Annotated in this window: 214 protein-coding genes, 4 tRNA genes, 1 other RNA gene and 7 pseudogenes (2 of these 226 cut by a window edge); 155 read left to right on the top strand and 71 right to left on the bottom strand. The window is 68.1% G+C overall.

From position 1 onward, the window contains the following. Positions 1-608, bottom strand: partial view of a FadR/GntR family transcriptional regulator gene (locus H0B43_RS04940; protein WP_185729043.1) — the 5' portion only. Its footprint begins 58 nt before the window's first position; 608 of the gene's 666 nt are visible here — the first part of the coding sequence; it begins with the start codon at positions 606-608; the stop codon falls past the left edge of the window. Between the two features lie 11 nt (positions 609-619). Between H0B43_RS04940 and H0B43_RS04935 the strand changes: the two genes are divergently transcribed. The 6 genes from H0B43_RS04935 (at position 620) to H0B43_RS04910 (ending at position 8312) form a co-directional block, all read left to right on the top strand. Beyond that, positions 620-1870, top strand: coding sequence for an MFS transporter (locus H0B43_RS04935; protein ID WP_185729044.1), 1251 nt, complete (start codon positions 620-622; stop codon positions 1868-1870). 131 nt (positions 1871-2001) lie between these two features. Next, positions 2002-3411 carry a NarK/NasA family nitrate transporter gene (locus tag H0B43_RS04930; RefSeq protein WP_185729045.1) on the top strand — a complete coding sequence of 470 codons (1410 nt, stop codon included), beginning with the start codon at positions 2002-2004 and terminating at the stop codon, positions 3409-3411. A gap of 52 nt (positions 3412-3463) precedes the next feature. Continuing rightward, positions 3464-5974 (top strand): nitrite reductase large subunit NirB, encoded by a 2511-nt coding sequence (gene nirB, locus H0B43_RS04925; protein WP_185729046.1) that lies wholly within the window; start codon positions 3464-3466, stop codon positions 5972-5974. An 81-nt stretch (positions 5975-6055) separates the two neighbouring features. Then, positions 6056-6457, top strand: coding sequence for a nitrite reductase small subunit NirD (nirD, locus tag H0B43_RS04920; RefSeq protein WP_073359259.1), 402 nt, complete (start codon positions 6056-6058; stop codon positions 6455-6457). Next, positions 6454-7611: a uroporphyrinogen-III synthase gene (locus H0B43_RS04915; protein WP_185729047.1), complete on the top strand. Its 1158-nt coding sequence runs from the start codon at positions 6454-6456 to the stop codon at positions 7609-7611. The genes nirD and H0B43_RS04915 overlap by 4 nt, the downstream gene beginning before the upstream one ends. Then, positions 7608-8312, top strand: a complete 705-nt coding sequence (locus H0B43_RS04910) for a sirohydrochlorin chelatase (RefSeq protein ID WP_185729048.1) — start codon at positions 7608-7610, stop codon at positions 8310-8312. Before H0B43_RS04915 ends, H0B43_RS04910 begins: the two co-directional genes overlap by 4 nt. A gap of 17 nt (positions 8313-8329) precedes the next feature. On the opposite strand, the gene H0B43_RS04905 is transcribed toward H0B43_RS04910, so the two are convergent. Both H0B43_RS04905 and H0B43_RS42450 read right to left on the bottom strand, forming a co-directional pair. Then, positions 8330-10078 carry an NTP transferase domain-containing protein gene (locus H0B43_RS04905; protein ID WP_185729049.1) on the bottom strand — a complete coding sequence of 583 codons (1749 nt, stop codon included), beginning with the start codon at positions 10076-10078 and terminating at the stop codon, positions 8330-8332. A 22-nt stretch (positions 10079-10100) separates the two neighbouring features. Beyond that, entirely contained in the window at positions 10101-10226 is a 126-nt protein-coding gene (locus H0B43_RS42450) for a hypothetical protein (RefSeq protein ID WP_282555447.1), read from the bottom strand. Positions 10227-10287: 61 nt separating this feature from the next. Here H0B43_RS42450 and H0B43_RS04900 point away from each other — a divergent pair, with 61 nt between their 5' ends. Beyond that, positions 10288-11733: a PLP-dependent aminotransferase family protein gene (locus H0B43_RS04900; RefSeq protein ID WP_185729050.1), complete on the top strand. Its 1446-nt coding sequence runs from the start codon at positions 10288-10290 to the stop codon at positions 11731-11733. A 141-nt stretch (positions 11734-11874) separates the two neighbouring features. Beyond that, positions 11875-13155, top strand: coding sequence for a lipase family protein (locus H0B43_RS04895; protein ID WP_185729051.1), 1281 nt, complete (start codon positions 11875-11877; stop codon positions 13153-13155). An 11-nt stretch (positions 13156-13166) separates the two neighbouring features. On the opposite strand, the gene H0B43_RS04890 is transcribed toward H0B43_RS04895, so the two are convergent. Continuing rightward, positions 13167-13475, bottom strand: a complete 309-nt coding sequence (locus H0B43_RS04890; protein WP_185729052.1) for an MGMT family protein — start codon at positions 13473-13475, stop codon at positions 13167-13169. A 10-nt stretch (positions 13476-13485) separates the two neighbouring features. Continuing rightward, entirely contained in the window at positions 13486-14271 is a 786-nt protein-coding gene (locus H0B43_RS04885; protein ID WP_185729053.1) for an alpha/beta fold hydrolase, read from the bottom strand. A 56-nt stretch (positions 14272-14327) separates the two neighbouring features. Between H0B43_RS04885 and H0B43_RS04880 the strand changes: the two genes are divergently transcribed. Further along, positions 14328-17624 carry an ATP-dependent DNA helicase gene (locus H0B43_RS04880; RefSeq protein ID WP_185729054.1) on the top strand — a complete coding sequence of 1099 codons (3297 nt, stop codon included), beginning with the start codon at positions 14328-14330 and terminating at the stop codon, positions 17622-17624. Next, the gene (locus H0B43_RS04875; protein ID WP_185729055.1) at positions 17621-20965 is read left to right on the top strand and encodes an ATP-dependent DNA helicase; all 3345 of its coding nucleotides are present in this window, start codon (positions 17621-17623) and stop codon (positions 20963-20965) included. The genes H0B43_RS04880 and H0B43_RS04875 overlap by 4 nt, the downstream gene beginning before the upstream one ends. On the opposite strand, the gene H0B43_RS04870 is transcribed toward H0B43_RS04875, so the two are convergent. After that, entirely contained in the window at positions 20931-21329 is a 399-nt protein-coding gene (locus tag H0B43_RS04870) for a MauE/DoxX family redox-associated membrane protein (RefSeq protein WP_185729056.1), read from the bottom strand. The genes H0B43_RS04875 and H0B43_RS04870 overlap by 35 nt on opposite strands. Before the next feature lie 121 nt (positions 21330-21450). On the opposite strand from H0B43_RS04870, the gene H0B43_RS04865 reads away from it, so the two are divergent. Continuing rightward, positions 21451-22518 (top strand): TrkA family potassium uptake protein, encoded by a 1068-nt coding sequence (locus tag H0B43_RS04865; protein ID WP_185729057.1) that lies wholly within the window; start codon positions 21451-21453, stop codon positions 22516-22518. 20 nt (positions 22519-22538) lie between these two features. Next, positions 22539-23450 (top strand): NAD(+) diphosphatase, encoded by a 912-nt coding sequence (nudC, locus tag H0B43_RS04860; RefSeq protein ID WP_185729058.1) that lies wholly within the window; start codon positions 22539-22541, stop codon positions 23448-23450. On the opposite strand, the gene H0B43_RS04855 is transcribed toward nudC, so the two are convergent. Beyond that, positions 23447-23701 (bottom strand): mycoredoxin, encoded by a 255-nt coding sequence (locus H0B43_RS04855; protein WP_037245224.1) that lies wholly within the window; start codon positions 23699-23701, stop codon positions 23447-23449. The genes nudC and H0B43_RS04855 overlap by 4 nt on opposite strands. Before the next feature lie 78 nt (positions 23702-23779). Between H0B43_RS04855 and H0B43_RS04850 the strand changes: the two genes are divergently transcribed. Together H0B43_RS04850 and H0B43_RS04845 are read left to right on the top strand one after the other, a co-directional pair. Beyond that, positions 23780-25918 (top strand): ATP-dependent DNA helicase UvrD2, encoded by a 2139-nt coding sequence (locus H0B43_RS04850; RefSeq protein WP_185730100.1) that lies wholly within the window; start codon positions 23780-23782, stop codon positions 25916-25918. A 437-nt stretch (positions 25919-26355) separates the two neighbouring features. Then, positions 26356-26697 (top strand): WhiB family transcriptional regulator, encoded by a 342-nt coding sequence (locus H0B43_RS04845; RefSeq protein WP_252189861.1) that lies wholly within the window; start codon positions 26356-26358, stop codon positions 26695-26697. A gap of 87 nt (positions 26698-26784) precedes the next feature. On the opposite strand, the gene H0B43_RS04840 is transcribed toward H0B43_RS04845, so the two are convergent. The 3 genes from H0B43_RS04840 to H0B43_RS04830 all read right to left on the bottom strand — a co-directional run bounded on the left by H0B43_RS04840 (position 26785) and on the right by H0B43_RS04830 (position 30578). Then, positions 26785-28140, bottom strand: a complete 1356-nt coding sequence (locus H0B43_RS04840) for an AarF/ABC1/UbiB kinase family protein (protein WP_185729060.1) — start codon at positions 28138-28140, stop codon at positions 26785-26787. Further along, complete coding sequence (locus tag H0B43_RS04835; RefSeq protein WP_185729061.1) at positions 28137-29030, bottom strand: hypothetical protein; 894 nt, start codon at positions 29028-29030, stop codon at positions 28137-28139. The genes H0B43_RS04840 and H0B43_RS04835 overlap by 4 nt, the downstream gene beginning before the upstream one ends. A gap of 120 nt (positions 29031-29150) precedes the next feature. Further along, positions 29151-30578 carry a zinc-dependent metalloprotease gene (locus H0B43_RS04830; protein ID WP_185729062.1) on the bottom strand — a complete coding sequence of 476 codons (1428 nt, stop codon included), beginning with the start codon at positions 30576-30578 and terminating at the stop codon, positions 29151-29153. A gap of 113 nt (positions 30579-30691) precedes the next feature. Here H0B43_RS04830 and H0B43_RS04825 point away from each other — a divergent pair, with 113 nt between their 5' ends. Further along, entirely contained in the window at positions 30692-31714 is a 1023-nt protein-coding gene (locus H0B43_RS04825; protein WP_185729063.1) for a PDZ domain-containing protein, read from the top strand. A 21-nt stretch (positions 31715-31735) separates the two neighbouring features. On the opposite strand, the gene H0B43_RS04820 is transcribed toward H0B43_RS04825, so the two are convergent. Then, on the bottom strand, positions 31736-32347 hold the full coding sequence (locus tag H0B43_RS04820; protein ID WP_185729064.1) for a PPA1309 family protein: 612 nt from the start codon (positions 32345-32347) through the stop codon (positions 31736-31738). Positions 32348-32501: 154 nt separating this feature from the next. Here H0B43_RS04820 and H0B43_RS04815 point away from each other — a divergent pair, with 154 nt between their 5' ends. Continuing rightward, positions 32502-35480, top strand: coding sequence for a UPF0182 family protein (locus tag H0B43_RS04815; protein WP_185729065.1), 2979 nt, complete (start codon positions 32502-32504; stop codon positions 35478-35480). Between the two features lie 78 nt (positions 35481-35558). Here H0B43_RS04815 and H0B43_RS04810 read toward each other — a convergent pair whose 3' ends face one another. Both H0B43_RS04810 and H0B43_RS04805 read right to left on the bottom strand, forming a co-directional pair. Next, positions 35559-36119 carry a transglycosylase family protein gene (locus H0B43_RS04810; protein WP_185729066.1) on the bottom strand — a complete coding sequence of 187 codons (561 nt, stop codon included), beginning with the start codon at positions 36117-36119 and terminating at the stop codon, positions 35559-35561. 481 nt (positions 36120-36600) lie between these two features. Beyond that, positions 36601-36930 (bottom strand): annotated as a pseudogene (locus H0B43_RS04805) (transglycosylase family protein); the annotation flags it as partial. A 442-nt stretch (positions 36931-37372) separates the two neighbouring features. Between H0B43_RS04805 and H0B43_RS04800 the strand changes: the two are divergent. Continuing rightward, positions 37373-37449: transfer RNA gene (locus H0B43_RS04800), tRNA-Met, on the top strand. Between the two features lie 63 nt (positions 37450-37512). Here the strand turns inward: H0B43_RS04800 and H0B43_RS04795 are convergent. From H0B43_RS04795 to H0B43_RS04775, 5 genes are all read right to left on the bottom strand, one after another. Next, complete coding sequence (locus tag H0B43_RS04795; protein WP_185729068.1) at positions 37513-39147, bottom strand: acyl-CoA synthetase; 1635 nt, start codon at positions 39145-39147, stop codon at positions 37513-37515. Positions 39148-39342: 195 nt separating this feature from the next. Then, positions 39343-40548, bottom strand: coding sequence for an acyl-CoA dehydrogenase family protein (locus H0B43_RS04790; protein WP_185729069.1), 1206 nt, complete (start codon positions 40546-40548; stop codon positions 39343-39345). A 29-nt stretch (positions 40549-40577) separates the two neighbouring features. After that, positions 40578-41990 (bottom strand): acyl-CoA dehydrogenase family protein, encoded by a 1413-nt coding sequence (locus H0B43_RS04785; protein WP_185729070.1) that lies wholly within the window; start codon positions 41988-41990, stop codon positions 40578-40580. Between the two features lie 411 nt (positions 41991-42401). Then, positions 42402-43202 (bottom strand): histidinol-phosphatase, encoded by an 801-nt coding sequence (gene hisN / locus H0B43_RS04780; protein WP_185729071.1) that lies wholly within the window; start codon positions 43200-43202, stop codon positions 42402-42404. Between the two features lie 36 nt (positions 43203-43238). Beyond that, entirely contained in the window at positions 43239-43733 is a 495-nt protein-coding gene (locus H0B43_RS04775; protein ID WP_185729072.1) for a carbonic anhydrase, read from the bottom strand. 166 nt (positions 43734-43899) lie between these two features. Here H0B43_RS04775 and prfB point away from each other — a divergent pair, with 166 nt between their 5' ends. The 16 genes from prfB to H0B43_RS04695 all read left to right on the top strand — a co-directional run bounded on the left by prfB (position 43900) and on the right by H0B43_RS04695 (position 55583). Further along, positions 43900-45006: a peptide chain release factor 2 gene (prfB, locus tag H0B43_RS04770; protein WP_185729073.1), complete on the top strand. Its 1107-nt coding sequence runs from the start codon at positions 43900-43902 to the stop codon at positions 45004-45006. Positions 45007-45011: 5 nt separating this feature from the next. Then, positions 45012-45908, top strand: coding sequence for a mechanosensitive ion channel family protein (locus tag H0B43_RS04765; protein ID WP_185729074.1), 897 nt, complete (start codon positions 45012-45014; stop codon positions 45906-45908). Then, the gene (locus tag H0B43_RS04760) at positions 45905-46369 is read left to right on the top strand and encodes a hypothetical protein (protein ID WP_185729075.1); all 465 of its coding nucleotides are present in this window, start codon (positions 45905-45907) and stop codon (positions 46367-46369) included. Before H0B43_RS04765 ends, H0B43_RS04760 begins: the two co-directional genes overlap by 4 nt. Before the next feature lie 54 nt (positions 46370-46423). Further along, a complete protein-coding gene (ftsE, locus tag H0B43_RS04755; protein ID WP_185729076.1) occupies positions 46424-47113 on the top strand; it encodes a cell division ATP-binding protein FtsE in 690 nt (229 codons plus the stop codon). 66 nt (positions 47114-47179) lie between these two features. Further along, entirely contained in the window at positions 47180-48085 is a 906-nt protein-coding gene (gene ftsX / locus H0B43_RS04750; protein ID WP_185729077.1) for a permease-like cell division protein FtsX, read from the top strand. A 76-nt stretch (positions 48086-48161) separates the two neighbouring features. Then, the gene (gene smpB, locus H0B43_RS04745) at positions 48162-48635 is read left to right on the top strand and encodes an SsrA-binding protein SmpB (protein WP_141471363.1); all 474 of its coding nucleotides are present in this window, start codon (positions 48162-48164) and stop codon (positions 48633-48635) included. Positions 48636-48643: 8 nt separating this feature from the next. Beyond that, positions 48644-49498 carry a DMT family transporter gene (locus tag H0B43_RS04740; RefSeq protein ID WP_185730101.1) on the top strand — a complete coding sequence of 285 codons (855 nt, stop codon included), beginning with the start codon at positions 48644-48646 and terminating at the stop codon, positions 49496-49498. Positions 49499-49593: 95 nt separating this feature from the next. After that, positions 49594-49965: a transfer-messenger RNA gene (gene ssrA / locus H0B43_RS04735) on the top strand. Positions 49966-50061: 96 nt separating this feature from the next. After that, complete coding sequence (locus H0B43_RS04730; RefSeq protein WP_185729078.1) at positions 50062-50433, top strand: CrcB family protein; 372 nt, start codon at positions 50062-50064, stop codon at positions 50431-50433. Further along, entirely contained in the window at positions 50430-50774 is a 345-nt protein-coding gene (gene crcB / locus H0B43_RS04725) for a fluoride efflux transporter CrcB (RefSeq protein ID WP_185729079.1), read from the top strand. The genes H0B43_RS04730 and crcB overlap by 4 nt, the downstream gene beginning before the upstream one ends. A gap of 72 nt (positions 50775-50846) precedes the next feature. Beyond that, the gene (gene pgm, locus H0B43_RS04720; RefSeq protein ID WP_185729080.1) at positions 50847-52478 is read left to right on the top strand and encodes a phosphoglucomutase (alpha-D-glucose-1,6-bisphosphate-dependent); all 1632 of its coding nucleotides are present in this window, start codon (positions 50847-50849) and stop codon (positions 52476-52478) included. 59 nt (positions 52479-52537) lie between these two features. Next, the gene (locus H0B43_RS04715; protein ID WP_185729081.1) at positions 52538-53764 is read left to right on the top strand and encodes an MFS transporter; all 1227 of its coding nucleotides are present in this window, start codon (positions 52538-52540) and stop codon (positions 53762-53764) included. 26 nt (positions 53765-53790) lie between these two features. Continuing rightward, a complete protein-coding gene (locus H0B43_RS04710) occupies positions 53791-54279 on the top strand; it encodes a MauE/DoxX family redox-associated membrane protein (protein ID WP_185729082.1) in 489 nt (162 codons plus the stop codon). 41 nt (positions 54280-54320) lie between these two features. Beyond that, on the top strand, positions 54321-55052 hold the full coding sequence (locus H0B43_RS04705) for a DsbA family protein (protein ID WP_185729083.1): 732 nt from the start codon (positions 54321-54323) through the stop codon (positions 55050-55052). A 162-nt stretch (positions 55053-55214) separates the two neighbouring features. Further along, a tRNA-Ala gene (locus tag H0B43_RS04700) sits at positions 55215-55287 on the top strand. An 86-nt stretch (positions 55288-55373) separates the two neighbouring features. Then, positions 55374-55583 (top strand): hypothetical protein, encoded by a 210-nt coding sequence (locus tag H0B43_RS04695; protein WP_011598322.1) that lies wholly within the window; start codon positions 55374-55376, stop codon positions 55581-55583. Between the two features lie 265 nt (positions 55584-55848). Here H0B43_RS04695 and H0B43_RS04690 read toward each other — a convergent pair whose 3' ends face one another. Then, complete coding sequence (locus tag H0B43_RS04690) at positions 55849-56250, bottom strand: PAS domain S-box protein (protein ID WP_312033929.1); 402 nt, start codon at positions 56248-56250, stop codon at positions 55849-55851. A gap of 128 nt (positions 56251-56378) precedes the next feature. On the opposite strand from H0B43_RS04690, the gene H0B43_RS04685 reads away from it, so the two are divergent. The 3 genes from H0B43_RS04685 to bluB all read left to right on the top strand — a co-directional run bounded on the left by H0B43_RS04685 (position 56379) and on the right by bluB (position 58632). After that, on the top strand, positions 56379-56864 hold the full coding sequence (locus H0B43_RS04685) for a DapH/DapD/GlmU-related protein (RefSeq protein ID WP_185729084.1): 486 nt from the start codon (positions 56379-56381) through the stop codon (positions 56862-56864). Positions 56865-56938: 74 nt separating this feature from the next. After that, positions 56939-57976, top strand: coding sequence for a GTP-binding protein (locus tag H0B43_RS04680; protein ID WP_185729085.1), 1038 nt, complete (start codon positions 56939-56941; stop codon positions 57974-57976). Beyond that, positions 57973-58632, top strand: a complete 660-nt coding sequence (gene bluB / locus H0B43_RS04675) for a 5,6-dimethylbenzimidazole synthase (protein WP_185729086.1) — start codon at positions 57973-57975, stop codon at positions 58630-58632. Before H0B43_RS04680 ends, bluB begins: the two co-directional genes overlap by 4 nt. Here bluB and H0B43_RS04670 read toward each other — a convergent pair. The 4 genes from H0B43_RS04670 to glp all read right to left on the bottom strand — a co-directional run bounded on the left by H0B43_RS04670 (position 58629) and on the right by glp (position 62867). Then, complete coding sequence (locus H0B43_RS04670; RefSeq protein ID WP_185729087.1) at positions 58629-60053, bottom strand: DEAD/DEAH box helicase; 1425 nt, start codon at positions 60051-60053, stop codon at positions 58629-58631. The two genes, bluB and H0B43_RS04670, sit on opposite strands and share 4 nt — an antisense overlap. Positions 60054-60305: 252 nt before the next feature. Further along, positions 60306-60719, bottom strand: a complete 414-nt coding sequence (locus H0B43_RS04665) for a molybdenum cofactor biosynthesis protein MoaE (RefSeq protein WP_185729088.1) — start codon at positions 60717-60719, stop codon at positions 60306-60308. Beyond that, positions 60712-61686 carry a bifunctional molybdenum cofactor biosynthesis protein MoaC/MoaB gene (moaCB, locus tag H0B43_RS04660; protein ID WP_185729089.1) on the bottom strand — a complete coding sequence of 325 codons (975 nt, stop codon included), beginning with the start codon at positions 61684-61686 and terminating at the stop codon, positions 60712-60714. The genes H0B43_RS04665 and moaCB overlap by 8 nt, the downstream gene beginning before the upstream one ends. After that, positions 61683-62867, bottom strand: coding sequence for a gephyrin-like molybdotransferase Glp (gene glp, locus H0B43_RS04655; RefSeq protein WP_185729090.1), 1185 nt, complete (start codon positions 62865-62867; stop codon positions 61683-61685). The genes moaCB and glp overlap by 4 nt, the downstream gene beginning before the upstream one ends. Positions 62868-62992: 125 nt before the next feature. On the opposite strand from glp, the gene moaA reads away from it, so the two are divergent. Both moaA and H0B43_RS04645 read left to right on the top strand, forming a co-directional pair. Continuing rightward, a complete protein-coding gene (moaA, locus tag H0B43_RS04650) occupies positions 62993-64048 on the top strand; it encodes a GTP 3',8-cyclase MoaA (RefSeq protein WP_185729091.1) in 1056 nt (351 codons plus the stop codon). Continuing rightward, positions 64041-64298: a MoaD/ThiS family protein gene (locus H0B43_RS04645; protein ID WP_185729092.1), complete on the top strand. Its 258-nt coding sequence runs from the start codon at positions 64041-64043 to the stop codon at positions 64296-64298. Before moaA ends, H0B43_RS04645 begins: the two co-directional genes overlap by 8 nt. Here H0B43_RS04645 and H0B43_RS04640 read toward each other — a convergent pair. Beyond that, the gene (locus H0B43_RS04640) at positions 64295-65080 is read right to left on the bottom strand and encodes an SDR family oxidoreductase (protein WP_185729093.1); all 786 of its coding nucleotides are present in this window, start codon (positions 65078-65080) and stop codon (positions 64295-64297) included. The two genes, H0B43_RS04645 and H0B43_RS04640, sit on opposite strands and share 4 nt — an antisense overlap. 4 nt (positions 65081-65084) lie before the next feature. Further along, positions 65085-65924, bottom strand: coding sequence for an ammonia-dependent NAD(+) synthetase (gene nadE, locus H0B43_RS04635; protein WP_185729094.1), 840 nt, complete (start codon positions 65922-65924; stop codon positions 65085-65087). Positions 65925-65974: 50 nt separating this feature from the next. Between nadE and H0B43_RS04630 the strand changes: the two genes are divergently transcribed. Further along, positions 65975-66526, top strand: a complete 552-nt coding sequence (locus H0B43_RS04630) for a nucleosidase (protein WP_185729095.1) — start codon at positions 65975-65977, stop codon at positions 66524-66526. Here the strand turns inward: H0B43_RS04630 and H0B43_RS04625 are convergent. Together H0B43_RS04625 and H0B43_RS04620 are read right to left on the bottom strand one after the other, a co-directional pair. Continuing rightward, positions 66523-67293: an META domain-containing protein gene (locus H0B43_RS04625; protein ID WP_185729096.1), complete on the bottom strand. Its 771-nt coding sequence runs from the start codon at positions 67291-67293 to the stop codon at positions 66523-66525. The genes H0B43_RS04630 and H0B43_RS04625 overlap by 4 nt on opposite strands. A 34-nt stretch (positions 67294-67327) precedes the next feature. Further along, a complete protein-coding gene (locus tag H0B43_RS04620) occupies positions 67328-67927 on the bottom strand; it encodes a TetR/AcrR family transcriptional regulator (RefSeq protein WP_185729097.1) in 600 nt (199 codons plus the stop codon). A gap of 101 nt (positions 67928-68028) precedes the next feature. Here H0B43_RS04620 and H0B43_RS04615 point away from each other — a divergent pair, with 101 nt between their 5' ends. Further along, on the top strand, positions 68029-68592 hold the full coding sequence (locus H0B43_RS04615; protein WP_185729098.1) for an NAD(P)H-dependent oxidoreductase: 564 nt from the start codon (positions 68029-68031) through the stop codon (positions 68590-68592). A gap of 30 nt (positions 68593-68622) precedes the next feature. On the opposite strand, the gene H0B43_RS04610 is transcribed toward H0B43_RS04615, so the two are convergent. Then, positions 68623-69447, bottom strand: a complete 825-nt coding sequence (locus H0B43_RS04610; protein WP_185729099.1) for a siderophore-interacting protein — start codon at positions 69445-69447, stop codon at positions 68623-68625. A gap of 563 nt (positions 69448-70010) precedes the next feature. On the opposite strand from H0B43_RS04610, the gene H0B43_RS04605 reads away from it, so the two are divergent. From H0B43_RS04605 to nrdF, 5 genes are all read left to right on the top strand, one after another. Next, entirely contained in the window at positions 70011-70244 is a 234-nt protein-coding gene (locus H0B43_RS04605) for a redoxin NrdH (RefSeq protein ID WP_005240286.1), read from the top strand. Between the two features lie 88 nt (positions 70245-70332). After that, positions 70333-70791: a class Ib ribonucleoside-diphosphate reductase assembly flavoprotein NrdI gene (gene nrdI, locus H0B43_RS04600; RefSeq protein ID WP_185729100.1), complete on the top strand. Its 459-nt coding sequence runs from the start codon at positions 70333-70335 to the stop codon at positions 70789-70791. 8 nt (positions 70792-70799) lie between these two features. Then, on the top strand, positions 70800-72935 hold the full coding sequence (gene nrdE / locus H0B43_RS04595) for a class 1b ribonucleoside-diphosphate reductase subunit alpha (RefSeq protein WP_185729101.1): 2136 nt from the start codon (positions 70800-70802) through the stop codon (positions 72933-72935). 37 nt (positions 72936-72972) lie between these two features. After that, on the top strand, positions 72973-73737 hold the full coding sequence (locus tag H0B43_RS42770) for an NUMOD3 domain-containing DNA-binding protein (RefSeq protein ID WP_185729102.1): 765 nt from the start codon (positions 72973-72975) through the stop codon (positions 73735-73737). A gap of 17 nt (positions 73738-73754) precedes the next feature. Beyond that, positions 73755-74729, top strand: a complete 975-nt coding sequence (gene nrdF, locus H0B43_RS04585) for a class 1b ribonucleoside-diphosphate reductase subunit beta (RefSeq protein ID WP_185729103.1) — start codon at positions 73755-73757, stop codon at positions 74727-74729. Positions 74730-74875: 146 nt separating this feature from the next. Here nrdF and H0B43_RS04580 read toward each other — a convergent pair whose 3' ends face one another. The 3 genes from H0B43_RS04580 to H0B43_RS04570 are packed head-to-tail and all read right to left on the bottom strand — an operon-like array spanning position 74876 to position 77468. Beyond that, positions 74876-75349, bottom strand: coding sequence for an NUDIX domain-containing protein (locus H0B43_RS04580; RefSeq protein ID WP_185729104.1), 474 nt, complete (start codon positions 75347-75349; stop codon positions 74876-74878). Positions 75350-75357: 8 nt separating this feature from the next. Continuing rightward, entirely contained in the window at positions 75358-76425 is a 1068-nt protein-coding gene (locus tag H0B43_RS04575; RefSeq protein WP_185729105.1) for an iron-siderophore ABC transporter substrate-binding protein, read from the bottom strand. A gap of 35 nt (positions 76426-76460) precedes the next feature. Beyond that, a complete protein-coding gene (locus tag H0B43_RS04570; protein ID WP_185729106.1) occupies positions 76461-77468 on the bottom strand; it encodes an ABC transporter substrate-binding protein in 1008 nt (335 codons plus the stop codon). A gap of 300 nt (positions 77469-77768) precedes the next feature. On the opposite strand from H0B43_RS04570, the gene ctaD reads away from it, so the two are divergent. The 4 genes from ctaD to H0B43_RS04550 all read left to right on the top strand — a co-directional run bounded on the left by ctaD (position 77769) and on the right by H0B43_RS04550 (position 82445). Continuing rightward, positions 77769-79559, top strand: a complete 1791-nt coding sequence (gene ctaD / locus H0B43_RS04565; protein WP_005240299.1) for a cytochrome c oxidase subunit I — start codon at positions 77769-77771, stop codon at positions 79557-79559. 105 nt (positions 79560-79664) lie between these two features. Continuing rightward, positions 79665-80885 (top strand): phosphoserine phosphatase SerB, encoded by a 1221-nt coding sequence (gene serB, locus H0B43_RS04560; protein ID WP_185729107.1) that lies wholly within the window; start codon positions 79665-79667, stop codon positions 80883-80885. Then, positions 80882-81661 carry an aminoacyl-tRNA hydrolase gene (locus H0B43_RS04555; RefSeq protein WP_185729108.1) on the top strand — a complete coding sequence of 260 codons (780 nt, stop codon included), beginning with the start codon at positions 80882-80884 and terminating at the stop codon, positions 81659-81661. Before serB ends, H0B43_RS04555 begins: the two co-directional genes overlap by 4 nt. A gap of 28 nt (positions 81662-81689) precedes the next feature. Then, complete coding sequence (locus H0B43_RS04550; protein WP_397517489.1) at positions 81690-82445, top strand: YitT family protein; 756 nt, start codon at positions 81690-81692, stop codon at positions 82443-82445. 11 nt (positions 82446-82456) lie between these two features. Here the strand turns inward: H0B43_RS04550 and glgX are convergent. After that, positions 82457-84460, bottom strand: a pseudogene (gene glgX / locus H0B43_RS04545) (glycogen debranching protein GlgX); the annotation flags it as partial. Positions 84461-84510: 50 nt separating this feature from the next. Between glgX and H0B43_RS04540 the strand changes: the two are divergent. The 5 genes from H0B43_RS04540 (at position 84511) to H0B43_RS04520 (ending at position 89276) form a co-directional block, all read left to right on the top strand. Further along, positions 84511-85335 (top strand): ABC transporter ATP-binding protein, encoded by an 825-nt coding sequence (locus tag H0B43_RS04540; protein ID WP_185729110.1) that lies wholly within the window; start codon positions 84511-84513, stop codon positions 85333-85335. A 75-nt stretch (positions 85336-85410) separates the two neighbouring features. After that, positions 85411-86253, top strand: coding sequence for an NUDIX domain-containing protein (locus H0B43_RS04535; RefSeq protein WP_185729111.1), 843 nt, complete (start codon positions 85411-85413; stop codon positions 86251-86253). Positions 86254-86310: 57 nt separating this feature from the next. After that, the gene (locus tag H0B43_RS04530; protein WP_185729112.1) at positions 86311-87090 is read left to right on the top strand and encodes an enoyl-CoA hydratase/isomerase family protein; all 780 of its coding nucleotides are present in this window, start codon (positions 86311-86313) and stop codon (positions 87088-87090) included. A gap of 55 nt (positions 87091-87145) precedes the next feature. Further along, the gene (locus H0B43_RS04525) at positions 87146-88117 is read left to right on the top strand and encodes a class I SAM-dependent methyltransferase (RefSeq protein ID WP_185729113.1); all 972 of its coding nucleotides are present in this window, start codon (positions 87146-87148) and stop codon (positions 88115-88117) included. A 1-nt stretch (position 88118) separates the two neighbouring features. Next, positions 88119-89276 carry a THUMP-like domain-containing protein gene (locus H0B43_RS04520; RefSeq protein ID WP_185729114.1) on the top strand — a complete coding sequence of 386 codons (1158 nt, stop codon included), beginning with the start codon at positions 88119-88121 and terminating at the stop codon, positions 89274-89276. 37 nt (positions 89277-89313) lie between these two features. Here H0B43_RS04520 and H0B43_RS04515 read toward each other — a convergent pair whose 3' ends face one another. Next, on the bottom strand, positions 89314-90621 hold the full coding sequence (locus tag H0B43_RS04515; RefSeq protein ID WP_185729115.1) for a PQQ-binding-like beta-propeller repeat protein: 1308 nt from the start codon (positions 90619-90621) through the stop codon (positions 89314-89316). Positions 90622-90783: 162 nt separating this feature from the next. On the opposite strand from H0B43_RS04515, the gene H0B43_RS04510 reads away from it, so the two are divergent. Together H0B43_RS04510 and H0B43_RS04505 are read left to right on the top strand one after the other, a co-directional pair. Beyond that, entirely contained in the window at positions 90784-91527 is a 744-nt protein-coding gene (locus H0B43_RS04510; protein WP_185729116.1) for an acyltransferase, read from the top strand. A gap of 22 nt (positions 91528-91549) precedes the next feature. Further along, entirely contained in the window at positions 91550-91807 is a 258-nt protein-coding gene (locus H0B43_RS04505) for a DUF3253 domain-containing protein (protein ID WP_185729117.1), read from the top strand. 53 nt (positions 91808-91860) lie between these two features. Here the strand turns inward: H0B43_RS04505 and H0B43_RS04500 are convergent, their stop codons facing one another. The 3 genes from H0B43_RS04500 to H0B43_RS04490 are packed head-to-tail and all read right to left on the bottom strand — an operon-like array spanning position 91861 to position 95524. Next, positions 91861-93105 (bottom strand): glycosyltransferase family 4 protein, encoded by a 1245-nt coding sequence (locus H0B43_RS04500; RefSeq protein ID WP_185729118.1) that lies wholly within the window; start codon positions 93103-93105, stop codon positions 91861-91863. Continuing rightward, entirely contained in the window at positions 93102-94700 is a 1599-nt protein-coding gene (locus tag H0B43_RS04495) for a glycoside hydrolase family 57 protein (RefSeq protein ID WP_185729119.1), read from the bottom strand. Before H0B43_RS04495 ends, H0B43_RS04500 begins: the two co-directional genes overlap by 4 nt. After that, complete coding sequence (locus H0B43_RS04490) at positions 94697-95524, bottom strand: bifunctional 2-polyprenyl-6-hydroxyphenol methylase/3-demethylubiquinol 3-O-methyltransferase UbiG (RefSeq protein ID WP_185729120.1); 828 nt, start codon at positions 95522-95524, stop codon at positions 94697-94699. Before H0B43_RS04490 ends, H0B43_RS04495 begins: the two co-directional genes overlap by 4 nt. A gap of 241 nt (positions 95525-95765) precedes the next feature. On the opposite strand from H0B43_RS04490, the gene H0B43_RS04485 reads away from it, so the two are divergent. From H0B43_RS04485 to H0B43_RS04445, 9 genes are all read left to right on the top strand, one after another. Next, entirely contained in the window at positions 95766-96566 is an 801-nt protein-coding gene (locus H0B43_RS04485; RefSeq protein WP_185729121.1) for an electron transfer flavoprotein subunit beta/FixA family protein, read from the top strand. A 46-nt stretch (positions 96567-96612) separates the two neighbouring features. Beyond that, on the top strand, positions 96613-97569 hold the full coding sequence (locus H0B43_RS04480) for an electron transfer flavoprotein subunit alpha/FixB family protein (RefSeq protein WP_185729122.1): 957 nt from the start codon (positions 96613-96615) through the stop codon (positions 97567-97569). A gap of 136 nt (positions 97570-97705) precedes the next feature. Beyond that, on the top strand, positions 97706-98539 hold the full coding sequence (locus H0B43_RS04475) for a GNAT family N-acetyltransferase (RefSeq protein ID WP_185729123.1): 834 nt from the start codon (positions 97706-97708) through the stop codon (positions 98537-98539). A gap of 44 nt (positions 98540-98583) precedes the next feature. Beyond that, on the top strand, positions 98584-99459 hold the full coding sequence (locus tag H0B43_RS04470) for a lysophospholipid acyltransferase family protein (protein ID WP_213015480.1): 876 nt from the start codon (positions 98584-98586) through the stop codon (positions 99457-99459). A gap of 17 nt (positions 99460-99476) precedes the next feature. Further along, entirely contained in the window at positions 99477-100697 is a 1221-nt protein-coding gene (locus tag H0B43_RS04465; RefSeq protein ID WP_185729125.1) for a cysteine desulfurase family protein, read from the top strand. After that, on the top strand, positions 100697-101791 hold the full coding sequence (gene mnmA, locus H0B43_RS04460; RefSeq protein WP_185729126.1) for a tRNA 2-thiouridine(34) synthase MnmA: 1095 nt from the start codon (positions 100697-100699) through the stop codon (positions 101789-101791). Before H0B43_RS04465 ends, mnmA begins: the two co-directional genes overlap by 1 nt. After that, entirely contained in the window at positions 101788-102810 is a 1023-nt protein-coding gene (locus H0B43_RS04455) for a methionine synthase (RefSeq protein WP_185729127.1), read from the top strand. Before mnmA ends, H0B43_RS04455 begins: the two co-directional genes overlap by 4 nt. Before the next feature lie 41 nt (positions 102811-102851). After that, on the top strand, positions 102852-104942 hold the full coding sequence (gene ligA, locus H0B43_RS04450) for an NAD-dependent DNA ligase LigA (RefSeq protein WP_185729128.1): 2091 nt from the start codon (positions 102852-102854) through the stop codon (positions 104940-104942). A gap of 56 nt (positions 104943-104998) precedes the next feature. Continuing rightward, positions 104999-105487 carry a GNAT family N-acetyltransferase gene (locus H0B43_RS04445; protein ID WP_185729129.1) on the top strand — a complete coding sequence of 163 codons (489 nt, stop codon included), beginning with the start codon at positions 104999-105001 and terminating at the stop codon, positions 105485-105487. Positions 105488-105524: 37 nt separating this feature from the next. Here H0B43_RS04445 and H0B43_RS04440 read toward each other — a convergent pair whose 3' ends face one another. Then, complete coding sequence (locus tag H0B43_RS04440; protein WP_185730103.1) at positions 105525-106175, bottom strand: amino acid-binding protein; 651 nt, start codon at positions 106173-106175, stop codon at positions 105525-105527. A 203-nt stretch (positions 106176-106378) separates the two neighbouring features. Between H0B43_RS04440 and H0B43_RS04435 the strand changes: the two genes are divergently transcribed. Genes H0B43_RS04435 through gatA form a run of 3 tightly spaced genes read left to right on the top strand, consistent with a single transcriptional unit; the run spans position 106379 to position 108774 of the window. Beyond that, the gene (locus tag H0B43_RS04435) at positions 106379-106936 is read left to right on the top strand and encodes an antibiotic biosynthesis monooxygenase (protein ID WP_185729130.1); all 558 of its coding nucleotides are present in this window, start codon (positions 106379-106381) and stop codon (positions 106934-106936) included. Between the two features lie 60 nt (positions 106937-106996). Continuing rightward, the gene (gatC, locus tag H0B43_RS04430) at positions 106997-107296 is read left to right on the top strand and encodes an Asp-tRNA(Asn)/Glu-tRNA(Gln) amidotransferase subunit GatC (protein WP_185729131.1); all 300 of its coding nucleotides are present in this window, start codon (positions 106997-106999) and stop codon (positions 107294-107296) included. Then, positions 107293-108774, top strand: coding sequence for an Asp-tRNA(Asn)/Glu-tRNA(Gln) amidotransferase subunit GatA (gene gatA, locus H0B43_RS04425; RefSeq protein WP_185729132.1), 1482 nt, complete (start codon positions 107293-107295; stop codon positions 108772-108774). Before gatC ends, gatA begins: the two co-directional genes overlap by 4 nt. A gap of 17 nt (positions 108775-108791) precedes the next feature. Here gatA and H0B43_RS04420 read toward each other — a convergent pair whose 3' ends face one another. Both H0B43_RS04420 and H0B43_RS04415 read right to left on the bottom strand, forming a co-directional pair. Beyond that, positions 108792-110243: an alpha/beta-hydrolase family protein gene (locus tag H0B43_RS04420; RefSeq protein ID WP_185729133.1), complete on the bottom strand. Its 1452-nt coding sequence runs from the start codon at positions 110241-110243 to the stop codon at positions 108792-108794. Continuing rightward, a complete protein-coding gene (locus tag H0B43_RS04415; protein ID WP_185729134.1) occupies positions 110240-110881 on the bottom strand; it encodes a hypothetical protein in 642 nt (213 codons plus the stop codon). The genes H0B43_RS04420 and H0B43_RS04415 overlap by 4 nt, the downstream gene beginning before the upstream one ends. 139 nt (positions 110882-111020) lie before the next feature. On the opposite strand from H0B43_RS04415, the gene H0B43_RS04410 reads away from it, so the two are divergent. The 4 genes from H0B43_RS04410 (at position 111021) to gatB (ending at position 115570) form a co-directional block, all read left to right on the top strand. Then, positions 111021-112217 (top strand): histidine kinase, encoded by a 1197-nt coding sequence (locus tag H0B43_RS04410; RefSeq protein ID WP_185729135.1) that lies wholly within the window; start codon positions 111021-111023, stop codon positions 112215-112217. A gap of 9 nt (positions 112218-112226) precedes the next feature. After that, positions 112227-112889 carry a response regulator transcription factor gene (locus H0B43_RS04405; RefSeq protein WP_185729136.1) on the top strand — a complete coding sequence of 221 codons (663 nt, stop codon included), beginning with the start codon at positions 112227-112229 and terminating at the stop codon, positions 112887-112889. Positions 112890-112984: 95 nt separating this feature from the next. Continuing rightward, complete coding sequence (locus H0B43_RS04400; protein ID WP_185729137.1) at positions 112985-114016, top strand: ATP-dependent 6-phosphofructokinase; 1032 nt, start codon at positions 112985-112987, stop codon at positions 114014-114016. A 42-nt stretch (positions 114017-114058) separates the two neighbouring features. Further along, positions 114059-115570, top strand: a complete 1512-nt coding sequence (gene gatB, locus H0B43_RS04395; RefSeq protein WP_185729138.1) for an Asp-tRNA(Asn)/Glu-tRNA(Gln) amidotransferase subunit GatB — start codon at positions 114059-114061, stop codon at positions 115568-115570. A 75-nt stretch (positions 115571-115645) separates the two neighbouring features. On the opposite strand, the gene H0B43_RS04390 is transcribed toward gatB, so the two are convergent. Next, the gene (locus tag H0B43_RS04390) at positions 115646-116794 is read right to left on the bottom strand and encodes a sorbosone dehydrogenase family protein (RefSeq protein WP_185729139.1); all 1149 of its coding nucleotides are present in this window, start codon (positions 116792-116794) and stop codon (positions 115646-115648) included. A 98-nt stretch (positions 116795-116892) separates the two neighbouring features. Between H0B43_RS04390 and H0B43_RS04385 the strand changes: the two genes are divergently transcribed. Next, positions 116893-117768, top strand: coding sequence for a DoxX family protein (locus tag H0B43_RS04385; RefSeq protein WP_185730104.1), 876 nt, complete (start codon positions 116893-116895; stop codon positions 117766-117768). A gap of 70 nt (positions 117769-117838) precedes the next feature. Here the strand turns inward: H0B43_RS04385 and H0B43_RS04380 are convergent, their stop codons facing one another. The 3 genes from H0B43_RS04380 to H0B43_RS04370 all read right to left on the bottom strand — a co-directional run bounded on the left by H0B43_RS04380 (position 117839) and on the right by H0B43_RS04370 (position 122103). Continuing rightward, positions 117839-119374 carry an amino acid permease gene (locus tag H0B43_RS04380; protein ID WP_185729140.1) on the bottom strand — a complete coding sequence of 512 codons (1536 nt, stop codon included), beginning with the start codon at positions 119372-119374 and terminating at the stop codon, positions 117839-117841. Positions 119375-119708: 334 nt separating this feature from the next. Beyond that, on the bottom strand, positions 119709-121553 hold the full coding sequence (ilvD, locus tag H0B43_RS04375; protein WP_185729141.1) for a dihydroxy-acid dehydratase: 1845 nt from the start codon (positions 121551-121553) through the stop codon (positions 119709-119711). A gap of 52 nt (positions 121554-121605) precedes the next feature. After that, positions 121606-122103, bottom strand: a complete 498-nt coding sequence (locus H0B43_RS04370) for a PH domain-containing protein (protein WP_185730105.1) — start codon at positions 122101-122103, stop codon at positions 121606-121608. A gap of 267 nt (positions 122104-122370) precedes the next feature. Here H0B43_RS04370 and H0B43_RS04365 point away from each other — a divergent pair, with 267 nt between their 5' ends. The 5 genes from H0B43_RS04365 to H0B43_RS04345 all read left to right on the top strand — a co-directional run bounded on the left by H0B43_RS04365 (position 122371) and on the right by H0B43_RS04345 (position 128775). Next, positions 122371-124323 (top strand): acetolactate synthase large subunit, encoded by a 1953-nt coding sequence (locus H0B43_RS04365; RefSeq protein WP_185729142.1) that lies wholly within the window; start codon positions 122371-122373, stop codon positions 124321-124323. Continuing rightward, entirely contained in the window at positions 124320-124823 is a 504-nt protein-coding gene (gene ilvN / locus H0B43_RS04360) for an acetolactate synthase small subunit (protein WP_005240383.1), read from the top strand. Before H0B43_RS04365 ends, ilvN begins: the two co-directional genes overlap by 4 nt. Before the next feature lie 50 nt (positions 124824-124873). Beyond that, positions 124874-125875: a ketol-acid reductoisomerase gene (gene ilvC / locus H0B43_RS04355; protein WP_185730106.1), complete on the top strand. Its 1002-nt coding sequence runs from the start codon at positions 124874-124876 to the stop codon at positions 125873-125875. Positions 125876-126098: 223 nt separating this feature from the next. Then, on the top strand, positions 126099-127694 hold the full coding sequence (serA, locus tag H0B43_RS04350; RefSeq protein WP_185729143.1) for a phosphoglycerate dehydrogenase: 1596 nt from the start codon (positions 126099-126101) through the stop codon (positions 127692-127694). Between the two features lie 70 nt (positions 127695-127764). Next, complete coding sequence (locus H0B43_RS04345; RefSeq protein WP_185729144.1) at positions 127765-128775, top strand: 3-isopropylmalate dehydrogenase; 1011 nt, start codon at positions 127765-127767, stop codon at positions 128773-128775. On the opposite strand, the gene H0B43_RS04340 is transcribed toward H0B43_RS04345, so the two are convergent. Continuing rightward, positions 128772-130016, bottom strand: coding sequence for an MFS transporter (locus H0B43_RS04340; protein WP_185729145.1), 1245 nt, complete (start codon positions 130014-130016; stop codon positions 128772-128774). The genes H0B43_RS04345 and H0B43_RS04340 overlap by 4 nt on opposite strands. A gap of 115 nt (positions 130017-130131) precedes the next feature. Between H0B43_RS04340 and H0B43_RS04335 the strand changes: the two genes are divergently transcribed. The 4 genes from H0B43_RS04335 (at position 130132) to H0B43_RS04320 (ending at position 132816) form a co-directional block, all read left to right on the top strand. Beyond that, the gene (locus tag H0B43_RS04335; protein WP_185729146.1) at positions 130132-130905 is read left to right on the top strand and encodes a fumarylacetoacetate hydrolase family protein; all 774 of its coding nucleotides are present in this window, start codon (positions 130132-130134) and stop codon (positions 130903-130905) included. 73 nt (positions 130906-130978) lie between these two features. Beyond that, positions 130979-132454, top strand: coding sequence for a glutamate--tRNA ligase (gene gltX / locus H0B43_RS04330; RefSeq protein WP_185729147.1), 1476 nt, complete (start codon positions 130979-130981; stop codon positions 132452-132454). 141 nt (positions 132455-132595) lie between these two features. Then, positions 132596-132667, top strand: a tRNA-Gln gene (locus tag H0B43_RS04325). A gap of 76 nt (positions 132668-132743) precedes the next feature. After that, positions 132744-132816: transfer RNA gene (locus tag H0B43_RS04320), tRNA-Glu, on the top strand. 61 nt (positions 132817-132877) lie between these two features. On the opposite strand, the gene H0B43_RS04315 is transcribed toward H0B43_RS04320, so the two are convergent. The 3 genes from H0B43_RS04315 to H0B43_RS04305 all read right to left on the bottom strand — a co-directional run bounded on the left by H0B43_RS04315 (position 132878) and on the right by H0B43_RS04305 (position 134408). Next, positions 132878-133045 carry a DUF5302 domain-containing protein gene (locus tag H0B43_RS04315; protein WP_185729148.1) on the bottom strand — a complete coding sequence of 56 codons (168 nt, stop codon included), beginning with the start codon at positions 133043-133045 and terminating at the stop codon, positions 132878-132880. Positions 133046-133132: 87 nt separating this feature from the next. Beyond that, positions 133133-133651: a pyridoxamine 5'-phosphate oxidase family protein gene (locus H0B43_RS04310; protein ID WP_185729149.1), complete on the bottom strand. Its 519-nt coding sequence runs from the start codon at positions 133649-133651 to the stop codon at positions 133133-133135. A 55-nt stretch (positions 133652-133706) separates the two neighbouring features. After that, the gene (locus tag H0B43_RS04305) at positions 133707-134408 is read right to left on the bottom strand and encodes an IclR family transcriptional regulator (protein ID WP_185729150.1); all 702 of its coding nucleotides are present in this window, start codon (positions 134406-134408) and stop codon (positions 133707-133709) included. Positions 134409-134546: 138 nt separating this feature from the next. Between H0B43_RS04305 and leuC the strand changes: the two genes are divergently transcribed. The 3 genes from leuC (at position 134547) to H0B43_RS04290 (ending at position 137437) form a co-directional block, all read left to right on the top strand. Next, positions 134547-135968, top strand: a complete 1422-nt coding sequence (gene leuC / locus H0B43_RS04300; RefSeq protein WP_185729151.1) for a 3-isopropylmalate dehydratase large subunit — start codon at positions 134547-134549, stop codon at positions 135966-135968. Positions 135969-135995: 27 nt separating this feature from the next. Next, positions 135996-136604 carry a 3-isopropylmalate dehydratase small subunit gene (gene leuD / locus H0B43_RS04295; protein ID WP_185729152.1) on the top strand — a complete coding sequence of 203 codons (609 nt, stop codon included), beginning with the start codon at positions 135996-135998 and terminating at the stop codon, positions 136602-136604. Positions 136605-136762: 158 nt separating this feature from the next. Beyond that, entirely contained in the window at positions 136763-137437 is a 675-nt protein-coding gene (locus H0B43_RS04290; RefSeq protein ID WP_185729153.1) for an HU family DNA-binding protein, read from the top strand. A 96-nt stretch (positions 137438-137533) separates the two neighbouring features. Here H0B43_RS04290 and H0B43_RS04285 read toward each other — a convergent pair whose 3' ends face one another. The 3 genes from H0B43_RS04285 to cofC form a co-directional block, all read right to left on the bottom strand. Next, complete coding sequence (locus H0B43_RS04285) at positions 137534-138469, bottom strand: NUDIX hydrolase (RefSeq protein ID WP_185729154.1); 936 nt, start codon at positions 138467-138469, stop codon at positions 137534-137536. A 33-nt stretch (positions 138470-138502) separates the two neighbouring features. After that, complete coding sequence (locus H0B43_RS04280; protein WP_185729155.1) at positions 138503-140716, bottom strand: RNA degradosome polyphosphate kinase; 2214 nt, start codon at positions 140714-140716, stop codon at positions 138503-138505. Positions 140717-140834: 118 nt separating this feature from the next. Next, positions 140835-141551 carry a 2-phospho-L-lactate guanylyltransferase gene (gene cofC / locus H0B43_RS04275; protein ID WP_185729156.1) on the bottom strand — a complete coding sequence of 239 codons (717 nt, stop codon included), beginning with the start codon at positions 141549-141551 and terminating at the stop codon, positions 140835-140837. A 150-nt stretch (positions 141552-141701) separates the two neighbouring features. On the opposite strand from cofC, the gene H0B43_RS04270 reads away from it, so the two are divergent. From H0B43_RS04270 to H0B43_RS04260, 3 genes are read left to right on the top strand one after another with little or no spacing between them, the layout of a single operon-like run. Next, positions 141702-142700, top strand: coding sequence for an NAD(P)H-dependent glycerol-3-phosphate dehydrogenase (locus H0B43_RS04270; protein WP_185729157.1), 999 nt, complete (start codon positions 141702-141704; stop codon positions 142698-142700). A 4-nt stretch (positions 142701-142704) separates the two neighbouring features. Next, positions 142705-143829 carry a cystathionine gamma-lyase gene (locus H0B43_RS04265; RefSeq protein WP_185729158.1) on the top strand — a complete coding sequence of 375 codons (1125 nt, stop codon included), beginning with the start codon at positions 142705-142707 and terminating at the stop codon, positions 143827-143829. A 51-nt stretch (positions 143830-143880) separates the two neighbouring features. After that, positions 143881-144987, top strand: coding sequence for a D-alanine--D-alanine ligase family protein (locus H0B43_RS04260; protein ID WP_185729159.1), 1107 nt, complete (start codon positions 143881-143883; stop codon positions 144985-144987). Positions 144988-145006: 19 nt separating this feature from the next. Here the strand turns inward: H0B43_RS04260 and H0B43_RS04255 are convergent, their stop codons facing one another. Together H0B43_RS04255 and H0B43_RS04250 are read right to left on the bottom strand one after the other, a co-directional pair. Further along, the gene (locus tag H0B43_RS04255; RefSeq protein WP_185729160.1) at positions 145007-145603 is read right to left on the bottom strand and encodes a DUF3515 domain-containing protein; all 597 of its coding nucleotides are present in this window, start codon (positions 145601-145603) and stop codon (positions 145007-145009) included. A 2-nt stretch (positions 145604-145605) separates the two neighbouring features. Further along, positions 145606-145839, bottom strand: coding sequence for an Lrp/AsnC ligand binding domain-containing protein (locus H0B43_RS04250; RefSeq protein WP_185729161.1), 234 nt, complete (start codon positions 145837-145839; stop codon positions 145606-145608). Between the two features lie 258 nt (positions 145840-146097). On the opposite strand from H0B43_RS04250, the gene H0B43_RS04245 reads away from it, so the two are divergent. The 3 genes from H0B43_RS04245 to H0B43_RS04235 are packed head-to-tail and all read left to right on the top strand — an operon-like array spanning position 146098 to position 148214. Then, positions 146098-147009, top strand: a complete 912-nt coding sequence (locus H0B43_RS04245) for a thiamine-phosphate kinase (protein ID WP_397517522.1) — start codon at positions 146098-146100, stop codon at positions 147007-147009. A gap of 9 nt (positions 147010-147018) precedes the next feature. Further along, positions 147019-147540, top strand: coding sequence for a gamma carbonic anhydrase family protein (locus tag H0B43_RS04240; RefSeq protein WP_185729163.1), 522 nt, complete (start codon positions 147019-147021; stop codon positions 147538-147540). Next, positions 147537-148214 (top strand): uracil-DNA glycosylase, encoded by a 678-nt coding sequence (locus H0B43_RS04235; protein WP_185730107.1) that lies wholly within the window; start codon positions 147537-147539, stop codon positions 148212-148214. The genes H0B43_RS04240 and H0B43_RS04235 overlap by 4 nt, the downstream gene beginning before the upstream one ends. An 8-nt stretch (positions 148215-148222) precedes the next feature. Here H0B43_RS04235 and H0B43_RS04230 read toward each other — a convergent pair whose 3' ends face one another. Both H0B43_RS04230 and rpmB read right to left on the bottom strand, forming a co-directional pair. Then, positions 148223-149011: an enoyl-CoA hydratase/isomerase family protein gene (locus tag H0B43_RS04230; protein ID WP_185729164.1), complete on the bottom strand. Its 789-nt coding sequence runs from the start codon at positions 149009-149011 to the stop codon at positions 148223-148225. Positions 149012-149159: 148 nt separating this feature from the next. Further along, positions 149160-149351, bottom strand: coding sequence for a 50S ribosomal protein L28 (gene rpmB, locus H0B43_RS04225; RefSeq protein WP_005240429.1), 192 nt, complete (start codon positions 149349-149351; stop codon positions 149160-149162). 237 nt (positions 149352-149588) lie between these two features. On the opposite strand from rpmB, the gene H0B43_RS04220 reads away from it, so the two are divergent. The 10 genes from H0B43_RS04220 (at position 149589) to mutM (ending at position 161576) form a co-directional block, all read left to right on the top strand. Further along, positions 149589-151274, top strand: a complete 1686-nt coding sequence (locus H0B43_RS04220) for a DAK2 domain-containing protein (RefSeq protein ID WP_185730108.1) — start codon at positions 149589-149591, stop codon at positions 151272-151274. 8 nt (positions 151275-151282) lie between these two features. Then, positions 151283-153541, top strand: a complete 2259-nt coding sequence (gene recG / locus H0B43_RS04215) for an ATP-dependent DNA helicase RecG (RefSeq protein ID WP_185729165.1) — start codon at positions 151283-151285, stop codon at positions 153539-153541. Positions 153542-153694: 153 nt separating this feature from the next. Continuing rightward, complete coding sequence (locus H0B43_RS04210) at positions 153695-157099, top strand: pyruvate carboxylase (protein WP_185729166.1); 3405 nt, start codon at positions 153695-153697, stop codon at positions 157097-157099. Then, on the top strand, positions 157096-157662 hold the full coding sequence (gene rsmD, locus H0B43_RS04205; RefSeq protein ID WP_185729167.1) for a 16S rRNA (guanine(966)-N(2))-methyltransferase RsmD: 567 nt from the start codon (positions 157096-157098) through the stop codon (positions 157660-157662). The genes H0B43_RS04210 and rsmD overlap by 4 nt, the downstream gene beginning before the upstream one ends. Continuing rightward, the gene (gene coaD, locus H0B43_RS04200) at positions 157659-158153 is read left to right on the top strand and encodes a pantetheine-phosphate adenylyltransferase (protein WP_185729168.1); all 495 of its coding nucleotides are present in this window, start codon (positions 157659-157661) and stop codon (positions 158151-158153) included. Before rsmD ends, coaD begins: the two co-directional genes overlap by 4 nt. A gap of 107 nt (positions 158154-158260) precedes the next feature. Then, positions 158261-159022 carry a DivIVA domain-containing protein gene (locus H0B43_RS04195; RefSeq protein WP_185730109.1) on the top strand — a complete coding sequence of 254 codons (762 nt, stop codon included), beginning with the start codon at positions 158261-158263 and terminating at the stop codon, positions 159020-159022. Positions 159023-159181: 159 nt separating this feature from the next. After that, a complete protein-coding gene (locus tag H0B43_RS04190; RefSeq protein ID WP_185729169.1) occupies positions 159182-159742 on the top strand; it encodes a DUF177 domain-containing protein in 561 nt (186 codons plus the stop codon). Positions 159743-159744: 2 nt separating this feature from the next. Next, positions 159745-159927: a 50S ribosomal protein L32 gene (gene rpmF, locus H0B43_RS04185; protein ID WP_005240446.1), complete on the top strand. Its 183-nt coding sequence runs from the start codon at positions 159745-159747 to the stop codon at positions 159925-159927. Between the two features lie 19 nt (positions 159928-159946). Further along, the gene (gene rnc / locus H0B43_RS04180; RefSeq protein WP_185729170.1) at positions 159947-160705 is read left to right on the top strand and encodes a ribonuclease III; all 759 of its coding nucleotides are present in this window, start codon (positions 159947-159949) and stop codon (positions 160703-160705) included. Next, positions 160698-161576: a bifunctional DNA-formamidopyrimidine glycosylase/DNA-(apurinic or apyrimidinic site) lyase gene (mutM, locus tag H0B43_RS04175; protein ID WP_185729171.1), complete on the top strand. Its 879-nt coding sequence runs from the start codon at positions 160698-160700 to the stop codon at positions 161574-161576. Before rnc ends, mutM begins: the two co-directional genes overlap by 8 nt. Here the strand turns inward: mutM and H0B43_RS04170 are convergent. Further along, on the bottom strand, positions 161518-162216 hold the full coding sequence (locus H0B43_RS04170; protein WP_185729172.1) for a pyridoxamine 5'-phosphate oxidase family protein: 699 nt from the start codon (positions 162214-162216) through the stop codon (positions 161518-161520). The two genes, mutM and H0B43_RS04170, sit on opposite strands and share 59 nt — an antisense overlap. Positions 162217-162368: 152 nt before the next feature. Between H0B43_RS04170 and H0B43_RS04165 the strand changes: the two genes are divergently transcribed. The 14 genes and pseudogenes from H0B43_RS04165 to trmD all read left to right on the top strand — a co-directional run bounded on the left by H0B43_RS04165 (position 162369) and on the right by trmD (position 178482). Beyond that, positions 162369-162809, top strand: coding sequence for an OsmC family protein (locus tag H0B43_RS04165; protein WP_185729173.1), 441 nt, complete (start codon positions 162369-162371; stop codon positions 162807-162809). Beyond that, on the top strand, positions 162809-163738 hold the full coding sequence (locus H0B43_RS04160; RefSeq protein WP_185730110.1) for a hypothetical protein: 930 nt from the start codon (positions 162809-162811) through the stop codon (positions 163736-163738). Before H0B43_RS04165 ends, H0B43_RS04160 begins: the two co-directional genes overlap by 1 nt. 5 nt (positions 163739-163743) lie before the next feature. Then, on the top strand, positions 163744-164013 hold the full coding sequence (locus H0B43_RS04155; protein WP_282555448.1) for an acylphosphatase: 270 nt from the start codon (positions 163744-163746) through the stop codon (positions 164011-164013). 22 nt (positions 164014-164035) lie between these two features. Beyond that, entirely contained in the window at positions 164036-167641 is a 3606-nt protein-coding gene (gene smc / locus H0B43_RS04150; RefSeq protein ID WP_185729175.1) for a chromosome segregation protein SMC, read from the top strand. A 65-nt stretch (positions 167642-167706) separates the two neighbouring features. Then, on the top strand, positions 167707-169119 hold the full coding sequence (gene ftsY, locus H0B43_RS04145) for a signal recognition particle-docking protein FtsY (RefSeq protein ID WP_185729176.1): 1413 nt from the start codon (positions 167707-167709) through the stop codon (positions 169117-169119). A gap of 258 nt (positions 169120-169377) precedes the next feature. Beyond that, positions 169378-170697, top strand: a complete 1320-nt coding sequence (locus H0B43_RS04140; RefSeq protein ID WP_213015467.1) for an ammonium transporter — start codon at positions 169378-169380, stop codon at positions 170695-170697. Positions 170698-170701: 4 nt separating this feature from the next. Next, positions 170702-171040 carry a P-II family nitrogen regulator gene (locus tag H0B43_RS04135; RefSeq protein WP_005240467.1) on the top strand — a complete coding sequence of 113 codons (339 nt, stop codon included), beginning with the start codon at positions 170702-170704 and terminating at the stop codon, positions 171038-171040. Continuing rightward, positions 171030-173582: a [protein-PII] uridylyltransferase gene (locus tag H0B43_RS04130; protein ID WP_185729178.1), complete on the top strand. Its 2553-nt coding sequence runs from the start codon at positions 171030-171032 to the stop codon at positions 173580-173582. The genes H0B43_RS04135 and H0B43_RS04130 overlap by 11 nt, the downstream gene beginning before the upstream one ends. A gap of 76 nt (positions 173583-173658) precedes the next feature. Next, positions 173659-175245, top strand: coding sequence for a signal recognition particle protein (ffh, locus tag H0B43_RS04125; protein WP_185729179.1), 1587 nt, complete (start codon positions 173659-173661; stop codon positions 175243-175245). 3 nt (positions 175246-175248) lie between these two features. Continuing rightward, positions 175249-176334: pseudogene (locus H0B43_RS04120) on the top strand (amidohydrolase family protein). A 179-nt stretch (positions 176335-176513) separates the two neighbouring features. Further along, complete coding sequence (rpsP, locus tag H0B43_RS04115; protein WP_185729180.1) at positions 176514-176975, top strand: 30S ribosomal protein S16; 462 nt, start codon at positions 176514-176516, stop codon at positions 176973-176975. After that, a complete protein-coding gene (locus H0B43_RS04110) occupies positions 176972-177214 on the top strand; it encodes an RNA-binding protein (RefSeq protein WP_185729181.1) in 243 nt (80 codons plus the stop codon). Before rpsP ends, H0B43_RS04110 begins: the two co-directional genes overlap by 4 nt. A gap of 13 nt (positions 177215-177227) precedes the next feature. After that, positions 177228-177779, top strand: a complete 552-nt coding sequence (gene rimM, locus H0B43_RS04105) for a ribosome maturation factor RimM (protein WP_185729182.1) — start codon at positions 177228-177230, stop codon at positions 177777-177779. 10 nt (positions 177780-177789) lie between these two features. After that, positions 177790-178482: a tRNA (guanosine(37)-N1)-methyltransferase TrmD gene (trmD, locus tag H0B43_RS04100; protein ID WP_185729183.1), complete on the top strand. Its 693-nt coding sequence runs from the start codon at positions 177790-177792 to the stop codon at positions 178480-178482. 21 nt (positions 178483-178503) lie between these two features. Here the strand turns inward: trmD and H0B43_RS04095 are convergent, their stop codons facing one another. Further along, entirely contained in the window at positions 178504-179568 is a 1065-nt protein-coding gene (locus H0B43_RS04095; RefSeq protein ID WP_252189863.1) for a class A beta-lactamase-related serine hydrolase, read from the bottom strand. A gap of 75 nt (positions 179569-179643) precedes the next feature. On the opposite strand from H0B43_RS04095, the gene H0B43_RS04090 reads away from it, so the two are divergent. The 7 genes from H0B43_RS04090 to H0B43_RS04060 all read left to right on the top strand — a co-directional run bounded on the left by H0B43_RS04090 (position 179644) and on the right by H0B43_RS04060 (position 186447). Next, entirely contained in the window at positions 179644-182058 is a 2415-nt protein-coding gene (locus H0B43_RS04090) for a Tex family protein (protein WP_185729184.1), read from the top strand. Between the two features lie 73 nt (positions 182059-182131). Next, positions 182132-183037, top strand: a complete 906-nt coding sequence (locus H0B43_RS04085) for a hypothetical protein (protein ID WP_185730112.1) — start codon at positions 182132-182134, stop codon at positions 183035-183037. A 94-nt stretch (positions 183038-183131) separates the two neighbouring features. Then, on the top strand, positions 183132-183473 hold the full coding sequence (rplS, locus tag H0B43_RS04080) for a 50S ribosomal protein L19 (protein ID WP_005240490.1): 342 nt from the start codon (positions 183132-183134) through the stop codon (positions 183471-183473). An 81-nt stretch (positions 183474-183554) separates the two neighbouring features. Beyond that, the gene (gene lepB, locus H0B43_RS04075) at positions 183555-184337 is read left to right on the top strand and encodes a signal peptidase I (protein WP_185730113.1); all 783 of its coding nucleotides are present in this window, start codon (positions 183555-183557) and stop codon (positions 184335-184337) included. Continuing rightward, a complete protein-coding gene (locus H0B43_RS04070) occupies positions 184334-185014 on the top strand; it encodes a ribonuclease HII (RefSeq protein WP_185729185.1) in 681 nt (226 codons plus the stop codon). Before lepB ends, H0B43_RS04070 begins: the two co-directional genes overlap by 4 nt. Positions 185015-185051: 37 nt before the next feature. Continuing rightward, positions 185052-185369 (top strand): DUF2469 domain-containing protein, encoded by a 318-nt coding sequence (locus H0B43_RS04065; protein ID WP_005240496.1) that lies wholly within the window; start codon positions 185052-185054, stop codon positions 185367-185369. 34 nt (positions 185370-185403) lie between these two features. Beyond that, positions 185404-186447, top strand: coding sequence for a patatin-like phospholipase family protein (locus tag H0B43_RS04060; protein WP_185729186.1), 1044 nt, complete (start codon positions 185404-185406; stop codon positions 186445-186447). Here the strand turns inward: H0B43_RS04060 and H0B43_RS04055 are convergent. Both H0B43_RS04055 and H0B43_RS04050 read right to left on the bottom strand, forming a co-directional pair. Further along, a pseudogene (locus H0B43_RS04055) lies at positions 186392-187009 on the bottom strand (MFS transporter); the annotation flags it as partial. The gene H0B43_RS04060 and the pseudogene H0B43_RS04055 sit on opposite strands and share 56 nt — an antisense overlap. Positions 187010-187085: 76 nt before the next feature. Beyond that, a pseudogene (locus H0B43_RS04050) lies at positions 187086-187394 on the bottom strand (amidohydrolase family protein); the annotation flags it as partial. Here H0B43_RS04050 and H0B43_RS04045 point away from each other — a divergent pair. From H0B43_RS04045 to H0B43_RS03990, 12 genes and pseudogenes are all read left to right on the top strand, one after another. Beyond that, positions 187390-187903: pseudogene (locus tag H0B43_RS04045) on the top strand (Lrp/AsnC family transcriptional regulator); the annotation flags it as partial. The pseudogenes H0B43_RS04050 and H0B43_RS04045 sit on opposite strands and share 5 nt — an antisense overlap. Positions 187904-187956: 53 nt before the next feature. Further along, positions 187957-188829 carry an LLM class F420-dependent oxidoreductase gene (locus tag H0B43_RS04040; protein WP_185729187.1) on the top strand — a complete coding sequence of 291 codons (873 nt, stop codon included), beginning with the start codon at positions 187957-187959 and terminating at the stop codon, positions 188827-188829. Between the two features lie 208 nt (positions 188830-189037). Further along, positions 189038-189394 carry a YraN family protein gene (locus H0B43_RS04035; RefSeq protein ID WP_185729188.1) on the top strand — a complete coding sequence of 119 codons (357 nt, stop codon included), beginning with the start codon at positions 189038-189040 and terminating at the stop codon, positions 189392-189394. Then, positions 189394-190902 carry a YifB family Mg chelatase-like AAA ATPase gene (locus tag H0B43_RS04030; protein ID WP_185729189.1) on the top strand — a complete coding sequence of 503 codons (1509 nt, stop codon included), beginning with the start codon at positions 189394-189396 and terminating at the stop codon, positions 190900-190902. The genes H0B43_RS04035 and H0B43_RS04030 overlap by 1 nt, the downstream gene beginning before the upstream one ends. Beyond that, complete coding sequence (gene dprA, locus H0B43_RS04025) at positions 190899-192053, top strand: DNA-processing protein DprA (protein WP_397517490.1); 1155 nt, start codon at positions 190899-190901, stop codon at positions 192051-192053. Before H0B43_RS04030 ends, dprA begins: the two co-directional genes overlap by 4 nt. Before the next feature lie 520 nt (positions 192054-192573). Next, positions 192574-193500, top strand: a complete 927-nt coding sequence (locus tag H0B43_RS04020; RefSeq protein ID WP_185729190.1) for a cyclase family protein — start codon at positions 192574-192576, stop codon at positions 193498-193500. Between the two features lie 47 nt (positions 193501-193547). Next, positions 193548-195080 (top strand): long-chain-fatty-acid--CoA ligase, encoded by a 1533-nt coding sequence (locus tag H0B43_RS04015; protein WP_185729191.1) that lies wholly within the window; start codon positions 193548-193550, stop codon positions 195078-195080. A gap of 110 nt (positions 195081-195190) precedes the next feature. After that, positions 195191-196426: an ABC transporter substrate-binding protein gene (locus H0B43_RS04010; RefSeq protein ID WP_185729192.1), complete on the top strand. Its 1236-nt coding sequence runs from the start codon at positions 195191-195193 to the stop codon at positions 196424-196426. After that, on the top strand, positions 196423-197205 hold the full coding sequence (locus H0B43_RS04005) for an ABC transporter ATP-binding protein (RefSeq protein WP_185729193.1): 783 nt from the start codon (positions 196423-196425) through the stop codon (positions 197203-197205). Before H0B43_RS04010 ends, H0B43_RS04005 begins: the two co-directional genes overlap by 4 nt. After that, entirely contained in the window at positions 197202-197909 is a 708-nt protein-coding gene (locus H0B43_RS04000) for an ABC transporter ATP-binding protein (protein ID WP_185729194.1), read from the top strand. Before H0B43_RS04005 ends, H0B43_RS04000 begins: the two co-directional genes overlap by 4 nt. A 16-nt stretch (positions 197910-197925) precedes the next feature. Then, positions 197926-198810 carry a branched-chain amino acid ABC transporter permease gene (locus H0B43_RS03995; protein WP_185729195.1) on the top strand — a complete coding sequence of 295 codons (885 nt, stop codon included), beginning with the start codon at positions 197926-197928 and terminating at the stop codon, positions 198808-198810. Next, positions 198807-199871 carry a branched-chain amino acid ABC transporter permease gene (locus H0B43_RS03990; protein WP_185729196.1) on the top strand — a complete coding sequence of 355 codons (1065 nt, stop codon included), beginning with the start codon at positions 198807-198809 and terminating at the stop codon, positions 199869-199871. The genes H0B43_RS03995 and H0B43_RS03990 overlap by 4 nt, the downstream gene beginning before the upstream one ends. Positions 199872-199939: 68 nt before the next feature. Here H0B43_RS03990 and H0B43_RS03985 read toward each other — a convergent pair whose 3' ends face one another. Genes H0B43_RS03985 through H0B43_RS03960 form a run of 6 tightly spaced genes read right to left on the bottom strand, consistent with a single transcriptional unit; the run spans position 199940 to position 205801 of the window. Beyond that, a complete protein-coding gene (locus tag H0B43_RS03985; RefSeq protein WP_252189865.1) occupies positions 199940-201307 on the bottom strand; it encodes a phosphotransferase family protein in 1368 nt (455 codons plus the stop codon). After that, the gene (locus H0B43_RS03980) at positions 201304-202488 is read right to left on the bottom strand and encodes an acyl-CoA dehydrogenase family protein (protein ID WP_185729198.1); all 1185 of its coding nucleotides are present in this window, start codon (positions 202486-202488) and stop codon (positions 201304-201306) included. Before H0B43_RS03980 ends, H0B43_RS03985 begins: the two co-directional genes overlap by 4 nt. A 1-nt stretch (position 202489) precedes the next feature. After that, positions 202490-202876 (bottom strand): nuclear transport factor 2 family protein, encoded by a 387-nt coding sequence (locus H0B43_RS03975; protein ID WP_185729199.1) that lies wholly within the window; start codon positions 202874-202876, stop codon positions 202490-202492. A 54-nt stretch (positions 202877-202930) separates the two neighbouring features. Further along, a complete protein-coding gene (locus tag H0B43_RS03970; RefSeq protein WP_185729200.1) occupies positions 202931-203851 on the bottom strand; it encodes a hydroxymethylglutaryl-CoA lyase in 921 nt (306 codons plus the stop codon). Next, positions 203848-205113 (bottom strand): CaiB/BaiF CoA-transferase family protein, encoded by a 1266-nt coding sequence (locus H0B43_RS03965; protein ID WP_185729201.1) that lies wholly within the window; start codon positions 205111-205113, stop codon positions 203848-203850. The genes H0B43_RS03970 and H0B43_RS03965 overlap by 4 nt, the downstream gene beginning before the upstream one ends. A 40-nt stretch (positions 205114-205153) precedes the next feature. Next, positions 205154-205801, bottom strand: coding sequence for a TetR/AcrR family transcriptional regulator (locus tag H0B43_RS03960; RefSeq protein ID WP_185729202.1), 648 nt, complete (start codon positions 205799-205801; stop codon positions 205154-205156). An 86-nt stretch (positions 205802-205887) separates the two neighbouring features. Between H0B43_RS03960 and H0B43_RS03955 the strand changes: the two genes are divergently transcribed. From H0B43_RS03955 to H0B43_RS03945, 3 genes are all read left to right on the top strand, one after another. Further along, the gene (locus tag H0B43_RS03955; RefSeq protein ID WP_185729203.1) at positions 205888-206454 is read left to right on the top strand and encodes a VOC family protein; all 567 of its coding nucleotides are present in this window, start codon (positions 205888-205890) and stop codon (positions 206452-206454) included. Positions 206455-206480: 26 nt separating this feature from the next. Further along, entirely contained in the window at positions 206481-207116 is a 636-nt protein-coding gene (locus H0B43_RS03950; RefSeq protein ID WP_185729204.1) for a carboxymuconolactone decarboxylase family protein, read from the top strand. A 108-nt stretch (positions 207117-207224) separates the two neighbouring features. Further along, positions 207225-208004 carry a siderophore-interacting protein gene (locus tag H0B43_RS03945; RefSeq protein WP_185729205.1) on the top strand — a complete coding sequence of 260 codons (780 nt, stop codon included), beginning with the start codon at positions 207225-207227 and terminating at the stop codon, positions 208002-208004. A 16-nt stretch (positions 208005-208020) separates the two neighbouring features. On the opposite strand, the gene H0B43_RS03940 is transcribed toward H0B43_RS03945, so the two are convergent. After that, the gene (locus H0B43_RS03940) at positions 208021-209190 is read right to left on the bottom strand and encodes a multidrug effflux MFS transporter (RefSeq protein ID WP_185730115.1); all 1170 of its coding nucleotides are present in this window, start codon (positions 209188-209190) and stop codon (positions 208021-208023) included. 85 nt (positions 209191-209275) lie between these two features. Between H0B43_RS03940 and H0B43_RS03935 the strand changes: the two are divergent. Together H0B43_RS03935 and H0B43_RS03930 are read left to right on the top strand one after the other, a co-directional pair. Next, positions 209276-210197, top strand: a pseudogene (locus tag H0B43_RS03935) (tyrosine recombinase XerC). 92 nt (positions 210198-210289) lie between these two features. Continuing rightward, positions 210290-211363, top strand: coding sequence for a MinD/ParA family protein (locus tag H0B43_RS03930; RefSeq protein ID WP_397517491.1), 1074 nt, complete (start codon positions 210290-210292; stop codon positions 211361-211363). On the opposite strand, the gene H0B43_RS03925 is transcribed toward H0B43_RS03930, so the two are convergent. Beyond that, entirely contained in the window at positions 211360-211977 is a 618-nt protein-coding gene (locus tag H0B43_RS03925; protein ID WP_185729206.1) for a M23 family metallopeptidase, read from the bottom strand. The genes H0B43_RS03930 and H0B43_RS03925 overlap by 4 nt on opposite strands. 242 nt (positions 211978-212219) lie before the next feature. Between H0B43_RS03925 and rpsB the strand changes: the two genes are divergently transcribed. The 6 genes from rpsB to H0B43_RS03895 all read left to right on the top strand — a co-directional run bounded on the left by rpsB (position 212220) and on the right by H0B43_RS03895 (position 217245). After that, positions 212220-213104, top strand: a complete 885-nt coding sequence (rpsB, locus tag H0B43_RS03920) for a 30S ribosomal protein S2 (RefSeq protein ID WP_185729207.1) — start codon at positions 212220-212222, stop codon at positions 213102-213104. 110 nt (positions 213105-213214) lie between these two features. Continuing rightward, complete coding sequence (gene tsf, locus H0B43_RS03915) at positions 213215-214042, top strand: translation elongation factor Ts (RefSeq protein WP_005259342.1); 828 nt, start codon at positions 213215-213217, stop codon at positions 214040-214042. A gap of 173 nt (positions 214043-214215) precedes the next feature. Next, positions 214216-214944 carry a UMP kinase gene (gene pyrH / locus H0B43_RS03910; RefSeq protein ID WP_185729208.1) on the top strand — a complete coding sequence of 243 codons (729 nt, stop codon included), beginning with the start codon at positions 214216-214218 and terminating at the stop codon, positions 214942-214944. Between the two features lie 82 nt (positions 214945-215026). After that, the gene (frr, locus tag H0B43_RS03905; RefSeq protein ID WP_015890301.1) at positions 215027-215584 is read left to right on the top strand and encodes a ribosome recycling factor; all 558 of its coding nucleotides are present in this window, start codon (positions 215027-215029) and stop codon (positions 215582-215584) included. A 28-nt stretch (positions 215585-215612) separates the two neighbouring features. Beyond that, positions 215613-216533: a phosphatidate cytidylyltransferase gene (locus tag H0B43_RS03900; protein WP_185729209.1), complete on the top strand. Its 921-nt coding sequence runs from the start codon at positions 215613-215615 to the stop codon at positions 216531-216533. Positions 216534-216543: 10 nt separating this feature from the next. Then, entirely contained in the window at positions 216544-217245 is a 702-nt protein-coding gene (locus H0B43_RS03895; RefSeq protein WP_185729210.1) for a class I SAM-dependent methyltransferase, read from the top strand. A gap of 7 nt (positions 217246-217252) precedes the next feature. On the opposite strand, the gene H0B43_RS03890 is transcribed toward H0B43_RS03895, so the two are convergent. After that, the gene (locus H0B43_RS03890; protein WP_185729211.1) at positions 217253-218107 is read right to left on the bottom strand and encodes a CoA ester lyase; all 855 of its coding nucleotides are present in this window, start codon (positions 218105-218107) and stop codon (positions 217253-217255) included. Between the two features lie 83 nt (positions 218108-218190). Further along, positions 218191-218604 (bottom strand): lipopolysaccharide assembly LapA domain-containing protein, encoded by a 414-nt coding sequence (locus tag H0B43_RS03885; RefSeq protein ID WP_185729212.1) that lies wholly within the window; start codon positions 218602-218604, stop codon positions 218191-218193. Between the two features lie 114 nt (positions 218605-218718). Between H0B43_RS03885 and rlmN the strand changes: the two genes are divergently transcribed. Continuing rightward, the gene (gene rlmN, locus H0B43_RS03880) at positions 218719-219828 is read left to right on the top strand and encodes a 23S rRNA (adenine(2503)-C(2))-methyltransferase RlmN (RefSeq protein ID WP_185729213.1); all 1110 of its coding nucleotides are present in this window, start codon (positions 218719-218721) and stop codon (positions 219826-219828) included. Positions 219829-219901: 73 nt separating this feature from the next. Here rlmN and H0B43_RS03875 read toward each other — a convergent pair whose 3' ends face one another. Further along, on the bottom strand, positions 219902-220171 hold the full coding sequence (locus tag H0B43_RS03875; protein WP_185729214.1) for a DUF2631 domain-containing protein: 270 nt from the start codon (positions 220169-220171) through the stop codon (positions 219902-219904). 120 nt (positions 220172-220291) lie between these two features. Between H0B43_RS03875 and dxr the strand changes: the two genes are divergently transcribed. The 8 genes from dxr (at position 220292) to H0B43_RS03835 (ending at position 228068) form a co-directional block, all read left to right on the top strand. Then, positions 220292-221449, top strand: a complete 1158-nt coding sequence (gene dxr, locus H0B43_RS03870; RefSeq protein ID WP_185729215.1) for a 1-deoxy-D-xylulose-5-phosphate reductoisomerase — start codon at positions 220292-220294, stop codon at positions 221447-221449. A 6-nt stretch (positions 221450-221455) separates the two neighbouring features. Continuing rightward, positions 221456-222676 (top strand): RIP metalloprotease, encoded by a 1221-nt coding sequence (locus tag H0B43_RS03865; protein ID WP_185729216.1) that lies wholly within the window; start codon positions 221456-221458, stop codon positions 222674-222676. A gap of 41 nt (positions 222677-222717) precedes the next feature. Continuing rightward, on the top strand, positions 222718-223875 hold the full coding sequence (ispG, locus tag H0B43_RS03860) for a flavodoxin-dependent (E)-4-hydroxy-3-methylbut-2-enyl-diphosphate synthase (protein WP_185729217.1): 1158 nt from the start codon (positions 222718-222720) through the stop codon (positions 223873-223875). Between the two features lie 94 nt (positions 223876-223969). After that, the gene (locus H0B43_RS03855; RefSeq protein WP_009479750.1) at positions 223970-224806 is read left to right on the top strand and encodes a GNAT family N-acetyltransferase; all 837 of its coding nucleotides are present in this window, start codon (positions 223970-223972) and stop codon (positions 224804-224806) included. A 53-nt stretch (positions 224807-224859) separates the two neighbouring features. Beyond that, entirely contained in the window at positions 224860-226674 is a 1815-nt protein-coding gene (locus H0B43_RS03850; RefSeq protein ID WP_185730117.1) for a penicillin-binding transpeptidase domain-containing protein, read from the top strand. Positions 226675-226832: 158 nt separating this feature from the next. Next, positions 226833-227159, top strand: a complete 327-nt coding sequence (locus H0B43_RS03845) for a hypothetical protein (protein WP_252189866.1) — start codon at positions 226833-226835, stop codon at positions 227157-227159. A gap of 1 nt (position 227160) precedes the next feature. After that, positions 227161-227643 (top strand): GyrI-like domain-containing protein, encoded by a 483-nt coding sequence (locus tag H0B43_RS03840; RefSeq protein WP_185729218.1) that lies wholly within the window; start codon positions 227161-227163, stop codon positions 227641-227643. Next, positions 227640-228068, top strand: coding sequence for an AraC family transcriptional regulator (locus H0B43_RS03835; RefSeq protein WP_185730119.1), 429 nt, complete (start codon positions 227640-227642; stop codon positions 228066-228068). Before H0B43_RS03840 ends, H0B43_RS03835 begins: the two co-directional genes overlap by 4 nt. Before the next feature lie 639 nt (positions 228069-228707). Here H0B43_RS03835 and H0B43_RS43070 read toward each other — a convergent pair. Together H0B43_RS43070 and H0B43_RS03825 are read right to left on the bottom strand one after the other, a co-directional pair. After that, positions 228708-228917 carry a hypothetical protein gene (locus H0B43_RS43070; RefSeq protein ID WP_397517492.1) on the bottom strand — a complete coding sequence of 70 codons (210 nt, stop codon included), beginning with the start codon at positions 228915-228917 and terminating at the stop codon, positions 228708-228710. 53 nt (positions 228918-228970) lie between these two features. Beyond that, positions 228971-229837, bottom strand: a complete 867-nt coding sequence (locus H0B43_RS03825; protein WP_185729219.1) for a LuxR C-terminal-related transcriptional regulator — start codon at positions 229835-229837, stop codon at positions 228971-228973. A gap of 116 nt (positions 229838-229953) precedes the next feature. Between H0B43_RS03825 and H0B43_RS03820 the strand changes: the two genes are divergently transcribed. Continuing rightward, on the top strand, positions 229954-230686 hold the 5' end (the start) of the coding sequence (locus H0B43_RS03820) for an AMP-binding protein (protein WP_185729220.1). It continues 890 nt past the right edge of the window; 733 of the gene's 1623 nt are visible here — the first part of the coding sequence; its start codon is at positions 229954-229956; its stop codon lies beyond the right edge, outside the window.

The raw sequence follows: 230686 nt of genomic DNA, 5'->3' as shown, positions 1-230686 counted from the left end.
CCATCGACCACCGCCTGGATCAGGCGCCCGTGTTCGTCGTGGAACCCGGCCCCGGTCGCGTGCACGTGCCGGTCGACGGTCTGGGCGATCGAGGGCAGCAGCGAGTCGTAGAACTCGAGGTACACGGCGTTGTGACTCGCTTCGACGATCGCGCGATGCAGAGCCACGTCGGCCGCGACGGCGGCCTCGGTGTCGGATTCGGCCCAGCACCGGCGGCGCTCGGCGAGAAGGGTCTGCAGGCGTGCAACGTCGTCGGGGGTGCGTCGCCGGGCGGCGAGGGCGGCCGCCGTGACGTCGAGCGCCTGCCGTAGTTCGGTGACGTCGCGCTCGTGCGCGCCGGCGAAGTATTTGCCGAGCGTGCCCCCCACGGCGGAGGTGGCGACGACGTACGTGCCCGATCCCTGACGCCGTTCCAGCAACCCGGTGTGGACGAGGGCCTGCACTGCTTCGCGGACGGTGTTCCGGCCCGTCCCGGTGAGTTCGGACAGCGCGGTCTCGGTGGGGATCTTCTCGCCCACCGTCCACCGTCCGCTGCAGATCTCGTCGCGCAGTTGCTCGGTGACCTGTGAGATCAGACTCGAACGCTGCACGGGTTTTCCAAAGGTCATCCGGTCATCCTATGATTTCTCTCGTGACTCTTCTACGCGGCCGCCTCCTCGTCTTCTGCGCGATCGCCATGTCGGCTCTCGTCCTGAGACTGGCGGTCACGTCCTTCAGTCCGCTGGCCTCCCAGATCCGCGAGGACATCGGGTTCCCCCCGACGATCGTCGGGGTGTTCGGGATGGTCCCGACCGCGATGTTCGCGCTGTTCGGGCTCGGCACGCCGCTCATCGCCAAGCGGTGGGGCCTCGAGCGCACCGCGCTCGTCGCCATGCTGATGGCCGCGGTGGGCATGCTGACGCGGGCACTCATGAGCGACACGTGGTCGCTGCTCGCACTGTCGGCGCTCGCGCTCGCCGGTATGGGGATCGGCAACGTGGTGATTCCCCCGCTCGTCAAGCGGTACTTCTCCGACCGGCTGGCCGTGATGAGTTCGGTGTACATCGTGGGCGTACAGATCGGCACCATCGCGCCCGCGTTCGTCGCGGTCCCGCTCGCGGAGGCATTCGGGTGGCGGTGGTCGATCGGGATCTGGGCCTTCCTCGGTTTCGCCGCGGCGGTGCCGTGGATCGTCCTGCTGACGCAGGCACGGCGGCGCGCGGTGAAAGTGGCGGCCGCCCCACCCGCGGACGTCCCCGCGGACCGCCCACACGGAAACGCGTGGCGGTCGCCCGTCGGCTGGGGCATGGCCGGCATGTTCGGGACGACGTCGATGATCACGTATTCGATGTTCACCTGGATCCCCGACATCCTCGCGGATGCCGGCGCGAGCGAGGCGTTCGGCGGTGCCATGGTGGGACTGTTCTCGTTCATGGGTCTGGTCGCGGCGTTCGGCGCTCCCACACTGTGCGCGCGGATGCGCAACCCGTTCCCGATCGTGATCGGGTGCGCGGTCTGCTACGTCGTCTCCTTCAGCGGACTGCTGTTCGCACCCATGAGCGCGCCCATCCTGTGGATCGTGCTGCTCGGCCTCGGGCCCAGCACGTTCCCGATGTCGCTGACACTGATCAATCTCCGCACGCGCAGCCACATCGGATCGTCGACGCTGTCCGGTTTCACCCAGGGTGTGGGCTACGCCGTCGCGTGCCTCGGCCCGCTCCTGTTCGGCGTGTTCCACGACGCGTCCGGCGGGTGGATCGTGTCGTTCGGATTCTTGACGTGCGGCGTGGTGATCCTCCTCATAGCAGCGTTCCAGGCGTGCAAGCCGCGCATGCTCGAGGACAGCTGGCACGTCGATTCCGAGCTCGAGGACGCTCTTCGACACGTCTAGGAAACATGAAGGAAACCTCACATCGGCCTGGCGGAAAAGTGAGGATCAGTTGACGCCGCGGTCACCGACCGCAGCACCGCCGCAACACCGGTTTTCTACCTTTGGGTCTCCCACACAACGAGGAGGCCCGGGTGAAGAAGCACTACATCGAGCACTGGGACGCGGAAGACGTCGACGCCTGGGAGGCGGGCGGCAAGGACATCGCCAAGCGGAACCTGATCTGGTCGGTAGTCGCTGAGCACGTCGGCTTCTCCGTCTGGTCGATCTGGTCCGTGATGGTGCTGTTCATGCCGACCGACATCTACGGCATCGACGCTGCGGGCAAGTTCTTCCTCGTCGCGGTCCCGACCCTGGTCGGTTCGATTCTGCGGATCCCCTACACGGTGGCGACGGCGAAGTTCGGTGGCCGTAACTGGACCGTCTTCAGCGCCCTCGTCCTGCTCGTCCCCACGCTGTTCACGCTGTACCTGATGATGAACCCCGGCGCCTCGTACACCACGTTCCTGCTGGTGGCCGCGCTCGCCGGCGTCGGAGGCGGCAACTTCGCGTCGTCGATGACCAACATCAATGCGTTCTACCCGCAGCGACTGAAGGGCTGGGCCCTCGGACTCAACGCCGGCGGCGGCAACATCGGTGTCCCGATGATCCAGTTGATCGGCCTCCTCGTGATCGCGACGGTCGGTAACACCGAGCCGTGGATCGTGTGTTCCGTCTACCTCGTCCTCATCGCCGTCGCCGCGGTCGGCGCCTCGCTGTTCATGGACAACCTCGGCAATCAGAAGGCCGACCTGCGGGCAATGGGCGCGACGCTGAAGTTCTCGCACTCGTGGGTCGTGAGCTTCCTCTACGTCGGCACGTTCGGTTCGTTCATCGGCTTCAGTTTTGCGTTCGGCCAGGTCCTGCAGATCAACTTCCTCGCAGGTGGCGCAAACCCCGCCCAGGCGGCCCTGCACGCGGCACAGATCGCGTTCATCGGTCCGCTGCTCGGCTCGATCGCCCGCCCGATGGGTGGCAAGCTCGCCGACCGGATCGGCGGCGGCAAGATCACCCTGTACACCTTCGCCGCGATGGCACTCGCCGCGGGTGTGCTCGTCACCGCCGGCACGATCGACGACGGTACCGCCGGCGCCGCCACCGGTGGTGTGATGACCGCGTTCGTCCTCGGCTTCATCGCCCTCTTCCTGCTGTCCGGCATCGGCAACGGTTCCGTCTACAAAATGATCCCGTCGATCTTCGAAGCCAAGGCGCAGGGCCTCGACGGACTGAGCCGCGAGGACCGGGCGAGCTGGTCCCGCTCGATGTCGGGTGCGCTCATCGGCTTCGCGGGAGCCATCGGCGGCCTCGGCGGCGTCGGCATCAACCTGATCCTCCGCGCCTCGTACAGCAGCCCCGCCAAGTCGGCAACCATGGCGTTCTGGGTGTTCCTCGCCTTCTACGTCGTGTGCATCGCCGTCACCTGGTTCGTCTTCCTGCGCCGGCCCTCCGCGCCCGGTATCGCAGTCACCGACGGCGACGACGAAAAGGTGTCGGTCTCGGCGTGACCTCACGCAGTACCGCTCGAACTCGAGAAATTCGGCTAGAAGGAGCGACGGCATGAGCCGCAAGTCAGCAGTGGTCATCGGACACGGAATGGTCGGACACCGGTTCGTCGAGGCGTTGCGCGCACGCGACGAATCCGACGACTGGTCGGTGACGGTCCTCTGCGAGGAGCCCCTCCCCGCGTACGACCGGGTGGGACTGTCCACCTACGTGGGGGCGTGGGACCCGAAGGAGCTTGCGCTCGCGGGCAACGACTACCCGGGCGACGCGCTCGTCGATCTCCGGATCGGCCGCCGCGCCGCGACCATCGACCGGGAGGCCCGCAAGGTAACCACCGATTCGGGTGAGGTCGTCGGGTACGACGCACTCGTGATGGCCACCGGTTCGTACCCGTTCGTGCCCCCGATCCCGGGACACGACCGGCCGGAGTGCTTCGTGTACCGCACGCTCGACGACCTCGACGGCATCCGGAAGCGGGCCGACGCGGCCGGCCCCGGCGCGGTCGGTGTCGTGGTCGGCGGCGGCCTGCTGGGCCTCGAGGCAGCCAATGCCCTCAAGCTGATGGGGATGACCCCGCACGTCGTCGAATTCGCTCCCCGGCTGATGCCGCTGCAGGTCGACGAGGGCGGCGGCGCGCTGCTGGCCAACCTGGTCACCGACCTGGGCCTCACCGTCCACGCCGGAGTCGGCACCGCCGGCATCACCGAGGGCCCCGACGGGATCAGCGTCGAGCTGTCCGACGGCTCGGTGATCGAGGCCGCGCTTCTCGTGTTCTCCGCGGGTGTACGACCCCAGGACCAGCTTGCCCGCGACGCCGGACTCGACGTCGGTGAGCGGGGCGGGATCATCACGGACCTCGGCTGCCGAACGTCGGACGAGAACATCTACGCGGTCGGCGAGTGCGCCGCGGTGGAGGGACGCTGCTACGGCCTCGTCGCCCCCGGCTACACCACCGCGGAGATCGTGGCGGACCGGCTGCTCGGCGGGTCGGCGGAGTTCCCCGGCGCCGACCTGTCGACCAAGCTCAAGCTGATGGGTGTCGACGTCGCCAGCTTCGGGGACGCCCACGCGCAGACCCCCGGTGCACTGGAGGTCGTCCTCAGCGACGCCGCCAAGGGCACCTACGCCAAGCTCGTCGTGTCCGACGACGCGAAGACGCTGCTCGGCGGCATCCTCGTCGGTGACGCCTCCGCCTACGCGTCGCTGCGGCCCCTCGTCGGCCGCGAACTGCCGGGCGATCCGGCGTCGCTCATCTCGCCCGCGGGGGAGAAGCCGGGAGCCGGGTCCCTGCCCGACGACGCCGAGGTGTGCTCCTGCAACGGCGTCACCAAGGGTGCGATCTGCGGGGCCATCGCCGACGGTGCCTGCGACATCGCGCAGGTCAAGAGTTGCACCAACGCCGGAACCACCTGCGGTGGCTGCCTCCCGACGATCAAGCAGCTCCTCGCTTCGTCCGGCGTGGTGATGTCGAAGGCGCTGTGCGAGCACTTCGAGCAGTCCCGCGCCGAGCTGTTCGAGATCGTCCGGGCCACGAACACAAGGACGTTCTCCGCGCTCATCTCGAAGTACGGCAAGGGTTCGGGCTGCGATATCTGCAAGCCCGTGGTCGCCTCGATTCTGGCGTCCACCGACTCCGACCACATCCTGCACCGCAACCAGGCGGGACTGCAGGACACGAACGACCACTTCCTCGCCAACATCCAGAAGAACGGCACCTACTCCGTGGTGCCGCGCATGCCGGGCGGCGAGTGCACACCCGAACAGCTCATCGTCATCGGCGAAGTGGCCCGCGACTTCGGCTTGTACACGAAGGTCACCGGTGGTCAGCGCATCGACCTGTTCGGCGCCCGCGTCGAGCAGCTGCCCGCCATCTGGAAGCGTCTCGTCGACGCCGGCATGGAGTCGGGGCAGGCCTACGGCAAGTCGCTGCGCACCGTGAAGAGCTGCGTCGGTTCCACCTGGTGCCGCTACGGCGTGCAGGACTCGGTCGGGATGGCCGTGAACCTGGAGAACCGGTACCGCGGCCTGCGGTCCCCGCACAAGATCAAGTTCGGCGTCTCCGGCTGTGCCCGCGAATGCGCCGAGGCCCGCGGCAAGGACGTCGGCGTCATCGCCACCGAGAACGGCTGGAACCTGTACGTCGGCGGCAACGGCGGCCAGTCCCCGAAGCATGCCCAGCTGCTGGCCGGCGGTCTCGATGACGAGACCCTGGTCGCCTACATCGACCGCTACCTCATGTTCTACATCCGCACGGCCGACCGCCTGCAGCGGACCGCGCCGTGGGTCGATTCCCTGGACGGCGGCCTCGACCACCTCAAGGCCGTGGTGTGCGATGACAGCCTGGGCATCGCCGCCGAGCTGGAGGCGGCGATGGCCAAGCACGTCGAGGGCTACAAGGACGAATGGGCGGGTGTGCTCGACGACCCGGAGAAGCTGTCGCGGTTCGTGTCGTTCGTCAACGCGCCCGAGGAGTCCGATCCGACCGTCGCGTTCGACGACACGGGTGTCCGGAAGGTCCCGGTTCTGATGGGACTGCCGAAATTCGCGGCTTCTACATCGGAGTAATCCCCGCTTAACGCTGCGGAAACACCGACCACGAACCATGTATCCAAGCACGGATACGCACCAGCCCGAAGGAGGACTGTGATGACCGTCGTCGACATGAACGTGCACAGTGCCAGTGGAACCAGGCGCGAGAGCGTCAAGTCAGGCCGTCTCGAATGGACGTCCGCGTGCCCGCTGAGCCAGCTGATTCCCGGACTCGGGGTGGCAGTGCTGCTGCGGGGTGGCGAACAGGTGGCACTGTTCCTGCTCGAGGACGGATCCCTGCACGCCGTGGGCAACATCGACCCGTTCGGCCGCGCCGCCGTGATGTCCCGGGGCCTCGTGGGTGATCGGGCAGGCGAGCCCACGGTGGCGTCGCCACTGCTCAAGCAGGTGTTCTCGCTCGTCGACGGTCGCTGCCTCGACGACGATTCGGTGCGGTTGCCCGTGTACGACGTGCGGGTGTGGGCAGGCGTCGTCCAGGTCCACAGCACGAACGCGTGAACGACGCGTCGCCCCTGTGCGGGTTCACGATCGGGATCACGGCCTCTCGACGAGCGGAAGAGTTCGCCACACTCCTGACACGACGCGGCGCCACCGTCGTGCACGCCCCGGCCATTCGCATCATCCCGCTGGCCGACGACACGGAACTCGAGCGCGTCACGCGCGAGATCATCGGCAACCCGCCGGAGATCGTCGTCGCGACGACCGGTATCGGCTTCCGCGGGTGGATGGAGGCCGCGGACGGCTGGGGTGAGGCGGAGGAACTGAGCCGGGCGCTGGCCTCCAGCCGCCTGCTCGCCCGCGGACCCAAGGCGAAGGGTGCCATCCGGGCCGCGGACCTGCGGGAAGAATGGTCGCCCGCCTCCGAGTCCTCGGCCGAGGTGCTCGACCACCTGCTCGGTGAGGGCGTCGAAGGCAAGCGCATCGCGGTGCAGTTGCACGGTGCCACCACCGAGTGGGAGCCGATCGCAGACTTCTGCGAGGTACTCCGCTGCGCGGGCGCGGACGTCATCGCCGTCCCCGTGTACCGGTGGACTCCGCTCGAGGATCAGGCCCCGATGGACCGGATGATCGAGCTCATCGCGACCGGCGGACTCGACGCCGTCAGCTTCACCAGTGCACCGGCCGTGGCCTCGCTGCTGACCCGGGCCAAGGAGACCGGAATGATCGAGATGGTTCTCCATTCGTTCCGGCACCGAGTTCTCGCGGCGTGCGTGGGACCGGTCACCGCAGGCCCGCTCCGCGAACTCGAGGTTCCGACAACCATGCCGGCGCGCTCGCGGCTCGGTGCGCTCGCCCGGCACATCGCCGACGAACTCCCGAGGCGGGCGAACAAGATTCAGACCGCCGGACACGAGCTGAGCATCCGCGGGGGATGCGTCGTCGTAGACGGGGAGGTGCGTCAGCTGCCCCCGGCGGCGATGTCGCTGATGCGCACCCTCGGCGCCCGCCCCGGCCGGGTCGTCCCACGGGACGAACTGCTCGCCGCGCTGCCGGGCGGTGGCGGCGACACCCATGCTGTCGAAACGGCAGTCGCCCGGTTGCGCGCATCCCTGGGCGCACCGAAAGCAGTCCAGACGGTGGTCAAGCGGGGATACCGCCTCGCCCTCGATCCTGTCGACTGCGTCGATTCACGTGCGGAGGGACAGCCATGAACGAAGCAGCACTGGTACTGGTGGCACACGGAACGCGGAGTCCCCGGGGCGTGGAAATGATCGCTGCGCTCGCCGACGCCGTCGCCGAGCAGGTCGGACCCACCCGGGTGTCGTTCGTGGACGTCCTCGGGCCCTCGCCCGCCGAGGTGCTCCGCGACATCCCCGGACCCGCCGTGGTCGTTCCGGCGTTTCTCGCCGCGGGCTACCACGTCCACACCGACGTTCCCCGCGAGGTCGCCGACAGCGGCCACCCGTCGGTGACCGTCACACGGACACTCGGACCGGATCCCGTTCTCGCCGAGGTTCTCCTCCGCCGTCTCGTCGACGCGGGCTGGCAGCCTGGCGACGCGGTCGTGCTCGCCGCGGCCGGTTCGTCCGACCCCCGGGCCCTGCGCGACGTGCGCCGCGCCGCGGCTCTGCTGACGGAACTCGTGGCCTCGCGGGTCCGCATCGGTTACGTGGCGACGGCGGAACCCCGCGTCGCCGACGTGGTCGCCGGACTGCGCGCGGACGGCGAGAAGCGCGTGTTCGTCGCGGCGTACCTGCTGGCCCACGGACTGTTCCACGCACGTCTCGCCGACGTGGGTGCGGACGGCGTCGCGGAGCCGCTCGGCGTGGACCCGGCCATCGTCGGCGTGGTCGCGGAGCGGTACCGCAATGGAATTCTCGCGGCGCAGCGCGCACTGTCGTTGCAGCGCTGACCCCGCACCGATCCGCGTCAGCGCGGTAGCGGGACCAGCTCGGCGAGATCGCCGTCGACCGCGCCCGCGGGAACCAGCGCCAGCGCGTCACGGTCGATCAGACCCGCGAGGTGCGCGGTGCGAATTCCGGCGTCCACGCGCCACGTGCCGTCCGGTTGCGGGACGGCGGGCAGGATGCGGGCGGCGTCTCCGCTGACCTCGGACGCGTTCGCTATCCGTCCCAGCTGGGTCGGTGCCGGGGTGCGGCCCGTCAGCGCGGCCGCGATGGACGGAACCGTGGTCAGGAGCGTCGCGACCGCGGCATACGGGTTTCCGGGCAGTCCGAGCACCACCCGTCCGTCGGGCAGCAGCGCGGTGACCTGGGAACCGCCGGGACGGCACCGCACCCTCCCCACGACGACCCGGGCCTCGGCCCGGTCGAGCGCTGCCCGCAACTGGTCGGCCGCGCCGCCCCCGGTGGCTCCCACGATCACGATCAGGTCGGGCCGGCGAACTTCCCGGAACAACTCGTCGAAGCTGTCGGATGTGTCACGCAGGTGGGTGTCGGCGACCGTCCGGATTCCGCACGACGAGAGGAACTGGGGGAGAACGGGTCCCAGGGCATCACGCGTCTGCCCCCGGCGCAGGGGGCCTTCCCGCCGGATCTCGTCGCCCGTCACCACGACGTGTGCGCGGACCGGTCCGCGCACCCCCGCGGTGGTCACCTCCGCGCTCGCCGCGGCGGACAGGAGTGCCGGTGTGACGGCCGTCCCCGCGGCCGCGAGTCGATGACGTTCCTGCCAGTCCTCGCCGCGCCGCCGCGCGTCGCCGCGCACGGGCGTGCCCTCCCTGCGGGACAGTCGCGGTCCGTCGGAAGTGTCTGTCGTCAGAGCGAATTCGTCCCGCACCACGGTGGTCGCTCCGAGGGGGAGGTGCGCGCCGGTCGCGATGCGCGCCGCCTCGCCGTCCGCCAGTTCGAGTTCCTCGGAGCTGCCCGCGTACCGGATCGCGTCGCGCAGTACCCACGGACCTTCTCCGGCGACGGCGTAGCCGTCCATCGCGGAGACGGCGATGCGGGGCAGGGCTTCGGCGGCGAGCAACGGCTCGGCGAGTGTGGCGCCGAGTGCCGTCGCGAGCTCCGCGGACCGCGGCGGGAGTGGGGGGACGGTGGCCAGGATCGCGTTCCGGGCCTCCTCGATGGTGAGGGGGACGGCCGCGGCACCGCTCCGGGCCCGCTCGACGTCGTCCGGTGTGTCGCAGTCGGTGACACCGCGGACGGGGACGGTGTCGAACGTCGCCGGGACGAGGGCCTTCATCGGCTGGTTGACCGCCGAGCCCAGCGACCGGATCCGGTCGGTCAGCGCGCCGACGCGCCACGCCGACAACAGGAACTGCAGGCGCCCCTTCTCGTCGACCGCGAACACGGTATCGACGTCCTGTACTGCGGCCGCGAGTATTCCGACCGTCGCGGGTTCCACGAACGGCAGGTCCGAGGCCAGCAGGATCACCCGGTCCGCCGGGTCGGCGTCGAGCACGGCCAGTCCCGCGGCCACGCCCGCCACCGGGCCGGTGCCCGGCGGCGTCTCCTGGGTTTGCAGGACCGTCGAATCGAGATCGGCGCGGCGGGGGCCGACGACGACGACGCGTGCACACGCGTCGACGGCGTCGAGAGCGGTGTCGAGCATCCGGCGTCCGCCGACGACCACGGCCGGCTTGTCGACGCCGCCCATCCGGGTCGCTCGTCCACCGGCGAGGACGATCGCGTGAACGGGTGCGGCAGAGTTCATTCCCTCATGCTGCCGCACCCGGTCAGTCGCTGTGCAGGTGGCTGCGCGGAGGGCCGGACAGTCCGGACCGTCCGCCGTGCGCGGTGCTGACACCGAGCCAGGCCACCGAGGCCAGACTGAGGGCCAAGAGGATTCCAATCATCAGCATGTATCGATTATCGGAGCCAAGTGGACCGCGATGTTCAGTCCTCTGTGGAAAAGTGGCCTGTATGAGTAGTGAGCCGGTCCGGAGCATCACGGCAGTCGAGTTGGCAGTGCTGGTCGGTGCACCGGCCGCCCCGGGCCAACCCCTGTACCGCGCGCTTGCCGACACACTCCGCGAGAGGGTCGCGGACGGCTCGATGGCGGTGGGGGTCCGGCTCCCCGCCGAGCGGGCACTGGCGGAGGAGCTCAGGCTCAGCCGGGTGACCGTGAGCGCCGCGTATCGCGAACTGAGAGAAGGTGGTTGGGCGTCGGCGCGGCACGGCTCGGGAACGTTCGTGGCGATGCCGTCGGGTCCGCCTGCCTGGGGGAGCATGGTGGGGTCGCCCGTGGACGGCGTCGTCGATCTCGTCAACGCCGCGCCGGCCGCCGCCCCCGAACTCCGCGAGGCCTACCTGGACGCCGTCGACGAGTTGCCCCGCTTCATGCCCCAGCACGGATACCACCCGGGCGGACTCACGACGCTCCGCGCCGCGATAGCAGGGCACTACACCCGCCGGGGCCGCCCGACCACTGCAGACCAGATTCTCGTCACCGGCGGCGCGGGCGACGCCACCGAAGTGGTGTTCGAGGCGCTGGTCGACGCGGGCGATCGCGTCCTCGTCGAACACCCGACGTATCCCGGCGCGGTCGAGTCCGTGCAGGCCGCCGGCGGCAGACCGGTCCCGGTGCCGATCGACGCGGCCGACCCGGACGCGTTCGTTGCGGAGGTGGACCGGGCCGCCCGGCAGAGCGCCCCGACCGTCGCGTACCTCATGCCGGACTTCTCGAATCCTTCCGGGGCGCGGGCCACGTCCGAGGGCAGGCGGCGGCTCGCTGCGACACTGGTCCGTCACGGCGTGGTGACGGTCGTGGACGAGGTGGCGGCCGAACTCGTGCTGGACGGCTCGGACTGCCTCGAGCCGTTCGGCGTCCCGGTCCCCGAATCGGCCACCGTGGCGATCGGGAGCCTCAGCAAGACCGTGTGGGGGGGAATCCGGATCGGGTGGGTCCGCGCCGAGGCCGCCCGCACCGCACAGATGGCGAGGATCATGGCCCGCCGGCAATTGTCGGTGTCGGTGCTGGATCAGCTCGCCGCCGTGCGGTTGTTCGCGCAGCACGACCGTCTGGTCGAGCGGCGCCGCCGCGAACTCCGGGCGCAGCGGGACGCGCTGGCGGCGGAGATCGACGCCCGGTTGCCGGGGTGGAGTTTCGTCCTCCCGGCGGGCGGGCTGTCCCTGTGGTGCGCGCTTCCCGCCGGGACGAGCTCGACGGGACTCGTCGCCTCGGCCCGGTCGCGGGGGCTTCTGCTGGCGCCCGGACCCCGCTTCGGCACCGGTCATCTGTTCGACGACCACCAGCGGCTGCCCTTCACGCGACCGGCATCCGAGCTGGCCGCGGCCGTGAACGTCCTTGCCACACTGGTGGTGTCCGGCGACGGGGCGATGTCCACGACTCCGACGCTGGTGGTGTGACCGCCGGGCGTCCGGCGCGAAAGTACCTGTGAATCAAAGTATCGGTCAGTGACCTGTTCGGTACCGCGAAAGGGGCTGATCCTTATCGGCGCTCTGGCATAGTGATGCCGTCGACCTGGCTCGCTGAATGTGGGGTATGTCATGGGCTCGTTGTTCCGCAGATCCTCCGGCACCGCTGTACTCGGCTCGGTTCTCGCGCTCAGCGCAGCCCTCGTCGGCGCAGGCACGTCCGCGGCGGAACCACCCTTGCTGTCACCCCCGGTGCTCTCACCCCTCCTGCCCGCTCCGCCCTCTGCCGACGCGATCTTCCCGGTCGCCGACCCGGACCCCTTCTACATCCAACCCTCGGATGTCGCCGACCACGCGCCGGGAGACGTCTTGAAGATTCGTCAGATGCCGCCGTCGTACTACTTCCCCGGCAGCGCGATGTGGGAGTTGCTGTTCCGGACCACGGACTCGGAGGGCAGGCCGATCGCGGCCAACACCACGTATGTGCTTCCCGCGAACCACGTCCCGGACGGCCCGCTGGTGTCCTACCAGCACATCATCAATTCACTCGGTAACAAGTGCAAGATCGCCAACGAGCTCTACACCGACGATCCGCTGCACCAGATCCGCGAGGCCGCCGGGCTGAACATCGCCCTTGCTCGCGGCTGGGCCGTGGCGCTGCCCGATCACCTGGGTCCGCGGATGGCATACGGCGCGGCCAAACTCGGTGGCCAGATCACCCTCGACGGCATCCGTGCCGTCCAGCGCGTCCCCGAACTGCAGGTGCAGAACAGCAAGGTCGGACTGGGCGGATACTCCGGCGGCGGCATGGCGACGGCCTGGGCCGCGGCCCTGGCACCGACGTATGCGCCCGAACTGAACATCGTCGGTGCCGCCGAGGGCGGAACCCCGATGAACCTGGTGAAGATGGCGGAAGCGCTCGGTACGAACCCGCATCCCGCATTCGGCCTCGCCATGGCCGCCGCGCTGGGGCTAGAGCGCGAGTACCCGGACCGAATCGACGTCACCGATCAGCTCAACGACGAAGGTCGCATCATGAAACAGATGATCGGCAACGGGTGCACCAACGAGATCATGCTGTTCGGGCTCGGGCACAGCGCGTCACAGATGACCGACAACAAGAACTTCATGGACGATCCGGAAGCGTGGAAGGTGATGGAGGAGAACAGCCTGGAGTTGTATCCGGGCGTGCCCACCGCACCGATCTTCGAATGGCACAGCCCGACCGATGCGCTGATTCCGGTCGATTCGATCGACACCACCGTCAAACGGTACTGCGACGCGGGCACCCCGGTGCAGACGCTGCTCACCCCGACTCCCGACCATCTGTCGGCGGCGGCGCTGGGACTGCCCCAGGGACTGGACTGGATGGACGCGCGCTTCCGCGGTGATCCCGCACCGAGCACCTGCTGACGCGGCCGTGTTCAGTCGGGGTGATCGAATCGGTAGCGTGCCGCCGCGAGATCGACCCGGCCGTCCCGGATGGGAACACCCTCGAGTTCGAGCTTCGCGATCTGACGGTGCGCGAGATGCGGCGCCGGTCGGCCCGACGCTCCCAGCACCCGGTGCCAGGGGAGGTCGGCGGAGTCGGTGCGCATGATCCAGCCGACGGTCCGCGGACTGGACAGCCCCGCCGCCGAGGCGATGTCGCCGTAGGTGGCGACCCGGCCGGGCGGGATCGACGCGACCAGCGCGCGGACCGCCTCGACCTGCTCCTCCGTCGTCGCCACCATCACGACACCGTCAGAGCAGCGTGCGGACGAGGTCGGCCACCTCGCCCGGCCGGGCCTGCGGGACCATGTGATCGCAATCGAGGTCGACGGCGGTGAGGTTGTCGCCGAGGTGGTCGGTGAGCGCCTTCCGGAATTCCGGGGTGACGTACGGCGGCTGCACCTTGGACGCCTGGACGAGCACGGTCGGCAGGTGAGCCGGCGGCAGCACGGCCTCGCGGGCCAGTTCGCCCCACGCGGTGACCACGGCCGGGGTGGACAGGCGCCAGTTGACCCGCCCGTTCTCCAGCGGCACCAGATGTTCGGCGATCTCGTTCTCGAGAACGTCCCGGGCCACCTCACCCCACGAACCGTGCACCTTGTCGGAGCGGGCCTCCTCGACGTCGGTGTAATCGGGGGAGGAGATGGTGAGATCCGCCACCGACTGCATCGTCGCGGGATCGAGCCCGATCGCGGGATCGAGCAGCACCAGCCCCCGGACACGGTCGGGGACGGCCCGCGACAGGTGCAGTGCCAGGGCACAACCGAACGAGTGTCCCACCACCAGGACGGGTCCCCGCGCGTGCGCTTCGAGCGTGTCGACGAGGCTCGCGACGTGGGCCTCGAGGTTCCACGGTGGCGCCCACGTGGAACGGCCGTGACCGAGCAGGTCGGGGGAGATCCAGCGCGCGCCGGGAAGATGCTCGGTGGCCAGCGTCTCCCACCGTCTGCCGTGACCGGTGAGTCCGTGCAGGGCGAGGATCTCGGTGCCGTCCTCGGCGCCGAACAGATACGTATTCAGTGCTGACACCTGATCCATGATGCCGGATCGGGTCGCCGGACGAGATGTCGGACCGTTCTGGTGGAATGCTGCCCATGACGGAATCGGCGGTGCGCACCAAGGCGTCGGCTCCTCGTGCCCGGCTGGTGCACCGCCGCAGCCCCGGCCGCGAGACCCGAGTGTGGGACGACTCCACGCAGCGGGTCCTCACCGCCCCACCACTCGGCCTCGGATGGAATCCGTGGCAGGTGCTGGGCGGCCCCGGCACCGGTAAGACGTCGCTGCTCGTCGACATCGCGGTCGACCGGATCGCTGACGGGGAAGACCCCGAGTCGGTGCTGGTGCTCACGCAGTCGCGGCGGGCGGCGGGCCGGGTCCGCGAGGAGGTCACCGCCGCACTCGTCGGGCACGACGAGCAGCACGGGCCCCGCGCTACCCGCGAACCGCTCGTGCGCACCGTCCACTCCTATGCGTTCGCGGTGCTGCGACTGCAGGCCGCCGCCCACGGAAACCCACCGCCTCGCCTCATCACCGGAGCCGAGCAGGACGCAGTGCTGCGCGAGATGCTGCACGGCGACATCGAGGACGGCGGCGAGATGTGGCCCGAACGGCTGCGTCCCGCATTGGCACTGAGCGGCTTCGCCGTCGAACTCCGCGACCTGATGTTGCGTTCCAGCGAGCGGGGGCTCGGCCCCGAGGACCTGATCAAGCTGGGCCGGCGGCACTCCCGTCCGGAGTGGGTCGCGGCGGGAATGTTCGCCGCCCGCTACGAGCACGGCATGCTGCTGCGCGGAGCCGTGGGTGTCGAGGCCCCCGAGGCCACGGCGCCGGCACTGGACGCCGCCGAACTCATCGGTGCCGCCCTCACCGCGTTCGCCACCGACCCGGACCTGCTGCGCACCGAGCGCGCCCGGGTCCGGCACCTGCTCGTCGACGACGCGCAGCACCTCGATCCGCAGGCCGCGGAACTCGTTCGCCTCCTCGGGACCGGTACCCGCACCACGGTCGTCGCCGGCGATCCGGACCAGTCGATCTACGGATTTCGCGGGGCCGACCCGTCGTTCCTCGTCGAGCTCGCCGACAAGGGTGATCCGCGACAGGTGCTGCTACCGGTCAACTTTCGCAGTGCGGCGGAGGTCGCGACCACCGCGGCACGGGTCACGTCCCGGCTCCCCGGCCACCTGCCGCACCGGATCTGGGTGCCGTCGCAGGACGGCGGCAGAACCGTCGTCCGGATTCTGGGCACGGCGGCGAAGGAAGCGGCCCTGATCGCCGACACCCTGCGGCGCGCCCATCTCCTCGACGGCGTGCCCTGGTCGGAGATGGCCGTGATCGTGCGCTCGGTGCCGCGTGCGCTGGCCCCGCTGCGGCGTGCGCTGCTCGGGGCGGGTGTGCCCGTCACCACCGCGGCGTCCGAACTGCCCCTGGCCCGGCAGCACGGGGTGTCGGGACTGATGCTCGTGCTGCGGGCACTGTCGGGCCAGGAATTCACCGGCGAGGACGCACTCGCCCTGCTGTCCGGTCCGGTCGGCGGCGCGGAACCCGTGGCGCTCCGGCGTCTTCGCCGGGGCCTGCGGCGCGCCGAACTGGCATCCGGCGGCGACCGGGACTCCGCGGAGCTTCTCCGGCTCGTCCTCGTCGGCGAGACCGACAGCACCCGCCGGGTCACGGCCAAACTGACCGACGTCGAGGCCGCATCCCTGAACCGGGTGCTGTCCGTCCTGCGGAAGGCAAAGGTGCCGCTGGAGCGGGGCCGCGGCATCGAGGACGTGCTGTGGGCGGCCTGGCAGGCCACCGGACTCGAACGGCGCTGGGCGGCCGCCTCGGCTCGCGGCGGCCCGATCGGGGCCCAGGCCGACCGCGACCTCGACGCCGTGGTCGCCCTGTTCGACGCCGCGGCGAGCTACGTCGACCGGCTCCCTCGCGCGCAACTCGCCGGGTTCGTCGACTACCTCACCGGGCAGGCCATTCCCACCGCGCGCACCGTCTCCGCCGTCCCGGTCGACGCCGTATCGGTGCTCAGTGCACACTCGGCCGCCGGCCGCGAATGGGACGTCGTCGCGGTAGCCGGTGTGCAGGAAGGACTCTGGCCGAGTCTGCGGGCTCGGGGCAGTCTGCTCGGCACCGAGGCGCTGATCGATCTCACGGGTGGAGTGTCCGACGGCAGCGAGACGGCCGCCGACCGGATGTCGCGTACCGCGCCGCTCCTGGCCGAGGAGCGCAGGCTGTTCCTGGTCGCCTGCAGTCGGGCCCGGCGGACTCTGGTCGTCACCGCCGTCGACTCGGCCAGCGGCGACGCCGATCTCGTCCACTCCCGGTTCGTCGACGAACTGCTCGCGGGAGAACCGGGTTCCGACGTCGACGAGGCGGTCGTGCAGACGGAGGACCCGGCCACCCGGGTCCTGGCACTGCCGGCGCTCGTTGCCGAACTGCGCAGCGTGGTCTGCGATCCGGAGGTCGCAAAATCCGACCCCGCCCGGCAGGAACGTGCTGCGCGTCAACTCGCCCGGCTCGCCGAAGCCGGGGTGCGCGGCGCACACCCCGACCAGTGGTACGGCACAGCCGAACCCAGCACCGGCGTCGCGTTGTGGAACGCGGAGGACGGGCCGGTGTCGCTGTCGCCGTCCACGGTCGACCTGCTCAACACGTGCCCGCTGCGGTGGCTGCTCGAACGACACGGCGGGACGGACGGCGACAACACCCATGCCATCGCCGGAACGCTCGTGCACACGCTCGTGCAGGCCCTCGCCGGGCGTATCCCGCCCGACCAGGTGGAGCATGCGCTCGAGACTGCCTGGGAGTCCATCGATCTGGGGTCGCAGTGGTATTCACGTCGCGAACTCGACCGCACCCGCGACATGCTCGCCAGCTTCACCGCCTGGCTCGGGAACACCCGATCCGAACTCACCGAGATCGGCGTGGAGGTGGCCGTCGACGGCATCCTGGAACCGAGGGAGGAGGGCTCCCCGGAGATCCGGCTGCGGGGGCGGATCGACCGGCTCGAGCGTGATGCCGAGGGCAGACCCGTCATCGTCGACGTGAAGACCGCCCGGTCCCCTGTCACCAAGGAGGACGCCCAGCACCATGCCCAGCTCGCGGCCTACCAGGTGGCGGCTGCGACCGGCGCGATCGACGGGGAGCCGGCCTCGAAACCCGGTGGGGCGCGGCTGGTCTTCGTCGCCAAACCGCACCGGAAGGAGGGCGCCACGCAGCGCGTACAGGCGCCCCTGTCGGATGAGGATCTCGAGACGTGGCTCGCCGTCATCCACGCGGCGGCAGCGGCCACCCAGGGTCCGGAGTTCCTCGCCCGTGTCAACGACGGATGCCGGCACTGCCCGGTGCGGACGAGCTGCCCGGCGCACGACGAGGGACGGCAGGTGACGTCGGAATGACCGGCCGCATCGACCCGGTGGAACTCGCGATCGGCCTCGGTCAGCATCCGCCGACCCCGGAGCAGGCCGCCGTCATCGCCGCCCCGCTCGGCCCCACCCTCGTGGTCGCGGGGGCGGGCGCGGGCAAGACCGAGACGATGGCGGCCCGGGTCGTGTGGCTGGTGGCCAACGGTGTCGTCGACCCCGAGGCGGTGCTCGGGCTGACGTTCACCCGCAAGGCCGCCCAACAGCTGACCGCCCGGATCCGGAAGCGGCTCGCCCGGCTGGCCGGTTCGGAACTGCTCCGCCGGGTCGACCCCAGCGGTGATCTCCGGTCGAGAATTTTTGCGGGAGAACCGGAGGTCAGCACCTATCACTCGTACGCCGGACGACTGCTGTCCGAACACGGGCTCCTGCTGCCCATCGAACCGTCGGCGACGTTGCTGTCGGAGACGGAACTGTGGCAGCTGGCGCACCGGGTGGTCAGCTCGTGGGACGGCGACCTCGACACCGACCGGAATCCGGCCTCGGTCACCGAGGCCGTGCTGGCACTGTCGGGGCAGCTGGCCGAGCACCTCGTCGAACCGGACGATCTGAGGGAGGCGCACACCGAGCTCGACAAACTCGTCCACACCCTCCCCGCCGGACCGCGGCAGCGCGGCGGCCCGAGCAAGGAATTGCTCGACATCCTCGACACCCAGCATCGGAGGGTGGAGCTCCTTCCCCTGGTGCAGCGTCTCGCGGACACCCTGCGCCGGGAGGGCGCACTCGATTTCGGCAGTCAGATGTCGCTGGCTGCGCGCGTCGCCTCCGATCATCCGGAGGTCGGCGTGGCCGAACGCCGGAGGTTCCGGGTGGTGCTGCTCGACGAATACCAGGACACGGGGCACTCGCAGCGGGTACTGCTGTCGTCGCTGTTCGGCGGCGGTCTGGACGGCGCGCTCGCGCTCACCGCGGTGGGCGACCCCATGCAGTCGATCTACGGCTGGCGCGGAGCGTCGGCGGCCAATCTTCCCCGCTTCGCCACGGATTTCCCGCTGGCGAACGGAGATCCGGCGCCGACGCTGGAACTGCTCACCAGTTGGCGCAATCCGCCGGAGGCCCTGGCGCTGGCCAACATGGCCTCGGCGTCCCTGCGTGAGCGGGGGGTGTCGGTCAGCACGCTGCGGGCGCGCCCCCAGGCCGTCCCCGGTGATGTGCGGCTGGCTCTCACCGGCGACGTGGTCCAGGAACGGGAATGGGTGGCCGATCGCATCGCCGAGCAATACGCCGACGCCGCGAGCCGCGGCGAGGACCCGCCGACCGCCGCCGTGCTGATCCGCCGCAACGCCGATGCCGCGCCGGTCGCGGAGGTGCTGCGCTCCCGGGGACTGCCGGTCGAAGTGGTCGGTCTCGGCGGACTGCTGCACACGCCCGAAGTGGCCGACGTGATCGCGATGCTGCGGGTGGTCGCCGACCCGATGGCAGGCAGTGCCGCCGTGCGGATGCTGACCGGGGCCAGATGGCAGATCGGGGCCGCCGACCTGACGGCGTTGTCGCGCCGGGCATCCGAGCTGGCCATCGGGACCGGGTACGGCACCACCGGCGCCGTCACCGATTCGTCCGCGCTGGCCGACGCCGTCGGCGAGGCACTGCCCGGGGAACACGCCGAGCAGGCCGGGCTGGCGGATGCGTTGGCGGATCCCGGACCCGCCGAACGCTATTCGGAGGTCGGATACGCACGGATCACCGCCGTCGCGGGGGAGCTGGCGTCGCTGCGCGAGCGGATCGGCCAGCCGCTCACCGAACTGGTGGCCGAGGTCGAGCGGGTGCTGGGGATCGGCATCGAAGCGCAGGCCCGGACGCGACAGTCGGCGCGGGGGAGTGCGGGCCGCGAACATCTCGACGCTTTCGCCGACGTCGTCGCCGGGTACGCGAACCGCACGTCGGCCACCGTCACCGGGCTGCTCGCCTTCCTGGCGGCGGCGGAATCGGTCGAAAAGGGTTTGGCACCGGGCGAAGTGGAGGTCGATCCGCACCGTGTCCAGGTGCTGACCGTGCATTCGGCCAAGGGGCTGGAATGGGAAGTGGTGGCCGTGCCGCACCTCACCGCCGGCGTGTTCCCCTCGCGGACGGCGTCCGGATCCTGGCTCGGAGCGGTCGGCGAACTTCCGCCGTCGCTGCGCGGAGACCGGGCCCGGCCGGGTGAGTCGGCTGACGGCGTGCCCGTTCTCGAGCTCGAGAATCTGTACGACCGGAAGGATCTCGAGGAGACCGTGAAGGCGCACAAGGCGTCGCTGGCGGCACGCAAACTCGACGAGGACCGCCGGCTGTTCTATGTCGCACTCACCCGGACCGAACGAGTGCTGTTCGCGTCGGGGCATCACTGGGCAGAGTCCGGCACCGAGCCGAAGGGGCCGTCGGAGTTCCTCACCGAATTGCGCGACACGGTGACGGACGAGGACCACGAGGGAATCGGCGTCGTCGACATCTGGGCGCCCGCGCCCGAGCCGGAGGAACAGAATCCGCTGACCAGTACCCCCAAATCGGCGGCGTGGCCGCGCGATCCGCTCGGGCTCCGCCGGGAGGCGGTGGAACGTGGCGCGGCGCTGGTCGTCGCCGCGCTGAAGCACACCGGCGCACCGGCAGGGGCGGGCGAGGACGACGATCCCGAGAAGTGGGCAGCCGACGTCGATGCCCTGCTCGCGGAGCGGGAAGCGCGAGCGAACGCCCGCACCGAAGTGGTGCTGCCCGGCCAGCTGTCGGTGAGCCAGCTCGTCGAACTCGAGGCCGACCCGGACGCTCTGGCTGCCCGGCTCCGGCGACCGCTGCCGTTCCCACCCAATCCGCTCGCCCGGCGCGGCACCGCATTCCACGCCTGGGTGGAGCGCCGCTTCGGGGCCACCCGGCTGCTGGACCTCGACGAACTCCCCGGTGCCGCCGACACGGGTGCGGGACCCGACACCGATCTCGCGACCTTGCAGGACGCGTTCCTGCGTTCGTCCTGGGCCGACCGCAACCCGACGGAGGTCGAGGTGCCGTTCGAGACGTCGGTGGCGGGTACGGTGCTCCGCGGTCGGATCGACGCGGTGTTCGCCGATCCCGACGGCGGGTGGACGGTGATCGACTGGAAGACCGGCGCCGAACCGAGCGCGGCCAACGAGGAGGCCGTGGTGATGCAGTTGGCCGCCTACCGGTTGGCCTGGTCCGAACTGATGGACGTGCCGATCGAGCAGGTGCGCGCCGCGTTCCACTACGTGCGGACCGGGCGGACGATCGCGCCGGAGCGTCTACCCGACGCCGACGCGCTCGCCCACCTCATCCGGTCGGCCGGCGCAGGGGAGGAACTCAGGCCTGACGCCGAGCCTTCAGCGCCTCGGTAACCAGCGGGATCTGCAACGGAAGTCGCAGCACCGCACCGGCTTTCTGCACGGTGGTCGTCTTGGAACTCCTCAGCCAGTCGGCCGCCATGTTGATATTGGCGGGGAAGACGGCGACGAAGAGCAGCGCGGCGAGGCCGCCACCGAGCCTGCGGGTTCGCGGCACCGCCAGCGCGGTGCCGATCGCGAGTTCTGCGACCCCGGACACATAGGTGTAGGTGCGCGCCTCGCCCGGCAATTGGGTGGGCACCGTGGAATCGAAGAACTCGGGCGCGACGAAGTGCATGGTGCCGGCGCCGAGCAACAGCGCGGCAAGGCGCAGTGCGGGCTTCTGGCTCGGTCGCGGAGTGTGGCTCTCTCGTTGCATGACGCCAGCTTGCCCGAACCGCCCGGTTCGCGACAACGAGGCTCCGACGTGTCACCGGTGGGGCAATCGGGGTTAGGCTGCCAGCCGATGTCGGAGTTCGGTGCAACGTGGAGACAAACATATGGCCGGTAGGCTGCGTGAGAGATTGAGCAGGTCGGACACCCTCACCGACCGGCCGGATTTCGCATTGGTGGGTGTGCTGCGGATCCCGGAGCTGCAGACCAGTCCGGCGCGGGCGATCTACCGCCGGGTGGGTATCGCCCTGGCGGCGTTGGCGTTGGCGGTCCTCATCGTCTACATCGACCGCGAAGGCTATCGCGACGTGCAGGACAACGAATTGTCGTTGCTCGACTGCATCTACTACGCGACGGTGTCGTTGTCGACGACGGGGTATGGCGACATCACGCCGTTCACGCCAGGCGCGCGACTCGTGAACGTCCTCCTGATCACGCCCCTTCGAATCTTCTTCCTCATCGTCCTGGTCGGTACGACCCTCTCCGCGCTCACGGAGAGCTCCCGGCAGGCGTTCAAAATCCAGCGTTGGAGGCAGCACGTGCGCAATCACACCGTGGTGATCGGCTACGGAACGAAGGGACGCACCGCGATCGACGCGATGCTCGGAGACGATGTTCCGCCGTCGGAGATCGTGGTGGTGGACACCGACCATGCCGTGCTCGATTCGGCGGCCAGCAAGGGACTGGTGACGGTCCACGGGTCCGCCACCAAGTCGGACGTCCTGCGGTTGGCGGGCGCGCAGAACGCGTCGGCGATCATCGTCGCGGCCAACCGCGACGACACGGCGGTGCTGGTGACGCTGACGGCGCGCGAGATCGCCCCGAAGGCCAAGATCGTGGCGGCCATCCGGGAATCGGAGAACACGCATCTGCTCCGGCAGTCCGGCGCCGACTCGGTGGTCGTGTCCTCGGAGACGGCGGGCCGACTCCTCGGCATCGCGACGAAGACGCCCAGCGTCGTCGAGATGATGGAGGATCTGCTCACCCCGGAGGCCGGGTTCGCGATCGCCGAGCGCTCCGTGGAGCGAGACGAGATCGGCGGCTCCCCACGCCACCTCGCGGACATCGTGCTCGGTGTCGTGCGGGACGGCCGGTTGATCCGGGTCGGCTCACCGGAGGTCGATTCGATCGAGGAGAACGACCGACTGCTGTACATCCGTAGGGTCACTAACTGATCGGCAGTAGTGTCGACGACGTGACTGCATTCCGGTTGAACGAAACCCCGCTCCTGTCCCGTTCCGCTGTCGGGCGGGCCGAGGAATTGCGTTCGGACACGAACGCGTTGCGGGCAGGCTGGCCGGAGGCGCAGTTGCTGCGCGTCAACCACCGCGGACAGGTGCGGGTGGGGGACGACGGACTGGTCTTCGCCGAGGCCACCGAACTCGGCCCCGAGCCGCAACCGGGCGCGGTCTTCCTCGGGGTCCGCAAGGACCGGCACGTGTGGGCGGTCCGGGTGCAGGCGCTGACCGGCGAGCTGGCCGACCTCCGGATTCTGGGCGGGACCCTGGACGACGCCGACGCGGGGTTGCTCACCGGCGCGCTGGCGATGCTCAACTGGCACGACAGCGCCGGCTTCAGCGCCCTCGACGGCGCGCCGTCCGAGCCGACCATGTCGGGGTGGTCGCGGATTTCGACGAGTACCGGGCACGAGGAGTTTCCCCGCACCGATCCGGCGGTCATCTGTCTGGTCCACGACGGCGGGGATCGCGTCCTGCTGGCCCGGCAACCCACGTGGCCGCCGCGGCGATTCTCCATCCTGGCCGGATTCGTCGAGGCCGGTGAGTCACTCGAGACGTGCGTCGTCCGGGAGATCAAGGAAGAGGTGGGTGTCGACGTCCGCGACGTCCACTACCTGGGCAGTCAGCCCTGGCCGTTCCCTCGTTCGGTGATGATCGGATTCGCGGCCGTCGGCGATCCCGACGCCCCGTTGACGTTCCCGGACGGCGAGATCGCCGAGGCCCGGTGGTTCACCCGGGACGAGGTGCGCACAGCACTCGAACTCGGCGATTGGGCGTCGGACGGCGACGCGCCACTGCTGCTCCCGGGCTCGATCTCGATTGCGCGCGGCATCATCGAGTCCTGGGCGGGAGCAGCGTCGGCGTCCTAGACGCCGAGGAGCTTCTTGACCTGTGACAACGACGGGTTGGTTGCGGTGCTGCCGTCGGCGAACTTGACGGTGGGGACGACGTGGTTGCCGCCGTTGACGCTGCCGACGAATTCTGCCGACGCCGGATCGTCCTCGATATCGATCTCCACGTAGCCGATGCCGGACTCGTCCAGTTGCGTCTTCAGGCGGCGGCAGTAGCCGCACCAGGTGGTGGAGTAGATGGTCAGGGCGGGGGTGTCGGTTGCAGTCACGGCGCATATAACACCACGACCCCGGGTTGTGTTCCCACCGCGGTTCGTCCGCTTCGCGTCGTGTCGGTTGCCCCTGTCATGATGGACGCCATGTCAGCAGCCGGCGCAGCAGAGGTGACGAGTACCGGTCTCGATCCCGAACAGTCCGCAGCGGTACTCGCTCCGCGGGGCCCGGTCTGTGTGCTGGCGGGGGCGGGAACGGGGAAGACCCGGACCATCACCCGGCGTATCGCGCACCTGGTGGCCACTGGGCACGTCGCGGCGGGGCAGGTGCTGGCGGTCACGTTCACGGCCCGCGCGGCAGGCGAGATGCGGGGTCGACTGCGCAGCCTCGGCATCGGCGACGGCGGAGCGCAGGTGCAGGCGCGCACGTTCCACGCCGCCGCGCTGCGACAGTTGAGGTACTTCTGGCCGCAGGTGGTCGGCGACACCGACTGGCGGCTGCTCGACCGCAAGTTCGCGGTCGTGTCCTCCGCCGCGGGACGGGTCGGGCTGTCCACCAGCACGGAGAGCGTCCGCGACCTCGCGAGTGAGATCGAGTGGGCCAAGGCCTCCCTGATCGCTCCCGAGGACTATCCGCGCGCGGTGGCGAAGTTGCGCAGGGAGGCCCCGGTCGACGCCGCCAAGGTCGCCGAGGTGTACCACGGATACGAGCAGCTCAAGGCCCGCGGTCAGGACGGGATGCTCCTCGATTTCGACGACCTGCTGCTCCACACGGCGGCGGCGCTCGAGGAACACTCGGCGGTCGCCGAGGAGTTCCGCGACCGCTACCGCTGTTTCGTCGTGGACGAGTACCAGGACGTCACGCCGCTGCAACAGCGCGTCCTCGATGCGTGGCTCGGGGAGCGGGACGACCTCACCGTCGTCGGTGACGCCAACCAGACCATCTACTCGTTCACCGGCGCCACCCCCAACTATCTGCTCGATTTCTCGCGGCGGTTCCCCGAGGCGACGGTCGTGCGGCTCGAGCGCGACTACCGGTCGACCCCCGAGGTCGTGTCGATGGCGAACCGGGTCATCGGGGCGGCCCGCGGCAGGATCGCGGGCACCCGCCTCCAGCTGATCGGGCAACGCGACTCCGGGCCCGAACCGAGTTTCGTCGAGTTCGACGACGAACCGGCAGAGGCCGCCGGCGTGGCGCGCACGATCAAGCGGCTCATCGCGTCGGGTACCCCGGCGGCGGAGATCGCGGTCCTGTACCGGATCAACGCCCAGTCGGAGGTGCACGAGCAGGCGCTGACGAAGCTCGACATCCCGTACCAGGTGCGTGGCGGCGAGGGATTCTTCACGCGCACCGAGGTGCGCCAGGCCGTCGCGGCGCTGCGCCAGGCTGCGGGCCGCGACGATCTGCCGGACGCGGTCGGCGCCGACCTGGTCACTCTCGTCCGCGCGGTGCTCACGCCGCTGGGCCTGACCGACGCGGAACCGGCGGGTGCGCAGGCCCGGGAACGGTGGTCGTCGCTGTCGGCGCTGGTCGCCCTCACCGAGGAACAGTTGACGCAGGACCCGGAGTTGACGCTCGACGCCCTGCTGCGCGAGCTGAGTCTCCGCGCGGAGGCGCGGCACCCACCCGTCGTGCAGGGTGTGACGCTCGCATCCCTGCACGCCGCGAAGGGTCTCGAATGGGATGCCGTGTTCCTCGTCGGGCTCACCGACGGGACACTGCCCATCCAGCACGTGCTCGGCGACGCCAATTCGGCCCCCGACGAGGCCGCCGTCGAGGAGGAGCGCCGGCTGCTGTACGTCGGCGTGACCCGCGCCCGGGAGCACCTGCAGATGTCGTGGGCGCTGTCGCGGAACGAGGGCGGCCGCAAGTCGCGGCGCCGTTCGCGGTTCCTCCACGGACTCATCCCCGAAGACTCACCCGCCTCGCGGATCGCGGCGCCCGTCAAGAGCAACAAGAAGCGTCCCCGGTGCCGGCTGTGCGGAAAACAGCTGATCGGGACGACCGCGACCATGCTCGGTCGCTGCGAGGGGTGCCCGTCGAACGTCGACGTGGAACTGCTCGAATCGCTGCGGTCGTGGCGGCTCGAGAAGTCGCGGGAGCTGAAGGTCCCGGCGTACGTCGTGTTCAGCGACAACACGCTGACGGCCCTCGCCGAGCAGCGCCCGCAGGACGATCGGGGGCTCGTCGCGATCCCGGGGATCGGTGCGAAGAAGCTCGAGCAGTTCGGCGAGGACGTCCTCGGTGTGATCAAGGGAAGCGGCAGTAGCTGAAACACTTCCGCACCCATCACCGCAGGTCAAAAATAGGTTGTGCGGTTCCGGAGAATTGCCTACTGTGGTTTCAGTGCACGGGGAGACCCGTGTGGTTCACATCGGATCGAGAAGAAATGGAGGTGGCAGTGAAATGACGAAGTACCAAGCACATGAGACGGCAAGCGCTGCTGCCTCCCCGCTGTTCGGCATGAACGCGGCGGAAACGGCACCGGCGATCGTCTGGTCGGCAGCCCGTCGTCGTCCCGCAGCAGCAGTCGAGTCCGTGTATCGGAGTGGTCGAGGAATTCCTCGGTAGAACACACTCCCACCGTCTTTTTCAAGGCCACGGACCCGCATCGCGGACCGTGGCCTTCGTAGTTCGAGCACTCTTCCCGCTCGCAGCCTCGGCTCTGGTTCGCACCCACTCCATCGAACCGAAGAGAATGACCGTCGCAATGAGAGCAGAGGAGAAGGACGTGTCTACCGTGACATGCCGAGGGGTATCCGAAACCTCAACCGCCACAAGCGGATTTGTTCAGATAGTGTCCACGCGTGGTGACCTGCCCTGCCGGGTCGACGACCCCGACCTGTGGTTTGCGGACTCGCCCACCCAGCTGGAGCAGGCCAAGGCGCTGTGCGCGTCCTGCCCGATCCGCTCCCGCTGCCTCGACGCCGCCCTCGATCGGGCCGAGCCGTGGGGCGTGTGGGGCGGCGAGATCTTCGACCAGGGTGTGGTGATCGCCCGCAAGCGTTCCCGGGGACGTCCACGCAAGACACAGACCTTGGTCTGTGCGTAAGAACCGATACGGGGCGGAAGAGTTCGGGCGTTCGCCCGGCCACTCACACGAGCGGGCCGGGCGAACGCCCGTTCTGTGTATAAGGGCTCAGATCGTGTCTTCGTCCTCGGGCGCGGGCTCCGCGAACCCCGGAAGCCACCGCGTCAGGATCTCCATGTACGGCGCATACGCATCCAGTTGAGCGCAGATCCCGACCGAGCCGACGAGAACCCGGAAGATCATCAGATACTCGGCGGGCAGATTCAGTGCGCGGGCCGTACGGAACTGGGAACTGTTGAAGTCGGTGGCGGAACCCACGGCCTTCTGGAGCCAGGCGCGGGTGAAGTGGAACGACTCGGTGCGGATCGGGTCGGTGACCGGGCGCAGGTAGTCCGCAATCTCCTTGTCGGTGACCGTTCTCCCGGGAAGGACGAATCCGTTGGCGTGCAGCAACTCCGTCAGTTCGTCGAACTGCTCGTGGACGGACAGGCGGACCATGGCCCCCAGCACGGGTGGGAGTCCGTGCGGAAACGGAGCCGCCGCACCGAAATCGATGACACCGAGACGGCCGTCGCTGTGCAGCATGAAGTTTCCCGGATGTGGGTCGCAGTGCAGCAGACCGACGCGGGTGGGGGAGGCGAAGTGGAACTCCGCGAGCAGTGCCCCCGCGGTGTTGCGTTCCTCGGGTGTGCCGTTCGCGATGATCGCAGACAGGGGCTTCGCCGACATCCATTCGGTCACTACCACTTTGGGAGCGCTGGCCACCACGTGCGGAATCGCGAACTGCGGATCGCCGTCGTACACCTTGGCGAAGCGGCGTTGATTGTTCGCCTCGATCCGGTAGTCGAGTTCTTCCTCGGTGCGGGCCGTGAATTCGTCGATCACGGGGCGCACGTCGACGCCGGGCATGACCGACGCGAACAGTCCCGCGAACCGACCGAGCGTCTTCAAGTCGGCGCGCAGCGCTTCGTCGGCGCCGGGGTACTGCACCTTGACCGCTACGTCGCGACCGTCGGCCCACACCGCGCGGTGCACCTGGCCGATGCTGGCCGATGCGGTGGGGGTGTCGTCGAACGACTCGAACCGGTCACGCCACCGGGTGCCCAACTGCTGGTCGAGCATCTTGTGCACGGCCCGTGCGGGCAGTGGAGGCGCCTGCGCCTGCAGCTTGTTCAGCGATTCACGGTAGGGCTCCGCGAACTCCTCGGGGATCGCGGCCTCCATGACGCTGAGCGCTTGCCCCAGTTTCATGGCCCCGCCCTTGAGTTCGCCGAGGACCGCGAACAATTGCTCGGCAGCCTTCGCGCTGAGCTGGGCGTCGATTTGGTCCCTGTCACCACCGGTCAGCTTCCGGCCGAAGCCCATCGCAGCGCGTCCCGCGATCCCCAAGGGAATGCTCGCGAGTTTGGCGGTGCGGGCAGAACTCCTGCGGGGGATGTCGGACACCCCACCATCATGCATCATGACGGTCGATGGTTCGATTCACCCACGGCGGGTGCCAGATACGTGCAGCTGCAACTCGCCTGCCGCGGCCAGCGCCGGGTCACCAGCCGATGCGCGCCGAGGTCGATCTCGAGGGTCGCGTCGAGGCTGCTCGGCGGCCCCCCGCGCGGAGCGGCGAGAACCGCTTCGAGCTGGCCGAGGGCGACCGCGGCGGTGGCCATGATCACGGCGGGGCTCGCGTGCCCGACGGTCCCGAGGAGCTGTGCGGACAGGTGCGGCCAGTCCTCGTCGTACGCGGCGCGGAGGAGGTCGGCGCACCGGAGGCAACTGGTGTGGCCGGGGAGCACCAGGGGACCGACGACGCCGCGTCCGTCCCGCAGCCGGACCTGGAGATGGGGAATCCCGTTCTGGACGAGGTCGGCGGCGAGTCGGGGTTCGGCGACCAGATCGTCCGCCAGCACGACGCACAGGGCGTTCCACCGCCGGACGTCGCCGTCGGCGGAGTAGCGGTGTGACCGGGACACCCGGATGCCGGCGTCGGAGAGCCCGGCCGACAGCGCGTCGGAGAGCGGGCCGCGCCCGTGCACGCGGATCGCGATCGTGTCCGCGACGGGCGACGCGGCGCCGACCTCGATCAGGCCGGCCCGGTCGAGATCACCGAGGAGTTTCGACACGTCCGTCGGTGCCAGGCCGTACCCGACAGCCGTCCACAGGATGTGTGGCCGGGAATGCTTGCCGTCGAGGAGCCGCACGACGGCCAGGAGCTGCTCGGTCCGGACCCCGGGCGGCGGGGCGAGAACGAGCGCGCGTTCGGGGTCCCAGCCGAATTGGACCCGTCCGTCGGGGCGGACGAGTACCGGAATGCGAGGGTCGAGGGTGACGCCGACGTGAGGTGGGTGCTGGATGGTCACATCCAGAGGATTGCAGGCCCCAATCGCGTGGCAGCCCTTCGAAGGCGAGTTGTCCACAGGCCGAAACGTGCCTCGACCTGTGGATTTCCCGCTACCGCGACATTGGTGGATTTCAGGCCGTCAGGACTCCGGCTCGTCGTCCTTGCCGGACTTGCCGCGTTCGGCCTCCTCGGCCCGCTCACGGGCTTCGGTCGCCTCCAGCTGGGCCATCGGATTGTCGAAGTTCCCGCCGTCGCCGCCGCCGAGCACCCGGTCGACGAACGCGTCCGGGCTGTCCAGGTCGGACGAGTCCGGCAGCAGGTCGGGGTGGGCCCACACGCCGTCACGGGCGTCGACGGTGGACTCGGAGGTGAGGCGATTCCACAGCTGCGCGGCCTCGCGCACCTTGCGGGGGCGCAATTCGAGTCCGACCAGGGTTGCGAACGTCTGCTCGGCGGGTCCACCGGTCGCGCGCCTGCGGCGGAGCGTCTCGCTGAGGGCGGCCACACCGGGAAGGCGGTCGTTCAGTGCTGAACCGACGACGACCTCGACCCAGCCCTCGATGAGAGCGAGGAGCGTCTCGAGGCGTTCGAGCGCCTGCTTCTGCTCGGGTGTGGTCTGCGGCTCGAACGCCCCCTGCTGCAGAATGTTCTCGAGCTGCGACGGATCGCTCAGCGCCGACGGATCGAGATTCTTCGCCATGTCTTCGATCGCGGAGAAATCCATCGTGATGCCGCGGGCGTACTCCTCGACGGTGGCGAGGAGACGCTGACGGAGCCACGGGACGTGGCTGTAGAGGCGCTGGTACGCGGCCTCGCGCGCGGCGAGGAACACGAGGATCTCGCGGTCCGGCTGCTCCAGTCCCTTGCTGAACCGCTCGACCGCCGCGGGAAGCAGTGCGCCCGTGCCTGCCGGACCGAGGGGCAGACCGATGTCCGTGGAGGTGAGCACTTCCTTCGACAGCTGGCCGAGTGCCTGGCCGAGCTGGGAGCCGAACGCGAGGCCGCCCATCTGGCTCATCATGCCGAGCATGGGCCCGGCCATCTGCTGCGCCTCCTCGGGCAGGCCCTGCACCCACATGCCGGCCACCTTCTCCGCGACGGGGTCGCAGAGCCGCTTCCACGTGTCGAGCGTGTTGTCGAGCCAGTCGTTGGGTGTCCATGCGACGGTCTTCGATGCGCCCGCGGGCAACGTCGTCGCGGCGTCGAGCCACAGTTCGGCCAGCCGCGAGGCATCGGCGATCGCCTCGGAACTTCCCTGGGTGATGGGAGCGACGGACCCCATCTGCTGGCGGGCCAGCTTCTTCGCGATCTCGTAATTGACGGGCCCGGTCTGTTCGCCCGACCCCATCGAACTGCCCATCCCGCTCAGCATCTGACCGAACTGGGTCAGCATCTGACCGAGCGCGGCCGGGTCGAACCCCCCGGCGGGGAAACCACCCGCCCCGAAACCGAAGTCGCCGGAACCACCCGCGTTCTTGTCGCGGTCGGGTCCGTTCTGATCCCCCGTGTTCTTGTCACGATCGGGATCGTCGTCGGAGTTGGAGAAGCCGAACGGCAGATTGCTCATGACTCAACGGTACAAGGCGCATGGTCGCGTAGGTGCCCACCACGTCACGCTGACCGCGAACACGCGGACGGCCGACGGCGGGGCCGGCCGGTTCGCGCTCTACGCTGGTCCAGGTGAATCGACGGATCGTGACGCTTCTGGCCGCGCTGGCCCCGATCGTGGTACTCGGAATTCTCGGCACGGTGATCAAGGTGCCGTTCGTGGCTCTCGGGCCGGGCCCCACGTTCAACACCCTCGGCGAAGTGGGCGGTGAGCAGGTCGTCGCGATCCAGGGGACAGAGGTGGACGAGACCACCGGGCACCTCAACATGACGACGGTCGCCGTGCGCGACGACCTCAACGTGTTCGAAGCGTTCGGATTGTGGGCCAGCGGACGCCAGGGCATCGTCCCCCGCGAGGAGGTGTACCCGCCGGACAAGTCGAAGGACGAGGTCAAGCAGGAGAACGACGCCGACTTCCAGCAGTCCGAGGACAGCGCCGAACTCGCCGCACTCCACTTCCTCGGCAAGCCCGTCGACCTACGGGTCGCCAAGGTCGCGGAGGACGGCCCGTCCGCGGGAATCCTGCGTGAGGGCGACGGGTTGGTGAGCGTCGACGGAACGGCGGTGTCGACGGTCGGCGACGTGCAGGAGGCGGTGGCCGAGGTGGCGCCGAACACGGAGGTGCCGATCCTGGTCCGCCGGGACGGCGCGGAGACGACGGTCCGGGTGACCGTCGGGGCGCGTCCGGGCGACGAGTCGAAGGGCTATCTGGGAATCACGCCCGAGGAGGTCCCCGACGTTCCGTTCACCGTCGATTTCAACCTGGCCGACGTGGGCGGACCGTCGGCGGGGCTGATGTTCACGCTCGCCGTCATCGACAAGCTGAGCCCGGGCGAACTCAACGGCGGCAAATTCGTCGCCGGCACCGGCACGATCGATTCCGACGGCGACGTCGGCCCCATCGGTGGCATCAAGTACAAGTTGATCGCCGCGGACGAGGCCGGCGCCGAAACGTTCCTCGTGCCGGCGAAGAACTGCGACGAGGCCCGCCAGGGCGCACCCGACGGGCTTCGGCTGGTGAAGGTCGAGACGCTCGCCGGAGCCGTCGACGCGCTGGAGACCATCGACGCCGGTGGCGACGCGCCCGGCTGCTGAGCGCCCGGACTTCCTTCCTGTCTAGTCTTCTTCGGTCGCGTCGAGGGTGGCGTACAACGCGCTCACGAGATTCGGCGCGAGATCCTCGGAGGTGAGCAGTTCGATCCCGGCGTACGGGTCGGCGTCCTCGTCGGGGCGCAACTGCATCAGGCACAGCGACGGCCCGTCGCGCAGCACCGCGGCGATCAACCGGGCAGACCGGCGGTCGGGATGCGACTCGGCCGTGGCCCGAGCCGCCTCGTCGGCGGCGTCGCGGTCGGACAGCAGAGGGACGAGTGCGTCGTCGAGGTCGGACTCCGCCCCGGGCGGCAGGACGACGATCTCCTGAACGAGAGCGCACCCCACCACGGACTCGGGCCAACTGGTGGTGGCGAGGAACTCGTCGAGCGCGCGTGACCCACCGTCGATGTCGTCGGGGAACGGATCCTGTTCCACCGGGGTCAATTCCGCACCGTCGGCGAGTTGGTCGAGTAGGCTCGGTTCGGCGGCCGCGAGGAGTTCGGTCGGGACGAGCGCGAACATCTGGGGCGGCTGATCCCACCCTCCGGCATCGACGAATTCGATTACCTCGCGCACACAGCGGGCGAGGGCGTCGGGCTCCCGGTTCACATACTCTTCACTCACGAGACCCATCCTCCCACCCCCGGCACAGGACCGACGGCCGCATCTCCCGGTTGTTACGTAGAGTGGGACGAAACGGTCACGCCCTTGCTGTTCGGGTGTGGACGGCCGAGCAGTGCAGTTGATCGCGGCGCGACAGCGTCGCCGAGTTCTTGGAGTGTGGCACGTGGGCATGCGGCCCCCCGCAGGTTTACCGTCGTTGTCCAAACGCAGTCGTGTGCTGCTGGTGCTGGCGCTTGTCGTCGCGGCCCTGCTGCTGGTGGGTCCGCGGCTGATCAGTACATACACGGACTGGTTGTGGTTCGGGGAGGTCGGATTCCGTGGGGTGTTCACCACGGTCCTCGTCACCCGTCTGCTGCTCTTCCTCGTGGTCGGGGTGGTGGTCGGCGGAATCGTCTGGCTGGCATTGCTGCTCGCGTATCGGTCGCGGCCGGTCTTCGTTCCGGTGTCGGGCCCCAACGATCCGGTCGCGCGCTACCGCACCACGGTGATGACGCGGCTGCGACTGTTCGGCTTGGCCATTCCGATCGTGGTGGGACTGCTCGCCGGTCTGATCGCGCAGTCCAGCTGGGTGACGGTGCAGCTGTTCATCAACGGGGGCGCATTCGGGGTCGCCGATCCGGAATTCGGCCTCGATGTCGGCTTCTACACATTCGATCTGCCGTTCTACCGGTTCGTCCTCAACTGGTTGTTCGTCGCGGTGCTGCTGGCGTTCTTCGCGAGCCTGGTCACGCATTACATCTTCGGTGGGTTGAAGCTGGCGGGCCGCGGCGGCGCGCTCACCAATGCGGCGCGAGTCCAGTTGGCCGTGCTCGCGGGAACGTTCATCCTTCTCAAGGCCGTGGCGTACTGGTTCGATCGCTATTCGCTGTTGTCGAGCAGCCGCAAGGAACCCACGTTCACCGGCGGTAGCTACACGGACATGAATGCGGTGCTGCAGGCCAAGCTGATCCTGCTGGCGATCGCGGTCATCTGCGCGGGTGCGTTCTTCGCGGCGATCTTCCTTCGTGATCTGCGGATTCCCGCAATGGCGACAGCGCTTCTCGTGCTGTCCTCGATCCTGGTCGGCGCGGTGTGGCCGCTCGTGGTCGAGCAATTCTCGGTACGTCCGAACGCCGCCGACAAGGAGAGCGCGTACATCGAGCGGAACATCGCCGCCACCCGGCAGGCGTACGGCATCACGGACGACAAGGTCGAGTACCAGGACTACCAGGGGTACGGAACGAAGCCGCCGCGCGAGGTGCCGGCCGACGTCACGACCATCGCGAACACCCGCCTGCTGGATCCGAACATCCTGTCGCGGACGTTCACCCAGCAGCAGCAGCTGAAGAACTTCTACGGTTTCCCGCCCACGCTCGACATCGACCGGTACGACATCGACGGGGAGATGCGCGATTACATCGTCGCGGCCCGCGAGTTGTCGTCGAAGAGCCTGACCGGTAACCAGACGGACTGGATCAACAAGCACACCGTCTACACGCACGGCAACGGACTGGTCGCAGCACCCGCGAACCGGGTCAACGCCGCTGCCGGCGAGTCGGCGGAGGAGGCCGCGAACAGCAACAGCGGTTACCCCGTATATATGGTCAGTGACATCGCCTCGCAGCAGGCGGGGAACCAGGTCATTCCGGTCGAGCAGCCACGCATCTACTACGGCGAGGTCATCGCCGACACCGATGCCGACTACGCGATCGTCGGCGGTTCCCAGGGTTCGGACCCGCGGGAGTACGACACCGACACCTCCCGCTACACCTACACCGGTTCGGGCGGCGTGCCGATCGGCAACTGGTTCAACCGGCTGGCCTTCGCCGCCAAGTACACCGAGCGCAACATCCTGTTCTCGGGTGCGATCGGCTCGGATTCCAAGATCATCTACAACCGCGATCCGCGGGACCGGGTCACCCACGTCGCCCCGTGGCTGACAGCGGACGGTGACTCGTACCCGGCCGTCGTCGACGGCAAGGTCGTGTGGATCGTCGACGCCTACACCACACTGCAGGACTACCCGTACGCCCAGCGCAGTTCGCTCGACGGACTCGTCGAGGACAGCATCGACCAGAACACCGGCCGGTTGCTGCCCCGTAAGGAGGTGTCCTACATCCGCAACTCGGTGAAGGCCACCGTCGACGCGTACGACGGCACCGTGAAGCTGTACCAGGTGGACCAGAACGACCCCGTCCTCGACGCGTGGATGGGTGTGTTCCCGGGTGCGGTGCAACCGGCGGATTCGATTCCCGACGAACTGCGCGCACACTTCCGCTATCCGGAGGACCTGTTCAAGGTGCAACGGGAGATGCTCGCCAAATATCACGTCGACGATCCGAAGGAGTTCTTCACCAACAACGCGTTCTGGTCGGTGCCGAGCGATCCCACGATCGACACGAGCGCGAACCAGCCGCCGTACTACGTTCTGGTCGGTGATCCCGAGACCGGGAAACCATCCTTCAATCTGACCAGCGCGATGGTGGGTTACAGCCGCGAGTTCCTGTCCGCATATCTATCGGTGAAATCGGATCCGGAGAACTACGGCAAGTTCACCGTGCTCCAGTTGCCGACGGACACGCAGACTCAGGGGCCGCAGCAGACACAGAACTCGATGATCTCCGATCCACGCGTGGCATCGGAGAGAACTCTGCTCGAGAGATCGAACAAGATCCAGTACGGCAACCTGCTGACGTTGCCGATCGCGGACGGCGGCATCCTGTACGTCGAACCGATGTACACGGAGCGAAGTTCGACGGGCCCGAACACGTCGACGTTCCCGCAGCTGTCGCGGGTGCTCGTGAGCTACCGTGAGCCGCCGCCGAGTAACAGTGTGCGAGTCGGGTACGCCCCGACGCTGGCGCAAGCGCTCGACCAGGTGTTCGGTGCCGGGACGGGGTCGGTGGCGACGGCTCCGAGCGCGGAGGCAGGGACACCTCCGGAGACGAGCACGACGCCGCCCACCGACCAGGGTGCGGCACCCGCGCCGACGGCCCCGGCGACACCGCCGTCCGGCACGGACGTCTCGGCTGCGGTCGCCGAACTGGATGCGTCGCTCACCGCATTGTCTGCGGCGCAACGCAGTGGTGACTTCGCGGCGTACGGCGCGGCCCTCGCCCGAGTCCAGAAGGCGGTCGCCGCATACGAGGCGCTCCCCAAGTAGGGGAGGCTCACCCGCAGAGCGAACGAGGCCCTGTCATCCGTTTCGGATGACAGGGCCTCGTCGTATCTGACGCGGAGATCAGCGCAGTGCGCCGACCAACTGCGGGTTGGTGTCCACCAGCTGCTGGAACTGCTGTCCGACGCCGTTCTGCTCGGCAAGCTGACGAGCGGCGTCGAGTGCCTGCTGCGCGCCGGGCTGGGCGGGGGCGGGAACCTGGACCTGGGCCGGAGCCGAGGGGGCCGGAGCCGGGGCCGGGGCGGGCTCCGGTGCGGGCGCGGGAGCCTCGGTGACGCCGCTGCCGCCGGTGGTCAGGTACTGACCGCACACCGGCCAGGCACCCTGGCCCTGGGTTGCGAGCACGTTCTCGGCGACGCGGACCTGCTCGGCCTTGCTGGCGCTCGACGCCGATCCGCTGCCGCCGTTGGCCTCCCAGGTGCTCTGCGAGAACTGCAGGCCGCCGTAGTAGCCGTTTCCGGTGTTGATTCCCCAGTTGCCGCCGCTCTCGCACTGTGCGACGCCGTCCCAGTTGTGGGAGGCGGCGGAGGCGGTGCCGGTGCTCAGGCCGAGCGGGACGGCGACGACGGCGCCGGTGACGGCGATCCAGCCGAGGGCACGCTTGCTGATGCTGTGATTGGTCATGCGAGGTCAATCCTCTCCGCGCTTGCTGACGTGGCCGGCCTGCGGGGGACGACGTTCGCGTCGTCGATCCGGGCTGCGATTCTGTGCCGCGTCCCTGCCCCTCGAAGGTTTCGGGGATTCCGAACCCGCGGGGCAGAGCTAGCAGCGGCGGGCCGGCTTTCGCCCGGTTGTTTCGGGCCGAGAGCGACCGTACGGGAGCTTCGCCCGCAGTTCACCTGGCGAAATTCGTGGACAGCTGTCCGATGTCGTGTCCGAATTTCGATTGTTTCCGCAGGTCACGCCGTCTCGATATCGTTTCGGAGTCCATTCGTTACCCCGTCGTTATGTGGTGTAGATCACTATGAATTTGTGTAGCGGCTCACGCAAAAGGTGCCGGGAATACGGCTCGCGATGGCGTAAGCACGGCCGTGCAGTGTCAAAGTGCCCTGCGCGCAGACGTGCTGCGCGCAGGGCACTTCGAGCAAGAGTGTGGTGCGGATCAGAGGTACTGTCCGCAGACCGGCCAGGCGCCGGGTCCCTGGGTCGCCAAGACGTTCTCCGCCACGCGGATCTGCTCCTCGCGCGAGGCGTTGGACGGCGAGCCGGATCCGCCGTTCGCTGCCCAGGTGCTGTCGGTGAACTGCAGACCGCCCGAGAATCCGTTGCCGGTGTCGGCGCCCCAGTTGCCGCTGCTCTCACACGCTGCGACGGCGTCCCAGTCGCCGGATGCGGCCGATGCGGTGCCGGTGCTCAGGCCGAGCGGCACTCCGATGACTGCTCCGGTGAGTGCGACTGCGCCCATGGTCCGCTTGACGATGCTGAAGTTGGTCATGTGGTTGGTTCCTCTCCGCGCCTGCTGACGAGGTGATCCGGTGGATAGCGGCTGGTGTGCCGACCCGGGGGGTCGTTCTGTCCTCGTCCCTGCCCCTCGAGGTGTCGGGATTCCGAATCCCGCGGGGGCAGGTCGAGCTGCGGCGGGTCGGCGTTGCCCGGTGGTTTCGGGCTGGCAACGAACGTACGCGGCGATCACGGAATGGTCACGGGTCGATTTCTGTGACGTCCGTCCAAATATTGGGATGAACGGACCGCGTTTCCGCAGGTCGACCGTCAAAATTCAGGTTTCGGCAATGTTACAGATTTAGCCCGAAGTGTGACGAGCGTCATAACTTTTAGGTAACGGAGGCGGGCTCGAGGGGTGCTGAAACGTTGCTGAACGGACGCTTTCCGGGCGATTTGCAATCCGTTCGTTCGCTCGTGTAACTTTGTTCATGCAACGCGGGGTGGAGCAGCTCGGTAGCTCGCTGGGCTCATAACCCAGAGGTCGCAGGTTCAAATCCTGTCCCCGCTACCACGAAAGAACCGGTGTCCTGGAATCCAGGGCACCGGTTCTTTTTTTGTCTATCGTCGGTAGCGGTCAGCTCTCCGTGACGTCCATCTCGATCAGCACCCGACGAAGCAACTTGCCGGTGGCGTTGCGGGGGAGTTCCTCGATGAAGATGATCTCGCGGGGCACCTTGTAGCGCGCAAGGTTTGCCTTGACGTGAGCCTTCATCTCCTCGGCATCCTTGGTGGCTCCCGGACCGGGCACGACGAAAGCTCTGAGGCGATGGCCGAATTCGGCGTCCTCGACACCGATGACGGCAGCCTCGATGACGTCGTCACGGTCGGCGAGCAGGTTCTCGACCTCGAGTGGATAGACGTTCTCGCCACCGGAGACGATCATGTCGTCGTCTCGGCCGTCGACGAACAGCAGGCCGTTGCGGTCGAAATGTCCGACGTCGCCGGTGGACAGGAGGCCGTTGATGCGCTCTTTGTCGCGGCCGTCGGTGTACCCGGAGAAACTGAGACCGCTCGACACGAAGATGCGTCCGACCGTCTCGGGTTCGGTGATCCGTCGACCCGACTCGTCGTAGAGCTCCACGTGGCAGGTGACGGGAGCCCGCCCAGCGGTGCCCGGTGCCAGCGCGAGGTCGGCGGGTGTCGCGACCGTGGCGACGGCCACCTCCGTGGAGCCGTAGAGGTTGTGGAGCACCTCGCCGAATGCGGCGGTGGTGCGTTTGCAGAGGTCGGGGGAGAGCGCCGACCCGGCGGCGAAGATGATCTTCAGGCTCGACGTGTCGTACGCGGCCAGGGTCTCCGGTCCGAGGTCGATGATGCGTTGCAGCATCGTGGGGACGACGACCAGTGTGTCGCAGCGATGTTTCTCGACGAGGCGAATTGTGTTCTCCGGATCGAACTTACGATGCATCACCACCGTCTGGCCCAGCGCCAGAGCGAGTGCGAACTGCGACACCCCCGTCCCGTGGAACGCTGGGGCCGCCATCATCATCGTCTGTCCGCGCCGGAGCGGCACGCGGTCGAGGAACTGTGCCGACGCGAGCGGCGACGTGTGTCCGCGGGGAGCGCCTTTCGGTGTGCCCGTGGTGCCACTGGTGAGGAGGACGAACCCGCCCAGGGTGGACGGAGCGGGCAGCGAACTGCGGTCTCGGCCCTGCATCACGTCGTCGAGCGAGCGGACCTGCGACGTCGAATCGTCCTCGGCCCATGAACGATAGACGATCACCTCGTCCGGGAGAGCCTCGGCGACGGCGTGGAATTCGTCGTCGTACACGAAGGCCTGCACTCGCTCGCGCGCCGCGACGTCGACGAGTTGGGGCCGGGCGAACCCGGTGTTCATGAGCACCAGCTTGGTGCCGTTCTTGGCGGCGGCGAGCATTGTGAGCACCAGACCGCGATGATTGCGGCACATACATCCCATAACGGAGCCGGGAGCGATGCCGTCGGACTGCCACGCCCGCACCAGGGCGTTGGACTGTTCCTCGATGTCGGCGTAGGTGAGTGAACCGCGCTCGTCGATCAGGGCCACCGCATCGAGGCCCGCCTCGGCGTTCGCGTGGACGGGACCCGCGAACGGACCGTACTTCCGCACGGCCAGAATGGATCGGATTCCCTGGTCCACACGGGGAAAGGGGACGAGGCCTGCGCGGTTCATCACCCGCACAGCTCCCACGGTGTCCGTGATCTTGGTGAGGATGTGCTGAGCTGGCATGGAGAACCCTTCCGGCTGCAGTGACGGATGTCCCGTTCAGCGTAGAGGAAGGGAAGGGCTCGGCCGTCCCCGTTTCGCTCATAGTCTCCCGGACCGCTCTCGCGACCGTTCCGTCATGCTCCGCGCACGAAGAAGCCCCCGCCGCAGGTGAGCGCGGCGGGGACTACACCCCTCGTTGAAAATCCCCGCGAGCTGTTACTTCAGCTCTGCCGACGACTTTCCGAGTAGACGGCGAGCGACGATCAGCTGCTGGATCTGCTGCGTGCCCTCGAAGATGTCGAGGATCTTCGAGTCACGTGCCCACTTCTCCAGCAGCGGGCGCTCCGAGTACCCCAACGTGCCGGCGAGTTCGACGGCCTTGAGGGTGATGGCGGTGCCGGTCCGGCCGGCTTTCGCCTTCGACATGGACGCTTCGAGCGAATTCGGCTTCTTGTTGTCCGCCATCCACGTCGCGCGCAGCGCGAGCAGGTAGGCCGCCTCCCAATCGGCCTCCAGTTGCAGGAACTCGGCGGCCGCGGCGTGCTGGTTGTACGCGGGAGTGTCGTAGGAGATCTCGACACCGGCGTCGGTGAGGATGCTGCGCAGTTCCTCGAGCGCGGCGCGGCCGAGGCCGACCGCCATGCCGGCGACGATCGGACGGGTGTTGTCGAACGTCTGCATGACGCCGGCAAAGCCCTTCTCTACGTTGACTTCCGGCGTGCCGAGCAGATTGTCCTTGGGGATCCGGCAGTCCTGGAACAGCAGAACCGCGGTGTCGGACGCCTTCACCCCCAGCTTGTGCTCGAGGCGGGCGACGCTCAGACCCGGGGCGTCCCGCGGGACGACGAACGACTTGATCGCGGCGCGGCCCTTTGTCTTGTCGACGGTGGCCCACACGACGATATGGGTAGAACGCTCGCCGGCTGTGACGAAGATCTTCTCGCCGTTGAGCACGTACTCGTCACCGTCGAGGACCGCGGTGGTGGTGACGGCGGCGGAGTCGGAACCGAAGCCGGGTTCGGTGATGGCCATCGACGCCCACACCTTGCCGAAGCGTTCGAGCTGCTCGTCGGTCGCGACCGCGGCGATGGCCGAGTTGCCGAGGCCTTGGTAGGGGATCGCCAGAGTGAGGCCCACGTCGCCCCAGCAGGTTTCGATGACATTCATCAGGGAGGACATGTTGCCGCCGTTGACGTTTCCGATGACCTTCGGCTCGTCGCCGCGTCCGAGGGCGGCGCCCGCCGCACCCTTGCCGGAGTCGTTGAGCCCCTCCACCATGGCGGCCATGGTGTCGAGTTCCTTGGGGTAGGCGTGCTCGGCGAGATCGTATTTGCGGGAGATCGGCCGGAAGATTTCTGCCGCGACCTGGTGAGCCTGGTTCGCGGAGGCTTTGAGCTTCTTGGGAAGTTCGAGGTTGATCATGACAGTTTCCTTAGTTCGAATCCGGCCGCTCAGATCAGGACGATGCCCTCGGCGACGCCGATGGCGCGCAGATCGCGGTACCAGCGCTCCACGGGATGTTCCTTGGTGTAACCGTGGCCGCCGAGCAGCTGGACGCCGTCGAGGCCGATCTGCATGCCCTTCTCGGAAGCCAGCTTTCGGGCGAGCGCCGATTCGCGGGCGAAGGAGAGCCCCTGCTCGGCGCGGGAGGCGCCGCGCAACGTCACCAGACGCAGGCCGTCGAGTTCGATGCCGATGTTCGCGACCATGAAGGCGACTGCCTGACGGTTGCTGATCGGTTCGCCGAACGCGACCCGCTCGTTGACGTATGGGATGACGTAGTCGAGTACGGCCTGCCCGGTGCCGACCGCGAGCGAGGCCCAGCCGAGGCGGGCCAGCCGGATCGCGTCGGCGTATTCGGCCGCCCGCAGATCGGCGTCGGCATCGCCGAGCAGACCCGACTCGGGCACCGCGACGTCGGTGAGGTTGAGCCGGCCGAGGCCCGCGGCGCGCAGACCCATGCTCGGGTCGGCCTCGACGACGAGTCCCTTGGTGTCGGCCTCGACGATGAAGAAGGAGGGCTTGCCGTCGAGTTCGGCGGCCACGACGAACAGCTCGGACGACGCGGCGGCCGGCACGAGGCTCTTGACGCCGTTGAGCTTGTAGCCGCTGGGGGAGCGAACCGCCTTGGTCTGCAACGCGAAGGGGTCGAACAGTGCGCGGGGCTCGTTGACGACGACCGCCGCGTTCGGAACCTGTTCGCCGGTGAACGCGGGAAGGTAGGTCTTCTGCTGGGCGTCGGTACCCCACTGGGTGAGGGCGACGGCGACGCCGCTCGGCGCGAGGATCGGCAGCGCGAGTCCCATGTCGCCGTGCGCGAGGGCCTCGGCGACCAGAGAGTTGGTGACGGCACCGCGTTCACTGGCGGCCCCGTCGAGTTCCTCCGGGACGTTGATCAGGGTGATGCCGAGTTCGGCGGCGCGTTTCACGAGATCCGCCGGGGCGGCAGCGGCAGCATCCGCGTCGTGGCCCGCGGGCCGCAGGATCTCGGCCGCGAACTCCCGCACGGTCTCGACGATCATCTGCTGCTCGTCGCTCGGGGTGAGGTCGAAATAGCCGGCCTTCGCGGTCGGGTTGTCGGGGAGGCGTTTCGGCGCGCCGCCGCCGGACACCTTCTGGAAACCGCGGGTCGCGGCGCCGAGGGTCTTGAATCCGGTCTTGGTTCCTTCGTAGGTCACACGGTCGATCGTCTGGCGCAGGTTGTACTTCTCGGCCAGATCGGAACCGGTGATCTTGGTCAGCACACGCATCGCGGCACCCATGGCATCGCGCTTGACCGGATTCAGGCCGACGGCGGACGTGTCGCGGGGCTTCCGCTTCGCACTGTCGTGGGGGGCAACTGTGTCTTGCTTGCTCATGATCACCAGCTGTTTCTCGGTGTTCGGGCGTGGACGTCCTCTATCTTACTCAGCGGTAAGGTTGGTGTCTACTATCGAGTAAGTTCGAGTCGCCACGACAGTGGTTCGCCGAGGGGACCGCCGTCAGTCGCGATGGGGTGGATCTCGCGCCGTCGGCAATGACACGCCTGTCCGGAATGATCGACGGAATGGCATTCAGGCCAAGCGTTTTCGAGGTTGCCGAGCATGCCGTCGGAGCCGGGAAGAGGCCGGCAGGGATAGGGGAGTCCCATCCTTGCGGGAGCGCAGGCGCGTACGGAACGGACGGCGTGGAGGCCGGTCCCGTCAGGAGGGCGCGTCGGCTTTCGTGGCCGAGGACGCCGGAGCCGGGCTACGCCGTCGGAGTCTTGTCAGATAGTTCGGATAGTGCTGTGTGAGTTAGGCCCCGGGTCGGTTCGATCGCAGGCGGGACAGCGCCTCGTCGTGAAGCAGCGTGTTGGTGGCCAGTGCGCTGCCGCCGTGCGGGCCGTCGTCGCCGACGAGGTTGGTGAAGCGGCCGCCTGCCTCGCGAACCAGCACGTCGAGGGGCGCGAGGTCCCACAGCGACACCTCGGGCTCGGCGGCGATGTCTACGGCGCCCTCCGCGAGCAGGCAGTAAGAGAAGAAGTCACCGAAGCCCCGGACCCGCCACACGTCGTCGGTCAGGGTGAGGAACTGTTCGCGGATGCCGAGCTCCTTCCAGCCCGACAGGCTCGAGAAGGTGAGACTGGCCGAACCGAGTCGGTCGACGGCCGACACGGAGAGGCGAGCCGGCTCGGACCCGTCGAACGTCGACCAGGCGCCCGACCCCGCCGAGGCCCACCAGCGGCGCGCGAGCGCCGGAGCGCTCACGACCCCGACGACGGGAACTCCGTCCTCGAGCAGCGCGATCAGGGTGGCCCAGATGGGGACGCCCCGGACGAAGTTCTTGGTGCCGTCGATCGGATCGACCACCCACTGCCGTCCTGCGAACTGCGCGTCGCCGCCGAACTCCTCACCCAGCACCGCATCCGCGGGTCGCTCGACTTCCAGCCTTGCCCGGACCGCCCGTTCCACGGCCAGATCGGCGTCCGTGACCGGCGTCAGGTCGGGCTTGTCGTCGACCGACAGGTCGAGCGCCCCGAACCGGGCCCTGGTGATCGCGTCCGCCTCGTCGGCGATTCGGAGGGCGAGCTGCAGGTCGGCGCGGAGGTCGGTCACGGTCGCACAGATTACTCGTACCGGACCGGCGTGACGTCAGTCGATCTTCACTTCGGCGAGCTTGCCGGTGGCGACGTCGAAGACGAACCCGCGCAGAGACGTGGTCGCCGTGATGAACGGGCTGGCCTCGATCCGGCGCAGCGACTGCCGGACGTCCTCGTCGAGGTCGGGAAACGCCTCCGCCGACCAGGCCGGCTTGATCCCGACCTCGTCCTGGATGGACTTCTTGAAGTCGTCGTCGGTGAACGTGAGCATTCCGCAGTCCGTGTGGTGGATCAGGATGATCTCGGTGGTGCCGAGCAGCCGCTGGCTGATCGCGAGGGATCGGATCTCGTCGTCCGTCACCACCCCGCCGGCGTTGCGGATGACGTGCGACTCGCCCTCCTCGATGCCGAGGATCCGGTAGACGTCCAGCCGCGCGTCCATGCAGGCGAGGACCGCGACGTGCTTGCTGGGCGGGAGGGGGAGCGGCCCGGTGAATCCGGCCGCGTAGGCCTCGTTGTTCTTCAGGTACTGGTCGGTCACGGTCATCGTCGACTCCGTCCGGAATGGCGGCACGAGCATGTGCGTACCCGTGCATGGAACAAGGTGGGCCCGGTGCCCGCAATGCTTCCACGCGACTTGATCGGAAGGGGTGACTTCCGCTGGAACGAAGGGGTGACGGGGCCCGGGTCCGCACCCGGTAACCTTGGGAACCGTGCATCCCGACGTATCCGCAGACCTCAGCGAGCTCGACACCACCCTTCGTACCGTCGAATCGGTGCTGGACGTGGAGGAGTTGCGCCGCCGCATCGACGAGCTCGAACACCAGGCCGCCGATCCCGAGCTGTGGAACGACCAGGAGCACGCGCAGCAGGTCACCAGCCAGCTGTCGCACTCCCAGGCCGAACTGCGCCGCGTCGAGGAGTTGCGCTCCCGGCTCGACGACATGCCGGTGCTGTACGAACTCGCGGAGGACGAGGGCGCCGACGCGATAGCCGACGCCGACGCCGAACGGCACAGCCTGCGGGAAGACATCGCCGCGATGGAAGTCAAGACCATGCTGTCCGGCGAGTACGACGAACGTGACGCGCTGGTCAACATCCGCTCCGGCGCCGGTGGTGTCGACGCCGCCGACTGGGCGGAGATGCTGATGCGGATGTACATCCGCTGGGCGGAGAAGCACGGCTACGGCGTCGAGGTATACGACACGTCGTATGCGGAAGAAGCCGGCATCAAGAGCGCGACGTTCGCGGTCAAGGCGCCGTACAGCTACGGAACCCTGTCCGTCGAGATGGGCACCCACCGGCTGGTCCGGATCAGCCCCTTCGACAACCAGGGACGCCGCCAGACGTCGTTCGCCGAGGTCGAGGTCCTGCCCGTCGTCGAGACCACCGACCACATCGACGTCAACGAGAACGACGTCCGCGTCGACGTGTACCGCTCGTCCGGTCCCGGTGGTCAGTCCGTCAACACCACCGACTCCGCGGTCCGGTTGACGCACATCCCGACCGGCATCGTCGTGACCTGCCAGAACGAGAAGTCGCAGCTGCAGAACAAGGTGTCGGCGATGCGCGTCCTGCAGGCCAAGCTGCTCGAGGTCAAACGCAAGGAGGAGCGCGCCGAGATGGATGCGCTCAAAGGCGACGGCGGCAGTTCCTGGGGCAACCAGATGCGGTCGTACGTGCTGCACCCGTACCAGATGGTCAAGGATCTGCGCACCGAGTACGAGGTCAACAATCCGTCCGCCGTTCTCGACGGCGACATCGACGGATTCCTCGAGTCCGGCATCCGGTGGCGGATGCGCGAGAATCAGGCATCCTGACACCGATGGAGACGACGGCAGCCATGTTCGCGCCCACCCGGAACTTGCTCGACTGGCTCTCGTCGACGGGGCTGGCGGTCTCGCTCACCGTGCTCGGGGCCGTCCTCATGGCGAGACTCGTCAACTGGGGCGGCAGCAAGATCACCGACCGGATCGACAACAATTACAAGCAGGGTGACGCCCTCGTCCGTTCCGAGGCCACCAAGCACCGGCACTCGGTGGCGCAGGTCATCACCTGGGTGATCATCACGATCATCTACGTCATCGCGACGATGAAGGTGCTCGACCAGCTGAATCTGCCGATCGGCAGTCTCGTCGCCCCGGCCACCGTGCTCGGTGCGGCGCTCGGTTTCGGTGCGCAGCGCGTCGTCCAGGACATCCTGGCCGGATTCTTCATCATCACCGAGCGGCAGTACGGGTTCGGCGACACGGTGCAGTTGGCGGTCACGGGGTCGTCGGAGGACGCGGAGGGCGTGATCGAGGACGTCACGCTCCGGGTCACGCGGATGCGGAATTCGGACGGTGAGGTCATCACCGTCCCCAACGGGCAAATCGTCAAGGCCGTCAACCTTTCCAAGGACTGGGCGCGGGCCGTGATCGACGTCCCCGTTCCCGCGTCGTCCGACATCAACCGGGTCAACGAGGTGCTCCACCAGGTCGGTGTCGAGGCCTTCGCGGATCGCGGGCTGAAGAAACTACTGCTCGACGAGCCGACGGTGATGGGAGTGGAGAGTCTGACTGTCGACGAGGTCAGCGTTCGCGTCGTGGCGCGGACCCTGCCGGGTAAGCAGTTCCAGGTCGGACGCGCCCTCCGGGTGCGCATCGCCACCGCGATGAGGCGGCAGGGAATCACCGTCGAGCCGGACCTCCAGACGGTGCGGGCAGCGGAGGGTGAGGGATGACCGGCGAACCCCGGCGCGGCCTCGACCGGATCCTGCATTCCTCCGTCGTTCCCGCCAAGATCTTCGGCGGCCGAGTGCGGACGTCGACGTTGGTGCTGTGCATCCTGTGGGTGCTGCTGTACACGCTGTACACGTACCTCAACCCCGCCGAAGAGGTGGTTCAGGGGCCGGTCGCTCCGGCCGTCGTTCCCACCCGGGAGGCGCCGGCTCCGGAGACCACGTACCCGCCGTCGACGACGGAGTACACCACCGAGCTGCCGTCGGAGACGCTCACGACGACCGAGACGACACCCGAGCCGACGCTGGAACAGACGGCGCCCACCGCGACCAGTCGGGTCCCGACGACGACTCCGACGCTGCCGTTCGGAATCCCCAACCCGTTCCCACCTGCGGCGACGGGCACACCGCCGGCCACGTCGTCCGTCCCGGCGACGTCGGTGACACCGCCGAGTGGGGGATGACGCCGCGCGTCGCTCCATTTGGTCACTGTTCGATAACGTCTAGACTGGCTCCTCGTGATCAGCGTCGAGAATGTGTCGAAGTCGTACAAGACGTCCACGAGGCCCGCCTTGGACAAGGTGAGCGTCGACGTGGACAAGGGCGAGTTCGTCTTCCTCATCGGCCCGTCGGGCTCGGGAAAGTCGACATTCATGCGCCTGCTCCTCAAGGAGGAGTCGCCGACGTCGGGTGACATTCACATCGCGGATTTCCACGTCAACAAGCTGTCCGCCCGGCGGGTGCCGAAGCTGCGGCAGAGCATGGGCGTCGTCTTCCAGGACTTCCGGCTCCTGCAGAAGAAGACCGTGTCCGAGAACGTCGCGTTCGCGCTCGAGGTGATCGGGAAGCCGCGCGCGATGATCTCCCGGACCGTCCCGGAGGTGCTCGAGATGGTCGGGCTGTCGGGCAAGGCCGATCGTCTCCCCACCGAACTGTCGGGCGGCGAACAGCAGCGTGTCGCCATCGCGCGGGCGTTCGTGAACCGGCCGCTCGTGTTGCTGTGCGACGAGCCCACCGGCAACCTCGACCCGGAGACGAGCCAGGACATCATGCTGCTGCTCGAACGGATCAACCGCACCGGGACGACGGTGGTGATGGCGACCCACGATCACCACATCGTCGACTCGATGCGCCGCCGCGTGGTGGAACTGGACCTCGGCAGAGTGGTGCGCGACGAGGCTCGGGGTGTGTACGGCGTGGGGCGTTAGCGGCCTCCCTGCACTTCCGGCTTCAGTACTGTCCCCCAGTCGTCTACGAAGGACTCCGATTCCCCGATGCGTGCCAGTTTCATTTTCAGTGAGGTCCTGACGGGCCTCCGTCGCAACGTCACCATGACCATCGCGATGATCCTCACCACCGCGATCTCCCTGGGCCTGTTCGGCAGCGGACTGCTGGTGGTGCAGATGGCCGGCAAGACGCAGCAGATCTTCCTGGACCGTGTCGAGGTGCAGATCTTCCTCACCGACGACATCTCCACGTCCGACCCCGGCTGCGAGGGGGAGATCTGCAGTGTGCTCCGCAAGGAACTGGAGGAGACGCCGTCCGTGGTGTCGGTGGAGTACCTGAACCGGGACGACGCCGTGAAGGACGCGACGGAGCGGGTGTTCAAGGATCAGCCGGAGCTCGCCGCGCTCGTCAGCCCCGACAGTTTCCCGGCATCGTTCAAGGTGAAGCTCAGCGATCCGGAGCGCTTCGGGGTGATCAACGAGAATTTCGGTACCCGCCCGGGTGTCGAGAGTGTCCTCAACCAGCGTGAGCTGGTCGAACGGCTCTTCAGTGTGCTCAACGGGGTGCGCAACGCCGCGTTCGCGATCGCGATCGTGCAGGCCGTGGCCGCAATTCTCCTGATCGCGAACATGGTTCAGATCGCGGCCTTCACCCGGCGCACCGAAGTGGGCATCATGAGGTTGGTCGGTGCCACCCGCTGGTACACGCAGTTGCCGTTCCTGCTGGAGGCGGTGGTCGCCGCCCTCGTGGGTGCTGTGCTCGCCATCGTCGGTCTGTTCACCGCGAAGAACATGTTCATCGACGACGTGCTGTCGGACGTCTACGACGCCAACATCGTCGCCCGGATCTCCAACAGTGACGTGCTCTTCGTCTCACCGGTTCTGGTGCTCGTGGGTGTCGGAATGGCGGCCGTCACGGCCTACGTGACCCTGCGCCTGTACGTCCGCGAATAATTCGGCTTGCTCCTTCTCCTATGCTGGAGGATACGAACTGTTCACCTCGGACATCGCGGACTGAAAGGCCCGGAACGTGAAGGAAAAGGGCCGCAAGGTCATTGCGACCAACCGCAAGGCGCGTCACAACTACAGCATCCTCGATGTCTACGAGGCGGGCATCGCGCTCGTCGGCACCGAGGTGAAGAGCCTCCGCGAAGGCAAGGCGTCGCTGGTGGACGCGTTCGCCACCGTCGACGACGGCGAGGTGTGGCTGCGCGGACTGCACATCCCCGAGTACACCCAGGGGACGTGGACCAATCACGCGCCGCGCCGTACCCGGAAGCTGCTGCTGCACAAGCGGGAGATCGAGCACCTCGTCGGCAAGACGCGCGAGGGCAACCAGACCCTGGTTCCCCTGTCGATGTATTTTTCCGACGGCAAGGTCAAGGTCGAACTCGCGCTCGCGAAGGGCAAGCAGGACTACGACAAGCGGCAGGATCTGGCCAGGCGCACCGCCGAGCGTGAGGTGACCCGCGAACTCGGACGCCGAGTCAAGGGCATGCGCTGACCTCCATCCTGCTCGCGCTCGTGGCCGCGATCGGGTACGGCGTGAGCGATTTCGTCGGGGGTGTCGCCTCCCGCCGCGTCGCGGCCCTCCGGGTCGTCATCGTGTCGTATCCGCTGTCTCTGCTGATCGTCCTGGTGATCGCACCGTTCGCGGGTGGCACCCTCACCACCACGTCCGTCGTGTGGGGAGCCCTGGCCGGCGTGGCCGGTGGTGTGGCGGTGTGGTGGTTCTATCTCGCGCTGGCGTCGGGGCCGATGTCGGTGGTGTCGCCGCTGACGGCCGTGCTGGTGGCGGGAATTCCGGTACTGGTCGGGATCGTGTTCGGGGAGCGGCCCGGGCCGATCGCGTTCGTCGGGATCGTGGTGGCGCTGGTCGCCGTCGTCCTCGTCAGCCGGGAGTCGCCCGACGAGACGGCAGGCGAGGTGGCCGGTGGGAGGGTGCTGCGGTTCACCCGGGCCGTGGCGCTGCTCACCGTCGGAGCCGGTATCGCGTTCGCTCTCTCCTTCGTCTCGTTGCACCAGATCGGTGACGACGGCGGACTGTGGGCCCTCGCCGTGTCCCGGGCCTCGGCCACCGCGGTGGTGTGGCTGGTCGCGTTGTCCGCCGGGCATTTCGTGCTGCCGCACGGTGAACCGTTCAAGCTCGCGGTGTACGTGAGCTTTCTCGACGTTCTGGCCAACGCCGCCATGATGTACGCGTTCCAGGGTGGGCTGCTGTCGCTCGTGAGCGTGATCGGGTCGCTGTACCCCGCGGCCACGGTGCTTCTGGCGATGGTGATGCTCGGGGAACGGGTGAGCCGGATGCAGCAGGCGGGCATGCTGCTCGCGCTCGCGGCCGTTGCGATGATCGCCGTGGCCAGCTGAAACACGCCCACCGACCCGTGCCGATGATATCGGGATGATTCCGGGCGACGTTCGCGTTACACTAGGTGGCCCCGCGAGACTCGTGGGGCACGTACGGGGCTGAACGGTTTCGACTGCGTACGTTGAGGTAGGGGAAGCGTGTCGGTGCAGGCAAGAGACCACCGTGAGCGTCGCTGCAAACATATAAGCGCCGATTCCAATCAGCGCGACTACGCACTCGCTGCCTAAGTAGCGACTGCGTGTCTGTCAGTCCGGGTTCGCCCTCGGCCCGGGTACTGGCATCAGCTAGAGGGCTTTACCGTTCGACTCGGTCGCGGAGTCGAATGGGACAACCAACAGCGACTGGGATCGTCATCCTGGCTTGTTTGCGAGACTGGGAGATCCAAGTAGAGACATAGCAAACTGCACACGGAGAAGCCCTAGCTTTGCTGCGGAGGACCCGGGTTCAATTCCCGGCAGCTCCACTGAGTCCGGGCCGGACACCATCAGGTGTCCGGCCCGGATTTTTTCGTACCCGGCCGAGTTCGGACGACCCGTGCCGCCGCCGTGACACGATGTGAGCCGTGTCCCTGACGAAACCCGTGGCTGTGGTCGCGCTGGGCGGTGCCCTCGGCGCGTGCGCGAGATTCCTCCTGTCCGAGCTGTGGCCGGGCATCTGGACCGTCCTGGTGATCAATGTGGTCGGTTCGCTTCTGCTCGGCTGCCTGGCCGAGATCCTCGGACCGGACCGGTTGTGGCGGCTGTTCCTCGGGGTCGGCGTGCTCGGCGGGTTCACCACGTTTTCGACATTCGCCGTGGACGCCGCGCGTGAGGACGCGGCGACCGCCGCGCTCTACGTGGTGGCGACCCTGGTACCCGCTCTGCTCGCCGCGCGGCTGGGCATGCTCGCCGGTCACATCTACCGGCGCGTGGTCGCGCGGAGGGTTGCCGCGTGACGGTTCTGCTCGTGGGGCTCGGCGGCGCGCTCGGTGCGACGACGCGCTACCTCGCGGGCCGGTACGTCGACTCGTACCGCAGTTTTCCCGTGGCCACCTTCGTGGTGAACGTTGCCGGATGCCTGATCCTCGGACTGCTGGCGGGGGCATCGTTGTCCGCGCAGACCTTCGCGCTCCTCGGCACGGGGTTCTGCGGCGGACTGACCACCTACTCGACGTTCGCGGTCGAATCGGTGGGCCTCGCGCGGATCCGTCACACGCTCACGTCCCTGGTGTACGTGGTCGCGAGTGTGGCATTCGGTCTGGCCGCCGCCTGGCTCGGATTCCGATCGACGTCTTGAGGGCAGAGTCCGGCGCGAGGGTGCAGGATGGTTGGGTAGTCGAGTTCGATCCCGACGTTTTCAGGAGGTCTCGTGGCGCACGACAGGGCGGGTCAGGTGGCACTGCCGGAAGATCTCGTCGACATCCCGCACCTGGTGACCGCGTACTACAGCGGGGTGCCCGACCCCGATAATCCGTTGCAGCAAGTACTGTTCGGGACTTCCGGGCACCGAGGCTCGAGCCTGGACACTGCGTTCAACGAGGCTCACATCCTGGCCACCACCCAGGCCATCGTCGAGTACCGGGCGTCGCAGGGCGTCGACGGGCCGCTGTTCCTCGGCCGCGACACCCACGCCCTGTCGGAGCCGGCGTGGACGTCGGCTCTGGAGGTCCTGGCCGCGAACGACGTGACGGTGCTGATCGATTCGCGCGATCGGTACACCCCGACCCCCGCGGTCAGTCATGCGATTCTCCGCTACAACCGCAGTGGCCCGGAGTCTCAGGCCGATGGGATCGTCGTGACCCCGTCGCACAACCCGCCTCGCGACGGCGGCTTCAAATACAATCCGCCGCACGGCGGCCCCGCCGGCTCCGAGGCGACGACGATCATCGCCGACCGCGCGAACGAGTTACTCCGCCGGAACCTCTCGGGGGTGCGGAGAATCTCCGCGGACCGGGCGATCCGGCGGGCCGAGCGATACGACTTCCTCCGCTTCTACATCGACGACCTGCCGAGTGTTCTCGATTTCGACGCCATCCGGAGCGCCGGTGTGCGGATCGGCGCCGATCCGCTGGGCGGGGCCAGCGTCGACTACTGGGGTGCCATCGCCGACACCCACCGGCTCGATCTCGAGGTCGTCAATCCGCTGGTCGATCCGACGTGGCGGTTCATGACCCTCGACACCGACGGCAAGATCCGTATGGACTGCTCGTCACCGGATGCCATGGCCTCGCTGATCGGCGCCCGCGACCGGTTCGACATCTCCACCGGAAACGACGCCGACGCGGATCGGCACGGGATCGTCACTCCCGATGGGGGACTGATGAATCCCAACCACTACCTCGCGGTGGCCATCGACTACCTGTTCTCCCACCGGACGGGATGGGGGCCTGCGGTGAAGGTGGGCAAGACGCTCGTCAGCTCGTCGATGATCGACCGCGTCGTCGACAGCCTCGGCCGCGAACTGCTCGAGGTTCCGGTGGGATTCAAGTGGTTCGTCCCCGGACTCCTCGAGGGCTCGCTCGGGTTCGGCGGTGAGGAGAGCGCGGGAGCCTCGTTCCTGCGCCACGACGGCGAGGTGTGGACCACCGACAAGGATGGGATCATCCTGGCCCTGCTCGCCTCGGAGATGACGGCCGTGACCGGCAAGACACCGTCGGTCCGGTACCTCGAGCTGGCCGAGAAGTTCGGCAGCCCGGCGTACGCGCGCATCGATGCCCCCGCCAGCCGGGAGCAGAAGGCGGTGCTGGCGAAGCTGTCCCCCGAACAGGTGTCCGCCACCGAACTGGCGGGCGAGCCGATCACCGCGACGCTGACCAGTGCGCCGGGCAACGGAGCGCCGCTCGGCGGGCTGAAGGTCACCACGGATTCGTCGTGGTTCGCGGCGCGGCCGTCGGGAACCGAGGACGTCTACAAGATCTACGCCGAATCCTTCCTGGGCCCGGACCATCTCGCGGAGGTGCAGGCGGCGGCCAGGGACCTGGTGGCCGACGTCCTGAGATAGGTGCTCGGGCGGGGTAGGCGCGGTCGCCGACGGCGCGGGACCTACCATCGGATTCAACTATGAACACTCGCGCAGCCGGGCTGTCCACCGGGCAGGGCCCGCGGCTCCCGTCCGAAATCTGGGTGCTGGTCTCGGCCAGCTTCGTCATCGCACTCGGGTTCGGGCTCGTCGCACCCGCCCTCCCTCAGTTCGCCCGCAGCTTCGACGTGAGCGTCACGGCCGCCACCGTCGTGATCTCCTCGTTCGCGTTCATGCGTCTGGTCTTCGCCCCGGTCAGCGGACGGCTGGTGCAGCGGCTGGGAGAGCGTCCGGTCTACATCACCGGTCTCCTGATCGTCGCCGCGTCGACCGCCGCCTGCGCGGTCGCGGGGGACTACTGGCAGCTGCTGATCTTCCGTGCACTCGGGGGCATCGGCTCGACGATGTTCACGGTGTCGGCGATGGGCCTCGTCATCCGCATAGCGCCGGTGGACAGTCGTGGCCGCGTGTCCGGGCTGTACGCGACGAGCTTTCTGATGGGCTCGATCTCCGGACCGCTCGTCGGTGGTCTGCTCGTCGGCTTCGGTCTCCGGGTTCCGTTCGTCATCTACGCGATCGCCCTCGTCATCGCTGCCGCCGTCGTGTTCGTGAGCCTGCGCGGTTCCCACCTCACCGCGCCGGACGCCACCGCCACCGGTGCCACCATGACGCTGCGGGACGCCCTGGGACAGCCGATCTACCGGGCCGCGCTGGGGTCGAACTTCGCGTTCGGCGGAGTGATCTTCGGGGTGCGGGTCGCGATGGTCCCGCTGTTCGTCGTCGAGGCGCTGCACCGCGACGCGTCCCTCGCCGGCATCGCCCTCACCGTCTTCGCCGTCGGGAACGCGCTCGTCCTCATGGTGTCGGGACGGTTGTCCGACGTCTACGGACGGAAGCTGTTCGTTCTCCTCGGCCTGCTGGTGTGCGGCGCCAGCACCATCGGGATGGGTCTCAGCGAGAGCCTCCCGGTATTCCTGGTGCTGTCGGGTATCGCCGGCATCGGGTCCGGCGTGATGAGCCCGGCGCAGCAGGCTGCGGTCGCCGACGTCGTCGGCGCGAAGTCCCGCGGCGGCCCCGTGCTGGCCACGTTCCAGATGGTCGCCGACGTCGGCGGAGTGCTCGGTCCGGTGGGTGCGGGTCTGCTCGCTCAGCACCTGTCGTACGCGGTCGCCTTCGGCGTGACCGGAGGGGTCATGCTCCTCGCCGCCGTGGGCTGGCTGTTGGTGCCGAACAGGGCGGCGCCCAAGGTGTCGGTCGAAGCGGTCTGACCGGCGGCTTCGGTACGCTCGGTCGGGTGTGGATCAAGATCGTCTCCCTCCTCGCCAGGCTGTCTCTCGCCGGCGTCTGGCTGGTCTCCGGCGCACTGAAAGTCGCCGACCCCGCCCAGACCGTCATCGCCGTCCGCGCCTACCAACTGCTTCCCGAGGACCTCGTCCGTCCGGTAGCCAACACGTTGCCGTTCTTCGAGATCGCGCTGGGACTGCTCCTGCTGATCGGTCTCGCAGTCCGGGTCACGGCCTCCGTGTCGGCCGTGCTGCTCCTCGTGCTCATCGGCGTGATCGTCTCGGTGTGGGCCCGCGGGCTGTCCATCGACTGCGGATGCTTCGGCGGCGGCGGTGTGGCCGACGTGAACGGCTGGGACTACATCAGGGAAATCCTCCGCGATGTGGGCTTCCTCGCACTGGCAGCGTGGTTGATGGTGTTCCCGCGTACGCCGTTCGCGCTGGGGCTCCGCTCCCGCACCACTCTCTCAGTGACCCCTCAGCAGACGGTGGCACAGTAAGCATTCGGTAAATCGATCCGACGTCGAAGGACTGCATCCACGTGAGCGCGAAGAACAAGTACAACCCGCAACCGGAATCGAGCCGGTCCACTTACATTCTCGGTGGGCTCGCCGTGCTGGTGATCGCAGCACTGGTCATCGGGGGTGTGATCTGGCAGAGCAACCGCAGCAAGCCGCGGAACGACGGGTACGGCGGCGTCCAGAACTCGGAGGTCCAGGTGGCGTTGCAGGACGACGGCGTGGTCGTTCTCGGTCGCCCCGACGCGGCCACCACGATCGATCTGTTCGAAGACCCGATGTGCCCGTACTGCGCCGAACTCGAGAACCGGAACGGCCAGGAAATCGCGCAGGCCGTCGACGACGGCAAGGTGGCCGTACGCTATCACGTCCTGAACTTCCTCGACCGGCTCTCGGCGAGCGGTGACTACTCCACCCGCGCCGTCGCCGCATCCGAGTGCATCGCCGAAACCGGTGACGCCGTGGCGTACTCGGCGTTCCACGCGGCCCTGTTCTCGCCCGCGAATCAGCCGAAGGAGAACGGCAGCTCGGACCACACCAACGAGGATCTCGCGCGGATCGCCGGCGGCGCCGGAGCGTCCGACGCCGCCACCCAGTGCATCAGCACCGGTGCGAAGGTCGAGCAGGCCCGTGCGCACGCCGAGGCGGGCCGTCAGGCCCTCGCAGCGAGCGGCGCCACCGGCACCCCTGCCGTGGTGAAGGACGGCACCGTGATCGACGCGCTGTCCAACGAGAACTGGGTGTCGCAGCTGTAGGCGGCTCCGCCGCCCGTGCGTGCTTGACGAGTGTCTGGACTCCTCGACCACGCTCGGGCGCGAAGCGCCTCTGACCAGGCGATTTGTTGGCCCGGTCGGCAATGGTGTAACTTTCTTCGAGCACGGAGGAAGTCATTCCGAGTGCGGAGAACAACCGAATACGGGGCTATGGCGCAGCTGGTAGCGCACCACACTGGCAGTGTGGGGGTCAGGGGTTCGAGTCCCCTTAGCTCCACTTTCGAGAAAGGCCTCCCGTCCGCTGATCATGCGGCGGGAGGCTTTTCTCATTCTTCCCCGTTGTGCCGGTGGGACACTGGCGTCATGACATTCACTGTGACGCATCGATCATTCGACCAATTGGCGGAGTTCGCCGTCACCGACTTCGGCGACGACGACAGCTACAGCATCCACGAGTCCGGGGCCCTCGTCATCGTCCGTGCCGCCCGGGAACTGATCTACGCCCCCGGCAGCTGGTTTCTGGTGGAGCGCGAGGACGGGCAGGAGGACGGATCGCCCGGCAACTACATGTGACCCGACGGCCAGCCGGAACCGAGGGGAACATGTGTTCGATTCCGCGGTAGATTCGACCGGTGGCCACCAGAACGGAAACCGCGCCGGGGCGCTGTCCGAACGGGCATCTGCTCGCCGCGAACACGTGCCTGGTGGGGTGGGAGGTGTGCGGGTGTGCGACATCGAACAACGGTGGCCACCGCACCCACTACTGCCGGCGGTGCGGCGCCACGATCCGGACTCCGCCGTGTAGTTGCCCTGTGCCCGGTTCGGGGCGGTGAGCCGGCTACCTGATGGGCTGTCGCGCGGCCGTGGGGTTGCCCCAGATCGTGTCGGATTCGTCCTGGAGGACGAGTGCGACCAGCCTCTCGGGGCCTGCGATGAATGTGGACGCCGCGACGAGCACCCAGATCCAATGACCGGCGCGGTGGCGGATCCGGAGATGTGCTGTGGCGCTGGGGTTTTCGACCCCCAGTACCCGAGCGAGCATGGTGCCCCACAGTGGGGCGTCGTCGGGGTGGAACAGCCGTTCGTGGTCGAGGTCTGCGAATTCCTCGGTGTCGTAGCCGATCAGGGCGGCGCACGCGGAGTTGCTGAATACGACGTTCCGGTCCCGGTCGTGCACGCTGATCGCGTGTGGGATGGACTCCACCAGGGCAGCGAATCCGTCGCTATCCAATTCTCTCACAGTCCCCCCTCGGGCTCCTTCGTCGGCGCCCACATAGTACGCCGGAGTCCTCGAGTTCGGGTGGGAGAACAGCTAATGGCGAGCAACCTTCGGGTCGTCACCGGGCTCCGCGGGGCTAGGGTGACGGGGTGCGTTTCGTCACCATAGTTCAGGCCTCCGCGTTCGTCCCCGTCTGGCTGCGCGTGCTCCTCCTGATGGCGGCGGGCGCGAAGGTGTGGGGCGCGGGCATCTACTCGGGCTGCTACTTCGGCAGCAAGGACATCTCGATGGGTGTGGGCACGTTCGTGAACCGGGGAGTGCTGTTCGACGGGACCGCGCCCATCACGCTCGGCAGGCAGGTCGCCGTCGGGCATCGTGCGCAGTTCGTCACGAGCACCCACGACATCGGTCCGGCCTCCGGTCGGTGTGGGCGGGTGGTACATCGTCCGATCGTGATCGGCGACGGGTGCTGGATCGGCGCCGGCGCGATCATCCTTCCCGGGGTGACGGTGGGGGCCGGGTGCGTCATCGGGGCGGGCGCGGTGGTCACCCGTGACTGCGAGCCGAACGGGCTGTACGCCGGCTCACCCGCGTCCCGTGTCCGCGACCTGGGCGCCGGGGCCTCCGTCGGCTGAGTGCGGACCTGGCGGCAGCGGGGCGCTAGGATGGGCGCCCGGTAGATCGTCGAGGGTCCACGGAGGTCGCAGCGGTGGCGAAGAAGCGGATTCCGGTCGTCATCGTCGCCGGATTCCTCGGTTCGGGAAAGACCACGCTGCTGAACCACGTGCTGCGGAACAACCGCGGGGTCCGCGTCGGCGTCATCGTCAACGACTTCGGCGCCGTGAACATCGATTCGATGATGGTGGCCGGTCAGGTCGATTCCATGGTGTCGCTGAGTAACGGGTGCATGTGCTGCGCAGTCGATGTCAGCGACATGGACGAGATGCTGGACCGCCTCGCCCACCCCACGTCGCAGATCGACGTGATCATCGTCGAGGCGAGCGGGCTCGCGGAGCCGCGCAACATGATTCGGCTCGTCCTCGGCAGCGCGAACCCGCATGTCGTGTACGGCGGACTGGTCGTGATGGTCGACGGTGAGCAGTTCGAGGACATGTCGGCGCAGCACCCGGACCTCGGCAAGCACGTCACGCTCGCCGACCTGGTGATCCTCAACAAGACCGACCGCATCGACGAGGACCGGCGGGCAGCCGTGCATGCGACGGTCCGCGGGTACAACGACCGCGCACCCGTCCTCACCACCGCGCACGGGCGGATCGAGCCCACCCTCCTGTTCGACCGTGAGCCCGGGCGCGAACCGGCGGCGGGGGAGCAGCTCACCCTCGATCAACTCCTGCTGGATCAGCACGAGCACTGCGACGGCTCCGACCACTTGCACTCGTCGTACGAGGCGATCGATTTCGCGTCGGAGGCGCCGATCGATCCACGGCGACTCGTGGAGTTCCTCGAGAAGCGACCGGTCGGCATCTACCGGATCAAGGGATTCGTGCATTTCGCCGTGCCCGGGCAGTCGCGGAAGTTCGAGGTGCAGACGGTCGGCCCGCATATCAGATTCACGTCGGCGCGTTGGGAACCCGGCGAGGAACGGGCAACCCAGCTGGTGCTCATCGGCGCCGACATCGAGGCCGGGCACGTGCGGGAACGGCTCGCGGACTGCGTCGTGGCAAGCGGAGAAGAGGCGGACCCCGGCGCGATGCTGGGTGTGCACCGCTATACCGTGACGGCGTGACCGAGTCTGCGTGTAGTCCTGAACCCCGCCCCGAACCCGTGCTGTCCGTGTACGACGCGATCCGTCGTCGCCGGGACGTGCGAGCCGAGTTCACCGGGGAGCCGATCGAGCCGGAGGTCCTCGATCGCATCCTTGGCGCCGGGCACTGCGCCCCCAGCGTCGGCAACACGCAGCCGTGGGATTTCGTGGTCGTGCGCGACACCGGGACACTGAGCACCTTCGCCGGCCACGTGGCAGGGGCCCGCAGGCGGTTCGCGGAATCGCTGCCCGAAGACCGGAAGGCGACGTTCGACCCGATCAAGATCGAAGGGATCTGCGAGAGCGGCATGGGTGTGGTCGTGACCTACGACCGGAGTCGCGGCGGCGAACACATCCTCGGCAGGCACACGGTCGACGACACCGGCCTGTTCTCGGCGGTGCTCGCGATCCAGAACCTGTGGCTCGCGGCGGCCGCCGAGAACGTGGGCGTCGGGTGGGTGTCGTTCTACGACGAGCCGTATCTCACCGAGCTGCTGGGCATTCCGGAGCCGGTACGTCCCATCGCATGGCTGTGCGTGGGGAGGGTCGCCGAGTTCCAGCAGGTGCCGGACCTCGAGCGCTTCGGGTGGCGGGGGCGCCGGCCGCTGGCCGACGCCGTCCACCTCGAGAAGTTCTAGCCCTGACGGCGGCGTGAGCCGCCCGCGGCCGCCGTGCGGGCTCCACTGCCGGTGGAGGAGGCTGCGCGCGTGCGGCCTGCTCCACCCGCGCGGGAGCGACGTGCCCCGCCGCCCTGACCGTGCGCGCGTCCGCCCTGACCGCCGCGTCCGCCCTGGGCGCCGCCCGGTCGCTGATTGCGTCCGCCACCGCCGTTCGCCGCGGGTGCCACCTTGGGGGCGGGAGCGACGTGCGGTGCGATGTCGCCGACGAGGTCGAGGACGTGGGCGGAATCCGCGGTGCTGCGGACGGGGGTCACCTTGATCGCGGCCTTGCGCATGAGGACGGCCAGATCCTTGCGCTGCTCGGGCAGCACCACCGTCACGACGTCGCCGGCACTGCCCGCGCGTGCGGTACGACCGGAACGGTGCAGGTACGCCTTGTGCTCGGCGGGCGGATCGACGTGGACGACCAACTGCACGTCGTCGACGTGAACGCCGCGCGCCGCGACGTCGGTGGCCACCAGCACGCGTGCGTCACCGGCGGAGAACGACGCGAGGTTGCGGTCGCGGGCCGCCTGCGACAGGTTGCCGTGCAGGTCGACCGACGGGATTCCCGCCTCGGTGAGCTGACGCGCCAGCTTGCGGGCCTGGTGCTTGGTCCGCATGAACAGGATGCGTCGTCCGGTGCCGGACGCCAGCCGCTCGACCAGTTTGCGCTTGGCCTCGACGCCGTCCACGTCGAACACGTGGTGCGTCATGGCGGCGACGGGCGAGTTCGCCTCGTCGACCGAGTGCAGGACCTCGTTCTTCAGGAAGCGCTTCACCAGCTTGTCCACGCCGTTGTCCAGGGTGGCGGAGAACAGCAGCCGCTGCCCCTGCTGGGGGGTCGCGTTGAGGATGCGGGTGACGACGGGCAGGAAGCCGAGGTCGGCCATGTGATCGGCCTCGTCGAGGACGGTGATCTCGACGGCGTCGAGGCTCACGAACTTCTGCTTCATCAGGTCTTCGAGCCGGCCGGGGCATGCGACGACGATGTCGACGCCGGCCTTGAGTGCGTTCACCTGGCGGTTCTGGGAGACACCACCGAAGATCGTGGTGACCCGCAGGTCGTAGGCGGCGGCGAGGGGCTCGAGGGTTGCCGTGATCTGCGTGGCGAGCTCGCGGGTGGGGGCCAGGATCAGGCCCACCGGGCGACCCGGGCGGCGCTTGCCGCCGGACAGTTCGCCGGCGAGGCGAGACACCATCGGGATGGAAAAGGCGAGCGTCTTACCGCTGCCGGTCTTGCCCCGGCCGAGCACATCGCGACCCGACAGCGTGTCGGGAAGGGTGTCGACCTGGATGGGGAACGGGGAGGTGATCCCCTTGTCGGCGAGTGCTTTCACCAGCGGTTCGCGGACACCGAGCGCGGCGAATGTCGTGTCGGGAGCGTGTGTGTCAGACAAGTGGTCAGGCCTTTCGGGCACAGGGTCGTGCCCGGAGGGCCGATACGGAATGTCTCCGTCGGAGCTCGAGCACAGGTTGGCGGCGTTGCCGGTCGGCAAGCTTCTTCGCCGTAAGAAGAGCGGATGCGGTGGTGCACATCCAACAGGATTCGGGTGACCGAACTGAATGCGTTCTACGACGCTGGATGACCGTTGTGGTCACCTAGTGATGGCGAGTCTACCTGGTGGCGGCGGAACGGTCCGACCGAGGAGTCACAGACCGACCCATTCCGAGGCCCCGTCGGCGAACTTCTGCCGCTTCCAGATGGGCACCTCGTGCTTGATCCGCTCCACCAGTTCGGCGCACGCGGCGAACGCCTCGCCGCGGTGCGGAGCCGCGACCGCGGCGACCACCGCGAGGTCGCCGACAGTGAGGGACCCCACCCGGTGGATGGCCGCCACGGGGAGTCCGGAGGAGGCCGCGACCTCCTCGCATACGGTGCGGAGGAAGCGTTCGGCGTCCGGGTGCGACTGGTATTCGAGTGCCGAAACGGATTGTCCGCCATCGTGATTGCGGACGACGCCGGTGAACACGACGACTGCGCCGTGTTCGGGCCCGGTCACGGCGGCGTCGACGACGGCGGGATCGAGCGGCTGATCCGAGATCTGGGCGAGAATGTCAGGCATCGTGGGCACCTCCACCGGCAACCTGGGCGAGAAGATGATCGACGATGGGGTCGAGGACGGACAATCCGTCCTTCACCCCGCCCGGCGAGCCGGGGAGATTCACCACGACTGTGCCGTTCGACACACCGGCGAGTCCGCGGCTCAGCGAGGCGTGCGGGGTCACCTCGGTTCCGCGGTTCCGGATGGCGTCGGCGACACCGGGGAGTTCTCGATCGAGGACGGCGCGGGTGGCCTCCGGGGTGGCATCGGTGGGGGAGACGCCGGTGCCGCCGGTGCTGATGACCAATGCCGGACTTCCGGACAGTGCGTCGGCGAGGCCGGCCGCGATGTCCGCGTCGGCGTAGACGAGCGGACCGCGGGTGGTGAAGCCCCGTTCCTCGAGCCACGACGCGATGACCGGGCCGGTGGTGTCTTCCCGGGTGCCCCTCGCCCCGCCGGTGGAAGCGACGAGCACGGCCGCGGATCGCGGTGCCACCGTGGGAATTCCGGTGCTCTGCTGCTCCCGCGTCCAGTGCCCACGCTTGCCGCCGTCCTTCGTGAGCAGCCGGACCCCGTCCAGCGTCGCGGCCGGGTCGACCGCTTTCACCATGTCGTGCAACGTCAGTCCGGCGACCGCGACAGCGGTGAGGGCCTCCATCTCGACGCCGGTCGGGCCCTTCGTCTTCGCCGTGGCCTCGATGGTGATGGCGGTGTCGGTGAATCCGAACTCCAGCTTCACCGACGACAGCGCGAGCTGATGGCAGAGCGGAATCAGCTCGGACGTCTTCTTCGCACCCGAGATCCCGGCGATCCGGGCCGTCGCGAGGACGTCGGCCTTCGGGAGGTCGTCCGCCCTGACCAGTTCGATCACCGCGGGTGTGGTGACCAGTTGCCCGGCGGCCACCGCGGTTCGGGTCGTGTCCGCTTTCGCACTCACGTCGACCATGCGGGCGCGGCCCTCGCTGTCGAGGTGTGTCAGGTCGGTCATAGGGGGATCACCTTCACGAGTTGGCCTGCGTCGAGCGCGGTGACGTCGGCCGGAACGTCGACGAGGACGTCCGCCCATGCCATCGCGGCGACGAGATGGGAACCGGGGCCGGAGACGAGTTCGACCCCGGCACCGGTACGGCGGGCGCGGAGGAACTGCCGCTTGCCCGGAATGGAGGTGACGGCCGCGGCGAGCGGCAGTTCCTCGGATTCGGTCGGGGGGAGACCCGCTGCGCGCCGGATCTCGGGGCGCGCGAACACCTCGAACGAGACGAGGGTGCTCACGGGGTTGCCGGGGAAGTTGAGGACGGGTGTGCCGTCCACCACGGCGGTGCCCTGGGGGCCGCCCGGCTGCATCGCCACGTGACCGAAGTGTGCGCCGAGCGGTGTGAGGGTTTCCTTGACCACCTCGAAATCGCCCATCGACACCCCGCCGGACGTGAGCACGAGATCGGCGGTGGTGGTCGCCTCCGCGAGCAGGGTCCGGAACTCGGCGGGGTCGTCGCCGCTGCGCGTGATCGAGACGACCTCGGCGCCGTTGGCCCTGGCGCTCGACGCGAGGGCGATTCCGTTGGAGTCGTAGATTTCTCCCGGATGCAGCACGGTGCCGGCGTCCACGAGTTCGGCGCCGGTGGTGATCACGGCGACCCGCGGGCGCGGTAGCACCGGGACGTGCTGCAAGCCGACGGCGGCGAGGACGGCGATATGCCGGGCGGCGAGCGCACTGCCTGCGGGCAGAAGGAGCATGCCTTCGCGGACGTCGCTGCCGCGCTCGCGCACGAACTCGCCGGCGGTGCGGGAGCGTTCGATGCGGACCTGTCCGTCGGTGGCCTCGGTGTCCTCGACCGGGACGATCGCGTCGGCGCCGTCGGGGATCGGCGCACCGGTCATGATCCGGTAGGCGGTCCCGGGAGTATGGGTGGTGGTGCCTGCCGGTCCCGCCGCGATCACGCCCCGCACCGGCAGTACCGCCGGGACCGAAGCCACGGATGCGGCGTCGACCGCGTACCCGTCCATCTGCGAATTTCGGAACAACGGCAGGTCGACGGGGGAGTGGACGTCGGCGGCGAGGACGCGCCCGAGTGACTCCCCGAGCGGAATCTCCTCCGCCGGCCGCTCGTGGAGGGTCGCGAGAAGTTCGGCGACGTGCTGGGCGTGTTGCTCCACAGAGCGTGCGGTCACGATATTCCTCCGGCCATGGTCACCAATCCTAGGCACGCCTCCAGAGACGCGACGAGAGTGCACCGCGTCACACAGTGATCACCCCCTTAGCGGCATACTGGACAGATGCAGGGAAAGGCAATTCGATGACGACAGTGGAGATGGGTATCCCGTCCGTCCGGTCGTCGGTCTCGCTCGTCGGCAGACCGGACGTCGACCAGCTGGTCGACCGGTTCGGCCGCGTCGCGCGGGACCTGCGGGTGTCCATCACCGAGAAGTGTTCGCTGCGCTGCACGTACTGCATGCCCGAGGAGGGCCTGCCCGCGATTCCGGCGCAGAACCTGCTCACCGCGAACGAGATCGTCCGGCTCGTCGACATCGCCGTCCATCGCCTCGGCGTGCGCGAGGTCCGGTTCACCGGGGGCGAACCGCTGATGCGGGTGGACCTCGAGCAGATGATCGCCGGATGCGCCGCGCGCGTGCCGGGTATCCCGCTGGCGATGACCACCAACGCGGTCGGTCTCGAGCACCGCGCGGCCGGGCTCGCGCGTGCAGGTCTGACACGGGTCAATGTCTCCCTCGATTCGGTCGATCGCGAGCACTTCGCGCGGCTGACGAGGCGGGACCGACTGCCGTCGGTGATGGCCGGTATCCGAGCCGCCGCCAGAGCCGGACTGGCGCCGATGAAGATCAATGCGGTGCTGATGCCCGAAACGCTCAGCGGCGCGGCCGATCTCCTGGAATGGTGCCTGCGCGAGGGCGTCACGCTACGGTTCATCGAGGAGATGCCGCTCGATGCCGATCACGAGTGGGCACGCGAGAACATGGTCACCGCCGACCGGTTACTGGCCGTCCTCGGCGAGCGGTTCACGCTCACCGAACACGGCCGGGACGACCCGTCGGCACCGGCCGAGGAGTGGCTCGTCGACGGTGGTCCGGCCACGGTCGGGATCATTGCGTCCGTCACCAGGTCGTTCTGCGCCGACTGCGATCGCACCAGGCTCACCGCCGAGGGAACGGTACGGTCGTGCCTGTTCAGCGATCAGGAGATCGACCTGCGGGCGGCGCTGCGGTCGGGTGCGGACGACGAGGAGCTGGCGCAGTTGTGGCGCGGCGCGATGTGGAACAAGTGGGCAGGGCACGGAATCAACGCGGACGGTTTCGCTCCGCCGGAACGCAGTATGGGAGCAATCGGTGGTTGACGTGACGGGTATCTCGGTTCGGTATTTCGCCGCCGCCGCCGACGCCGCGGGGTGCACCAAGGAGACTCTCGATCTCCCCGCGACCGCAGACCTCGCCCAGGTGAAAGAACTTCTCCTCGCCAAGTACGGTCCCGACATGCAGCAGGTGCTGTCGGTCTCGGCGTTTCTCGTCGATTCCGAACTGACGCGCGATCTCACCCGGACGGCAGGCGCCCAGGTGGATGTGCTGCCGCCGTTCGCCGGCGGCTAGGCCTGCGCGCGGGCGGCGTCGGACAGCCACCGGTTGAAGGTGATCGTTCCGAACTGATTGTCGGGCACCAGGTTCGACCCGTCCCGCAGGAATTTCCCCATCGCGCCGGGGAGCGGGACGGTCACGACGACACCGTGCGTGCCCGTGGCCTTCTTCCACGCCGTCGTGAGGTCGCGGGCGGTGCGCACCTCGGGGCCGCCGATGGTGATCGGGCCGTCCGGGGACGGCTCGGTGGCCAGGGCGGCGTCGACCAGTGCGGTCGCGACGTCCCGGGTATCGATGGTCTGGAAACTCGTCTTGGAGAAGGCGGGAATCACTCCGACCCTGCTCGCCGGCTTCGCGATCATGGGAATGAAGTCGTGGAACTGGGTGGCCCGCACGACCGTCGTGTCCATCGACGCGTTCTCGTACACCAGTTCCTGCTTGCGCTTCGCCTGGTAGTACGCGAATTCGCTCCGATCGACGTTGACGATGGAGAGGAGGACGGCGCGTCGCACGCCGGCGCCGTCCGCGGTGGCGAGCAGGTTCTCGCTGCCCCGCTCGAGCACGGCCCGCGTGCCACGGGTCTTGCCATCGGTGGTGTCGACCACCACGTCGACGCCGTCGAGAGCCTCCGCGAGGCCGTCACCGGTGACGAGATCGCCGTGGAAATGGACGATTTCGCTTCCGGGGGCACCGCCGTGCCGGGTCAGGACCCGGACCGAGTGGCCGCGCGCAAGGAACTCCTTGACTACCTGCCGACCCGCCGTGCCGGTACCGCCCACGACCAGCGCCTGGACCATCGGGTCACCGCCACCAGGTGTCGAGCGGCGTCACCGGGACCGTCCGCTTGTGCCGGGTGCCGAGGAACATCGCCTCGAGCTTCTCGGCGACGGCGTCCGGCACGTCCTTGCCCTCGAGGTAGTCGTCGATCTGCGCGTACGTCACTCCCAGCGCCTCCTCGTCGGGGAGGGCGGGACGATCGTCCTCGAGGTCGGCGGTGGGAACCTTCTTCCACGTGCTCTCGGGTGCGCCGAGTTCGCGCAGGAGGGCCGCGCCCTGGCGCTTGGACAACCCGGTGAGGGGGGTGACGTCCACGCCGCCGTCGCCGTACTTGGTGAAGAATCCGGTGATCGCCTCGGCGGCGTGATCGGTGCCGAGGACGAGGTATCCGAGTTGTCCGGCGATGGAGTACTGGATCACCATGCGCTCGCGGGCCTTGATGTTGCCGCGGACGAAATCGCGCAGTGCTCCGCCGTCGCCGATGATGTCGCGCAGCGCCTCGGACGATTCCTTCGCGGTGGCGTCCGCACCGGGCTTCACGTTGACGACCACCGACCGGTCGGGCTTGATGAAGTCGAGGGAGATCTGCGCATCCGACTCGTCGGCCTGGGTGCCGTAGGGGAGTCGGACGGCAACGAACTCGGCGTCGTGGCCCTCCTTGCGGAGCTCGGTCGCCGCGAGCTGCGCGAGACGTCCGGTGAGGGTGCTGTCCTGACCGCCGCTGATCCCCAGGACGAAGCCCGTGGCCGGGGTCGACAGCAGATAGTCCTTCAGGAACTGAACGCGCTTTCGGATCTCCTCGGCCGCGTCGATGGTGGGCCGGGCACCGAGTTCCTCGAGGATCTGCGCACGTAGATTCGACATGACAGAACTCTAGCGAGTGCCCCTGACGAGCGCAGGGTACGGTTCCGCGCATGAGTAGATCGGACGTCCTGGTGGTCAGCGCGACCAAGGCGGAGGCCGTGCACGTCCCGTCCGAGTTCGAGGTGCTGATCACCGGCATCGGCAAGGTGAGCGCTGCCGTGGCCGTGGCGTCCGCCCTCGCCGACTACCCGCGGACGGACAGGCCGCTCGTCGTCAACATCGGCACCGCGGGTGCGTTGCACGAGCATCACAGCGGCCTGTTCACGCCGTCGACCGTGCTGAACCACGACATCAGCGGCGACGCCATCCGCGCTCTCGGACACGAGGTCGCCGACCTCCTCGACCTGCCGGACGGCGACGGTTCCGTGCTCGCGACCGGCGATCTGTTCGTGGCGGATGCCGCCGTGCGCGACGTCCTGGCCCGGCGAGCCGACCTCGTGGACATGGAAGGGTTCGCCGTCGCCTACGCCAGCGCCCGCAGCGGTGCCCGGTGCCGGCTGGTCAAACACGTCAGTGACGCGGCCGACGATTCCGCCCTGGACTGGCCCGCCCGGATCGATGGGAGCGCCCGGGCACTGGGCGCCTGGCTCGCGGCCCTCTAACTCGCCCGGAACGTCAACCCGAACCCGTCGGCGTTGGTCACCCGCAACGTGTCCGAACGGACGCTGTAGGTCGTTTCTCCGGTCAGCGCGGCGAGAACCGCACGCTCGACCTCGGTGACGTCCGGGGGGCAGGCCATCCGGGTGGTGGCCCACGGCCCGAACGTGATCGAACCCCGCTGCACGTCCGCGGACCCGCGCATCTGGTTGCAGCCGGTGAACCCGGACGCGGAACCGTCGTTCGCGATCAGCATCTGGGGCGCGGTCCGCTCGAGCGCCGCTGTCGTCGTGACCGCATCCGGGCTGATCAGCGCCGTCACCGTCCAGGTGGTCCCGACGACGGGCCGATCCGGCCGGGCGACCCGCTCGTCGGTCAGCGTCACCGCACCGGTGGCCGTGGTCAGGGTGAGCCGGTCGCCGTCGAGGGTCCAGGTCGGTTGCGCGTCCAGGAGTCCCGTCACCCAGGCGTCCGCGCCGGCCGCCTCTCCCGGGCACGCCATCAGCGTCATCGCGAGCGGGCCTGCCACCACCTTCCCGCCGGACAGATCGACGTCGGCGCTGCCCTGATTGCACCCTGCCTCGACGGAGACGCGTCCCGTGTCGGTGAACCCGAGCACGAGCGGCCCACCGCCGGGAATGGGATCGCCTTCGACGGAGGTGGAGACGAATGTGCGGCCCGACGGATCCGGCGGCGCGGTCTGATCCTCCCCGCCGCACGCGGTGAGCGAGGCGAACGTCAGGAACGCGAGAGTGACGGCGGTGGTGCGCATTCCCCGAGGTTAGACAGATTGTCGCGATCCGGATTCACGATCGGGTGACGCGCCGGATCAGGTCCTCCCAGGCGTTGCCGAGACGCTCCACCGACATCCCGAGGTCGCGCAGTTCGTGCAGCACCAGGGTGGCCTCGAGCGGCGCGAGGAGCGAGCAGGCGAGCAGTTGGTGGTCGCCCTGCACCCCCGCGGCGCGGAGCAGGGACACGACGTGGTGCACCGAGACCGCCCGCGCGGGTGCGGCGAAACGGAACTCGAGGGAGTTCTCCGCGGCGCGTTGCACCTCGCCCTGTACCTCGACGATCGCGATGCGGGCGTGGCCGAAGGCGATCAGGCGGTCGATCGGGTCGGCGCCGGGCCCGAGGGGCGGGGGACCGAACATGAAGCCCTGCTGGAGTTCGCGTTCGGTGTGGTCGAGAAGTGCGTGCATGAGACCGGACCGGCTGCCGAACCGGCGGAACACTGTGCCCTTGCCCACACCGGCCTTGCAGGCGACGGCGTCCATGGTGACGGCGTCGACTCCCCGCTCGGCCACCAGTAGCGCAGCCGCATCGAGCAGGAGGCGGCGGTTGCGTGCGGCGTCTCCGCGTTCGGGGGGATCGACTCCGATCTGGGGCAGGAGGGGGCTGGTCACGCTTCGCATCCTACCGTGACGGGAACATAAGTGGACCACGGTCCGTTTAGTTGGTATACATGTTCGCGAGTCGCCCTACGCACCATCGAAGGATTATTGACATGTCACAGACCAACGTTCTCGTTCTCGTCGGCAGCCTGCGCGCCGCCTCGGTCAACCGTCAGCTCGCCGAGACCGCGGTCGCCGTGGCGCCCGAGGGTGCCGAGGTGATCGTGTTCGACGGACTCGGAGAGGTTCCCTTCTACAACGAAGACATCGACGTCGCCGGTTCCATTCCCGCCGTCGAGGCGCTGCGTGACGCCGCAGGCCACGCCGATGCGCTGCTGCTCCTGACGCCCGAGTACAACGGCACCATCCCCGCCGTTCTCAAGAACGCCATCGACTGGATCTCGCGGCCGTACGGCACCGGCGCCGTGAAGGACAAGCCCGTCGCCGTCATCAGCGCCTCGCCCAGCGGCAACGGCGCACAGTGGGCGCACGAAGACACCCGCAAGGCCGTCCGCATCGCCGGCGGAAAGGTCCTCGAGGACGTCACCCTTGCCATCGGCGGCACCATCGACAAGTTCGGTGACCGTCACCCGCGCGAGAACGCCGAGGTCGCGCAGCAGGTCGCCGGCGTCGTCGCCAGCCTCGTCGACGCCACGAAGCAGCTCGTCGACGCCTGACGGTCCCTCGCGCGCGGGATGTCGTCGGCGCTACAGCCCGGTCCGATCCAGGGCTGCGTCGACGGCGTCCCGCACCGAGTCGAAGTCGTCACCGGCCGCCAGGGCAGAATCCCTGGCGGCTTCTATCTGTTCGCGCACCGTCTCGTACCGCGCGATCCACTCCTCCTTGTTGTCGCGCCAATAGCCGATGACGTCGTACCGCTCCGCGGGCCAGCCCAGGTCGTGTCGCAACCAGCGCCGTACCACCCGAGACACCGTGGCCTCGCCCGCGAACCACACGTAGCCCGGCGCATCCGGTCGCGACCAGTCGCGGGCCGCCTCGGCGAGCACGCTGTCCCCGGCGCCGTTGCCGCTCCCGTGCAGCCAGGTCACGGTCAGTGCGGCATCCGTGGTGAACTGCTGTCGGTCGTCTGGTGTGGTGACCTCCGCGATCACGTGCACGCGAGCCGAACCGGGTAGTTCCTCGATGATCCGGCCGACGGCGGGCAGTGCCGTCATGTCGGCGAGCAGGAGCTGCCACTGCGCATCGGTGGGCGGCGTGTACCACCCCGAGGCGGTGGAGAACCCGAGCCTGTCGCCCGGGCGTGCGCTCGCGGCCCAGTGCGCAGCGGTCCCGCCCGCGTGGACGGCGAAGTCGATGTCCATCTCCAGGGCATCCGGATCCCAGCGGCGCACGGTGTAACTGCGCTTCTCCGCGCCGTCCGGTGGGAACGCGAGGAGCAGCCGCTCGTCGGGTATCCCGCTGGATTCGAATCGGCCGAGATCTCCGCCGGCGAGGGTGATCCTCTGCATGTTCGGCGTCACCCGCCGGGTGCGCGCCACGGGCGCCGACCAATCGAGGGGCTCTTCGGGCATCCGCTCACGCTACCGGGACGCGACGCCCGGTCCCGGTAGTTACCGGCCGGCTAGCGCACCGGGTGCAGTGCTCACGACGTCCGGCGCCGGCCCTTGGGGGCGGGCCGCGGCGGTGGACCCCGGTGGGTGCCGAGGGGTACGGACGGCGTCCGTCCGACTGGCCGTCCGAGGCGGTGCGAACGGTCCGTCCGCGGGGTCCACGCAACGGATGCGGGCGTGTCCGCCGAGCTGAAGTAGGCTCCCTGAGCCTCCAGCGCACGAGCGCGACCCGCGGGGTGACCGGCATCACGCCGAACATGTGATGCGCGACACGCCGACGTGAGTGGGAAATTTGTGGTCGTCAAGATTACGACCTGGGAATTTCATCGATGTGACTCACAACATCTCGGGTTAAGTGTTTCTGTCGGCCACTAGGTGTAGTGTCTTGAGCACTGAGAGACCACAACGAGAACCGACTCGGTGAGCATCTCCATCGGGGGTCACCGCCATCTCGATCAGGGGTGATCTCAGTGCGCTGAACACACACTTCGTCAGCTTCATTCGGCAGTGGAAAGAGGGACTTCATGAGCATCACCGTCTACACCAAGCCCGCTTGCGTTCAGTGCAATGCCACCTACCGGGCCCTCGACAAGGCGGGCATCGAATACTCCGTCGTCGACATCACCGAAGACCCCGAAGCCCGGGACTACGTCATGGCACTGGGATACCTGCAGGCGCCCGTGATCGTGGCCGGTGACGAGCACTGGTCGGGCTTCCGCCCCGACCGCATCAAGACCCTCTCGGCAAACGCTGCTTGAAGCGAGGCGATCGCACCGCCCGAGGCGGAGAACGACCCGATTCCCGGGCGGCAGTAAACGGTAGTACTAGTCCAGATGGTGGAAACCGATGACATCGCTGGTGTACTTCTCCAGCGCCTCGGAGAACACCCATCGCTTCGTTCAGAAGTTGGGTGTCCCGGCCACGCGCATTCCGTTGCACGACCGCGCGGGCACGTTCGAGGTCGATGAGCCGTACGTCCTGATCCTGCCGACCTACGGGGGCGGCATCACCGCGACCGGTCGGGACACGAGCTACGTGCCCAAGCAGGTCATCAGATTCCTCAACAACACGCACAATCGCTCCCTCATCCGTGGGGTGATCGCTGCAGGCAATACGAACTTCGGCGAGTCGTATTGCTATGCCGGAAACGTGATTTCGCAGAAGTGCAGGGTTCCGTACTTGTACCGCTTCGAGCTCATGGGTACCGCCGAAGACGTAGTAGCAGTCCGGGACGGGCTCGAACAATTCATGGAGAGTGAACAGTGGCACCGACAATCACAGACACAGCCCCGGCTGGGAGTGTAGAACGCGCTGTGGCACGACCCGACGTCTCCTCGGGAGAACTCGATTACCACGCGTTGAACGCGATGCTGAACCTGTATGGCCCCAACGGCGAGATCCAGTTCGAGAAGGACCGCGAGGCCGCGAACCAGTACTTCCTCCAGCACGTCAACCAGAACACCGTCTTCTTCCACAACCAGGACGAGAAGCTGGACTACCTGGTCAAGGAGAACTACTACGAGCGTGAGGTCCTCGACCAGTACACGCGCAACTTCGTCAAGTCGCTGATCGACCATGCGTACTCGAAGAAGTTCCGGTTCCCCACCTTCCTCGGTGCATTCAAGTACTACACCTCGTACACGCTCAAGACGTTCGACGGCAAGCGGTACCTCGAGCGATTCGAGGACCGTGTCTGCATGGTCGCCCTGACGCTGGCCGCCGGCGACGAGGATCTGGCCACCAAGCTGGTCGACGAGATCATCGCCGGCCGCTTTCAGCCCGCCACCCCCACGTTCCTCAACTCGGGCAAGAAGCAGCGCGGCGAGCCCGTGTCCTGCTTCCTGCTCCGCATCGAGGACAACATGGAGTCGATCGGCCGCTCCATCAACTCCGCCCTGCAGCTGTCCAAGCGCGGCGGCGGAGTCGCGTTGCTGCTCAGTAATGTTCGCGAGCACGGCGCCCCGATCAAGAAGATCGAGAACCAGAGCTCGGGCGTCATCCCGATCATGAAGCTGCTCGAGGACTCGTTCTCGTACGCCAACCAGCTCGGCGCGCGTCAGGGTGCCGGCGCGGTGTACCTGCACGCGCACCACCCCGACATCTACCGCTTCCTCGACACCAAGCGGGAGAACGCCGACGAGAAGATCCGCATCAAGACCCTCTCGCTCGGTGTGGTCATCCCGGACATCACGTTCGAACTGGCGAAGAAGAACGAGGACATGTACCTCTTCTCGCCGTACGACGTCGAGCGCATCTACGGGGTGCCCTTCGCGGACATCAACGTCACCGAGAAGTACTACGAGATGGTCGACGACAAGCGGATCCGCAAGTCGAAGATCAAGGCACGCGAGTTCTTCCAGACCGTGGCCGAGCTGCAGTTCGAGTCCGGGTACCCGTACATCATGTACGAGGACACCGTGAACCGTGCCAACCCGATCGCGGGCAAGGTCACCCACTCCAACCTGTGCTCGGAGATCCTCCAGGTCTCCACGCCGTCGGAGTTCAACGACGACCTGTCCTACAGTCATATCGGCAAGGACATCTCCTGCAACCTGGGTTCGCTCAACATCGCCAAGGCGATGGACTCGCCGGACTTCGCGCAGACCATCGAGACCTCGATCCGCGCGTTGACCGCCGTCGCCGATCAGACCTCCATCGACTCGGTCCCGTCGATCAAGAAGGCGAACGACGAGGGACACGCCATCGGTCTCGGGCAGATGAACCTGCACGGATACCTGGCACGCGAGCGGATCCACTACGGCTCCGACGAGGGCATCGATTTCACGAACATCTACTTCTACACCGTGGTGTTCCACGCGATCCGGGCGTCCAACGAGATCGCCAAGGAGCGCGGCACGTATTTCGCCGGCTTCCCGGAGTCCAAGTACGCCTCGGGTGAGTTCTTCGACAAGTACACCGACCGGGCCTGGGAGCCGCAGACGGAGCGGGTGCGGCAGCTGTTCGCCGATGCGGGCCTGCACATCCCGACCCAGAACGACTGGCGTGAGCTGAAGGCTTCCGTGCAGCAGCACGGCATCTACAACCAGAACCTGCAGGCGGTGCCGCCGACCGGATCGATCTCCTACATCAACAACTCCACCAGCTCCATTCACCCGGTGGCGTCGAAGATCGAGATCCGCAAGGAAGGCAAGATCGGCCGCGTCTACTACCCGGCGCCCTACCTGACCAACGACAACCTGGAGTACTACCAGGATGCCTACGAGATCGGGTACGAGAAGATCATCGACACCTACGCCGCGGCCACCCAGCACGTGGACCAGGGCCTGTCGCTGACGCTGTTCTTCAAGGACACCGCCACCACCCGGGATATCAACAAGGCTCAGATCTACGCGTGGCGCAAGGGCATCAAGACGCTTTACTACATCCGCCTCCGACAGCTCGCGTTGGAGGGGACTGAGGTGGAAAACTGCGTCTCCTGCATGTTGTGAATCCGAGCCACTATCTCTGAACACTGGGGAGCAAACCGTGACGACGGCGACAGGTGGAGTGATCTACGGGGTGCGACTTCGGTCGTCGTTCGAGTACCGGTACATCGGTCTCACGACGAAGTCCACAGATGTCCGTCTGCGCCAACATCTCAAAGTTGCCGCAGGAGGTCGGAAGACGGCGTTCTACGATTGGCTGCGCAAGCAGGACCGGAGCGAGGTCATCGCCGATACCTTGGACTGGGTCGAGGGTCTCGACGACCTCGGCCGAGCCGAGATCACCTGGATCGCCTACCTCCGCCGGGACGGTCAGCCACTGCTGAATCTTTCGGACGGTGGCATCGGACCCACGGGCGTCGTCTGGACCGACGAGATGCGGGAAGCCGCTCGCCGTCGGTCGACTGGGAGGGTCGGAGTCAGTCGCTTCGCCGAGGAGAATCCGTTCCACGGGCGCAAGCACTCCGACGCGCAGAGGGAGAAGTGGTCGGCTGAGCGGAAGGGGTCCAACGGCGGGGCCGACAATCCGAACTTCGGAAAACGCGGAGCCGATCACCCCCGCTTCGGTCACCCCATGCCGGAAGAGTCACGCGCACGGATGTCCGAGCAGCGGCGCGGGGCGGGCAATCCGAACTTCGGCAAGAAGGCGAGCGACGAGACACGTGCGAAGATGTCGTCTGCTCGAATGGGGCGGCCGATGCCGTCGAGTAGGCGCAATGCCCACACGCGCTATCACACCAACAAGGGTGTCGCGATGGTCACGTGTCAGTACTGCATCGAGGATGCAGGCACAACCAACGAAGAGTGAAGAAAGCGACAGCAGTCATGAGCCAGAAGATCAAGCTGATTGACCGGGTATCCGCGATCAACTGGAACCGCGTCCAGGACGAGAAGGACGCCGAGGTGTGGGACCGTCTCGTCGGCAATTTCTGGCTGCCCGAAAAGGTGCCCGTGTCCAACGACATTCCGTCGTGGGGGACGCTCACGGCGCAGGAGCAGCAGCTCACGATGCGGGTGTTCACGGGGCTGACGCTCCTCGACACCATTCAGGGCACGGTGGGCGCCGTCAGCCTCATCCCCGACGCCATCACCCCGCACGAAGAGGCGGTGTACACCAACATCGCGTTCATGGAGTCGGTGCACGCGAAGAGCTACAGCTCGATCTTCTCGACGCTGTGCTCCACCCGCGACATCGACGACGCCTTCCGCTGGTCCGAGGAGAACCCGAACCTGCAGCGCAAGGCCGAGATCGTCATGGACTACTACCGGGGCGACGAACCGCTCAAGCGCAAGGTGGCGTCCACTCTGCTGGAGAGCTTCCTGTTCTACTCCGGCTTCTACCTGCCGATGTACTGGTCGTCGCGGGCGAAGCTCACCAACACCGCCGACCTCATCCGCCTCATCATCCGTGACGAGGCCGTGCACGGGTACTACATCGGCTACAAGTACCAGAAGGGTCTCGAACAGCTCACCGAGGCCGAACGCGACGACCTCAAGAACTACACGTTCGAGCTGCTCTTCGAGCTCTACGACAACGAGGTCGACTACACCCAGGACCTCTACGACGAGGTGGGTCTCACCGAGGACGTCAAGAAGTTCCTGCGGTACAACGCCAACAAGGCGCTGATGAACCTCGGTTACGAGGGTCTGTTCCCGAAGGACGAGACGGACGTCAATCCGGCGATCCTGTCGGCGCTCTCACCGAACGCCGACGAGAACCACGACTTCTTCTCCGGCTCGGGCAGCTCCTACGTCATCGGCAAGGCCGTCAACACCGAAGACGAAGACTGGGATTTCTAGAGCGACCCGCTCGGGATTTCTAGAGCGACCCGCTCGGGACTTCTAGAGCGACCCGCTCAGGACTTCTAGAACCCCACCCCTTCGCATCGCCCGATGTCACACCGGTGCAGTTCGATTGCACCGGGGTGACATCGGGCGAACTGCGTTCAGCGGCGGAACCACGCCTCCGGCTGGTCCTGCAGCGCCTTGTCGAGACGCAGCCGGGACGACGGGGTGAGGTCCGGCGGCAGCGCGTCGGGGGAGAACCAGGCGACGTCGTGGTTCTCGTCGTCCGAGACGACGGCGTCACCGCCCACGTACCGCGCGAGGAAGCACACGTCGAGGTACTGCGCGACGTCGCCGTTGGGATAGGTGACCGGGTCGGTGACGTCGACGCTGCTGATCCGGACCAGTTCCGCGTCCACGCCGGTCTCCTCGCGGACCTCGCGCAGCGCCGCCGGGCCGGGTTCCTCACCGGGTTCGAGGATGCCGGACACGACGGCCCACCTGCCGTTGTCGACGCGGTGGGTCAGCAGCACCCGGCCGTCGTCGTCACGCACCACGACGCTCACCCCGGACAGCCACAGCGGCGCCGTGCCGACGTGCCCGCGCAGGGCGGTGACAAACTCGGGGACGGGCACCGGGCCTCCTAGCCGACGTAGCCGTTCAGCGTGTTCCTGATGTCGGTGAGCATCGCGCGCGCGGCGACGAGACCGTTTCCGCCCCACACGTCACCCTCCACGGCGAAGACCCGCTTGTCGGAGGCCGCCCCGAGGTCCTCCCATGCCTCACCGGACATGACGTCCTCGGCATGCGCGGTGCCCTCCTCGCCGTCCAGGACGGCGTAGATGAGGTCGCCCTCGGCCCGGTCGATGTCCGAGTCGGAGATCGGTTCCGTGACCGCACCGTCGAGGTTCTGATAGGCGGGTCGCCGTACCCCGGCGTCGGTGAGGACCTGGCCGGCGAACGTTGCCGGACCCTCGACCTCCATGCTGTCGGCGCCGAAGCGGACGACGGACGCCTGGGTCTGCGCAGCGTCGATGTCGACGCCGAGCTGCCTGGCGTCCTGCTGGTACTGCTCGAGCGCCGCCGTCGCCGCGTCGGCCCGGCCCAGGGCATTGCCTGCGAGGACGAACTGCGCCTTCCAGTACACGGGATCGGAACCGGCGAACACGGTGGGCGCGATGGGGGACAGTTCGCCGTACAGCTGGTCGGACGCCGGGCTCGATCCGAGGATCAGGTCCGGATCCGCCGCGGCGATCTTGTTCACGTCCGGGGCGTCGACGGTTCCGACGCCTGGGATCTCCGAGATGCCGGTGCCGAGGTATCCGGGCTGCGGTGAGTCCCCGTCGACGGTCGCCGCGCCGACGACGTGCTCCCACAGCCCGAGCGCGCACACGGCGTCCAGCGCGGCGCTGTCGAGAACGACGACCCGCTGCGGATCGGACGGCACGTCGGCCTCACCCTTCGTGTGCACCACCCGGTGCGTCGACCCGGCAGCGAGCGCGGCGTCGACGGGGGCCGGCGCGGCGCAGGCCGTGGTGGTGTCCCTCTCGATGCCGACCACACCGGCGCCTGCGATCTGCGTGGTGGTCCGGACGATGGACGCTGCGGGCTCGTCGTCGGACGGCTGAGAGCAGCCGGCGAGCGCGAGCGCGGCGAGGGCGGCGACGAGACCGGTGGACGCGCGGCGGGCGGAAAACCTACGAGGGGACAATTCGGCGACTTCCTGTGTGTGCGGGCGCGTTCAGGTTAGCCGCTGTGCTTGTCCACCCCGAACGTGTCCGACAGGTCGTCGAGGATGAGATGCGCGCCCTGGACGCTGACCGGCGACATCCACCGGGCGTCGTCGACGTCGATCTTGCGTCCCTTCAGTGTCTGCCACAGCGGGCTCTCCAGGAAGGGCTTCGCCGCTTCGGCGCTCTTGCCCGCCGGGTCCTGCCAGGTGCTGACGAAGATGACATCGCCTTCTGCCTCGCTGATCAGCTCGGGGCTGATTGCCTGCATGATGTTGTCCGGATCGGCCGGATCGGGGCCCTGGCTGCCGGGACGTGCCAACCCGGCGTCGGAGAGGACGATCCCGCTGAACGAGGTAGTGCGGTAGAGGCGCGCCGTCGGCTCGCCGGCGAACCGGACGACCGAGATCACCGGATTCGACGCCGCGCCGTTGATCTTCGCGCCGACGGTGGCGGCCCGCTCCTCGTAGGCGCCGATCTTCTGCTCGGCGAGCTCTTCCTTACCGAGTGCCTTGCCGACGAGCCTGATGTTGTCCTTCCACGTCGGCCCGGTGGTCTCGGTGAAGATTGTCGGCGCGATCGCGGACAGTTGCTCGTAGTTCTTCGCGTCGCGGACCTCGGCGGAGATGATCAGGTCGGGTTGCAGTGCGGCGATCTGTTCGAGGCTCGCGTTGCTGACCTTGCCCACCGATGCGGCGTCCGGCGCGAACTCGTCGCGTGAGGAGCCGAGGTAGTCGGGGAGCCCGGGCTCGCGATAGTCGACGTATCCGACGAGCGGCGTCTCGAGGAGCAGGACGGCGTCGGTGAAACTGTTGTCGAGTGCCACGACGCGCTGCGGGGCGGCCGGAATCTCGGTGCTGCCGCGGAAGTGGTCGATCGTGCGGGGGAATTGCCCGGTCGACGCGGTGGTGCCGGGTGCGGCGGCGGTCTCGCCGCTACTGGAGCAGGACGTGATCGAGAAGGTGGCTGCCGCGGCGAGGGCGACCACGCCTGCGACGACGCGGCGACGGGAAAGGACGTTCACATGGGCTCCTGATCGAAGTTAGGTGAGCGAAACCTTAGCACCGAGGGGGCGCTGTGCCGGAGGCTCGCGCGGGCCGTGTCGACCGGCCGGGTCCGACACGCCGGACCGCGTGACAGTGAGCACTCCCGGTAGGACAAACCGCAGGTCGAATGCGCACCGAGTTGCTCCTAGTCCGGGCAAGTACGACAGTGGGTAGGACCCAGTCGGAGGCCGCTCAGGGCACGGTCTACGATTCGATGAGCGCAAGCCAGAGACCGTTCGCCTCGCAGCCCGGGGTCGGACGCGCATTCAGGAGGATCAGTGACTGCCGTAGCGCCCCAGCCAGTCCCCGCGATAGCTGCAGCCAGGCCTTACCCGCCGCGGCAGGGACCCAAGGGCTCGTTCATCTTCAAAATGATTACGACCACCGACCCCAAGGTGCTCGGAATCATGTACTTGACGACCTCGATCGCGTTCTTCCTCATCGGTGGTCTCATGGCCCTGATGATGCGCGCCGAGCTCGCTGTGCCCGGTATGCAGTTCTTGTCGAACGAGCAGTTCAACCAGCTGTTCACGATGCACGGCACGATCATGCTGCTGCTGTACGCGACGCCGATCGTGTTCGGGTTCGCCAACTACATCCTGCCGCTGCAGATCGGTGCCCCCGACGTGGCGTTCCCGCGACTCAACGCGTTCAGTTACTGGCTGTACGTGTTCGGCGCGATCATCACGACCGCCGGCTTCATCACTCCCGGTGGTGCCGCAGACTTCGGCTGGACCGCCTACACGCCCCTGACGAGTGCGCTGCACTCCCCGGGTGTGGGCGCCGACCTCTGGGTCATGGGCCTCGCGGTCGCCGGCCTCGGCACCATCCTCGGTGGTGTCAACATGATCACCACCGTCATCTGCCTGCGTGCCCCCGGCATGACGATGTTCCGGATGCCGATCTTCACGTGGAACATCTTCATCACCAGCATCCTGATTCTGCTGGCGTTCCCGCTGCTGACCGCCGCATTCATGGGTCTGTTCGTCGACCGCCACCTCGGTGGCCACATCTTCGACCCGGCCACCGGCGGCGTGCTCCTGTGGCAGCATCTGTTCTGGTTCTTCGGTCACCCCGAGGTGTACATCATCGCGCTGCCGTTCTTCGGCATCGTGTCGGAGATCTTCCCGGTCTTCAGCCGTAAGCCCGTCTTCGGTTACAGCGGCCTGGTCTACGCGACCCTGGCGATCGCCGCCCTCTCCATCGCGGTGTGGGCGCACCACATGTATGCCACCGGCGCCGTGCTGCTTCCGTACTTCTCGTTCATGACGTTCCTGATCGCCGTCCCGACGGGTGTGAAGATCTTCAACTGGATCGGCACGATGTGGAAGGGTCAGTTGACGTTCGAGTCGCCGATGCTGTTCTCGATCGGCTTCCTCATCACGTTCCTCTTCGGTGGTCTGTCCGGCGTCATCCTCGCGAGCCCGCCGCTCGACTTCCACGTGACGGACACGTACTTCGTGGTCGCCCACTTCCACTACGTGGTCTTCGGCACCGTCGTGTTCGCCACCTACGCCGGCATCTACTTCTGGTTCCCGAAGATGACCGGCCGCATGATGGACGAGCGCCTCGGCAAGTGGCACTTCTGGACCACGTTCATCGGCTTCCACGGCACGTTCCTCGTCCAGCACTGGCTGGGTAACGAAGGTATGCCGCGCCGCTACGCCGACTACCTGCCCTCGGACGGCTTCACGTTCCTGAACTCGTTCTCGACGATCTTCGCGTTCGTTCTCGGTGCCTCGACGCTGCCGTTCATCTGGAACGTCTTCAAGAGCTACCGGTACGGAGAGGTCGTAACCGTCGACGACCCGTGGGGCTACGGCAACTCGCTCGAGTGGGCCACCAGCTGCCCGCCGCCGCGGCACAACTTCACCGAGCTGCCGCGCATCCGCTCCGAGCGTCCCGCGTTCGAGCTGCACTACCCGCACATGGTCGAGCGGATGAAGGCCGAGGCGCACGTCGGACCGGGCCACGGTGGTAAGCACGCCAGCACCGTGCTCGAGAAGGAACGCCACGAGCCGCTGACCGTCGGCGACGAAGGCGACCCCGGAACCGACACCGGCCGCTGACACAGCACGTTTCGGAAAGGCCCCGCCCCAGCAACGGGCGGGGCCTTTCAGTTGGCACAATGGGTGCCGGACAAGCCGCGCGAGCAACATGATCGGAGTACATCGGTGGGTGCAGCTGACACCACTGTCCTGGTGACCGTGACGGGCCCCGACCGACCCGGCGTCACCTCGGTGCTCTTCGGGTCGCTCTCCCGCCACGACGTGAGCCTTCTCGACGTGGAGCAGGTGGTGATTCGTGGGCGACTGACCCTCGGCGTCCTGGTGGCCTGCCCCGAGAACGGGGAAGCGCTGCAGGAGGAACTCGAAGAGGCGATGGCCACCGTCGGGATGTCGGTGGACGTCGAGATCGGTGCCGATCCCGGCAGGCAGTCGCTGTCCACTCACGCCGTCGTCGTCCTCGGCAGTCCGGTGTCGGCCCGCGCACTGCGTTCGGTGGCGCGGGAGATGGCGACCCTCGGGGTCAACATCGACTCGATCCGCGGCGTCGCCGACTACCCGGTGACGGGCCTCGAACTCCTGGTGTCCGCCCCCGCCACGGCGGAGGCCGACAAGAGCCTGCGCACCGTGCTGGCGGAAGTGGCCGTGCGCGAGAACGTCGACATCGCGGTCGAGCGCGGGGGACTGGCCCGTCGTGCCAAGCGGCTCATCGTGTTCGACGTCGACTCGACCCTCGTACAGGGTGAGGTCATCGAGATGCTCGCGGCTCGCGCGGGAGTCGAGGACGAGGTGCGCGCCGTCACCGAATCCGCGATGCGCGGCGAGATCGACTTCACCGAATCCCTGCATCAGCGGGTCGCGACCCTCGCCGGCCTCGACGCCTCGGTCATCGACGACGTCGCGGAGAATCTGGAACTGACACCGGGCGCCCGCACCACCATCCGGACGCTTCGCAGGCTCGGCTTCCACTGCGGCGTGGTGTCCGGTGGGTTCCGGCAGGTCATCGAGGGCCTCGCCCACGAATTGGAACTTGACTTCGTGCAGGCCAACACGCTCGAGATCGTGGACGGCAAACTCACCGGCCGGGTGATCGGCGACATCGTCGACCGGGCCGCGAAGGCGACCGCGCTGCGGAAGTTCGCCGCACAGGTCGGCGTCCCGATGGAGCAGACGGTGGCGGTCGGCGACGGCGCCAACGACATCGACATGCTCAACGCCGCCGGTCTGGGGATCGCGTTCAACGCCAAACCCGCCCTGCGGGAGGTTGCGGACACGGCGCTGTCGCACCCCTTCCTCGATGCCGTCCTGTTCATCCTCGGGGTCACCCGCGACGAGGTCGAGGCCGCCGACGCGGTGGACGGCGTGGTGCGACGAGTCCCGCTGTCGTGACGGAACCGTGCCGCGACGCGGTCGCCGGGGAGGCCGGTGACGACGCCCTGTGGGCGGCGCGTCACGCCGTCCTCGCGGCCGGATACGGCGGCCGGCCGGATCCGGATGACCCGGCGCAAGTCCTCGCCATGCCGATCGTGCTCCACATTCCGAAGACCGATCCGCCGCCGCGCACTGCGCTGCTCGAGGCCGCCGCGACCGCGGCGGTGGCGCTGTGCCTCGACCCGCGCGTCGGCCCCGACGAAACGGGCGCGCCCGGACCGTGGCAGGACGACTACCTCGCGTGGATCGGGTCGCGGATTCGTAAGGTGTCCCGCCGGGCCCGTGGGGCGCAGTGGCACGCGGCGCAGGACGTCGACGGGATCACCGTCGACGTCGACGGTGCGCAGGCCCGCGCGCTCGTGCCCGTCGCGGTGGGCACCCTCGACCCGCGTATCAAGAAGTTGCAGATCGGCGGGACCGATCTCGACCACGACGACCCCGGCGAGATCCCGGACGGGATCCCGGTGCTGTGGATCAACTCCACCCTGGACATGACGGTGGGCAAGGCCGCGGCGCAGGTCGGTCACGCATCGATGCTGCTCGCAGGCGCGATGAGCACCGAGCAGGCACGCGCGTGGGCGGCTACCGGCTACCGGTGCGCGGTGCGGGATGCCGACGTCGGACTGTGGGAGGAACTGACCATCGAGGTGGTGCGGGGCAGGGCAATCGCCGTGCGTGACGCCGGATTCACCGAGGTGGCCCCCGGATCGATGACCGTGATCGCCTCTCCCTGAGCCTGGTGACCGAGGCGTCGACAGTCCAGTGTCCGCGTCGTGGCTATGGGGTGCGGCACGGTTTCGCGGAACACTGACGTTCATGCTCGCTCGACGCCTGATCGCACTGTTCGCCGGATTGTGGCTTTACGGCTTCTCGATGGCCATGATGATCACAGCCGGACTCGGCCTCGACCCGTGGGACGTGTTCCATCAAGGCGTGGCGGGTCGCACGCCGCTGAGTTTCGGTGCGGTGACCGCACTGACCGGCGTCGTGGTCCTCGCGCTGTGGATCCCGATCCGTCAGAGACCCGGATTCGGCACGGTCGCCAACGTGGTGGTCATCGCCGTGTCGGTGGACACGTCGCTGGCGGTGCTCGACTCCGCGGATTCCCTGTACGTGAGGGTCGCGATGATGCTCGGCGGTGTCGTCCTCAACGCTCTCGCGACGGTGCTGTACATCGGGGCGGGAATGGGTCCTGGACCGAGGGACGGTCTCATGACCGGGTTGGTGGCGCGGACCGGGCTGTCGGTCCGGGTGATCCGCACGTCGATCGAGGTGACTGTGCTGGCCACCGGGTGGTTGCTCGGCGGCACCGTGGGGGTGGGCACCGTCGTCTACGCGCTCGGCATCGGTCCGCTCATCCAGCTGATGATGCGCTTCGGTGGCCTCTACCCGACCGCGCGGAAGACGAGCAGCGTGGGACCGGACAGCGTGATCGCCGAGTCGGCCGAAATCGGGCCGCCCGGTGCGGGTGCGCCGTCGGGGGACGTCGAGTCGAATTCGGCGAGCACCGTGCCGTAGAACCATTCGGGACACCCGAGTGTGATCGCCGTGGGCCCGCCGGAGTGGAAGACGAGCAGCCAGCTGTCGTCGGTGAGTTCGTGCCCGTCCTCGGTGTGGGAGCGGATGTCGGATCCGTCGATCCACGCCTGCAGGGTGCGCCGGGAGTCGTCGTGCCAGGCCCGGTCGTCCATCTCCGCGCCGTCCGCACCGAACCATACGAGATCCGGATGGCCGGTCGGGGTGCGCCTGCCCTCGAAGAACTCCGGCTGACGGAGTGCGGGAGAGGCGCGACGCAGATCGAGGGCGCGGGTCACGAACGCGGTGAGGGTCGTGTCCCGACCGGTCCAGTCGAGTGGCCAGGCGTCTTCTCGAGGCGTGCCCTCGGCGACGCAGTACGCGTTGTTGTTGCCGCCCAGCGTGTGCCCGAATTCGTCGCCGGCGGTGAACATCGGCGTGCCGGTCGACAATGCCAGCGTAGCCAGCAGGGCGCGGACGTGACGGGACCGCGCCGCGACGACCGACGGATCGTCGGTGGGGCCTTCGACGCCGTGGTCGACGGAGTCGTTGTGATCGGCGCCGTCGCGGTTGTCCTCGCCGTTGGCCTCGTTGCGTTTGCGGACGTACGAGACGAGGTCGGCGGCGGTGAACCCGTCGTGTGCGGTCACGAAGTTGACGGACGCCCACGGTCGCCGCGCACCGAACACGTCCTCCGAGCCCGCCACCCGGGAGGCGAGGTCGCGGACCCCCGTGTCGCCGTTCCAGAACCGTCGAACGGTGTTGCGGTACTTGTCGTTCCATTCCGACCACTGGAGTCCGAACTGGCCGACCCGGTATCCGTCCGGAGTGGCGTCCCACGGTTCGGCGATCAGTTTGCAGCGGGAGAGAACAGGATCCGCGGTGATCGCGGAGAAGACCGAAGCGCGGGAATCGAATCGGCCTCCACCCGGACGACCGAGAGCGGACGCGAGGTCGAAGCGGAAACCGTCGACGCCCATGTCGTGAGCCCAGTAGCGCAGACTGTCGCCGATCATGCGGACGGCGACGGGCGAGTGGGCGTCGACGGTGTTGCCGCATCCCGTGAGATCGATGTCGTGACCGTCGGAGTCCAGGAGGTAGTAGCCGGGCGCGTCGAGGCCGCGCCAGCCGATACTGATGCCGTCGACACCCTGCTCACAGGTGTGGTTGTACACCACGTCGAGAATCACCTCGATGCCGGCGGCGTGCAGCGCGTCGACCATCGTGTGGAACTCGGCAATCTCCTCGCCTGCCGCGGCGGCATAGCCCGAATGTGGGGCGAAGAAGGCTGCGGTGGAGTATCCCCAGTGATTGCGCATGCCCCGTGAGCGCACGGTCGCCTCGGAGACGTACGCGTGGACCGGCAGCAGTTCGACGGCGGTCACCCCGAGGCGGACGAGGTGACCGATGACGGCGGGTTCGGCGAGGCCCAGATAGGTTCCGCGGTACTGCGGCGGGACGTCGGGGTGCCGGGCGGTGAACGACCCCACGTGCAGTTCGTAGACCACGGTTTCCTCCCACGGCCTCTCGATCCGCGGTCCGCTCGTGCGGGACCGGTCGGCGGTCACCACCGACAGGGGCGTGTGGCCCAGGCTGTCGACCCGTGAGGGGCCGCCGAACGGGTCGCCGTCGTGGGAGACGAGCGCGTCGTGGTCGCCGAGTTCGCCGGTGATGCGCCGCGACCACGGATCCAGAAGCAACTTGGCCGGATTGAGGCGCACGCCCCGTGTGGGGTCCCAGCGACCGTGCGCGCGGTATCCGAACCGCTGTCCCTCGCCGACACCGTCGACGACGCCGTGCCAGATGCCGTACGTCTGCTGGACCAGGTCGATCCGGGTCTCGTCGCCGCTCTCGGAGATCAGGCACACCTGTACCAGTTCGGCGTCGGGGGAGTGGACCGCGAACTGCGTTCCGGTGCCCCGGACATTTGCTCCCAGGGGAAACGGGGACCCGGGCAGCCGCAGGCTCGGCGGGAGCGACGACGTCTCGCCGGGCTGCGAATCGATGTGAGGCGACACGCAACTGATCCTGCCGTGAATGCTCGGAAGATGTGCGAGAAGATGGGTCCGTGCATGAACCTGATCCCGATCTCCTCATCGAATTCGACGACGTTCTCCTCCGCCGCGGGGGCAACACCCTGGTGGGCCCGGTCACCTGGAAGGTGGAACTCGACGAACGATGGGTCGTCCTCGGACCGAACGGGGCAGGGAAGACGTCGTTGCTCCGCATCGCGGCCGCCGAACTGCATCCCACGAGCGGAAGTGCCTACCTCCTCGGTGAGCGGCTGGGCCGCGTCGACATCAACGAACTCCGGCCGCGGATCGGACTGTCCTCCTCGGCGCTCGCCAACCGGGTGCCGTCCGACGAGGTCGTGAGCGATCTCGTCGTCTCCGCCGGGTACGCCGTGCTCGGCCGCTGGCGTGAGCGCTACGACGACATGGACACCGACCGTGCCGTGGAGATGCTCGAGAGCCTCGGCGCCGAGCACCTCGCCAAGCGCACCTACGGCACCCTGTCCGAGGGAGAGCGCAAGCGTGTTCTCATCGCCCGTGCGCTGATGACCGACCCGGAATTGCTGCTCCTCGACGAACCCGCGGCCGGTCTCGACCTCGGTGGGCGTGAGGAACTCGTGGCGCGCCTCACCGACCTCGCCGCCGACCCCGACGCCCCCGCGACGGTCCTCATCACCCACCACGTCGAGGAGATTCCGCCGGGATTCACTCACGCGATGCTCCTCAAAGAAGGGGAGGTGGTCTCGCAGGGTCTTCTCGATCAGGTCATCACGGCCGAGAACCTCAGCGAGGCGTTCAGCCAGTCCATCAGCCTCGACAAGGTCGACGGCCGGTTCTTCGCGCGGCGGACCCGCGTCCCCGGCGCGCACCGGCGGGGCTGAGCACCGGACTGGTCGGTGCGACCGCGCGGGGGACCGACTGCGACCCGCGTCACCCGGCGGCGTAGGTTCCGAGACATGGTCTCGAAGCAAGAGCAGGCGCCCCGCGACAACACCGAGGTTGCGCCCAAGGACGCGTCCACCGTCATCCTGATCCGTGACGCCGCGGCAGATGCCGCGGCGCCCGGTATCGAGGTCTTCCTCCTCCGCCGGGTGAAGGGGATGGCGTTCGCCGGCGGTATGACCGTCTTCCCCGGCGGTGGGGTCGATCCCTCGGACGCCGAAGCCGAGGTCGAGTGGGCGGGTCCGCCTGTCGAGTGGTGGGCCGAGCGGTTTTCCACCGATACGGCGCGCGCGAAGGCGCTCGTGTGCGCGGCGGTGCGCGAGACGTTCGAGGAATGCGGCGTGCTCCTCGCCGGGCCGAGCGCGGACACGGTCGTCGCGGACACGTCACGCTACGCGCAGTCGCGCACCCAGCTCGAGACCCGCGAACTCTCGTTCAGCGACTTCCTGAGACGGGAGAACCTGGTCCTGAGGGCCGACCTGCTGCGTCCCTGGGCCAACTGGATCACCCCTGTCGGCGAGGGCCGCCGCTACGACACCCGCTTCTTCGTCGCCGCCGCACCGCACGGCCAGATCGCGGACGGTGCGACGTCCGAAGCCGAGGATGTGCAGTGGCAGAGTCCGGCCGCGGCGCTCGCGCACTGGCAGGGTGGCGGAAGCATTCTGCTGCCGCCGACGTGGAGCCAGCTCACGGCGCTCAGTGCGTACGGCTCGGTCGCGGAGGTCCTGGCCGCGGAGCCGGAGATCCCGGTGATCCTGCCGACGCTCATCACGGACGAGGAGCAGCTCCGCGTCGAGTTCCCCGGGCAGGACGGCTATTACGAGGCCGGCCCGCATCCGTGGGCGTCCCGCGACTGATCGCGATGCGGCGGGCCGCGAAACCGGGTCGGAGGCAAACAAGTAGCCTTTTGCCTCATGGCTGAGTTTGTCACTCTCGAGGTATCCGAAGGCATCGGCACGATCCGGCTCGCGCGCCCCCCGATGAACGCCCTGAACCGTCAGGTCCAGCAGGAGTTGCGGGCGGCGGCACGGGAGGCGACCGTGAATTCCGACGTGAAGGCCGTCGTCGTCTACGGCGGCGAGAAGGTCTTCGCCGCGGGCGCCGACGTCAAGGAAATGTCCGAAATGGAATTCGGGCAGATGGCCGACGTGATCGGCGACCTGCAGTCCGACCTCGCGGCGGTCTCCGAGATCCCGAAGCCCACCGTGGCCGCCATCACGGGGTACGCCCTCGGCGGCGGACTGGAGGTCGCGTTGTCGGCCGACCGGCGCATCGCCGGCGACAACGCCAAACTCGGTGTGCCGGAGATCCTGCTCGGCATCATTCCCGGCGGCGGCGGAACCCAGCGCCTCGCCCGGCTGATCGGACCGTCCAAGGCGAAGGATCTGCTGTTCACCGGGCGTTTCGTCGACGCTGAGGAGGCGCTGGCGATAGGCCTGGTCGACGAGGTCGTGGCGCCGGACGACGTGTACGAGGCGGCGCGCAGGTGGGCATCGCAGTTCACGAAGGGCGCCCCCCGAGCCCTGGCGGCGGCGAAGGCTGCCGTCGACCACGGTCTGGATGTGGATCTGGGGACCGGCCTGGCGGTGGAGCGTCAACTGTTCACCTCGCTGTTCGCCACCCGGGACCGCAAGATCGGGATGGAATCGTTCATCGAGAACGGCCCAGGTAAGGCTCAGTTCACGGGCGAGTAGTCTGAAGCCCGAAACTAGAACCTGTTCACTCTTACCAGCGAGTAGGATTTGCCGCATGACTGCTAGCGCCCACGACGACCCCGCTCCTCATCCGCACGCCACCGCTGAAGAGGTAGAGGCTGCGCTGAAGGACACCAAACTCGCGCAGGTGCTCTACCACGACTGGGAAGCCGAGACGTACGACGAGAAGTGGTCGATCTCGTACGACGAGCGGTGCATCGACTACGCACGCGGTCGCTTCGACGCCGTCGCGGGCGATCAGCTGCTGCCCTACGAGCGGGCGCTCGAACTGGGCTGCGGCACCGGATTCTTCCTCCTCAACCTGATGCAGGGTGGGGTCGCGAAGGCCGGTTCGGTCACCGACCTCTCGCCCGGCATGGTGAAGGTCGCGCTCCGCAACGCGGAGGGGCTGGGATTGTCCGTCGACGGCCGCGTCGCCGACGCCGAGACCATCCCCTACGCGGACGACACGTTCGATCTCGTCGTGGGACACGCGGTCCTGCATCACATCCCGGACGTCGAGCAGTCGCTGCGCGAGGTTCTGCGTGTCCTGAAGCCGGGCGGTCGTTTCGTGTTCGCCGGTGAGCCGACCACGATCGGCAACTTCTACGCCCGCTGGCTGGGTCGCGCGACGTGGGAGGTCACCACCCGGGTCACCAAGTTGCCGTTCCTCGCCGACTGGCGTCGACCGCAGGCCGAACTGGACGAGTCCTCCCGCGCGGCCGCGCTCGAGGCCGTCGTCGACCTCCACACATTCGATCCGAGCGACCTGGAGAAGATCGCGAAGTCGGCAGGCGCCGAGCAGGTTCACGCGGCCACCGAGGAATTCGCCGCCGCGCTGCTCGGGTGGCCCGTGCGCACGTTCGAGGCCGCGGTGCCCCCGGAGAAGCTGGGCTGGGGCTGGGGGCGTTTCGCGTTCACCGGATGGAAGACGCTCAGCTGGGTCGACGAGAAGGTTCTCCGGCACGTGGTGCCGCGCGGATTCTTCTACAACGTCATGATCACCGGCGTGAAGCCCGGCAACTGAATTGGGCTATGCGTTCACTCCCGGGGACGTGGAGTTCCTGCAGAGCCCGGAGGGGGCGGCAGCTCTCACGGAAGTGGGCGCCCTCGCACTGACCACGTCTACGCGAGTGGCCGACATCGGCTGGGCGCGTACGCGTTTCGGTTCACACGTGGCATTGCTTGTGGAGACCGTGCTGCTGCGGCGGAAAGCGGCCGCGAAACTTCCCGGCACCGAAACCTGGTTCTTCACCGACGATGCCCTGCAACAGGCGACCCCCTGTGCGGTCGCCGCGCACCGGGCGATGCGGCTGACAGACCGGGACGTCCACGACGTCACCTGTTCCATCGGGGCAGAACTGGACGCCGTGGTCGGGACCGCCGCAACGGTGATCGGCAGCGACCTCGACCCGGTGCGGCTCCTGATGGCGCAGCACAACGTTCCCGGGGCGACCGTTCTGCGCGCGGACGCGCTCGTTCCGTGCACCCGCGGCACCGTCGTGCTCGCGGACCCGGCGCGACGGTCGGGCGGCAGGCGCACGCACGATCCCGCCGCGCTGGAACCGCCGCTGCCGGATCTCATCGAGACGTACCGCGGACGGGACCTCGCCGTGAAGTGTGCTCCCGGACTCGATTTCGACCGGCTCGGCTGGGACGGCGAAGTGGAGGTGGTCTCCCTCGACGGCGGGGTGCGCGAGGCATGCCTGTGGTCGCCGGGACTGTCCGGTGCCGGTGTAACGCGGCGGGCGACCGTCCTCGGCTCCGACGACAGCGCGTGGACGGTGACGGACTCCGACAACGACGACATCCCCGAACGTGCGCCGGGGGAGTGGATCGTCGATCCCGACGGGGCGGTCGTGCGTGCGGGCCTGGTGCGGCACTACGCGGCCCGCCACGGATTGTGGCAGCTGGACCCCCGGATCGCCTATCTCACCGGCGATTCGGTTCCCGACGGCGTGCGGGGCTTCCGCATTCTCGAACAGGTGAAGTATTCGGAGAAGTCGCTGCGGCAGGAGCTGGTACGTCACGACTGTGGTGTGGCCGAAATCCTCGTGCGCGGCGTCGACGTCGATCCCGCAGTCCTGCGGCCCAAGTTGAAGCTGCGCGGAAGTCGTTCCCTCAGTGTGGTGATCACCCGAATTGGCCGCGCCGGTGTCGCCTTCATTTGCGCTGCGCGCCCGTGAGTCCTTGTCAACCGGGACGTCGACAAATACTCACGGCTCAGCGGAGGACGAACAGCTCGCCCAGCAGCGTCGGGGTGAGGACTTCGCCCTTCGGTCCGACCGAGGTGCCGACGGTGAACCCCTTCGCCCCGGGCAGGGTGTCCTGATCGAGGGTTTCGCCGGTTCCCGTGTCGAACGTCATCATCGCCAGTCCGTCCGCACCGTCGTGAACCACCGCGTATCCGGTGGACCCGGCCGTCTGAGCAGGAACGCCGAGCTGGATCAGATCCTTCCGCTCCCAGGCGAGTTCGGCGTGATCTCCCCTGTCCTGCAGCGCCAGCAGGTGGCCGTCGGGACCGCCCGCGGGAATGATCAGACCGTCCGCGGACGTCGACGGGCTGCCTGCGGCGGCGTACCCGATGTCGTAACTCCACTTCGGATCACCGGTGGCAGAATCGATCGCCCACATCGTTCCCCAGTTGTCGTTGGCGTAGACGACGGAGCCGTCGGCGGACAGGTCGGGGCTGGACGCGCTGCCGCCCGGCAGGGTGTCGCTGGACCATTCCTGGGTGATCGCGGGGGTGTCGCCGCCGGTGTACTTCATCGCGACGAGTTCCGCCTGGGGTGCGCCGGGCGCGAAGAACGTGAAGTAGAACTTGCCGGACTCGAGGTCGATCGCGGGCATGTTGGCCACCGGGCAGTCGGGTGAGCCGAAGAAGCAGCCGCTGAGGCCCTTGTCGTCGGGGAGGATGTCGACGTTCGCGCCGTCGGCGACGGACGGCGGCGGGACGAGATCGTACGGTGCCACGACCTTCTGGCCGTTCTGCGTGTTCACGACATTGATCTGGCCGAGCTGGGTGATGAAGAGGAGGTTGCCGTCGCCGGTGAACTGCGCGGACAGCGGGGTCCCGACCACCGGTGTGCGCCACCGCAGCTGGCCGTATTCGTTGAACGAGTTGATGGCGCCGTTCTCGCCCACGTACACGTTGGCGGCGCCGTCGACGATCGGCGTGGACGCCACCACTCCGGGCGCGAGCTGACGGCACCAGCGCTTGCGGCCGCTGTCCATCTGGAAGGAGAAGAGGTTGCAGCCCTTCTCGGTGCGGGCGGTGACGAAGATCTGGCCGCTGGCGGCCACCGACGCGTAGTTGGCCACCGGACCGCCGAGCGGACGGGACCATGCGAAGGAGATGTCGCGGGAACCGGTGACGGCGCTGGTGTCGCTGTTGCGGGCGTCGGCGTGCATGCCGGGCCACCCGCCTGCGGAGAAGATGTCGTCGACCTGCGTCCCGCTGCTGCAGCCGCTGAGGACGACAGCCGAGATCGTCGCCAGCGCCAGTACTGACGAACGTAGGACCCGCCGCATTACTTCTCCTCGTCTTCGATAACGCTCGGCCCAGAGACTATCCCGTCCAGGCGGGGCCGAGCACACACCCCGAGGCGGGCCGAGCGTCACACTCTGAGGCCGGTGCCGGCGTCCGGACACTCCTGGACGGGTATGTGAGGCGTGAACGTAGGCTGACAGGTTATGACGAGCATGTGGGGCGCACCGTTGCGTACGAGGTGGCGAGGATCCCGGCGGAGCGACAGCGAGCAGGCCCGCTTCCTGACGCGTGACTCGCTGCGGTGGGTACTGGCGAACAAGGCGTACACGCCGTGGTATCTCGTGCGGTACTACCGGCTCGCGAAGTTCAAGCTGGCCAACCCGCACGTGATTCTGCGCGGCATGGTGTTCCTCGGAAAGCGGGTGGAGATCCATTCGACCCCCGACCTGTCCCGACTCGAGATCGGCCGGTGGGTGCACATCGGCGACGGTAATGCGATCCGCTGCCACGAGGGTTCGCTGCGCATCGGCGACAAGGTGGTGTTCGGCAAGGACAACGTCGTCAACACGTACCTCGACATCGAGATCGGTGCGTCGACGCTCGTGGCCGACTGGTGCTACATCACCGACTTCGACCACCGCATGGACGACGTGAACGTCCCGATCAAGGATCAGGGCATCGTGAAGGGCCCGGTCCGCATCGGCCCCGACACGTGGGTGGCGGCCAAGGTCACGGTCCTGCGCAACACGCGGGTGGGACGAGGGTGTGTTCTCGGCGCGCACGCCGTCGTGAAGGGCGACATCCCCGACTTCAGCATCGCCGTCGGGTCGCCGGCGAAGGCCGTGAAGAACCGCAAGGCCGACTGGGAGGCAGGCGCGGCCGAACGCGCCAAGTACATCGCGGCCCTCGAGGACATCGCCCGGAAGAAGGCGGCGCGGGAGAACTGACCGCGGTGGCATAGTCGGATCCGTGACCGCGTCCGAACGCGAACTGGAGAACGCCATCGGGACACTGCTCGACGCCCGGGCGGACGGTGCGAGCATCTGCCCGTCGGATGTCGCTCGCGCCGTCGCGCCCGACGACTGGCGACCGTTGATGGAACCCGTGCGGGAGGCCGCCCGGCGACTGGTCGAGGCTGGGGAGGTCGAGATCACGCAGAAGGGCGATGTGGTGGATCCCGTGTCGGCGCGAGGTCCGATCCGGATCCGCCGCGCCCGCGGCAACTGAGGCGAATGTACCGTGCGGCGCATCCGTGGCGCCGCACGGTACATTCGCCCCGGTCAGCGGCCGGGAAGTGGGCGCTCGGGAATTTCGGGCCTCGCCAACGGGTGCCGCACACGGCGTTTTGCGCCGGCGTAGACGTGGACGGTGTCCTCGGCCACCGTGTGCCAGTCGAAGTCTGCGGTGAGACGGTCGCGGGCGGCCAGGGCGCGCTGTTGCGCCGCGGCCGGGTCGTCGAGGACCTCCCGCACCGCGGACGTGAGACCGGTGACGTCGCCCGGCTGGAACGACATGCCCGTCTCGCCGTCGACGACCGCTTCTCCGAGGCCGCCCGCGGTGGACGCGACGAGCGGCGTTCCGGCGGCGGCCGCCTCGAGTGCGATGATGCCGAACGGTTCGTACCGGCTGGGCAGGACGATGGCGTCGGCGCCGTGCAGCCAGCCGAGCAGTTCGATGTGGTCGAGGGTGCCCAGGAAGTTCACGGCGCGCGCCACCCGGTGGGTGCGGGCCTGCTGATACAGCCAGGTGAACTGGGTGCCCTCGCCTGCGATCGACAGTGTCGTTCCGGGGTGGCTGCGGCGGATCCGGGGGAGTGCGGCGATGGCGTCCTGCACGCCCTTCTCGTATTCGAGGCGACCGACGAACAGTAGTTTGGGCGGTCCGGACCGCGGCGCGCGCTCACGGAAATTCCAGGTGGTGACGTCGATTCCGTTGCGGATCACCGTGATCGGCGGGAGCTGCGGACCGTAGAGCGTGGTCACCTCGTCCTCCATCGACGCGGAACACGTGATGAGAGCATCGGACTCGTTGGCCAGCCACCATTCGACCGAATGCACCTGGCGGTTGATCCGGCCGGACACCCAGCCGCTGTGCCGCCCGGCCTCGGTGGCGTGCAGCGTGGAAACCAAAGGGACGTCGTAGAATTCGGCCAGCGCGATGGCCGGGTGCGCGACGAGCCAGTCGTGGGCATGCACCACGTCCGGCTGCCACCCCTCCCCGACGCCCGGTTTGTGGAGGGCGACACCGGCCCGCACCATCGCGTGTCCCATCGCGAGAGTCCACGCCAGCATGTCCTCGCCGAACACGAAATGAGCGGGGTCCTCGGCGACCGCGACCACCAGGACGCCGTCCTCGATGTGGGTGACGGTGGGGTGAGTGGAGGCGTCGGTGCCCGACGGCCGCCGCGACAGCACCACCACCTCGTGTCCGGCCGCCGCGAGTTCGGTGGCCAGGTGGTGCACGTGGCGGCCGAGACCGCCGACCACGACGGGCGGGTACTCCCACGACACGATCAAAATTTTCACGACGCCCCTCCCTCGGTGCCCGGCAGCCGGGGGTCCCCGGCGGGCAGACGCCGCGCGTCGAGCCCGGGGAACAAGCCGTCGGCGCGGTTCCATCCCTCCGCGAGCCGGGTCGCGGCCGCGTCCTTGCCCGCCGAGGCCGCGGCGGCGATCTCGCGGGTGGCGTGCGCGTGCTTGTGCGCCCGGTCGCGGGCGTATCCGGCCGCCGAGTCCTTGCTGACCATGAATGCCCAGTCGCTCGACACCGTCATGAGGGCTTCGCGCAGTATCTGGTCGTTCACGCGGTTCCGGAGCGCGGGACGTCCCGGTGCGGCGTCGGCATCCCGGGACTTGTCGACGGTGTCGAGGGCCGTCCCGACCACCTCGGTGTTGAGCTGCACCAGGTCGGAGACCTGATCACCGGCCCAGACCCGCCAGTCCTTGCCGGATCCCCACGACGAGTTCTCGAGGTCGGCGGGTGCGCCGACGTAACCCTGCCGCCGGGCGTCGTCGAGTGTGCCGACTCGGATTCCGGCCTCGGGCAGCGCGCGCAGTACCTTCTCGAGCCACTCGGGACCCTCGTGCCACCAGTGCCCGAACAGTTCCGTGTCGAATGCGGCGACCACGAGCGCGGGTCGCCCGATGCGCGCGGACTCGTCGCGTAGCCGGGTGCGGACGGCGGCGACGAAGTCGGCCACGTGCCGGTCGACCGCAGCGGTGGCGAGTTCGGGGTCGTATGGTGCCTTGTCGGCCGAGTCGACCGTGCGGCCGGTGACCCGGGCGGGTTTGAGGCCGGTCGCGTGGTCGTAGGTGTGGAAGTCGCGGTAGGCGCCGTGGCCGGGGTACCCGGACTTCGGCGACCACACGCGATAGCTGACCGACAGGTCGCGCCCGAACGCGACGACGTCGGACTCGCGAACGGGCCGGCCGAGCGACGTGTCACCGCGCAGGGCGGGACCGTCGACCATGAAATGGCGGACTCCCGCCTCCGCGTATCCCGTCTCCATGCCGGGGGTGTACCCGCATTCGGGCCCCCAGATACCTGTCGGCGTGCAGTTCCATCGGGCCGCGGCGTCCGCGAGTCCCTCACGGAGGGAGAAGGCACGCAGCCGCGGGTCGAGCAGCGGCTGGAACGGGTGGGCGAGCGGGCCGCCGAGCAGTTCGAACGCCTCACGGTCGAGAAGGTCGCGCAGGACCGGGGAGCCGCCGTGACGCCACCGCAGTTCGAAGTCGGCGAGTGCGGCGGCGGAGGCGCGGTGTTCGCGCGCACCGAGGTCGCGGTGCGCCTCGTCGGGCATCCCCGCGGCCTCGTGTGCGCGGATCTGCCAGTTGCCGAGCCAGTGGTGCATCCCGGCAAGGCAGTGGGGATCATCCAGTTGAGCTGCGAGAACGGGCGTGATCCCGAGGGTCAGCAGGCGTGAGCGGCCCTCGGCGGACAGCCGCCGCAGCATCGCCGTCAGCGGGAGGTACGACGCCGCCCACGACTGGTACAGCCACTCCTCGCCGACCGGCCACCGGCCGTGGTTGGCGAGCCAGGGCAGGTGCGAGTGCAGGACCAGGCAGAACATGCCCGGTTCCGTCGCGTCGCCCGCTCCGGTGCGGTTGTCGGATTCGGTCACCGAACAGGATCCTTCACCGCGACGGCCACCAGGTCGAGGCTGTCGTCGATGTCGCCCTCGTGCAGTGCGAAATCGTCGACGGTGATGCCTTCGACGTCGCGGGTCAGTTCGTCGGGCCAGGGCTCACCGGCGAGTGCGCGGTCGATCTGTGCGCCGATGAACGATCCGCCGTGCTTGGCGTCGAGGACCTTCAGCCGATCGCCGTGATGGACGCCGGTCATGAGGGCCACTGTGAATCCGGCCTCTTCGAGAAGTTCCGTCAGCTCGGCGGCGTCGAGTTCGCGGGTGTGGAACGGATTGAGCGGTGTGTCGCGGCCCGGCGAGAACGTGATCCGGTTGGGTGTGCTGACGAGCAGTTCCCCTCCGGGGGTCAGCACCCGGAAGCATTCGCGCAGGAATTGCGCTTGATCCCAGAGGTGTTCGATCACCTGGAAATTGACGACGGTGTCGATGGACGCGTCCGCCAGCGGAAGCTCCGCGAGGTTGCCGTGCAGCATCTCGACGCGGGGGTACCGCACGCGGACGTGTTCGACCGCGGAGATGTCGTAGTCGAGGCCGGTGACGTGCTGCGCCACGTCGGCAATCATGTTGGCGCCGTAGCCTTCTCCGGATCCGGCCTCGAGTACTCTGCGCCCCGCGCAGCGGGACAGGAGGTCGCGGTAGACCACCTCGTGGCGCCGGAACCAGTAGTTTTCCTCGGGGATTCCGGGCACCGTCCGCTCGCCCGTGAGGGGCAGGTGTTCGTCCCCGGTCGATGACGAGTGCTCGTGACCGGACGGGGGCAGCGGTGCGTCCGCGCGGTCGCCGACAAATGATTCGCTCACCGGTGCGAGGTTAGTGCCCACGGCAAGGTCGCTCGTCCAGGTGGTCTACATCACAGGGATGAAATGCGCTTTCGGCCGTTATGGTGAACGAGACTTTCACGCAAGTTACCGACGAGTAACTTAGCGTGGGGTAATCTGTCGCACAGCACTCGTGCGACGAAATATCGAAGACGAGAGCTCGGCCCATGCGGAGCAACTCACGATAACCACGCAAGAACACACAGGAGGTCGACGAAGACCCATGACGAACATCGTTGTTTTGATCAAGCAGGTCCCCGACACGTGGTCCGAGCGCAAGCTGACCGACGGTGACTACACGCTTGACCGCGAGGCCGCCGATGCCGTGCTCGACGAGATCAACGAGCGCGCCGTCGAGGAAGCGCTCCTGATCAAGGAGGCTCAGGGCGGCGAGGTGACCGTTCTCTCCGCAGGTCCGGACCGCGCCACCGACGCCATCCGCAAGGCCCTGTCCATGGGTGCCGACAAGGCTGTGCACATCAACGACCCGGCCCTCCACGGCTCCGACGCGGTGCAGACCGCGTGGACGCTGGCCGCGGCACTCGGGCAGATCACGTTCGAGAACGAAGAGCCGGCCGACCTGATCATCGCCGGCAACGAGGCCACCGATGGCCGCGTCGGCGCAGTCCCGGCCATCATCGCCGAGTACCTGGGCATCCCGCAGCTCACGCAGCTGCGCAAGCTCACGGTCACCGACGGTACGGTCACCGGCGAGCGCGAGACCGACGAGGGCGTCTTCGGCCTCGAGGCGAGCCTGCCGGCCATCGTCAGCGTCACCGAGAAGATCAACGAGCCCCGCTTCCCCTCCTTCAAGGGCATCATGGCCGCGAAGAAGAAGGAAGTTCTCGTCTACTCGCTGGCCGACCTGGGTGTCGACCCGGAGACCGTCGGTGTCGCCAACGCGGGCACCACCGTCACCGCCTCCACCCCCAAGCCTCCGCGTACCGCTGGTGAGCGCATCGTCGACGAAGGCGACGGCGGCAGCAAGATCGCTGCCTACCTCGTGGGCCAGAAGATCATCTGATCGCGCCCCTCTACAGACCAGCAGACACATACAGGGAGAGTTAGACATGGCAGAAGTACTGGTGCTCGTCGAGCACGCAGAGGGTGCACTGAAGAAGGTCAGCACCGAACTCATCACCGCCGCCCGCGCGCTCGGTGAGCCGGCCGCAGTGGTCACCGGTCCCGCCGGCACCGCCGACAAGCTGGCCGAGGGCCTCGCCGCAGCCGGCGCGGCCAAGATCTACGTCGCCGAGTCGGACGACGTCGACGGCTACCTGATCACCCCGAAGGTCGACGTGCTCGCGTCGCTCGTCGAGTCGGCCGCGCCGGCCGCGGTCATCACCGCCGCCAGCGTCGAGGGCAAGGAGGTCTCCGGACGTCTTGCCGCCCGTATCGGCTCCGGCCTGCTCGTCGACGTCGTCGACGTGAAGTCCGACGGCAGCGCCGTCCACTCCATCTTCGGTGGCGCGTTCACCGTCGACGCCAAGGCCAACGGCGACGTCCCGGTCATCTCGGTCCGCCCGGGTGCTATCGAGGCGAAGCCCGAAGCAGGTGCGGGTGAGAAGGTCTCCGTCGAGGTTCCGGCCCAGGACGAGGGCGCCGTCAAGATCACCTCGCGTGATCCGATCGTCGGTGGCGACCGCCCCGAGCTCACCGAGGCGACGGTCGTCGTCTCCGGTGGCCGGGGTGTCGGCAGCGCCGACAAGTTCTCCGTCGTCGAGGAACTCGCCGATTCGCTCGGTGCCGCTGTCGGTGCGTCGCGCGCCGCGGTCGACTCGGGCTACTACCCGGGCCAGTTCCAGGTCGGTCAGACCGGTAAGACGGTCTCCCCGCAGCTGTACATCGCACTCGGCATCTCCGGTGCCATCCAGCACCGCGCAGGTATGCAGACGTCGAAGACCATCGTCGCCGTGAACAAGGACGAGGAAGCCCCGATCTTCGAGATCGCGGACTTCGGCATCGTCGGCGACCTGTTCAAAGTCGCTCCGCAGCTCACCGAGGCGGTCAAGACCCACAAGGGCTGATCTCTCGGCCGACGGCGGCCCCGCTCCCTTCCGAGGGAGCGGGGCCGCCGTCGTATCGTTCGTCGTTCATCCGGGCTGCATCGACACGACACCCGGCCGATGCCCCCACGCCGCCCCTGCTCGGTAAACCTGCGCCATGACAACTTCGTCTGTTCTCCGCGCACCGAGTGAGACCGCCGATTCTGTTGTGACCGCGCCCAGATACTCTCTGGTCGTCTCCTCCGACCGCGAACATCGCGTGGCTGCTCAGCGTCTGCGTTATCGGGTGTTCGCCTCCGAACCCGGTTTCTCCGTCCCCGCTCACGCGGATGCCCTCGACGCCGACCGGTTCGACGACTTCTGCGACCACCTCCTCGTCCGCCATGAAGAGACCGGCAACTTCGTCGGTTGCTACCGCATGCTCCCGCCCGACGCCGCCGCACAGGCCGGCGGCTACTACACCGCCACCGAATTCGACATCTCCGCACTCGACCCCGTCGGCAACCGCATCGTCGAGATGGGCCGGGCGTGCGTCGACCCCGACCACCGTTCCGGTTCGGTCCTCAGCCTGATGTGGGCCGGAATCCTTCACTACCTGCAGTTGACCGGATACGAATGGGTCATGGGCTGTGTCTCGGTGCCGATGCAGGAGCACCCGGACGCGGTGGCGGGCTCCAACGTGCGCGGCGTGCGCGACCTGCTGCTCCGCAAGCACGCCAACGATCCGGCGGCGCGCGCCGTGCCCCGGAATCCGGTGCTCGTCGACGGACGTTCCCTCGACGAGATCGAGCCGCCCGCCCGGCCCACCCTGCCCCCGCTGCTGCGGGGTTATCTGCGCCTCGGCGCGAAGGTGTGCGGCGAGCCCGCGCACGATCCGGAGTTCGGTGTCGCCGATTTCGTTGCTCTGCAGGGACTGCACGGCGCCAACGAGCGGTACCTCGAGCGTCTGCGTTCGGCGTCCGCCACGCTCGAGGCCGGGGCGCCGGCGTGAGCACCGCGGTGACGGGGACGGGGGTGGCGACGGCGCACTCCTGGATGCCGGCGAGTCCGTGCGGCGCGGGATGCCTGCCGGCCGAGGCGGACGGAGTGTCCGCACCCACCGTCGTCGCCCGATGGTTTCTGGTGATGTCGGCCCTGGCCACGGCGCCGTTGCTGACCGCGGGCTGGCTGCTGCCCCGGTCGTGGCGGACCGGTCTGCAGCGACGATACGCGGCGATCCTGTTGCGCTGCGTGGGAATTCGACTCGTCGTCGTCGACCACCGCGGGAAGCGCCGTCACTCCGGCGGGATCCTGGTGGTCGCGGGCCACGTGTCCTGGACCGACGTGCTGGTGCTCAGCGCCCTCGCCCCGGCGAATTTCGTCGCCCGCGGGGATCTGCTGGACTGGCCCGTTCTGGGATCGCTCGCGCGACGGATGAGGGTGGTCCCGATCGAACGGCAGAATCTGCGGGCGCTTCCGGGCACGGTGGCGACGACGGCGGGCAGACTGCGGGCCGGCGAGCGGGTCGTCGTGTTCCCCGAGGGCACCACGTGGTGCGGGCGGGCCTACGGCGGCTTCCGGCCTGCGCTGTTCCAGGCGGCGATCGACGCGGAATGCCCGGTCCAGCCGATCTCGCTGCGCTACACCGCACGAGGCGGGGAACTGACGACCGGGCCGTGCTTCGTGGGTGAGGAGACGATCGGACAGTCGATCCGGCGCATCATCCGGCACAAGGGTGTCACGGCGGAGGTCCGGCTCGCCCCGATCGAGTACCCGGGGGAGTCCCGCCGGGATCTGGCAGCACGATGTGAGCGTGCCGCCCGGGGCGCCGAACGGATCGATCTCGCAGCACACGACATCATCGATCCGCTGCAGGGCGCACCCGGGACGGCTGCTGCGGGCATCGAGGCGGCGGAGCCTCTCGTGGCCTGAGCTATCCTGGTCAGGTCATGACCTCTGCCCGCAGTGCCGATCGCCCTGTCTACCTGGACCACGCAGCCACCACTCCGATGGTGCCTGCGGCCGTCCGGGCGATGACCGACATCTTCGCGACCGTGGGCAATGCGTCCTCGCTGCACGGTTCCGGACGTGCCGCCCGCCGTCGCATCGAGGAGGCACGCGAGTCCATTGCCGCGGATCTCGGCGCCAGACCGTCCGAGGTCATCTTCACCTCCGGCGGCACCGAGAGCGACAACCTCGCCGTCAAGGGCATCTTCTGGGCGCGGCGCGACGCCGATCCCGCGCGGATGCGGATCCTCGCAGGCTCGGTCGAGCACCATGCCGTTCTCGATGCCGTCGAGTGGCTCGAGCAGCATGAGGGCGCGCAGGTCACATGGTTGCCGGTGGACGAGCTGGGCCGCGTGTCCCCGCAGACGCTGCGCGACGAACTCGCGGTCCATGCCGACGAGACCGCGCTGGTCACGATCATGTGGGCCAACAACGAGGTCGGCACGATCATGCCGATCGACGAACTCGCCGAAGTCGCCGCCGAGTTCGGCGTGCCGATGCACAGCGACGCCGTTCAGGCTGTCACCCACGTCCCCGTGGACTTCGCGGCGAGCGGACTGTCCGCGCTCAGTATCGCCGCGCACAAGGTCGGCGGACCGCAGGGCGTCGGTGCGCTGTTGCTCGGCAGGCAGGTGCCGTGCGTGCCGCTGCTGCACGGCGGCGGGCACGAACGCGACCTGCGGTCGGGCACCCCGGACACGGCGGGTGTCGTCGGTATGGCGGCGGCGCTCCGGGACGCGACCGCTGATCTCACCGCGCGGGCCGCGGAACTGACAGTCCTGCGCGACCGCCTGATCGAGCGTGTCGGCGAGGTCGTCCCCGGTGCCGTCCTGAACGGGCCGACCGGCAGCGCCCGGCTGCCGGGCAACGCCCATTTCACGTTTCCCGGCTGTGAAGGCGACTCGCTGCTGATGCTGCTCGACGCCGCCGGGATCGAGTGTTCGACCGGATCGGCGTGCACCGCCGGCGTCGCCCGCCCGAGCCACGTCCTGATCGCGATGGGCGTGGATTCCGCGACCGCGCGGGGATCGCTCCGGTTCTCGCTGGGGCACACGTCGACGGTCGCGGATGTGGATGCAGTCGTCGCGGCACTGCCGCAAGTTGTCGAGCGGGCCCGCGCCGCCGGGCTCGCCGGTGTCGGAGCACGTGGAGGGGATCGTTGATGCGAGTACTGGCGGCTATGAGTGGCGGTGTCGATTCCGCCGTGGCGGCGGCTCGGGCAGTCGCTGCCGGGCACGACGTGGTGGGTGTGCACCTCGCGCTGTCCGCGGAGCCGGGCACGCTGCGGACCGGCTCCCGGGGCTGCTGCTCCAAGGAAGACGCCGGTGATGCCCGTCGTGCCGCGGACGTACTCGGAATCCCCTTCTACGTCTGGGATTTCGCCGACCGCTTCAAGGAAGACGTGATCGACGACTTCGTGGCGTCCTACGCCGCGGGCGAAACCCCCAACCCGTGCCTGCGGTGCAACGAGAAGATCAAGTTCGCGGCGCTCGCGGATCGTGCGATCGCCCTCGGGTTCGACGCGGTGGCCACCGGCCATTACGCGCAGCTCGAGGACGGCGTGCTGCGCCGGGCCGTCGATGCGGACAAGGATCAGTCGTACGTGCTCGGTGTGCTCACCGCCGAGCAGCTGTCGCGGGCGATGTTCCCGGTCGGCGACACCCCCAAGGACCGGATCCGGGAGGAGGCCGCCGAACGCGGCCTCGCGGTGGCGAACAAGCCCGACAGCCACGACATCTGCTTCATCCCGTCCGGAGACACCCGCGCGTTCCTCGGCGCCCGGATCGGTGTCCGTCCGGGCAGCGTGGTCGACGCCGATTCCGGTGAGGTGCTCGCGGAACACGAAGGCGTGCACGGGTTCACGATCGGACAGCGGAAGGGGCTGGGCGTCCAGGGTCCCGCCGCCGACGGACAGCCGCGGTACGTGACGTCGATCGAACCCGAAACCGGCACCGTCCGAGTCGGTTCCGCCCGCAACCTCGACGTGCACGCGATCGTCGCGGACCGCGCCGTGTGGACGTCCGGGAGCGCGCCGGCCGGACCGGTCGAGTGCACCGTCCAGGTGCGCGCGCACGGCGGACTCGCCGAGGCGGTCGCGGAAGCGGTCGATGGCGGTATCCGTATCGCGCTGCGCGAACCGCTCACCGGTGTCGCGAAGGGGCAGGCCGTCGTCCTGTACCGGACCGACCCGGCCGGCGACATCGTGCTGGGCAGCGGAACCATCTCGGGTACCGACGCACGTCCGAACACGCAGTGACGCAGGCGATCTCGCTGGCCGGGGCCGTCACCGGCGTCGGCTCGTGGCCGGGAACGGATCCGCGGGAAGCCGCCACGATCGTGCTCGGCGAACTCGGCCGCCTCCCGCACCTGGTCGAACTTCCCGCCCGCGGGCTCGGTGCGGACATGATCGGCCGCGCCTGCGCCCTGCTCGTGGATCTGCAACTGGACGTGTCCACCACGGCCTACCGCGTAGTGCAACGGCGCGGGTCCGTCGCCAAGCGTGCAGCCGACCTGCTGAACCAGGACCTCGACGCGCTCGAGGAGGCGTGGGAGACCGCGGGCCTCGTCGGCGCCGATCACGTGGTCAAGGTGCAGTCGGTGGGCCCGCTCACGCTCGCGGCCGAGGTGGAACTCGGCACCGGCCGGCGTGTACTGACCGACCCCGGTGCGGTGCGTGATTTCGCCGAATCGCTGGGTGAGGGTCTCGCACGGCACGCCGCCGAGGTCACGCGTCGCCTCGGTACGCAGGTGCTGATCCAGTTCGACGAGCCACGGTTGCCTGCCGTGCTCGCGGGCACACTGTCCGGGCGCACCCGTCTCGAGACCGTGCGGGCGATGCCGGAACCGGAGGCGCTCGCGGTGCTCGAGGCCACCCTCACCGGATCGGGTGGGGTCACCATGGTCCACTGCTGTTCCGGCAGCCTTCCCGCCGACCTCCTGCGGCGCAGCAGCGCGCGAGCGGTCGGTCTGGACGTGGCACAGCTGACCGCCGCCGACCTGGACGGGATCGGGGAGCTGCTCGACGCGGGCAAGGAGCTCGCCCTCGGGCTCGTTCCCACTGCCGCGCCCGCCGTCCCCGCCACCTGGCGCGACCTGGCCCGACCTGCGGTGACGCTGATCGACCGCCTCGGATTCCCGCGGACCACGCTGCGGAGCCAGGTTGCCGTGACGCCCGCCTGCGGACTCGCGGGCGCGGGCGCATCCTGGAGCCGGGAGGCGCTGAAGTCGTGCGCCGAGGTGAGCAGCGCGTTCACCGACGACCCCGAATCGCTCTGAGTCCGTCGTTCGGTGTCGGCCGGACCGGTTAATCTTCGGTGGTGAGTGAATCGACCGAAGCCCCGACCCCGGCCCCAGGACACGAACGGGAGCACTGGAACGAGCTGGCCGAGGAAGTGCGGCAGCACCAGTTCCGCTACTACGTCCGCGATGCACCGATCATCTCCGACGGGGAGTTCGACGCGCTGCTGGGCCAGTTGAACGACCTCGAGAACCGGTACCCCGACCTCCGGACACCCGATTCGCCGACACAACTCGTCGGCGGCGGTTTCGCCACCGACTTCGCCTCCGCCGATCACCTCGAGCGGATGCTGAGCCTCGACAACGTCTTCGACACCGACGAGCTGCGCACCTGGATCAGCCGGGTGGAGCAGGAGACCGGGCCGGACCTCCACTACCTGTGCGAGGTGAAGATCGACGGGGTCGCGTTGAACCTGGTGTACGAGAACGGTCGTCTCGTGCGGGCCGCCACGCGGGGTGACGGCCGCACCGGTGAAGAGGTGACGCTGAATGCGCGGACCATCGACGACATCCCGGAAAAGCTCACCGGCACAGACGAATACCCTGTTCCGGCGCTTCTCGAGGTGCGCGGCGAGGTGTTCTTCCGGCTCGAGGACTTCGCGGCCCTCAACGCGGCGCTCGTCGAGGAAGGCAAGGCACCGTTCGCGAATCCGCGGAACTCCGCGGCGGGGTCTCTGCGGCAGAAGAATCCGGCCGTCACCGCCCGCAGGCGTCTCGGGATGATCTGCCACGGCCTCGGCCGGAGCGAAGGATTCGAGCCGGTCTCGCAGTACGACGCCTACACCGCGCTCGCGGCGTGGGGTCTGCCGGTGTCGACCCACACGGCCCGCGTCACCGGTGCGGACGCCGTCGTGGATCGCGTGCAGTACTGGGGCGAGCACCGGCACGACGTGGAGCACGAGATCGACGGTCTGGTGGTCAAGGTCGACGAGACGTCGCTGCAACGCCGGCTGGGGTCGACGTCGCGGGCGCCGCGCTGGGCGATCGCCTATAAATACCCCCCGGAGGAGGCCACCACCAAGCTCCTCGACATCCGGGTCAACGTCGGTCGCACGGGCCGGGTCACCCCGTTCGCCTACATGGAACCGGTCACGGTCGCCGGATCCACCGTCTCGCTCGCCACCCTGCACAACGGCTCCGAGGTCAAACGCAAGGGCGTGCTGATCGGCGACACCGTGGTGCTGCGCAAGGCCGGTGACGTGATACCCGAGGTCCTCGGTCCGGTGGTCGACGCCCGGACGGGCGACGAGTACGAGTTCGTGATGCCCACCCACTGCCCCGAGTGCAACACACCCCTGGCGCCCGCCAAGGAAGGCGACGCGGACATCCGCTGCCCCAATCAGCAGCACTGCCCCGCGCAACTACGCGAACGCGTGTTCCACGTCGCGGGCCGCGGTGCGTTCGACATCGAGGTTCTCGGCTACGAGGCCGCCACGAGCCTCCTCGAGGCCAAGGCGATCGGCGACGAGGGCGACCTGTTCTCGCTCACCGAGGAGGACCTGCTCGAGACGTCGCTCTTCCGGACGAAGGCGGGTGGGTTGTCGGCCAACGGCCGGCGCCTGCTCGACAATCTCGATTCCGCCAAGGACAAGCCGCTGTGGCGGGTGCTGGTCGCATTGTCCATCCGGCACGTGGGGCCGACGGCGGCGCGCGCGCTGGCCGGCGAATTCGGGTCGCTCGCGCGGATCCGGGAGAGCTCCGTCGAGGAACTCGCGGCGGTGGACGGGGTGGGCGGCACCATCGCCGCCGCCGTCGCCGAATGGTTCGGCGTCGACTGGCACCAGCAGATCGTCGAGAAGTGGTCGGCCGCCGGCGTCCGGATGGAAGACGAACGCGACGAATCGATTCCACGCAATCTGGAGGGACTGTCCATCGTCGTCACGGGTTCGCTCGAGACGTTCTCGCGCGACCAGGCGAAGGAGGCCATTCTCGTGCGGGGCGGCAAGGCCGCAGGGTCGGTGTCGAAGAAGACGGCGTTCGTGGTGGTCGGCGAATCGCCGGGTTCGAAGCACGACAAGGCCGTCGAACTGGGTGTGCCGGTCCTCGACGAGGACGGGTTCCGCCGACTGCTCGAGGGGGGACCGGACGCGGTCGCGGACTCCGGGGTGTGATCGGAACCTCACGCCCGTTTTGGGTGGCGTGAGCTGTCCCTGCGATAGTGCTGGACATGATCGAGATTCGGAATGCGACGCCGGACGACTACGAGGCCGTCGCCGACCTCACGGTGATCGCCTACGTGGGCGGTGGATTCGTCGAGTCCCACGATCCGTACACGCACCGGTTGCGCGACACCGCCGAACGTGCGGAGCACGCGGACGTGCGGGTGGCGGTGCAGGAAGGCCGGATCGTGGGTTCCGTCACGATCGCGGAGCCGGCGTCGCCGTATGCCGACGTCGCGCAACCGGGTGAACTCGAATTCCGGATGCTCGCCGTGTCACCCGACGCGCGGGGTGCCGGCGTCGGCACCGCACTCGTGCGGCACGTGCTGGACACGGCCTACGACCGCGGCGACCGCGCGGTCGTCATGTCCACGCAGCCCGACATGGAGGATGCGCGCCGGATCTACGACCGCAACGGCTTCCTTCCTGTGCCCGAACGCAATTGGGTTCCGGTGCCAGGTGTCGAACTGACCGTGCTGGTCCGCGAGCTCGTCTGACGCGAACCCCGCCCGGCGCCCCGGGCGGGGGCGAACGTCAGCTCAGGACTGTCGCGATGATGCCGGCGAGGTAGCCGAGCCGGGCGATCTCGGACGGGCGGAACTCCGGACCACCGGGGCGGCCGAGCATCAGCACGCGGCCGGTGGTGCCGAGCGGGGCCGCTGCGAGCGTGGTGTTCATGTCGCGCCACACCGGCGGCACCCAGTCGCCCTCGCCGTCGAGCGCGGTGGGCTTCTCCAGCGGCATCCACGGGATGTCGGTGGCGTGCGTCTCGGGTGCGCCCGAGCTGCCGACGACACGGTAGGCGCCGTGCGGGCCGAGATCGGCGACCACAGACCAGCCGACGCGGAGCACCCGCGGGGCCCCGTCGACGAGGACCTGCAGCCGATCGTCCGTGGCCGTCGCCACCTGGTCGATGAGTTCGAGCTCGCGGTGGGTGTCGAGGATTCCGGCGTACGGCCGGATCGAGTCGACGGTGACACCGGTCAGATTCTCGGCGGCCGTGATCAGGGTGTCGGGGAGCGATCCCGGCTCGACATCGACCACGAGGTCGTCGATGGCGAATCCGGCACCCCGCTCCACCACGTCGAGCGACAGAATGTCAGCACCCACCGAGCCCAGGGCGACGGCGAGAGAACCGAGGCTACCGGGACGGTCGGGGAGCTGGACGCGAAGCAGATACGACACGTGCGTCCCTTTCACCACGAGATAGACGCGGGAGTACGTGCGACCCCCGTCGCTCACCATCCTTGCACTTCGTTCCCGAGTATGCGGTGCCCCCTGCGGGTTCGCCGGGATCGCGGCCGGGGATCGCAGGTCGCGCGGGATTCGTGACACCGCCGATACGGATTCGCCTCATCCGCGAAACACGACGGCCCAAACATGAGTGCATGAACACCACGGCAACGGGAGTGACGACGTCCGCCTCGAGACGGGTGGCGGCGGGCCGGGAACAGGAATTTCTCCGCTGGACGGACGCCGGGATGGCGATGGCGGGCACCTTCCCGGGATTCCTCGGTGGCGGCTGGCTACGGTCCGCGTCCGATCCGGAGCAGTACCACGTGGTGTACCGGTTCGCGGACGAGGACACTCTCGACGCGTGGACGACGTCGCCGGCCAGAAAGGTGTGGGTGGGGCGGGGGACCGGGCTGGCGAAGGACACCGTCACGCACCGCCTGACCGGGGTGGAGGGCTGGTTCGAGCCGCAGTCCACGCTCACCCACGCCGTGCGGGTCACCGCACCTCCGCCGCGGTGGAAGCAGGCGATCACCATCTGGCTCGGCTTCTTCCCGATCTCCCTCCTCGTCGCGATGCTCGTCACCCCTCGTCTCGCGGCCGTGGACGTGGTGACCCGCACCGCGGCGGCGTCGGTGATCACCACACCGGTGATGGTCTTCGTGGTTCTGCCGTTCCTGACGGGCAGGTTGCGGCGCTGGCTGCACAGCTGATCGGGCCACGCTCTAGGCTGGGACTCACTTCTGTACGTCCGAACCGAAAGGGGCCCCGCGGTGCCTGCCATCTCCCGTGACGAGGTCGCGCACCTCGCGCGGCTGTCTCGACTCGCCCTGACCGATGCCGAGCTCGACGAGTTCGCCGGTCAGCTGGACTCGATTCTCAGCCACGTGAAGGTGGTCACCGAGGTGCCCGCCGAGGATGTTCCGCCGATGGCGAACCCGAATGCGGTCACGAACGTGACCCGTAGCGACGTGATCGTTCCCGGTCTGACGCCCGAGCAGGCGCTGTCCGGCGCACCGGCCGTCGAGCAGGATCGCTTCGCTGTTCCGCAGATTCTTGGAGAGGGCGAATGAGCGCCGAACTGACCACACTCGACGCGGCAGACCTGGCGTCGAAGATCCACAGCCGTGAGGTGTCGTCCGTCGAGGTCACCCAGGCGCATCTCGACCGGATCGCCGAGGTCGACGGTGAGTTGAACGCCTTCCTGCACGTCGCCAGTGAGCAGGCCCTCGTGTCCGCGAAGGAGGTGGACAGCAGCCTCGCCGCGGGCAATGCGCCCGCCTCCCCGCTCGCGGGAGTTCCGTTGGCGCTGAAGGACATCTTCACCACCACCGACATGCCCACGACGTGCGCCTCGAAGATCCTCGAGGGCTGGGTCGCCCCGTACGACGCGACGCTCACGACGAAGCTGCGCGCGGCGGGTATCCCGATTCTGGGAAAGACGAACCTCGACGAGTTCGCGATGGGCTCGTCCACCGAGAACTCGGCGTACGGCCCCACCCGCAACCCGTGGGACACCACCCGCATTCCCGGCGGCTCCGGCGGCGGTAGCGCCGCGGCCCTGGCGTCTCGGCAGGCCCCGCTCGCCATCGGCACCGACACCGGTGGCTCGATCCGGCAGCCCGCGGCCGTCACGGCGACGGTCGGCACCAAGCCGACGTACGGCACGGTGTCCCGGTTCGGCCTCGTGGCCTGCGCGTCCTCGCTCGACCAGGGTGGTCCCTGCGGTCGCACGGTCCTCGACACCGCGCTGCTGCACGAGGTCATCGCCGGGCACGACCCGCGCGACTCCACGTCCATCGACGCACCCGTGCGTCCCGTCGTGGCGGCTGCGCGTGAGGGTGCCGGCGGAAACTTGAAGGGCGTCAAGGTCGGTGTGGTGAAGGAGCTGCACTCCGACAGCTACCAGCCCGGAGTCATCTCCTCGTTCGACGCCGCCGTCGCGAAACTGACCGAACTCGGTGCGGAGGTCGTCGAGGTGTCGTGTCCCAACTTCGAGTACGCGCTCGCCTCCTACTACCTCGTTCTGCCGAGTGAGGTGTCGTCCAACCTCGCCCGCTTCGACGCGATGCGGTACGGACTGCGCGTCGACGACGGAAACATGAGCGCCGACCAGGTGATGGCCGCGACGCGCGCTGCCGGCTTCGGCCCGGAGGTCAAGCGCCGCATCATGATCGGGACGTACGCACTGTCGTCCGGCTACTACGACGCCTACTACGGTCAGGCGCTCAAGGTGCGGACGCTCATCGCCCGCGATTTCGACAAGGCCTACGAGAAGGTGGACGTCCTCGTGTCGCCCACGAGCCCGTTCACCCCGTGGAAGCTGGGTGAGAAGGTCGGAGACCCGCTCGCGATGTACCTGTCCGACCTGTGCACGCTGCCCACGAACCTGGCCGGGCACTGCGCGATGTCGGTTCCGTCGGGACTGTCCGTGGACGACGGACTGCCGGTGGGTCTGCAGATCATGGCCCCCGCACTGGCCGACGAGCGGCTGTACCGCGTCGGGGCCGCCTATGAGGCCGCTCGCGGTCCGATCGGCTCGCCGAACTAGGACACGGTCTCGCCGAACTAGGGGCAGTCGGGCAGGGCGGTGCCCTGCTCGGTGCCGTAGCGGTGCCCGTGTCCGGGCGCGAAGTTCAGTGCGGAGATCAGGTCGACGCTCGTCTGCAGGAACGTGATGCCCGGAATCCAGTGGGGTACCGGCGCATCGCGTGCTGCAAGTGACAGGTCGGGGCGGTGCAGGATCAGGTCGGGTGACCACCAGACCACCGGGTCGGACGTGTTGGCGAGCACGGTCGCACCGTCCGTCGGCACGGACCCGGCGGGCGGCCCCGACCACAGTGCGCCGCAGACCCGGTCGCGGAGTTCGTCGGCGTCGGTGAAAATCGCACTGCCGCCCACGGATCCGAGGCTCTGGCCGTACACGTACAGCGCGGGCCGCAGCAGGTCGGGGAGTTCGGAAATCCGCTCCGCGACCGCGTCGAACAACGCCGCGGCCGATTCGTCTGCGGCGGAACGTCCGAAGACGAAGGTGATCCAGCTGGGCAGGTACGAATACTGCATGCCCACGATGGCGACGTCGTCGTCGAAGCGATCCTCGAAACCTTCGGCGGCGTTCTCGTCGATCCACCCGGAGCCGGTGGGGACGGTGACGACGATGGCCGACCGGGTGAATCCGCCCGCGCGCTCGAGCTCCGAGACCGCCAGCGCCGCACGCGATTCGATGTCCGGGGCGGAGTCCATCCCCACATACGTGCGGATGCTCGACGACGGCTCACCCGCGGCCACGAACCGGCGACCCTGCCGCCCGAGCGACTCCCAGCTGATCGCGGATTGCGGGCTGCCCGACAGTTCGGCGGACATCGGCCGGTGGAGGGACACGTCGACGATTGCGTTGGAATCGCTGTAGGAGCGGGACATCATGCCCCACAACGCGGGTCCGGCGACCAGTTGCAGCCCGGTCGCGAGAATGACGGCGGTGGTGACGCTGCCGATCCAGCCGAGCCGGCGGGCGACCGCGCCGACGGCACCGCCGAGGCCGGCGAACAGCAGAAAGGTCAGCGCCGCCCCGACGATCGCCTGCATCCAGTGGTCCGGGCCGACGCCCGGCATGCCCATCGCGGCGCGCAGCGAATCCTGCCAGTGGTCGGCGAGCAGGATCGTCCAGCTGACGAGAACCATGGCGCCGATCAGGGCGAGCAACCGCACCGACTCCCGCGGAGTGCGGTGGGCGGGCCCGGTCGTGACGAGCCCGGCCAGTCGGCGGACGAGGACGACGATCCCGAAACCGACGGCGGCGAGGAACCCGGTGAACACGGCCTGAGTCAGGGCGCTCCGGGGGAGAAGTGAAGGGGCGAGCGACGCCACGGTCAGCGCGGTGACGGTGATCGTGGAGGAGATGCGGGGGAGTGCGGAGATCGGAATCGTCGTGACCAATGTGCGCCGCAGGACGTTCGGTTGTGTGTGTCCGCGACCACGCGCGGTGCTCCGTCCGGGACCGGACAGAGCGCTGACGGTCATGCGACGGCCCCGACCGGATGCGGACGACGCCGGAACGACCATGCGGCACCGGCGATGAGCAGTACACCGACACCACCGGCCAGTCCGTACCGGATCCCGGATTCGGTGACGGGCGTCGAATAGTCCTGGCGCCAGCTGTTTCCGGTGACGGCGGTGGCAGCGACGTTCGCCATCACGAAGCACTGCGCGCGTGCCCGCTCGTCGATGCGGGTGTCGCACGCCGCGTGCATGCGCTGATCCAACTGGGCGTCGAGGCTCTTGCGGGCCCAGGGGCCCAGGTCCTCGCCCGACCGCGACGCGTACCGCAGGAGGTCGTATCCGAGGTCGTGGGCCTTGCATGCGGTGTCGAATTCGAGGGGCAGCGGCACGGGCGACGAGCAGTCGCCGCCGGGGTTGGCGAGCATGCCGTCGATCCGCACCGGCGTGTACCCCATGACGGAATCGAAGTCCGCGGGAACAGAGTCCTCGGAGACACCCTCCGGTGAGGTGAGCATCTGCACCGCCGCCGAGGCGGCGACGTTCTCGTGCCGGGGCGTGCTCGCGGCGCCGGTGCCGGCGAATCCCGTCGTTGTCAGTAGTGCAGTTGCGGCGCATGCCACCGCGGCCCATGCCGTCTTCCGAGTCCCCGTCGTTCGCATGACGACGACGTTATGAATCCGTGTTGCGCAGCCACATCACACCGGAGTCCGGTTCGATCCCTCGCCTCGTGGTGGGAGAGGCCGGAGATCTCATACTGCGGGGCTAGACCGACATCGGCCCGGGGTATGAGGACACGCCGTGACCACGGTTTCTAGTGTCGACGGTGTGAAGACGAAGACGCGCATCCGCAGGGCCGCGGAGGGGCAGTGGCTGAACGTGGCAATCGTCGTGGTCACGGCGATTCTCTTCGCCGTCGCGTGGCCGACACTGCAGTTGACCCACCAGGTCAGCCCGCCCATTCAGCCGTTCGTGGCGGCACTCGCCGCGTTCCCGTTCCTGCTCATCCGGTCCAACCCGGCTCTGGCCTGGGCCGTCTCCGCCGTATCGGCTCTGGTCATCCCCCGTGTCTTCGCACTGCAGGACGGGTACGACTATCCCTGGCAGGTGGTGCACATCCTCGTGATGCTCGCCCTGCTGGCCGCCGTCAGCATGCGGGCCGCGATCCCGGTGGTCGGTGTGGCGTGGATCTCCACGGTTCTGCTGTTCCTTGCCGACACCCCGGGCACCAACGGCCGCGGCTGGGCGGTGGGACTTACCGCCATCGTCGTGTTCGGCCTGCTGATCCGGTGGCTGGTGCTCTCCCGCAGGCAACTCGCCCAGCAGGAGGAGCTGAGCGAACTCGAACGCACGCGACGGACGATCCTCGAGGAGAAGGCCCGCATCGCCCGGGACCTGCACGACGTCGTCGCGCACCACATGTCGATGGTCGTGGTGCAGGCCCAGAGCGCGCCGTACCGTCTCGCCGGCATGTCGGACGAGACGAGGGCCGAGTTCGAATCGATCGGGGCGGCCGGCCGCGCCGCGCTGAACGAGGTGCGCGGACTGCTCGGGGTCCTGCGCAGCGACGGACAACTCGCCGAGCACGCGCCCCAGCCCGGGGTGCAGCAGATCGCCGAACTGCTCGAGGGCAGCCGCCGCGCCGGCATCCCCGTCGCCTGGCACGTCGACGGCGACCCGAGACTGGTATCGGAGTCGGTCGGGCTGGTGATGTATCGCATCCTGCAGGAATCGCTCGCCAACACGGCCCGGCACGCGGCCGGCGCCGCGGTCGAGGTGAAGATCGCGTACGAGGCACCGATCGCCTCGGTGTCGATCGTGAACGGACCGCCCCGGCGGAGCCTGGTGTCCGCGCTGACCAGGCACGAATCGACGGGCGGCAACGGCATCATCGGGATGCGGGAGCGGGCGCAGGCGGTCGGCGGCACCTTCACCACCCACCTGCACGACAACGGCGGATTCGAGGTCCACGCCGAGTTCCCGGTCGCCTCCGCCTAGGCTGGCTGCGTGGCCATCACCGTGTTCATTGCTGACGATCAGGCTATGGTCCGGCAGGGCTTCGGAGCTCTGCTCGCCTCACAGCCCGACATCAGCGTCATCGGTGACGCTCCGGACGGGGCGGTGGCGGTGAGCGAGGTCCGGCGCCTCCGGCCCGACGTGGTCCTGATGGACGTCCGCATGCCCGAGATGAACGGGCTCGACGCCGCGCGCGTCATCCTGTCCGCCGGATTCGATCCGCCGGTGCGTGTGCTGATGCTGACCACGTTCGACGTCGACGACTACGTGTACGAGGCACTGAGCATCGGGGCCAGCGGATTCATGCTCAAGGACGCCCCCGCGGAGGAACTCATCCGCGCGGTGCGGGTGGTCGCGGACGGCGAGGCGCTGCTCGCGCCGACCGTCACCCGGCGGCTGATCGCCGACGTGACCAGCCGCCGCAGCGCGGCGCGCCGCAAACCGGCCGCGCTGTCGGCACTGACCCCGCGCGAACGCGAGGTGCTCGAACTCATCGCGCGCGGCATGTCGAACACCGAGATCGCGGATCGCCTGTTCGTCGCCGAGCAGACCGTCAAGACGCACGTCGGCAAGGTGCTGTCCAAGCTGGATCTCCGCGACCGTGCCCAGGCCGTCGTCCTGGCCTACGAGAGCGGGCTGGTCACACCCGGCTGAGAAGACTGCCCGTCCGAGGTGCTCGAAACCGCTCCGAGCGGCAAGATGTGTAGAGAGAACCACCATCACCACACGAGACGACGAGGGGTGCTTGGATGCGGATCGGAATCCTCACCGGAGGCGGCGACTGCCCCGGACTCAATGCGGTGATCAGGGCGGTGGTGCGGACCGCCGACGGCCGGTACCGCAGTTCGGTGGTGGGATTCCGGGACGGGTGGCGTGGCCTGCTCGAAGACCGCAAGACCGTGCTGTCCAACGACGACCGGATCGACCGCATACTCACGCGGGGCGGCACGATCCTCGGCACCGCGCGGGTCAACCCCGACAAGCTCAAGGCCGGACTCGACCAGATCCGGCAGACGCTCGACGACAACGGCATCGACGCTCTCATCCCGATCGGGGGCGAGGGCACACTCACCGCCGCGAGCTGGCTCGCCGAGAGCGGAGTACCCGTGATCGGCGTTCCGAAGACGATCGACAACGACATCGATTGCACGGACGTCACGTTCGGTTTCGACACCGCCCTGTCCATCGCGACGGACGCCATCGACCGCCTGCACACCACCGCCGAATCCCACCAGCGGGTGATGCTCGTGGAAGTGATGGGCAGGCATGCGGGCTGGATCGCGTTGCACTCCGGGCTCGCGACCGGTGCGCACCTCACCCTCGTGCCCGAGGTCCCGTTCGACGTCGGCGATGTGTGTGCCCTCGTGAAGAAGCGATTCCAGCGCGGCGACTCGCATTTCATCTGCGTGGTCGCCGAGGGTGCCACCCCGACCCCCGAGTCGATGACGCTGCGGGAAGGCGGCATCGACGAGTTCGGCCACAAACGGTTCACCGGGGTCGCGCAGCAGCTCGGCGCCGAGATCGAGCGCCGCCTCGGCAAGGAGGTGCGGACGACCGTCCTCGGGCACGTGCAGCGGGGCGGAACTCCGACGCCCTACGACCGGGTGCTCGCCACCCGCTTCGGGGTGCACGCCACCGACGCGGTCCACCGCGGCGACTTCGGCAACATGGTCGCCCTGCACGGTACGTCGATCGACCTCGTGCCCCTCGCGGACGCGACCCGGCGGCTGAAGACGGTGCCGAGGGAGCGGTACGACGAGGCGGCCGCATTTTTCGGCTGACCGCGTTTTTCGGCGAACGTCCGGACGCATAAACTCTGTGGCATGACTGCTGTCGACGCTCCGGACCTCCTCGACTACGACGATGTGCTCGCCAAGTACGAGCCTGTTCTCGGCATGGAGGTGCACGTAGAGCTCGGCACCGCAACGAAGATGTTCTGCCCGTGCCCCACGGAGTTCGGCGCCGAGCCGAACACGCAGGTGTGCCCGGTGTGCCTCGGCATGCCCGGGTCCCTGCCCGTCGTGAACGAGGCGGCGGTCGAGTCCGCGATCCGGATCGGACTCGCACTGAACTGTTCGATCACGCCCTGGGGCCGGTTCGCGCGGAAGAACTACTTCTACCCGGATCAGCCCAAGAACTACCAGATCTCGCAGTACGACGAACCGATCGCCACCGACGGCTACCTCGATGTCGCACTCGACGACGGCACCACCTGGCGCGTGGAGATCGAGCGCGCGCACATGGAGGAGGACACCGGAAAGTCGTTGCACGTCGGTGGTGCGACCGGTCGCATCCACGGTGCCAGCCACTCGCTGCTCGACTACAACCGCGCCGGGGTCCCGCTGGTGGAGATCGTCACCAAGACGATCAGCGGTGCCGGAGCCCGCGCCCCGGAGGTGGCCCGCGCGTACGTCACTGCGCTGCGTGACCTGCTGAAGTCACTGAACGTCTCCGACGTCCGGATGGACCAGGGCTCGATGCGCTGCGACGCCAACGTGTCGCTGATGCCGATCGGCGCAACCGAACTCGGCACCCGCACCGAGACGAAGAACGTCAACTCCCTCAAGAGCGTCGAGGTGGCGGTCCGGTACGAGATGCGCCGCCAGGCCGCGGTGCTGGAGGCCGGCGGTGAGGTGATCCAGGAGACCCGGCACTTCCAGGAGGCCGACGGGACGACGTCGCCGGGCCGCCGCAAGGAGACCGCGGAGGACTACCGCTACTTCCCGGAGCCCGATCTCGAGCCGGTCGCACCCAGTGCGGAATGGATCGAGGAACTGCGCGGCACCCTGCCGGAGCTGCCATGGGTACGCCGCGCCCGGATCCAGGCCGATTGGGGTGTCTCCGACGAGGTCATGCGCGACCTCGTCAACGCAGGCGCCCTCGACCTCGTCATCGGGACCGTCGAGGCCGGCGCCGCGCCGGAGGCTGCACGGTCCTGGTGGGTGTCGTACCTGGCTCAGCAGGCGAACGCCCGTGGGGTCGAACTCGCCGAGCTGCCGATCACCCCGGCTCAGGTCGCGCAGGTAGTCGCGCTGATCGACAGCGGCAAGCTGAACAACAAGGTGGCCCGCCAGGTGGTCGATCACGTTCTCGCGGGGGAGGGCGACCCCGAGCAGGTCGTCGCGAACCACCCGGAGCTGGTCGTCGAGCGCGACGACACGAAGCTGAAGGCCGCCGTCGACGAGGCGCTGGCCGCAAACCCCGATATCGCCGAGAAGATCCGCGGCGGCAAGGTCGCGGCCGCGGGCAAGATCGTCGGCGACGTGATGAAGGCCACCCGGGGTCAGGCCGACCCGGCCCGCGTCAAGGAACTCGTCATCGAGGCCTGCGGCTGAACTTCTTCCGTACCGACGGGACGCTCGTTCGGATCAACCGAACGAGCGTCCCGTTCGTGTCGACGGGGTGGACCGTCAGTCGAATCCGCCGCCGCCGGAGGGCAGGGGCATCTTGATGACCCGGTCGTCGTTGGGGCCGGGCTGACCGGCGGTCTTGTTGACGGTGCTCACCCAGATGAGACCCTCGGGTCCGAGGGCGGCGCCGCCGAGTTGTCCGTACCGGTCCTGCACGATGACGCCCGGGGCCGTGGTGACGGCGCCGGTGCCGGGATCGGCGGCGAGCGCCGACATGGCCTTTGCGGTGCTCAGGGACACGGCGACGACATCGCCGGCGGCGACGCACCCGCCGACACCGGGCCGCTCCGGCCACGTCCACACCGGTGACGACACCGCTCCGTCGGCGCTGATCCGCTGCAGCCGATCTTCCAACGGGGTGCGGTCGGTGACCCACACAGCCACTCCCGGGTCCACGCACACCCCTCCGGCGGTCCCGATGCCCGACAGCACCACCTGCGGACGGGGCTGCGCCGGTGTCGGGGCGGGCGACAGCGCCGTGACCTTCAGCAGCTTGCCCGCGAGGGACGCCGGGTCCGCGGCCGCGGCCGGGTTGCCCGTGTTGCCGGTCAGGACCATCAGTTCGTCACCGGAGAATTCGAGTGAACCGGCGTTACCGGTGTCGCCGCGCGGAATGCCGCCGAGGACCTCCTTCGCGGAGTCACCCGGCGCGATCCGCACGACCCGGTTGTCGGCCGGGGTGGTGACGTAGGCGTAGATCAGGTTGTCCTCGACGAAGCTCGGCGACAGCGCGATGTCGAGGAGGCCGCCGTCGGAACTGCCGTCGACGTCGACGCGCGCGATCTCCTTGGGGGTCTGTCCCTGCGCGACCTGCAGGATGCGCCCGGTCCGGCGTTCCGCGACCAGAGCGGTGGCTCCGTCGGGAAGGACGACGAGTCCACCGGTGGTGTCGAGACAGGTGGCGATGACGCTGGGGTCCGGATCCTGGCACGGTCCCAGCGGCCCGCTCGGCGGGGGCGTGGTCGTGGTGGTCGGTGGCGGATTCTCCGGCTCCACCTCGGCGCCCGACGCACCCGTCGGCTCCGGGGTGAAGGGTGAGGACGCGGAGTCGTCGAATTTCGCGCACCCTGCGGCGAGCACCGCCGTCACACAGAGTGCGGACATCGCCATCTTGCGGTACGCCGTGCGGCGCCGCCCTCCCACCATCATGATGGAGACGTTACGGAAGAGATCGACGTCGACGCCACGCCGGTTCCGCCTACCAGCGATGTCCGGCGGATCGACCTAGGCTGGACGGTGTGACTGACATGCGGAAAGACCCCAGCGACTCGTCCGACCAGGGTGCTGTGGACCAAGGCGGCTCACCCGGCTACGGCAAGGTCTCGAGCCCCTACGACCTTCCCACCGAGCGCTTTCCGTCGGCCACGCCGTCGTCCGGGTCCGGTTCGGCAGGCCACGGTCTCCCGCACACCGACGACGAACTCGACTACGGCGACGCTCGCGGCGCGGGTCTTCCCACCGAACAGATTCCTGCGTACCGGCAGTCGGGGGGGTCGGACATGTCGGATCAGCCGACGCAGGTGATCGGCGCGGGTTCCGGCCCGTCCCTCGCGGCCGCGTCGAGTGATTCGCAGCCCGGCCGGATCGACGACGGCGACGTGAAGATCGGCCGCGGCACCCTGGACCTCGGCTTGCTGGCACTGCGGCTGGCGGTGGGTGCGACCGCGCTGGTGCACGGACTGCAGAAGCTGACGGGGATGTGGAACGGTCCGGGGCTCGACGGGTTCGAGGAGGTGCTTGCTGATTCGGGGTTCCAGCAAGCGAAACTGCTCGCCATTCTGGGTGCCATCGGAGAGGTCGCGGGCGGTGCGCTGCTCATCCTCGGGCTCCTCACTCCGCTGGCGGCCGCCTCGGTGCTGGCCGTGATGATCAATGCGTGGGCGTTCCGGCAGATCGCGGAACCGGGGCTCGAGTACTTCGCGCCCGCGGGAACCGAGTACGAGACGCTCCTCGGTGTGTGCGCGGGCGTGATCATTCTCACCGGGCCGGGACGCCTCTCCCTCGACGGACGCCGGGGCTGGGCGACGCGACCGTTCATCGGGTCGTTCGTGGCACTGATTCTGGGCATCGCCGCCGGTGTGTGCGTGTGGATCTTCCTGAACGGCGCCAACCCTCTCATCTGACCGCTCCACCGTCCACGACTGCGCCGCACCCCCGGATCGGGAGTGCGGCGCCGTCGTTGTCCCCGCAGGGTCAGCGCTGGGCGAGTTCGGGGATGTTCTCCTCCTCGGGCGGGCCGGCCTGTGCGGCGAGCTTCTGTCCGAGGACCGACTTGCGCCGGCCGTAGGCGAGGTAGACCACGACGCCGAGGGCCATCCACACCAGGAATCGGATCCAGGTCTCGACGGAGAGGTTCAGCATCAGCCATCCGCAGGCGAGGACTGCGAGGATGGGGACGAGCGGGACGAGCGGGACGCGGAATCCGCGGGGCAGGTCGGGGCGGGTGCGGCGCAGGATGATGACGCCGATGCAGACCAGGACGAACGCGAAGAGCGTGCCGATGTTCACCATCTCCTCGAGTGTGCCCATCGGGAAGAAGGCGGCGAGGACGGCCACGACGGCGCCGACGAACAGCGTGATGCGGACCGGGGTGCCCTTCTTGCCGGTCTTCGCGAGACTGCGGGGCATCAGGCCGTCCCGGGACATGGCGAACAGGACCCGGGTCTGACCGAGCATCATCACCATCACGACGGTGGTGAGGCCGGCGAGTCCGCCGAAGTTGATGGCGGTCTGGGCCCAGGTGATGCCGTGTGCCTCGAACGCGGTCGCGAGGGTGGCGCTGCTGTCGCCGACGAGCGGGCTGCCGGTCTTGAGGTCGGTGTACTTCACCATGCCGGTGAGCACGAGGGTCACGGCGACGTAGAGCACGGTGACGATCGCGAGCGAGCCGAGGATGCCGCGGGGGAGAGCCTTCTGCGGGTTCTTGGTCTCTTCGGCGGTGGTAGCGACGACGTCGAATCCGATGAAGGCGAAGAAGACGAGGCTTGCCGCGGCGAGGAGGCCGTACCAGCCGTAGCTGCTGCCGTCCGCGCCGGAGAGGAACGAGAAGAGACTCTGGTGCACACCGTGTGCGGCGGTCTCGGTGCTCTCGGCCGGCGGGATGTACGGGGCGTAGTTCTCCTTCTTGATGTAGAAGACGCCCACGGCGATGACGAGGAGGACGACCGCGATCTTGATGGCCGTGATGACGGCGGACACGCGCGAGGACACCTTGGTCCCGATGGCGAGCACGATGGTGATGCCGCCGACGATGATCAGGGAGCCCCAGTCGAAGTCGATGGGGCCGAGGTGGGCGGTGGTGGATCCGCTGAACCCGAGGACGTTGCCCAGATACAGCGACCAGCCCTTGGAGACGACGGCCGCGGCGAGGGCGAATTCGAGGATGAGGTCCCAGCCGATGATCCAGGCGACGAACTCGCCGAAGGTGGCGTAGGAGAACGTGTACGCACTGCCTGCGACGGGGACGGTGGAGGCGAACTCGGCGTAACAGAGGGCGGCCAGGCCGCACGCGATGGCGGCGAGGACGAAGGCGAGGGAGATGGACGGGCCGGCAACGTTGCCTGCGGTCCGGGCGGTGAGCGTGAAGATGCCGGCGCCGATCACGACGGCGACACCGAAGACGGTGAGGTCCTTCGCGGTGAGTTCCCGCCGCAGCCGGGTGTCGGGTTCGTCGGTGTCCGCTATCGATTGCTCAACGGATTTCGTTCGCCATATGCCGACTCCGGGCATGTGTCGCTCCTTGGTTGTGTTCCCGACGGCCTCGTGGGCCGGAGATGTTCCGGTGGGCTGCCGATTGTGATGTAGGTCTCAACGGCCACCTGAGGGAACCACTACTGAGCGCCGTGTGCAAGAAGCGACGGCCCAACTGATCAAATCGATCAGAGGAACGTGTTCTCGAGTGTTTCCGTCTGAGCGAGTTGATCACCCGTGAGGGTGGTCACATCCGAGTCGAAACCGGTCACATCGAGGAGGCGGCCCCACCGACGACGGAAGCCGGGTGCCGCGGCAGGAATCCTCCTGCTGCGGCACCCGGCTTCGTGTCTGCTCGGTGCGCTGCGGATTGTCAGGGAACGTGCCGGACCGCGCCCTTGTCGGCGGACGTGGCGAGAGCGGCGTACGCGCGCAGAGCGGTGGTGACGGTGCGTTCGCGGTTCACCGGCTGCCACGGACGCTCGGACGACTCCATCTTCGCCCGGCGCTCGGCGAGCACCGCGTCGTCGACGAGAAGCTTCAGTGTGCGGGTCGCGATGTCGATGAGGATCTGGTCGCCGTCCTCCACCAGGCCGATGGCGCCGCCGCTGGCGGCTTCGGGGGAGATGTGGCCGATGGACAGCCCCGAGGAACCGCCGGAGAAACGCCCGTCGGTGATCAGCGCGCACTTCTTCCCGAGGCCTGAGCCCTTGAGGAATGCGGTGGGGTGCAGCATCTCCTGCATGCCGGGGCCGCCTGCGGGGCCCTCGTACCGCACGACGAGGACCTCGCCGGGCTGAATCTTCTTGCCGAGGATCACCGACACCGCCTCTTCCTGTGACTCCACGACACGCGCGGGTCCCTGGAAGTGGAACAGGTCTTCGTCGATGCCCGCAGTCTTGATGACCGCGCCGTCGACGGCGATGTTGCCGCGCAGCACCGCCAGCCCGCCCTCGACCGTGTGCTTGTGCTCGAAGTCGCGGATGCAGCCGCCTGCGGCGTCCGTATCGAGCGACGACCACCGGTTGTTCGTCGAGAACGGCTCGGTGGTGCGGACGCCGCCGGGCGCGGCGTGGAAGAGCTCGACCGCCTCGTCGGATGCCTTGCCGGACCGGATGTCCCACGTGTCGAGCCACTCGTCGAAGCTCTTCGTGTGCACGGTGGAGACGTCGCTCTCGAGCAGTCCCGCCCGGCGCAGTTCGCCGAGGATCGCCGGAATTCCGCCTGCCCGGTGCACGTCCTCCATGTGGTAGTCCGAGTTCGGCGAGACCTTCGACAGACACGGCACCTTGCGGCTGATCTCGTCGATCTTGTCGAGGTCGAAGTCGTAGACCTCGCCCTCCTGTGCCGCTGCGAGAGTGTGCAGCACCGTGTTGGTGGAACCGCCCATCGCGACATCCAGCGCCATCGCGTTGCGGAACGCGGCAGGCGTCGCGATGTTGCGGGGGAGGACGGAGTCGTCCTCGTCGCGGTAGTACCGCAGGGCGGCCTCGACGACGGTGGTGCCCGCGCGGGTGAACAGCGCGCGACGGGCCTCGTGGGTGGCGAGGGTGGAGCCGTTGCCGGGCAGTGCCAGGCCGAGGGCCTCGGTGAGGCAGTTCATCGAGTTCGCGGTGAACATGCCCGAGCACGATCCGCACGTCGGGCACGCGCTGCGCTCGACCTCGGACAGTCCTTCGTCGTCGACCTGGTCGTTGGCGCTCGCCGAGATCGCCGTGATGAGGTCGGTCGGCGCCTGCGCGACGCCGTTCACCACCACGGCCTTGCCCGCCTCCATCGGCCCGCCCGACACGAACACGGTGGGGACGTTCAAACGCAGTGCGGCATTGAGCATTCCGGGCGTGATCTTGTCGCAATTGGAGATGCAGACGAGCGCGTCGGCGGTGTGCGCGTTGACCATGTACTCGACGGAGTCGGCGATGATCTCGCGGCTGGGAAGGGAATACAGCATTCCGCCGTGCCCCATCGCGATGCCGTCGTCGACGGCGATCGTGTGGAACTCGCGAGGTACACCACCGGCGGCGCGGACGGCGTCGGCGACGATGTCGCCGACGTTCTTCAGGTGGACGTGCCCGGGAACGAACTGCGTGTACGAGTTCGCGATCGCGACGATCGGTTTCCCGAAGTCGGAGTCGGTCATTCCGGTGGCGCGCCACAGGGCGCGGGCGCCTGCGGCATTTCGTCCTGCGGTGGTGGTTCGGGACCTCAGCGGGGGCATGAGCGTATTCCTTAGTCAGCGTACGGAAGTACTGACAAACGCTACTCGCGCGCTATTCCCCGTCTGTGGCGGGCCGGTCGTCCGCCGGGTGCTCGCCGTCCGATTCGGTCGCGGTGTGGTGGGCCGCTTCCTCCGCTGCGGCGGCCGCCGCGTAGGGGTCGGTGATCCGGCCGCCGCTCGCCTCGGCGATCTCCGGCAGCCGGTCGAACGTGACGACGGGGAGGGTGACCTCGCCGCCGTCCGCCAACGTCGCGCGGGCCCACCCGCTCCGGGGGAAGCGGAATCCGGTGATCTCGGACCATGCGAGGGACCGGCCGCCGAACAGCCGGCGCACCTCGAGCCCGTCGGACGTGACCGTGGTGCGCACCCGCGCGACCCAGGCCGCCGCGACGATCGGCGCGATCACGAGCCAGCCGAAGGCGGCGGGCCAGCCGAAGATGGGGAACGACACGGCGAACAGGAGGAAGGCGCATCCCAGGTAGGCCAGGGGAGAAATCCGGATGACCTGCTTGGGTGGGTTCGTCGTGTGGGATGATGATTCCGGTGGCACGGGCTGCTGCGAAGTTGACACCTCTACATCTTCGCACCGCAGCCGACGTATCTCATATTCTGGGACGGCCGACTCACCAAGTTGACTGTTCACCATTAGCGCGCCTACCGTCGAGCGCGTGAAACAGAATGAGTTGCTCGTAATCGGCCGGCGCGTCGTCGCCTGAGTCGATTCCTTCAACTCGCCAGATAACGACGCGCCACCCTCGTACAGCATTCGCTGACGGGGGTTTTTTGTTGCCCGGAGCCAGAATCAGAGGATTTCCCAGTGAGCGCACCAACCGCACGGCCTCAACCCACGCCGCGCAAGTCGGGGGCAGCAAGCCCGACGACCGCGGCCGCCGCGACGCAGACCGGTAGCCGCCGCCAACTCGCCCCCGAGCGGGTCAGTGGCGCCCAGTCCGTGGTCCGAGCCCTCGAGGAGCTCGAGGTCGACACGGTATTCGGCATTCCGGGTGGTGCCGTTCTCCCTGTCTACGACCCGCTGTTCGACTCGAAGAAGGTCCGGCACGTGCTCGTCCGTCACGAGCAGGGTGCAGGCCACGCCGCCACCGGTTACGCCCAGGCGACCGGCAAGGTCGGCGTCTGTATGGCGACGTCGGGCCCCGGTGCCACCAACCTCGTGACCCCGCTCGCCGACGCCCAGATGGACTCCGTTCCGGTCGTGGCCATCACCGGACAGGTCGGCCGCGGGCTCATCGGCACCGACGCGTTCCAGGAAGCCGACATCTCCGGCATCACCATGCCGATCACGAAGCACAACTTCCTCATCACCGACGGCATCGACATCCCCCGGATCATCGCGGAGGCCTTCTACCTCGCCTCCAGTGGTCGTCCCGGCGCGGTGCTCGTCGACATCCCGAAGGACGTTCTCCAGGCGCAGACCACGTTCTCGTGGCCGCCGGAGATGCGGCTGCCCGGCTACCGTCCCGTCACCAAGCCGCACGGCAAGCAGGTCCGCGAGGCCGCCCGCCTGATCGCGGACGCGAAGCACCCGGTGCTCTACGTCGGTGGTGGCGTCATCAAGTCGGAATCGTCGCCGGAACTGCTGGAACTGGCCGAGCTCACCGGCATTCCGGTGGTCACCACCCTCATGGCGCGCGGCGCGTTCCCGGACAGTCACACGCTGAACTGCGGCATGCCCGGCATGCACGGCACGGTCGCCGCGGTGGCCGCACTGCAGCGCAGCGACCTCCTGATCACGCTCGGTGCGCGCTTCGACGACCGCGTCACCGGACAGCTCGATTCGTTCGCCCCCGATGCCAAGGTCATCCACGCCGACATCGACCCGGCGGAGATCGGCAAGAACCGGTACGCGGACGTGCCGATCGTGGGCGACTGCAAAGAGGTCATCGTCGAGCTGATCGAGGCGATCAGGGCCGACCTGGCCACCGGAACCACGCTCGACCTCACCGAGTGGTGGGCGTACCTCGACGGAATCCGCCGCACCTACCCGCTCAGCTACGACCGTCCCTCGGACGGCGCGCTGTCCCCGGAGTACGTGATCCAGGCGGTCGGCAAGCTCGCCGGTCCCGACGCGATCTACTGCGCCGGCGTCGGACAGCACCAGATGTGGGCCGCGCAGTTCGTCAACTACGAGAAGCCGCGCACCTGGCTGAACTCGGGCGGTCTCGGCACGATGGGTTACGCCGTGCCGGCCGCGATGGGCGCCAAGATGGGCATGCCCGACACCGAGGTGTGGGCCATCGACGGTGACGGCTGCTTCCAGATGACCAATCAGGAACTCGCGACGTGCGCGCTCGAGGGCATCCCGATCAAGGTTGCGCTCATCAACAACGGAAACCTCGGCATGGTGCGTCAGTGGCAGACGCTGTTCTACGACGAGCGCTACTCGAACACCAACCTCGGTACCCACGGCGCGGTCCGCATCCCGGACTTCGTGAAGCTCGCGGAGGCGTTGGGCTGCCACGGCATTCGCGTCGAGCGCGAAGAGGACGTCGAGGCCGCGATCCGTGAGGCTCAGGCCATCAACGACAAGCCGGTGGTGATCGACTTCATCGTCGGCGCCGACGCCCAGGTGTGGCCGATGGTCGCCGCGGGTACGAGCAACGACGAGATCATGGCGGCGCGGGGCATCCGTCCGCTGTTCGACGACGACGAGGCGGCTGCCGAGCCGGCCGTCATTCACGAGGCCATGGAGCGCGAGCAGCGTTCGGGCACGGCCGCAGCGGCCGCAGCGGCCGGGGAGGAAGATCAGTGAGCACCAGCCACACCCTCAGTGTTCTCGTCGAGGACAAGCCGGGCGTGCTGGCCAGGGTGGCCGCGCTGTTCTCCCGTCGTGGGTTCAACATCGAGTCGCTCGCCGTCGGTGGTACCGAGCTTCCCGAGATCTCACGCATGACCATCGTCGTGACCGTCGACGAATTCCCGCTCGAGCAGGTGACCAAGCAGCTCAACAAGCTCATCAACGTCATCAAGATCGTCGAGCAGGACGGTGAGGCCTCCGTCGCCCGCGAGTTGGTGCTCATCAAGGTGCGAGCCGACGCCAGCGTGCGCACGCAGGTGATCGAGACGGTGAATCTGTTCCGCGCCAAGGTGATCGACGTCTCCCCGGAGTCGGTCACGATCGAGGCGACTGGAACGCGATCCAAGCTGGATGCGCTGCTGCGGATGCTCGATCCGTACGGCATCCGGGAGATCGTGCAGTCCGGGGTCGTGGCCGTGGGACGGGGGCCGAAGTCCATCACGGCCACTCGCTAGTACTTTAGTTACGCACATTCCAAGAAAGAGGTTGAACTGTGGCAGTCGAGATGTTCTACGACGACGATGCCGATCTGTCGATCATCCAGGGCCGTAAGGTCGCTGTGATCGGGTACGGAAGCCAGGGCCACGCGCACTCGCTGAGCCTGCGCGATTCGGGCGTCGATGTGCGCATCGGCCTCAAGGAGGGCTCGAAGTCCCGCGCGAAGGCCGAGGAGCAGGGCCTGACCGTCGGTACCCCCGCCGAGGTTTCCGAGTGGGCCGACGTGATCATGGTGCTGGCCCCCGACACCGCGCAGGCGTCGATCTTCACCAATGACATCGAGCCCAACCTGAAGGACGGCGACGCGCTGTTCTTCGGACACGGCCTCAACATCCACTTCGAGCTGATCAAGGCCCCGGAGTTCGTCACCGTCGGCATGGTCGCCCCGAAGGGCCCGGGCCACCTGGTGCGTCGTCAGTTCGTCGACGGCAAGGGTGTCCCCGCGCTCATCGCGATCGACCAGGACCCGAAGGGTGAGGGCCAGGCACTCGCGCTGTCCTACGCCAAGGCCATCGGCGGCGCCCGCGCCGGCGTCATCAAGACCACGTTCAAGGAAGAGACCGAGACGGACCTCTTCGGCGAGCAGGCCGTGCTGTGCGGCGGCACCGAGGAACTGGTCAAGACCGGTTTCGAGGTCATGGTCGAGGCCGGCTACGCGCCCGAGATGGCGTACTTCGAGGTGCTGCACGAGCTCAAGCTCATCGTGGACCTCATGTACGAGGGCGGCATCGCCCGCATGAACTACTCGGTGTCCGACACCGCGGAGTTCGGTGGCTACCTGTCCGGCCCGCGCGTCATCGACGCCGGCACCAAGGAGCGCATGAAGGCGATCCTGGCCGACATCCAGTCGGGTGAGTTCACCCGCCGCCTGGTCGCCAACGTCGAGAACGGCAACACCGAGCTCGAGAGCCTGCGCAAGGCGAACGCCGAGCACCCGATCGAGGTCACCGGCAAGAAGCTGCGCGACCTGATGAGCTGGGTCGATCGTCCGATCACCGAAACCGCCTAGGTTTCACTGCTTTACAGTTCCACCGCACCACCGGCCCGATGCCGCATCGGTCTCGTTCGAGGCCCCCGATGTGACATTGGGCCGGTGTCGTTCGGTGTCCGATTCCGTTGTCGCAGGCGTCCACTATGTGGTATCGCAGACCAGGATGCATTTTCCCTGTGAGGGCGGACTAAGCTGTGTGTGGTCAAAACACCCCACACCCACCGATTCAGGGAGTTTGCACGTGAGCCAGCCAGGCCGTCCTGTAGTTCTGATCGCCGACAAGCTCGCGCCGTCCACCGTCGAGGCATTGGGCGACGGTGTGGAGGTGCGTTGGGTCGACGGACCTGATCGCCCGGCCCTGCTCGCAGCGGTGCCCGAGGCCGACGCGATCCTCGTCCGTTCCGCCACCACCGTCGATGCCGAGGTCCTGGCGGCCGGCACCAAGCTCAAGATCGTCGCCCGCGCCGGCGTCGGCCTCGACAACGTCGACGTGCCCGCCGCCACCGAGCGCGGTGTCATGGTCGTCAACGCGCCGACGTCCAACATCCACACGGCCGCCGAGCACGCGGTCGCGCTGATGCTCGCCACCGCTCGCCAGATCCCCGCGGCCGACGCCACCCTGCGCGACCGCGAGTGGAAGCGCAGCAAGTTCAACGGTGTGGAGATCTTCGGCAAGACCGTCGGTGTCGTCGGGCTCGGCCGCATCGGCCAGCTGTTCGCGCAACGTCTCGCCGCATTCGAGACCCACGTCATCGCGTACGACCCCTACGTGTCGGCCGCCCGCGCCGCGCAGCTCGGCATCGAGCTCGTCACCCTCGACGAACTGCTGGAGCGCGCAGACCTCATCTCCGTGCACCTCCCCAAGACTCCCGAGACGAAGGGTCTGCTGGGCACGGAGAACCTGGCGAAGACCAAGAAGGGCGTCGTCATCGTCAACGCCGCCCGCGGCGGTCTGATCGACGAGGCCGCGCTGGCCGAGGCCATCAAGTCCGGTCACGTCCGTGCCGCGGGCCTCGACGTGTTCGAGTCCGAGCCCTGCACCGACAGCCCGCTGTTCGACCTGCCCGAGGTCGTCGTGACGCCGCACCTCGGTGCGTCCACGAGCGAAGCGCAGGACCGCGCCGGAACCGACGTTGCGAAGTCCGTACTGCTCGCTCTCGCAGGCGATTTCGTTCCCGACGCCGTCAACGTGTCCGGTGGCGCGGTGGGCGAGGAAGTTGCCCCGTGGCTCGAGATCGTCCGCAAGCAGGGCGTGCTGATCGGCGCGCTGTCGGGTGAACTGCCCGTCAACCTGTCGGTCGACGTGCGCGGCGAGCTCGCGTCCGAGGACGTCGAGGTGCTCGCGCTCTCGGCTCTGCGCGGTGTGTTCTCCGCCGTCATCGAGGACGCGGTCACGTTCGTCAACGCTCCCGCGCTCGCGGAGGAGCGTGGCGTCACGGCCGAGGTCACCAAGGCGGCCGAAAGCCCCAACCACCGCAGCGTGGTCGACCTGCGCGCCGTGTTCGGCGACGGCAGTGTCATCAACGTGTCGGGCACCCTGACCGGCCCGCAGCAGGTCGAGAAGATCGTCAACATCAACGGCCGCAACTTCGAGCTGCGCGCCGAGGGTCTCAACCTGGTGGTCAACTACACCGATCAGCCCGGTGCGCTGGGCAAGATCGGCACGCAGCTCGGTAACGCGGGCATCGACATCCAGGCTGCCCAGCTCAGCCAGGACGCCGAGGGCGAGGGTGCGACCATCCTCCTCCGCGTCGACCGCGAGGTGCCGAGCGAGGTGCGGGACGCGATCTCCACCGCCGTCGGCGCCACCAAGATCGAGCTCGTCAACCTGGCCTAATCCCCACTGTGCGCGTGTCATGACCCCGTCGTCGTGGCACGCGCACAGCTCTATGTGAAGTGAGGCGTTCATGAAGCTTGCGGTCATTCCGGGTGACGGCATCGGTGTCGAGGTCACGGCCGAGGCGCTGAAAGTGCTGCGCAAACTCGTTCCCGATCTCGAGACCACCGAGTACGACCTCGGTGCCCGTCGATACAACGCGACGGGGGAGCTGCTCCCGGACGCCGATCTCGCGGCGATCCGTGAGCACGACGCGATCCTGCTGGGCGCCATCGGCGATCCGTCGGTCACGCCGGGCGTGCTCGAGCGGGGGCTGCTGCTGAACATGCGATTCGCGTTGGACCATCACGTGAATCTGCGTCCGTCGCAGCTGTATCCGGGTTCGAAGTCGCCGCTCGCGGCGCAGCCCGACATCGACTTCGTGGTCGTGCGCGAGGGCACCGAGGGGCCGTACACCGGCAACGGCGGCGCGATTCGCGTCGGCACCCCGCACGAGATCGCGACCGAGGTGTCGATCAACACGTGGTTCGGCGCCGAGCGCGTGGTGCGCTACGCGTTCGCGCTCGCACAGTCCCGGCGGAAGCACGTCACCCTGATCCACAAGACGAACGTCCTCTCCAACGCCGGCGCGATCTGGACGCGTGCGGTGGAGACCGTGTCGGCCGAATATCCGGACGTGGTGACGGCCTACTGCCACATCGACGCGGCCACCATCTACATGGTCACCGACCCGTCGCGCTTCGACGTGATCGTCACCGACAACCTGTTCGGCGACATCATCACCGACCTCGCGGGTGCGGTCACGGGTGGCATCGGACTGGCAGCGTCGGGAAACATCGACGCCTCGGGCACGAACCCGTCGATGTTCGAGCCGGTGCACGGCAGCGCCCCGGACATCGCAGGCCAGGGGATCGCGGATCCCACGGCGGCCATCCTGTCCGCGGCGCTGCTCCTGCGGCACCTCGGCCGCGACGGCGATGCAACGCGTATCGAGGCCGCCGTCGAAGCGGATCTGGCGTCCCGCGGGGACTCGAAGGTCGTGACCTCGGAGGTCGGCGACCGGATCGCATCAGCCCTCTAGGGCCGCGATTCGACCCTGTCGTCCTCGATCCCCGTGGACCGCTCTTCGGACCGGGCCACGGGGATCAGTGGTATCGACGCCGCCGGAAACGCGGCGGCGATCGCGAAAGTCACCGGGAAACCGACGATCCCGATCAGTGCGCCGAACGCCGGAGGAACAATGGAGGCCGCGACGAACTGCCCGGTGTTCTGGACGCCGAGTGCTCGTCCGCCCCAGAACGGTCCGGCGATCTCCGCCACGGCGGTGAAGGCGAGGCCGTTCGGTGCCACCGTCGCGACGGACGCTGCCAGCAACGCCGCGATCGCCAGTGGCGAATCGACCGAGTCCGTCACGGCGAGGGCGGCCATCGACAGACCGCCGGCGACGGCAACCCATCGGAGCGGGCGCATGCGACTGCCGACCACGTCGGACCAGAACCCGACTCCCATCCTGCCGAGCGCGCCGAGGATCTGGGCGACGGTCACGATGAGCCCCGCTGCCGTTGCTTCCCAATGCCTTTCGGAGATCAGCCACACCAGCGCATAGGTCCATACCGTGTACTGCGGCACGACGAGCAGGACCGAGGCGGCGTGGATGCGCCACAGCGTGCCGCTGTCGCGATAGGGATTGGCGAGCATGCCGAGATCCGCCGCGGCGCTGCGGCTCGGTCTGGGCGGATCGACGACCCAGAGTGCGCAGGCCAGCGCGGCACTCGCACACAGGGCCGCGGGCAGGGCGAGCGCCCAGCCGATGCCGTGATCGTGCGCGACGGAGGGAAGTGTCAGCGCCGCGCAGGCGATGCCGAGGGGCAGCGACATCTGCCGGATACCCATTGCGAGTCCGCGGCGTTCGGGCGGGAACCAGCCGACGACGACGCGCCCGCTGGCCGCATTCGCCGAGGCCGCCGCCATGCCGCCGAGCAGGAGGAGGAGTGTGGTGGCCGTGAGCGATCCGGACAGTGCCGCGCCCAGTCCTGCGGCTGCCGTTGTCGCCATCCCGGCTGCCAGGACCGTGCGTTCGCCGTAGCGGTCCGCGAGTGCGCCCCACGCGATCAGCGTCAGCATCACGCCGAGCGTGGGTGCGGCGACGACGAGTCCGGTGCGGGCGAGGCTGAGCCCGTGGTTCGCCTGCAGTTCGGGAATCAGGAAGGCGACGCCGTTGACGAACACCGCCTGCGCGGCCTGGGCGAACATCCCGAGTGCGAGCATCCACCATCTGCGGGCGATTCCGACGGAGGGCGGCGTGTCGATCGATGCAGTCATGTCATCTCAATATTTAGGATCTGCTTCTCATATATTGGGGAACACGTGGAGTCTATACCCCGCGCACCCCGGCGTCCCGCCACGGCGGTGAACCCGGGCCGATAGACTCGGCGCCATGCGTCTTGGTCGAGTGGCAAGTCCCGATGGTGTTGCGTTCGTCAGTATCGAGGGAGACGGGGAGTCCCGAATCGCGAAGGAGATCGCCGAGCACCCCTTCGGCACGCCCACTTTCACCGGCCGGAGCTGGCCGCTCGCCGATGTGCGACTGCTGGCCCCGATCCTTGCCAGCAAGGTCGTGGCCGTCGGAAAGAACTACGCCGCCCACGCCGCCGAAATGGGGGGAGAGGCGCCGGCCGATCCTGTGATCTTCCTCAAGCCCAACACCTCGATCGTGGGCCCCGATGCCGCGATCGTCCTGCCGAAGTCGTCCAATGAAGTTCATTACGAAGGCGAACTGGCGGTCGTCATCGGACGTCCCTGCAAGGACGTGCCCGCAGCCAAGGCGCTCGACGTCGTGCTCGGATACACGGCAGCGAACGACGTGTCGGCCCGCGACCACCAGCGCCACGACGGGCAGTGGACGAGGGCCAAGGGGCACGACACGTTCTGCCCGCTCGGGCCGTGGATCGAGACCCAGCTCGACGCGTCCGACGTCGACATCACCACCGAGGTGGACGGCGAAGTGAAGCAGCGCAGCAACACTTCGCTTCTGCTGCACGACATTCCGAAGATCATCGAGTGGGTGTCCGCCGTCATGACGCTGCTTCCGGGCGACGTGATCCTCACGGGCACCCCCGAAGGCGTCGGTCCGATCGTCGACGGCCAGAGCGTGAGCGTCACCATCGGTGGCATCGGCACCCTCACGAACCCGGTGACCGCCAAGCGCTGACGGCTCTCGTGTCGGGATCGGGAGCGGACTAGCCTGTAGGAGTCCGTCTTCCCAGCGTCGACCCAAGTGAGCCATGACCACAAGCGAAGTTCGCGTCCGTTTCTGCCCGTCTCCCACCGGAACCCCGCACGTGGGGCTCGTCCGAACCGCCCTGTTCAACTGGGCGTTCGCCCGACACAACGGCGGGTCGTTCGTGTTCCGCATCGAAGACACCGATGCCGCCCGTGACAGCGAGGAGTCGTACCAGGCGATCCTGGACGCGCTGCGTTGGCTCGGGCTGAACTGGGACGAGGGACCGGAGGTCGGGGGTCCGTACGAGCCCTACCGTCAGTCGCAGCGACGTGATCTGCACCTGGACGTCGTCGCCAAGCTGCTCGCGGCCGGCGAGGCCTACGAGTCGTTCTCCACGCCCGAGGAGGTCGAGGAGCGGCACAAGGCGGCCGGCCGCGATCCCAAGCTGGGCTACGACAACTTCGATCGCGATCTGACGCCGGAACAGCGGCAGGCATTCCTCGACGAGGGACGCAAACCCGTCGTGCGGCTCCGCATGCCCGATCACGACCTGACGTGGGTCGACCTCGTGCGCGGCGAGACGACGTTCAAGGCGGGAACCGTGCCCGACTTCGCGCTGACCCGCGGAAACGGCATTCCGCTCTACACGTTGGTCAACCCCGTCGACGACGCGTTGATGAAGATCACACATGTCCTGCGCGGTGAGGACCTGCTGTCGTCGACGCCCCGTCAGCTCGCCCTCTACGAGGCGATGCAGCGGATCGGCGTGGCCGATTTCACGCCCCGGTTCGGGCATCTGCCGTTCGTCATGGGGCAGGGCAACAAGAAGCTGTCGAAGCGCGACCCCGAGTCGAACCTCTTCATCCATCGCGACCGCGGTTTCGTCCCCGAAGGATTGTTGAATTACCTGGCACTGCTCGGCTGGGGCATTTCCGACGACCACGACGTGTTCTCGCTGGACGAGATGGTGGCGGCCTTCTATATCTCCAAGGTCAATTCCAATCCGGCGCGGTTCGACCAGAAAAAGGCCGACGCGATCAACGCCGAGCACATCCGGCTGCTCGAGCCCGATGATTTCGCCGCGCGCCTGCGCGCGTTCCTGACGCTTCACGGCCATCTCGGGGAGGCCGTCGACGAGTCCGTCTTCGCAACCGCTGCAGAACTGGTCCAGACGCGCATCGTGGTCCTGTCCGACGCGTGGGATCTGCTGAAGTTCCTGTTCGTCGACGAGGCCGACTTCGTGATCGACCCGGCCGCTGCGGCCAAGAACCTCGGAGCCGATGCGGCGCCGGTCCTCGACGCGGCCCTCGCGGCGGTGGACGCGGTGGACGGGTGGGACGCGGCGTCACTGGAGGAGGCCCTCAAGACCGCTCTCGTGGACGAACTGGGCCTCAAGCCGCGTAAGGCATTCGCTCCGGTCCGGGTGGCCCTCACGGGCTCGCACATCAGCCCGCCGCTCTACGAGTCGATGGAACTCCTCGGGCGCGATATCTCGCTGTCGCGTCTGCGCTCGGCGCGGGCCGGCATCGCCGGTTAGGCGTCGCCCTCGGGCCGAGTAGAGCGCAGAAACAGCCCTTGACCATACGATTTGGTAAATCCCGGCAGTAGGCTGGTAATCTCTTCTTCGGCCCGAGGCGGGCCGCAGAGCCCAGAAGCTCAGCGGTTCGAGAACGGCCATTGGGGTATGGTGTAATTGGCAACACAGCGGTTTCTGGTACCGCCATTCTAGGTTCGAGTCCTGGTACCCCAGCGGAAGTTCGGCCGATTTTGACTCCGAACTTCGGGAAGCTATGCTTGCTGAGCTTCCACAGCAACACAAAGTTCCTGGCCCCGTCGTCTAGCGGCCTAGGACGCCGCCCTCTCAAGGCGGTAGCGCGGGTTCGAATCCCGTCGGGGCTACAAAGAGAAACACCCTCCAATTCGTTGGAGGGTGTTTCTTTTTATCCGCACGATTCGTCGTTTATCCGCTCTTGCGGCGGAATTCGCGTTTGTGGTCGGCAGGCCCGTGCACTTCGTGCACCTTCGAATGCCCGTCCTTGTGATCGGCGGACATCCCGGCCTGATGATTTTTCCGCTCGAGTGCTTCGCGGAATTTCTTTTTCGTGTCCTCATTGCTGGCGTCGGTCACGGTGAACTCCCTCGGTAGTCGGTTCACTCAGTGAAGCTACGCCGAGGGCTCCGGGAATGCTCCCGTTTTTTCGCCGGTCGGGCAGGTTCAGGCACGGCGGTCGGCCGCGGCCAGGTACGCGGCAGTGGTCCCGCCCACCGGCATGGCGGGGAGGCCGAGCTTCGCGTGGTCCCAGCTCCTGATGCGCTCGGGAACGATCCGCACGACCACCCGCTTGTGCAGGAGTTGATCGATGGCGGGGCGGAGGTCGTCGGTGTACGGCCCGGTGTAGCGCTCCCAGACGCTGACCCCGACGGCGAACATGGCGTCGGGGTCCTCCACGATCTCCGCCCGGCCCTCCACCGAAATCCCGCGCAACGTGTCGTAGGTGTCGCCGTCCTCGATGAGGACGGTGACCCGGTCGTCGCGCCGCAGGTTGACGGCCTTCTGCGATTTGGACTTGGTCTCGAACCAGATCTCGCCGTCGATCACGGCGTACCACATGGCGACGAGGTGGGATCTGCCGTCCGCTGCCACCGTTGCGAGCGTGGCGATCCGGCTCCGATCCATGAATTCGGCGATCTCCGAATCCGTCATCGTGATCTGTGAGCGTTGGTTCTTCCCCATCGGCTTCTCCCGTCGCAAGTGAACATCGGTCGCAAGTGAACTCGGTCGCGCGTGATCAGAGCCTTTTGTGCAGCGCCTCCGCGGCGGCGAGAAGGTCGGCCGCCCACCGGGCGCCGGGGCGCCTGCCCATTCTGTCGATGGGTCCGGACACCGAGATCGCTGCGATGACGGCACCGGAGGAGTCCCGGACGGGGGCGGCGACACTGGCGACGCCGGGTTCGCGCTCGGCGGCGCTCTGGGCCCAGCCGCGCCGACGGACCTCGAGGAGTACACGCTCGCCGAATGCCGCGTCGGGGAGCACCGTGCGCTGCGTCTGCGGGTCGGCCCAGGCGAGGAGGACCTTGGCACCCGAACCGGCGCTCATCGGCAGACGCGCTCCGACGAGAACGGTGTCGCGGAGGCCCGTGGGCGGTTCCATCGCCGCCACACAGACGCGTTGCGTGCCTTCCCGCCGGTACAGCTGCACGCTTTCACCGGTGATCTCGCGTAGTCGTGGCAGCACCAGCGCCGCCGCCGAGACGAGCGGATCGTTGGCCGTGGCGGCCAGTTCGGCGAGCCCGGGTCCGGGGCACCACAACCCGTCGGAATCGCGCGTCAGGAGGCGGTGAACCTCGAGCCCGACGGCCAGCCGGTGGGCGGTGGCCCGGGGGAGCCCGGTGCGTGAGCACAGTTCGGTGAGGCTGCAGGGCTTCTCGGCCACGGCATGTAGTACGCCTACCGCTTTGTCAAGGACTCCGATGCCGCTATGCTGTCTCATAGGTCGATACCACATTCTCGCATATTGGGATCATAGCGCACAGCGGCCACACGTCGAGTGCGTATCCGAGAAGCGGGTAACGACATCAAGCGCACAGCGGACCGGCCCGAAGCTCGCCGTGCGAGAGGACACACAGAGGTGGAGAAGATGGCGGAGAAAGCACGCACCCTGGCAGAGAAGGTGTGGGACGACCACGTCGTGGTCCGGGGTGAGGGAGACAACCCCGACCTCATCTACATCGATCTGCATCTCGTTCACGAAGTGACGAGTCCGCAGGCATTCGACGGACTTCGGCTCGCCGGGCGCCCGCTGCGCCGCCCCGACCTGACGATCGCCACCGAGGACCACAACGTCCCCACCGTCGACATCGACAAGCCGATCGCCGACCCGGTTTCCAAGACTCAGGTGGACACGCTGCGGCGCAACTGCGAGGAATTCGGTGTCCGGCTGCACCCCATGGGCGACATCGATCAGGGAATCGTCCACGTCGTCGGTCCGCAACTCGGTCTCACCCAGCCCGGTATGACGGTGGTGTGCGGCGACAGCCACACGTCCACGCACGGTGCCTTCGGTGCGATTGCGATGGGTATCGGCACCAGTGAAGTCGAGCACGTCATGGCGACGCAGACGTTGTCATTGCGTCCCTTCCGGACGATGGCGATCACCGTCGACGGTGTATTACCGGAAGGGGTGACGAGTAAGGATCTCATTCTGGCCGTCATCGCGAAGATCGGAACAGGTGGAGGCCAGGGCTACGTCCTGGAGTACCGCGGCGAAGCGATCCGACAGATGTCGATGGAAGCGCGGATGACCATCTGCAACATGTCCATCGAGGCGGGTGCGCGGGCCGGAATGATCGCCCCGGACGAGATCACCTATGAATTCATCAAGGGGCGCCCGCACGCTCCGCAGGGCGCCGACTGGGACGCCGCGGTGGCGGCGTGGGAGCAGTTGAAGACCGACGAGGGTGCAGTTTTCGACAACGAGGTCCACATCGACGCGAGCGCCCTGACGCCGTTCGTGACGTGGGGTACCAATCCGGGGCAGGGGCTGCCCCTGGGTGAGGCGGTGCCGAATCCGGCCGAGATCGCCGACGAGAGCGAGCGTCAGGCCGCTGAGAAGGCGTTGACCTACATGGGTCTCGAGGCCGGAACTCCGTTGCGTGAGGTGGCGATCGACACGGTGTTCGTCGGTTCGTGCACCAACGGCCGGATCGAGGATCTGCGGGCCGTGGCCGACGTGCTGCGGGGCCGCCACGTGGCCGACGGGGTCCGGATGCTCATCGTCCCGGGCTCGATGCGCGTTCGCGCGCAGGCCGAAAAGGAGGGTCTCGGCGAGATCTTCACCACCGCGGGCGCCGAATGGCGGCAGGCGGGGTGCTCGATGTGTCTCGGCATGAACCCGGATCAGCTCGCGCCCGGCGAGCGTTCGGCCTCCACGTCCAACCGCAATTTCGAGGGACGGCAGGGCAAGGGCGGCCGCACTCATCTGGTTTCGCCTCTCGTCGCCGCCGCGACCGCGGTCCGGGGAACGCTGTCCGCGCCGGCAGATCTGGTCTAGGACTCAAGGAATTTAGGAGATTTTTCGATGGAATCCTTTAGCACACACAAAGGTATCGGCGTCCCACTGCGGCGATCCAACGTGGACACGGACCAGATCATTCCGGCGGTCTATCTGAAACGAGTGACCCGCAGCGGTTTCGAGGACGGTCTGTTCGCCGCCTGGCGCAACGATCCGAACTTCGTCCTCAACGTCGCCCCGTACGACAAGGGCAGCGTTCTGGTTGCCGGACCGGACTTCGGTACCGGCTCCTCCCGGGAACATGCCGTGTGGGCGCTATCCGACTTCGGATTTCGGGTCGTGATCGCGTCTCGCTTCGCGGACATCTTCCGGGGCAACGCCGGCAAGGCAGGTCTGCTGGCCGCCCAGGTGGCCCAGCCGGACGTCGAACTGCTCTGGAAGTTGCTCGACGAGCAGCCCGGTCTCGAATTGATCGTCGACCTCGAGAACAAGACCGTGACCGCCGGAACCACCGTGGTGCCCTTTGAGATTGATGACTACACGCGGTGGCGTCTGATCGAGGGTCTGGACGACATCGGATTGACATTACGGCAGGTAGAAGCCATTTCCGAGTTTGAAAAGTCAAGGCCTTCTTGGAAACCAACGACACTTCCGGAGCCTGCTTCGACCGACTGAAAGTTGGAATCGGAGCCCTGTCTCCCAGATAATAAGTTCCTGAGAATGGTGCCGCGTTGTATGAGAATTGGCGTGGCACATAGACTCCTGCGGTATTCAGGTTTACCGTAGTTCGTAGTCGGTCCGATGATGGGCCATTAGTTCGCGGAGGAATTTCAATGAATAAGGCAGAGCTCATCGATGTTCTGACCGAGAAACTGGGGACGGACAGGCGCACGGCAACAGAAGCTGTCGAGCATGTCGTGGACACGATCGTCCGAGCGGTGCACCGCGGCGACAGCGTCACCATCACCGGTTTCGGTGTCTTCGAGCAGCGTCGTCGTGCGGCACGTGTCGCACGTAACCCGCGCACGGGTGAGACCGTGAAGGTCAAGCCGACGTCGGTGCCGGCGTTCCGTCCGGGCGCTCAGTTCAAAGCGGTTATCGCTGGCGGCCAGAAGCTTCCGGCCACCGGTCCCGCAGTGAAGCGTGGCGCAGCGGCGCCGGCCACCAAGGCCGCCGCGAAGAAGGCTGCCAAGAAGACGGCGGCGAAGAAGACCGCAGCCAAGAAGGCGGCTCCCGCGAAGACCACGGCAGCGAAGAAGACCGTCGCGAAGAAGGCTCCGGCCAAGACCACGGCAGCGAAGAAGACCGTCGCGAAGAAGGCTCCGGCCAAGACCACGGCAGCGAAGAAGACCGTCGCGAAGAAGGCTCCGGCCAAGACCACGGCAGCGAAGAAGACCGTCGCGAAGAAGGCTCCGGCCAAGACCACGGCAGCGAAGAAGACCGTCGCGAAGAAGGCTCCGGCCAAGAAGACCGCAGCAAAGAAGGCTCCCGCGAAGCGCGCCAAGTAATACCAGCACAACGCAGGACCGCCCGAACACAGACCGGCGCCGACCAATGGGGTCGGCGCCTGTCTGTGTTTCTCGTGACTTCCCCGTCCGTGGGTGTCAGTTCTTCCGGGATGGGGGGAGGGGACTGTCGATGTGGTCGGCGGCGATCAATTTGCCGCCGGACAGCGACAGCACCCAGGTGCTCGCTTTTCTGTTCCGTGCCGGGGGAAGAGCGATACCGTCGATGTCCGCCCACCACTCGAGCAGATCCGGAATGACACCGCCCTGACTGCAGATCACCTGGACTCCGCCGAGAGCGGCGATCTTGCGGACCCGGGTGCGGGTGGCCGCAGGGTCGGCGGAGTAACTCTCCTCGGACAGCAGCGAATCCAACCGGACGGTCGTGTCCAGCATGAGGGCCAGCGGCTCCACCGTCTGAATGCATCGTGTCCGATCGGCTGAGGTGATGCCGGTGGCTCCGAACGCGTCGAGTTGTGCGACGAGCGCGTCGGCTTGCCGCCGGCCGTCCGCATCCAAGGGCCGGGTGGTGTCGTCGCCCTTGTAGCGTTTCCGGCTCCCAGCTTTCGCATGCCGCACGAGAAGCAACGTTGCGGTATCGGGCGGCTGCGCCGTGAACCGCCGGAGCATCTTGCGATCCATGGGATACGACAATTCATCGGCGACCTCGGATACCGGAAGCCACCGCATTTCGTCGACTTCGCTGTTGGCAGCGAATTCACCGTCGCGGACCTCTGCAGCCCAGTACTCCACTCGTTTCAACCGGCGATGCCCGGGAATCGGGTACGTCAATGCGCCGAGGTGCCGCCCGAGTCGCCCGCGGATACCCGTCTCCTCTTGTACTTCCCGCAATGCGGCGACGACGGCGGTCTCGCCCGGGTCGAGTTTTCCCTTGGGAAATGACCAGTCCTCGTATTTGGGCCGGTGAATGAGGGCGATCTCGATCTCGTCGGGATTATCGGGAGACTTCCGCCACAGCACTGCCCCCGCGGCGAAGATATTGGCTTTGACCGGTTTGCCGGGTGAACTGCTCACCGAGTTCCTTCCTTGTGCCGCGGATTCGCGCGATCAGGATCCGGTGCCCATCCGTTTCCGCATCATGGCCTCCTGGTGGTCGCGGACCTCCTCGCCGTGCGCCGGGGACGGAACCCAGCGGCCGTCGGGTCCGAGCGCCCAGCATCGCGTGGACGGGTCGAGTGCCGAATCGAGGATCTCGCCGATCTGACCGGTGAGCCGAGGATCTTTCACCTGTGCCATGACCTCGACGCGACGGTCGAGATTGCGGTGCATCATGTCGGCGCTGCCGATCCAGTATTCGTCCGCGCCGCGGAAGTGGAACACGCGGGAATGCTCGAGGAACCGTCCGAGAATGGAGCGCACGTGGATGTTCTCGCTCAGGTCGGGAACCCCGGGTTTGAGAGCGCAGATGCCGCGGACGACGATGTCGACGCGCACACCGGCCTTGGACGCGCGATACAGCGCGTCGATGACCTGTTCGTCGACCAGGGCATTGGCCTTGAGGCGAATTCCGGCGACGTCGCCCCGCAGTTGGTGCGCCACCTCGGCGTCGATCCGCTCGACGATTCCCCGGCGCACACCGTACGGCGCGACGAGGAGGTTGCGGTACTGCGTCTTCCGTGAATAGCCGGTCAGGGAATTGAACAGGTCCGTGAGGTCGGCGCCGATCTCGGGCGCAGCGGTGAGCAGGCCGATATCTTCGTAGAGCCGGGCGGTCTTCGGGTTGTAGTTGCCGGTTCCGATGTGGCAGTAACGCCGGATGGTGGACCCTTCGCGACGAACGACGAGGCACGTCTTGCAGTGGGTCTTGAGCCCGACGAGTCCGTAGACGACGTGCACGCCCGCGTGTTCGAGTTTTCGGGCCCACTTGATGTTGGCCTGCTCGTCGAATCGCGCCTTGATCTCGACCAGCGCCACAACCTGTTTGCCCGCCTCTGCGGCGGTGATCAGCGCGTCGACGATGGGGGAGTCGCCCGAGGTGCGGTACAGGGTCTGCTTGATGGCCAGCACCTGGGGGTCGGCGGCGGCTTGTTCGATGAAGCGCTGGACGCTCGTGGAAAAGGAGTCGTAGGGGTGATGGACCAGGACGTCGCCGTCGCGGAGAGTGGAGAAGACGCTCTTGGGTGTTTCCCGCTCGCCGAACGCCGGGTGCGTTGCCGGAACGAACGGCGCGTCCTTGAGCGCGGGGCGGTCGACGGCGTACACCTGCCAGAGGCACGACAGATCCAGCAGCCCAGGAACCTGGATGACGTCGCCGGGATCGACGTCGAGTTCGCGCAGCAGCAGTTCGAGCATGTGCTCGGTCATGTCGTCCGCGACCTCGAGCCGCACCGGGGACCCGAAGCGGCGGCGCGCCAGTTCCCGCTCGAGCGCCTGGAGGAGATCCTCGTCGCGATCTTCCTCGACCTCGAAATCGGCGTTCCGGGTGATCCGGAACGCGTGGTGCTCCACGACCTCCATGCCCGGGAAGAGCATGTCGAGATGTGCGGAGATCAGATCTTCCATGGGCAGGAACGCGTCGATGGAGGATGGAGTCTCGTCGCGGCGGACCCGGACGAACCGACCGACGTTGTCCGGAACCTTGACCCGCGCAAAGTGTTCGCCGCCCGTCACCGCATCCTTCACCGTCACCGCGAGGTTGAGGCTCAGACCGCTGATGTAGGGGAACGGGTGGGCGTGGTCGACGGCGAGGGGAGTGAGGACGGGAAAGACCTGGTCCTGGAAATGCAGGGACAGGCGCGCACGGTCGTCGTCGGTGAGATCGGCCCATCCGATGATGGAGATCCCTTCGGAGGTAAGCGCCGGACGCACGGAGTCGAGGAACACCCGCGCAGCCTTCTCCGAGATCTCCTGCGTCCGGGTCGCGATCAGCGACAGTTGTTCGCGCGGGGAGAGACCGTCGGCGGACCGTACGGACAGTCCGGTCTCGTCGCGGCGCTTGAGTCCCGCGACCCGGACCATGAAGAATTCGTCCAGATTGGACGAGAAGATGGCGAGGAACTTGGCGCGCTCGAGCAGCGGCAGCGACGTGTCCTCGGCGAGCGCGAGAACCCGGGCGTTGAAATCGAGCCAGCTGAGTTCGCGGTTGAGGTAACGATCTTCGGGGAGACCGTCGGTGAGGGCGTTCGTGAGTGCACTGGTCGCAGCGGGGGGAGCCATCGGCACGTTGGTGGGGTTCGGTGCGACGGTGCCTTCGCCGGCCCCGTTCCTGCCGTCCTTGTTGTCGACGTCGGTCTGCTGGTCGAGTGCTTCACGATTACTCACTCCATGATCATCCCTCGAGAATTCGGCCACGGACAATCGATGGCACAAATTCATGCCGTCGGGAGAAGGGGCACATTTCCATTCGTGCGGAACCCGCAATTCGATACCGCGCGCGGAGCTAGTCGTTTCCGCAGCGGGAGGGGGCGGTGTGTGCGAGAGCGTCGAGTGCGGCTTTCGTCGCGGGTCCGACGCCGAGAGCCTGCGCGGTGTCGAGATCGTCGGCGGTGTCGACGTCGGTGCGCAGTCCCGGCCAGTGCCCGTCGAGGCGTCGCGCCCCCGATTCGAGATGCCGCTTCGCCGATCCCGGTCCGAATCGGGGATCGAGCGGAACAGCCGGGTCGCAGGAGAACAGCGCAGCGGTTCCGGTGCCGTGGTGATCGACGACCACCGACCGGCCACCGGTTCTCGCGGCCGCGAGTGCTTCGCGAAATTCCCCTTCGCGCAGGGACGGAAGGTCTGCCTGCAGGGCGACGACGTCCACTCCGCGCTCGGTGCGCCGGACGTGGTCGGCCGCCGCCGACAGCGCCGCGTTGAGACTGTGCTCGGTCCCGGCCTCGCCCTGTCGGCTCTCCGCGGGGGCGGGGTCCGCGTAGACGTGCGCACCGACGCTGCGGGCGAGCCGGGCCACGGCGGGGTCCGGCGTGACCACGGTGACACCGACTACGGTGGCGACGTCGCGGACGACCGAGAGGGTGTCGCGGAGCATCGACAGCACCAGCCCGGTGCGGTCGGCCGTGTCGAAGACACCCGACAGTCGCGTCTTGGCTGCGTGAAGTTCCTTCACGGCGACGAGTACGTGGGCGCGCGGCGCCACGGCTCGGGTCGCTGTGCTCATGTGGACATCTTGCCAGTCCGCCGGCGGCGGTGCTCCGAGCGCCCGCATCCGGCCGGGCGGCGACCACGGTTCGGTAGCGGGGCAGCGTCCGACCTCGGTATCGGCAATACTGTGGGCGATGTATCGGGAACGAACGACGAGGGGTGCTGTGTGAGCAAGGCTGCGGTGCTGGGAGCGGGTTCATGGGGGACGGCATTTGCGAAGGTCCTGGCCGAGGCCGGGACGGATGTCACCATGTGGGCGCGACGCGGTGAGGTCGCCGAGTCGATCGTCACGCGGCACGAGAACACGGACTATCTGCCGGGCATCGCCCTGCCGCCGTCGCTGACCGCCACCGACGACGCCCGGGCGGCCCTCGACGGCGCCGACATCGTCGTCCTCGCGGTGCCGTCGCAGTCCCTGCGCGACAACCTGCAGGTATGGAGTCCGATGATCCCCGAGGACGCCACGATGCTCAGCCTCGCCAAGGGAATCGAGACAGGCACCCTCATGCGGATGAGTCAGGTGATCATTCAGGTCACCGGCGCCGATCCGGGGCGCGTCGCCGTGCTGTCCGGGCCCAACCTGGCCCGCGAGATCGCGATCGGTCAGCCGGCGGCCACGGTCGTCGCGTGCACGGATTCGGTGCGGGCGCTCGCCTTGCAGAAGGCGTCGGCCACCGGATACTTCCGCCCCTACACGAATTCGGACGTCATCGGTTGCGAGATCGGCGGCGCCTGCAAGAACGTGATCGCCCTCGCGTGCGGTATGGCGTCGGGAATCGGTTTGGGAGAGAACACGATCGCCAGCATCATTACTCGCGGTCTCGCCGAGATCATCCGGCTGGGAGTCGCGCTCGGTGCGAAGCCCGCCACGCTCGCGGGCCTCGCCGGGGTGGGCGATCTGGTTGCCACCTGCACGTCGCCGCTGTCGCGAAACCGGTCGTTCGGAGAGCGTCTCGGTCAGGGCGGTTCGATCGAGAGCGCCCAGGCCGCCACCCACGGTCAGGTCGCCGAGGGCGTCAAGTCGTGCTCGTCGGTGCGGGCTCTCGCGGCGAGCTACGACGTCGAGATGCCGCTCACCGATGCAGTGCACCGGGTGTGCCACGAAGGTCTCGTGGTGCAGGACGCGATCGGCCAGTTGCTCGGCCGCCGGACGAAGCCGGAGTGAACGTGTGAGTGGTGATTCGACCCGCTGCGTCAAAGCGGTCGCGGCAGAAAGGGTTCCCGGTTCGCCGATGCAGCGGGGGCCGGTCTTCGCAGCGCCCTACCAGTTGAGCGCGGACGAGGGAACCGAGTCCGACACCTATGCGCGTGCCTCCAACCCGGGCTGGCGGGATCTCGAGGCGGCGCTCGCGACGCTCGAGGGCGCTGCGGGCGCGCTCGTGGTCGGCTCCGGGATGTCGGCGGTCACCGTCGTGCTGAGGAGCCTGCTCACCGCCGGCGACACCGTGATCGTTCCGTCCGACGGCTACTACCAGGTGCGCGCGTACGCCCGGGAGCGGCTGGAACCGATGGGCATCACCGTGCACGAACTGAAGACGGCCGATTTGGCCGGTGAGACCGCCGCCGCGCTGCTGGCCGCCGCCGAGGGGACGACGGTCGTGGTGGCCGAAACCCCGTCCAACCCGTCTCTCGACGTGGTGGACCTGCGCGCGGTGTCGGAGCAGTGCGCGAACGCCGGCGCGGTTCTCGTGGTGGACAACACGACCGCCACCCCGCTCGGTCAGCAACCTCTCGCGCTCGGCGCTGACGTGGTAGTCGCCAGCGGCACAAAGGCTTTGAGTGGTCACAGCGACCTTCTCATGGGATACATAGCCGCATCGGACGCGGACTTCCTGGCCGGGATGGAGCGCGAGCGGGCGCTGTCGGGAACGGTGCTGGGGCCGTTCGAGACGTGGCTCGCCCACCGGAGTCTCGGGACCGCGGGCCTGCGGTTCGAGCGCCAGTGCGCCAACGCCTTCGCGCTCGCGGGTCTGTTCGATTCGCATCCGGCCGCCCACCGGGTGCGGTACCCGGGGCTTCCGGGCGATCCCGCGCACGGTGTCGCCGCCGGTCAGATGCGACGATTCGGCGGCCTCGTGAGCTTCGAGCTCGATTCCGCCGAGCAGTTCCATCAGCTCGTGGCCGGCAGCGAGCTCCTCGTGCCTGCGACGAGCTTCGGCGGCATCCACACCAGCGCCGACCGCCGGGCCCGGTGGGGCGACCCCGTGCCCGACGGGTTCGTGCGGATCTCGTGTGGAATCGAGGACACCGACGACCTCGTGGCCGATCTCGAGCATGCGCTCTCCGCACTGTGAGGGCGTGGGTGGGTTCGGTGAGCGGGTCGCATCGACGGTACGGTCTGTGTCGTGAGTAAACCGCGTACCCGGGTAGCCGTCATCTTCGGTGGCCGCAGCAACGAACATTCCGTGTCCTGTGTGTCGGCCGGAAGCGTCCTGAGGAATCTCGACCCGGAACGGTACGAGGTGGTACCGATCGGCATCACCACCGAAGGCTCGTGGGTTCTCGGGTCCACCGACCCCGAGACCCTGTCCATCCGCGGCCGGGCACTGCCCAGCGTCGATGCCGACGGATCAGCACTCGCACTCACCGCCGACCCCACCCGGGCCGGCGACCTCGTCGCCCTCGACGACGGCGAGGCAGGCAAGATCCTGGCCTCGGTCGACGTCGTCTTCCCCGTCCTCCACGGCGCCTACGGCGAGGACGGCACCATCCAAGGCCTGCTCGAGCTCGCCGGCGTCCCGTACGTCGGTCCCGGCGTGCTGGCGAGCGCCGCGGGCATGGACAAGGAGTTCACAAAGAAACTGCTCGCCGCGGAGGGCCTGCCCATCGGGTTCCAGGTGGTCCTGCGTCCCGGAACCGTCACGCTGACCGACGAGCAGAAAGCCCGGCTGCACCTCCCGGTGTTCGTGAAACCGGCCCGCGGCGGATCGTCCATCGGCATCACCCGGGTGGCCGACTGGGCCGCGCTCGACGACGCCGTCGCCCACGCTCGCCTGCACGACCCGAAGGTGATCGTCGAATCGGGGATCGCCGGCCGCGAGGTCGAGTGCGGAGTGCTCGAGTTCCCGAACGGCGACGTGCGGGCCAGCGTCATCGCCGAGATCCGGATGCCGGAAAGCTCCGCGGACGACGAGGCGTTCTACGACTTCGACAGCAAGTACCTCGACGACGTGTGCGAATTCGACGTGCCCGCGAAACTCGACGAATCGGTCAGCGAGGAGATCCGCGAACTCGCGGTGCGCGCCTTCGCGGCGCTCGACTGCCAGGGTCTCGCACGCGTCGATTTCTTCGTGACCGAGGACGGTCCCGTGATCAACGAGATCAACACGATGCCGGGATTCACCTCGATCTCCATGTATCCGCGCATGTGGGATGCGGTCGGCATCGACTACGGCACGCTCGTCGCGACCCTCGTCGACACGGCCCTCGCACGCGGCGTCGGCCTGCGCTAGCGGCGCGGCGGTCCGGCGCTCACGGATTCGCGACGGGCGCCGGATCGAGCGGCTTCTGCGGCAACGCCTGCGACACCGCACCGGAAATGTCCTGCAGCGGCGTCGGACCCACACCGGTGGGAACGGTCAGTCCGACGTAGACGCCGCGGTCGACGGCGAACCAGCTGCTGGCATCGATGCCGGCGCTCTCACCCGAGATCTCGAACCACTGGACCCCGTCGATCACCTGGAGCGCCGAGGCCTGATCGAACTCGGCGGGACGGTCCAGACCGCACCGCAGCACGAGGGGCTCGCCCTCGGCGGGCTGCCAGGCGGCCGTCGCCTCCGGTGCGGGTTCGGTGAGCTCCGCCCTCGTGTAGTCGCCCAGGGAATCGGGCAGACCGGCCATCAGGGCGGCGCACTCCGCCGAGCCGGACGCCGGCGCGGGCACCGGGCCCAGTGACACCGGTTCCTTCACCGGATTCCGTCCGGCGAACACGGCCGCGACAACGATACCGATGATCAAGGCCACCGGCAGCGCCACCGCCGTGGCGATGAGTGCGGGATTCCGGCGCTCCGGCGGCGCCGCATCGGAGTTGCCGGCGGGTGGGGTCTGTTCGGGTTCGCGGTCGGACATACTCAGTTCTCGTTCGCAGACTTTTCGGGGACGTCGCAGGTGAGGGTGCGGGTGATGCCGGCGACCTGACGGATCTCGTGCACGACGGGGGCGACCTCGTCCGCGGACACCCGCACGATCACGTCATACGGCCCGACGACGTCCTCGGCCGTCCGGACTCCCGTGATCTTCGCGATCTCGCTTGCGATCGTCGCCGCCTTGCCGACGTCCGTCTGGATCAGGATGAACGCTTGCACTCTCGCTCCAGCCCTTCCCTTCTCCGCGCCGCATGGATCTCGGTAGAGTCGCGGGTGCTTTCGGCGCGCTGATCGGTCACGTGCCGAGAAGTCCCGGCAACAGCTAGAAGGTACCGCAGTCGCACATTCCGTCGACCGGACCCACAGCCGATGCGCGGGCACCCGACACTACGGCGCGCACGGAGGCACACCATCACATCGACGGACTCCCCGGACCACACTCCGTCCCTCACTGTCGCCGACGTCGGCGAGTTCGCCGTGATCGGCCGAGCGGTGGAGGGCCGGATGCAGCCGCAGTCGACTCTGATCGGGCCGGGTGACGACGCCGCTCTCGTCCGTGCGGCGGACGGCCGGGTTGCGGTGTCGGCAGACATGCTGGTGCAGGACAGGCACTTTCGCCTGGACTGGTCGTCGCCGCGGGAGGTGGGCCGGAAAGCGGTCGCACAGAACGCGGCCGACGTCGCGGCGATGGGGGCGCGGCCCACAGCGTTCCTGGTGTCCCTGGGGCTGCCGCCGGATACTCCGATCGACGTCGCCGACGGCATCTCCGCGGGCCTCGGGGAGGCCGCGGAGGAACTCGGGGCCGGCGTCGTCGGCGGTGATCTGGTGCAGGCCGGCCAGGTCGTGATTTCGGTCACCGTCCTCGGCGATCTGGGTGGCCGGAGCCCGATCCGGCGGTCGGGAGCGAGGCCCGGCGACGTCGTGGCGGTGGCCGGGGACCTCGGCCGATCCGCCGCCGGGCTCGCTCTGCATCTCGGCGGGTCCTCGGATTTTCCGGACCTTCGCGCCGTCCACCGGGTTCCCGTTCCGCCGTACGACGCCGCGTGGGCGGCCGCCGACGGAGGCGCGCATTCGATGACCGACATCTCCGACGGGCTGCTCGCCGATCTCGGGCACATCTGCGATGCGTCCCGGGTCGGAATGTCCCTGACCCGTGCCGACCTGACCGTGTCACCCCAGGTGGTGGCGGCTGCCGCGGTCCTCGGCGCCGACTACTGGGAGTGGGTGCTCACCGGCGGAGAGGACCACGGCTTCGCCGCGACCTTTCCGGCAGACGTCCGCCTCCCGGCGGGGTGGACCAGGATCGGCGGGGTTCACGACGGATCCGGCATCTCGGTCGACGGCGAGACCCGGCCGGGGGCCGGAGGCTGGCAGAGTTTCGCGGTATAGGTTGCACGCATGGCTATCTACGCGCTCGGGGACCGTGTACCCGACATCCATCCGGACGCCTACGTCCACCCCGACGCCGTCGTGATCGGGAACGTCACGTTGGCGGCGGGAACCTCGGTGTGGCCGCAGGCCGTGCTCCGCGCCGACTACGGCACCATCACCGTCGGCGCCGACACGAACATCCAGGACGGCACCGTGATCCATTGCACGATGATCGATCCCACCGTCATCGGCGCGGGTTGCGTCGTGGGGCACGCCGCACACATCGAAGGCTCCACGATCGGCGACCACTGCCTCATCGCGTCCGGGTCGATCGTACTCAACGGGTCGACCATCGGAGCGGGCTCGGTGGTCGGCGCCGGCGCCGTCGTCCCGTTCAAGTTCGAGGTGCCCCCGCGCAGCATGGCACTCGGCGTCCCCGCGAAAATCCGGCAGGGCTACGAGGTTCCCGAGGGACACCTGGAGATGAACGTGAAGATGTACGCCGCCAACGCGGCCTACTACCGCGACTCCCTCCGCAGGCTCGACTGATGGCGGCGCCGCTGTCGGACCTCGTCGAGGCCGGGTGGGCCCAAGCGCTCGAACCGGTGTCGGGACGGATCACGGAAATGGGCGCGTTCCTCCGCGCGGAAATCGCCGACGGGCGTGAGTATCTCCCCGCGGGCGACAACGTGCTGCGGGCATTCACCCACCCTTTTTCCGAAGTCAAGGTCCTCATCGTCGGTCAGGACCCCTACCCGACCCCCGGTCACGCCGTCGGACTCAGCTTCTCCGTGGCACCGGACGTGCGCCCGGTGCCGCGCAGTCTCGGCAACATCTTCACCGAGTACACCAAGGACCTCGGCTACCAGACGCCGTCCACCGGTGACCTCACACCGTGGTCGCGCCAGGGTGTACTCCTGCTGAACAGGGTTCTCACCGTGCAGCCGGGACTTCCTGCCTCACACCGGAAGAAGGGCTGGGAGGCGGTGACCGAGCAGGCCATTCGCGCTCTGGTGGCACGCCCCGAACCCCTCGTCGCGATTCTGTGGGGCCGGGACGCGTCCACGCTGAAACCGATGCTCGGCGACGTGCCGACGATCGAGTCGGCCCACCCCTCACCGTTGTCCGCGTCGCGGGGATTCTTCGGATCGCGGCCGTTCAGTCGCGCGAACGAACTCCTCGACGGTATGGGCGCCGAACCCGTGAACTGGCAGCTGCCGTAAGTCCCGTTTCACTTCACCGATGCGAAATCGGCCCGCCGTTTCTCGACGAAGGCGTCGACGCCCTCGCGTCCCACCGCACTGTCGGCGGCGGCGGCGATCGACGTCGCCTCGGCGTCGAGCTGCTCCAACAGTGTGCGCGACCGCGACTCGCGGACGAGCTTCTTGATCCCCGAGTACGACGACGTCGGGCCGGCGGCGAGGGTGCGGGCGAGCCGGAGCGCCTCGTCCTGGACGACGTCGTCGCCGACGAGGCGGCTGAGGATGCCCAGGCGGACCGCCTCGTCCCCGCTGATGACGGTATCGCTGATCAGGATCTCGCGTGCGCGGGCGTCCCCGACGATGCGCGGGAGGGTCCAGGACATGCCACCGTCCGGGGTGAAACCGATGGACGGGTACGCCGGACGCATCTTGGTGCCCGGACCGCCGATCGCGACGTCCGTCAGGCACACAAGGCTCATTCCTGCCCCAGCCGCCCATCCGTGAACGCCGGCGATCACCGGGACGGTCACGGCGTCGAGCGCGCGAACGAAGACGTGGAACACACGCGCCACCTCGGCGACGTAGTCGCTCCGCGCCGGTGCGGACGCGAACGCGTGCACGTTGCCGCCCGCGCAGAAGTTCGGGCCCTCACCGACGAGAAGCACACTGCCGATCTCGTCGCCGACCGCTTCGAGTGCGCGGGCGCCCTGCTCCATGCCCTCGCCATCGAGCGAGGTGCCGTTCTCCGCCGTCGCGATCGTGATACGCAGGACGCCGACTTCGAGCTGTACTTTGCTGAGTCCATCGAGAGTAGTCACCGTTGCACCCTACGTGGGCCCGGATCGGTGCCCGTCGTGCCCCGGTGCGCTGCGACGATGCCGAATCGGGCCGGTGCGGGGACAGAATAGGACTGCGCCCCCGACACCGAAGTGTCGGGGGCGCAGTGACATCGCACGCAGCGTCGGGTCAGCCCCGAGCAACCTTTCCAGCCTTGAGGCAGGAGGTGCAGACGTTGACCTTCCGGGTGTTTCCGGGGGCAACCTCGGCACGAACAGTCTGGATGTTCGGGTTCCAGCGACGGTTGGTACGCCGGTGCGAGTGCGAGACCGACTTACCGAAGCCGGGCCCCTTGGCGCATACGTCGCAGACGGCAGCCATAGTCGCGAACTCCTTCAAGATAGTGAACTGTGAAATTTGCTGGCCTCATGGAGACAGGACACAGCAAGCGCGCCCTGTACGGGGCAACCGTGCAAGAGTAGCCGCTCGAGTGCGAATTGGCCAAACCCGGCCCCGAACGGCTCGGACCGCAGGCCCCGCCATCGTCCCGCGACTAGTCTGGCGGCACCTTCCCCATACCTGCGGCCGGAGAGGACGACAGTGGCCCCTGAGCTCCCGATGGACGGTCGAGTCCTCGAGTTGTGGGCACGGACCGCCGTTGCGGGACTGGAAAAGCGGTGCGAGGAGATCAACAGCCTCAATGTGTTTCCGATCCCCGACGCCGACACCGGCACGAATCTTCTGTTCACGATGCGCGCAGCCCTGGCCGCGGTCGACGAGTACGCGGGGACCGACGGCGGCACGAAGGACGTCCGGCAGGTGGCGATCGCCCTCGCCAAGGGCGCCGTCGCCGGAGCGCGGGGCAACTCGGGGGTGATCCTGTCCCAGGTGCTGCGAGGCGTCGCGGAAGCAGCGGTCACCCCGGCAGTCGACACCCGGACCGTCCGGACCGGACTGCTGATGGCCACCAACCTGGTGACGGACGCGGTCAGTTACCTCGTGGAGGGGACCATCGTCACCGTGTTGCGCTGCGCGGCCGATGCCGCCGCGGAGTTCCCGGACGAGACGCCGATCGCGAACACCGCGCGCGGCGCCGCCGATGCCGCGGCCGCGGCTCTCACCAGGACGCCGTCACAGCTCGAGGCGTTGGGCACCGCCGGGGTGGTGGACGCGGGCGGACTCGGGCTCGTGGTGATTCTCGACGCTCTCGTCACGGCGGTGACGGGTGCGCCGCCGGATCGCCCGCCGATCGCACTCCACGTTCCGCGACGGACGCCGTCGGCGCGCCGCCCCGAACCCGTCGCCCTTGCGGCGCCGCAGGCAGCGCACCTGCATCCGGGAGCCGGACCCGACTGTGACGACGGCTCGGCACAGGACTTCGAGGTGATGTACCTGGTGTCCGAATCGGACGAGTCCCGTATGGCGGACCTGCGCAGCGCGCTGCACGACCTCGGGGACTCGATCGTGATCGTCGGCGACGGCGGCGGCGGCTGGTCGGTGCACGTGCACTGCACGGACGCCGGTGCTGCCGTGGAGGCCGGACTCGCGGCGGGACGCATCCACGGCATCCGGGTCAGCAGCTTCCTCGTGGACGCCCGCGACCAGGGTTTGCTGGTACCGCAGGTCCGGACGAGGCCGGATCAGGGCGAACGCGGGATCGTCGCCGTCGTGGCCGGGGACGGCGCGGCCGAACTGTTCGCCAGCGAGGGTGCGACCGTCCTCCGCTGCGACGACGCCCCCGTAACCCGGGCCCAGCTCCTCGGCATCATCCGGCAGATGGGACGCACCGAGGTGCTCGTCCTCCCCAACGGCGCACTGACGGCCCAGGAACTGGTCGCGGTCAGTGCGTCCGCGCGGGACGCCCGCCACGAAGTCCTCCTCCTCGCGACGTCCGCGATGGTGCAGGGGCTCGCGTCGCTCGCGGTGCACGATCCCGAGCGTGAAGCCGTGGACGACGCGTTCGCGATGTCCGAGGCCGCCGCGGCCACCCGCTGGGGGTCGCTGCGGATCGCGCGGGAACGCGCCCTCACCTACGTGGGCACCTGCGAACCCGGTGACGGCATCGGATTGATGGGGCACGAAGTGATCGTGATCGAATCCGACGCGGTCGCGGCCGGACGCCGACTCGTCGACCTCGTCCTCGGTGCCGGTGGAGAACTGGTGACGCTCCTGATGGGGTCGGAGGCGCCGGAAGGGCTCGACGCGGATCTGGCCGATCACATCTCGCAGCGGCACCCCGGCGTCGAGGTGATGATCTACCAGGGTGGACAGCCGGGAGATCTGTTGCAACTCGGGGTGGAATGAGGAATTCGATGGCCATATTGTCCGACCGGCTCGATCATCTGCTGGGGAAGAAGACCGCCGACGCCCTCGAGGCGGCGTTCGACATCCGCACGGTCGAGGACCTGCTGCGGCACTACCCGCACCGCTACGCCTCCCAGGGCCGCGAGCTCGCGGAGAAGGACCCGCCGGAGGGCGAGCACATCACGATCATCGCCCGGGTCACGTCGGCCGCTGTCGTGAAGATGAAGAACCGCCCGGGCAGCATGCTCAAGGTGGTCCTCGCGACGGACACCCAGAACGTGGATGTCACGTTCTTCAGCCCGCAGAAGGTCAAGCACGTGATCAAGCCGGGGGTGCGTGCGATGTTCTCGGGAACGGTCAAGTACTTCCGGCAGAAGTGGAGCCTGACCCACCCGAGCTACCTCATCCTCCCCGAACCACGCGCGGGCAGTGAGGATCCCGTCGTGAACGTCGGCCGGATCCGCGGCGCCGGCGACCTCGCCGGCATCGCGCGGGCGTCGCAGGAAGCCGGTGCGGGGGTCGACATGTCCGTGTTCGACCGCGCCTTGATCCCGCTCTATCCGGCCACCCGGGACGTCGAGAGCTGGACGATCATGAAATGCGTCCGGCAGATCCTGGACCAGCTCGATCACGTCGACGACCCGCTGCCGGAGAACATCCGCGCCGAACGCGACCTGATCGGTCTCGACGAAGCACTCCGATCGGTCCACCTGCCCGACACCCGCGAGGACGTCGAGAACGCCCACGACCGTCTGCGGTTCGACGAGGCGACGGCGCTCCAGCTCGTTCTCGCGCGCCGTCGCCACGACAATGCGGAAAGGCTGGCGCCGGAGTGCCCACCGGTGCCCGGCGGAATCGCCGACGTGTTCGAGAGCATGCTGCCGTTCCAGTTGACCGACGGACAGCACGCCGTGGCCGACGAGATTTCCGCCGACCTCGCGCAACCGCACCCGATGAGCAGGCTGCTCCAGGGTGAGGTGGGGTCGGGCAAGACGATCGTGGCGCTGCGCGCGATGCTCCAGGTCGTCGACGCCGGCTATCAGTGCGCACTGCTCGCTCCCACCGAGGTGCTCGCGACGCAGCACGCGCGGTCGTTGCGGGCGATGCTCGGCTCGCTCGCGACCGCCGGGGAACTCGGGGCGCACGAGAAGGCGACGCGGGTGGCGCTGCTGACGGGGTCGATGCCGGTCGCCGCCAAACGCGCGGCGCTCAACGAGGCGATCACCGGCGACGCCGGGATCGTCATCGGCACGCACGCCCTCATCCAGGACAACGTCGAATTCTTCAACCTCGGGATGGTGGTGGTCGACGAGCAGCACCGGTTCGGTGTCGAACAGCGCGACCGGTTGCGGTCGCGGGCTCGGGAAGGGCTGAGCCCGCACCTGCTGGTGATGACGGCGACGCCGATTCCCCGCACGATCGCGATGACGGTGCTCGGCGATCTCGAGGTATCGACGCTGCGGCAGCTGCCGAAGGGGCGGTCGCCGATCAAGAGCAGTGTGGTACCGGCGTCCCAGAAGCCGCAATGGGTCACGCGGGCGTGGGAACGGATCCGCGAGGACGTCGCGGAGGGGCGGCAGGCGTACGTCGTGTGCTCGCGCATCGGCGACGGCGAGAAGGGCGACGGCGAGGACGCGTTCGACGAGAAAGCGCCCGACACGAAATCCGCCGTCGACGTGTTCGAGGAGCTGAGCGGCGACATCATGCCGGAACTGCGGGTGGGACTGCTGCACGGAAGGCTGCCCTCCGACGAGAAGGACGCGGTGATGCGCGACTTCACCGCCGGCGACATCGACGTCCTCGTGTGCACCACGGTCGTGGAGGTCGGTGTCGACGTCCCCAACGCGACGATCATGGTGATCGTCGACGCGGATCGGTTCGGTGTGAGTCAGCTGCACCAGCTGCGCGGACGCGTCGGCCGTGGCAAACACCAGGGCCTGTGCATTCTCGTCACCGAGATGAATCCGGGCGGTCCCGCCTATGAGCGATTGTCGAACGTGGCGTCGACCAACGACGGGTTCGAGCTCGCGCAACTCGACCTCGCCACCCGCCGCGAGGGCGACATCCTCGGTGCCGCGCAGTCGGGCACGACGTCCACCTTGCGACTGTTGTCGCTACTCGGCCACGAGGACGTCATCGCGGCGGCGGCCGAGTTCGCGCGTTCCGTGATCGCGGAGGATCCGCGACTCGACAACCACCCGGGGCTATCGGCGATGGTGACGTCCGCTCTGGACGCCGACCGCATCGAATTCCTCGAGAAAACGTGAGAACTTACTTCGCTTCGTAAATCTTCGCACGTCTGTTTCGGGTCTATTGCAGAATTCGCACACGTCAGGGGGGTGTTTGTGAAGTTTGTGGAGAATCTTGCATTGTGGGATGCCACTTCTCCGCGGCCGTCGATTGCGGGGTAGTTTGCTCAAATGTTCTCCAAAGTCCTGGTCGCCAACCGTGGCGAAATTGCGATCCGCGCTTTCCGTGCCGCCTACGAACTAGGTGCTGGAACGGTTGCGGTGTTCCCGTACGAGGATCGGAACTCGATCCACCGTCTGAAGGCTGATGAGAGTTATCAGATCGGCGAGGAGGGCCACCCGGTTCGGGCGTACCTCTCCGTCGACGAGATCGTCTCCGCGGCCAAGCAGGCAGGCGCCGACGCCATCTACCCCGGTTACGGCTTCCTTTCCGAGAACCCGGATCTCGCCGCCGCGTGCGCCGAGGCGGGCATCACGTTCGTGGGCCCCTCCGCCGAGGTGCTCGAGCTGACCGGTAACAAGGCGCGGGCGATCGCCGCGGCGAAGGCGGCCGGTCTGCCGGTGCTGGCGTCGTCGGAGCCGTCCGCCGATGTGGACGAGTTGCTGGCCGCGGCCGAGACCATGCAGTTCCCGCTCTTCGTGAAGGCCGTCGCCGGCGGCGGTGGCCGCGGTATGCGCCGGGTCGCGGAGCGGGCGCAGCTGCGGGAGTCGATCGAGGCTGCCGCGCGTGAGGCCGAGTCGGCGTTCGGTGACCCGACGGTGTTCCTCGAGCAGGCCGTCGTCGACCCGCGGCACATCGAGGTCCAGATCCTCGCCGACGGTCAGGGCAACGTCATCCACCTGTTCGAGCGGGACTGCTCGCTGCAGCGCCGTCACCAGAAGGTGATCGAGATGGCGCCGGCCCCGAATCTGCCGGAAGAGTTGCGGGCGAAGATCTGCGCGGACGCGGTGGCGTTCGCGAAGGAGATCAACTACTCCTGTGCGGGCACCGTCGAATTCCTCCTCGACACCCGGGGCAACCACGTGTTCATCGAGATGAACCCGCGCATCCAGGTCGAGCACACCGTGACCGAGGAGGTCACCGACGTCGACCTGGTGCAGTCGCAGTTGCGGATCGCGTCGGGGGAGACCCTCGCCGATCTGGGTCTGAGTCAGGACAAGATCACGCTGCGCGGGGCGGCGTTGCAGTGCCGCATCACCACCGAGGACCCGGCCAACGGGTTCCGTCCGGACACCGGCCGGATCACCGCGTACCGCACCCCGGGCGGTGCCGGCATCCGTCTCGACGGTGGTGCCACCCTCGGTGCCGAGGTGGGCGCGTACTTCGACTCGATGCTCGTCAAGCTCACCTGCCGCGGCCGCGACCTCGAAACCGCGGTCGCCCGGGCCCGCCGCGCGGTGACCGAGTTCCGCATCCGCGGGGTGTCGACGAACATTCCGTTCCTGCAGGCCGTGCTCGACGACCCCGATTTCAAGGCGGGACGGGTCACCACCTCGTTCATCGAGGAGCGTCCCGAGCTGCTCACGCTGCGCAGCTCCGCCGACCGTGGCACCAAGATCCTGTCCTACCTCGCCGACGTGACGGTCAACAAGCCGCACGGCGAGCGGCCGTCGGCGGTGTACCCGCGCGACAAGCTGCCTCAGATCGACCTGTCCACCCCGCCGCCGGACGGCAGCCGCCAGAGGCTCCTCGCTCTCGGGCCGGAGGGATTCGCCAAGGCGCTGCGTGAGCAGAAGGCACTTGCGGTCACCGAGACCACGTTCCGTGACGCCCACCAGTCGCTGCTCGCGACCCGTGTGCGCACCAGCGGTCTGCTCGACGTCGCCGGGCACGTGGCGCGGCTGACCCCGGAACTGCTCTCGATCGAGGCGTGGGGCGGTGCCACCTACGATGTGGCGCTGCGGTTCCTGCACGAGGACCCCTGGTACCGGCTGTCGGCGCTGCGTGAGGCCGTGCCCAACATCTGCCTGCAGATGCTGCTGCGCGGTCGGAACACCGTCGGGTACACCCCGTACCCGGAGAAGGTGACGCGGGCCTTCGTCGAAGAGGCCACGAACAGTGGCATCGACATCTTCCGGATCTTCGACGCCCTCAACAACGTCGACCAGATGCGGCCGGCCATCGACGCCGTCCGCGAGACCGGCACCTCGATCGCCGAGGTCGCCCTGTCCTACACCGGCGACCTGTCGAACCCGAACGAGAAGCTGTACACCCTCGACTACTACCTGCGCCTGGCGGAGGAGATCGTCGACGCCGGTGCGCACATCATCGCGATCAAGGACATGGCCGGACTGCTCCGCGCCCCGGCCGCCACCACCCTGGTGACCGCGCTGCGCAAGAACTTCGACCTGCCCGTGCACGTGCACACCCACGACACCCCGGGCGGACAGCTCGCGACGTACCTGGCCGCGTGGCAGGCCGGCGCGGACGCGGTCGACGGCGCCTCGGCCGCGTTGGCCGGCACCACCAGCCAGCCGGCGTTGTCGGCGATCGTGGCCGCGGCCGCGCACTCCGAGCACGACACCGGACTGAACCTGCAGGCCGTGTGCGACCTGGAGCCCTACTGGGAGGCGCTGCGCAAGGTCTACAAGCCGTTCGAGTCCGGGCTGCCCGCCCCGACCGGCCGCGTGTACACCCACGAGATCCCGGGCGGTCAGCTGTCGAACCTGCGCACGCAGGCCGTGGCCCTCGGTCTCGGCGACAGGTTCGAGGAGGTCGAGGCCAAGTACGCGGCCGCCGACCGCATGCTCGGCCGTCTGGTGAAGGTCACCCCGTCGTCGAAGGTGGTCGGCGACCTCGCCCTGCACCTCGTCGGATCCGGTGCCTCCACCGACGAGTTCAAGGAGAACCCCGCGAAGTTCGACCTCCCCGATTCGGTGGTCGGATTCCTGCGCGGCGAACTGGGCACCCCGCCCGGTGGCTGGCCGGAACCGTTCCGCACCCGGGCACTCGAAGGCCGCGGAGACGCCAAGCCCGAGGTGCCGCTGTCCGAGGAGGACGAGAAGGCCCTCGCGGGCACGTCCGCGGAACGCCGCGCGACCCTCAACCGGCTGCTGTTCCCCGGCCCGACGAAGGAATTCCTCGAGCACCGGGAAAAGTACGGCGACACCTCGCAGCTGTCGGCGAACCAGTTCTTCTACGGACTGCGCCGCGGCGACGAGCACCGGGTCCGCCTCGCGCAGGGTGTCGAGCTGCTCATCGGGCTCGAGGCCATCTCCGAGCCCGACGAGCGGGGCTACCGCACCGTCATGGCCATCCTCAACGGGCAGCTGCGCCCGGTGTCGGTGCGGGACCGGTCGATCTCCAGTGAGATCCCCGCCGCGGAGAAGGCCGACAAGAACAACCCCGGACACGTGCCGGCACCGTTCGCCGGTGTCGTGACCCTCGCCGTCACCGAGGGCCAGCACGTCGCCGCCGGCGACACCATCGCCACCATCGAGGCCATGAAGATGGAAGCGGCCATCACCGCACCTCGCGGTGGCACCGTCTCCCGGCTGGCGATCGGGTCGGTCCAGCAGGTAGAAGGCGGCGACCTCCTCGCCGTCGTGGCGACAGGGGAGTCCGCGAGCGAGTGACACGGATCATCGCGGGACTCGCGGGCGGTCGACGCCTGCGGGTCCCGCCGAGCGGGACCCGGCCCACCTCGGACCGGGTCCGCGAGGCGTTGTTCAGTGCGTTGCACGCCAGGATGGACCTCGAGGGCGCGTCCGTCCTCGACCTCTACGCGGGGTCGGGGGCGCTCGGCCTGGAGGCGCTGTCCCGCGGCGCGGACCGGGTCGTGCTCGTCGAGTCCGATTCCAAAGCCGCCGGGATCATCAAGCACAACGTCACGACGGTCGGTCTGGCGGGCGCCGAAGTGCGCGGCGCTCCGGTCGCGGCGGTGCTGGCGGGCGCCGCCGACCGTCCGTACGACCTGGTGATGGCGGATCCGCCGTACGCCGTCGGCGACGCGGCGGTGCAGACGGTCCTCGGCCATCTCCGGTCCAACGGCTGGGTCGGCGACGGCTCGATCGTGGTGCTCGAGCGGTCGTCGAGATCGCCCGAGACCGCCTGGCCCGACGGCTTCGCACCCGTCAAGGCGAAGAAGTACGGTGAGGCGAGAATCGAATTGGCGACCTGCTACGGTCTGGACTCATGACTGGCGCTGTCTGCCCCGGATCCTTCGACCCTGTGACCAACGGCCACCTTGACGTGATCGGCAGAGCTGCTGCGCAGTTCGACGAGGTCATCGTCACGGTCATGGTCAACAAGAACAAGCGTGGCCTGTTCACCGTCGACGAGCGCATCGAGATGCTCGAAGACTCCACGAGCGAACTGCCCAACGTCCGGGTGTCCTCGTGGCACGGCCTGCTGGTGGATTACGCCAAGCAGCAAGGGATCACGGCGATCGTCAAGGGCCTTCGCGGTGCCAACGACTTCGACTACGAGCTGCAGATGGCGCAGATGAACCAGAAGCTCAGTGGTGTCGACACTCTGTTCATCCCGACCAACCCCACGTACAGCTACCTGTCGAGTTCGCTCGTGAAGGAAGTGGCCACGTTCGGCGGCGACGTCTCCGACATGCTGCCGGAGAAGGTGCACACACGCCTCCTCGCGAGGATCGCCGAGCGCGCCGCCGAGAGCAGCTGATACCCGACACACCGGCTGCCACGCCGCGCCCTCGGCGTCCGGTCGGGCAGACTTGCACGGAGACGGCTGCGCCGACCTACTGAGGGTCATGACGATTGGGGTTGCTTGTGTACCGGGTATTCGAGGCGCTCGACGAACTTGTCGCGATTGTCGAAGAGGCACGCGGCGTACCGATGACCGCCGGCTGCGTGGTTCCCCGCGGCGACGTCCTCGAACTGCTCGACGACGTCCGCGACGCGATCCCCGGTGAACTCGACGACGCCCAGGACGTCCTGGACCACAAGGACAAACTGGTGGGGGAGGCGCGGTCCAACGCGGAGAAGACCATCGCCAGCGCCGATGCCGAGGCGAACTCCACCATCGAGAACGCCCGCGACGACGCGGACCGCATTCTGGCGGACGCCAAGGCGCAGGCGGACCGGATGGTCGCCGAGGCCCGTGCCCACGCCGAGCAGCTGGTCACCGACGCGCGCGCCGAGGCCGAATCCGCGGTCGCGGAGGGCCGGCGCGAATACGACTCGCTCACCGGTCGGGCTCGGTCGGAGGCGGATCGGATGATCGAGTCCGGCAAGGCGTCCTACGAAAGGTCGGTTGCGGAGGGCACCGCGGAGCAGGAGCGGCTGGTGTCGCAGACGGAGGTCGTCCAGGCGGCGCACGCCGAATCGGCTCGGGTGATCGACTCGGCGCACGCCGAGTCGGATCGTCTCCGCTCGGACTGCGACCTCTACGTCGACACGAAGCTCGCGGAATTCGAGGACTTCCTGAACGGCACCATCAGGTCCGTGGGGCGCGGGCGTCAGCAGTTGCGGACGGGTTCGGGTGTGCCCGACTACGACGCCGACGACCGCCGGGCCGAGCGTCGCCGCTGAGTCGTCCCGCCGGACGGCGCACTCGATCGAATTTGGCTCCACCGCGCGGATTGCGTATCGTGGAGTGGTTGCCCTTTGTCGTTTCCCTTTTCTCGAAAGTGAAGTTTGTTGTCATCCCATCGCCACAGCTCATCGCGTTCCCGTCGGGACGCGGACTTCGTGCTGGACACGGTCAAACTCGGCCGTCGTCCCGGCTCGATGCGCACCGTGGAACGGGTGGTGACGGCGCCGCAGCGCATCGGTCTCGACCTGATCGCCATCGAGGAAGGATCGGAGATCGATCTCGATCTCCGGTTGGAGGCCGTATCCGAGGGGGTTCTGGTCACCGGTTCGCTGCGAGCCGACACCGTCGGGGAGTGCTCGAGATGCCTCGAGCCGTTCTCCGGCACGGTGGACCTCACTCTCACGGAGCTGTTCGCGTACCCGGACAGCACCACGGAAGAGACCACGGAGGAGGGGGAGGTCTATCACGTCGTCGACGACGAGATCGATCTCGAGCCCGTCGTGGTCGACGCTGTCGGTCTCGCACTGCCATTGCAGCCGCTCTGCAGTGACGACTGCCAAGGATTGTGTCCAGAATGTGGCGTTCGCCTGGCGATTGCCGAATCTGGCCATGGGCATGACATACTTGATCCTCGCTGGGCTGGTCTTGCAGCCAAATTTGGCGTGGATTCAGAACCCAGCAAGAATCTTGTGAACAACGAAGCCGAGGAGAAGTAGAAGTGGCTGTCCCCAAGCGCAGAATGTCGCGGTCCAACACGAGGTCGCGTCGCAGCCAGTGGAAGACCACTGTGCCCACCCTCGTCACCTGCCCCAACCGTGGCTGCGGCGAGAAGACGCTGCCCCACGTCGCGTGCCCGTCGTGCGGCACATACAAGGGCCGCCAGGTCACTGCCGCCGTCTAGTTCTCCACGGAGAGGCGTTGTGACGAGCGACATCAGTACTACACCCGCCGGCGGCGAGGAGGATCATGCTTCCCTCCTCGCCGCTCTCGGCGTAGAAATCGAGCCTTCGCTGCTCACCCTGGCGTTGACACACCGCTCGTATGCGTACGAGAACGGTGGTCTGCCCACCAACGAGCGTCTCGAGTTTCTCGGTGACTCCGTCCTCGGAGTCACCGTCACGGAGAAGCTCTACCTCGCGCATCCCGACAAGTCCGAGGGCGACCTGGCGAAGATCCGGGCGAGCATCGTGAACATGCACGCGCTCGCGGAGGTGGCCCGCAGCCTCGGCGAGGGCGGACTCGGAGCCCACCTCCTGCTCGGAAAGGGCGAGGAGATGACCGGTGGTCGCGACAAGCCGAGCATCCTGGCCGACGGCATGGAGTCGATTCTCGGCGCCATCCACCTCGAGCACGGCATCGAGACGGCGCGACGCGTCGTGCTCGATCTGTTCAGCGATCTCCTCCAGCGGGCCCCCCGCCTCGGCGCGGGCCTCGACTGGAAGACGAGTCTGCAGGAGCTGACCGCGGAACGTGGCGTCGGTGTTCCGGCGTACGAGATCACCGCGACCGGCCCGGACCACGACAAGGAGTTCACGGCCACGGTGATCGTGGGCGGCAAACCCCTCGGCGTCGGCATCGGCCGCTCAAAGAAAGAGGCCGAGCAGAAGGCCGCGAGCACGGCGTGGAACGCGTTGTCCGACGCCGGGCCCGACGTGGCGGCCGACGACGTCAGTGCCTGAACTACCCGAAGTCGAGGTGGTCCGCCGCGGACTCGAACGCCACATCGTGGGGGCGTCGATCGATTCGGTCGACATTCTCCACCCCCGGGCGATCCGGCGGCACCTCCCCGGAGCGGCCGATCTCACCGGGCAGCTCACCGGCGAACGCATCGCGAGCGCAGACCGTCGGGGCAAGTATCTGTGGCTGGTCCTCGAACCCAGCACGGTCGCCCTCGTGGTGCATCTCGGCATGAGCGGTCAAATGCTGGTCCAGCCACCGGAATTGCCGACCGAGAAGCATCTGCGCATCCGGGCACGGCTCGATTCCGGTCTCGACCTCCGGTTCGTCGACCAGCGGACGTTCGGGGGATGGGCGCTCGCGCCGCTCGTCGAGGTCGACGGCTCGCTCGTCCCGGATTCGGTCGCGCACATCGCCCGTGACCCACTCGACCCGCGTTTCGACCTCGCGGCCACCGTGAAGGTCATGCGCGGCAAGCACACCGAGATCAAGCGCGCGCTGCTGGACCAGACCGTGGTCTCCGGCATCGGAAACATTTACGCGGACGAGGCCCTGTGGCGTGCGCAGATCCACGGAAACCGGCTCACCGACCGGCTGAGCGGTCCCCGGATCCGCGAACTGCTCACCGCCGCTCAGGATGTCATGCGTGAGGCCCTGACCCAGGGGGGCACGTCCTTCGATGCGTTGTACGTGAACGTCAACGGCGAGTCGGGGTACTTCGACCGCTCGCTGTCCGCCTACGGTCAGGAAGATCGTCCGTGCCCACGGTGCGGCACCGCGATCAGGCGGGAGAAGTTCATGAACCGCTCGTCGTTCAGCTGCCCGAGGTGCCAGCCGGCGCCGCGGAGAAGCCCGGCGACATCACCTTCGTGAGTTCGGCGGTCACGCTCTCCTCGGACGTGTCACCGTCGGTGTCGTGCCGCGGCGTCGCCCTGGCGTCGAAGTAGTCGCCGCCCTTGCGCTTCGCGTCGTCGGTGCCCCACTCCCGGTGCCGCGGAACCGGCGCCATTCTCGGAATGTGTTTGCGGCAGTGGATATACGCTTCCTCGACCTCCACGATTACCCAGCGTTCGGGTATCCGGCCGTTCGTGTGATCAGTGGGCAGATCGGCGATCTCGGAGCGGAGAACGGCGTCCTCGACGATCCGGGCCGAGCCGTTGACGTGCAGACCGATCAGATCCTGCACGAAGTCCACGAGAATGATGCCCACGTGTGGGTTCTCCGAGATGTTGCCGAGGCTCGCCATGACTCCGTTGCCGCGGTACTCCGGGTACGTGAGGGTTTTCGGATCGATGACGTGCATGAACCCGGGTGTCCCGGCGCGCAGGCTGTTGTCGCATTCGCCGGACGCGTCGGCGGTGGCGATGAAAGCGATCTCCTGGCGTCCGACGAACTCGATCATCGTCGGATTGAGGTGGTCCAGGACCTGATCCGAGTAGAACCTGGCGGCACGGTCCTCGGTGCCGTGCTCGGATTGAAGCCGGTGCTCTCCCGCACTACCGATCTGGCCCATCTGTATTCCCCGCTACGTCTCGGCGTCATTGGTCGGTTCACCCTACGGCCCAACGGTTTTCTCTGCCGAGAATCTGCGTTCACAAGTGCGGCGAAACCGGCGCCCCCACCCGCCTACCTGGTGTTGCGCCGACCGGTGGCAGGATTGACCGCATGGCAGAACAGACTTCCGACACGACAGCGCCCACCACTCTGTGGGTCGAGCGGACGGGCACGCGGCGTTACACCGGTCGCAGCTCGCGCGGCGCCGAGGTCCTGATCGGCTCCGAGGGCGTGGAAGGCGTGTTCACCCCCGGGGAACTTCTGAAGATCGCGCTCGCCGCGTGCAGTGGGATGAGCTCGGACTTCCCGCTGTCGCGCCGGCTGGGAGACGACTACGACGCCACGATCCGGGTGTCCGGCGCGGCCGACCGCGAGAACGAGGTCTATCCGCAGCTGGACGAGGTGATGGAGCTCGACCTCAGCGAACTCGACGCCGAGGCCCAGGAGCGCCTGGTGGCGCTCGTCGAGCGGTCGGTCGACAAGGTCTGCACGGTCGGGCGGACGCTGAAGGCGGGCACGACGGTGACGTTGACCGTCGAAAAAGAAGCATGATGCGGCGAGAACTGGCGGCGCTTGCGGGCGGAGCGGCGCTCTGCGCGGGTCTGCTCGTGGTCGCGCCGGCCGGGGCCGGGCCGGCGTTCTCGCCTCCGGGTGGGGCGTGCACCCCGTGGTCGATGTCCGAGGTGGCATCCGGGGCGGGCGTTCTCGAGAACCTGGCCTTCGACGGCTCGGGAACCATGCTGGTCTCGCGAACCGGACTGGTGGGCGGTGGAGCCCTCGACGGGGTCGGCCCCGACGGCACCGTCACCCCGATCGTGCCGGAGGTGGAGGCGCCGGGCGGGATCGCCGTGGACGGTGCCGACGCGTACTTCGCCACGGGGAACTCGTTCGCGGCGGGGGTCACCGGGTCGGCGAGCGGCACGGTCGACGTCGTGAACCTCGACACGGGCGAGTCCCGGACCGTGGCGGAGGGTCTCGTCATGCCCAACGGTCTGGTCCGGCTGAGCAACGGCGACATCCTCACGGCTCGGAACCTGGGCTCCGGAGCGGGACTGACCCGCGTCCCCGCTGCGGATCCCCACACACCCGAGGTGGTGCGCACCGATCTCGGAACCGTCGACGGTCTCGCGGTGCACGACGGCAACGTCTACACGGTGACGACGTTCGACACAACCACCACGTTGCGGATTCTCCGCGAGGACGACCTCGGCGGCCCGGTCGTGTCGGTCGAGTTGCCCGGATCCGGGCCCCTCAATGCGGCCGACGACCTCACCGTCGGACCGGACGGCATCGTGTACGTCGCCTACAACGGCGGCGGCAAGGTAGTGCGGGTCGATCCCGCCACCGGGGAGAGTTGCGCCCTGGCGTCGGGGCTTCCCCTCGTGTCGTCGGTGCGGTTCGGCGCCGGACCGGGCTGGAATCCGGACGCGCTGTACGCCACCAGTTTCACCGGGAAGATCTACAAACTCGAACGGTCGTGACGGACATGGAGAGAATGACCGCTTGGGTGCACGGATACGTGCAGGGTGTGGGATTCCGGTGGTGGACCCGCGCCCGCGCGCTGGAGCTCGGCCTCGTCGGATACGCGGCCAACCAGAAGGACGGGCGGGTGCTCGTGATCGCCGAGGGACCGCGCGACAAGCTGGACGCGCTGTTGACGCTGCTCCGCTCCGGCGGCACGCCGGGCGCGGTGGATCTCGTCGTGGAGCAGTGGGATTCCGCGCGGGGCGACCTCGTCGGGTTCGTCGAACGGTGAACCGCAGGTAAAGTTCTCCGTCATGCATCTGAAGAGTCTGACGCTGAAGGGATTCAAATCCTTCGCGTCCGCAACGACTCTGCGGTTCGAACCGGGAATCACGTGCGTCGTGGGGCCCAACGGGTCGGGCAAGTCGAACGTGGTCGACGCGCTCACCTGGGTCATGGGCGAGCAGGGAGCGAAAGCCCTGCGCGGCGGCAAGATGGAAGACGTCATCTTCGCCGGCACCGCCGGGCGGGCCCCGCTCGGACGCGCCGAGGTCACGCTCACCATCGACAATTCCGACGGCGCCCTGCCGATCGACTACTCCGAGGTGTCCATCACCCGGCGCATGTTCCGCGACGGCGCCGGCGAATACGAGATCAACGGCAGCTCCTGCCGGCTGATGGACGTGCAGGAACTGCTCAGCGACTCCGGCATCGGCCGGGAGATGCACGTCATCGTCGGTCAGGGCCGCCTCGCCGCGATCCTCGAATCCCGCCCGGAAGACCGGCGCGCGTTCATCGAAGAAGCGGCCGGCGTTCTCAAGCACCGCAAACGCAAGGAAAAAGCGGTCCGCAAACTCGACGCGATGCAGGCCAACCTGGCGCGGCTGAACGACCTCACCGCGGAGTTGCGACGGCAGCTCAAACCACTCGGTCGTCAGGCCGAGGTGGCGCGTCGCGCGCAGACCGTGCAGGCCGACCTCCGGGACGCGAAGCTGCGGCTGGCCGCGGACGACCTGGTGACGCGGCGCGAGGAACTGGCCGACCAGGCCCAGGACGAGAAGGTGGCACGGGAGCAGCACGACCAGGTCACCGAGGCACTCGACGACGCCAACCTCGAGCTCGGGCGGCACGAGCAGGAACTGTCGCGGCTCACCCCGGGCGCGGAAGCCGCCGCGCAGACGTGGTTTCAGCTGTCGGCGCTCGCGGAGCGCGTCAACGCGACCATCCGTATCGCCCGGGAACGGGCCCGCCACCTCGATTCGGAGCCCTCCGCAAACCGTGGTCAGGACCCCGACGAGATGGAGGCTCGCGCCGACCGCATCGCCGCGGAGGAACTCGAACTCGTCGAAGCCGTCGAGATGGCCCGCGCCGCGCTCGACGCGGCCAAGGAGCAGCTGGCACTGGGGGAGGAGGCCGCGGCCGAGGCGGAACGGGCCCACATGGCGGCGGTCCGGGCGATCGCCGACCGTCGTGAAGGCCTGGCCCGACTGTCCGGGCAGGTCGACACGCTGCGCACCCGCGCGGATTCCGTAGACGCCGAGGTCTCCCGGCTGACCGTCGCGATCGACGAGGCCCGCCGTCGCGGCGACGCGGCGCAGTCCGAGTTCGAGGTCGTCCAGGACGAGATCGGCGACCTGGACGCGGGTGAACTGGGACTCGACTCCCATCACGAGCGAGCCGTCGAGGCACTGCGCCTCATCACCGAACGCGTCACGGAACTCCAGGGCGAGGAGCGCGCCGCCGGGCAGGAAGTAGCGTCGCTGCGCGCCCGGATCGACGCTCTGTCGATGGGGCTCGAACGCAAGGACGGCGCCGGGTGGCTCGTCGAAAACCGCAGCTCACATGGTATTCGGGGATCGATCGGTGGACTCATCACGGTCGAGAAGGGCTACGAGGGCGCCGTCGCGGCCGCCATGGGTCCCGCAGCCGACGCCGTCGTCGCCGAGTCCCTCGACGCCGCACGCACCGCGGTCGGCGCGCTGAAGGAGACGGACAACGGGCGTGCGTCGCTCGTCATCGGAACCGATCAGGCCCCACCGAGCGGTGGGCACCTCGATTCCGGCGCCCGGTGGGCCGTCGACGTCATCGACTGCCCCGACGAATTGCGAACGGGACTTGCCGCGCTCCTCGGCGGAGTGGTCGTGGTCGACTCGCTGGACGACGCCGTCGCGCACGTCCGGCGCAGGCCCGACGTGCGCGCCGTCACCCGTGACGGCGATCTGCTCGGCGCCGGCTGGATGAGCGGCGGCTCGGACCGTCAACCGAGCACCCTCGAGGTCCAGGCCGCGATCGACAACTCGGTGCAGGATCTGGCCCGTGCCGAACGGCGGGCGGAGGAACTGTCGGCGGCACTGTCCGGTGCGGTCGCGGAGCAGGCCGATCGCCAGGAGAGCGCCGAGCAGGCACTGGCCGCGCTGAACGAGTCCGACGCCGCGATGTCCGCGATCTACGAACGCCTCGGCCGTCTCGGGCAGGCGGCGCGGGCCGCGCACGCAGAGTCCGATCGGCTCATGGCGCAGCGGGACAAGGCCGAGAGCGGTCGCGAGGACACACTGACTGCTCTGGCAGAACTCGAAGAACGGCTGCGCATGGCGGAACAGGACGGATCGCCCGACGGCGCCGACCCTGGTGGTTCCGACTCGACGAGCATGAATCGCGAGATGGCGGCCGCGGCGCTGGCGGAGGTGCGGGCCGTCGAAGTGGAGGCCCGGCTGTCCGTGCGCACGGCCGAGGAGCGGGCCGAGTCGGTGCGAGGCAAGGCCGACTCCCTGCGCCGCGCCGCACAGGTGGAACGGGACGCCCGCGCTCGCGCGGAACGTGCGATGAAGGCCCGACAGAACGCTGCGGCCGTCGCCGCGGCGGTCGCCGAATCCGGGCAGCGGGTCGCCGAGCACCTCGGCGAGGTCGTCGATTCCGCGATGGCGCACCGCGACGAACTCGCCCGGGCCCGCACCGAGCGGACCGCGCAACTCGAACAGGTGAAAGAAAAAGTGCGTCAGCTGACCGGACAGCTGGCGTCGCTGACCGACGCCGTGCACCGCGACGAGGTCGCCCGCGCTCAGGCCGCGCTGCGCATCGAACAATTGGAGGAGGCGATCCTCGAACAGCACGGGATCGGACTGGACGATCTGATCGCCGAATACGGTCCGGACGTCGCCCTGCCGCCGTCCGCGCTGGAGATGGAGGAGTACGAGCAGGCGAAGGAGCGCGGCGAACAGGTCACCGTGCCGGCGCCGATTCCGTACGACCGCACCACCCAGGAACGTCGCGCCAAACGCGCCGAGAAGGACCTGGCGACGCTCGGCAAGGTCAACCCGCTGGCGCTCGAGGAGTTCGCCGCACTCGAGGAGCGCTACAACTTCCTGTCGACGCAACTCGAGGACGTGAAGACCGCCCGCAAGGATCTGCTCGGGGTGGTGGCCGACGTCGACGCCCGCATCCTGCAGGTCTTCACCGAGGCATACGCGGACGTCGAACGTGAATTCGTGCAGGTCTTCGCGAAGCTGTTTCCCGGAGGCGAGGGCAGGCTCGTGCTCACCGACCCGTCGGACATGCTGACGACCGGCATCGAGGTGGAGGCCCGCCCGCCGGGCAAGAAGGTCAAGCGCCTGTCGTTGCTCTCCGGTGGCGAGAAGTCGCTGACGGCGGTGGCGATGCTCGTGGCGATCTTCCGGGCCAGGCCGTCCCCCTTCTACGTGATGGACGAGGTGGAGGCCGCGCTGGACGACACCAACCTGCGCCGTCTCATCGGTTTGTTCGAGCAGTTGCGGGAGAAGTCGCAGCTGATCGTCATCACGCACCAGAAGCCGACGATGGAGGTCGCCGACGCGCTGTACGGCGTGAGCATGCGGGGCGACGGCATCACCACCGTCATCTCGCAGCGGCTCCGTGGCCAGGACATGGCGGCCGCCGACGCCTGATTCCGGTCCCGGCCGGGACCGTGCGCAGGGAAGGCAGTGCGCGCCGAATTCCGTGGCCTGAAACAATGGGCGGCGTGACTACCGGAGCCTGGATTGCCATCGCGGCCGCACTCGCCGTACTTCTCGTCGTTCTCGTCGTCGGATCGCTGCTGTATCGCCGTCGCCAGATCTCGCTGAAGGCGCCGGACACACCGCAGGTCACCACGGCGGAAAAGGACCGTTCGGGCAGCTACAAGGCGGACGGCGGGTTCAACTTCAGTCAGGGTACGACGGCGACGGCGCCGCCGCGGGGGCCGGTCCTTCCGGAACCCGTGCTGCCGGAACCCGTGATCACACCCGAACCTGTAGTGCCGGAAAGCGGAATCACAGCCGAACCCGAGGTCGTGACGCCCCCGGCGGCGGAGACGGCGCCCGCGCCGGAAAAAGCACCGGAGAAGCCTGCGGCCCCGCCGGAGCCGGTCACCTACGAACCGGTCGTCGCGCCCGAGGTCGAACCGGAACCGGAGGTCGCGCCCGAGCCGGAACCGGCCCCCGCCGGGCCCGCGCTCGACGTCATCGCTCCCACCGAGGGCAGGCTCGACCGTCTGCGCGGACGGCTGTCCCGGTCACAGTCCGCGGTGGGCAAGAGCCTGCTCGGACTGCTCGGCGGCGGCGACCTCGACGAAGACTCCTGGGAAGAGGTGGAGGACACTCTCCTCATCGCCGACCTCGGCTCGGCGACCACCACGAAGATCGTCACGTCGCTGCGTGAACAGATGGCGTCGCGCAGCGTCCGCACCGAGGCCGATGCCCGAGCACTGCTGCGCGAGGTCCTCGTCGCCGAACTCCGGCCGGAACTCGACCGGTCGATCCGTGCGCTCCCGCACGACGACCACCCGGCGGTCCTGCTGGTCGTCGGCGTGAACGGCACCGGCAAGACCACCACCACCGGCAAGCTCGCCCGTGTCCTGGTCGCCGACGGCAGGCGTGTCCTACTGGGCGCTGCCGACACGTTCCGCGCGGCCGCGGCGGACCAATTGCAGACGTGGGCCGAGCGGGTGGGCGCGGAAGTGGTCCGGGGCAAGGAAGCGGCCGATCCGGCGGCCGTCGCGTTCGACGCCGTGTCCAAGGGCATCGACAACGGCGTCGACGTCGTGCTGATCGACACCGCAGGCCGGCTGCATACCAAGACGGGACTGATGGACGAGCTCGGCAAGGTCAAGCGCGTCATCGAGAAGAAGGCGTCGGTCGACGACGTCCTCCTCGTCCTCGACGCGACCATCGGGCAGAACGGTCTGGCCCAGGCTCGGGTGTTCGCCGAGGTCGTCGATATCACCGGTGTGGTGCTCACCAAGCTCGACGGCACCGCCAAGGGTGGCATCGTGTTCCAGGTCCAGCACGAACTCGGCGTCCCGGTGAAGCTCGTCGGTCTCGGTGAGGGAGCCGACGATCTGGCACCGTTCGAGCCGGGTGCCTTCGTCGACGCGCTGCTCGGGTAGCGGCGAATCGGTGGCCGTCTCGGGGTCTCGGACGGCTCGGGCGGCCCGAAACCGACTGCAAATCGCCTGGCGAAACGTGGACGCAACAAAATAGGCCGATGCGTTCACGAGCGCGAAACAGTGCAGTGGCACAGCCGAAACACCAACTGAGCAACCTTCTTGTCAGGTCGTCAGCCGCAACCGGCTGGGCAGAGAAGGAGGAGGCTCAAGGTGGATTTCCCCACTATCGGTGCACCGGACACCGGGGACACAGCGTGGATGCTGACCAGCGCCGCGCTCGTGTTGCTCATGACTCCGGGACTTGCGTTCTTCTACGGCGGCATGGTGCGGGCCAAGAGCGTGCTCAACATGGTCATGATGAGCATCAGCGCGATGGGTGTCGTCGGCATCCTCTGGGTGCTCTACGGCTACTCCATGGCGTTCGGGGAGGACAAAGGGAACTTCTTCGGTGATCCGTTCCAGTACTTCGGACTGAAGGGCCTGATCGGCGGTTCCTACCTCGCCGAGACCAACGACGCCGGTTCCGTCGTCGCTGACGCTGCGATCCCTCTCGTCGGGACGATCCCCGCGACGGTGTTCGTCGCCTTCCAAGCTATGTTCGCGATCATCACGGTTGCCCTGATCTCGGGTGCCGTCGCGGATCGTCTGCGCTTCGGTTCGTGGCTGCTGTTCGCCGGCCTCTGGGCGACGATCGTGTACTTCCCCGTGGCGCACTGGGTCTTCGCCTTCGACGGCGTCACCTCCGAGACGGGCGGGTGGATCGCCAACAAGCTCGCCGCGGTGGACTTCGCGGGTGGTACCGCCGTTCACATCAACGCCGGCGCCGCCGGTCTCGTCCTCTGCATCATCCTCGGTAAGCGCCGGGGATGGCCGGGAACTCCCTTCCGCCCGCACAACCTGACGTTCGTGATGCTCGGCGCCGGACTCCTCTGGTTCGGCTGGTTCGGATTCAACGCCGGTTCGGCGGTCGGTTCCAATGGCATCGCCGGAGCAACGTTCATCGCGACGGTCATCGCAACGTGTGCGGCCATGCTCGCCTGGCTCCTGGTCGAGCGCATTCGCGACGGCCACGCCACCACGCTCGGCGCGGCGTCCGGAATCGTGGCAGGCCTGGTTGCCATCACGCCTTCCTGCTCCTCGGTGAACGTCGTCGGCGCCCTCGCGATCGGAATCGTGGCCGGCGTGCTCTGCGCCCTCGCGGTCGGGCTGAAGTTCCGCTTCGGATTCGACGACTCGCTCGACGTCGTCGGTGTCCACCTCGTCGGCGGCATCGTCGGAACCCTGATGGTCGGCCTGGTCGCGACGTCGGAGGCGCCCGCGGGTGTGGTGGGTCTGTTCTATGGTGGAGGCCTCGACCAACTCTGGCGTCAGGCAGTGGGCGCCGGGGCAGTACTGCTTTACTCGCTCGTCGGTACAGCCGTCGTCGCGGTGATCGTGAAGTTCACGATCGGTCTGCGGCTCAGCGACGAGGGTGAATCACTTGGAGTGGACGAGTCGGAACACGCAGAGACCGCCTACGATTTCGCCGCTCTCGGCGGAACCTCGGCACCCGCTCGTGTATCCGGCAAGGAGGGATGAGGAAATGAAGCTGATCACAGCAATTGTCAAGCCGTTCACTCTGGAGGACGTGAAGACGGGACTCGAGCAGGCGGGCGTGCTCGGAATGACTGTCAGCGAGGTTCAGGGGTACGGCCGGCAGAAGGGCCACACCGAGGTCTACCGGGGAGCGGAGTACTCGGTCGATTTCGTGCCGAAGGTCCGGGTCGAGGTCGTCGTGGACGACGCCGCTGTCGACAAGGTCGTCGAGGTGATCGTCGAGGCGGCGCGCACCGGCAAGATCGGTGACGGCAAGGTGTGGGTGTCGCCGGTCGAGTCGGTCATCCGGGTACGTACCGGGGAACGCGGCGCGGATGCACTCTGACCCCAACGGGTCCGGTAAGCCCGGCCCTGGTTCCGTCGCCAAGGCGACGGGATCAGGGCCGGTTGCGTCAGGCGGATCGAACGAAGCGGCGGACCTGGCCCGCGCACGCAGACAACTGCTCGCCGGAGGTCCCGAGACCGGGCCCGGCGCAAGGAATCCCGCAGGCCACGGGCGGCGGCTCGACGCCGCTGCCCTACGCCACGCGCTCGTCGATCTGCACGAGTTCTGGTTGACCACAAAGGGTGCCGAACTCGGGATCAAGCCGGACAGCGGTTTCGCGCTCGTCGCGGTCGGCGGGCTCGGTCGCCGCGAACTGTTGCCGTACTCGGATCTCGACCTCCTCCTGCTCCACGACGACATGGATCCGGCGGTCGTCGCCCAGGTCGCCGACCAACTCTGGTATCCGTTGTGGGACGCCCACATCAAGCTCGATCACAGCGTCCGGACCATCCCGCAGGCGCTCCAGGTGGCGGACACCGACATCACCGCCGCCCTGGGCATGCTTGAGGCGCGCCACATCGTCGGCGACGTCGAGCTCACCAATCTCCTCATCAGCGGGGTTCGCCGACAGTGGCGCACCGACATCCGCAACCGCTTCGACGGGCTCATCGACCAGACGAAGTCGCGGTGGGAGCGCAGCGGCGAGATCGCGCACCGCGCCGAGCCCGACCTGAAGAGCGGTCGCGGTGGACTGCGGGACGTACAGCTGCTGAACGCGCTGTCCATCGCGCAGCTCACCGATGGCATGCCCGGACTGGGCCCGGATTCGCCGGGTGGGGGACTGGCCCTCGCGCATCGCCGGCTCCTCGACGTCCGCACCGAACTGCACCGGGTGGCCGGCCGCTCGCGCGATCAGCTGCGTGCCCAGGACGCCGACGAGATCGGCGCCGCACTGCGGATCGGGGATCGGTTCGACCTCGCGCGCATGCTCAGCGAGGCCGCGCGCACCATCAGCTACTCCGTCGACGTGGGTGTGCGGACGGCGGGTCATGCCCTGCCGCGGCGTGGTCTCGCCCGGCTGCGCCGGCCCCCGGTTCGGCGGCCCCTCGACGAGGGCGTCGTCGAGCACGCCGGCGAAGTGGTGCTGGCTCGCGACGCGCGGCCGGCCAAGGATCCCGGTCTGGTGTTGCGGGTCGCGTCGGCGTCGGCGACCACGGGGATGCCGATGTCGGCGTCCACCCTGAATCGCTTGGCCGACAACGCCCCCGAACTGCGGGAGCCGTGGCCGAAGGAAGCGCTGAACGATCTGCTGGTGATGCTCGGGTCGGGCAGCCGGGCCGTCGCGGCGATCGAGGCTCTCGATCGCACCGGATTGTGGGGCCGGCTTCTCCCCGAGTGGGGTGCCGTCCGGGATCTGCCGCCCCGGGACGCGGTGCACACGTGGACGGTCGATCGCCATCTGGTCGAGACCGCCGCCCACGCCAGCGAGTTCACCACCCGCGTGGCCCGCCCGGACCTGCTGATGCTGGGCGCGTTGCTGCACGATATCGGTAAGGGACGCGGCGGCGACCACAGCGTGGTCGGCGCCGAACTGGCCACGCAGATCGGAAGGCGGCTCGGATTGTGGCCGTCGGACGTGGTGCTTCTCACCGCGATCGTCCGCCACCACCTGCTGCTGCCGCACACCGCGACGCGCCGTGACCTCGACGATCCCGAGACGGTGGAGAAGGTCGTGGAGGCGCTCGGCGGTGACGGCGTGCTGCTGGAGTTGCTGCACGCGCTGGCGGAGGCGGATTCTCTCGCGACGGGTCCCGGTGTGTGGGGCGACTGGAAGTCGTCGCTGATCGGGGAACTCGTGCGCCGCTGCCGGTTGGTCATGGCGGGTGAGGTTCTTCCCGCTCCCGATCCGCTCGATCCGGAACACGTCGCGCTGGCGGCGACGGGCGGCGTGCATGTCGCGCTCGTCCCCGCCGACAGCCCCCACAACTTCGTGGTCACGGTCATCGCGCCCGATCAGCGAGGCCTGCTGTCGAAGGCGGCGGGCGTTCTCGCACTGCACTCCCTGCGGGTCTTGTCCGCGTCGCTGGGCAGCGCCGAGGGATCGGCGGTCAATTCGTTCGTCGTGTCCCCGAGATTCGGGGCGCCGCCGCAGGCGGGACTGCTGCGGCAGGAACTGATCCGTGCCCTCGCGGGTGAGCTCAACCTGCTGGAGATGCTCACCGCCAAGGAGGAGGAGGCCCGGGAGAGCCAGCGGGTGGCGGCCGTCGAGGAGCGGGGCGAGGCCGCGGTTCCGGTCCAGTACGCGCAGGCGCCGCCGCGGGTCATCTGGTTCGACACGAACTCCCCCGGGGAGATCATTCTCGAGCTCAGGGCCGAGGACCGGCTGGGCCTGCTGTCGAGGCTGGCCGACGCGTTCGACACGTGCGGAGCCGACGTCCGGTGGGCGCGGGTGACCACCCTCGGTTCGTCGGTGATCGACGCGTTCTGCCTCGATCTCGGCGGCGGGGACACCCGGGCGAGCCGGGAAGAGGTCGAGAGTGCGATCCTCGGTGTCGTTCCCCTCGCGAAGCCGAAGAAGCAGGAGGGCAGCGGGGGAGAATGAACGACCGCGCGTGAGCGGCTAGTCTGGTGCCCGAGAATATCCACCGCACACTCGCATGACTTCAGGAGCGCACTCGGTGTTCGAATCCCTTTCCGACAGGTTGACCGGAGCCCTCAAGGATCTGCGTGGCAAGGGTCGCCTTTCCGGAGCCGACATCGATGCCACCTGCCGTGAGATCCGGTTGGCCTTGCTCGAGGCAGACGTCGCGCTGCCCGTCGTCCGCTCGTTCATCGCCAAGATCAAGGAACGTGCCAAGGGCGTCGAGGTCTCGGCCGCCCTCAACCCGGCGCAGCAGGTCGTCAAGATCGTCAACGAGGAACTCGTCGGCATCCTCGGCGGCGAGACCCGCCGGTTGGTGTTCGCGAAGACGCCGCCGACGGTCATCATGCTCGCCGGTCTGCAGGGTTCCGGTAAGACGACCCTCGCCGGCAAGCTCGCCAAGTGGCTGCGCGACCAGGGGCACACCCCGCTGCTCGTGGCCTGCGACCTTCAGCGCCCGGGCGCCGTCACCCAGCTGCAGATCGTCGGCGAGCGGGCGGGCGCGACGGTCTTCGCGCCGCACCCCGGCACGTCCATCGGTGGCGGCGACAACGAACTGGGCATCACCGCGGCCGACCCGGTCGAGGTGGCCCGGGCGGGTGTCGAGGAAGCGCGCAACAAGCAGTTCGACGTGGTCATCGTCGACACCGCGGGTCGCCTCGGTATCGACGCCGACCTGATGGCGCAGGCGGCGGGTATCCGCGACGCCGTGAATCCGGACGAGACGATCTTCGTGCTCGACGCGATGATCGGCCAGGACGCGGTCAGCACCGCCGAGGCGTTCCGTGAGGGTGTCGGATTCACCGGTGTCGTGCTCACGAAGCTCGACGGCGACGCCCGCGGTGGTGCGGCGCTCAGCGTCCGCGAGGTCACCGGCCAGCCCATCCTGTTCGCGTCGACGGGTGAGAAACTCGAAGACTTCGACATCTTCCACCCCGACCGCATGGCCAGCCGCATCCTCGGCATGGGCGACGTCCTCAGCCTCATCGAACAGGCCGAGCAGGTCTTCGACCAGAAGCAGGCCGAGGCCACCGCCCAGAAGATCGGCTCCGGCCAGCTGACGCTCGAGGACTTCCTCGAGCAGATGATGGCCGTGCGCAAGATGGGCCCCATCGGCAACCTCCTGGGCATGCTCCCCGGTGCGGGGCAGATGAAGGACGCTCTCGCGAACGTCGACGAGAAACAACTCGACCGGGTGCAGGCCATCATCCGCGGTATGACCCCCGCCGAGCGCGACGACCCCAAGATCATCAACGCGTCCCGCAGGCTGCGGATCGCCAACGGTTCGGGTGTCAAGGTGTCCGACGTCAACCAACTCGTGGACCGCTTCTTCGAGGCCCGCAAGATGATGGCGGCGATGGCCGGGCGCATGGGCATGCCGGGTTCACGCAAGCCTCAGCGCAGCAAGAAGGGCAAGAAGGGCAAGAAGGGTGGCAAGGGGCCGACCCCGCCGAAGGTGCGCGGCGGCTTCCCCGGCGGTCTGCCGGGCGGGTTCCCGGGCATGCCCCCGGGAGGCCTTCCCGCGGGGATGCCGGACCTGTCGAACATGCCGAAGGGCCTCGACGAGTTGCCGCCCGGACTCGAAGGCATCGACCTGTCCCAGTTCAAGCGGCCGAAGAACTAGCCGATGGGTGCACTGCACTTCCGGGGCACCGGTCTGCCCGACGACCAGCCCGTCGAGTTCTAGGTCGATCGCGGTGTGATCTCGGCCGAACCGATTCCCGGCGCCGAGACCGTCTGCGAATCGGGCTGGATCGTCCCCGGTCTCGTCGACGCCCACTGCCACGTCGGGATCAGGTTCGGTGGTGGCGGCGGCGAGACCGTCGAGGGACTGATCGCGCAAGCGGAGACCGAGCGGGACTGCGGAGTCCTGTTGATTCGTGACGCGGGTTCGCCGGTCGACACCCGGTTCGTCGACGAGCGCCCCGACCTCCCGCGGATCGTCCGGGCCGGGCAACACATCGCGGCCCCCAAGCGCTATATCCGTGGGCTCCCCGTCGATCTCGAGGACGAGTCCCAACTGCCCGACGAGGTGGTGAGGCAGGCCCGGGCCGGCGACGGGTGGGTCAAGCTCGTCGGCGACTGGATCGATCGATCCGTCGGTGACCTGACGCCGTTGTGGAGCGACGACATCCTGGCCGAGGCGATAGCGGCCGCGCACCGTGAAGGTGCACGCGTCACCGCGCACGTGTTCGCCGAAGACGCTCTTCCCGGCCTGATCAACGCCGGAATCGACTGCATCGAGCACGGCACCGGGCTCACCGACGAGACGATCGACTTGATGGTGTCGCATGGAACGGCGCTCGTCCCGACGCTGATCAACATCGCCACGTTCCCGGAGATCGCCGAGTCCGCCGCGCGGTTCCCGGTCTATGCCGCGCACATGCGCGACCTGCATTCCCGGGTCAAGGACACGATCGGTGCTGCTCACGATGCGGGGATTCCGATCTACGCAGGCACCGACGCGGGCGGATCGATCGTCCACGGACGTATCGCGGACGAGGTCGAGGCACTGAAAGCGGTCGGATTGTCGCCGGCCGAGGCGCTGGGCGCCGCGTGCTGGGACGCGCGGACCTGGCTCGGACATCCGGGTGTGGAGGCGGGCGCGCCCGCGGATCTGCTCGTGTTCCGGAACGACCCGCGCGCGAGCAGCGACGCCCTCGCCGCGCCCGATGTCGTGGTGTTGCGGGGGACCGTCGTCAAGACCCGATGACCTGGTTTCCCCCTCGCGGTGTTCGTCTGGCAGAATGAACCGCTGTTCGTCGCATCCGGTTCCGTACCGCGCGGCGGTCACAGGTTGGAGGCAAAACCGGGCGCGCTATTCCTGCGCGTCGCCGAATTGCACGTGACACGTGGGCACACTTGTGTGCGCACTGAAGGAGAAGTACAGCAGTGGCTGTCAAGATCAAGCTCACCCGGCTCGGCAAGATCCGGAACCCGCAGTACCGCATCGTCGTCGCCGACTCCCGCACCCGCCGCAACGGCCGTGCGATCGAGACCATCGGCAAGTACCACCCCAAGGAAGAGCCCTCGCTGATCGAGGTCGACTCGGAGCGCGCACAGTACTGGCTCGGCGTCGGCGCCCAGCCCACCGAGCCCGTCGAGGCCATCCTGAAGATCACCGGTGACTGGCAGAAGTTCAAGGGCCTGCCGGGCGCCGAGGGCACCCTCCGCGTCAAGGAAGCCAAGCCCACCAAGCTGGAGCTGTTCCAGGCTGCGCTCGCGCAGGCCGAGAACGAGCCCGTCGGTGAGGCCATCACGCCCAAGAAGAAGAAGGCGAAGGCCGAGGACGCCGAGGCTGCTGCCGACGCTCCCGCCGAGGCTGCTGCAGAGTCCGAGGCTGCTGAGAAGTGAGTGCCGTCGTCGCCGATGCCGTGGAGCACCTCGTTCGTGGCATCGTCGCCAATCCCGACGACGTTCGTGTCGAGCTGATCACCGGGCGTCGGGGGCGCACTGTCGAGGTGCACGTCAACCCTGACGATCTCGGCAAGGTCATCGGTCGCGGTGGTCGCACCGCGACCGCTCTGCGCACGCTCGTCTCCGGTATCGGTGGCCGGGGGATCCGGGTCGACGTCATCGACACCGATCAGTAGAGGCCGCACCGTAGTGGAGCTCGTGGTGGGCCGTGTCGCCAAGTCGCACGGCATCAAGGGTGAGATCGTGGTCGAGGTTCGTACCGACGAACCCGAGGATCGATTTGCCGTCGGTGCCGTGCTGCGGGGACACAAGCCGCGCGAGCAGGCTGTGAGTACGTACACGGTGGAAGCCGCCCGGGAGCATTCCGGGCGGCTTCTGCTGCGCCTCGAGGGTGTGTCGGATCGCACCGGGGCGGATGCCTTGCGAGGCACCTTGTTCGTCATCGACAGCTCGGAACTCGAACCCTCCGACGACCCCGACGAGTTCTACGATCACGAACTCGAGGGACTGGCGGTGCGACTCGCAGACGGCACCGAGGTGGGTACGGTCATCGAGGTACTGCATTCCGCGGCAGGCGAATTGCTGTCGGTCCGCCGGGCCGGCGAAGAGCCCGGCGAACTCCTCGTCCCCTTCGTGGCCGCTATCGTCACCTCGGTGTCCGTAGCCGACGGCGTCGTCGAGATCGACCCGCCGGAAGGCTTGCTGGATCCCGACTTCGGTGACTCCGCCGACGGGAAGTGAGTCGGTAGCCGTGCGTCTCGACGTGGTCACCATCTTCCCCGAATACCTCGAGCCGCTCCGGGCTGCGTTGCTCGGCAAGGCCATCGACAAGGGCCTCATCGCCGTCGAGGTGCACGACCTGAGGAAATGGACGCACGACGTCCACAAGGCTGTCGACGACTCACCGTACGGAGGTGGGCCGGGGATGGTCATGAAACCGACGGTCTGGGGCCCCGCCCTGGACGACGTGCTCGCCGCGGGCGACGGCGACGCGGACCCGTTGCTCGTCGTCCCCACACCCGCAGGTGTCCCGTTCACGCAGGCAACCGCCGAACGCTGGGCGGGGGAGCAGCACATCGTCTTCGCCTGCGGACGGTACGAAGGCATCGATCAGCGGGTCTTCGACGACGCCGCCCGCCGCGTCCGCGTCGAAGAGGTCAGCATCGGAGACTACGTCCTCATCGGGGGCGAGGCAGCCGTGCTCGTGATGACCGAGGCGTTCGTGCGCCTGATTCCCGGAGTGCTGGGCAATCAGCAGTCGCACCAAGAGGATTCGTTCTCCGACGGTCTCCTCGAGGGGCCCAGCTATACCCGGCCGGCCACCTGGCGTGGACTCGATGTCCCACCCGTCCTGCTCTCCGGCGACCACGCGAAGGTGGCCGCGTGGAGACGCGAACAGTCCCTCCTCCGCACCACCGAACGCCGCCCGGACCTGTTGCCCTGACCTGTTTCCGGGCGTGAGGCATCACCCCTGGGGCTGCGCCCAATCGTCGACGACGCCGGCGGGGAACACCGACTTCACGAGCCCGGTCATCGTTTCCCGGGCATGCTGCGCACTCGAATCCTCGGTGACATCCGTGATCGCGGTGTCCGGGTACGATTCCTCGTCGTCCTCGTAGCGGATGTCCTCTCGCGACGCGACGGCCACGATGTAGCGGTTGTCGGCTCCGATCACCCCGGTCGACACGTGAATCCACCGGTCACCTACACAGCACATCCAGCCCTGCTTCACCCCGAGGACGGTCTCGCCGGGCAACCCGTCGGGGAGGCCGAACCGCTGGTCGTAGCCGTCGATTCCCTCGGGGGTCGACGAGCGTAGGTAGCTGACGAACTCGGCGATCCGGCCCTCACCGAGGCCGTCGCGGTCGCCCAGGAGCCCGGCGTAGAACATTACGAGGTCGGCGGCGGTCGTCTCGGTGTTCCACCACAACCCGTCCCAGGGCGGTGTGGTGGCGGCGAGTCCGTACCGCCCGGCGACGTCGACGACGAGATCCGGGCCGCCGAGATCGTCCCAGAGTGTGTTGGCGGCGTCGTCGTCGGACGATTCCAGCATCCGCGCCAGCAGCAGACGGTCGTAGTCGGACAGCGGACGCTCACCGAGGGCGTCGAGGTGATACATCTGGGCGGCGATGAAGAGCTTGGCCAACGACGCCGCTTCGACCGGTTCGGTGTCGGCGTCGGTGTCGGCGAGGTAGTTACCGGTGGCGCGGTCCAGGACGGCGATCGACACGTCGGCCCCGCGATCCGCGGCCGCGGTCGCGACCGCGGCCGAGATCCGCTCGGCGAGCGGCGCGGAGACCGGAACCTGCGCAGACGGGAACGGCTCCGGACTCACTGCGGCGGGCTCCGGGCTCGCGGTGACGCCGTCACCCGCGGGCGGGTCCTCGGCGGGGAGGAGTGGGAGAGTGGCGACCGCCGGCGACGTCACCGGGATGTCGACCACCGAGTTCGTCTCGGTCGGGATGGTGCACGCCGTCGTCGTCGCAAGCAGGAAGGCCATGATCGTCAGGCACTGGATCAGCCTGGACATGAAATTCTCCCGAGATTTCCGTGACGGCCTCACCGCCGACGATATTGTCTCAGAGTAGCGGTAGGGTCCATTTTCGTGACTCTCAAGACCGTGAACCAGCGCATTGCCGAGGAACTCGATGTCCGGGAGGGACAGGTCGCGGCCGCCGTGGACCTCCTCGACGGCGGAGCCACCGTGCCCTTCATCGCCCGGTACCGCAAGGAAGTCACCGGAACGCTCGACGACGCTCAGCTCCGCCAGCTCGAGGAACGCCTGCGGTACCTGCGGGAACTGGACGAGCGTCGGGTCGCCGTGCTCGAGTCGATCGACTCGCAGGGCAAGCTCGACGATCAGCTGCGTGGCCAGATCATGACCGCCGACACGAAGGCGCGCCTCGAGGACATTTACCTGCCCTTCAAGCCGAAGCGGCGCACCAAGGCGCAGATCGCGCGTGAAGCCGGTCACGAGCCCGTCGCCGATGCGCTGATCACCGATCCCTCGACCGACCCCGCGTCGTACACAGCCGAGCAACTCGAGGGCGCGCGCGCGATCCTCGTCGAACGCTTTGCCGAGGACGCCGACCTGGTGGGCGAGCTGCGCGACCTGATGTGGACCCGCGGGCAGCTGGTGTCCGCGGTCCGCAAGGGCAAGGAGACCGAAGGGGCGAAGTTCGCCGACTACTTCGAGTTCTCCGAGCCGTTCGGCCGGCTTCCCTCGCACCGGATCCTCGCCGTGTTGCGGGGCGAGAAGGAAGAGGTGCTCACCCTCACCCTGGCGCCCGACACGGAGGAACCCGTCCCGGGCGAGCCAACCGTCTACGAGGGCCGGATCGCCGGGCGGTTCGGTATCGCCGACCGCGGCCGGCCCGCCGACAGATGGCTGCTCGACACCGTGCGGTGGGCGTGGCGCACCAAGATGATCGTCACCCTGGGCATCGACACACGGATGCGCTTGCGACAGTCGGCGGAGAAGGACGCCGTCGACGTGTTCGCCACCAACCTGCGCGACCTGCTGCTGGCAGCGCCGGCCGGAACCCGCGCGACGATGGGACTCGACCCCGGCTTCCGGACCGGCACCAAGGTCGCGGTCGTGGACGCCACCGGCAAGGTGGTCGCGCACGAGACGATCTACCCTCATCAGCCGCAGAACAAGTGGGACGCCTCGCTGGCCACGCTGGCGGGCCTCGTGGCCCGGCACGGGGTCGAGCTCATCGCGATCGGCAACGGCACCGCCTCCCGTGAGACGGACGCGCTCGCGACCGAGCTCATCGCGAAGTCGGGCGCAGGCAACCTGACGAAGATCGTGGTGTCCGAGGCCGGCGCGTCCGTGTACTCGGCCTCCGCGTACGCGTCCGCGGAGCTGCCCGACCTCGACGTGTCGATCCGCGGCGCAGTGTCCATCGCCCGCCGGTTGCAGGATCCCCTCGCCGAACTCGTGAAGATCGACCCGAAGTCGATCGGCGTCGGCCAGTACCAGCACGACGTGTCGGAAACGCTGCTCGCGCGGTCGCTGGGTGCGGTGGTCGAGGACGCGGTGAACGCTGTCGGCGTCGACGTGAACACGGCGTCGGTTCCGCTGCTGTCCCGCGTGTCCGGTATTGCGGGGTCCCTGGCGGAGAGCATCGTCGCGCACCGCGACCAGAACGGTCCGTTCCGTAGCCGCAAGGGACTCAAGGACGTCGCGAGGCTGGGCCCGAAGGCGTTCGAGCAGTGCGCCGGGTTCCTTCGCATCCCCAACGGCGACGACCCGCTCGACGCGTCCAGCGTCCACCCGGAGGCCTATCCGGTGGTGCGCAAGATCGCCGACGCCACCGGCACCGGTGTGCGCGAGATCATCGGCAACACGTCCGCGCTGCGCAGCCTGAACCCGGCAGACTTCGTCGACGACCGGTTCGGTCTCCCGACCGTCACCGACATCATCGGTGAGCTCGAGAAGCCCGGTCGCGACCCCCGCCCCGAATTCAAGACGGCCACGTTCGCGGCGGGCATCGAGAAGGTGGCGCACCTGAAGCCGGGGATGACGCTCGAGGGCGTCGTCACCAACGTGGCGGCGTTCGGCGCCTTCGTCGACATCGGTGTCCACCAGGACGGTCTCGTGCACGTGTCGGCGATGTCCCACAACTTCGTCAAGGACCCGCGTGACGTTGTGAAGTCGGGCGATGTCGTGAAGGTGAAGGTTCTCGAGGTGGACGAGGCCCGTCAGCGCATCGGGTTGACGCTGCGCCTCGACGACGAGGTCGGCGCCGGCCGCAAGAACGACGGTCCCCGGGGCGGAGGCGCGCAGCGCCAGGATCGAGGCGGAGGCGCGCAGCGCCAGGATCGAGGCGGCGGCGGGCAGCGTCAGGATCGAGGTGGCGGCGGGCAGCGCCAGGATCGTGGTGGCGGGCAGCGCCAGGATCGACGGGGCGGTAAGCCGCAGCAGCAGGGTGGGCGCGATCGCGGGCGTGACTCCGGGCAGGCACCGGGAGGCTCGATGGCCGACGCTCTTCGGAAGGCGGGGTTCGGCAAGTAGGAGGTCACCATCGCGACACGAGCCCCCGCTTTCCCGTGGAGTGACCAGTTCTTTACTGGGATAGTGGATGCCGATGTACGAATGGCTGGATAGGGAGATCGTCGGGCACGGGCGCCTGCCTCTGCTCTTCTTCCTGCTCGGGTTCCTGGCGGCGTTCCTGTTCATCCGGTTGAGTGTGCGGATGATCCGCGCGGAGGTGTCGTGGTGGCCGGGCAACGTGAAACCCGGCGGGCACCATGTTCACCATGTGGTGTTCGGCGTCGTGACGATGCTCGTGTCGGGGGTCTCCCTCATCGCCGTCTACGTGGACGGCACCCAGACCACCGGCGCCGTCCTCGCCACCTTCTTCGGGATCGGTGCGGCGCTGGTGCTCGACGAATTCGCGCTGATCTTCTACCTGCAGGACGTGTACTGGGCGGATGAGGGCCGGACGTCGGTCGACGCGGTGTTCGTGGCGATCGCCGTCACCGGTCTGCTGTTGCTCGGTCTCCGGCCGCTGGAACTGATCAACGTCACCGACTTCCGGGACTCCCCGGATCCCTGGGTTCGGGTGGCGATCGCGTTGTCGTCCGTGATCAACCTGCTCATCGCGGCCGTGGTGCTGTTGAAGGGGAAGATCTGGACCGGGCTGCTGGGCCTGTTCGTCTTCCCGATCCTGGTGATCGGGGCGCTCCGACTGAGCCGGCCGAGTGCGCCGTGGGCACGGTGGCGCTACACGTCCAAGCCGAAGCGGATGCTCCGGGCTCTCGAGCGGGAACGAAAGTGGCGCAGACCGGTGATCCGCGCCAAGATCTTCGTGCAGGATTTCATCGCGGGGACCCCCAGCGCCGTGCACGTGAAGGAAGCTGCCGAGCACGCGAGGGTGGCGGCGGAGGTGGAACTCGACCACGTGGTGCATGCGGCACCACCGCCGATTTCTCTTCACCCGGTGGCGTCTGGCACAATGGACGGGTTGCCTGGACCAGGCAGCAATACTTGATCTGGGCACGAACCAGACGAGCACCGGTGTTCTCCGAACGTCCGGGTGCCGCTCGGTTCCTCTGCTCCTGCGAAAACGCAAGGATGGAACACCGATGAACACTCTCGATTTCCTGGACAAGAAGTCCCTCCGCGACGACATTCCCGAGTTCCGTCCCGGCGACACCCTCAACGTGCACGTCAAGGTCATCGAAGGCTCGAAGGAGCGCGTGCAGGTCTTCAAGGGCGTCGTGATCCGTCGCCAGGGCGGCGGCGTCCGCGAGACCTTCACCGTCCGCAAGGTCTCCTTCGGTGTCGGCGTCGAGCGCACCTTCCCGGTCCACAGCCCCAACCTGGCGCAGATCGAGGTCGTCACCCGTGGTGACGTGCGTCGCGCCAAGCTGTACTACCTCCGCGATCTGCGTGGCAAGGCCGCCAAGATCAAGGAAAAGCGCTGATCTTTCCGATGAGCCCGGCACTGCGTACTCGCGGTGCCGGGCTAATCTGATTTCGTGACAGATTCTTCGAAGGAGCGGGCATTGTCGTCGGAATCCGAGACCACCGGCGATTCGGCCGCCACTTCCACCGAGAACGGTGGTGCGGCGAAGCCCGAGAAGAAGCCCCGCTCCTTTCTTCGCGAGTTGCCGATCCTGATTCTGGTCGCGCTCGTTCTGAGTTTCCTGTTGCAGACGTTCGTCGCCCGCGTGTACCTCATCCCGTCGGAATCGATGGAGCCGACGCTGCACGGGTGCGCGGGCTGCACCGGCGACCGGATCGTCGTCGAGAAGATCGGTTACCACTTCGGTGATCCGCAACCCGGCGACGTCATCGTGTTCCGCGGCCCCGATTCGTGGTCGCAGGACTTCGTGTCCACCCGATCGTCGAACGTGGTGATCCGCGGGGCGCAGGAACTCGGCTCACTCGTCGGACTCGTCCCCCCGGACGAGAACGACCTCGTCAAGCGTGTCATCGCCACCGGCGGTCAGACCGTCGAATGCTGCGACGACCAGGGACGCATCCTGGTCGACGGCAAGCCGCTCGACGAGCCCTACGTCGTCATGGACTTCCCGTTCGTCCCCGGCTCTCAGACCTGCGATACGGCATTGAAGTCGGCGCGCTGCTTCGGTCCGGTCACCGTGCCCGAGGGACACTTCTGGGTGATGGGCGACAACCGCAGCAATTCCGCGGACTCGCGGTACCACGTCGGTGACGACATGCAAGGCACCATCCCGCTCGACAACGTCATCGGCAAAGCCGTGTTCAATGCGTTGCCGCCGTCGCGGATGGGCACGATCAGTTCACCCGATATCCAGGGCAAGTGACTTCCTGGCCGCCACGCACCATCATTCGCAGGTCGTCCGGTCTGCGGACGATGGAGTCGGCCCTGGTCCGCAGCGGCCTCGGCCCGGTAGCCGGCGTCGACGAGGCCGGCCGCGGGGCCTGCGCGGGACCGCTGGTCGTGGCGGCCTGCGTGCTCGCGCCGAAGCCGTATCCGGCGCTGGCGCGGCTCGACGATTCGAAGAAGCTCACCGAGCGCACCCGGGAAGAGTTGTTCCCGGCGATCACGAGATTGGCTGTGGCGTGGAGCGTCGTGTCCTTTCCCGCCGAGGAAGTGGACAGGATGGGTGTGCACGTCGCCAACATCGAGGGCATGCGGCGCGCCGTCGCCGGGTTGTCGACCACGCCCGGATACGTTCTGACGGACGGCTTCCGCGTCCCGGGGCTTCCGGCCCCGTCGTTGCCGGTGATCGGGGGTGACGCCGCGGCGGCGTGCATCGCGGCGGCGAGTGTGCTGGCCAAGGTGTCGCGTGACCGGGTGATGGTCGCGATGGACGAGACGCATCCCGGTTACGGTTTCGCGATCCACAAGGGGTACAACACGCCCGCCCACCTGGCGGCGCTCGACGTGCTGGGCCCGTGCCCGGAGCACCGCCGCTCGTGGTCGAACATCGCGGCGCTGCTACACCGGGTGGATAAGAGTTCCGGAAGTGCGAGATGATGACAATTCACACCAGAGCAGGAGGACTCCGAGACCGATGAGTGCCGAGGATCTCGAGAAGTACGAAACCGAGATGGAGCTGTCGCTCTACCGCGAGTATCGGGACATCGTCGGTCAGTTCTCCTATGTCGTGGAGACCGAGCGCCGGTTCTACCTGGCCAACTCGGTGGAGTTGCTGCCGCACAACGCCGACGGTGAGATCTACTTCGAGCTGCGGATGTCCGACGCGTGGGTGTGGGACATGTACCGTCCCGCCCGGTTCGTGAAATACGTCCGCGTCATCACGTTCAAGGACGTGAACATCGAGGAGCTCGACAAGCCCGACCTGCGGCTCCCGGACAACGGTTTGTCCTGACGGCCCGGATCTCGCACCCGCGTACGATCGTCCGATGAACGGACGGAGGCGCGTCGCGCTGGCTCTCGGCAGCGGCGGGGCCCGCGGGTACGCCCACATCGGAGCGATCCAGGTACTCGAGGAGCACGGATTCGAGATCGTCGGCGTCGCCGGATCGTCGATGGGGGCCCTGGTGGGGGGCCTCCACGCCGCGGGGAGGCTCGACGACTTCACCCGGTGGGCGGTCGGCCTGACGCAGCTCGACGTGGTGCGGCTTCTCGACCTGTCGGTGTCTGCGCCAGGGGCCATCCACGCGGAGAAGATCCTGCAGCGGGTCCGGGAGATCCTCGGCGAGGTTCGCATCGAAGACCTTCCCATTCCGTACACCGCCGTCGCCACCGACCTCGCCGCGGGCCGGTCCGTGTGGTTCCAGCGCGGACCCGTCGATGCGGCGATCCGCGCGTCGATCGCCATTCCCGGAGTCATCACGCCGTACGTGCTGAACGGCCGGGTCCTCGCGGACGGCGGAATTCTCGACCCCCTGCCGATGGCACCGCTCGTCTCCGTGAGCGCCGACCTGACCGTCGGGATCAGCCTGAGCGCCGAGGATCGGGACGGTCGGTCCCCGGCTCCGGAGAATGTCAGCGCGGACTCCCGGCCCGTCGACGAATGGATGTCCCGCTTCCGCCGTAGCGCTGCGCAGCTCCGTGACCTGGACATCGTCCGGTCTGTCGTCGGACGGTTCGGTGCCTCGCACACCGAACCGGATCCGGCGGACGAACCGGACGGCCAGGTGCTCGCCGATCAGACCGTGGTCGAGGGCGACGCGGTGGCCGTCCCGAAGTTCAGTCGGTTCGCGGTGATGAACCGCTCGCTCGACGTGATGCAGGCGACGTTGGCGCGCTACCAGCTCGCCGCGTACCCACCGGACGTCCAGGTCCGGGTTCCGCGGGCGGCGTGCCGGAGTCTCGACTTCCATCGCGCGACGGAAATGATCGAACTCGGTCGGGTGCTCACACAGCGTGCGCTCGACGACGCCGGGGTCAACGCGACGACAGCGGATGCGTCTCCGGCGAATTCGGACCGCGACCCGACGTGACGGACGTGTCGCCGTCCACGTCGACGTGTTGCGGCGCCATCAGCAGGCAGAGAATGCTGACCGCGCACATTCCGATCAGGAGGCCGATCACCGGCCACACGCTGCCCGTCGCCTGGTACATCAGGGTCGACAACAGAGGCGACAGCCCGCCGAAGATCGCGCCCGCACCCTGATAGGCGAGGGAGATGCTGGTGTACCGGGCCTGCGGGCGGAACATCTGCGACAGCACGGCTGCGATCGGGCCGTACGTCGCGGCGAGGACGAGTCGCATGACGGCGAACGTCAGGAAGATCGAGAACACGGAACCGGACGTCAGCACCAGGAACTGCGGCGCGGCGAGCACGGCGACGGCCAGCAGTCCGTAGATCACCACGCGGATCCGGCCGACCTTGTCGCCGAGCCACGCAACCCCGAGGGCGGCGATCAGCTCGACGACAGCGGCGACACTGAGCGCGTCGAGGACGAGCGTTTCCGACAGCCCGACGTCCGGATCGGTGGCGTAGGCCGTGATGAACGTCGTCACCAGGTAGTAGCCGCCGACGGCGACGGGCAGAATGCCTAGTCGTACCACTCGATGGTGGTGCCGACGAAGGCCGCGAGACCCGCCTTGCGGGCCTCGGCGATCTGAGTGTCGTGACTCATGACTGATCCTCGGTGATTGCAGTGGTCGAGAATAGGTGGTTGCGCGTGGAATGCTCCAATTCGCCGTCGATCCAGGTTTCCCAGACCTCGATGTCGGCGATGGTGTGCGGGTCGACGCTGAGAGGGTCGGCGCCGAGGACAACGGAATCGGCGCGCTTGCCGGGAGAGATGCTGCCCAGTTCGGTCTCCCGTCCGAGCGCGCGCGCCCCGTTCAGCGTGTGCGCGGTGAGGGCCTGGGCGGCGGTCAGTCGTAACGCGTTCGAGCCGAGTTGGTGGTTCTGGCGGGTGATGCGGGTGACGGCGCTGTGCTACGCCGACGTCATCAAGGGAATCTTCATGCCCAAGAGCGCGTTACGGGCCGACGTCCGGCTGGATTCAAGGACATCGCGCTCATCGAGTTGCTGGGGGGAACGGGCGGATGCCGTTCCTCGAACTGGCCGAGCGCACCGGACTCTCGCCGAGCGCCGCGCGCAATCGAGTGAACCACCTGATCGACAGCACCGCGGTGCGGGTCGGCGCCGTCGTGAAGCGCCGCGGTGGCGGCAGAACACTGGCCATGGGCATCGGTGTCAGCCTCGGCGCGCGCGACCCGGAGGCGTGTGCGCAGATCGAGGCCCTTCCCGGCATCGAATTCCTGGCGCGCACGCTCGGCAGATTCGACCTGATCGGTACCGTCGCCGCCGACTCCTCCGGCGACCTGCATTCCCTTGCGGAGCGCATTCGCACGGTCCCGGGCGTCGTGGCGCTGGAGACCTGGACTCATCTCGAGGTGTTCAAGGAGCATTACGCCCGCAGCCTCGACGTGCGTGGATAAGAGCGTGCCGGAAGTGGGTCACCTCGGCCGGCCTGTTGTGGGACGATCGGCCGATGCGCCTCGGGTTGCACGCCCTCGGAATCGGCGCCGGCGCCCAGCGCTCGGTGATCGACGCGGTCGCAGTTGCCGCCGAGAACAATGGATTCGCCACGCTGTGGTCGGGCGAGCACGTGGTGATGGTCGACAGGTCGGCGTCCCGGTACCCGTACGCGGACGACGGCCGGATAGCCGTCCCCGCGGTGGCGGATTGGCTCGACCCGATGATCGGGTTGAGCTTCGCCGCCGCTGCGACACACACGATCGGCCTCGCGACGGGTGTGTTGTTGCTGCCCGAGCACAATCCCGTGCTCATGGCCAAGCAGGCGGCGACGCTGGACCGGTTGAGTGGCGGCCGGCTGACGCTCGGGGTCGGCATCGGCTGGTCCAGGGAAGAATTCGACGCCCTCGGCATTCCCTTCGCCCGTCGCGGCGAGCGCACCGCCGAGTACGTCGCAGCGATGCGGACACTGTGGCGTGACGACGTGGCGTCGTTCGACGGTGATTTCGTCCGCTTCGATTCGGTACGGGTCAATCCGAAGCCCCCGCGCGATCGCCGCCTTCCCGTCGTTCTCGGGGGCAACAGCGACGCGGCGCTGCGGCGGGTCGCAGAGTGGGGCGACGGCTGGTACGGGTTCAATCTGGACAGCGTCGACGCGGTCGCCGAACGCGTCCGGACACTTCACCGCCTGTGCGGGGACGTGGGGCGCGACCCCGGGGAACTGCGCCTGGCCGTCGCGCTGCGGGAAGCGGATCCCACCGCCGTCGGGGCGCTGACCGGTGCGGGAATCGACGAACTCGTCCTCGTCGAGTCGCCACCCGAAGATCCCGATGCGGCGGCCGAGTGGGTCGAGGCTCTCGCGCTCCAGTGGATGCCCGCGGCCGGTTGACCCGACTGTGCAGGGTTGACAAGCCTGACCTGCGCGTTTTGCGTAAGGATGCGCGCTGTGGTGCGGAGTTGTCCACAACCTGCGATCCATCCACAGCCCGATGTGTTCGCCCAGTTCGAGCGGATACCTCCGGAGCCCCGGTCGGGCACGGTGATGCGAGGCGCGGTTCGCATCGGTGGGCCGCCGGGGGGACGGGGTGGAGGCTGCTGTGGCGCACAATCTCGCGCTTGGTGCACATGGGGAGGATCTGGCCGCCCGGTATCTCACCGAGGCGGGGATGGAAATCGTCGACCGCAACTGGCGATCCCGATACGGCGAGGTCGATCTCATTGCGGCGGAGGGTGACTGGCTCGTCTTCGTCGAAGTGAAGACGCGGCGGGGCCTGGGGTACGGCACCCCGGCCGAAGCGGTGACGTTCTCGAAGCAGCGCCGGATCCGGTTGCTGGCGGTGGAGTGGTTGCGAGACTCCCGCCGGCACTGGTCGCGAGTGCGGTTCGACGTGGTCGCGATCATGATCGGGCACGGTCCGCAGCCGCAGATCGAGCATGTCAGGGACGCGTTCTGATGGCGCTGGGGCGCGCGCATTCGGTCGCCGTCACGGGGGTGGACGGCCAGCTGGTCGAGATCGAGGCCGACATCGGCCGCGGTCTTCCCGCCGTGCATCTGGTCGGGTTGCCGGACACCGCGCTGCAGGAGGCGCGCGACCGGATCCGCGCCGCGGTGGCGAATTCGGGTGAGGAGTGGCCGGATTCGAAGGTGATCCTCGCGCTGTCGCCGGCGACGCTGCCGAAGGTCGGGTCGGTGTACGACCTCGCGCTCGTCGCGGCGGTACTGGACGCGGCCAAACAGGTGAAACGGCAGCGGCTGCGTGAGACCGTGCTGCTCGGGGAACTGGCGTTGGACGGGCGGCTGCGGTCGGTGCGCGGGATACTGCCCGCGGTGCTGGCCGCGAAGAACGCGGGCTGGGCCACCGTCGTGGTTCCGGCGCAGTCGTTGCCCGAGGCCGGGCTGGTGGGCGGTGTGGAGGTGCTCGGCGCGCACGATCTGAAGGCGGCGGTCGCGTGGCTGCGGGAGGAGCGTGATCTCGAGTATCCGGAGCCGGTGAACTGGGTCGCGCAACCGGTGCGCGCGGATCTGAGTGAAGTGGTCGGTCAGGCGGAGGCGCGCTGGGCCATCGAGGTGGCGGCGGCGGGAGCGCATCACCTCATGCTCACCGGGCCGCCGGGGGTGGGGAAGACGATGCTGGCGCAGCGTCTTCCCGGTGTCCTGCCGCCCCTCACCGAGAGCGAATCGCTGGAGGTGACGGCAATCCACTCCGTGGCCGGGCTCCTCCCGCCGGAGCGTCCGCTCATCGACGTGCCGCCGTTCATCGCACCGCATCACACCGCGTCTGTCAGCGCGCTCGTCGGAGGAGGAAGCGGTGTCGCGAAGCCCGGCGCTGTCAGTCGCGCCCACCGAGGGGTGCTGTTCCTCGACGAGTGCGCGGAGATCGGAACCAAGGTGCTCGAAGCCCTGCGTACCCCGCTCGAGGACGGCGAGGTCCGGATCGCGCGGCGCGACGGAGTTGCGCGGTATCCCGCACGTTTCCAGCTGATCCTCGCGGCCAATCCGTGCCCGTGCGCGCCGGCCCGGGAGGCCGACTGCGTGTGTGCACCGACCGCCCGGCGACGTTACCTCGGAAAGCTGTCGGGACCGCTGATGGACCGGGTGGATCTCCGCGTGCGGATGCAGGCCGTCGCGACCGGGGCGTTCATCGACGAGGTCGGGGAGAGCACCGAGGACGTCCGACTGCGGGTGGCGCAGGCCCGGGCCGCGGCCGGTGAGCGGTGGAGCGACTACGGGTGGCGCACCAATGCCGAGGTACCCGGCCCGGCCCTGCGGCAGAAGTTCCGGCTGGCGCGTCCCGCGCTGGCACCGGTGGAACGTGCGTTGCGGAAGGGCTTGATCACGGCCCGAGGTGCCGACCGTGCGTTGCGAGTCGCGTGGACCGTCTGCGATCTGGCGGGGTTGGACATGCCGGGCCCGGAGCAAGTGGTCACCGCGTTGGGATTTCGGGACAGGAGCTTTCAGTGACGGTGGAAAGTCGTAGTGACGCAATCGGTTCGAAGGGTGCAGTCGACCCGCGCCGGGTGGCGTGGGCGTATCTGTCGAAGGTGGTGCAGGGGCCGTGCCCGGCACTGACGCGGCTCGTCGAGGAGGTGGGGCCGGAGGAGGCGGCGCGGGCCGTGCGGGAGCGTGATCTGTCGGACGTGCTGGGGGAGCGCACCGTCGCGCGTGCGCACGTGGATACGGCCGTGCACGATCTCGAACTGGTGGCGGGAATGGGCGGCAGGCTTGTGACCCCGGACGACGACGAGTGGCCGCAGTGGCGGCTTTTCGGTTTCGGAAACCTGTCTCGATCACGCGACGAGGGACCACCGCTGGCGTTGTGGGTGCTGGGTTCGCGGCCGGTGGACGAGTTGACGGATCGGGCGATCTCGATCGTGGGCACGCGCGCGGCGAGCGGGTACGGCGAGCACGTGACCGCGGAGGTTGCGGGTGACCTCGCCGTCGACGGCTGGACCGTCGTGTCGGGCGCGGCGTTCGGGGTCGACGGCGCAGCGCACCGCGCCGCGCTGGGTGTGGGAGGCCTGACGGTCGCGGTGCTGGCGTGCGGGGTGGATCGTGCCTATCCGGCGGGCCATGCCCGCTTGCTGCGGCAGATCGCGCAGAACGGGGCGGTGATCAGTGAGTACGCTCCGGGTACGACACCGGCCAAGCATCGGTTTCTGGCGCGGAATCGGTTGGTGGCCAGCCTGTCCGACGGGGTGGTCGTGGTGGAGGCGGGATGGCGCAGCGGTGCGCGGAACACGGCGAGCTGGGCGCGCAAGCTCGGGCGTCCGGTGATGGCCGTGCCGGGGCCGGTGACGTCGGCGTCGTCGACCGGGTGCAACCGAATGATCCGGGAGGGGGAGGCGCGGCTGGTCACGAATGCCGGTGACGTGGTGGAGGAGGCCGGTCCGATCGGGTTGCGGGACGGCGTCGACGTGGTGCGTGATCTGGATGCGCTGTCGGGCGACGCGTTGCTGGTGTACGAGGCGCTGCCGACAGCCGGGCCGCTGGGGGTCCGGGAACTGTCCGAACTGTCCGGGGTCGCGGTCGAGCAGGTGCGGGCGGTGCTGCCATTGCTGGAAATGGACGGCTTCGTCGCGTCGGACGATACGGGATGGTCGCGGCAGAGGTGAGGTGACCGAAGTGCGCGTCGAAGCGCCGGATGGACGGGGATCTGGAGTAGAACCTTTGTATAGCGCACCTCACGACCGCTTGCACCATCAGCAGTCCAGCGTCACGTAAGGAGTGAGATATGGGGTCAGCCGAGGACTTGTGGCGGAACTTCGTCGCGCAGGTGTTGAACCTGTTGATCGGCGCCGGCTCGTAGGGGAGGCCCGCCGGCATTCATAGTGTCGCGGGCGCCCGAGTCCATAGGCGCCGGCGACCCCCTCGTTGCGCTCCGCCATGAGAGATCCTTGCTGCTGAGACAACATATCTCGACGTCGTGGATCCGTGCGGTACTTCTGTCGGAGGGCGGTTGTGCGTACCTGCGTGTCGGTGGATTGCGCGGGAAACAGTCGATTCGGCCCGGTGCTCGGCGCCGCACTGGCGTCCGACGGTCTCGGTGTTGACAGCGGTGGTGTTGGGCGTCACAATTCTGCGTAGTTGACATGACTGTCACGTCATAATTGTTGTGATGCCGGAGGAGGCAGGATGACCACGTCCATTTCCGATATGCGAGAACTGGGCCGACGGGTGAGCAACTGGGGACGGTGGGGCGCCGACGACGAGCGCGGAACCACGAACCTCATCACGCCCGAGCGGGTGGCGGCCGCGGCGGCGCTGATTCGGACCGGCACGATCTACGAACTGGGCATTCCCCTCGACAGCGAGGGGCCGCAACCCGGAGGCAATCGGATCAACCCGATCCGATTGATGGCCGAGAACGGGCAGGAGCAGGTGCTTCCCGGCGGCTTCAAATGGGCGGACGACTACGTCTTCATGCCGCTGCAGGCCGGCTCGCAGTACGACTCCCTGTCCCATGTCCACTACGACGATCAGCTGTACAACGGTCATCCGGGCACGGGGGTCACCGTCAAGGGCGCAGACAAATGCGGAATCCACACCCAGGCGAAGGGAATCGCTGGGCGCGGCGTGCTGCTCGACGTCGCGCGGGCGCGTGGAGTGGACTGGCTCGACGCCGGGACCGCGATCACCCCGGACGAACTCGACGCCGTCGCCGCCGCTCAGAACGTCGAGATCGGCCCCGGCGACATCGTGCTGATCCGAACCGGTTGGCGCGCAAAATTCCTCGCCGATCGCGACCCGGCCGGGTTCATGGCCGGCGAACCGGGCCTGAGTTTGTCGTGTGCATCCTGGCTGCGCGATCGGGACGTCGCGGTGGTGGGTTCGGACAACTGGGCGGTCGAGGTGATGCCCGGTGAGAACCCCGGGGCGTTGTTCGAACTGCACATGGTGCTCATCCGGGACATGGGCATGACGCTCGCCGAGCTGCTCGATTTCGAGGAGCTCTCCGCCGCCTGCGCCGGCGACGGAACGTATGACTTCTTCTATGCCGGACCGCCCCTGCAATTCACCCGCGGGGTCGGGTCTCCGATCAACCCGCTCGCGATCCGGTGAACACCGACGTCAGCGCCGCCACCCCACCTGCCTCGAGGAGGAACTGAATGCTGGTCAGCGACATCGTCGAGTACGGCGCGCGCAAGCATCCCCATCGGATCGCGCTGCGGTTCGAGGACGAGACGGTCAGCTACGCCGAGCTGCGTGATCGCAGCCGGCGGCTGGCGGGCGCTCTCCTCGGTGTCGCCGCGCCCGGCGACCGGGTGGCGATCCTGTCCGCCAACTGCACCGAGTACTTCGAGTGCTACTACGGTGTGCCGATGGCTGGGATGGCGCTGACCATCCTCAACTTCCGGCTGCACCCCGACCAGATCGCGACTCTGATCGAACATTCCGGCGCGACGGTGCTGATCGTGGCGGCCGAGTTCGCGCCCGTGGTCGAGCAGATCCGGGACCAGATCCCGTCGGTGCACACCGTGGTCTCGATCGGCGCGACCACGGGAAAGATCGGCTGGGATGAGTTCGTCGGTACCGGGCCCGCGGACCCGCCGTCGGTGCGTCCGACGCCGGACGACATCGCGTGGCTGGTCTACACCAGCGGCACCACCGGCACTCCGAAAGGTGTGATGATCAGCCACCGCAACCTCGTCAGCGGTGTCACCTCCTCCGCGCTGCACTGGGCGTTGCCGGAGGACACGGTGTTCCTGTTCTGCTTCCCGCTCTGCCATGTCGGTGGGTACGTCACGCTGCTCAACCACCTGATGGGCAGCACCGTCGGCATTCTGCGGACCTACGACAATGCCACGTTCCTGCGTCTGGTGGAGCGGTGGCAGGTCACGCAGACCGGACTGGCACCCACCATGATCAACTTCCTTCTCCAGGATCCCACGCTCGAGGAGCACGACCTCAGCACCCTGCAGGCGATCGGATACGGCTCGTCGGCGATTCCGGCGCAGGTGCTGCGTCAGGGACTCGAACGCCTCGGCTGCGATTTCTACCAGGGCATGGGCATGACGGAACTGGCCGGCAACGTGCTTCATCTCGACTACGAGGCACACAGGCGGGCCGCCGGTGGTGAGAGTGCGCTGCTCGCCGCGGCCGGTAAACCTATGCGGCTGACGGATATCCGCATCGTCGACGACACCATGCAGGACGTGGCGACCGGCGAGGTCGGGGAGATGGTGGTCCGCGGCGACCAGGTGATGGCCGGCTACTGGCAGGATCCGGACGCGACGGCCGCCGCGTTCACCGACGGCTGGTTCCACACCGGCGACCTGGTGCGCCGCGACGACGAGGGATTCGTCTACATCGTCGACCGAAAGAAGGATCTGATCATCAGCGGCGGCGAGAACGTCGCATCCCTGACCGTCGAGCAGGCTCTGTACCGGCATCCCGCGGTGGCCGAGGCCGCGGCCATCGGCGTCGAGGACGACACCTGGGGCGAACTGGTCTGCGCGGTCGTCGTTCTTCGCGACGGCGCCTGCGCCACCGCCGACGACATCATCGCCACCTGCCGGGAACAGCTCGGTGGATTCCAGGTGCCCCGGCGGGTCGTCTTCGTCGACACCCTCCCCAAGAACGTCACCGGCAAGATTCTCAAACGCGATCTGCGCGATCGGTTCTCCCGCGCGACCGTCTGATTCACAACACCGCCCGGCGGCGACGAATCCCGTCGCCGCCGCGCAGCGGTGCCCGAAAAACCTGAACCGGCACTGTTTCCGGACTCATCCCTCACCCTTATGGAGCGACTGTGAACCGTATCCTCGCCGTGGGCGTGACCGCCCTGTGCGCCACCGCGGCGCTGACCGCATGTTCGGGCCGCGACACCGCGACCGCCGCAGGCGACTGCGACCCCGGGATCACCGACAGCGAGATCCACTTCGGCACCAGCCTGGTGCAGTCGATCGCCGGACCTCAGGCGACCGCGGCATCCGCCCTGTTCGACGACATCAACGCCGCGGGCGGTGTGGCCATGGGCGATGGCAAGTCCCGCAAGATCATCTACACGGCCCTCGACGACGGATACGATCCGGCGCGCACCGTCAGCAACGTCCGGTCGCTGGTCGAACACCAGCAGGTGTTCGCGATCCACAACCTGATCGGCACTGCCTCGACCCTCGCCGTCGCCGATTACCTCACGCAGAAGAACGTCCCGCTCGTGTTCCCCATGACCGGCACCGACGACCTCCTCGCCACGCTCGACGCACGGCCCGTCGTGGCCGGCGCGGTCAATCCCCAGACCGGCTGGGAGGTCGGCGAACGGGCGAAGCAGATCCTGCGCGATCATCCGCAGGCGAGGATCGCGGTGCTGTATTCCAATGACAGCCTGGGCAACGGCAGCCTCGACGCCCTGAAGTCCGCCCTGGCAGGCAGCGGCACGCAGATCGTCGCGCAGCAATCCTACGAACAGACCACACCGTCGGTGGATTCCCAGGTGGTCAACCTCGCGAACTCCGGCGCCGACGTATTCGTCAACTTCGCCACCGCAAGTTTCGTGACTCAATCGTTGAAGAAGGCGCACGAGCTGAGCTGGAAACCGGAGACATACATCTACTCCGGCGCCACCGACACCAACTTCGTCCTCGCACCCGCCGGTCCCGACGCCGCCGAGGGCATCCATTCCTTCTACTGGATCTACGACGTGAGCAGCACCGACCACGACCAGCTCCCGGGTGTGCAGAAGTGGCGGGCGTTCGCCGAACGGCACGCCGGTGCGCTGGAGTCCACCGACACCATTGCCGCGACCGGGTACAACACCGCTCAGCTGCTGGTCGCCGCCCTGGAACAGATGAAGGGATGCACCCGCGCCGACCTGCTCGACGCCGTCCAGAATCTGCACGGGGTCACCACCGATCTGTCCATCGACGGCGTCACCTTCGACACCGGCGCGGAGTACCCGTACGCGATCACGTCGATGGCCCCGATGACGTTCCGCGACGGTAGCTGGCACTACGACGCTGTGGTGACGCGCAGCGCCGAACGATGACGGCGGGACAGCCTGGCGCGGCGCTGACGGTGCGCGACGTCCGGCTGCGGTTCGGTGGAGTCGTCGCCCTCGACGGGCCGTCGTTCACCCTCGAGCCGGGCCGGATCGTCGGGCTGATCGGTCCGAACGGCGCCGGGAAGACGACCTTGTTCAACTGCATCAGCAGGCTCTACCTACCGGATTCGGGAAAGATCACCTTCGGGGACACCGACCTGCTTGCGCTGTCGGCGGACGCGATCGCGGATGCCGGCATCGCCCGCACCTTCCAGAACATCGGATTGTTTCCGACGATCTCGGTGCTCGACAACATCCTCACCGGCGCCTACGCGCGGACCCGGGCGGGTTTCCTGGCCACCGCGCTGGGATTTCCGCGCACCCGGCGGGAGGAACGCGGCGAACGCGACGAGGCATGGCAGCTGCTCGAATCGATGAATCTGGCGCACGTCGCCCGCGAACCGGTCGGCAACCTGCCCTACGGCACACTCAAACGCGTCGAACTGGCGCGGGCGCTGATGCAGCGACCGCGGCTGCTGATGCTCGACGAACCGGCCAACGGCCTGATCCACGAGGAGGTTCTCGAACTCGCGGAGACGGTCCGCCGGCTCCGCGACGAACGGGGATTCTCGGTGCTGCTCGTCGAGCACCACATGGCCATGGTGATGTCGATCTCCGACCGGGTGGTGGTGCTGAACTTCGGGCAGAAGGTGACCGAGGGCGAACCGACCGAGGTCGCCGCCCACCCCGAGGTCGTCGAGGCGTACCTGGGCGGTGCGGCATGAACCTGCTCACCGTCGAGAACCTGCACGCCCGCTACGGGAGCGCGGAAGTGTTGCACGGCATCGACTTCGAGGTGCCGGCGGGGGAGGTCACCGTGGTCCTCGGCGCGAACGGCGCCGGGAAGACGACCATCCTGCGATCCATCTGCCAGTTGGTCCGCACCAGTGGGCAGATCGTCTTCGACGGCCGCGACATCACCGGCATGCGCACGGATCGGATCGCCCGGCTCGGCGTGGCCCACGTCCCTCAGGGGCGCGGCACGTTCGCAGACCTGACCGTGGAGGAGAACCTCCGCGTCGGGGGATACACGACCACGGCCGCGACCACCGCCCGCGCGATCGAACGCTGGTTCGACTTCTTTCCGCGGTTGCGGGAACGACGCCGGCAACAGGCGGGTGGGCTCAGCGGCGGAGAACAGCAGATGCTTGCGATCGCCCGCGCGCTGGTGGCCGGGCCGCGCCTGCTGCTGCTCGACGAGCCGTCCCTCGGCCTGGCGCCGCGCATCACCCAGGAAGTGTTCCGCGCGCTCGACAAGATCAGCGGGGAGACGGAGACCACGATCCTCGTCGTGGAACAGAACGCGCACCTGGCCCTGGACATCGGCACGTCCGCGGTCCTCGTCGACGCCGGCCGCGTCGTCGCCCAACGCCCCGCCGCCGGATTGGCGCACGACGAGTCGGTGCGACGCGCCTACCTCGGCTACTGAACACAGGAGAGTGGTCATGGACGTATTCCTACAACAACTGGCGGACGGGCTCATGTGGGGTGCGCTGTACGGCGCCTTCGCGCTGAGCATCGTCCTCGTCTACCGGGCCTCCGGAATCGTGAACTTCGCTCAGGGCGAGATGGCGATGTTCTCGGCGTTCTTCGCGTGGCAGTTCCACCAGTGGGGTGCGCCCCTGTATCTCGCCGTCCTCGGCGCGATGGTGGTGGCCTTCCTCGGCGGCGCGGCAGCCGAGCGGGTTCTCATCCGGCCGCTGGCGTCCGCACCGAACCACATGCCGCTGGTGATCATCACCCTCGGCTTGATGCTGGTGCTCAACAGTGCCGCCGGGTGGATCTGGGGCGTGCAGAGCAAGGAGTTCCCGTCGATGGTCTCCGGGCCGGTGCTCACCCTCGGCCTGGTCGCGATCTCCCAGCAGTCGCTGTTCGTCGTCGCTGCCGTCACCGTGGTCGCGGCGCTGCTGTTCATTCTGTTCCAGCGGACCAGGATCGGCCTGGCCATGCGGGCGGCGGCCGCCAATCCGGACTCGGCGCAACTGATCGGCGTTCCTATCGGCCGGATGCTGATGATCGGCTGGGGACTGGCTGCGGCGATCGGGGCCCTCGCCGCCTCACTCGCGGCGCCGCAACTGTTCCTGCAACCCAACATGCTCGCCGCCTCGCTGATCTACGCGTTCGCGGCCGCGGTCCTCGGTGGGCTCGACAGCCCGGTGGGTGCACTCGTCGGAGGGTTGTGCGTGGGTGTCGCGGAAAACCTTGCCGGCACCTACATCTCGTGGATCGGTCACGATTTCAAGCAGGCTGTGGCGTTGGCCCTGATCCTCGGGGTTCTGCTCCTCAAACCCGAGGGTCTGTTCGGCGCACGGAAGGTGGCCCGCGTATGAGAATCGTCGAACTGCTGCGTCAGCCCCGTGCCGAACTCGACCCACCGCGGTGGCTGGCGAGGTCAACGGTCGCATTGGTAATCCTCATGGCCGCGGTGGCGCCGTTGATGTCGGCGCCGTACGTCAACTTCGACCGCTCGATGGTGCTGGTGTACGTGGTGGTCGGGTTGGGACTGAACCTGCTGACCGGCAACACCGGTCAGATATCACTCGGTCACGGCTTCTTCTTCGCAGTCGGTGCCTATCTGAGCGCCGTGCTGGTCGAGAACCACGACGTGCCGTATCTCCTGTTGTTCCCGGTCGCGTTCGTGGTCTGCTATCTGATCGGGTACCTCTTCGGTCTCCCGGCGCTGCGCCTGCACGGACTCCAATTGGCGCTCGCCACATTGGGTCTGGCGCTGGTCACCCCCGCGGTGATCAAACGGTTCGAACACGTCACCGACGGGCAGGCCGGAATCAACATCGCCGGCGCCGAGCCGCCGGCGTTCACCGGGCTCGAGCGTGACCAGTGGGTGTACTACCTGTGCCTGGTGGTGGCGTCGCTCGCCTACCTCGTGGTGCGCCGGCTCGCCACCGGCAGGATCGGGCGGTCGCTGATCGGAATCCGGGACTACGAAGCCGTCGCCACCACGCTCGGTGTCCCGGCCACCCGCACGAAAACGACGGTGTTCGCGCTCAGCGCGGCCCTCGCCGGGGTGGGTGGCGTGCTCTACAGCTTCGTGGTCCAGTACGTCGGCCCCGAGGCGTTCGGCCTCCCGTTGGCGATCGCGTTCATCACCATGATCGTGATCGGTGGGCTCGGCACCGTTCCGGGTGTCGTGTTCGGGGCGTTCTTTGTGCAGTACGTGCCGCAGTGGACAGCGGAGATCAACCAGTCGGCGGCGGGAATGACGTACGGAGCGGCGCTGATCGTTTTCATCTTCGTGCTCCCGTACGGGGTGATCAGCCTCGTGAGGTGGGCACTGGGACCACTGGTGAGCAGGATTCCGGGGACGCGCCGCGACATCCGGCGGGCGACACGGGCGGGCGAGGATCCCAGGGAGCTGGTCGTCTCCCGCTGACTGCTGGCGCGACACCAGACTGGAGCCCCGACCGTCGATCCGGCCGGGGCTCCAGTCGTCGTGGTGAGTTATTTGTTCAGATGACGAGGACTTGCCACACGCAGGCGGGCAGACACGGCGATCGACACCGCGCGGAGCACGTCGTCGTCGCGGTAGGGGAGTGCGCCCTCGCGCAGCCGTGCCGTCAGCTCCGCCTCGGAGTCGCAACCGACCGCACGGAGCGCGTCACCGAGCAGAGAATCGGTGCCGGGGCCGTCGTCGAGTTCGCGTCCGGCGGTGCGCAGCAGGTTGACGCAGATCCGCAGGAGGTAACGCTGCCGCTCCTGGGTGCCCGCCAGGGCAGGACCGATGTCGTCGACCAGTGTCTCGGCGACGAGGTCGAGGATTTCGGGGACGCGCGGCCGGTCGTGCACGGTGGGCCCCGGCGGGGCAGGTGGCGGCAAGGCCACGGAGTCGTCGAGCAGGCCCAGGATGTCGAGCAGGTCGTACTCGGATTCGCAGACCCGGCGGCCGATCGCCGCCAGCTCGAGGGACTTCTCCGCGCCACCGAGGTGGCGTTCGGCTTGAAACCTGCTCAGTACCAACCATCTCAGGGTCCCGAACGTCTCCCACCAGTGAAGTTCGGACGCCGACGGCCGGAACCCGGTGACCCGCTCGTAGCCGTCGAGAAGCTGGTCGCGGGTCCCGATGCCGGCGACCGGGGCGGACGCGCCGAATCGCCACGCCCGCACGCACAGCCAGCCCAGGTCCTCGACGGGGTCGCCGAGGTGGGCGAGTTCCCAGTCGAGCACCCCGCGGATGCCGGTGCCGTCGACGAGGAGATTGCCGATCCGGAAGTCGCCGTGCACCAGGGTGTTCGGGCGCTGCGGAGGGCGGTGTTCGCGCAGCCACCGCAGCCCCACCTCGACCGCCGGCCGGGGGTCGTTCAGGTCGCGGTAGAGCACCTCGATCGCGTCCACCGGATCGGTGGCGTCGAGCATGCCGAGGGTGTCCAGGGGAGTGCGGTGGATCAGGCCGAGCACGTAGCCCATGTCCTCGGCGAGGTGGCCGCGCACCGCCTCGAAGGCCGGGTCCCGCTGCAGTGTCCGGGGAAACGATTCTCCCTCGACCTTGTTCATGAGCAGGTAAGGGGCGTCGATGCCGGGGGCGGAGTCGCCCGACGCTAGGACGGTGGGCACCGGCACCCCGGCCGCGGCTGCTGCGCGCAGACACGCCGCCTCAGCCCGCATCCGGGCGGCGTCACCGTGGCCGGGCGGGTCACGGCGCAGCACGACGGGCAGGGGTCGCCCGTCCGGGCCCTCGGCGTCGAACGCCCACACCTGCCTGCTCGCGCCGCCGGTCAGTTGCCGGGGTTCCCCGACCGTGACCACGGTGCCGCAGACGGAATTCAACACGGCGCGGATGCCGTCCTGGAGGGTGCTGGGGACGTGGGTCATCGCCATGGTGCGGCCCCGGGATCGCGCAGCAGACGGCGGGCCGTGGACATGCGGTGCACTTCGTCGGGACCGTCGTAGATTCGCGCGTACCGCGCCTGCCGGTACATGCGCTCGAGGGGAGTATCGGCGGTCAGGCCGAGGGCGCCATGGATCTGGATGGCGCGGTCGACGACGTCGTGGAGCATGCGGGCGCCCCAGAATTTCACCAGCCCGATGCGTACGCGGGCGTCCTCGCCGGCATCCATCGCGCGGGCGGCGTCGAGAGTCATCAACCGGGCGGCGTGAATCTGGGCGGCGGATTCGGCGATGTAGCGGTGCACCTCACCCTTCTCGGCGAGCAGGGAACCGTGGGCGAAGCGGGTGTTCGCGCGGGCGCACATCAGCTCGTAGGCACGTTGAGCCTGCCCGAGCCACCGCATGCAGTGGAAGATCCGACCAGGCCCGAGCCGGTCCTGGGCGACGGCGAAACCCTTGCCGCGCTTACCGAGGAGGTTGGCGGCCGGAACCCGCACGTCGGTGAGCCGAACCTCGTAGTGGTCGCTCGGGTTGTGGCCCATCGTGGGGATGGAGCGGACGATCTCGAATCCGGGCGTGTCGGTCGGCACGATGATCGCGCTGATGCGCTCGTGCCGCGGGCTGGTGTCGGGTTCGGTGCGGGCGAAGACCGAACAGTATCCGGCATCCTGCACTCCGGTGGTGAACCACTTGTGACCGTTGATGACCCAGGTATCACCATCGAGTTCGGCGCGGGTCTCGATGAGGGTGGGATCGGAGCCCGCCGCGTCGGGTTCGGTCAAACCGACGGACGGCAGGAACTCCCCGGCGACCAGCGGCGGGATCCACCGCCGCCGCTGCTCCTCGGTGCCGTGTTCGCGCAGCATCAGGGTGTCCTGCATGGACACCGAACCGACCGCCAATTGGCCGAATTCCGAGCGCCCGATGATCTCGTTGAGGTAGACGAAATCGAGGAACGGGACGCCCCCGCCGCCGACCTCGGCGGGGTGCCCGAGCGCCCACAAGCCGCGTTCCTTGGCACTGTCCCGCAGGTGCGCGAGGGTCGTGCGGGCGTCGTTGTCCTCGTTCGCCAGGACCGGCTCGGCAGGGATGACCACCTCGTCGACGAACGAGCGCATCCGCGTGCACAATTCGGCCAGCGGGACAGTTGATGGGGTGTCGGTCATGTCAGTGCTCCCGGGGGTGGGCGGCCAGTGCGCGCAGGGGCCGGGTGGCGGCGGAGTCGACGTACTCGTCGATGCGGGTGATCCGCTCGTCGGCCACGCGGACGAACAGGCTTGCCGGTACCTCCAGCGGGCCGTGGCCGGGGAGGGTGGCGCGCAGGACGTGCTGCTGGGCGAAGCCGTCCGGCAGCCGGTGGCGGCGGATGTCCTCGTAGCGCATGTTGTCGAGGGTGCGCGAGAGCCAGCGCAGCACGCGCAGGTTCTCGGTCACCGTCTGCTCCTGCCCGTCGTCGTTGTGCCAGATGAGCGCATTCGGCGCGTACAGTTCGGTCAATGTCGCCTCGTCGCCGCGGCTGACGGCGGCGAAGAAGCGATCGGCCAGGTCGTTCATGGGAAAATTGGTCTCCTCCGTGCGGTGATGCCGTCGAGGTGGATCACAGGGTGGTCAATCGGAGGCAGTCGCCGGTACCGGTCGGCCGCCGGCCCTGAGCAGCCCACTACCCAGGGGTGTGTCGAGCAGTTTCCCGGCCAGTCGGGCGGCTGCGAGGGTCTCGTCGAGGTCGATGCCCGTGGTGATGCCGCCGTCCTCGAACATGTAGACCAGTTCCTCGGTGGCGATGTTGCCGCCGGCGCCGGGCGCGAAGGGGCAGCCCCCGAGGCCGCCGACCGAGGCGTCGAAATGGCGGACACCCAGGGTGTAGGCAGCCCAGGCATTGGCCAGGCCCTGACCGCGGGTGTCGTGCAGGTGCAGGCCGAGGTCCATCCCGGGTACGGCGTCGCTGACCCGGGTGAGTACGTCGCCGACCCGCACGGGCGTCGCGGTGCCGACGGTGTCTGCGACCGACAGCGCGTCGGCCCCCGAAAGCACCGCGCGGCGGGCGATCTCGGCCACCCGCTCCGGCGGCGTGGGCCCGTCGAACGGGCAGTCGAAAGCGATCGCGACGATCACCTCGAGCTGGCCGCCGGCCTGGTGGACCAATTCGGCGACGGGTGCGATCAGTGCGATCGACTCCTCGCTGCTGCGACCGACATTGGCACGGCTGTGGCCGTCGGATGCCGACACGACATACTCGAGGCGAGTGAGTCCGGCCGCGACTGCTCGACGAACTCCGCCGAGTCCGGCGACCAGGGCCGAGAACGTCACCTGCGGCCAGCGGTCGAGGTGGGCTGCGACGGCTTCGGCGTCGGCCAATGCCGGAATCGCCCGCGGCGAGACGAACGACGTGACCTCGATTCGCCCCACACCGGTCGCGGCGAGTGCGTCGATCAATTCGAGTTTGGCGGCGGTGGGAATCGGCTTCTCGTTCTGCAGTCCGTCGCGGGGACCGACCTCGCGGATGACGACGCCGGCTGCGGGTGCGGTCACGAGATGGTGCCCTGTGCGCGCAGGCAGGCGAGATGGTCGGCGTCGTAGCCGAGGAGATCGGCGAGCACCTCGTCGGTGTGGGTGCCGGGCCGGCTGGGCCCGCCCCAGCGGACCCCGCCTGCGGTCTCGCTGAGTCGCGGTATCACCCCGACGCCCTTCACGGGTTCCGGGTCGAATCCGTCGTCGTCGGGCCCGACGGACGGATCGACGTGGTCGACGAAGATGTTGCGAGCGTTGAACTGTGGGTCGGCCATCACTTCGGCGACGGTGTTGACCGGTCCCGTGACGACCTCGAACTTGGTCAGCAACTCGATCAAGTCGGCGGCGGGGAAGCCGGCCGCCCACTCTGCGATCAGCGTGTCGAGTTCGTCCTGGTGTTCGCCGCGCGCCGTGTGGGTGGCGTATCGGGCATCGGTCGCCAGGTCGGGTCGGCCCATTGCGGCGGCCAGGCGCGCGAACAGAGTGTCCTGGTTGGCCGCGATGATGATCCACAGCCCGTCCTGGGTCCGGTACAGGTTGGACGGGGCGACGCGGTCGAGGCGAGTCCCGGACGGTTGCCGAATGTGACCCGTCTTGTGATAGTCCGGGACGGTCGACTCCTGGATGGCGAGCGCGGCCTCGGTGAGAGCGGCGTCGACGACCTGCCCGCGCCCGGTGCGCTCGCGCGCGATCAGCGCGGCGAGGACGCCCTGGAATGCGAACATGCCGGCGAGGCTGTCGCCGAGCGAGAGGGCGAGCCGCGGTGGCGCCTGACCGGGAAATCCGTTGAGATGACGCAACCCGCTGATGCCTTCGGCGACCGAGGCGTAGCCGGGACGCGTGGCGTAGGGCCCGGTCTGTCCGTATCCGGAGACCCGGGCCAGGACCAGACGTGGGGAGACCTTCCGGAGGACGTCGTAGCCGAGGCCCCAGCGCTCGAGGGTGCCGGGTCGGAAACTTTCTACGACGACATCGGCCCTGGCGGCGAGGTCGAGAAAGATCCGCCGGCCTGCCTCGGTCCGGAGGTCGAGGTTCACGCACCGCTTGTTGCGGGCGTGAACCGACCAGAAGTACTGGTGACCGCCCTCGGCCTGGCCCCAGTCCCGCAGCGGGTCGGGGCGATCCGGGGCCTCGATCTTGATGACGTCGGCCCCCATGTCGCCGAGGAGACGTCCGCAGTACGGACCGGCGATCAAGGTGCCCAATTCGAGTACCCGGAGGCCGTCGAGTGCTCCCTCCGGGACCTCGATGGGGGCGGACGAGGGCGGCGCATGCGTTGTCATGGTGCTTGCCTTAGGGATCGAGGGATGAATTATTGGGTGCTCACCCGCGGTCCAGTCCGAGTGCGCCGAGGCACATCTGATCGAGGGTGTCGAGAAGGGCTTCCTCGTCGGCCTCATCGCCCTGGATCAACCACAGGTACAGGGTGTGATCGACCATGGCGGCCATGGCACGCGCGGCGAGGACCGGGTCGAGGGTGGCGGTGGCCAGGCCGTCCTGCTGCCACCGCGCGATGGCCCGGGACGTCCGGTCGATCAATTGACGGCGGTGCTCGTGGCGCAGTTCGCGGAACTCGTCGTTGAACGTCGAGACCTGTTCGACGATCGCCATCATCCGGGCGTTCCGCCGGTATGCCTGGTAGTACGAGCGGTTGGAGGCGACCAGCTTCTCGGACGGGGACAGATCGGCATCGGCAGGTTCCCGTCGGTGCACGTCCTCGAACAGTCGGGTGCTCAACTCCCGGAACACCTCTTCCTTCGACTCGAAGTATCGGTAAAAGGTTCCGTACGCGACGTTCGCCTCCTGGGCGATCTGTTCTACGCGTGTGTCGGGGAATCCGACTGTCTCGAACACCTTCTGTGCGGCGTCGAGCAGCGCGTCGCGGGTCTTGCGACCTCGGGCGGTGAGCGTCTCGACCGTTGCCGGCGCCGACGGGGTCGCGGACGGGGTATTGACAGATGACTTGGCCACGGACAAACTATCGCAATAGATGACATGACTGTCAAGTCATTTTTCCGTCATTATCGCGCCTACTTCACCACATCGGAAGGACAGCCATGAGCGCTTCGAACTCGAAGTACGACCTTCGCGGCATCAACCACCTCGCGCTGGTGTGCTCGGACATGCGACGCACCATCGATTTCTACTCGGGCACCCTGGGGATGCCGCTGGTCAAGACCATCGAGTTGCCCGGAAATCTGGGGCAGCACTTCTTCTTCGACTGCGGTAACGGCAACACCATTGCGTTCTTCTGGCTGGCCGACGCCCCCGACGCCGCGCCCGGTCTCGCCGCGCCCAAGGGTCTGCCCGACGAGGGCGAACTCGCCAGTGCGGTGGGATCGATGAACCACGTCGCGTTCGCAGTGCCGCCGCAGCAGTTCGACGAGTACTACTCCCGGTTCCAGGCCGAGGGGATCAAGGTGAGCCGCGTGCTCAACCACGACGACAGTCGCGCCGGCGTGTCGCGCGACGTGCACCAGGGAACCTTCGTGCGTTCGTTCTACTTCCAGGACCCTGACGGTGTTCTGCTCGAATTCGCCTGCTGGACGAGGACCTTCACCGACGCCGATGTGTCGCACGAACCGAAGACCGCCGCCGACCGGCGCGTGCCCGCCGCATACTGAGACCCGACGTCCGAAAGGAATTCACCGTGCCCCGCCTTCGTGAGGTCCCCCGTGCCGAAGTGACCGACGAGAAGATCCTCTTCTTCTACGACCGGCTGTTCGGGCCCGACCGAGATCCTGCCGTCGATCACGGCACCATCCATGCCACTCCCGGCGACTGGTGGACCGTGTTCGCCCAGTCGCCGGACGTGTTCCGGCACGCTGTCCGCGGCTTTTCGCTCTACCGCAACGCCACGGTGGACCCGCTCCTGCGTGAACTGGGGCAGAGCCGGGCCGGGTATGCGCGCGGAAGCCAGTTCGTCTTCTCCCAGCACTGCAAGCAGATGCGCTCTCTCGGAATGGACGAGGAGAAGATTGCGGCCGTCCCGCACTGGCAGATCAGTGACCGTTTCTCCGAACTCGAGCGGGCCGTGCTGGCCTACACCGACAGTCTCGTCTACGACGGCGGCCGGGTGCCGGACGAAGTGTTCGCGGTCCTGAAGGCCAACCTGGCGGACTCCGAGATCCTGCAGCTGACGTACATCACCTGCCTCTACGACATGCACGCGACCATGTGCCGCGCCCTCCGCCTCGAATTCGACGACCGACCCGAACCGGTCGCCGAGGTCGAGATCCCCGCCGGTGTGGAGGTCCGCGATCTCTCCGCCGATCTGTCCGGGTGACCGGCGTCCCGGCCTCTCGCCCAATTTCCGCTCGCGCTGCCGCCGGCAGTCGCTCCTGTACCGTAGTTAGGTAACACTAACGAACTTGAGTTCATTGGAGAGATGCCTGTGGCAAAGCCGACCGCGACACTGACCGTGATCCGGACCGAGTGGCTGACCCCGCACATGGTGCGGGTGATCCTCGGCGACCCGGGATTCGACAGTTTCGTTCCCAACGCCTTCACCGACGCGTACGCGAAACTCGAGTTCGGAAGCCCCGGCGAGCCGGTCCTGCGGACGTACACGATCCGGTCCGTCGACCCCGCGGCACGGGAGGTCGCCATCGACTTCGTGGTGCACGGCGACGCCGGGGTCGCGGGACCGTGGGCGGCGTCCGCGGCGGCAGGTGACGTTCTCCGCCTCCGCGGTCCCGGTGGGGCGTTCGCACCGGACCGCGACGTCGACTGGTACTTGCTCGCGGGCGACGAGACGGCGATCCCCGCGATCTCCGCGGCCGTCGAGAAGCTCGACGCGTCGGCTGTGGGACGAGTGATCATCGAGGTCGCCGGCCCCGAGGACGAAATCGCCTTCGACTCGCCCGCGGGCGTCGACGTCACCTGGATCCACCGCGGTGACACCGCGGACCGGGCCGGCGAGGAGGTGTCGGGGGACAACGCGCCCCTCGTCGCGGCGGTGCGCGACATCAGCTGGCTGCCCGGAACTGTTCAGGTGTTCATCCACGGCGAGGCGCAGGCCGTGATGCACAATCTGCGGTCCTACGTGCGCAAGGAACGCGGCGTTCCGGCGTCGGCGGCGTCGATCTCGGGGTACTGGCGTCGTGGCCGCACCGAGGAGGGCTTCCGGGTGTGGAAGTCCGAGCTCGCCGCGAGCGAGGGTGCCTCCCGTTGACCCGGTGCGGCGGGCGTCACGACGTGTGCGTCCGCCGCGTCAGCACCAGCAACGACGTCATGGCCACGGCTCCGGCGGCGGGGATCGCCACCGCCATCGGCACGGCCGTGTCGGGGCCGGCTATGCCGACGAGCGGTGAGACCACCGCGGCGAGACCGAACTGACCGGCTCCGAGGAGCGCGGACCCGGTACCCGACGCCCGGGTCACCTCACCCTGCGCGAGGGCCGTGGCGTTGCCCATCACGAAACCGATGCTCGACACCGAGACGAACAACGGAACGAGGATCGCCCACCACTGTGGGGAGTCGACGAGCGTCGCGGCGAGCAGCAATACGATGCCGGCGGCGAGGAGCAGCGTCACCCCGAATCCGAGCAGCTGCCGGGCATGGAACGTACCGACGAGTCTGGTGTTGACGATCGCGGCGCCCACCATGCCTGCGGCGTTCGCGGCGAACACCATGGAGAACTGCCCCGGACTGAAACCGAGCACGTTCTGCACGACGAACGGTGACGCGGAGATGTACGAGAAGAGTGCGACGAACCCGAACATGAACGTGAACGCATAGCCGAGGTACACCCGGTTGCCGACCACGTACCGCAGATTGTGGACCAGCGCCGCGAGACCGCCGCCGTGCCGGTGCTCGACGGGAAGCGTCTCCGGGACCAGGATCAGCACTCCGGCGAACATCACGATCCCGGCGACGGTGAGCACCCAGAAGATTCCTCGCCAGCCGACGGGACCGAGCAGGGCGCCACCGAGCAGCGGGGCCACCACCGGCGCGACCCCGCCGATGATCATCATGATGCTGAAGAGCCGGGCGGCGTTGTCGCCACGGGCCCGGTCCGCGATGCAGGCACGGGCGAGCACGATCGCGGCACCGCCGCTGAGCCCCTGGAAAAGTCGTGCAGCGATGAGGATTTCGACGGTGGGGGACAGGGCGCAGGCCATTGCCGCGAGCGTCGTCACCACGGTGGCGCCCATCAGCAGACGCCGTCGTCCGAGGCCGTCGGACAGTGGTCCGACCACGAGCTGGCCGATGCCGAGTCCTGCCATGAACGTGGTCAGAGTCAGCTGAACGCTCGGCGCCGACGTGTTCAGGCTCTCGGTCATCAGGGGCAGACCGGGGAGATACATGTCCGTGGCCAGCGGGGCGATCGCGGACAACAACGCCAGGACACCCAACATCGGGAGGGGGATCGTTCGCTGCACGAAAGAACTCTAGCGGCGCGGGCGCTTGATTTATCTCCCGCACGACGCCGCTGTTGCCACCATGAGCAGCGACCTGCCCGCACCGTTGGAGCTGGTACTGGAGGAGTATGCGCGGCACCTCGCGCTCGAACGCGGCCGGTCGCAGCACACAGTGAAGGCGTACGTCGCGGACGCGAAGTCGCTACTGCAGCACTGGTTGTCGACGTCACCGGAGGCGCACCTCGGCGAACTCGACATCCAGGTGCTGCGGTCCTGGCTCGCCGCCCAGTCCGCGGCGGGCATCGCCCGGACGACGCTCGCCCGGCGGACGTCGTCGGTGCGCAACTTCACAGCCTGGTTGCTGCGGACCCGGCGCATCGCCACCGATCCCGGCGCCCGGCTCGGCGCGGCGAAGGCTCACCGGACGCTGCCGTCGGTACTGCGTCAGTCGCAGGGGGTCGATGTGATGGACGCCGCCGAATCGGGCGCGCACCAGAACGATCCGATGGCACTGCGCGACCCGTCGTCGAGCTGCTCTATGCGACGGGAATCCGGGTGGGCGAGCTGTGCGGCCTCGACCTCGGTTCGGTGGATCGGGAACGTCGCCTCCTACGCGTGATCGGCAAGGGCGACAAGGAGCGCTCGGTGCCGTACGGGAAACCGGCGGCCGACGCGATGGACCTCTGGTTGCACATCGGCCGTCCCACGGTCGCGACGGACAGTTCCGGGCAGGCTCTTCTTCGGGCAAACGGGGAAAGCGGCTGGATCAGCGGCAGGCGCGGACGGTCGTCCACGACGTCCTGTCCGCGGTCCCCGGCGCGCCGAACCTGAGCCCGCACGGGCTGCGTCACACGGTAGCCACCCATCTCCCCGAGGGCGGCGCCGATCTGCGCGTCGTGCAGGAACTGCTCGGACACGCCAGCCTCGCGACCACCCAGCTGTACACCCACGTCTCCGTGGCGAGACTGCGCGCGGTGCACGATCAGGCCCATCCCCGGGCCTGACCGGTTTGGTAGCGTCGCCCCACGAATCTGCCGTTGTTCTGCAGTGTCATTGTTCTGTACTACCGTTGTTCTGCACTGTCCCGGGGGAAATAGTGGATCGCGAAGACGTGACTCGACCGCAGCCGTCCTGGTTGAACGACGGCGGCGCCGCGCCGGCGGATCCGTGGGGGCAGCAGTCGTGGGCCGATCCCGATCCGGAACCGAGCCCGCATCAGGTGACCAACCAGGATCTGGTGGCGGATGCGCTGTTGAAGCGCGCTCGCACGGCGCCGAGTCGAGGGTGGCGACGCGGGCTGCACCGACTCACCGGGGGAACGCTGAATCCGGGTGAGTCGGCAGGCGCGGCGCGTGACGCGGCGCTTCTCGCCCGCATTCGGCAGCCCATCCACGGTGACTACCGGATCGCGTTCCTGTCCTTGAAGGGTGGTGTCGGCAAGACGACGACCACGATCGGGCTGGGATCTACGTTCGCGTCGTTGCGGGGTGACTGCGTGATCGCGGTCGACGCCAACCCCGATTTCGGGACGCTCGCGCAGCGGGTGCCGATCCAGACGCATTCGACCGTCCGCGACCTGATCGCGGCGGAGTCGACGATCCGGCGGTATTCGGATGTGCGCGCGCACACATCGCAGGCGCCGAGCCGCCTCGAGGTGCTTGCGAGCGAGCAGGATCCGGCGATCTCCGAGGCGTTCAGCGAGGACGACTACCGGCGGGTTATCGACATCCTGCAGGTGTACTACAACATCATCCTCACCGACTGTGGCACGGGCATCATGCATTCGGCGATGAACGGCATTCTGCAACTCGCCAATTCGCTCGTGCTGGTGAGTTCGCCGGCGATCGACGGTGCCCGCAGCGCCGCCGCCACGCTGGACTGGTTGCAGCACCACGGGTACGGGCATCTCGTGTCGCGGACCGTGGTCGTGATCAGTGCGGCCCGGCCGGGGTCGAGCATGATCGACATGACGGAACTGACCAACCACTTCCTGCTCCGGTGCCGGGCGGTGAAGGTGGTGCCGTTCGACGAGCATCTCGCCGAGGGGGCGGTGGTCGATCTGGATCTGCTGCGGCCCGAGACCCGGAAGGCATTCGTCGAACTCGCGGCGATGGTGGCGGACGATTTCCCCGAGTCGGCGGGCAGGCATGCCGTAGCGGAATGGCGTTAGCCGCCGCGATCACGATGCCCGACGGGTTCGAGCCGGACCGGTGCCACCCGGACGAGTCCGAGTGGGTCGAGATACTCGCGATCGCGGCGAAGACCCCAGTGCAGGCACGCCGCGACGGGGGAGATGCAGCCCGGGTGACCGGGCTCGAGCGTCCCGAGGACGGTGCCGCGTCCGACGCGTAGACCGGGAGAGACACGGGCGGTCACCGGTTCGTACGTGGTGCGGAGCCCGCCCGGATGGTCGACGGAGACGACGGGTTTGCCCGCCACCGTGCCGGCGAACACCACCACACCGGCCCCCGCCGACAGCACCGCCTCGTCGGGTACCCCACCCAGATCCACGCCGCGGTGGCCGGGTAGCCAGTCGTGCTCCGGATTGTCGAACGGCCGCACGACCCGCGGTCGCGGATGCAGCGGCCAGTCGAAGTCGCCGGTCGGTGCGGCGTCGGCGGGCGGCGCGAGGAGGGTCGCCGCGGTCAGCACGGTGGTGGCCGTGGCCGTCGCCGTGAGCGCCCGCAGGATCGTCCCGAACCTCGTCATGGTTCGACGATCCCGCACGTCCGGGCCGACGAGGGCGGCCGGGAAGAATCTGTGGATCGACGGCGATTCGTCCACAGATTTCGCGAAACCCTTGCCGGAGGGGCCGGGTGTGTGACAGGGCGGTTAGGGCGTACGGGCCCGAGGCCGTACACTGATCGAGCGGTCTGTGTTCGCACAGTCCGACTTCGCGCGTCCGCGCAGTGTACGGATCGTCGGCTGGTCTCGCATTTCGATGTGAGTCCGACGGTTCACGGGCGCCAGGGCGGAACGTCACCGACGTTCGGCATCAACCGGCAATGAAAGAGAGATACACAGCCATGGCTGTCGTAACAATGAAGCAGCTGCTCGACAGCGGCACGCACTTCGGTCACCAGACTCGTCGCTGGAACCCGAAGATGAAGCGGTTCATCTTCACCGACCGCAACGGCATCTACATCATCGACTTGCAGCAGACGCTGACGTACATCGACAAGGCGTACGAATTCGTCAAGGAGACCGTTGCCCACGGCGGCACGGTCCTCTTCGTCGGCACCAAGAAGCAGGCCCAGGAGTCCATCGCGGCCGAGGCCACTCGCGTCGGGATGCCCTACGTCAACCAGCGTTGGCTCGGCGGCATGCTCACCAACTTCAGCACCGTCCACAAGCGTCTTCTCCGCCTCAAGGAGCTCGAGGCAATGGAGCAGACCGGTGGTTTCGAGGGTCGCACCAAGAAGGAAATCCTCATGCTCACGCGTGAGATGACCAAGCTGGACCGCACTCTCGGTGGTATCCGCGACATGGCCAAGGTTCCGTCCGCCGTGTGGGTCGTCGACACCAACAAGGAGCACCTGGCGGTCGCCGAGGCTCGCAAGCTGAACATCCCGGTCATCGCGATCCTGGACACCAACTGCGACCCCGACCTCGTCGACTACCCGATCCCGGGCAACGACGACGCCATCCGTAGCGCAGCCCTGCTCACCAAGGTCGTCGCGTCCGCGGTGGCCGAGGGCGTGCAGGCCCGTGCCGGACTGAGCGCCGACAAGGACGCGAAGCCCGAGGCCGGCGCCGGCGAACCCCTCGCCGAGTGGGAGCAGGAACTGCTCTCGCAGGCAGCGCCCGCAGCAGAGGCCGCTCCCGCAGCAGAGGCCGCTCCCGCAGCTGAGGCAGAGGCGGCTCCGGCTGCCGAGGCCCCCGCAGCAGAGGCACCCTCCACCGAGGCCTGATCCGATGCAAACGGCCCTGACCAGAAATCTTTGGTCAGGGCCGTTTCACGGTCTGCCCGAGTACTACCCTGACTTACGTCCCGACAGACATATGAGGAGGCTCGCTCACCATGGCGAACTACACCGCCGCTGACGTCAAGCGGCTCCGCGAGCTCACCGGCTCCGGAATGATGGCCTGCAAGAACGCTCTCGCTGAGGCCGAGGGTGACTTCGACAAGGCTGTGGAGCAGCTGCGCATCAAGGGCGCCAAGGACGTGGGCAAGCGTGCCGAGCGCACCACGGCCGAGGGCCTGGTCGTCTCCAAGGACGGCGTCCTGCTCGAACTCGACTGCGAGACGGACTTCGTCGCGAAGAACGAGGACTTCCTGAAGCTCGCCGAGTCGATCGTCACGGTCGCCGCGGCAGCGAAGCCCGCCGACGTCGACGCCCTCAAGGCGCTCGAACTCGACGGCAAGACGGTCGACACCGTCATCCAGGAGCAGTCCGCGAAGATCGGCGAGAAGCTGGTCCTCAGCAAGATCGCCTCGTTCGACGGACCGGTCGCGGTCTACCTGCACAAGCGCAGCGCAGACCTGCCGCCCGCCGTCGGCGTCCTCGTCGAATACACCGGTGAGGGTGACGCTGCAGCGGAGGCCGCTCGCGGCGCCGCGATGCAGGTCGCGGCGCTCAAGGCCAAGTACGTCACGCGTGACGAGGTCCCCGAGGACATCGTCGCCAACGAGCGTCACATCGCCGAGGAGACCGCTCGCGCCGAGGGCAAGCCGGAGCAGGCTCTGCCGAAGATCATCGAAGGCCGCGTCAACGGTTACTTCAAGGACGTCGTGCTGACCGAGCAGTCCTCGGTCCAGGACTCCAAGAAGTCCGTCAAGGCAATCCTCGACGAGGCCGGCGTGACCATCAAGCGTTTCGTCCGCTTCGAGGTCGGCGCTTCGAGCTAGTCGTGTGAACCGTATGGCCCCGTCGGACGAGTGCGCTCGCCCGGCGGGGCCTACGTATACCGCCACCATCCTGATGAGGCAGGATGAAGATGGCCGTCTGAATGGCCCGGGTGGGCACTGAGCGCGCTCGGCCGCCGTCGACATCGACGAGTGCTGTGGAACTGAGGAGAGCAATGTCCGAACCTGCCAACGAACGTCCGGGATTCGATCGAGTCCTTCTCAAACTCGGCGGAGAAATGTTCGGTGGTGGCAAGGTCGGCCTCGACCCCGACGTGGTGACCAAGGTCGCTGAGCAGATCGCCGGAGTCGTGCGATCCGGGGTCCAGGTGGCGGTCGTCATCGGTGGCGGCAATTTCTTCCGTGGCGCGGAACTGCAGCAGCGAGGCCTGGACCGCGCGCGTTCCGACTACATGGGCATGCTCGGCACCGTGATGAATTGCCTTGCTCTGCAAGACTTCCTGGAGAAGGAAGGCATCGACAGCCGCGTCCAGACGGCGATCACGATGGGGCAGGTGGCGGAGCCCTACATTCCGCTGCGCGCGCAGCGTCACCTCGAGAAGGGACGCGTCGTGATCTTCGGTGCCGGCATGGGAATGCCGTACTTCTCGACCGATACCACCGCCGCGCAGCGCGCGCTCGAGATCGGCGCCGAGGTGGTGCTGATGGCCAAGGCCGTCGACGGCGTGTTCACCGCCGACCCCAACCTCGACCCGGACGCCACGATGTACACGCAGATCACCCACCGTGAGGTCATCGAACAGGGTTTGAAGGTGGCCGACGCGACCGCGTTCAGCCTGTGTATGGACAACGAGATGCCGATCATGGTGTTCAATCTGCTGACCGAGGGGAATATCGCTCGGGCGGTGTCCGGTGAGAAGATCGGAACGCTCGTCAAGTCATGACACGCGTGCCACGCTCGACACAGGGTTTTCTCGAAACAGAGGCAGTGACGAATCGATGCCAGAACGACATGGAGGAACAGCCGTGATTGATGAAGCTCTCTTCGAAGCCGAGGAGAAGATGGAAAAGGCTGTCACGGTGGCCAAGGACGATCTCGGATCGATCCGCACGGGCCGCGCGAATCCTGGCATGTTCAACCGCATCGGAATCGACTACTACGGCGCGTTCACCCCGATCACCCAGCTCGCGAGTATCAACGTGCCGGAAGCGCGACTCGTCGTCGTCAAGCCGTACGAGGCCTCGCAGCTGAACGCCATCGAGACGGCGATCCGGAACTCCGACCTGGGCGTGAACCCGTCCAACGACGGAAACCTTATCCGCATCTCCGTTCCCCAGCTCACCGAGGAACGCCGCCGCGAACTGGTGAAGCAGGCCAAGTCCAAGGGTGAGGACGCGAAGGTGTCCGTGCGCAACGTGCGCCGCAAGGCGATGGACGAGCTGTCCCGGATCCAGAAGGACGGCGAGGCCGGCGAGGACGAGGTGGGGCGCGCCGAGAAGGAACTCGACAAGACGACCGCCCGGTACGTCGCACAGGTCGACGAGCTGGTGAAGCACAAGGAAGCCGAGTTGCTCGAAGTTTAGTCACGAGACGAGGAGTGGATCGGGGACAGTGACCGTGCCAGCAGAACACGGGACCCCAGGGGGACCCATCTCCGAGGGCGATCCCTCGGGACCGGTCTCCGAGGGGAAGCCCGCGCCGGAGGCGGCCGCGAAGTCGAAGGCCGGGCGAAACCTCCCCGCGGCGATCGGTGTGGGCGTCGGACTCGGCGTCGCGCTCATCCTGATCCTCGTCTACGTGCCCCTGGTGTGGATCGGGGTGGTCGCGGTCGCGATGGCCGTCGCCACGTGGGAGGTGACGAAACGGCTCCGCGAGGCCGGCATCAGCGCCCCCCGGATCCCGCTGCTCGCGGGCGGGCAGGCGATCCTGTGGCTCGGGTGGCCGTTCGGCCCGGTCGGTGTGCTCAGTGCCTTCGCGGGAACGGTGCTGGTCTGCATGGTCTGGCGGCTGTTCGACCACGGGCTGAAGGCGACGCCGCAGAACTTCCTCCAGGACACGGCGATCACCGTGTTCGTGGCGTCGTGGATTCCGTTGCTGGCGTCGTTCGCGGTGCTGATGGTGCTGCAGGATGACGGCGCCGGGCGGGTGCTGTGCCTGATGATCGGTGTGGTCTGCTCCGACGTCGGCGGCTACGCGGCGGGTGTGCTGTTCGGCAAACATCCCATGGTGCCGGCGATCAGCCCCAAGAAGTCGTGGGAAGGGTTCTTCGGTTCGCTGCTCTTCTGTGTCATCGGCAGCCTGCTCACCGTCACCCTGATCCTCGACGAGAACTCGATGATCGGTGTGCTTCTCGGCGTCGTCCTGGTGATCACTGCCACGCTGGGCGACCTCATCGAATCCCAGGTCAAGCGGGAGCTGCGCATCAAGGACATGGGTACGTTGCTGCCCGGCCACGGCGGGATCATGGACCGCCTGGATTCCCTGCTGCCGTCGGCGTTCGTGACGTGGCTGGTGCTCACCGTCCTCGTGTGACCGCCCGGCCGTGACCATCCCCAGCCCGAACATCTGGCACTGGCCGGAGCTGTACGAGATCGAGAATCGTGCCCAGGACATGGACGGGGCGATCTTCCGGCATCTGCGCCGGGTCGTGAACTGGACGGGCGGCACCGTCGCGGACGTGGGCTGCGGTTCCGGGTTCCACCTCCCGGTCTTCGCCGAGTCAGCAGCGACGGTCTACGGAATCGAGCCGCATCCGCCGCTGCTGGACCGTGCCCGCGCACGGGTGGAGACGTTGCCGAACGTCCGCGTGCTCGACGGCTCGGCCGAGGGCATACCCCTCGGTGACGCGAGCGTGGACGTCGTGCACGCGCGGACCGCGTACTTCTTCGGTCCCGGTTGCGGCCGTGGAATCCGTGAGGCCATGCGCGTCCTGCGCCCGGGCGGCGCGCTCGTCGTGGTCGATCTCGATGCGACGGCCCACCCGTACGGCGAGTGGATGCGCGCCGATTTGCCGCAGTATCACCCGCCGTCCGTCGAGGCATTCTTCACCGCGCAGGGGTTCGATCTGGTGCGCGTGGAGACGCGATGGCTCTTCCCCGACCGGGAATCACTGCGCGGGGTCCTCGGTATCGAGTTCAGCAGGAAGACCGCGTCGGCGGCGTTCGCGCAGACTCCCGGCGTTGCCCTCGACGTGCGCTACCGCGTCCACGTCCGCCGAAAGCCCGCCGGTCTCGAGATCGTCTGACGCGCTGCTACTGCCGCGGCGCGATGTGGAAGAGCTTCGCGAGCGCGTTGATCTTCTTGGCCTTCGCCAGCTTGGGGAGGTCGCTGCCGTCCCGCACCCGCGAGCCGTCCTCGCCCAGGTCGGCGATCACGTCCCGCGCCCATTCCGCCTCGGCAGGGGACGGGCTCAGGGCGTCATTGACCGGGGCCGTCTGCGCGATGGTCATGCACAGCTTGCCGCTCATCCCCATCGACAGGGTGAGCGCCGACGCGCGGACCAGGGCGTCGACGTCGGTGCCGAGAGTGGGCCCGTCGATCGGCGGTGCGATCCGGGCGGCCCGGCTGGCGACCGTCAGCCGCGCACGGGGATAGGCCATCGCCAGCGGCGAATCGTCCATCCCGGTGTCACGGCGGAAGTCGCCGCTGCCGAATGCGAGCCGGAACGTGGCCTCGGTCCGGGCGATCTCCGGCGCGGCCTCGAGCCCGACCGCGGACTCGACGAGGGCGAGCACCTTGGTGCCGTCGGGGAGTCGTTCGGCCGTGGCGTCGACCTGCATCCCGCTCTCGGTCTTGGCGAGCATGACGCCTTCGAGACCCGGAACTCCGTTCAGGGCGGCCAGGTCCTCGGCCCAGTAGGGCGTGGTGGCGTCGTTGATCCGCACCCACGCGCGGCGGTTCTCGCCGAGCCAGGCGACGACGTCGGCCCGGGCCCGGGGTTTGCGGTCGGGAGTCACGGCGTCCTCGAGGTCGAGAATCACCGCGTCGGCGGCGCTCACATGCGCCGCCTCGAATCCCTCGGGCTTGCCGGCGGGAACCAGCAGCCAGGATCGTGCTTGCTCAGCCGCGATACGCGGTGCCACAGTCGTCTCCATGTCGGCCTTCACAGTCGTGCCGTTCCGGTGATATCCACGACATCGATTCTGCTCGCTCGGTGTCCACGCAATCCACTTGCGTAACTATTGTTCAGTTAGAAATTACTGTTCAGACGCCGCTGACGGTTGGCCGCCCGCCGGATCTGGAGGATGCGGACACCGCCCGCCAGGGCCATGATCACCGCGCCCGCGATGGCCGCGAACAGCAGCGTGACGCCCAGCGGGAGGGTGAAATCCCAGGCGAACAGTTCGAGGGTCACGCTGTCGAGGTTCTGCAGGATGAACACGAGAAGCAGTACCAGGACGATGATTCCGATCACCAGGCCGGTCCACGTGGCGCCCACCCGCGTGTGCTTGATCCCCTTGCGGCGGGCCACGTCGGGATGCTCGGTTCCCGCGGGCACGGTGTCGGGGTGCGCCGGATCGGTGGGCCCCGGCCCGGTACCGGGACCACGGCCGGCCGGGACGTCCGGGGGGAAGTTCGAGGAGTCGTCCGGTGTTGTCGACATGAGTTGATCTTCACCCACCTGGGCGGGTTCCGCAGGCGCATCGGGCGGCGAGACAACGTCGATCAGGCATCCGCACGACAACGACCCCCGAATCAATGGGACAATGGAGAAACTATGGCTGTCTCGCTTCCCCTCGTTTTCACCGCGCCCCGGCGTGGGATGCCCCCTCGGCATCTCGCGGACCTCGACTCCACCGAGCGGCGGGAGGCCGTCAAGGAGCTGGGTCTGCCCGGCTTCCGTGCCGACCAGCTGGCCCGGCAGTACTACGCGCGGCTCGAGGCGGATCCGGAGAAGATGACCGATCTCCCCGCCGCCGTGCGCGAGCAGGTGGGGTCCGCGCTCTTCCCGACGCTGCTGACCCCCGTCAAGCATCTCGCGTGCGACAACGGCGACACCCGGAAGACGCTCTGGAAGGCGAACGACGGAACGCTGCTCGAAAGCGTTCTGATGCGCTACCCGGACCGCGCCACGCTGTGTATCTCCAGTCAGGCGGGGTGCGGTATGGCGTGCCCGTTCTGCGCGACCGGTCAGGGCGGGCTGCAGCGCAACCTGTCGACCGCCGAGATCGTCGACCAGGTGCGTGCCGCCGCGGCCGCACTCCGAGACGGCGACGTCCACGGCGGTCCGGGCCGATTGTCGAACGTGGTGTTCATGGGCATGGGGGAGCCGCTCGCCAACTACAAGCGGGTGGTGGCAGCCGTACGCCGCATCACCTCGCCGGCCCCTGACGGACTCGGGTTGTCGCAACGCTCGGTGACGGTGTCGACGGTGGGTCTGGCCCCCGCGATCCGCAAGCTCGCCGACGAAGACCTCAGCGTGACGCTCGCAGTGTCGCTGCACACGCCGGACGACGAACTGCGCGACACCCTGGTCCCGGTGAACAACCGCTGGTCCGTGGCGGAGGTCCTCGACGCCGCCCGCTACTACGCGGACAAGTCCGGACGCCGGGTGTCGATCGAGTACGCGCTGATCCGGGACGTCAACGATCAGCCGTGGCGCGCCGACCTGCTGGGCAAGAAACTCCGCAAGGCCCTCGGCCCGCTGGTGCACGTGAACTTGATCCCGCTGAATCCCACCCCGGGCAGCGAGTGGGACGCGAGCCCGAAGCCGGTCGAGAAGGAATTCGTCCGGCGCGTGCTGGCGCAGGGGGTCTCCTGCACCGTGCGGGACACCCGCGGCCAGGAGATCGCCGCCGCCTGCGGCCAGCTCGCCGCCGAGAACTGAGCTCGCGCACTCGCCGGAAACGACGAACCCCTCGCCCCGGGAATCGGGACGAGGGGTTGTCGTGGTTCGGGTGTTACCGCGGCTTGCGCCGCAGGACGATGTCGCGCACGAGGATCACGACCATCAGGGCCGCGCAGCCGAACAGCCACAGGTCCTCGACCTTGCCGGTGTGGTTACCGATCATCATGAGCAGCAGGAACACGGCGAAGAACCATCCGAAGAAGCGGAACGTCTTGGGCGCCTCACCGCTCCAGCCCCACGCGGCCGACGGGACCTCCGCGGTGTCGATGTGTGCGGCCACGATGGGGTCGCTGGACGAGGGCTCCAACTGGGTACCGGCCACGATCGATCCTCCTGCAGATTCGGTTGCGCTACTCGACATATCGTGACATACGACTGCCCGTCGTATGTAGTGGGGCCATCCGTGGCGGGCGGTCCGCTGTGCATCAGGAACAATGGGTGGGTGGATGAAAACAGGCCCACTCGCGTCCTGCTGCTCGGCAGCACAGGTTCGATCGGCACCCAGGCGTTGGAGGTGGTGGCCGCCAACCCGGACAAGTTCACGGTGGTTGGTCTCGCGGCGGGCGGCGGAAACGCCGACCTGCTGGCGCAGCAGATCCGGGAGACGGGGGTGTCGTCCGTCGCGGTCGCGGATCCGCGGGCTGCGGTGACGCTGGATCTGCCGGGGGTGTTGAGCGGTCCCGACGCGGTCACCGAGCTGGTCCGCACCACGGAAGCGGACGTCGTGCTCAACGCTCTCGTCGGGTCGCTGGGACTCGAGCCGACGCTGGCCGCGCTCGAGTCCGGTGCCCGGCTCGCGCTCGCCAACAAGGAGTCGCTCGTCGCCGGCGGGCCGCTCGTGACCGCCGCCGCGGCTCCGGGCCAGATCGTGCCGGTCGACTCCGAGCACTCCGCGCTGGCCCAGTGTCTGCGCGGCGGCGGCGCGGACGAGGTGGACCGGCTGGTCCTCACCGCCTCGGGCGGCCCGTTCCGCGGGTGGACGACCGACCGGCTCGACTCGGTGACACCGGAGCAGGCGGGCGCCCACCCCACGTGGTCGATGGGACCGATGAACACGCTGAACTCCGCGACACTCGTCAACAAGGGGCTCGAGCTGATCGAGACGCACCTGCTGTTCGGCGTCGACTACGACCGGATCGACGTCACCGTTCACCCCCAGTCGATCGTGCATTCCATGGTGACGTTCACCGACGGCTCGACGCTGGCGCAGGCCAGCCCGCCCGACATGAAACTTCCGATCGCCCTCGCCCTCGGCTGGCCGCACCGCGTCGCGGGCGCGGCTCCGGCCTGCGACTTCAGCACGGCGTCCACCTGGGAGTTCGAGCCACTCGACACGACGGTGTTCCCCGCAGTGGACCTCGCCCGGGAGGCCGGGAAACGTGGCGGATGCCTCACCGCCGTCTACAACGCTGCCAACGAGGTCGCGGCTCAGGCATTCTTGGACGGGATCATCCGGTTCCCGCGCATCGTCCGCACCGTCGCCTCCGTGCTGTCCGAGGCGGACGAGTGGGCGGCGCCACCCGCTACCGTGGAAGACGTACTGGCCGCCGACGGCTGGGCACGTGAGCGAGCACGACAGCTCGTGAAGCAGGAAGGCTAGAACTGCATGGTGTTCGCAGTGGGCGTTGTTCTCTTCGCCCTCGGGATCGCGCTGTCGATCGCGCTTCACGAAGCGGGTCACATGTGGGTGGCGCAGGCCACCGGCATGAAGGTCCGCCGGTACTTCATCGGTTTCGGACCCAAGATCTTCTCGTTCCGCCGCGGTGAGACCGAATACGGGCTCAAGGCGCTGCCCCTCGGCGGCTTCTGCGACATCGCCGGCATGACGGCGCTGGACGAGCTCGAACCGGACGAAGAAGACCGAGCGATGTACAAGAAGCCGACGTGGAAGCGCCTTGCGGTGATGTCCGGCGGCATCGGCATGAACTTCGTCCTCGGACTCGTCCTGGTCTACGTCCTCGCCGTCGGGTGGGGACTGCCCGACCTCAATCGGTCCACCGACGCGGTGGTCGGGTCGGTGGGGTGCGCCGCGCCGAGCCAGGGCCCCGGTCCCGATTTCGCGCTGTCCGAGTGCACCGGTCCCGGTCCCGCCGAGCAGGCGGGGATCCGCACCGGCGACGTCATCACCGCGGTCGACGGCAAGGACACCGCCACGTTCGCCGACGTGGCCGCCGCCACGCGCTCACTGTCCGGTCCGGTCGACTTCACGATCGAACGCGACGGTGAGGAGCAGACGATCGTCGTGCCGGTCCAGCAGGTGCAGCGCTGGGTCCAGGAGAAGGGGGAGGCCGAACCCCACGAGGCGACGGTCGGCGCCATCGGCATCGGTGCGACCCCGAGCGTCGTCGAGCACTCGGCCCTGTCGGCGGTGCCCGCCTCGTTCGAGTTCACCGGCGACATGTTCGTGATGACCGCCGAGCGGCTGGTGCAGATGCCGAGCAAGGCCGTCGACCTGTGGCACGCCGTGACCGGCGGCGAACGCGACCCCGAGACACCCATCTCGGTGTACGGCGCGAGCGTCATCGGCGGGCAGATCGCCGAACAGGGCATCTGGGAAGCGTTCGTGCTGCTGCTCGCGAGCCTGAACTTCTTCCTCGGAATGTTCAACATCCTGCCGCTGCTGCCGCTCGACGGCGGACACATGGCGGTCACCCTCTACGAGCGGGTCCGGGACTGGTTCCGCGCCAGGCGCGGCCTGCCCGGCGGCGGACCCGTCGACTACATCAAGCTGCTGCCCGTCACCTATGTGGTGATCGTCATCGGCGGCGCGTACATGCTCCTCACCCTCACCGCCGACATCGTCAACCCGATCAAGCTCTTCCAGTGATCGCTAAACTCGGTCTCGAAGCTACGAAAGAAGGCACCCACGTGACCAGCCCTGTCGGATTGGGAATGCCCGAAGGCCCGGCCGCCGTTCTCGCACCTCGTCGCAAGACCCGCCAGCTGCAGGTCGGAACGGTCGGTGTCGGCAGCGACTTCCCGGTATCCGTGCAGTCGATGTGCACCACCAAGACCCACGACGTCAACGCCACCCTGCAGCAGATCGCCGAACTCACGGCGTCCGGCTGCGACATCGTCCGCGTCGCCTGCCCTCGGCAGGAGGACGCCGACGCACTCGCGACCATCGCGACGAAGAGCCAAATTCCGGTCATCGCCGACATCCACTTCCAGCCCCGGTACATCTTCGCCGCCATCGAGGCGGGCTGCGCGGCCGTCCGCGTGAACCCCGGCAACATCAAGGAGTTCGACGGACGCGTCAAGGAGGTCGCGAAAGCGGCAGGCGACGCAGGCATCCCGATCCGCATCGGCGTCAACGCCGGTTCCCTCGACCCGCGGCTGATGCAGAAGTACGGCAAGGCGACCCCGGAGGCGCTCGTCGAGTCCGCGCTGTGGGAGGCGGGCCTGTTCGAGGAACACGGATTCGGCGACATCAAGATCTCCGTGAAGCACAACGACCCGGTGATCATGGTCGAGGCCTACCGGCAGCTCGCCGCGAAATGCGACTACCCACTGCATCTCGGCGTGACCGAGGCCGGTCCCGCGTTCCAGGGCACCATCAAGTCGGCGGTGGCGTTCGGCGCCCTGCTCGCGGAGGGCATCGGCGACACCATCCGCGTGTCGCTGTCCGCGCCCCCCGCCGAGGAGATCAAGGTCGGCACGCAGATCCTGCAGTCGCTGAACCTGCGTCCCCGCAAGCTCGAGATCGTGTCCTGCCCGTCGTGCGGGCGCGCCCAGGTCGACGTGTACACCCTCGCCGACGAGGTCACCGCCGGACTCGAGGGGATGGAGATCCCGCTGCGCGTCGCCGTCATGGGGTGCGTCGTCAACGGTCCCGGTGAGGCCCGCGAAGCCGACCTGGGGGTCGCCTCCGGCAACGGCAAGGGTCAGATCTTCGTCAAGGGCAAGGTCATCAAGACCGTGCCGGAAGCGCAGATCGTCGAAACCCTGATCGAGGAAGCGATGCGGATCGCGGAGGAGATGGAGGGCGATTCGACGTCCGGATCACCCGTCGTGACGGTCAGCTGACCCGGCACCGGCAGCGGGCAGCGAAACGACTCCCGTTTCCGGCGAGTTCGTGGCAATCTGGTGGGCAGGTCCACTAGCTGACAAGGTTGGGTAGATGCTCAAGCTCCTCGGTGCCAAACAGTTGAGCAGTCGGGACGCGGCACACGTGCTCCGCGTTCTCGACGCCGATCCTGTCGCCGCCTGCATGGTCGCCGCTCGTGTCGAAGAGGGCGGCGTCGACCCCCGGATGATCCACGGAGAGTTGTGGAGTCGGGGCGGGCCGCTCGAATCGTTGTGTTTCTCGGGTGCGAATTTCGTGCCACTCCGCGGCAGCATCGACGACATGCGGGCGTTCGCCGACCGGGCCTGCCGCACGCCGCGCATGTGCTCGTCGCTGGTCGGCCGAGCCGAGTTGACGCTGCCGCTGTGGGAGATGCTCGAGATGGACTGGGGGCCGGCCCGCGAGGTGCGGCCCGACCAGCCGTTACTGGCGCTGGCGAGTACACCGCAATGCCGCCCGGATCCGTTGGTGCGTCAGGTGCGAATGCACGAACTCGAGCAGTACCTGCCCGCCGCGGTCGCGATGTTCATCGAAGAGGTCGGCATCGATCCCCGGGCCAACGACGGGGGTCGGGGCTACCGCCGCCGCGTCGCCAACCTGATCGCCGCAGGCCGGGCGTGGGCGCGATTCGACGACGGTCAGGTGGTGTTCAAGGCCGAGGTGGGATCGGTGTCGTCCCGGGTCGGCCAGATCCAGGGAGTCTGGGTGCATCCGATGTACCGCGGGCACGGCTTCGGGGCCGCGGGCACCGCGACGGTCGCGGAGGCCGTCATCGCCGAAGGCCGCATCGCCAGCCTCTACGTCAACAGCTTCAACACCGTGGCCCGCAGCGCGTATGCACGCATCGGCTTCAGCCAGGTCGCGACGTTCGCCACAATTCTCCTGGACTGACTCGCTGGCCGCCTACCGTGCCGGCGGTGTCTGCCGACATAACATGGGCGGCGATGAACCTGCGGCCACATCCTCGCTTCCGCGTCCTCCAGTCGATCGCCCTCTGCGGCGCCACTGTGCTGACGATAGGTTTGACGGCGTGCACGCCGAGACCGGACGGTCCGGAACCGGCCGCGCAGGCGTTCCTCACCGCCTTCGCCGAGCAGGATTCGGAAGAGGCCGCCAATCTGTCGGATCGTCCCGACGCCGCACGCCAGACCCTCGAATCGGCATGGACGTCGCTTCAGGCCGAATCTCTCGACGCCCGGACGACGGACGTGCACGTCAGCGGTGACACGGCCACGGTCGGGTATACCTACGAATGGCATCTGCCGAAGAATCGGGTGTGGACGTACTCGGGTGAACTCCAGATGGGGCGGCGCGGCGGCGACTGGGCCGTGCGCTGGAGTTCCACCAATGTCCATCCGCGACTGGGCGACCGGCAGACGATGTCGTTGCGTTCCACCGCCGCCCCCCGGGCACGGGTCAACGAGCATTCCGGGTCGGACGTCCTCGTGCCCGGAGTGGTCTACCGCGTGAAGTTCGATGCGGCGCAGTCGGGCAACGTGATCGGCAGCGCCCAGGCCCTCGCCTCGGCGCTCGCCGTGTTCGACAACACCCTCACGGCGCAATCGATCGCCGAATCCGCGACGGCCGTCAAGGGCGACTATCTGGTGACCCGGCTTCGGTCGGACGACTACGAACAGGTCGCCGGCGTCCTCGCCGCCGTGCCCGGTGTGACGGTGTCCGACGAAGCGGATCTCGTAGCAACCGACCGGAACTTCGCCCCCGATCTGGTGGGCCAGGTGAAGAAGACCGTGATCGACGAGGTCGACGGCAAGGCCGGGTGGAGCGTCGTCACCGTCAACCAGAACGGTGTCGATACGGACGTGCTCACCGAGACCGCGCCGCAGACGTCCCCGTCCTTCTCGATCAGCCTCGACCGTCCCATTCAGATCGCGGCGCAGAATGCGGTCAACGCCCGCACCGACCAGACGATGATGGTCGTCATCCAGCCGTCGACCGGCGACGTCCTCGCCGTTGCCCAGAATAAGGCGGCGGACAGGGACGGTCCGGTGGCCCTCACCGGCCTGTACCCGCCCGGTTCGACGTTCAAGATCATCACCGCCGGTGCCGCGATCTCCTCGGGCCTCGCGACCCCCGACACGATGGTGCCGTGCCCCGGTCGCATCGAGATCGGCGAGCGCAGCGTCCCGAACTACAACGAGTTCGCGCTCGGCACCGTGCCGATGGCCACGGCATTCGCCCGCTCGTGCAACACGTCGTTCGCGAAACTCGCCAGCGAGATGCGGCCCGACGCACTGACCGTCGCGGCGTCGCAGTACGGAATCGGCCCCGATTACGACGTGGTGGGCCTGCCCACGGACTCGGGTTCGGTGCCGCCCGCCGACGATCTGGTGCAACGGACGGAGGACGGGTTCGGTCAGGGCAAGGTGGTGGTCAGCCCGTTCGGGATGGCGTTGGCCGCCGCGACCATCGCCCACGGTTCGACGCCCGTCCCCCGGTTGATCGCCGGGCGGGAGACCACGATCGACGGGGACCGTCCGCAGATCAGCCCGGAGATGGTCGACGGACTGCGCGGCATGATGCGTCTCGTGGTGACCAGCGGAACGGCCGAGCGGATCGAGGATCAGGGCGAGGTGTACGGCAAGACGGGCGAGGCCGAGGTCGAGGGCGGCTCGCACGCCTGGTTCGTCGGCTACCGCGGCGACCTCGCGTTCGCGACGCTCGTGGTGCGCGGCGGCAGTTCCGACAACGCCGTCGCCGTCACCCGCGACATGTTCGCCGCGCTGCCCGAGGGGTACTGACACCGGCCGCTGTCCACCGATCGGGGGACGCGGAATTCATCCTGTTCCAGGGCTGATCGGCGGACAGACGCCGCCGTCGGCACGGTCCATAGTTGGTTGCAGACGGAAGAACCCGCTCGGGCGGGATCGAAAAGCCAACGTGGACAGGAAGTCAGACCATGACCATCAGTGCAGACGTGATGACCATCAGTGCAGACGTGAACTGCGCGGAGACATCGACCGGCGCGCGGCGGGTGTTGTTCGTCGGGAATCCGGGCGCCGGCACCGAGCGGACGCAGTGGGCTGTGTTGCGGCAGTGGGCTTCCGACCGCGGTATGGAATCGATCAGTCAATGTGAGGGCGACGTCGTCTGCGCGATCGCGACCGAGGACGTTCTGGACGGACTCTGCACGCCATCGGATGCGATGGCGATGCAGCTGGCGCGGGCTCGAGGGGTGCCCTGCGTCGGCGTTCGCGACGCACATCTTCTGGAGGCGGCGATCTGACATGGCCTTCGAGATCGTCGAACGCGGCGAGACCCTGGTGGCCGGTCTGCCCGTCCGAAGTCCCCAGCGTGCGCTGGGCAAACTGAGCGACCCGCGCCTCGACCGGGCGTGGACGAGGGTCCTGCATCACGAGGTCGGCGGACCGCTGGCATCCACCTACATCGATTTCGCGCCCGACGTCGAGTCGTACTACACCCAGATCGTCGGGTACCAGTGCGTGAGCGTGGAGGACGCGACGCGGGGTCACGTCATTTCGCGGATCCCGCCCGGCACGTACGCCAAGTTCTCCTCGCGGGGAATGTTTCCCGATGTGATGTTGCGGCTGTGGGCGCAGGTGAGCGAGGCGGAGTCGAACGGTGACATCGAGCGGGCGTACACCGGCGACCTCGAGGCGTATCCGCACGCCTACGCCGTGGATCTGTACATTCCGATTCTCGTGGACGAGCCCCGCGGTCCGTCGAGCGCATCAGGTGAGAAGAAATGATCGAGATAGTGAAAAGGCAAGCCGAATCGTTTGTGGGCCTGACCATTCCGGAGGGAAAGCCCGGCCGCCCCGGACCGGGCCGGGAACTCGTCGACTACACGGTGGAGCGGATCAGGGATCGGGGGATCTCCGAGGTCCTCGTCGTATACGCGGCATCTCCGCCGCCGCGGACGTTCACCGTGGTAGTCGGGTACCCGTGCGATTCGACCGACAAGATGGAACCGGGCGACGTCCTGGTGCGGGTGGGGGCCGGCTACTTCGCGCGATTTCGCTGCGACGACGAAACGGAACCGGACGCGCTCGCCGAGACCTGGAGCGTCGCCGACGACGCGGCGGCCCGCGGCCGGATCGAACGCGGTTTCACCGAGGACCTCGAGGTGCACCATCCGGACGGATCGGCCGAGCTCTTCCTCTCGCTCCGCTGACCGGCGCCCGACCTCGGCGCACGGAGTGACGAGAAGGCCGCACGTGAGGGCGCCGATGATCGGCAGATGGTGGGCACGCGGAAATGCTTGTGCTCCACCGGCTGCCAGCGCAGAACGAGCACGGTGATGTTGACGGCTGGTGAACACGCACAGCAGCAACGCGGTCGTGCCGCTGAGTTCCGGGACCTCGCCGACGAAAGTGTTGAGCTCGACCGCGAGCAGCGTCGTGAAGACGATGGCCACGTACGGCGTGCGGCGCCTGGAGTGCACCTTGCCGAGCGGGGAGGTAGCACGCCCTCGCGGCTCATCCCGTACGGCAGCCGGCTCGCCGTCAGCATGTTGATCAACGCCGTGTTTGGCAACGGCGAACATGGTGATGAACGCGAAGATGCCGATCGGGAATCCGGGCGCCCCCGCCTGAACGACGTTCAGCAGCGGAGTGTCGCCCTCGCCCAGTTCGACCACCGGCACCAGCGCGATCGCGGTGATCGACACGAAGACGTAGATGGCTTCCGTGATGATCAGCCCCATCAACAGGACCTTGGGGAAGATGCGGCTCGGTTACCATCGCGAAGAAGGCCAGGGCTGTGCCGGCGATCACCGCGCCGAGCGCCGACCCGTCGCCGGTGTCGAACGTGGTCACCCGGGAGAAGTCGCCGTCACCCACCCTGAGGGCCCACAGGCCGATTTGGCCACCTTGCCGGTGAGGGCGTAGATCCCGGTGCCCAGGATGTCGCCGACGATGAACAACAGGAGCAGTCCCGGGCCCATCACCCGCTCGAGGCTCGGCTGTCCGGGCGAATTCGAACCAGCTGCGTTCGAATTCGTGGCGTCCGCCGTCGATCCCATGACCACCGCCTTTCGCTACCGCCTGCGTCCCTCGTTCGAGAGGACGGTAATCGCTAGGGGAGCAGCCCGAGCCTGCGCGCGGTGACCACCGCCTCGTGCCGCGACCGTGCGTCGAGCTTGCTCATGGCACTGCGCAGGTAGCTCTTCACCGTCTCGGGTCCCACCGAGAGACGTTGGGCTGCTTCGCTATTGGTGCACCCGAGAGCGACGTGCGACAGGACGTCGATCTCGCGCGGAGTGAGGTGGACGGCGGGATCGTCGTCCGCGCCGTCGGCTGTCGGCCGTAAGATTCCGGCCAGCCGTTGCGACAACCCGCGGAGGCGGGCCTGCAACGAGGAATCGGCGACGGTCTGCGCGACGCTACGCAACTCCGCGTGGATGTCGCGGAGTTCCTCGGACGTGGCACCCCCGGCGGCGTTCACATCGAGTGTCTGCATCATCTCGAGGCGGCGATCGACCTCGTCGCGGATGGCGATCTCGGTGCCGAGCCGCCGCGACGCCGCGACGACGATGTCCGCGGTGCGGTCGCCGATCGGCGCGCAATCGCGGATGGCGGCGTACAGCACCGCGCGCGAAGTGCCTCGCACCATGACGGGCACCGCGAGGATCGACCGCAGTCCTTCGCTGAGGACGGGCCGATCGTAATGGTGCGTGATGGACGAGGAGTTGCCGTAGTCGTGAACCGAGGCGGGTGCGCGCTGGGCGACCACCCGGCCGCCCAGTCCGGAGAGCGAGGGGATGGCCAGACCCTTGAGATTGTTGGTGCGGGTGCCGACGAACTCGCTGAGGTGCAGGGTGTCGTTCTGGACCTCACCACCGAAGAGGACCGGCGCGATGCCGTGAGCTGCGATGGTGCGCAGCTCGCCACGCAGTGCGTCCCCGTCCCGAGGGCGCAGCAGCGACGGTGCACGAGCAACCAAGTCGTCACCCCTTTCCGGGGGTAGTCACGGCGGTCTGTGAGCTAGATCATAACCGTAGTGAGTTCGGGCGACGGCCCGACCTCTTTACCTGGCCATGAGAACACGAGGAGTACCGCATGACCACCGATCCCGCCGCACGCGTGCGTGAACTGCTGGACCAGTACGACACGCCGACGGCGTCCGCCGCGGAACTGCTGTGTGATCGTCACCCCGCCGACGACGTGGCGTTCACCGTCGTCGAATCCGACCTGTCGTCGACGGACCTCACCTACGGCTACCTGCGCGAGCAGTCGACGCGGTTCGCCGCCGCACTCGCGGACCTCGGGGTGGAGCCGGGTGACCACGTCGCGACGCTGATGGGGAAGTCGGCCGAACTCGTCGTCGCACTGCTCGGCATCTGGCGGCGGGGTGCCGTCCACGTGCCCCTGTTCACCGCGTTCGCACCGCCCGCGGTCGCGTTCCGGCTGGGTGCGAGCGGAGCGAAGGTCGTCGTCTCCGATGCCAACCAGCTCGACAAGCTGGCCCCCGGGGACGACATTCCCGCGGATGCGCCCTGGCAGGTGGTGGTCGTGGGCGGAGCCGGCTCCGAGGCACTCGACTTCGCGACGCTCGTGGAGTCGCACGACGCCGCGGACCCGACGGGTGCGGCCGTCACGGTGGGCGGCGACGGACCCATCGTCCAGTTGTTCACCAGCGGCACAACCGGCACCCCGAAGGGTGTGCCGGTGCGGCTGCGCGCCCTCGCGTCGTTCCATGCGTACCTGGAGTTCGGGCTGGACGTCCGCAAGGACGACGTCTTCTGGAACGCCGCCGACCCCGGGTGGGCGTACGGGCTCTACTACGCGCTGC

It is taken from the genome of Rhodococcus sp. 4CII, assembly GCF_014256275.1.
In the GTDB taxonomy this organism is placed as follows: domain Bacteria; phylum Actinomycetota; class Actinomycetes; order Mycobacteriales; family Mycobacteriaceae; genus Rhodococcus_F; species Rhodococcus_F wratislaviensis_A.
Note: the sequence above shows the minus strand (reverse complement) of the source record. Positions and strands in the feature narration are given on the sequence as shown.

What these genes read in the sequence shown, in the direction of transcription:
- H0B43_RS04135 (WP_005240467.1), top strand. Translation starts at nt 170,702, where the DNA reads ATGAAGCTGATCACAGCAATTGTCAAGCCGTTCACTCTGGAGGACGTG.
- nirB (WP_185729046.1), top strand. Translation starts at nt 3,464, where the DNA reads ATGAGCCGCAAGTCAGCAGTGGTCATCGGACACGGAATGGTCGGACAC.
- H0B43_RS03940 (WP_185730115.1), bottom strand. Translation starts at nt 209,190, where the DNA reads ATGTTGGGTGTCCTGGCGTTGTTGTCCGCGATCGCCCCGCTGGCCACG.
- H0B43_RS03975 (WP_185729199.1), bottom strand. Translation starts at nt 202,876, where the DNA reads ATGAACGACCTGGCCGATCGCTTCTTCGCCGCCGTCAGCCGCGGCGAC.
- H0B43_RS04875 (WP_185729055.1), top strand. Translation starts at nt 17,621, where the DNA reads ATGACCGGCCGCATCGACCCGGTGGAACTCGCGATCGGCCTCGGTCAG.
- H0B43_RS03990 (WP_185729196.1), top strand. Translation starts at nt 198,807, where the DNA reads ATGAGAATCGTCGAACTGCTGCGTCAGCCCCGTGCCGAACTCGACCCA.
- smc (WP_185729175.1), top strand. Translation starts at nt 164,036, where the DNA reads ATGCATCTGAAGAGTCTGACGCTGAAGGGATTCAAATCCTTCGCGTCC.
- H0B43_RS04005 (WP_185729193.1), top strand. Translation starts at nt 196,423, where the DNA reads ATGACGGCGGGACAGCCTGGCGCGGCGCTGACGGTGCGCGACGTCCGG.
- H0B43_RS04015 (WP_185729191.1), top strand. Translation starts at nt 193,548, where the DNA reads ATGCTGGTCAGCGACATCGTCGAGTACGGCGCGCGCAAGCATCCCCAT.
- H0B43_RS04830 (WP_185729062.1), bottom strand. Translation starts at nt 30,578, where the DNA reads ATGAGCAATCTGCCGTTCGGCTTCTCCAACTCCGACGACGATCCCGAT.
- H0B43_RS04040 (WP_185729187.1), top strand. Translation starts at nt 187,957, where the DNA reads ATGCGCCTCGGGTTGCACGCCCTCGGAATCGGCGCCGGCGCCCAGCGC.
- nrdI (WP_185729100.1), top strand. Translation starts at nt 70,333, where the DNA reads ATGACATCGCTGGTGTACTTCTCCAGCGCCTCGGAGAACACCCATCGC.
- moaA (WP_185729091.1), top strand. Translation starts at nt 62,993, where the DNA reads ATGACGACAGTGGAGATGGGTATCCCGTCCGTCCGGTCGTCGGTCTCG.
- rlmN (WP_185729213.1), top strand. Translation starts at nt 218,719, where the DNA reads ATGGCTGTCTCGCTTCCCCTCGTTTTCACCGCGCCCCGGCGTGGGATG.
- H0B43_RS04155 (WP_282555448.1), top strand. Translation starts at nt 163,744, where the DNA reads ATGGAGAGAATGACCGCTTGGGTGCACGGATACGTGCAGGGTGTGGGA.
- H0B43_RS04210 (WP_185729166.1), top strand. Translation starts at nt 153,695, where the DNA reads ATGTTCTCCAAAGTCCTGGTCGCCAACCGTGGCGAAATTGCGATCCGC.
- H0B43_RS04480 (WP_185729122.1), top strand. Translation starts at nt 96,613, where the DNA reads ATGGCAGAAGTACTGGTGCTCGTCGAGCACGCAGAGGGTGCACTGAAG.
- H0B43_RS03865 (WP_185729216.1), top strand. Translation starts at nt 221,456, where the DNA reads ATGGTGTTCGCAGTGGGCGTTGTTCTCTTCGCCCTCGGGATCGCGCTG.
- H0B43_RS04255 (WP_185729160.1), bottom strand. Translation starts at nt 145,603, where the DNA reads ATGTCCGACCGCGAACCCGAACAGACCCCACCCGCCGGCAACTCCGAT.
- H0B43_RS04795 (WP_185729068.1), bottom strand. Translation starts at nt 39,147, where the DNA reads ATGCCAGCTCAGCACATCCTCACCAAGATCACGGACACCGTGGGAGCT.
- pyrH (WP_185729208.1), top strand. Translation starts at nt 214,216, where the DNA reads ATGTCCGAACCTGCCAACGAACGTCCGGGATTCGATCGAGTCCTTCTC.
- ilvD (WP_185729141.1), bottom strand. Translation starts at nt 121,553, where the DNA reads ATGCCCCCGCTGAGGTCCCGAACCACCACCGCAGGACGAAATGCCGCA.
- nrdF (WP_185729103.1), top strand. Translation starts at nt 73,755, where the DNA reads ATGAGCCAGAAGATCAAGCTGATTGACCGGGTATCCGCGATCAACTGG.
- H0B43_RS03980 (WP_185729198.1), bottom strand. Translation starts at nt 202,488, where the DNA reads ATGACCGACACCCCATCAACTGTCCCGCTGGCCGAATTGTGCACGCGG.
- H0B43_RS04640 (WP_185729093.1), bottom strand. Translation starts at nt 65,080, where the DNA reads ATGGTCCAGGCGCTGGTCGTGGGCGGTACCGGCACGGCGGGTCGGCAG.
- H0B43_RS03955 (WP_185729203.1), top strand. Translation starts at nt 205,888, where the DNA reads ATGAGCGCTTCGAACTCGAAGTACGACCTTCGCGGCATCAACCACCTC.
- H0B43_RS04470 (WP_213015480.1), top strand. Translation starts at nt 98,584, where the DNA reads ATGCCGGCGAGTCCGTGCGGCGCGGGATGCCTGCCGGCCGAGGCGGAC.
- H0B43_RS04160 (WP_185730110.1), top strand. Translation starts at nt 162,809, where the DNA reads ATGCGGCGAGAACTGGCGGCGCTTGCGGGCGGAGCGGCGCTCTGCGCG.
- H0B43_RS04935 (WP_185729044.1), top strand. Translation starts at nt 620, where the DNA reads ATGATTTCTCTCGTGACTCTTCTACGCGGCCGCCTCCTCGTCTTCTGC.
- ftsX (WP_185729077.1), top strand. Translation starts at nt 47,180, where the DNA reads ATGCGTGCCAGTTTCATTTTCAGTGAGGTCCTGACGGGCCTCCGTCGC.
- nadE (WP_185729094.1), bottom strand. Translation starts at nt 65,924, where the DNA reads ATGTCGAATCTACGTGCGCAGATCCTCGAGGAACTCGGTGCCCGGCCC.
- H0B43_RS04170 (WP_185729172.1), bottom strand. Translation starts at nt 162,216, where the DNA reads ATGGGCCAGATCGGTAGTGCGGGAGAGCACCGGCTTCAATCCGAGCAC.
- nirD (WP_073359259.1), top strand. Translation starts at nt 6,056, where the DNA reads ATGACCGTCGTCGACATGAACGTGCACAGTGCCAGTGGAACCAGGCGC.
- H0B43_RS04240 (WP_185729163.1), top strand. Translation starts at nt 147,019, where the DNA reads ATGGCTATCTACGCGCTCGGGGACCGTGTACCCGACATCCATCCGGAC.
- H0B43_RS04085 (WP_185730112.1), top strand. Translation starts at nt 182,132, where the DNA reads ATGTACGAATGGCTGGATAGGGAGATCGTCGGGCACGGGCGCCTGCCT.
- H0B43_RS03850 (WP_185730117.1), top strand. Translation starts at nt 224,860, where the DNA reads ATGAACCTGCGGCCACATCCTCGCTTCCGCGTCCTCCAGTCGATCGCC.
- H0B43_RS04000 (WP_185729194.1), top strand. Translation starts at nt 197,202, where the DNA reads ATGAACCTGCTCACCGTCGAGAACCTGCACGCCCGCTACGGGAGCGCG.
- H0B43_RS04890 (WP_185729052.1), bottom strand. Translation starts at nt 13,475, where the DNA reads ATGGTGGCGACGACGGAGGAGCAGGTCGAGGCGGTCCGCGCGCTGGTC.
- H0B43_RS03885 (WP_185729212.1), bottom strand. Translation starts at nt 218,604, where the DNA reads ATGTCGACAACACCGGACGACTCCTCGAACTTCCCCCCGGACGTCCCG.
- H0B43_RS03995 (WP_185729195.1), top strand. Translation starts at nt 197,926, where the DNA reads ATGGACGTATTCCTACAACAACTGGCGGACGGGCTCATGTGGGGTGCG.
- H0B43_RS04420 (WP_185729133.1), bottom strand. Translation starts at nt 110,243, where the DNA reads ATGACCGTCAGCGCTCTGTCCGGTCCCGGACGGAGCACCGCGCGTGGT.
- H0B43_RS04030 (WP_185729189.1), top strand. Translation starts at nt 189,394, where the DNA reads ATGGCGCTGGGGCGCGCGCATTCGGTCGCCGTCACGGGGGTGGACGGC.
- H0B43_RS04865 (WP_185729057.1), top strand. Translation starts at nt 21,451, where the DNA reads ATGGCCGGTAGGCTGCGTGAGAGATTGAGCAGGTCGGACACCCTCACC.
- ftsY (WP_185729176.1), top strand. Translation starts at nt 167,707, where the DNA reads ATGGGCGGCGTGACTACCGGAGCCTGGATTGCCATCGCGGCCGCACTC.
- H0B43_RS04845 (WP_252189861.1), top strand. Translation starts at nt 26,356, where the DNA reads ATGAGAGCAGAGGAGAAGGACGTGTCTACCGTGACATGCCGAGGGGTA.
- H0B43_RS04695 (WP_011598322.1), top strand. Translation starts at nt 55,374, where the DNA reads ATGACATTCACTGTGACGCATCGATCATTCGACCAATTGGCGGAGTTC.
- H0B43_RS04475 (WP_185729123.1), top strand. Translation starts at nt 97,706, where the DNA reads ATGACAACTTCGTCTGTTCTCCGCGCACCGAGTGAGACCGCCGATTCT.
- H0B43_RS04390 (WP_185729139.1), bottom strand. Translation starts at nt 116,794, where the DNA reads ATGATGGTGGGAGGGCGGCGCCGCACGGCGTACCGCAAGATGGCGATG.
- H0B43_RS04810 (WP_185729066.1), bottom strand. Translation starts at nt 36,119, where the DNA reads ATGACCAATCACAGCATCAGCAAGCGTGCCCTCGGCTGGATCGCCGTC.
- H0B43_RS04760 (WP_185729075.1), top strand. Translation starts at nt 45,905, where the DNA reads ATGACCGGCGAACCCCGGCGCGGCCTCGACCGGATCCTGCATTCCTCC.
- H0B43_RS04435 (WP_185729130.1), top strand. Translation starts at nt 106,379, where the DNA reads ATGAACACCACGGCAACGGGAGTGACGACGTCCGCCTCGAGACGGGTG.
- H0B43_RS03985 (WP_252189865.1), bottom strand. Translation starts at nt 201,307, where the DNA reads ATGACCCACGTCCCCAGCACCCTCCAGGACGGCATCCGCGCCGTGTTG.
- H0B43_RS04910 (WP_185729048.1), top strand. Translation starts at nt 7,608, where the DNA reads ATGAACGAAGCAGCACTGGTACTGGTGGCACACGGAACGCGGAGTCCC.
- gatB (WP_185729138.1), top strand. Translation starts at nt 114,059, where the DNA reads ATGACTGCTGTCGACGCTCCGGACCTCCTCGACTACGACGATGTGCTC.
- H0B43_RS04790 (WP_185729069.1), bottom strand. Translation starts at nt 40,548, where the DNA reads ATGATCAACCTCGAACTTCCCAAGAAGCTCAAAGCCTCCGCGAACCAG.
- coaD (WP_185729168.1), top strand. Translation starts at nt 157,659, where the DNA reads ATGACTGGCGCTGTCTGCCCCGGATCCTTCGACCCTGTGACCAACGGC.
- H0B43_RS04525 (WP_185729113.1), top strand. Translation starts at nt 87,146, where the DNA reads ATGACTGCTAGCGCCCACGACGACCCCGCTCCTCATCCGCACGCCACC.
- H0B43_RS04625 (WP_185729096.1), bottom strand. Translation starts at nt 67,293, where the DNA reads ATGCGCACCACCGCCGTCACTCTCGCGTTCCTGACGTTCGCCTCGCTC.
- H0B43_RS04290 (WP_185729153.1), top strand. Translation starts at nt 136,763, where the DNA reads ATGAATAAGGCAGAGCTCATCGATGTTCTGACCGAGAAACTGGGGACG.
- gltX (WP_185729147.1), top strand. Translation starts at nt 130,979, where the DNA reads ATGACCACAAGCGAAGTTCGCGTCCGTTTCTGCCCGTCTCCCACCGGA.
- H0B43_RS04900 (WP_185729050.1), top strand. Translation starts at nt 10,288, where the DNA reads ATGAGTAGTGAGCCGGTCCGGAGCATCACGGCAGTCGAGTTGGCAGTG.
- H0B43_RS03835 (WP_185730119.1), top strand. Translation starts at nt 227,640, where the DNA reads ATGATCGAGATAGTGAAAAGGCAAGCCGAATCGTTTGTGGGCCTGACC.
- H0B43_RS04820 (WP_185729064.1), bottom strand. Translation starts at nt 32,347, where the DNA reads ATGGGTCTCGTGAGTGAAGAGTATGTGAACCGGGAGCCCGACGCCCTC.
- cofC (WP_185729156.1), bottom strand. Translation starts at nt 141,551, where the DNA reads ATGAGCACAGCGACCCGAGCCGTGGCGCCGCGCGCCCACGTACTCGTC.
- H0B43_RS04465 (WP_185729125.1), top strand. Translation starts at nt 99,477, where the DNA reads ATGACCTCTGCCCGCAGTGCCGATCGCCCTGTCTACCTGGACCACGCA.
- rpmB (WP_005240429.1), bottom strand. Translation starts at nt 149,351, where the DNA reads ATGGCTGCCGTCTGCGACGTATGCGCCAAGGGGCCCGGCTTCGGTAAG.
- H0B43_RS42450 (WP_282555447.1), bottom strand. Translation starts at nt 10,226, where the DNA reads ATGCTGATGATTGGAATCCTCTTGGCCCTCAGTCTGGCCTCGGTGGCC.
- H0B43_RS04530 (WP_185729112.1), top strand. Translation starts at nt 86,311, where the DNA reads ATGGCTGAGTTTGTCACTCTCGAGGTATCCGAAGGCATCGGCACGATC.
- H0B43_RS04715 (WP_185729081.1), top strand. Translation starts at nt 52,538, where the DNA reads ATGAACACTCGCGCAGCCGGGCTGTCCACCGGGCAGGGCCCGCGGCTC.
- H0B43_RS04130 (WP_185729178.1), top strand. Translation starts at nt 171,030, where the DNA reads ATGCACTCTGACCCCAACGGGTCCGGTAAGCCCGGCCCTGGTTCCGTC.
- H0B43_RS04615 (WP_185729098.1), top strand. Translation starts at nt 68,029, where the DNA reads ATGTCACAGACCAACGTTCTCGTTCTCGTCGGCAGCCTGCGCGCCGCC.
- H0B43_RS04605 (WP_005240286.1), top strand. Translation starts at nt 70,011, where the DNA reads ATGAGCATCACCGTCTACACCAAGCCCGCTTGCGTTCAGTGCAATGCC.
- H0B43_RS03840 (WP_185729218.1), top strand. Translation starts at nt 227,161, where the DNA reads ATGGCCTTCGAGATCGTCGAACGCGGCGAGACCCTGGTGGCCGGTCTG.
- H0B43_RS04840 (WP_185729060.1), bottom strand. Translation starts at nt 28,140, where the DNA reads ATGATGCATGATGGTGGGGTGTCCGACATCCCCCGCAGGAGTTCTGCC.
- H0B43_RS04400 (WP_185729137.1), top strand. Translation starts at nt 112,985, where the DNA reads ATGCGGATCGGAATCCTCACCGGAGGCGGCGACTGCCCCGGACTCAAT.
- H0B43_RS04870 (WP_185729056.1), bottom strand. Translation starts at nt 21,329, where the DNA reads ATGCAACGAGAGAGCCACACTCCGCGACCGAGCCAGAAGCCCGCACTG.
- H0B43_RS04885 (WP_185729053.1), bottom strand. Translation starts at nt 14,271, where the DNA reads ATGGATCAGGTGTCAGCACTGAATACGTATCTGTTCGGCGCCGAGGAC.
- H0B43_RS04905 (WP_185729049.1), bottom strand. Translation starts at nt 10,078, where the DNA reads ATGAACTCTGCCGCACCCGTTCACGCGATCGTCCTCGCCGGTGGACGA.
- H0B43_RS04445 (WP_185729129.1), top strand. Translation starts at nt 104,999, where the DNA reads ATGATCGAGATTCGGAATGCGACGCCGGACGACTACGAGGCCGTCGCC.
- H0B43_RS04610 (WP_185729099.1), bottom strand. Translation starts at nt 69,447, where the DNA reads ATGCCCGAAGAGCCCCTCGATTGGTCGGCGCCCGTGGCGCGCACCCGG.
- H0B43_RS03855 (WP_009479750.1), top strand. Translation starts at nt 223,970, where the DNA reads ATGCTCAAGCTCCTCGGTGCCAAACAGTTGAGCAGTCGGGACGCGGCA.
- H0B43_RS04020 (WP_185729190.1), top strand. Translation starts at nt 192,574, where the DNA reads ATGACCACGTCCATTTCCGATATGCGAGAACTGGGCCGACGGGTGAGC.
- H0B43_RS04765 (WP_185729074.1), top strand. Translation starts at nt 45,012, where the DNA reads ATGGAGACGACGGCAGCCATGTTCGCGCCCACCCGGAACTTGCTCGAC.
- moaCB (WP_185729089.1), bottom strand. Translation starts at nt 61,686, where the DNA reads ATGACCGACCTGACACACCTCGACAGCGAGGGCCGCGCCCGCATGGTC.
- H0B43_RS04485 (WP_185729121.1), top strand. Translation starts at nt 95,766, where the DNA reads ATGACGAACATCGTTGTTTTGATCAAGCAGGTCCCCGACACGTGGTCC.
- H0B43_RS04065 (WP_005240496.1), top strand. Translation starts at nt 185,052, where the DNA reads ATGAGTGCCGAGGATCTCGAGAAGTACGAAACCGAGATGGAGCTGTCG.
- gatA (WP_185729132.1), top strand. Translation starts at nt 107,293, where the DNA reads ATGAGCGCCGAACTGACCACACTCGACGCGGCAGACCTGGCGTCGAAG.
- H0B43_RS04095 (WP_252189863.1), bottom strand. Translation starts at nt 179,568, where the DNA reads ATGTCCAGGCTGATCCAGTGCCTGACGATCATGGCCTTCCTGCTTGCG.
- H0B43_RS04335 (WP_185729146.1), top strand. Translation starts at nt 130,132, where the DNA reads ATGCGTCTTGGTCGAGTGGCAAGTCCCGATGGTGTTGCGTTCGTCAGT.
- H0B43_RS04060 (WP_185729186.1), top strand. Translation starts at nt 185,404, where the DNA reads ATGAACGGACGGAGGCGCGTCGCGCTGGCTCTCGGCAGCGGCGGGGCC.
- rplS (WP_005240490.1), top strand. Translation starts at nt 183,132, where the DNA reads ATGAACACTCTCGATTTCCTGGACAAGAAGTCCCTCCGCGACGACATT.
- H0B43_RS04340 (WP_185729145.1), bottom strand. Translation starts at nt 130,016, where the DNA reads ATGACTGCATCGATCGACACGCCGCCCTCCGTCGGAATCGCCCGCAGA.
- H0B43_RS03845 (WP_252189866.1), top strand. Translation starts at nt 226,833, where the DNA reads ATGACCATCAGTGCAGACGTGATGACCATCAGTGCAGACGTGAACTGC.
- H0B43_RS04380 (WP_185729140.1), bottom strand. Translation starts at nt 119,374, where the DNA reads ATGCCCGGAGTCGGCATATGGCGAACGAAATCCGTTGAGCAATCGATA.
- leuD (WP_185729152.1), top strand. Translation starts at nt 135,996, where the DNA reads ATGGAATCCTTTAGCACACACAAAGGTATCGGCGTCCCACTGCGGCGA.
- H0B43_RS04310 (WP_185729149.1), bottom strand. Translation starts at nt 133,651, where the DNA reads ATGGGGAAGAACCAACGCTCACAGATCACGATGACGGATTCGGAGATC.
- H0B43_RS04665 (WP_185729088.1), bottom strand. Translation starts at nt 60,719, where the DNA reads ATGCCTGACATTCTCGCCCAGATCTCGGATCAGCCGCTCGATCCCGCC.
- H0B43_RS43070 (WP_397517492.1), bottom strand. Translation starts at nt 228,917, where the DNA reads ATGGGATCGACGGCGGACGCCACGAATTCGAACGCAGCTGGTTCGAAT.
- H0B43_RS04535 (WP_185729111.1), top strand. Translation starts at nt 85,411, where the DNA reads ATGGTCTCGAAGCAAGAGCAGGCGCCCCGCGACAACACCGAGGTTGCG.
- H0B43_RS04775 (WP_185729072.1), bottom strand. Translation starts at nt 43,733, where the DNA reads ATGACCGTGACCGACCAGTACCTGAAGAACAACGAGGCCTACGCGGCC.
- H0B43_RS04880 (WP_185729054.1), top strand. Translation starts at nt 14,328, where the DNA reads ATGACGGAATCGGCGGTGCGCACCAAGGCGTCGGCTCCTCGTGCCCGG.
- H0B43_RS04630 (WP_185729095.1), top strand. Translation starts at nt 65,975, where the DNA reads ATGAGTAGATCGGACGTCCTGGTGGTCAGCGCGACCAAGGCGGAGGCC.
- H0B43_RS03965 (WP_185729201.1), bottom strand. Translation starts at nt 205,113, where the DNA reads ATGACAACGCATGCGCCGCCCTCGTCCGCCCCCATCGAGGTCCCGGAG.
- H0B43_RS04510 (WP_185729116.1), top strand. Translation starts at nt 90,784, where the DNA reads ATGACGAGCATGTGGGGCGCACCGTTGCGTACGAGGTGGCGAGGATCC.
- H0B43_RS04165 (WP_185729173.1), top strand. Translation starts at nt 162,369, where the DNA reads ATGGCAGAACAGACTTCCGACACGACAGCGCCCACCACTCTGTGGGTC.
- H0B43_RS04140 (WP_213015467.1), top strand. Translation starts at nt 169,378, where the DNA reads ATGCTGACCAGCGCCGCGCTCGTGTTGCTCATGACTCCGGGACTTGCG.
- rpsB (WP_185729207.1), top strand. Translation starts at nt 212,220, where the DNA reads ATGGCTGTCGTAACAATGAAGCAGCTGCTCGACAGCGGCACGCACTTC.
- ilvC (WP_185730106.1), top strand. Translation starts at nt 124,874, where the DNA reads ATGTTCTACGACGACGATGCCGATCTGTCGATCATCCAGGGCCGTAAG.
- H0B43_RS04895 (WP_185729051.1), top strand. Translation starts at nt 11,875, where the DNA reads ATGGGCTCGTTGTTCCGCAGATCCTCCGGCACCGCTGTACTCGGCTCG.
- H0B43_RS04385 (WP_185730104.1), top strand. Translation starts at nt 116,893, where the DNA reads ATGCGGAAAGACCCCAGCGACTCGTCCGACCAGGGTGCTGTGGACCAA.
- H0B43_RS04220 (WP_185730108.1), top strand. Translation starts at nt 149,589, where the DNA reads ATGGACGGTCGAGTCCTCGAGTTGTGGGCACGGACCGCCGTTGCGGGA.
- H0B43_RS04415 (WP_185729134.1), bottom strand. Translation starts at nt 110,881, where the DNA reads ATGCGAACGACGGGGACTCGGAAGACGGCATGGGCCGCGGTGGCATGC.
- H0B43_RS04515 (WP_185729115.1), bottom strand. Translation starts at nt 90,621, where the DNA reads ATGCGGCGGGTCCTACGTTCGTCAGTACTGGCGCTGGCGACGATCTCG.
- H0B43_RS04345 (WP_185729144.1), top strand. Translation starts at nt 127,765, where the DNA reads ATGAAGCTTGCGGTCATTCCGGGTGACGGCATCGGTGTCGAGGTCACG.
- recG (WP_185729165.1), top strand. Translation starts at nt 151,283, where the DNA reads ATGGCCATATTGTCCGACCGGCTCGATCATCTGCTGGGGAAGAAGACC.
- H0B43_RS04850 (WP_185730100.1), top strand. Translation starts at nt 23,780, where the DNA reads ATGATGGACGCCATGTCAGCAGCCGGCGCAGCAGAGGTGACGAGTACC.
- H0B43_RS04305 (WP_185729150.1), bottom strand. Translation starts at nt 134,408, where the DNA reads ATGAGACAGCATAGCGGCATCGGAGTCCTTGACAAAGCGGTAGGCGTA.
- tsf (WP_005259342.1), top strand. Translation starts at nt 213,215, where the DNA reads ATGGCGAACTACACCGCCGCTGACGTCAAGCGGCTCCGCGAGCTCACC.
- mnmA (WP_185729126.1), top strand. Translation starts at nt 100,697, where the DNA reads ATGCGAGTACTGGCGGCTATGAGTGGCGGTGTCGATTCCGCCGTGGCG.